A 171,186-nucleotide genomic window follows, 5' to 3' on the forward strand; every position below is an offset into this window, starting at 1 on the left:
TAGTATTAAAAAGAAAATGAGGATTAAACTGGTTCTTGAGGAAGTTAAGTTCTGTTTCCAGTTTTTCTGTTTCCAGCAGTTGCTGTCTCCTTTTGGTTTGCAGCCAGCTTTTGGTCAGCTTTATGCTCATGGCCAGTGTCATGCTGGCAAGGGTAGAGGGCAAGGCATTGCCAAAGAAGTGCAGGAAGCAGTAATCTCCCGGCCCGAAAAGTACGGCAAAGCTTTTCCCTGATACTGCTGAGCAGAGATAATACCCGCCAACAATAGCGCAGGCGGTTGCCGCGATGGTAGATACCAGGAGCGTAATATAGGTGGTATACCTGCCCTTTTCCAGGTATTTTGGAATCAGGTAATAGAGATTGAAATATACCGCGGCCGCCTGGAATATCACATAAAATGCAAACTTGATATAGAAAGGGAATAAGATAATCGAGTTGGCAGCTTTCACAGGATTCCCTATTGCCACTACCCACCACAGATAATGGTAAAGACACCAGAAGGGGATGTGGTAAAGTTTATATTTCAGCAGCCAGTTCCGGCTTGTGTTAGTGTTCAGCATATAAGAAATTACCTGTTACTAAAGATAACCACAATTTGCTGATTCTTTCCGGGTACTATATCAATGGCAGCAAATAAATGATGACCCGCATACCGCAGCTGCTGAACGGCCGCATTCCCGGCTTTTAAGGGATTTAGCCGGGAAACGGCGCCTTTTGTGCAGGTGGTCAATTTCCTGCCGCCCATGGTCATTCGGTTTTTTCCGGCGTTGCGGATACGCATTTATTTGCAGCAGAAGTGATCTCTTATGAACTACATACTCCTTACCTTATTACTGTTGTCACCCGCCCTGGATACCCAGGCACAGGCATCCGGGAAACCCGCCACGCCAGACAGCCTGCCTGCCCTGAAACAGCTGAAAGAAGTGATGGTGCGGGCAAACAAGCCCCTGTTGCAACAGCAGGCGTATGGCACAGTGGTGAATGTACAAAGCAGTGTGCTCACAAAGGGGAGCTCGGTCCTGGAAGTACTGGAACGCTCACCGGGCGTTAATATCGACCGGAGAACCAACGGAATTGCGCTCAATGGTAAAAGCGGGGTGATGGTGATGCTGAACGGCAAATTGCTGCGCATGTCTGCCGATCAGCTGATGATTTACCTGCAGGGCATGACCGCCGCCGACGTGGAAAAAATTGAACTGCTCAATACACCGCCCGCAAAGTACGACGCTGCCGGCAATGCCGGGATGATCAATATTGTCATCAGGAAAAACAGGAACCAGGGAAACTTTTCTCTTACCGGCGGATATGGCTACGGAGAGAAGGCCGCCGCCAGCCTTAATTTCGGCCGCACGCTCCGTAATACGGCCTTGTACGGAAGCTATTCCTTCTCGCACGACAAATCCTATTACGACTGGTTTGCCCGCGCAACAGATGATATGAAGTTACTGGGAGGCCCCAGCTCCTCCGATTTCCTCAGCGTGACAAAGCCTGTGGGGAACAGTCATAATATCATACTGGGAGCAGATGTAAACCTCACCCCGCGCACCATCATCGGCGGCAATATCAATGGCAACATCAGCCGGGTTACGGATCATACGGTGAACCACGGGGAATACCTAGTGAATAAAACCACCGCCTATAACATGGATGCAGATATCAGGGTTAACAACAACTGGGATAACCTGGGCGCATCTGTGTATGCAGAAAGAAAAATGCGCGAAGGAGAGCAACTGAACATTGACCTGGATTACCTGTATTATAAAAACAACCGGCCTTCTGCCGGTATCAGTGCTTTCGTAGATAGCGCCGGCCATACACCGGGTACCAACGACACCCTTTTCGCCCCGGTGCAACGAACCTTTTCTGTGTCCTCGATGCAGATCGGCGTATTGAAAATGGATTACAGCAGGCAGCTATCTCCCAAAATAAAAATTGAAACAGGGGTGAAAGGAACCTATACAAAAAACAACAGCAACTCCAGGATAGAAAGCTTTCTGGATGATGCCTGGGTAAGCAGTACCGCCGCTATCAATAATATCATTATGAAAGAAGCCATAGGAGCCGCCTATGGCTCACTGGAAGCGCAATTGCATCCGGCGCTACGGCTGGTAGCCGGTTTGAGATATGAATATGTACAAACACAAATGGATGATCCGGAAAATAAGCAACAGATCACCAAACGAACCTCCGGTAAGTTCTTTCCGGGCATTTTCCTGACATGGAAAAAAAAGGAAGCGGAATGGCAACTGTCCTATACAAAAAGGATCAGTCGTCCCGCTTACAACGACCTGGCCTCTTTTGTGATTTACTCGGGACCCACTTCGGTGGAAACCGGCAACCCCATGCTGAAGCCAACTATCACCAATAACCTGAAACTGGGTTATAACTATAACGGCTACTCGTTTTCCCTGCTTTACAGCAGGGATGATGCACCCATAGCCCGCTACCAGCTTACACCCAATCCCGCAGGGGAAGTGATATGGGTATCTCCGCAAAACCTGCTGTTCCAGGATAATGTTTCCTTTCAGGCGCTGCTGCCGTGGAAGGTGAACGACTGGTGGAATATGAACTTCGGATTCACTGGTGGATGGCGGCAGTTTAAACTGGATTATACCGCCACACCAGTACAGAAACAATATTTCGGCTTTAACACTAACTTCTCCACGGCCTTTACATTACCTGCCCGTTTCTACCTCGAAATCTCCGGCTGGTATAACAGTGCGTCGTACGATGGCTCCAAAAAGGTAGATCCGTTCGGTGCGCTGAATGCCGGTCTTAAAAAAGAACTGAATAAAAACGGTGGAAGCCTCCAGCTAACGGTAACGGATATACTACGCACGGTGCACATCAGCAGTTATTTCGGGACGCTGGCGGAAGAGGCGTTTAACCTGAAAAGTAAAGTTACCTTCCAGCCGGAATCAGGCAAGATGCAGATCATAAAGCTGACATGGGCAAAAACTTTCGGGAACCAGCTGCAGCGGAAGCAGCGCAGCGGGGCGGCAGAAGAGAGTAACAGGGTAAGGAAATAATTTGTATGGATAAAAAAGGCAATATTCGGAACATCACCTCCGAAGCCGGCGAGCTGGCTGCTGCCCTGGAAGAAATAGCCGGTCCCGGCGGGATTTAACCGGTTGCTAAAAATAATTCTTCCCAATCATCCGGTTTATTTACTTTTCTGTCCGTTTTATTTTATTTTAACGGGAATCCGGTATAGCCGCAGCAATAGTAATAAAACGGTGTGAACCCATGAATGTAAAACCAAAGTCAGTTTATATTGTTCCATTCCTGTTGAGCAGCCTGTTGCTCACAGGGTTTAAAAAAAGTAAGCAGCCGCTGATGAAAGATACGCGGCCCAATATTATTGTCATCCTCGCGGATGACATGGGTTTCTCCGATGCCGGCTGCTACGGTGGTGAAATCCACACACCCAACCTCGATTTCCTCGCTGCTAACGGTATCCGGTATACGCAGTTTTATAACACTTCCCGTTGTTGTCCTACCCGCGCTTCGCTGCTTACCGGTTTATATAACCAGCAGGCTGGCATCGGTAAAATGACCGAGGCAGAGGATGAGCCCGGGTACCAGGGACATATTTCTGCTAACGCAGTAACCCTGGCGGAAGTACTGAAAACAGCCGGCTACCAGACCGCTATGTCGGGCAAGTGGCATGTATCTAATACAATCGGGCAGAAAACCGCGGCCGCACAAATGGCCTGGCTTAATCACCATCAAACATTCGGCGACTTTTCCCCGGTAGCGCAGTATCCCACCAGCAGGGGCTTTGATAAGTTCTTTGGCACCATCTGGGGAGTAGTGGATTTCTTTGATCCCTTCAGCCTGGTAAGCGGAACAACACCCATCACAGCAGTGCCCGATCGCTATTATCACACCGATGCTATCAACGATACGGCGGTGGCCTATATCAAAGGCTACGCGGAAACGGACAAGCCTTTCTTCCTGTATGTGGCCCACAATGCGCCACACTGGCCACTGATGGCGCTGCCGGAAGATATTGCAAAGTATAAAGACACCTACAAGGCAGGCTGGGAAGCTATCCGCACCGCCCGGTATAACAAAATGGTAAAAATGGGCCTGATTGATCCGGCCACTACGCCCTTGCCTGAACGTTGGAAAGAAGAGCAGACCTGGGCGCAAAACCCTGATACCGCCTGGGATGCCATGGCCATGGCAGTGCACGCCGCCATGATCGACCGGATGGACCAGGGCATTGGTCGCATTATTGAAGCCCTGAAAGCAACAGGGCAGCTGGACAACACCCTCATCCTGTTCCTGTCTGATAATGGCGCCAGCCCTGAAAATTGCGCCAACTACGGCCCTGGCTTCGACCGCCCCGATGAAACCCGCGACGGCCGCAAGATCGTTTATGCCACCAAAAAACAGGCAATGCCGGGCCCGCAAACCACGTATGCATCCATCGGGCAAACATGGGCAAACGTCGCCAATACACCTTATCAATACTGGAAAGCAGAATCATATGAAGGTGGCATCCACACGCCATTGATCGCTTATTGGCCAAAAGGAATCACTGCCAATAAAGGAGGCTTCAGTGATCATGCGGGGCATGTAATGGACTTTATGTCCACGTTTACCGCACTCGCCCATGCGCAATATCCACAAGTATACCACGGTCATAAGATCCCGGCCACTACGGGTATCAGCCTGTTGCCATCTTTCAAAAATAAAAAAACAACCGGGCACGATCAGCTGTTCAATGAGCACTTCGGTGCACGTTATGCACGCTCGGGCAACTGGAAACTGGTGTCACTCAGCAATGATACCACCTGGCAATTATATAATCTCGCTGCCGATAAAACAGAAACGAATAACCTGGCGGCACAATACCCCGAAAAGGTACAACAGCTGCAAACCCTTTGGTACCAATGGGCGCAAACACACCAGGTATTTCCAAAACCAGGCAGCAGGAAACAATAAAAAAAAACTTTAATTATCTATATGAGCAAAGTCCGTATTTCGCGTAAACTATTGATGATAGCACTGCTGGCTGGTAGTGTTTCCTGTAATGAAGTAAAACAACCCGAAAAAAAACAGGAATGGGTGTCCCTGTTTAATGGTAAGGATATCAACGACTGGATCGTGAAAATTCATCACCACGAACCAGGAGAGAACTTTGGCAATACTTTCCGGGTAGAAGACAGCATCATCAAGATACGCTATGATCAGTACGGCGACTTTAACGACCAGTTCGGGCATCTTTATTATAAGCAACCCTTCTCACATTATCATCTCAAATTTGAATACCGGTTTGTAGGAAAATGGTATCCGTCCGCACCGGAATATACATTGCTGAACAGCGGCGTTATGTTTCACTCCCAGGACCCGCGCACTATGCCTAAAGAGCAGGATTGGCCCATCTCCGTGGAAATGCAGCTGCTGGCCGGTTTAGGTGATGGGAAGCCACGCCCGACCGGTAACATGTGCTCGCCGGGCACCAATGTGGTTTACAAAGGAAAACTGGATGAAACGCATTGTATTGAATCCACCTCCAAAACTTATGAAGGCGAGCAATGGGTGAGGGGCGAACTGATTGTACTGGGCGATTCCCTGATCACCCATATCATAAACGGCGATACCGTATTGCAATATTCCAAACCACAGATTGGCGGGGGCGTGGTAAACAACTACGACTCCACCATTAAAATAAATGGCAGGCTCCTCTCCAAAGGCTTTATTGCCCTGCAAAGCGAAGGGCAACCCGTTGATTTCAGAAGAATAGAAATATTAAACCTGGAACACTAACAGGCATAAAAAGAAAAGCGGTTTCCTTTACGGGAAACCGCTTTTCTTTTGAATGAACCTCCCGAAAAAAATATATTCGTCTACGTTAGCAGCCTCAAAAAAACTATTCTTTCCCGGTTATTTTTTCTGATAAATGTATAATTTCGATGCATGAAGGAAACCATCTTAGACAACCCCGCCTGGGGTGCGTTAACCACTGCGCATGCGCACTTTGCACAAGGAACAGACCAGGCGAAAAGATACCAGCGGGAAATTGCACCCTTTGTTGCCGCCAGGCAAACCGATAACGACAGCATTGCTGCACTCGATACTTTGATAGATGCCGGGGAAACATTTTATATCATTGGTGAATTGCCCGTATTACCAGGTACCTGGACCGTAGAAAATGAATTGCCCTGCGCCCAGATGATACTAACTACTATGCCAGCCCCCTTGTCTGAAAAGGACGCGGCCATGGTGCACCTGCTGGGGCCAGAAGACGCCGGCGATATGTATGAACTGATCAACAGCATTCAACCCGGTTTTTTCAATCACGGTACACGCCTGATGGGCAACTACTATGGCATCCGGCACAATGGCCAGCTCATCGCTATGGCCGGTGAACGCATGCAGCTCACCGGGTTCACCGAATTGAGCGCCATTTGTACGCACCCCGATCACACCGGCCGCGGATATGCGCAAAAGCTGATTACACAGCTATGCTATCAGCATGCCGGCGCGGGCATCACCTCCTTTTTACATGTAACCCGCACCAATGAACGGGCTGTGCGTTTATATGAGCACATGGGCTTTGAGCAAAGAAGGGACATTAGTTTCTACCGGGTGAAGAAGTAAGGGAAAATCAACTCACCTTCTCCATCCGCATCGAACTACCTTTCTCATTCGTTTCAAATATCAGCAGGTTCCCCGCTTTAGCCGGGTATATACTGATATTGGTCTTATCTTTCTGTATCGGCAAATCATCATTGCGGAACTTCAGGCCATTGTAGCGTATAATATGATAAGCGCCCCTTTCTTTTTTGGAGACCCTGCGCATATCGGTATAGCAAATGGAAAAGTTTTTATAGTCTTCCGTAATGGTCGTGAGTTTATAGTCGAAGCTGTTGTATCGTTTACTGGCATAACCCATTTTATGGATATTCCTGAAATCGGCCATATCCCGGAGGGTGATGCGTTGCTTTTCGTAAACGTTGGTGCGTTTGAGGTGGTACTTACCGTCAAATTCCAGCATCACCAGGTTTGTAGAGATCAGTTTGGTGTTATTAAACATCACGCCCTGCGAGCTCAGGACCCTTTTATAACCTTCTCCCACCACAAATAATTTACCATCAGGTCCGGGGATCATATTATGGAGGTAAAGATACCCCAACCCCTGGTATTTCCCTTTTTTGTTAGCCGTTAAAGTGCCGGACAGTTCCTTATTCCAGGCGTTGTAGGTGCTGGTGAGGATATTGCCTTTTGAGTCGATATCATAAAAACCGATTCCTTTACTGGCACGGCCTCTCACCTTATTGGCCCCCTTGAAATATTCACCTGCCACGGTGATGGTATCAGTGCCGGGCTTAGGCATTACGAAAGAAGGTACCAGGTGATAAGCTTCTTTCTTTTCTTTCAGTTCAAAAACTTTTTTCTTCGACTCAATGCTAAATGCGGTGAGGGAAGAAGTACACTTATTATTCTTCCTGCTGCGGGTAACTTCCAGCAGCATCAGGTTATCCGTTTTAGCCATGAATTCGGCTACCCATTCTTTGTGTGCTTCTTTTGGCTGCGTATATTTCCAGTGCTTTTTCTTAGCAGCATCAAAATAATTCACTTCAAATACAGCGGTGTGAATGCGGTGACGTACATCCAGTATGGCCATATAGCCATGTGTGCCTGCATCAAAAAGGGAATGGTTGGCATCCCTGATATCATGATAAGCACTGTAATAAATGTTTGGCTTTCCCTGTCCCTTTACATAAGGTCTTTTGTAAGAGAATTTAAGCTGCCCATCTGCATCCAGGATCTTTAATTCCATGTCGCCTGTATGGGAATTACTCAGGAGAAATGCCGTGGTGCTGTCGTTGGAAGCGGCTTCGCATACGTATACGTCCTTTGCATCCAGGTATTCATATTCCCTAACCTTGTGCATGTTCTCGTCCAGGATCTGCAGGCTGTACCGGATGGTATCTTTGCTCAGCTGATCCTTGATTACCAGCAGGAAGTAGCCGGTAATTTTTTTATTCCGCATAATATTGCCGCTGTTGGCCACTCTTATGTTAGATACATCGCCGAGGTTTAGTCTTTTCTGCGCATATACCATAGTGACGAACATCATCGTACAAAAAAGGGAAATCAGTATTTTCCGTATCATATATTTTAGTTAATAGGGATAGATGTTGTTAACGGTTAAGGCTGTACGTAAGAAATACTTATTGCCATTTCTTTCTGGAATACCGGGTAGCTGTTGAGCCTGGCGTTGTACTGTTCCAGGAAGCTGTTGCTGATCCGGGCATAATCCTCCAGGTACAGGTTCCTGATAAATTGTGCCAGCAGGTTATAGGAGTCCGGGTTGCCCGGCGCCGGCATCGCTATTTTATCGCCGATATGATGCTGCTTCTGTGCCTGGTAACAGCTGTTGAGTATTTTGCCCGTCTGGCAAATTAGGTACGCATCTTCCGGTTGTTCCTGCAACAGCGTAATGGTTTGATACAGGCTGGACGTATAGTTGTTATTGGCATAGGCATACTCAATAGTTTCATAGGAGAATTCCTTCTTCAGTTTTTCAAACATTGCGGGATTAATGCCGTTGTTGTTTGTTTCCCTGCTGTATTCAGCTACCGCCGGCGCCAGTACGTTGATCCGTACTTTACAGTCGGGGTGCGTTTTTAATGAATCCTCCACCGCGTGATCGTTTAATAATTGCGCATGACCACCCAATAGCAGATCGCTTTTCGCTAACCAACGCGGTTGGAAAGGATAGCTTTTCGACCGGAACATCTTTTCAAGACAGGGTTTGATATCCAGGGAGTCGTTATCAATGGTATCCAGTAACGCCAGCGCGCTAAGAGCATCGGCAGTATTAAAGTGACTGTTATGCAGAAATTCCAGTCCCAACGAATCTGCTTCCGACTCATGGTCGCGGCTGTGCCGGCGGCTGTCGAATTTCAGCAGGGTATTCAGTTCTTCAAGATGCTCCTGCTTCCGGTATTTCTCTTTCTTGATTTTCTTTAACTGTTGCTGCACACTTTTTGAGTTGATGTCTGTCACATATTTCTTAATGGAGTTCTCATTGTGATGCAGGTAGTAATGCGCCAGTTCATGACACAGCACAAATGCCGCCTGGCTTTCGGTTTTGAGCTGCCGGAACAGCCCCATATTAAACAGGATAACGCCCTGGCCTATATAACTGGCATTGGGTAAGGCCGACCGGGAAAAGTATGCATGTATTTCGCGGCCCTGTAACAAAGGATTGGTTTGCACAATCGCCGTTAGCATGCTGTCGATATACTTCTGTGCAGCAGGAGCCGTATACACTTCCTTCTCTTCAAATTTGGATTTGATGTTTGCCCACCGCTTGCCGTATATTTCTTTATACATGTCGCGGTTTTCTTTTGGGAGATGACTGATGACATCCTTGTGTTCCTTTTCCAGCTTACCGGAAGCATTATGCAGAAAGGAGGTGTTAACGGTCGCCGGGGTGTAGATGTCCTGTGAATGGGCTTTGCCGGTTAACAGGAACATGGCGGCGAAGGCATACAGCGGGTATGCACAACATAGAAACTTCAATTTCATAGCTTGTAATAGGTATAAGTTCCCGCAAATTAATATTTTTTACATGGGAACTACTATTACTATGTTTATTTTTTTAGCTTGCTAATTTCCGTACACCGCCTGTGTAATAAAATAAATATTCAGCAGCACATATACCAGCAGCACACCTATCGATAAACCGATATCCAGCCGGCGGCTCTGCTTAAACTTACCTGCTTTAATAAGCTGCAACGACCATGCAGAAGAAGTGATCACCACAAAAATAAAGAACAGGGTAATGCCATGGAGGGTATCTACCAGCGTAAAAGTAGTAGAGTCGGGGAGAGAGGAATCAATAATATATTTGTTACCAATGGCGGCAAACAGCGATCCTACACCAAGTCCAAACCGCGAATCAATATTGTCGGGGTGAATATAAAAACAGATGTAAGCAATCAGGAAAGAAACGTACATGCCGAGGAACATCTTCCAGAACAACTGGGTAGCATCCCTGTTGATGCCTATTCTCACTGTAAAATTACTGTACTCTGTATGTGGCCTGCCGATATTTTCGTCGCCAAACGCGGTTTCATAGGCTTTTATACCGGTATTGATCCGGAAGCTGTCGATCACCCAGCCTCTCAGTGTAAAGCGCGGGTCAAAATGTTTGCCTAGTGAGTCCACCGAAAACACGAGTGATTTGGCGTCAAACTGTGAGTTCTCAATGGAAAACCGCAAACGCTGCCGGTCAAAAGGAAAGTTGTTAATCCGCCAGGAATCCTTCATCACGCATTGCAGCTTCATCAGCAAATAGATCCGGCCATTGGAAGAGTCGATAGTGGAGTAGGATTTGGTAAAGGTTTTTGCCTGGGGGATTTCCAGGTTCTGTATAAAATCGAACTGTTTGTTTTTATAGGTGAGCCACAGCCAGAGGTTGACAGTAAACTCACTTTGTTTGAAGTCGATGTCATGAATGCTGGTAATGTATATTCCTGTTTTAACCGTATCTGGCGGCTCCTGCCGGGCAATAGCAGGAAGGAACAATAAAATAAGGCAGTTGAAAAGCAACAGTGATTTTTTCATCCACGCATCCTTTAGTAGTAAGATAGTATATTTCCGGCTGTTGTGATAAGTTAATGCGGCGTTTTTTTATCTGCCGGGGAGAGTTTTACGGCTTTCACAATCCATGGTAAAGAGATGCCCTGCCCAATAAGGGTAAACAACACCACTACCACGGAAATAAAAATGATGGCATTCCGCTCCGGAAACGGGGCTTCATCTTTCAGTGTCATTGGTAGCCCAATGGCAATGGCCAGTGATACAATGCCGCGCATACCGGACCAGCTGATGATCAGGCTGTTCTTGAAATCCAGCAACGCGTTTTCAGTGATCCTGCCCTTACCCTTTTTGAAAGCCTGGTCTAAATTGATCTGTTGCAGGAATACCCTGCCCATGCGCAACAACAAAGCCGCCAGGGTGATGATAAAACCATAGCCGATATACGGGAGGATCTGGTGACTGGGGATGCTTTTAATAATGTAAGGGAACTGCAGCCCGATAATAATAAAGATAAGCCCGTTCAGCAGGAAGATGATAATATCCCAGATAGACCTGGACTGCTGCTTTAATTTCTCCGGAAAAACTTTCCCGCTGATCCGCGCAATCATCAGCCCAAGCACTACTACGGCAATCACGCCGGAAACATGCAGTTCTTCTGCCATCAGATAGGTAACAAATGGCATCAGCAGCATAAAGCTGATGGTCACCAGGTCGTTTTGATGCACCTTTTTCAGGATCATCGCCAATATCCTGCCCACCACTATACCCGCCAGCACGCCACCTGCCATCAGCGTAATAAATTCCAGGGAGGCCTTCCAGAAAATAAAGGCGGTACCGGTGGCCGCCGCAATGGCAAAATGATAAGTTACCAGTGCCGAAGCATCGTTGATCAGGCTTTCCCCTTCAAGAATGGTCACCGTTTTATGTGAAAGTCCCAGTCCTTTGGTAATGCTCATGGCTGCCACCGCATCAGTGGCCGAGAGGATAGCGCCCAGCACAAAAGCCAGCGGCCAGCTCATCCCGGGAATAAGATAATGCGCAATCACCGCTACAGCCCCCGCTGTCAGAAACACCAAACCTATTGCCAATGTACCAATGGTGTTGAAGTTGGTTTTAAATTCCTGTGGGGAGATGTTAAACGCAGCGTCATATAGCAATGGCGGGAGAAATATCAGGAACACGATATCCGGGTTCAGCGTGATATTTGGCAGGGCCGGAATGAATCCGATGCCTATTCCCGCGGAGATCAGCAGCACAGGGTAAGGTAACTTTATCTTGTCTGCCACCGCAGACAGCATAATCATGATGGCCAGTATAAAAATGACGATGCTGTAATTCTCCATAGCATTTGTTTGTGTGCAAATGTATAGTTTTAATGAGATTAGCAGCACGCGTCACCGGCATCCCTCTCAGGATGCTTTACTGATTTGTTGCTCCCGCCATTTAATAAACATAATATGATAGGCAAATTCGAGGTAAAGATGGTCGTCCAGCATTTCCAGGAGCAGCATTTTCCGTTTGGCGCTGTCCATTACGGTTTGCTGGATATAATCATATTGCGCCAGTTGCTCCTGCAGCGCAATTTCCATTGAGCTTACCAATGCCTGGAAAGCCTCCATGGGAGTACCGGTAATGAGTTTTCCCTTCGCTGTTTTCTTCAGCTCCTGGATCTTCTGATGGGTTAGCTCCGGCATTTTTATGCCGGGCAGATGAAAAATGTTATCTGGTTTCATAGCAGCTGCTTCACAAGTTAGGTTATGTCAAAAATCAGGGCCGTTAACCGGGCCTCCTTTAATTAGAGTATAAAAAATTCAAATGGTTACAAAATCCCATAAAAGTTTTTTGTAACTTCTCAGTCGATTTATCATCTAATAAAAGAAGAATGACCACACTGCCGAAAACCGACACCGAAATTGACTACGAATTAATCACTAAAGTACTGGCCGGTGAAGAGCGCCTCTACGAGCAACTGATGCGCCGCCACAATGCCCGCCTGTTCCGGATAGGCATGACCATGCTGGATAATGATATGGATGTGGAAGACATGATGCAAACCACCTATATCAATGCTTACCAGAACCTGGATAAGTTTAGGATGGAATCCGCCTTCGGGACCTGGCTGACCAGGATCATGATTAATGAGTGCAGTCAGTTGCTGAAAAAGAAAAACCGGTTGGGCAGTGAGGATCTATCTGTTTTAGATGATCATCACCCGGCAAATAGTGCCGGGGTAAAAGAATCGCCCGTGGCAAAAGTTATTGATAAAGAATTGGGAAGGGTAATGGAACTTGCCCTGCTCGAAATCCCTGAGAAATACCGCCTGGTATTTGTAATGCGGGAAGTAGAAGGCTTAAACGTGGCGGCCACCGCAGCTGCATTGAATATCTCCGCGGTAAACGTAAAGGTCCGGTATATCAGGGCCCGGCTCATGCTGCGCGGGAAGATCTCCGATTACTATAAAAACGACCTGGTGTTTCCATTCCATCTTATCCGCTGCGACAGAGTGGTTAACCATGTATTGGATAAACTTGGTATCAAATAACCGGTTCACCTGGCAGATTGCTCTACCAGGCTCACTTTAATACGCTTATACATACTTCTTTCATCCAGCGCCTTCTCCAGTTCAGACAGGAGCTGCAAAAGGTCTGCGCTGGCCTCGGCCAGCCATTTCCGGTTTTCTTCTTTGATCACCTGCAAAACAGGACCGATCTTTTTATGCATTTGCTTACCGGCAAGCGTCAAAGAAATCAGTCTCCTCCTTGCGTCTTTGGAGTCAGGCGCTGTTTTAATAAGGCCATGCGTATGCATCTGCTCCGTAAACTGTACCACGGCAGCATGGCTCAGTTGCAGCGAAGAAGAGATCTCTGTAACCGCCATTACTTTTTCACGGCTCAGTAGTTCCAGGATCAGGTACCATTTTGCTTCAAAGTCCAGATCCGATTCTTTGTATATCTGGCTCACGTCCTGCGACAAGCGCTCTGCCAGCCGTTTTAGACGGGTGGCCAGGGCCAGTTCTTCCAGTTCGGTAACTAAGTTCATGCAATAAATGTATAAATTTTTATCCTGCCCTGCGCTTTTCGTCTTCAGCGCCGCCGGTCTTCCTTTTGACGCCACCGGCTCCATTTCCACCAAATTTATAATTGAAGGTCACCGTCGCTACCCGCGTGTCCCTTTTCTGCTTAAACGTTTCGCCATAGCCGGTAAGCCGGGTCACCGCATTCGTTTGGTTGGTAAAGAAAATATCGCCCACATTTAGTTTTACAGATGCCTTCCGGTTCCATAACTGCCGCTGTGCGCCGGCATTAACAAACCAGAAGCCCCTGATATCAAGGAAACCGTAATACGCCCGGCTTTCATAACTGCCGGTCACTTCAATGGTAGTCAATGCGTTTACGGTAATGGTATTCACCGAATTGAAATTGAAAGATACCCTGCTCACATTGAGATCGGTATTCACCAGGTTGCCGCTGTAATGCCCGTAGTACACCAGCGCTGTATTGGTGCTGCTAAGCCATTTCCGGATATTTACCGGGAAGCCAAAGCTGAGATTATAATAATTATACTTAGCGAGGTTCCTGCCGGTTTGGATGACTGCCCCCGGCGCTTCATCCGGCGATAGTACAATAAGGATGTTATCACGGGTACGGCTATATCCTAATTTAGTGGTGTACTGTTGCCGGAAGGTATGCGTAAGCTCAAACGAGTTGGTGATCTCCGGCAGCAGGAAAGGATTTCCGGCTGAGGAGGTCAGTGGGTCCAGAAATACTTTAAATGGATTCAGCTGCCGGTAGGAGGGCCGGTCTATTCTGCGGCTCACGGAAAAACCGAGGTCGTGCTTTGCATTGAATTCATACCCTGCATAGCCGCTGGGGAACAATTGCGTATAGTTCCGGTTAAACTTTTCCGCATTGGTTACCTGGAATCCGTCGGCCAGCGTATTTTCCACCCGGAGGCCCAGCTGCACGCTTAAACGTTTCCATTTCCGGGAAGCGTTTACATAGGCCGCATTGATGTTTTCTTTGTAAATAAAACGGTTACTTTTTCTTTTGTCTAAAACATTGCCGCCGTTACTCCTGTCGAAAAACTGCACATCATTATCTGATTTCACCCAGCTGCTTTTGATACCCGCATCCAGTTTGGCGCCTATCAGCTTCAGGGGTTGCGTGTAATCCACTTTCACCGACCGGATACTAAGTTCGCCGTTTAAATCGCCAAAGAGTGCATAAGGTGTTTTGGTTTCCGCCTGGTACAGATCATAATAGCGGGTATTATAATTTTGTTCTTCGGAAGAATTGAAACGGGCGTAGTCCAGGTCGGCGGTGAGTTCCCGCCCGCTGGTGTCCAGGGTGTGTTTGTAATTCAGATTGAGGCTCCCGTTCTTCCTGCCGGGATAGTTATCACCCAGCGTAATAAAGGAACCTGTATTTGCCTGGTGCGCATCAACAGATTGCGCCACACTATTGATCGTAATGTTGCTGGCGTTAAACATCCCATTGGCGGCAAAACCTACGACCACATTCTTATTAATGTTATAATCAGCTCCCACACGCACATTGTGGTTATTGTTCCGGTATTTAAAAAAGTTCTGGTAATTGTTACCACCGGTATAGGCGTTGTTTTCATCATAAAACTGCCGGTAGATGGTAAGGTCATTCATATCTTCCCGGTAGTTATAATTATAGGAGCCGAAAATATTGAGATGTTGTTGTTTGCTGTTGAAGTTGAGAGATGGATTTACTTTAGGATACCTGCCCTGGCTCAGGCTGAGAGACGCGTTCCCGTTGGTGCCGGATTTCTTTCCTTTCTTCAGCCGGATATCAATAATACCGGCGTTGCCGGCGGCATCGTACCTGGCAGAAGGATTGGTGATAAGGTCGATCGTTTCAATCTGGCTGGCCGACATATTCCGCAGCATATTGGCCAGGTCCTGCCCCGACATGGGCACCTGCTTGCCGTCGATCATCACCAGCACGCCCTGCCTGCCACGCATGGCAATGTTATCGTTCTGGTCAATGGTAATACCCGGTGCTTTTTCCAGTACTTCCAGCGCTGTGCTGCCAGCAGCGGTAATAGAACCTTCCACGTTCAATACTGTTTTGTCGTACTGCTGCTGGATAAAAGGCTTCACGGCCGTAACCGACGCTTCTTTTAATGCGGTTGTCTTTACCTGCAACGTAATAGTACCGGCCGCCGTATTTTTTTCATGCCGGAACGGGGCAGATTCATATCTCCCGAAAACCATACTCTGCGTAGCAATCACATAACTGCCGGCAGGGATCTGCTCAAAGGTAAATCTGCCGGTACTGTCGGCGTATTCAATTTTTACCATCTTCTTATCCGTGGCGTTCAGCAGTTGTATCACCACCTCTTTCAGCAACGCAGGATCATCCGCATGGAGAACGCCGCTGATATTAAAACCAGGAGATTTTACCTGCGAAAAGCAAATATTTATGTAAGTCGTGACGGAAATTATAAAGGCAATAAAAAAGACTGTTTTCTTTTTCATCTGAAGGGGTTTATTTACTGCTAATGTAGATATTCGTCACTATTTAAGCACTATAAAAGGAAACCTATTACAGGAAATATAGGTATGTACTTACGGGATGTTTTAGAAGATGATAAGTGGTAAATAAAAAACGGCCGGCAGATACTGCCGGCCGTTCACATTCAGGGGGATTTATTTTTTTTCATAGTGCAAACACACCACGCCTGAATCCGGGAAGGAAGTACTTGCCAGTAATTTCAACCCTACCCGTTCCCTGATATTTTTAAACAGTGGAATGCCTTCGCCTATCAATACGGGGTTTACAAACAGCCAGAATTCATCTACCAGCTGGTGTTGCATCAGCGACTGCGTGGCGCCGGGGCTGCCGAACATGATAATTTCCTTGCCGGGCAGCTGTTTCAATGCGCTGATTTTACCGGCGATGTCGTCACTGATCACCGTGGTTTTGTCTTTCTTTAATCCCTTCAGCGTATTGGACAGCACAATTTTATCTACGTTGTTATACCACCGGGAATGTTCAATGTCATGCTTGCTTGGATTAGGATGGTCGGCGGCAGTAGGCCAGTAGCCGTCCATCAATTCGTAGGTAACCCTGCCATACAAGGCAGTATCTGCTTCGTTGGTACGTTGTGCGGCGAAATCAAATATTTCATCACCAACACTGATCCAGTCCATTTCTCCGGCAGGTCCGGCTACAAAACCATCCAGGGAAACATGCATGAAGGAAACTATTCTTCTCATAATGATATGTTTTTAAGTACATCACAAACATACCGCGGAAATCGAATACGGATGTGGTGCAATTCTGACATTTATGGGGGAGATTCCGTCAGGGCGCCTGCGGATCAAGTCCACCTCAAAGCCGTAGATGAAGCGTACTTAAAGCGTGTTTAAGGCGTAAAACAACAAAGCCTCCCGGAGGGAGGCATTTGTTTATAGATTGTCAGTATTGCCTAAAGTAATTTCAGCACTTCTTCTCCCATAGCATTGGTATTCAGTATTTTATCTGCTGGCGTTTGCTTGTCGGCAATATCCGCGGTGCGGAAGCCGGCTTTCAATACACCGTCAACAGCGTTGATCACGGCTTCTGACTCGGTCTTCATACCAAAGGAGATATCCAGTAACAACGCGGCGGATAAGATAGAGGCCAGCGGATTAGCGATGCCTTTACCGGTAATATCATGCGCGGAGCCATGAATGGGTTCATACACGCCCGTACCATCGCCAATAGAGGCGGAGGCCAGCATCCCCATTGACCCGGCAATCTGCGAAGCTTCGTCGGTAAGGATATCGCCAAACAGGTTGGCAGTTACTACCACATCAAAACGGCGCGGGTCCTTGATCAGCAACATAGCAGTGGCATCTACAAACTGGTGCTCCACTTCCACGTCAGGATATTCCAACGCCACCTTCTGCACTACCTCCCGCCAGAGACGCGAAGTTTCAATCACGTTGGCTTTATCTACGGAGCACAGTTTTTTTCTCCTTGTTCTCGCCGCGTCAAAAGCTTTGCGGGCAATGCGTTCTACTTCGTAGCGACTGTATTCCGCTATGTCGTAGGCAGTATCGCCGTTATTCTTTCTGCCTTTTTCACCAAAGTAAATATCGCCGGTCAGCTCACGGAAGAAGAGGATATCGGCGCCCTTTAATATTTCAGGTTTAATGCTGGATGCGCCCAGTAATTCATCAAATAATTTAATAGGACGGAGGTTGGCATACAGGCCCAGCTCTTTGCGCATCTTCAGCAGGCCCTGTTCGGGTCTTACTTTGGCAGAAGGATCGTTATCATATTTAGGATGACCCACCGCGCCAAACAGCACAGCGTCTGATTTACGCATCTTTTCCAGCGACTCGTCCGGCAACGGGTTACCGGTAGCTTCAATGGCTACGTGGCCTATCAGCGCTTCGTCATAAGTAAAGGTGTGACCGAATTTTTCAGCAATCCTGTCCAATACTTTTTTACCTACTGCAGTTACTTCCTGTCCGATTCCATCACCCGGAACTATTAAAATATGTTTGGTAGCCATTCAGTTGTTATTGATAGTTTAGATTAGGTTCAGCATTTTTTGTGTGGCCTTAATGGCAGATACGGTCTGGTCGCTGTCCAGTCCCCGGGTCTTAAACTCTTTGTTGTTCAGCCTCCAGGTAATGATCGTTTCGCACAATGCATCGCTTTTACCGCCGGGAGGAATACGCACTGCGTAATCCGTCAGGGTAGGGAGTTCGCGCTTCAGCTTTTTGTACACCTTCTTCAGTGCATTCATAAAGGCATCGTACTGGCCATCCCCCTGTGAATGTTCCTCGAATACTTCCCCATCAATGGAGATCTTCACGGTAACAGAAGGGTTCAGGTTTTTGGAGTGGGTAAGCACATAGTTTTCTACGGTCACCTTTTCCTCGATCCGGTTGCTGTCCAGCACATCAGAAATGATATAAGGCAGATCCGCCTGCGTGAGCACTTCTTTCCGGTCGCCCAGTTCAATGATCCGCTGTGTTACTTTTTTCAAATCGGGATCCGACAGTTTAATGCCCAGCTGTTGCAGGTTGTTTTCAATATTGGCTTTACCGCTGGTTTTGCCCAGTGCATATTTGCGGGTACGGCCAAAACGTTCCGGCATCAGGTCACTGAAGTACAGTTTATTCTTTTTGTCGCCGTCGGCATGAATACCGGCTGTTTGGGTAAATACATTCTCCCCTACAATCGGTTTATTCACCGGGATGCGGAATCCTGAAAAGGTTTCCACCAGCTTGCTCACGGTATACAACGAGGTTTCTGCCACGGCGGTTTTTACCTCCGGCAAAAAATCGTTCAATACCGCGATGGCGCTGGCCAGCGAAGCGTTACCGGCCCGTTCGCCCATACCGTTGATGGTAAGGTGAATGCCGTGCGCGCCTGCTTTTACACCTTCCAGTACGTTGGCGGTACCAAGATCGTAATCGTTATGCGCATGAAAATCAAAATGACATTTCGGGTAGCGTTGCACGATGTCGGAAACAAATGCTTTCACTTCATCGGGCGTGAGCACACCGAGCGTATCTGGCAGCATGATCCTTTTTACAGGCACATTTTGCAGGAAGTCGAGGTACTGGAACACATACTCCCTGGAGTGGCGCATACCATTGCTCCAGTCTTCCAGGTATACATTGCATTCCAGTCCTTTTTTATTGGCCAGTGCAACAACAGCGGCCACTTCTGCAAAATGTTCAGCAGGCTTTTTCTTTAACTGGTGTGTTAAATGATTGAGCGAGCCTTTGGTGAGCAGGTTCATTACTTTGGCGCCGGCTTTCAGCATCCATTCTACGGAAACGTCGCCATCCACAAAGGTGAGCACTTCCACTCTGTTCAGAAAGCCGTTGGCTTTGGCCCATTTGGTAATTGCCTTTACCGCAGTAAATTCACCCTCTGAAACACGGGCGGAGGCAATTTCAATCCTGTCCACTTTTACCTCTGTCAGTAAAAGCTGTGCAATGGTTAATTTTTCTGATGGCGAAAAAGATACTCCGCTGGTTTGTTCACCATCACGGAGGGTGGTGTCCATTATTTCAACGTGGCGCTGGGTCACTGGCATAATACTTATGGAATGTTTTTAATACAGGCTCTTGCCGGCGAATGTGGTGATTTCGTCTTTCATGGCCTGCAGGTAGTCAATATCATCATAGCCATTCATCATGTTGTGCTTCTTATAGCTGTTGATGGCAAAGGACTCGCTTTCCCCGGTAGCCGGGATGGTAATGGTTTGCGCGTCGAGGTTGATCTCCAATTCTGCTTTGGGATCGGATTCTATCGCTGTGAATATTTTATCGAGGAATTCTGGGCTTACCTGTACGGGTAAGATGCCGATATTTAAGGAGTTGTTTTTGAAGATGTCGGCAAAGAAGCTGGACACTACGCAACGGAACCCATAGTCGTAGATCGCCCACGCTGCGTGTTCACGGCTGCTGCCGCTCCCGAAGTTTTTACCCGCTACCAGTATTTTACCGGAATAGATCGGGTTGTTTAAAACGAAATCTTTTTTGGGTGTGCCGTCTGTTTCATAGCGCCAGTCGCGGAACAGGTTGTCGCCAAAGCCGGTGCGCTCTGTCGCTTTGAGGAATCGTGCAGGAATGATCTGGTCAGTGTCCACATTTTCGATGGGCATGGGTACTGCTGTACTCCTTAATATCGTGAATTTATCGTAAGCCATTTTTTGTTGATCGTTTATAAAATTTTGTAAGAAGGGGAATGATTAAGCAATCAGTTCTCTTGGATCCGTTACCACACCTGTTACAGCAGCAGCAGCGGCTACCAGCGGACTGGCCAGCATGGTCCTTGAACCTGGTCCCTGTCTGCCTTCAAAGTTCCTGTTGCTGGTGCTCACGGCGTATTTGCCGGCGGGCACTTTATCATCGTTCATCGCCAGGCAGGCAGAACATCCGGGCTGACGCAGCTGGAAACCAGCTTCTGTCAGGATATCCAGGATACCCTCTTCTTTGATCTGCTGCTCTACGATATGCGATCCCGGAACGATCCAGGCGGTTACATGATCTGCTTTCTTTCTTCCTTTTACAATAGAAGCAAATGCACGGAAGTCTTCAATACGACCGTTGGTGCAGCTGCCAATAAATACATAATCCACTTTTTTACCCAGCATGGCTTCTTCCTCATGGAAGCCCATGTATTGTAAAGATTTTTCGTAGCTGGTTTTGCTGTCGCCCGCCAGCGCAGAAGGGATGTGTTTGGTGATGCCCATGCCCATACCCGGATTGGTACCGTAGGTGATCATCGGCTCAATATCCGCTGCATCGAAAGTATACTCTTTGTCAAACGTGGCGCCTTCGTCGGTACGCAGTGTTTTCCAGTAAGCCAGCGCGGTATCCCAGGCGGCTCCTTTGGGTGCTTTCTCACGTCCATTAATATAATTGTAGGTGGTTTCGTCCGGGGCAATAATGCCACCGCGCGCACCCATCTCAATACTCATATTACAAACGGTCATACGACCTTCCATGCTCATGTTTTCAAAAACATCACCGGCATATTCCACAAAGTACCCTGTAGCACCGGCTGCCGTGAGTTTGGATATAATGTAAAGGGTTACGTCTTTCGGCGTAATACCTTTCCCCAGTTTACCCGTTACATTGATGCGCATTTTCTTTGGCTTCGGCTGCATGATACACTGGGAGGTGAGTACCATCTCTACTTCCGAAGTACCTATACCAAATGCAATAGCGCCAAAAGCACCATGGGTGGAGGTGTGGGAATCACCACATACAATGGTCATACCTGGCAGGGTAATACCATTCTCCGGACCTACCACATGCACAATACCATTTTTTGGATTGCCTAATCCCCAGTGGGAAATGCCATACTTATTGGAATTGGTTTCCAGGGCTTTCAGCTGGTTGGCGGAAAGCGGGTCCTGTACCGGTAAATGCTGGTTAATTGTTGGCGTATTGTGATCAGCTGTGGCAAAGGTCTTTTCAGGAAACATTACCTTTAAACCCCTGTTTTCCATTCCAAGAAAAGCCACAGGGCTGGTTACTTCATGAATAAAGTGGCGGTCGATAAAAAATACATCCGGACCATCTTCAATTTTCCTCACAACATGTGAATCCCATACTTTGTCAAATAAGGTAGCGGGTTTATTGCTCATTTTTTAAAATTTTAAAAGTAGCTACTTGATTGTTCAAATTTATTCATAAAATCTATTTTATTTCAATATTTTTTCTAACAATAAGCAGGAAAAGAGGGTAAAACAGCAGGTAGGATGGGCGTTTGAGCCTGTTTTACAATGTATTGGGCTGATAGTCAGTGATTTGTAATTTTTTGAGGCTGGACTTGGAAAGCACCTTATTTTGGGTAATTGCGCACGGTTAGTAATATGTGAAGGAGATATATGCTGTGAAAAAACGTAATGTGTCCGGTAAGATGATTCAACTCGTTTTCCGGTAATTAAAGATCGCCCAGCCATTCAGTACTATGGCAAACAACGCCAGATACAACAGCTCCATTTGCACATCGGCCAAACCACTGCCTTTCAGTACAATCATCCGGATTACCTTGATGAAATGTGTTACCGGGGTTAAATTGGCGATCACCTTTGCCCAGGGCGGCATACTGTCTACCGCGGTGAACAGTCCGCTCATCAGCATAAAGATCATCATAAAAAAGAATGCCACAAACATCGCCTGCAACTGGTTATTGGTATAGGTAGATACCAGCAGACCGAAGCCCAGCAATGCTACCAGGTACACCGCGGCAAATACATATAATGTTACAAAACTCCCCACCGGCCAGATGCCGTATATTCCCCAGGCCACCAACAAGCCAAGCGTAAACACAATCATGCCCACTACCCAGAAGGGAATCAGTTTCCCCAGAATAAACTGCCACTTCTGTATCGGCGTTACATTGATCTGCTCAATAGTGCCCACTTCTTTTTCCCGTACAATATTGAGGGCCGACATAAAGCCGCCGATCAGTGTAAGCAACAGCACCAGGATCGCCGGTACAATATAAAACCGGTATTCCGCCAGGGGATTAAACCAGTTGGAGTAGGTAATATCGATGATACCAGCCGCCGGCGTCATGTTTCCGCCAATATTAACCGGGATATTCTTATTGAAGTCTGTAATCACCGTCATAAGGTAATTACCGCCAATAGCCGCTTTGGTGCCGTTAATCGCATCTACGGATACCCCTACACGCTGTTTCCCTTCCCTTATCAGGTTGCTTTCAAAATTTGGCGGGATCTCCAACACCACATCGGCTTTTTCCCTTTCAATGTAGGTAATGGCGCGCTGAAAGGAAGGCTCGGCAGCCACTATTTTAAAATAACCGGAGGCGCCTATCTTGGCAATCAGCTGCCGGGAATAGGAACTGTGGTCATTGTCCACCACCGCAAGGTTTATGCTCTTCACGTCAAAGTTCATCGCCAGGGGGAAAATGATCAGCTGTATGATGGGCATCGCAAACATCATCGCCAGGATCGTTTTATCCCGGAAGATCTGCCTGAACTCCTTTTTTAATAAATAACCCAGCACTTTCATGATAACCGCGTTTTAAAATTTTTAAGCGCAATAGTGAGCAGCACAGTGGTCATACCCAACAGCACCAGCGTTTCTTTCCAGACATATTCAAACCCAAGTCCTTTCAGCATCACCGATTTAACAATCAGGAAATACCAGCGGGAGGGAATAATATTGGAGATGAGCTGGAAAATCTTTGGCATATTTTCTATCGGGAACATAAAGCCCGTAAAGATCATGGTGGGGATCATCAGCCCCATCATGGATAAAAGCAAAGCCGTTTGCTGCGAGTTGGTTGTATTGGAAATCATCAGTCCGAACGATAAACAGGTAATGATAAACAACATGCTTTCCATAAACAGCAGCAGGATACTGCCTTTGATGCCCACATCCAGTACAAACACCGCCAGCACCAGGATCAGGGTAAAATTCAGCAGCGACAGCACCAGGTACGGGATGGCTTTGGCAATAAGCACCATCAGTGGTTTAAAGGGAGATACCAGCAATATTTCCATGGTACCCAGTTCTTTTTCACGCACTACAGACACAGAGGTGAGGGCAGTGCATACAATCATGAGGACCAGGGCCATTACGCCGGGAATAAAATTCAGGGAGCCATTGCCTTCTTCGTTATACAGCATTCTCGATTCCGGAACAATGACATAAGGCAGCTGTTGCGAGGGACTGATCTCCTGCTGGTAAGCTGTGGTGATAGCCGTGATATAGTTTACCACGGTTTTGGCGGTATTGGGATCGGAGCCATCAGCAATGATCTGCAGCTGCGCCTTGCCGCCATGCCGGAGGTCATTGCCAAAACCGGCAGGGAAGACGAGCGCGCATTTAGTGGTACCTTTTTTAAAGGAGTCTTCTATATCGTTATAATCGATGGATGATTCACTGACGATAAAGTAGGAAGAGGATTTTATTTTATGAATCAGCTGTTGTGAATTGGCATCCCGGGAATGATCGATCACCATCAGCGTAATATCTTTCACCTCACTGGTCAGCGCAAAGCCAAACAGCATAATCTGCGCTACCGGCAAGCCAAACATGATCAGTAAAGTCCGTTTGTCGCGGAATACATGGAAAAATTCTTTCCGGATAAAAACAAGTAGCTGTTTCATAAAAATGTTTTAGTCGCCCGACCTTTTGGCCCCGCGGGCCAACCGGTAAAATACTTCGTCCATATTTTCTGCCTTAAACTGCGCTTTCAGGTTAGCAGGAGAATCCAGTGCTTCTATTTTTCCATCTACCATAATGGTAACGCGGTTACAATACTCCGCTTCATCCATATAGTGGGTGGTTACAAAAATAGTAATGCCGCTTGCCGCCGCTTCATAGATCATGTCCCAGAACTGCCGCCTGGTAACAGGATCTACGCCACCGGTGGGTTCATCCAGGAACACAATCCGCGGCTGATGAAAGATGGCTACTGAAAAGGCGAGCTTCTGTTTCCAGCCTAACGGCAGCGCCCCTACGAGCTTTTTTGCTTCTGCGGTGAGCCCCAGCTTTTGGATCAGGTTATCGCTTCTTTTACGGATCTCGGTGGAAGAAACGCCATACACGCCGCCAAAGAATTCAATGTTTTCCACTACCGTCAGGTTTTCATACAGGGAAAATTTCTGACTCATGTAACCGATATTCTTCTTGATGGATTCTGTTTGTTTATATACGTCAAAACCAGCTACGGTGGCCTCACCGGAAGTAGGGTGGGAGAGGCCGCAGAGAATCCTCATGGCAGTAGTTTTGCCTGCTCCGTTGGCGCCCAGGAACCCGAAGATCTCTCCTTTGTTTACTTCAAAAGAAATTTTATTGACGGCATAAAAGTCGCCAAACCGCTTTGTGAGATCCTTGCATACAATCACTTTTTCTTCCATGATACCCTGTTTTAGGCCTGGTTCATTAACCGGATAAAGCTATCCTCAATGCCCGGGTGAATTAATTTTATGGCTACGTGTGTATGTCCCCGTCGGGTGATGTTATGCTGCAGCGCCTCTATATCAGTGCCGGCATCTTTCAGCGTAATGTGAATGTATTCCCCGAAAGCAAAGCTGCTGTCCACTTCCGGCATGCTGCGCAGCTCCGTCAGCAGGTGATAGATATTGTCCGCCTTGATGGCATAGAGCTTCACCGGGAATTTGGCCATGATTTTATCGGGCGTATCCACCGACATAATCTTACCATTTTGTATCAGTGCAATCCTTTCACAAAGCACGGCTTCATCCATATAAGGAGTAGACACCACGATGGTGATGCCTTGTTGCTTCAGGTACTTCAGCATGTCCCAGAATTCTTTCCGGGATACTACATCCACACCGGTGGTAGGTTCATCGAGGAATAATACTTCCGGTTTGTGGATCAGCGCACAACACAATGCCAGCTTCTGTTTCATGCCTCCGCTGAGCTTTCCGGCCCTGCGGTCGCTAAAGGGTTTTATCTGTTCGTAAATATCCTTAATGAGTTCGTAGTTATCTTCAATCGTGCTCCCGAAGAGGGTGGCAAAGAAATCGAGATTCTCTTTTACGGTCAGGTCCTGGTACAGGGAAAATTTCCCCGGCATATACCCGATCCTGTTGCGTATTTCTCTATAGTCTTTTACGCAATCATAGCCGCGCACGGTGGCGGTACCTTTGTCGGGCAGCAACAAGGTGGTGAGGATGCGGAAGACGGATGTTTTGCCGGCGCCATCAGGCCCTATCAGGCCAAACAGCTCACCTTCTTCCACCTGCAGTGAAATATCATCTACTGCCAGCACCTTACCCTTGTCGTAAGTTTTGGTGATATGGTCCAGTGTTACTGCGCTCATTTGGATGCTTTATTAATCAGCATTTCACCATACATGCCTATTTTCAGATAGCCGTCATTTTTTACCCTTACCTTGATGGCATACACGAGGTTGGCCCGTTCATTTTTTGTTTGAATGGTTTTAGGGGTAAATTCAGATTTATCGGAGATCCAGGTAATTTCACCGGTGTATGATTTATAATTCTTTTGGCCCTGGTCGATGCGCGCCTCTACCTGTTGGCCCAGTTTAATTTGCGGAAGCGTAACGCCGGTTACATAGGCTTTCAGATAAAGGGTATCGATATTGGCGATTTTGTACAGCGGTTTACCGACGGTGGCCATTTCTCCCTGCAGCGCATATTTCAGCAATACTACACCACTCACCGGGTTAATGATCTGTCCTTTATGGATCTGTTCTGCATATTGGGCCAGTGATTTTTCCAGCGGGGCTTTTTCACTGAGTATGCTACGGTTCTGTGTAGAGGTATTGGAGTTGTTGAGCTTCAGTTGTTGCCGGGTCACGCTGATTTGCCGTTCCAGCTGCACAATAAGGGCATTGATATCGTCCAATTGTTTCTGCGTGGCGGCGTCGCTTTTTACGAGGTTCTCCGTGCGTGTTCTTTCCCGGTATTGTTGTTGCAGCTGTGCTTCCTGCACCAGCAGTTGCCTGCGCACCAGTTCTGTTTGCGGTACCGGGTCCTGGGTTTTTTCTTTCAGCGCATTGATAGATGCCTGCACCTGTTCTCTTTGAAGGGTGGGGATGGTTACGTCAATTTGTCCGACGGTTTGCCCGGCAGTGAGCTTGTCGCCTTCTTTTATAACGAAGGACTGTATTTCACCGGTTTGTTCGGCAGACACGATCACTTCATCTGCTTCGAAGTTGCCGGACGCATCGAAATCGTTTTTGCCGCTTCCGCAGGCATTGATCATCATCACAACGGCTATACCAAGTATCATGTTGTATTTCATATGCAATAATTAATCAGTTCCCGGAGGTGTTTTTATAATTGTATTGAGCCTGTAATAATTGTATGCTGTGGAGGATACGCGATTGTTTCGCCAGGTTCTCCGCATTCAGCTGGGAGATGTAATCATGTACGGTGATAACGCCGTTGTCCAGCTGTGCCTGTGCGGATTTCCTGACAGAGGAGCGGAGCGTAATGGCGCTGTCATCCTGTTCTATGAGTGTGGCAAACTTATCAATATCCTGGTTTTGTTGCTGAAGGTTCATGCTGGTATTGAACAGGAAAGTTTCCTTGCTCACATCCAGGTTTTGCCGGTTGATGTCCAGCAGCTGCCGGTTGTTTTTCAGCGAGTAAAGGCTGCCTAACGACCAGTTCAGCCGTACGCCACCCAGCCACCAGGTGCCGAATTTATTGTCTATAATATTTAGTGTGGGCCGTCCATAGGCGCCCTGGATAAAAGCGCTCAGTTTGGGAAGGTAGCCCGACTGCAATTGTTTTTCCTGTACGTCGAAGGCTTTTTTCTGAATATCATAGTAAGTAATTTCCGGTCGATGTATACCTTGTTGTGGCGCCACTGGCGCGGGCCATGCCAGGCGGGTGCTATCACTCAGCGGCTGGTGGATGAAAGCCGACAGCATTTTCATATAGGCTTTCCTGTTAGATCTGAATTCAGTAGCGGCCATCTCCGTATTCATGATTTCCGCTTTCAGTTCATCCACATTACTGCGGTAAGCCACACCGTTGTTGAGCGCCGCCTGTACCTTGTCCGTGGCGCTTTGCAGGTCTGCTTTCCTGAGCCCGTTTTGTTCCAGCTGGGCGTCCATCAGCAGTATTCCGAAGTAGAGTTGCGTAATCCGGTCGCGGATGGCGTAAAGGTTTACTTCCAGCTGCTGTTGCTGTATGGCTTCGTTGGCGCGGCTGCTTTCCTTCTGGAGTTTGCTTACGCCACCATCATAGATCTGCTGGGAGATCTCCGCCTGTATTTTATATTGATCTTTGCTGAGCGAGGGGAATGTAACGCCGGGTAATGAAGGGATTACCTCGCCAAAGTTGATGGTCTCCGACTGGTACGTTGCCTGTCCGCTTACGGTGAGTTGTGGTAAATACAACTTGCCCGCATTTTCCACCGAATACCTGCTGCTGCGTGCAATCAGGTCGTACTGCCTGATCAGCGGATAATTCTGCCGGGCCAGGGTATAGCACTCTTCAATGGTAAGGGTGGCAGGCGCCTGGCCCCATGCCTTGCCCACCGCAGGCCCCAATAATATGAAACAGCACAAAGCTTTAAATAAGTTCATAGTGCAATATTCAGTTTGAATTATTGTTTTGAAAAGTTGTTCAATTTTCCGGCAAAAAAAAGCAGCTATTTCAGCATGCCTTTAATCCAGATGGGTATCAGCTTTCTCCGTTCTTCCATCAGCGCGGTGAATTCCCCCGGTTTCACCACCTTGTTCCTTTCCAGTAAGGGCCTGGCCAGGAAAGGCATTACCACAAAGGCTATCAGGTTCATCATTAACTGTATCGGCTGGATGCTCAGCTTTCCTTCTTTATGCAGGGCAGCTAACTGTTTAAAGAAATGAGACTGGAAGATGGCATTTTTGCGGTTGTCTTTCAGCAACTCATCCGTGCCGGCAAAAATCTCATTCACCATAAACAGCGGGAAGTCCGGATTGACAAGCAACAAATTAATATAGTGATTGGCCACCTGTTCCACTTTCTGCTGTACGCTTAACTGCTCGTTATTAAGTATAAGCGTTACCGTGGTAATCAATTTCTCCACGATCTCTGCCATCACAAACTGGAACAGCTTTTCTTTGCTGCGGAAATAATAATTGACAAGCGACAGGTTAATATCCGCTTCTGCTGCAATATCCCTCACCTTGGTAGCCTGGTAGCCTTTCTTGGTAAATACAGTTCTGGCCGCGGCTTTAATGCGCTCTTCGGTGGAAGCATCCATATTTCCCTTCTTTTCACTTAACGCCATAGTCTGGTTTTGAGTTAATCTTTTACAAAGATAGTAAATTGAACAACTTTTCAAAACATTTGTTCAATTTTGTGAAATAGTCATTTCTGAAGTTGTTTTGCAGTACCTTTAATCAGATCCTTACCTATATGAAGCTACCCGTTATACATGGTTATATAGACCGCCGCATCCTGGTGAATTTTACCGTGGACCCCGAAGCCGTTCAGTCGCTGTTGCCCGCACCTTTCCGCCCTAAAATTTACAAAGGCAAAGCCATTGCCGGTATCTGCCTGATCAGACTGAAACATATTAAGCCCAAAGGCTTGCCGGATTTTATGGGTATCTCCTCGGAAAATGGCGCCCATCGCATTGCAGTAGAGTGGGAAGAAAATGGTATTACGAAAGAAGGCGTTTATATCCCACGCAGGGATACCTCATCCAAGCTAAACGCCCTTGCCGGCGGACGCCTGTTTCCCGGGAAACATCACCTGGCGGATTTTCACGTAAAAGAGGCCGGCGGACATTTTCATATCGACTTTACCAGCTCAGATAAAACCTCCATTTCCATCGACGCGCGCAGCACCAGCGAGTTTCCCGCAACCTCTGTTTTTGAAACGCTGGAAAACGCCTCTGCATTTTTTGAAGGTGGCGCCGTTGGTTATTCTCCGAATAGCCAGCAGTCGCTCGACGGGCTAAAGTTGCAAACCTATCAATGGAAAGTAAGCCCGTTGCAACTGCTGCATGTAGCTTCCAGTTTTTTTGAAAATACAACGGTGTTTAAGAAAGGAACAGTTACATTTGACAACGCCCTGCTCATGACCCGGACCGAACACGAATGGCACACGCTTACCGGTTGTCCTCAACCATAGCCGTATATACCGGATAATAAACACATAACGGGAGGTGCCATTGCATTCTTTGAGAATGTTTTTTATTTTGTTTTTTGAACAATGTAAAACCCACTCAATCGGAATATAAATGGACTCACGCAGAGAATTTCTAAAAAAATCTTTATTACTATCTGGTGCAGCAGGCTTGTCTACCATGATGCCCGCATCCATTCAACGGGCACTGGCCATAGATCCTGCTCCCGGCAGCACCTTCCTCGATGCGGAACATATTGTGATCCTCATGCAGGAGAATCGTTCGTTCGATCACTGCTTTGGTTCTTTACAGGGCGTCCGCGGTTTCAACGATCCGCGCGCCGTATGGCTGCCGGACACAAAGCCGGTATGGTTCCAAACCAACGCCCAGGGCGATACCTACGCACCCTTCCGGCTGAATATCAAAGATACCAAAGCCACCTGGATGGGCGCATTGCCGCACTCCAGGCCCAGCCAGGTAGATGCCTACAACAAAGGCCGCTACGATAAATGGCTCATCGCAAAAACACCCGGCAACAAGGAATATGCGGCCATGCCTCTAACGATGGGATACTATACCCGTGAAGATCTTCCGTTCAACTATGCAATGGCAGACGCTTTCACGGTATGCGACCAGAACTTCTGCTCAGCCATGACCAGCACCACGCCCAACCGCTCCTTTTTCTGGACGGGCAAAATTGTACATGAAGTAGACGGACTGCCAAAAGCACATATCCGGAACGATGACTTCAGCTACGGGAAACTTCCCTGGAAAACATTCCCCGAGTTACTGGAGGAAAATAACATCGCCTGGAAATTTTACCAGAATGAAATCAGCTGCGGCGGAGGATGGAAAGGAGAGGAAAGGGCGTGGCTCGCGAATTTTGGTTGTAACCTGCTGGAATTTTTTGCGGCCTATAACGTGAAGTTCTCCGAACGGTATGTAAACGGATTATTGAAACAGGTGGAAACCCTGCCGGACGAAATCAATAAGCTCCAGGAAGCCAGCCCTTCTTCTGATGCCGCCGCCGAAAAGATCCGCACCGATATCTCCAAAAAACAAGCGGTGCTGGACAATGCTACCCAGGAACTCCTGCAATGGAATAAAGAAAGCTACGAGAAATTAACGGATCAACAGAAATCGCTGTACCAACGCGCTTTTGTAGTGAACAAAAACGATCCCGCCTACCGGAGCGTAACAGCCGTAAACTATAAAGACGGCTCAAAGGAACGCACCATCACAGTACCCGCCGGCGATGTACTCCACCAGTTCCGTAAAGATGTGAACGAAGGTGCATTGCCACAGGTATCGTGGCTGGCAGGTCCGCAGAATTTTTCGGACCACCCCAGTGCCCCCTGGTATGGCGCCTGGTACGTATCCGAAATCCTCGATATCCTCACACAAAAACCGGACGTCTGGAAGAAAACTATTTTCATTGTTACCTATGATGAAAATGATGGTTACTTCGATCATGTGGTACCTTTCTCTATCTGCGATAACAATAAACCCGGTACTGGTAAATGCTCCGCCGGAATAGATACAGAGATAGAACAGGTGCGGCTGGCGCATGAACTGAAACAGGGCATAAGTGAAAAGCAGGCCCGGGAAGCCCCGGTAGGACTGGGATTCAGAGTGCCCATGATGATTGCATCGCCCTGGAGCAGGGGAGGAAAGGTATGCTCACAGGTATTTGAGCACACTTCTACCTTACAATTCCTGGAAACATTTTTCAGTAAGAAGTTAAACAAGCAGGTACACCTGGATAATATCAGTCAGTGGAGACGCACTATCAGCGGCGATCTTACGGCTGCTTTCAGTCCGTTTAATACCACCACACCCGCCAAACAGATCTTCCTGGACCAGCGCCGCGTAGTGGAAAATATTAATAACGCCCGGTTTAAATCAGCACCCGCAGGTTTTAAAAAGGTTACCGGTGAAGAGGTGACAGCCTTTGCTAACGGCAACGGCACTACGATCTTACAACAGGAAAAAGGTACCCGCCCTTCCTGCGCATTGCCTTATGAACTGCTGGCGGATGGCCAATGGAAAGCCGGTGAGCAGTTGCTGACGCTGAAAATGAAAGCAGACAAGCAATTGTTCGGCGACCGGGCACATGGCGCACCTTTCACTGTATATACCAACCTCCCTTATAAAGACGAACAAACCGGTGAAACAGAAACCGGGAGAACCTGGTCGTTTGCAGTGGCCGCCGGCGATACCATCACCTATGAGTGGCCAGCCAAAGCCTTTGCGGATAACCGTTATCAACTGCACCTGCATGGCCCCAACGGATTCTACCGCGCGTTTGAAGGTTCTGCAAAACATCCGCAGCTGGACCTGGAGCTGGGTTATGAAACAAGTGACAAATTAAAAAAGAAAGCAACGGGCAATCTTGTTTTACGTGTAGCCAATACCGGTAGCAGTGCACGCGATTTTAGCATCACAGACAACGCCTACGGCGGAAAAGTAATCCAGCGGAATGTTGCCGCCGGCGCCACTTTAGAACTGGTATTGCCACTGCAGAAAAGTCATGGCTGGTACGATTTCAGCGTACGCGCTGCTGGCTTTGATACTTTTGGTCAACGGTATGCAGGAAGAGTGGAAACAGGAGCAGAAGGGATAACAGATCCGTTTATGGGAAGAGTATAAAAGAATCCGGGAGGATTTACAGGATGTGTAAGTCCTCCCGGAATATATTATTGCAGTATTTCTTTTACAGGTTTACCTACACAACCGCTTGGCATTTGTATATGCAGCATGGCAGCAAGGGTAGCGGCGATATCTGTCATATGCACGGTTTCATTGGACGCGCCATGCTTTACATGCCATCCCATAAATACCAGTGGAATATGGATATCGAAAGGATTCCAGTTACCGTGGGTAGTGCCCTTCAGCGAACCTTCAAACCATCCTGGCTCAGGAATCACAATCACGGAACCGGTGCGTTTACGGTTGTAGCCATTGATCGCCATGGTGTTCAGCGGCTCCGGCAAAGGATTTGCGCCGATATTATCCAGGTCGGCAGCAAACTGGATACCCGGTTGTGCCTCAAAGTATTTCACCGTTTCTTTCTTCACCGCATCATAGTCCAGTTTAGATGCCGCAATTTTAGCTTTGTCGAAGCTCACGTGGTAATTCATAAAGGACGACACCAGTTTGCTTACACCAAAACGTGCATTCAGCGTGCTGTCCAGGCCAGCTACCAGTTTCCTGCTTTCTGTCAGTCCGGAAGGAAGTTTATGTTCTTCCATGAATTTAATGGCATGCGCCGCGCCATGGTCGGCAGTAAGGAACACAAGGTAATTACCTTTTCCCACACGCTGGTCCAGGTAGGTGAAAAAGGCCGACAGGTCTTTATCCAGTCGCAGGTATGTATCTTCCACTTCAATGGAATTAGGACCATATTTATGGCCTACATAATCGGTGGAAGCGCAGTTAATAGTAAGGAAGTCGGTCACGGTATTATTGCCGAGGTCATACCCTTCAATGGCAGCTTTCGCAAAATCCAGTGTGAGCGTATTGCCACCGGGAGTGGATCTCAGGTTGCCCGGATCTTTTTTATAAGCATCTTTAAGTGCATGCGGAAAAACAGGGGCTTTCTCACCCGGGAAAGTACCTTCCCAGTCTACGTTGTCTTCACTGCTTTGCACATAAGTATTGATAGGATATAAAGTTTCCCAGGGTTTAGACATCAGCTGTTGCGGCTCTTTGCGGTCGTTAAAACGCTTTACCCACTCCGGCAGTTCTTTCATATACCAGGTGCTGGTAATAAAGCTGCCGTTGCTGTCGTCCAGCCAGAAGGCGCCATTGGGCGTATGTCCTGCAGGAAGAATAGAGGCGCGGTCTTTCAGTGATACGCCTACTACTTTGGAGCGGAAGTTGGTAGACAGTTTTAATTCATCTGTAATAGTGGAGGCCAGCAGGTTGCGTGGCGACATTTTGCCCGCAGCACTGTTGCTGCCAACGGCTTGTACGGTAGTGTCTTCTGTGCAATACCATTTTCTGCCGGTAAGCTGATCGGGCCAGTCGTTGCCGGTGATACCATGAATAGCCGGCACACTGCCTGTATAAATGGTGCTGTGTCCCACGGCGGTAAAGGAGGGAAGGTGGCTGATAAAAGTGTTCTCACAGGAAAAACCGTCGCCCAGCATACGTTTGAAACCACCCGCTTCGTAACGGTCGTAGTAACGGTATAAATAATCCCAGCGCATCTGGTCTACCACAATGCCTACTATCAACTTCGGCTTTTCATTCGATTGAGCTACTGCGGTGAGCCCCTGTAGCGCTGCGAACGCGCCCAGGAATGCAGTGGCAACAGATTTAGTCATTCCATTCATAATGCAGATTTTTTTCATTTCTTAGGTTCACACCCCAATTGGGAATCGACAAACGTAATAAAAAAATTATAAAAACCCTGCACCTTTTCGTTGAACGGAAAAGGATGGATCGCTTCCCGGAAAAGTAGCCGGTATCTTTTTAACAAGAGATAATTATCTGCGTTTTCTGAAAGATCCGCATCTTTGCATATCTTCCATGAGAAGAATACTATTTCATAATGTAGCAAGACAGATGATAAAAAGATACTTACTGGCAGGACTCCTTTTAAACAGCATATCCCTGCATGCACAAGAGCCCGTGGTAGCGGGTTACCTCGGAAGGTTCGAAGGACAGTTTGCCCCCGTGTTGATTAACCAGCAAAAACAATGGCTGCATGTTTCCGGTGCAGTATTGGTAGATAAAACGGAAAACACCGGTTATTACAATACCGTAGTAGCCGTGAAGCACAACGCCTATGGAGCTATCAACAATGCCGGTAAGATCATTGCCCCTTTCAAATATGATGAGGTCACCCTGGCCGATGAGCAGGACAACAACGACTCCACAAAAAATTATTGCTTTGTCATTACCCGGCTCAATGGGAAATACGGCGCCGCAGATACACTCGGCAATATCATCTGCCCGCCCATATACACCGAGGTAAGCGCGCTCACACCCCATGTACTGAAAATGAAGAAGGATGGACGCTGGGGATGGATAGCTATTAAAACCGGTAAGGTATTACAGGAACCCATATACGAAGAAGCAGGTAAAAGCTATGCACTAAAAAACGCTATAGAAATTACCAAGGCAGGTAAAGTCGGACTGGCAGCGGAAGACGGCACCATCATCGTTCCGGCAGCGTACGAATCGTTTGATTATCTCGGCGGCAACGGCGCTTATTTTGGTTTTACTGCCAACGGTAAAACAGGCGTCATGGATCAAAACGGCAAGATCATTATTCCTGCTATCTATGATAAATGCAAGCCCGGACCTGCCACCACGCTGTTTGCCGTAGAAAAAAATGGTAAAACCGGCCTCGTAGATGCGAGCGGTAAAACCCTCCTCCCGTTTCAATACACGGGAACCGGTTTGACGGGCAATGTCATGAAAGTAAGCATAGGCGATAAATACGGGGTGGTAAATACCGAAGGCAAAGAGATTATCCCGCCGCGGTATAGCGACATTAAAGCGATCAATGCAGCAGGACAGGAAGTATTTGATGGCGGCGTAATAACGGCGCCGGGGCAGGCAACAGACCGGGTGTCGCCCGTGCCGGTAGTTTTCCTGGTAAGCGATGCCACCGGCACCGGCTTGTTTGATGCAAACGGGAAGAACCTTCTGCCCCTTACTTACAGCCGCATAACGCCCTTCTCCTGGCAGGACACTCCTTACCTGGCAGCGGAGAAAAATGGTAAAACAGGCGTCCTCGGAATGGATGGGAAAATAATCCTGCCAGTAACCTATGATGGTTTGGTAAATGGCTTCGGCAGTGGGTTTTCATATGTTGATGATAACGCAGGGGAAAGCAAAAAAGATTACCTGCCTATTGTAAAAGGAGAGAAAATAGGGTTGGTTAATATTAGGACCGGGAAAGAAATTATCCCTGCGCAGTACGAATGGCTGCAGTGGCAAAACAGCCGGATACTGCTGCTCCGCAAAGGCGATACTACTTCCCTGGCGGATGTAACCGGAAAGATCCTTCGTGGTGGAAAAAAGTACGGATTTTTTACCGCAGTAGACACCAACAGAATCGTGGAAACACAATACAACGACGATGGCTCCACCACCAGCCTGCTCACTGATCTCGCAGGCAATACGCTCTATACCAGCCAGCGCTGGGAGTTTAAAGAAAACCAGGTATCCCGGCTGCTGATGCCGGAAAGCGAAAAAGGAAGCAATGCGAGATTCAATAATGGCCTGTTGAAATTATGGAGCAACGCCCGCAACAATGTCTTTTTAGATCCTAACGGAAAAGAAGTGGTTTTTGAAGGCTACAGCTTTGTGGGAGATTTCTGGAACGACCTGGCGCTGGCGGGAATCGACAGCACGCCGCAACATACGCTGTATGGCATCATCAACCGCAGGAAAGAAATTATTTATCCGGTTGCAGCCGATGATATTTATGCAATGAACAACCTGCTCGTAGTAAAAAAAGGAGACCGCAAAGGACTGATCACAAAAGAAGGTAAAACATTGCTCCCCGTGGAGTATGAGGAAATAGACGATATCTATGACGCGCCTTTTTTCAAGGTGTCACGCAATAACAAATATGGCGTAACAGATAGCCTGGGTAAGATAATTTTACCGGCAGAATTTGATGATATCAGTTACCGGAAAGATGAGCGCCTGTTCCAGGTAACCCGCGCCGGCAAATACGGTATCGCAGATGCCTCCGGTAAAATGATCATTCCCGCTATTTACGATAATATGGACGTCAATCAGGGATATGGAAAAAATATTTTTCCATTATTGGTGCAGGAAGGGAAATGGTATTTTTACCTTGATGCACAAGGGAAAGCATTCCCCTACAAATCACTGAAGAAAAAAGGATATGATGAATAAGGGTATAACAGGCAGGGATATACGTTTTTTACTGGCAGGTAGTTTTTTACTGGCGGCTCATAGCTTATCCGCACAGCAGGGATCCGCGTTTCATAACGGGTTTGCACGTATGGAAGATTCCGGCAAAAGCTGGTATATAGATACCACCGGCAAAAAAGCATTTGACCAGATCGTTGCCCTGTATCACCCCGTTGCCGCCACAGCTGCAAATGAAGAAGAACTGCCTAATGCGCAGGAAACCATGCTCCTGGTAAGCAGCGCGGGCAAAACAGGTATTGTTGCCGGTAATGGAAAATGGCTGCTGCCGCCTGCATATGATACCATCGAACTGAAATGGAAAACGTACCTGGTATTGCATCAGCAAGGTAAAATGACTTACGCAGATACCCATGGAAAGCTGCTGCTGCCGTTGCAGTTTGAAGACGCGGGCATATTGGATGATACTCACTTTGATGTGAAAACCGGCGGTAATTGGGGCATCTACAGCACAGCAGAAAACCGGTTGCTGATACCGGCCATCTATGAATCGTTCGACTACTGCGGTGGATGCGGCAGGAAAGGAGATTACCTGTTTGCGCAGAAAAATGGTAAATGGGGTATCATCGATTTTAACAATAACGTCCTCATGCCTTTTGAATACGAACATGCACACGCTTTTATGCGCAGTGACAACTGGGTGCGGTGTTTTAAAAAGCAGGGGCACGAAGTAACCATCAACCTGAAAATAAAAAAAGAATATACCGCACCGGAGTATACAGATATGACGATAACAGGTAACGGTTTGCTGAAAGCGCAAAAGAACGGGAAGTACGGACTGATCAACGAAGATGGCATTACCATAGCCGATTTTATTTATGACGATATCACCGACGCCTATGGCGAAACAGCAAGCGGACCCTATCTTCAGATCACAAAGAATGGTAAAACAGGCATCCTGCGGGAAGATGGGAAAGTAGTGATTGCCCCAACATACGAAGGTGAGATTACAGGATTCGGTGAGTATTTTATTATTCGGGTAGACGGCAACTATAACCTGACGGATACCACCGGCAAGAAGTTACTGGCAAAAGATTATACCGAAATAACCTTCATGGATAAACGTTTTCCGGCTCCTCTGGTTAAGCTGAAACAAAAAGCACTCTATGGCTTTTATAATCCGGTTAACAGGAAAGTAGTCGAGCCAGCCTTCTTTGATATCGACCGCACTACAGTTACTGCGCCAGGCATGGAATTACTGGAAGTAAATTACCAGGAGATGTATGGCTTGTATAATGCAGCAGGGGAACAGGTATTGCCCGTGGTGTATAAAAAACTGGATGACCTGGTACCCGGTCTGGTGGCGGTAAAGAAAGAAACCGGCACTGGTGTGTATGATATCGGGAAGAAAAAAATGCTGATCCCCGCCGTATATAACAGTATCAGCGTATCATCGGCAGACAGCAGTTTATTCCTGGCGTCCCAAAGCACCCCGGACGGCAGCTACAAAGAACTTTTCTTTAATCATAACGGCGTAAAGATGCCTGCACCTAAAGCGCCCATTGTCCCGGAAAAAAAATCGCAGCTGCTGGAAAAGGAAACGGCTAACGGAGGATACCCGCTTTTTGGTTACACCAATGGCACTGGTAAAGTAATAGTGCCTCCCATATACGATCGCCTGCTCGTGGAAAAGAACGGACGGGGATTCCTGGCGCAAACAGACGGTAAATTTACCGTGTTGAATGAAGCCGGGCAACCGGTAAGCAAACAGCTTTTTGATGATATCGCGCTGGAAGAAGTACCCCGCTATGGCTCCACGGAAGTGCTGTACAGGTTCCCGTTGCTTTGCAGAACAGGCGATACGTATCAGTATCTCACCGCTACAGGCAATTTCCTGCCTGTTAAAGTGACCGGCATCGTTGCCTTCAGCGAGTACGGCATAGATGGCATTCCCGAACTATAACAAGAATCCCGGAAAGGCTTGAACATAGCCTTTCCGGGAAAGGATAACACCTAGGTGTTTAACGCCAGCACATCATCCACACCCACTTCCGCAATAAAGTCGGGATCATGGGAAATGACCAGCAACGTACCTTTATACTCCCCGAAGATCTGCGTCAGTATCTTAATGTTTTGCAGATCCAGGTTATTGGTAGGCTCATCGAGCAGGATCATGTCCGGTGCTTTGTCCTGTAAGGTCATGCTGCAGAGGGCCAGTCGCAGCATTTCACCACCACTCAGCACTGTGCACGACTTATCCCAGGTATCCGGTCCAAAGAGGAAATTCACCAGTACCGTTTTTACCATCGATACTTCCAGCAGGTTGTTGTTGTAAGACAATGCCTGCTGCAATACCGTTTTGCTCCGGTCGATCAGCGTGTAGTCCTGGTCCAGCAGTAAACTGCGCGTATCGGCGGTATACAGCTCACCTGTCGACGGCGACAGCCTGCCCAGTATCAGTTGCAGCAAGGTGGACTTGCCGCTGCCGTTGGGCCCTGTAATGGCCAGCCGCTGTCCGCTGCGGATCGTAAAGGTGAGCGGTGTTTTCCAGAGCATATTTTCCGGAGATGATGATCTTGCCGGTTCATTTGATGGCGGGTGATCCGGCGCCGTGGGTTCCGGTTGCGCGGCAGGCCACCCGAAATTTACATCGCTTGCCTGCACCAGCACTTTCCCTGTATGAAGGGTGGATTGTTCAAAATAGCCCTTCATCATGCGTTGTAGCCGTGTCATAGCAGAAAGTTCCTGCCAGCCTGCACGTAGTTCTTCCACTTTTTCGGTGTGTACCTGTTTTAATTTTGAGGTAGATACTTCCGCATTATTTTTCCTCGCATTCAATAATATTTTAGGCAGCCCTGCACTTTTGGTGTGTTTCCGTGCCTGTGCATCGGCATGCTGCTTGCGCTCTATGGCCTCCTGGCGTTGCTTCTTGGCTTCTTTCAGCGTTTTCTCCTGGTGGGCCACCCGCTGTTGCAGTGCATCCGCTTCCTGTGCTTTTTGCGCGGCATAGAAATCGTAGTTGCCGCCATAAGTCTTTATGCCATTAGGTTGCAGCTCCCAGATGGGTTCGCAGAGACGTAACAGCTGCCGGTCGTGGCTCACCATCAGCAACGTGCACGAGGTGGCGGCCATCCATTCGTATAGCTGTTCCCGTGCATGGTAGTCGAGGTGGTTGGTGGGCTCGTCCAGCAACACGATGGATGGCTCAAAGATATCGATGCCGGCCAGGAACAGCCTTGTTTTTTCGCCGCCGCTGAGGGTAGACAGGGGTTGATCCGGCTGCAATGCACGAAGGCCCCATTTTTCAAAGGCAGCTTCACTGCGCGCGGCAATATCCCAGTCGTCCCCGAGTATATCGTAAAGATGTGGACTGGTGTCGCCCTGCAGGATTAATTCAAGGGCCTGTACCTTTTGCGCGGTGCCGGCGGCCTGCGCCACGGTAAGCGTGTTAAAATGTCCGAAATGCTGCGGTACATAATAACAGGGCGCAGTAGTGCGGACGGTACCAGAAGATGCGGTTTCCTGGCCGGCAATGATCTTCAGTAAAGTAGATTTGCCCGCGCCGTTAGGACCCGCTATCGCTGCCCGGTAGCCTTTATGAAGCGTGAAACTGACATCCTGGAATAAATACTGCCCCGATGGAAGCTGGTAACTGAGTTGTTGTGCGCTGATAAGCATGAAAAATCGTTTTGAAATGAACAATGGCGACGGCAGGCGTCGGGTTAGCGGGTCGGGAAATGGCAGTACGCATTTTCATGGCAGTAAAATTTAGTTGAATAAATCAGCGTATGCAGGAGCATCACTGTATGACGGTAAAAAATATATAAATGGGAGATGAAACACGCCAGAGCAGCATGTATACAGGTATCAGCCTGCTATTGTATGTAGAGTATTGATCACATGGTTGAGCAAAGGTAAAAAAAAATTCTTAAATTTTAGGTGATATATCAGTGGTTTCTGACACTAGTATATAAAACCAGGCTCATATGCGTACTCATGAAGATCAATGGCTGGAAGAAATATACCGGAATACACTGCCACGGGTAGCAGGCATGATATACCGGGTGGGCGGCCACCTGGAGATGGCCAAAGATATCTTCCAGGATGCTGTTATTATCTATCTTGAAAAACAACAGCAAAACAAACTACCTGCCGGGGTACCTGCGGAAGCATACATTACAGGTATCGCCAGGATTCTTGCTGTGCGGAAACTAAAACAATCCGGTCAGCATATTCCACTCGACGGCATGGAGGGTGATATTGGCGTACCGGCAGATTATTATGCGCCGCCACCTGTGGCGAAACCGGTACTGGAATATGTAAAAGCCGCGGGGAAAAAGTGTTTGCAGCTGCTGCACGCATTTTATTACGACCATCTTTCCATACCCGAAATAGCGGCAGGCTTTAATTTTAAAACGGAACATTCTGCCAGCGTACAGAAATATAAATGCCTGGAAAAAGTAAGGGAACAAATTAAACAATCAGATTATGCGGAAACAGTTAGCTGAAGCACAGGAAATTGAACAATACCTGCTGCGGGAAATGCCTGTTTCCTCCCGGCTGGTATTCCAGGCCAGGATGCTGGTGGCGCCGGCATTGCGCGAAAAGGTGAAGTACCAGCGGAAAACAATGCAGCTCGTGCGCTGGCTCGCACGCGAAGAAAAACGGAACGAGCTGGATCAACTCTTCCTGCGTCTCATGCAGGACACGGCCTTCAATAATTCTATCACTTCTATTTTTAAATAATATGGCATTCCTGGTTCCTACCGTAATCGACGGCGACAGCCGCGGTGCGTTTGATATATACAGCCTGTTGCTGAAAGAAAGGATTATTTTTCTCGGTACCGCTATCGACGACCAGGTGGCTAACCTGATAGTGGCGCAGTTGCTGTACCTCGACAGTGAAAATCACCGGCCCATAAATATGTACATCAATAGTCCGGGCGGTGTTGTTTACGCAGGTATGGCTATTTATGATACCATGAAAATGTTGAAATCGCCGGTATCCACTATGGCAATGGGTTTCACCGGCAGCATGGGCACCATCATTCTTACGGCCGGCGCTACCGGTCAACGGTATGCCTTGCCCAATGCTACCATCCACATGCACCCCGCCAGCGGCGGCGCCAAAGGATATACGGAAGATGTGCGTATTGCTTTTAATGAACAGGGCAGGTTGCAGCAAAAACTTTTCCAGATCATTGCCATGCAATCCGGCCGCTCCGTGCAAGAGGTGGAGCATGCCTTTCGCAATGATCATTTCATGGCCGCAGGAGAAGCCCGTGATTTCGGGCTGGTAGATGAAGTGCTGAACAGCGCTGCCGTACTGCCTGCGCTGGCATTCCGGCAGGAACTATTGCCATCCGCCACCGAGCGCGCGGTATAAGAATACCACTGCCTGTAACTGCTGCAGGTGATCGTTGATCCTGTTGAGTTGCGCTGCTAAAAGGCTCTGTTGTGCATTCAGTACTTCCGTGTAGTTGGCAAATCCATAACGCACCAGCTCCTGTGTATAGTCAACAGATAATTGCAGGTTCTGTAATTGCAGCCGCCGGGAGTTTCCTTTTTCCATGGCAGTCTGGTAAGAATACAATGCATTCGACACTTCCTGCCCGGCCGTCAATACCGCCGTACGAAAATCCAGCGCCGCCTGTTCCTGCTGCTCTTTCGCCACTTTCAGCCGGGTTTTATTGATGCCCTGGTTAAAGATAGGTTGTGTTAAACCCGCCGTCAGGTTGCTGATCCACGAGCCGGGACCGGTGAGAGACAAATAACTGGTATACCCGCCCGAGGCAGAAATGGTGAGTGCCGGGTAAAAATAAGTACGCGCTACATTGGTCAATTCATAATAGTAACGCAGGTTATATTCCGCTGCCTGCACATCCGGCCGGTTGGCCAGCAACTGCGCCGGTACGCCGGTTTTCAGCAGCATTACCGGCCGCTGGTCGTCCATGCCGCTGCGGCTGATGGGGCCGGGAGGCCGGCCCAGCAAGAGGTTCAGCTGGTTCTCTGTTTCGCGGATCGACTGCTTTAAATCAGGGATCGTTACTTCTGCGGCATACCTGCTGGCTTCACTTTGTACTACTGCCGCCCCGGTAACCACATCACCTTTTTTCAGTTCCTTCATCACCTCTACAGTGGCCTGCCAGTTCACAACGGTTTGTTGCGTTATTTTCAGTTGCTGATCCAGTGCGGTAAGGTTGTAGTAGTTGGTGGCAATACTGGCAATCAACCCGGTTTGTACGGCCCTTGCATTGGCGGATGCCTGCAGGAATGCCGCCAACCCCGCGCGCCTGCTGCTACGCAGCTTGCCCCAGATATCAGCTTCCCAGGTGGCTGCGAGCCCGGCATTGTATTGCTGCGGTATAACGGTCCTGCCTGTACGTTGTTGATTAGAGGCGCCTGCATAAGCGGCGCTCACATCACCATTAACGGCAGGGTATAATGCCTGCCTGCTTTGCGAATAACTGGCTTCGGCCTGCCGCATGCGCGACCACGCTACCTGGAGGTCGAGGTTGTGCTGAATACCGGTGTCAATAAGCTGCTGCAACAGCGAGTCGGTGAAAATATCTTTCCAGTGAACGGTAGCGAGACTGTTGGTATCCGTTGTATGAATATCCCGGTAGAGGTTATTGTCTGTAATGCCGGGCGATTGGTACGGTTTCGTGACGCCACAGGCAGCAATAAATCCAGCCAGGACTACAAAAAGAAAAATATATATACTGTTACGACCATTCATATGACCTGTTTTGAGATCTGCCTGTGGCAGGATTTTTTTAAGATGCCGGTGCTGTTACCGGCGGCTGCGCTTCTTCATTATCTTCTTCCTCCGGTGCACGTTTTATTTTTTCCTGTAAAGTCTGGAAGATGATAAACAACGTAGGCGTAATAAATATACCGAAGACTGTTCCCACCAGCATCCCGCCAACAGCGCCTGTTCCGATAGACCGGTTTCCATTGGCGCCCGCACCGGTGGCCAGCATCAACGGGATAAGGCCCAGGATAAAAGCGAAGGAGGTCATCAGGATGGGACGCAGCCTGGCCTGCGCGCCGCTCACCGCCGCTTCGGCAATACTCATCCCGCTGCGCCGTCTTTCTGCTGCATATTCTACAATCAGGATCGCATTTTTCGCGAGCAATCCTATCAGCATGATCAGCGTGATCTGAACATAAATGTTGTTGCTCACACCAAATAGCTGCGCAAACAGGAAGGCGCCGAAAATACCCACCGGTATGGCCAGCAGGATCGCAAAAGGCAAGAGGTAACTTTCATATTGCGCACTGAGCAACAGGTACACGAAAATGAGACAGAGCAGGAAAATGAAAATAGTTTGACTGCTCCCCGCCAACTCTTCCCTGCTCAGGCCCGAAAACTCAAACCCAAAGCCCGTTGGCAACGTTTCAGCTGCCGACTCCCTGATAGCGGCAATAGATTGGCCGGAGCTGAACCCTGCATTGGGTGTTCCATTCACACTGATGGAATTGAACAGGTTAAACCGTGTAATGGCTTGCGGGCCGTAGGTTTGCGAGAGACTCACAAACTCCGTAATCGGCACCATTACTCCCTCGCCGGTACGTACAAATACAGCGTTCAGGCTTTCTTCCGTTAGCCTGAATTCCGGCGAAGCCTGTACCATTACGCGGTATTGCTGACCAAACTGGTTGAAATTAGAAGCATAAATACCGCCAAAATATCCCTGCATGGCATTGGTGATATCTGTTACATTCAGCCCCGCATCCTTTATTTTCGGCACATTCACGTTCATCAGGTATTGCGGGAAATTAGGATTGAAAGAAGTGGTGGCAAATTGTATTTCCGGCCGTTGGGTTAATACAGAGAGGAAGTCTTTGCTTACTTTATAAAAGTGCGCAATGTCGCCGCCGGTTTTATCCTGCAACTGAAAAGCAAACCCGTTGGAGGCGCCAAAACCCTGGATGGTACCGGGCGCAAAAAACTTAATCTCCGCTTCGGTCATGTCCGCTGTTTTCTTGTTCAGTTCCTTAATGATTTGCTGGATGTTCCGCTTGCGCAGATCCCAGGGAGTGAGCCGCATCACCACCATCGCATAGTTACTGCCGGTACCGGACAATTGCCCGCGTCCTGTAACCGCCAGCACGTTATTGATTTCAGGTATGGTGGCTGCGATCTTCTCAATTTTGCGCGTCACAATATCGGTACGCTCCAGGGAGGCATCCGGTGGTAAACTGATGTTACAGTTAATTGTCCCCAGATCTTCTTCCGGCACAAAAGCTGTAGGCGTCATCCTGGCAAGGATTACCAGCCCCGCGCAGAAACTCAGCAGCACCATCACCGGTATCCATTTCCGTTTGCTGAAGAAGCGCAAGGTATTGGTATAGCGTTTTGTTAACCGTTCAAAAGCCACATTGAACGCATGATAGAAACGCTGCAGGAAGTTCATTTTCGTATGTTCCTTCCCGTGAGGCTTCAGGAAAATAGCGCAGAGCGCAGGACTGAGCGTAAGCGCGTTAATCGCTGAAAGCACAATGGCAATGGCCAGTGTGAGCCCGAATTGTTTATAGAAAATGCCGGAAGATCCGCCGATAAAACTAACCGGGATAAATACGGCAGACATCACCAGCGTAATGGACACAATCGCCCCGGATATTTCATCCAGTGCATCAATACTCGCTTTGCGGGCGGATTTATAGCCGGTATCCAGGCGGGCATGCACGGCCTCCACAATTACGATGGCATCATCCACCACAATACCTATGGCCAGGATAAGGGCAAATAAAGTAAGCAGGTTAATCGTGAATCCAAACAGCTTGAGAAAGAAAAAAGTTCCTATAATGGCTACCGGAACGGATATCGCCGGTATCAGCGTAGAGCGGAAGTCCTGCAGGAAAATGAACACCACCACAAACACCAGTATAAATGCTTCCACCAGCGTATGCAATACCTTATCGATAGAGGCGGTGAGGAAATCGTCCACATTTTGCAGTACCACATATTTCACGCCTTTGGGAAATGTTTTGGAAGCTTCTTCCATTACCTTCAGGGTTTCGCGGATCACATCGCGGGCATTGGAGCCGGCTACCTGTGCTACGCTAACGGAAACAGCAGGATAGCCATTGGTGCGGGTACTGTTGAAATAGCTGAGGGCGCCCAGCTCAATGCGGGCCACATCCCTCATCCGCAGCAAACGGCTGCGCAGGTTGGAGCGCAATACGATGTTGCCAAACTGGGTGGTATCAATGAGCGTACCCGGGTACCTGATCACATACTGGAACGATTGTCCGCCGCTTTCCCCGAACTGGCCGGGAGCGGCTTGTATGTTCTGTTCGGCCAGCGCCGCAGTGATATCCGCAGGTATCAGCCCGTAGGAAGCCATCGCCTGCGTATTGAGCCAGATCCGCATGGAGTAGTCCATGTTACCGGAGGCGGAGGCATCGCCCACACCGGGGATACGTTTGATCACCGGGGTGATATTAATATCAGTATAATTTTGCAGGAAGGTTTGATCGAACGATGGATTGGTACTGTAAACAGAAAAGATGAGCAGGTTACTGGTCTGCTTCTTTTGCACGGTAACGCCGGAGCGGGTTACTTCCTGCGGCAGCAGTGGTGTGGCGCGGGCCACGGCATTCTGCACATTCACGGCGGCCATATTGGGATCGCTGCCAATTTTAAAGCTAACGGTAATATTCGCTGAACCGTCATTACCTGCTGTAGAGGTAATATAGTCCATGTTTTCCACGCCATTGATCTGCTGTTCCAGCGGTACTACCACGCTTTTCAGCACCACGTCTGCGTTGGCGCCGCTGTAGGACGTTTGCACCTGTATGGTGGGCGGGGCAATGTCGGGATACTGGGAGATAGGCAGTGATACCAACCCCAGTATGCCCAGTGTGACAATAATGATAGACACTACTGTTGATAATACCGGCCGCTCTATAAATCTTTTTAACATGATATTGTTTTAAATGGATCAGAGACTGTTGTAAACACTGTCTGCGTTTACCAGGCGTGGCTTGATCACCAGGTCTTCCCGGAGGTTGCTGATCCCGTCTACCACTATTTTATCGCCCGCTTTCACGCCATGCTGCACTACAAACGACTGACCGGCAGCGCTGGCATTGGAGCCTATGTCTACTGATTTTACTTTGTTATCTGCATCCAGTACATACACGAACAGCTTGCCCTGGATCTGGAAGGTGGCCTTTTGCGGCACCAGCAGTGCGGTATCTATCAGCTGGGGAATCCTTACAATGGCGCTGCTGCCGCTGCGTACCAACCCATCCGGGTTGGAAAAGGTGGCCCTCATATTGAGCGCGCCGGTGGAGGGGTTGATTAAACCGCTCGCGGTTTCCACGCGCCCTTTGCGGGGCAGCACAATGCCGTTGGCCAGCACCAGTGTTACCGGTGGCAGGGTAGCCAGCTTTTCCTGCATGGTGGCGCCTTTTGAGGCGAGGAAGAAATCCAGTCCCTGTCTTTCGTTAATTGAAAAATAGGCGTAGATCTGGGTAATATTGGAAACGGTGGTCAGTGGGTTGGCGGTGGTGCTGCTCACCAGGCTGCCTATTTTATAAGGCAGGATGCCTACCACGCCGTCGGCCGGACTGTAAATAGTGGTGTAGCTTAAATTGGTTTTGGCGTTGTTAAACGCCGCCTGGGCCTGTGCCAGCGCTGCCTGCTTGGACTGCAGGTTATAGGCCGCAGCTTCCAGTTCATAGGCGCTGATAATGTCCTTTTCCACCAGGGGCTTTACCTTGTTGAGCTGCATCTGTGCGGCATTTACATCTGCCACCGCTATTTTGATATTGGCCTGGGCAGTATTTACATTCTGCTCATATTGCGGAGCGCTGATACGGAACAACAGCTGTCCTTTTTTTACGGTAGCGCCTTCGTCGATGTAGATGGCATCTACATATCCATCTATCTTTGGCCGGATCTCAATATTCTGGATACCCTGGATGGTAGCGGGATAGTCGGCATTGATGGTGGCGTTTTTAGGTTGCAGTACAATCACAGGGTAAGGCTTTACAGCGGTTTGTGTGTTCCCTTGTTGCTTGTTTTTACAGGCACATAACAGCAACAGCAGGAGCGCAATGGTAGATCTACTCATAGCATTTTTACAGTTCATTTAAATAATACAGACAGCAATCAGGTACTATGAGTAACTATCCGTTCAATTGTATTGTTCAAAAAACGGCGATAATTATCCGGTAGCTGGCTACGGGGGATTAGACGGTGGCAAGGCTAATTAGTTTATTATGACAATGTTAACTACTGTTAAAGCCGCGCAGGCGCCACTGTATGGAATAAAAAAAACAGGAATAACGCTAAGATTCCGGTGCTTTCCTGCTTTATTTCTTTATATACCAACTATCTAAAGTTAATTTATGAAAATAGGGATGTTAATAGGAGCACTGGCATTGCCGGCCATGACCTTTGCACAGCAGGCATACACACTGAAAGGTAAAGTGGGGCAGGTGGAACCTGGCGCCAAAGCCTACCTCGACCGGCGCGTGAATGGGGAAACCTTCCTTGACTCGGCCGTTATCAAAAATGGCATGTTTGAATTTAAAGGAACCTTGAAATCGCCCTATATGGTGATGCTGATGGTGGATCATAAAGGCACCGGTAACCCCGGCCCCGACATGGACCGTCGCCTGCTTTACCTGGATAATACCACTTTTACCATTGCCGGCAGCGATAATATCAGCGATGCGGTGATCACCGGTTCCCCGGTAAACAAGGAACACGACCGTTACAAATTGTTTATTGCGGCCTATGATACTGCTATGGCAGGCATCAACAAGGATTTTGGAGCGGCTACCGAAGCGCAAAGAAATGATACCGCTTTCACCAATAAACTGAATACCCGCTTCCATGCCGCCATTGCTGAAAAGAAAGCCTTGCAGCGCAGGTTTGTCAGTGAAAACCCCAATTCCTTTTTCAGCATTGTAGCGCTGAAAGAGCTGGCGGTGATGAATAACATGAACCTGAAGGAGCTAACGCCCATGTACAATGGTCTTACAGCTGCGCTGAAGAAAAGCCCTGCCGGCCAGGAGTTTTACCAGTCGATGGAAACCGAAAAGGCATTGGGCATTGGAGCGCCTGCGCCTGACTTCACCCAGAATGATATCAACGACAAGCCGGTGAAGTTATCCGACTTCAGGGGTAAATATGTATTGCTGGATTTCTGGGCTTCCTGGTGTGGACCCTGCCGTGCAGAAAATCCTAACGTGGTGGCTGCCTTTAAGAAGTTCCATGATAAAAACTTCGTGGTGCTCAGCGTATCGCTGGATCAGCCGGGGAAGAAGGCTGCCTGGCTGGGCGCCATTGAAAAAGACGGTTTGCAGGACTTTGTGCATGTATCCGATCTTAAATACTGGGATAACGCGGTGGCGCGCCAGTATGGTGTACGGGGTGTACCTACCAACTACCTGATTGCGCCGGACGGTAAAATTATTGCAAAGAACCTCCGTGGTGAGCAATTGGATAAACAACTGACGGGGTTAATTGTCAACAAATAAAAGAAATGCTGTCCTATACCTGTCACAATGCAACAGCCGGTTCAGTGGAGTGAACCGGCTGCTTTATTTTCTTTTAAACGGGGAATCAGCCTTTCTGGGCATAGTCGTAATTGATCAGCCAGGATACGCCATACTGATCGGTTAACATACCAAAATAAGCATTCCAGGGAGCCTTGTTCATGGGCATGGTGGGCTGGCCGCCTTCCGACAAACCTTTAAACAAATTGTCTGCTTCCGCTTCACTTTCTGCTGCAATAGCCACAAAGAAAAGGTCGCCCAGGGTGCCTTTGCCATATGCGCCGGGCCTGTCGCTGCCAAACAGGAAAGAATCTTTACCGAGTGGTAGCGCTACGTGCATCACCTTATTTTCTTCGCCTTCCGCGCGATGCTCCATCTCTCCGAAGCGGGTGAATGTCTGGAATTCTTTGCCAAAAACAGCTTTGTAAAAATTAAAAGCCTCTTCACAATTGCCGTTGAAATTCAGGTAAGGATTAACTGCTGCCATGTTTTTATTTTTTATTTGTGTTTAATAAGATACCATAAAGTTAAGTTGCTGCTGTAAAGAAAGAGGTGGCCAGATACGACAATAAAAGGGGCAGTTGCGCCAATTTGTTATTCCCATTTGAACGACCGGATCGATAACCCGGCAATAAGTATACCCCATACGACTAGCCCCGCGAGTTGCAGCGGTATCTGCCAGATATGCAAACCTTCAAAGGCAATTTTGCGTAACCCGTCTACAAAAAAAGTTAGTGGGAGCAATTCACAAAAAGTGCGCAACCACACCGGGTAATTATCTATCGGGAAAAACAATCCGCAAAGTAATATCTGTGGTACGGTAAGCGTATTAGCCACCGGCGCAATGGAGCTTTCATTGCGGATAATGCCGCTGATAATAAAACCGATACCCATAAAAATCACCAATCCAAAAACAGAGAGCAGCAGCATTTCCATAAAGGTGAGGAGCCCGTTTACCAGCGTGAATTGAAATGCAAAGTATCCCAGCGCGGTGATGATAATAAAGCAGATGACCTGGAATAATAAGCGGCTGAGCATTTCACCCAGCAGGATGGCCGCGCGGCTCACCGGCGTTACGTATATGCGTTTCAGTACGAGCGTATGCCGGAGGTTAAACAAGAGGAACGCAGAGCTGAATACACCTGCCATGAGTAAAGAAAAGCCCAGTTGCCCCGGTAAAATAAAATCTATCTGCCGGTATACCCGCCCGGGTATATTCACCACCTGTATGGATGCCGGCGCCGGCTGATCCGGTAATATGCGTTGGTTTATCTTGCCGGCCGCTTCCTGCAGCGCTGCCTGGATCAGCGGCATTTTATCCGCTACCGCGCTGCTTCCCAGCAGATCTGTCCGGAACTGCGGCAGGCCGTTTACCACGGTGGGCGCATGAAGATATAGCACGGCGGCAATCCTTCCTTTTTTCAGATCCGACAACATCGCTGCGGAATCGCTGCCATAAGAAAGGTCGAAGATACGGATGGCTTTAATGGCCGCATACATGGGGTTGGCGCTGTCGCTGTGCGGCGATAGCCGGACCTTTACTTTTACGGCGGTGTTGTCTACCATGGCGCCAAAAACCGTAACGAAAATAACGGGGAACAGGAGGGCAAATACAACGGAAGTAGGGCTTCGTAGCGTGGCAATAAGACTGGCTTTTGCCATCACCAATGCTGCTTTAAACTGACTGTACTTCTTTGCCATAAGCGGGTTGTTACCAGATAAAAGGAAGTAATGCTTTCCGGTTGGCCGGGTATTCAGGGAATTGTTGCTGATACCAGCGGTGGTTGGCCATTGCACGGGGCACCAGGTTAGCGCAGGTCCAGATAAAAAAGGCCAGCGCCGGCAGGCTCCAGGTAAGTAATGCAAAGCCTCCCCATTCAATAATTTCCCCCGCCAGGTTAGGAGAGGAGATGTATTTGAAAAGCCCCGCCTGTGGTATCTTATAACCTGTTTCATTTTTTTTTCTCAGGCGTATCAGCTGGTAATCCGACCACCAGTTGATAAACATGCCTGCGAAGAACAACAACAGGCCGGTGATAAACGACGGTGTGAAAAATGTATGATCGGGATAGTGGTCAAAAGCGGTAAACCAGATGCCCAGCAGGGAGCCATTCACGGTATTAAACAGCATGGCCGATAACATAATCACCACCGGCATTTTTTTGCCTTTGGTACGTATCATAAACGGATATACGAAACTGCGGTGTACATAATGCAGCAGGAAGAGCAACACCATAACGCCGGCGGGGGAACGCCATAGAAAAGTACGCAGCGGGATCCATATAAGAAAGGTAACCAGTACGGTGGCTTCCATCAGCAGCCAGGCCAGTTTATTGGAGATCATGGGGCCCCATTTATCGCTGCTGTAGCGGCCGTAAGGCGCCTCCCTGCGTAACAGGTAAATGCCCGCGCCAATACCGGTAAGCGCCCAGCAACAAACAAAAACAACATAACCTGGTGATGGTAAATAGTCAATCATTTGATAGCGCCTGTTTGTTTGAACCAATCAATGGTATCCCGAAGGGTTTCCGTAAAGGGCCGCGGCCTGAAATTGAGTTCAGCGGCGGCTTTTGAATGATCAATTTTTTTGTTGCTGTAAATCAGGTTATACACCGACTGCCGCGTATAAAAAGGCGGTCCGCCGCTGATCACCGCCAGCATTCTCACTAATGGCAGCATGCTGAATACAAGCCATAAAGGTACTACCCGCAGCGTTACCGGGCGTGCTTTTATCCGGCCAACTTCCCTGTTCAGGCTTACGAGTGATACCCATTCGCCGCTCAGAAGGTATACAGCGCCGGCGGTTCCCCGGGCTAATGCACTTACAATGGCCCCCGCCACATCCCTTACATCAACGAAATCAACACCACCGGGAAAAAGAGCCGGTATTTTTTCTTTATACATATTAATGATGGCTTTACCTATCAGCGATGGTTGCCGGTCGAACGGCCCCATGACGGCTGTTGGCGCCAGCACTACCACTTCCATGCCGCTGCCGTTATATTCCAGCACAATGGCCTGCGATACGGCTTTGGAATAGTCGTAACCGTGCCGCGTGGTTTTTACCACGCCGCGGCTTTCATTCATCGGTTCATCATAGGGCGCCTGGTCGTACGCAGTAACGGAGCTGAGGTGAATGAATCTTTTAACGCCTGCTTGCTGTGCGGCGGCGGCCAGCAGCCGCGTGCCGTGTGTATTGATGTGAAAAAGGGTTTTATTGGGCCGGTCATCTACCGAAATGACTGCCGCCAGGTGTATCACGGCATCCGCACCTGCTACGAGCTGGCGGATAGCCGCTTCGGCTAACAGCTCCCCCTGTACGAAAGTAATGCCCGCCGGGGTGGTTTCCGGCAACGGTTTCCGGGTAAGCAACCGCAGGGTATGCCCTTCGGATAAAAGCAGCGGAACCAGCACACTGCCTATATAGCCGGAAGCTCCGGTCATCGCAATTTTCATCTTTAAATATAAAATAAAATTAACCCGTAGAAGATAACGCTTATAGGTAGCATTGGTTGACTTTTTTAATATTTGTATATATTTGTTTCAGCGGATTGCAGTACTGAGCACCTATAGCCGCACACATCCATGAAATCAAAAAGTTACAAACCACATCCGGCCCTGAGGGATCTCGTGAGTTATTTTGGCATCTACGAAGTAGATTTTAGCCAAAATAAGGCGCTGTCAAACATTTACAGGTTTGTGCCCGCCTATCAGCGGTTTATTATTTTTTACCTGGAAGATCCGATCAAAGTATTGAAGGCCGGTCACAGCGACTATGTAACCAAAACCGTTTGTGTAACCATCGGGCCGCAGGAGCAGCCGGTAACCCTGGATATGGGACGCCGCCACCTGGCGCTGTGCATAGGCTTTCAACCCGGTGGCCTGCACCGCCTGCTGAAGATTCCCATGCCTGAAATATATGACCAGGATTTTGATACCCGCCTGCTGATGGGTAATGAAATTGATGAAATCACCGAACGGTTGAAAGAAGCCGACGATTGGGCACACATGATAAGTATCGTTGAATTTTATCTGCTTAAAAAAATATCCCAGGTAAAGCCTATCCTGCCGTTAGACAAAGCGATGGCCGCCCTGGTAGCCACCGGCGGCAACGGAACAATAGAAGCCCTGGCGTCGCTTGCCTGCCTCAGCCTGCGGCAGTTTGAACGGAAATGCACCGAACGGCTGGGAATGCCGCCCAAACAATATGCGCGGCTCATCCGCTTCTGTAAAGCCTACCAGTTAAAAGAACTGTTTCCCGAGAAAACCTGGACCGAAATCGCTTACAAGAGCGGTTATTATGACCAGATGCACTTTATCCGGGACTTCAAAAAATTTGCAGGCATTACCCCTTCCTTTATGCACGAACAGGAACTCACCAATACCATACGGCTCCATAAAATAATGGAGTAAAGCAAAAGATGTCGCTTTTGTACTATGTCCCTGCCATTAATCACGATAATTTCGCTCTATCAACGTACGACCTTTCTCCATAGGAGTAGCATCCCCATACCGGAATAGATCGCCATTCTAAAATCGGGTAAGATGTCATCCAGCGTTGGTTACCCCAAAAAATCAATATCATGTTTACCTGTAGGCGGGCTATTTACATAGCCGGCTCTATAAATAAATATGATCTCTTCCACCAGCCCTTCTTCTCCTCATTTTTAGAAAAAATTCTCCGCAGGATTGATTACAATTGTAAAAATTGACGGAGCACTATGCGGTTAAAATTTTATTCCACGTTACTATTGGCTACCTGTTGCTACCTCGGTGCAGGTGCGGTTACAAAAGATACCCTTCCGCCCACAGTGGCTAAAGATGCCCGGCTGAAGCTGGTTTCAAAACAATTCGACTTTACAGAAGGCCCTGCGGCCGATAAAAAAGGGAATATCTATTTTACAGATCAGCCCAACAATAAGATCTGGAAATATGATACCAAAGGGAAGCTGTCTGTTTTCCTGAAGGAAGCAGGCCGGGCCAACGGGATGTATTTTGATGGAAAAGGCAACCTGGTAGCGTGCGCAGATGAGCAATACGAGTTGTGGTCCATCTCTCCCAATGGAAAAATAAAAGTGCTGGTAAATAATTTCGGCGGTCACAAGCTCAATGGCCCCAATGATGTTTGGGTGGCCCCCGGCGGCGGTATATATTTCACGGATCCTTATTATCAGCGTGATTACTGGTTGCGCAGGAAACCCGATATGAAAGAAGAAAATGTTTACTACCTGGCGCCCGGCGCAAAAGAAGCGGTAGTAGCCGCAGCAGATATTAAGAAGCCTAATGGTATTATCGGTACGCCCGATGGAAAGCTGGTGTACGTGGCAGATATCGAGGGCGGCAAAGTATACCGCTACAACGTGAATGCAGATGGCCGTTTGACTGGTCAATACCTCATGGCGGACAAAACAACGGATGGTATTGCGCTCGATGAACAAGGCAACCTTTATCTCTGTGGAAACGGGGTTACCGTCGTTAACAAAAATGGCCAACAGATCGGGCAGATCCACGTGCCGGCAGAATGGACTGCCAACGCCTGTTTCGGCGGGAAAGATAATAACATCCTGTTCATCACCGCCGGTAAAGGCATTTATACGATCCGTATGAACGTAAAAGGCGCTGAATAACACCCGGAAGTTGTAATATTGCGGTCAGAAAAAATTATGATTATGTCAGTTGCGATGGATATCATGCGTGCCCTGGATCCTGCGGGATTGGAAAGGTTTAAGATCAACCTGGATACACCCGCACAACCGGAAAAGATAGGAGAGGTGTGGACGCTGAAAGTAGTGCCGTTTGAACAAACCGAATCTGCCCGGAAAGCCTTTAACCAGCAGTTTGATAATAACAAAACCGCCAAATCATGGGTAGTGGAAAATAAGGCGGAAGCCATTGCAGTGGTGCAGGAATTATACGGGCAATACGCAGATAAACTGCCGCAGCCCTTTGATGAGACGCAACTGCACATCGGTCATTATCCTCCCACTGGCCGTTACTCGATCCTCATTCATGTTAAAGATATCTGGGAATAACGCGGATTTTGTCTTTCTCGCTGATTACGCTGATTATACTGATTAGTTTGATTTTATTTTTGGATTTTTTTTGATTTAATAATTAGGGGAGATAAAAGCGAAGTATCGCAATTTTTGCGGATGCTTATGGAAAATGTGTGGCCCTGCATCTGACAAACATGATACGGTTCAAAGCATGGAGGGTTTTGCTGTTGGCAGCACTTTTTTTTGCCGCCTGTAAAGAAAAAAATACCACTACACATTCAATACCATCATTGCTGCCTGCTTCGCAGGAACTTGTGATGGCGCCTGATGAGACACGGCTGCACGAAAAGGCAAAAGTGTTGCAACAGTATGCCGTGAAGCATGGTTATAATACCCGCTATGCTTTCCTGGTAGATTTCAGCGTGTTTTCCGGTGGCAAAAGATTTATCTGTTACGACCTGCTGCATCATAAAATAAAAAGCAGCGGCCTGGTGGCGCATGGCCAGGGACCGGATTTCAGAGCCGAAAAAGTAGTGTTTTCCAATGTATCCGGCAGCCGTTGTTCTTCACTTGGGAAATATCGTATAGGCGGCAAGTATAGTGGCCGGTTTGGCACGGCGTATAAATTATATGGCCTGGATAGCAGTAACAGTCGTGCGTTCGACCGGTTCGTAGTATTGCACAGCCACGCCTGTGTGCCCGCAGCTGCACAGGATCAGGGCATTTGCCGCAGCGATGGCTGTCCTACACTGAACCCTGCTTATTTCGCTTCGCTGCAACCCTATATAGATACCTCTTCCCAGCCGGTGCTGTTATGGATTTACCAGTGATGCGTTCTGTAGATACAGGTCGTAGTACCGCTTTACCAGCACGTTGATAAATCTTTTAAGATAGGCTTCGTTTAAGAAAGAATTAGACCAGTTGTGATAGCGGTCGCACTGAACACCCAGGTAAAAGAAATACATGCATACGCCCAGTGCCGGGATCAGTCTTTGCTCCTCCGCACTGAGAGGGGTGATAACCGAATAGCCTTCAAGGAAACGGTCTATTTTAACCTGGCACTCCGGCATATCGCGGATCAGGCTATGGAGTTGAAGGATATAGTAAGCCACATCCAGGCATTGCCAGCCATTGCCGCAGAAGTCGAAATCGAAGAGCGTAATTTCCCCGTCGGGGCGGATATTCATATTATCAAACCAGATATCCATATGCACCACGCCCTGCCGGATGGCAGCGAGGTCGGCATCTTTCAGCAACTGTAAAAGATGAGCCTGTGCCGTAGCCATGAACACCATTTCAGGGGTATCTGCCGGCAGAAATTTTTTAAGCGATTCCAGTGGCTCCACCAGTAGGTTTTGCGCGGTATAAGTAACCCTGTTCAGGGTAAAGGGCTGTGTAAGCTGGTGCATGCGGGCCATCACCATACCCGCTTTTATGTGTAACTCATCATCGTAGTGCAGTAATTTTTCTCCTTCTGCAAAAGAAAACAATACGCCATACCGTTCGCCTTCCGGTGCGGGCAGGGTTTGTATAAAGCCGCCCTGTTTGTCGGCCAGCGGCCACGATACCGGGATGCCACCTTCTTTAAGCAACAGCAGCAGCCGGAGCTCTTCGGAAATATCGGCGCGGGTTCGCCAGTGCAGACTGTACACGCGGAAGATATATTTGCCGGCGGAAGTGGTCACCTGGTAAGTATCGTTTACGCCTGATTTAATGAGATGGCAAGTGGCGCTGTCCGCCGCGTTGTAGTGTGATTGCACGAACAGCGCCAGGTGCGGCGCGGAGAGATTGGAACTGGAAACCGGGAAATGACTCATGAACCGCGCTTTGAAATGAAAAAGGGCGTCGAATATAGTGAAATAAATTTATTGCAGCTTATGCAACGGCAGGTTTAACCGCATAATAAGGTCCGTTTGCATTTCAGTTCCCAGCTGAAACGGATGTGTGGTAAACTCGGTAAAGCCGTTTTTACGGTAAAACGCAATGGCTTTGGTATTGTGCTCCCATACACCCAGCCACAGGAAAGGAGCGCGGGCTTCCATGGCAAGGGTCATGGCCTGGTTGAACAGCTGCTGACCCACTTTTTTCCCCTGGTGCGACTTTAAAACGTATATGCGTTCCAGTTCTACCGCCCGGCTGTTGTACAACTCCGACTGTGCAGATCTGAAGTTCACTTTCATATAACCGATTGGCTGATTTTTGAGCATGGCGAAATAAAATTCTGAATCCGGCTCGCTCAGCTCTGCAGATAATTTGGCAATACTGAAATTCTCCTGCAGGTATTGTTTCATATTTTCCGGTGTATTGTCGGCTGCAAAGCTCTCCTGGAAGGTTTCCCGGGCTATTTGCTGTAGCAGTTCCACTTCAGCCGTAATAGCCGGCACGATAAGTATGTCGTTCATTTTCTATGGGTTATATAATAATAGGATCTATTTTTACTTAAATTCGGGTTTATGTCAGGTCTCAAAAAAATTATACTTACAGTACTGGCGCTCACCATTGTAACGGGTACCTTACCGGCGGCGTCTTATATTTTCACGGGCAAACATCTCTCCAAAAAATTAACAGCTACATTTCCGGTTGTCCGGGAAGGGGATATCATTTTCCAGGTATCCCAGTCAGACCTGAGCACAGCCATTCAACAGGCTACACATTCCAAATATAGTCATTGCGGAATAATTTTTAAGAGAGATGATCAGTGGTTTGTGTATGAAGCCTTACAACCAGTAAGATATACCCCGCTGATGCAATGGATTAACAGGGGAAAGGGCCGGCATTTTGTAATAAAACGGCTGAAAGATGCTGGTACCGTGCTCACGCCGGAAGTAGTGGCTAAAATGAAGGCAGCAGGGGAGCAATACAATGGCAAGGACTACGACTTCTATTTTGGTTGGTCCGATGAACGGATCTATTGTTCTGAACTGGTATGGAAAATTTATAAAGAAGGAACCGGCCTCGAAGTAGGCAAGCTGCAGCAGCTGAAAGATTTTGACCTGGGCAGTGCGGCGGTAAAGCAGCAAATGAAAGAAATCTACGGAAACAATATTCCGTTGTCGGAGAAAATTATTTCGCCGGTAAGCATGTTTGAATCCCCATTGCTCGTGACCGTGGCGGAGTAAAGGAAACGCCTGATGAAACATCGTCCCATCAGGCGTTGTACTCAATTTGTTACTTGTTCTTTTTCCAGGAATGCAGGTAAAGAGGTACCAAGAATATAAGTCCACCCTTCATTAAAGTTACTGGCAGCAAAGGCAGGATCATTCGCTGCTGCGAAGCTGTGAATGCCGGCATGTGTTAGCACCAGTTTGGTTTTCCCGCCTTCGGGAAACAGTTCCCACGTTACTTCCGATTCGCCGGGTTCGCCTTTGTACTTCCAGGTATAACTGAGTTTTTTACCCGGTATCACGTCTGTGATTTTACAAAGATGAACATATTGTTTGTTATCTTTTTCTACTGTGAAGCTGAATTCAAATCCCTTTTCCGGTTTAAAAGCCGCGAGATCGAAATACCATTGCTTCATTTTGTCTTTGTCTGTAATGGCTTCCCATACTGCATTAACGGGGGCGTCCAGGGTACGTTCGAATACCAGTGGTTTGTTACTCATGGTGAATTTTTTTATTGATAAACGATTGACATGACTACTGTTTTTTCCTGCGGTGCTTAGGTGATTTGGCCAGGTAGTTTTCCAATGCATCCAGTTTCTGTGTCCAGAATTCATGGTACTGGGCAGTCCAGTCGGCCACGGTTTTTAACTGCCTCAGATCTGCGCTGCAAAAGCGTTCCCGGCCATCCTGCCGGATGGTAACCAGCCCGCATTCCGTCAGTATCCGGATATGTTTGGAAATCGCCGGCCTGCTGATATCGAAATTGTCCGCAATGGCGTTGAGGTTCAGTGAACTGTTAGCCAGCAACCCGATGATCTGCCGCCGGGTAGGATCCGCTATTGCCTGAAATACATCTCTTCTCACGGTAATTGTTTTTAAGTTATGTAACCTTTCGGTTACAAATATAAGTAACCATTTGGTTACGCAAAAATTTATTTCCGGGAAAAGTGTTTTCAGGAAAAATGTTTGATTCTCAGGTGAAGGTGTTATTTTACAAGTTTGAAAGTTTTTATATCATGATGAGAATATTATCTGCTGCCCTTTGCTTCCTGGTACTCACCGCTGCCGGCGCGGCAGCGCAAAAGAAAAAGCTGGATATCGTCTTTATCGGCAACAGCATTACACAAGGCGGCGGCCTACAGCACCCGTTGCAGGAAGCGCCCCCGGTAAAGGCATGGGAATGGCTGAAACATGCGATGCCGGACCGGGAGATCCAATACAGCAACCAGGGCGTAAGCGGTTCTACTACGGTCGACTTCCTACCAGCTACCGGCCGTTTATTCAATAACGTGGTAGCCGCGGCAGATGCGTTTAAAAACGATCAGCACGCGCTCCTCGTATTCTCTATGGTACTGGGCACCAACGACAGCGCCATAGAAGGCCCCAACGGGTCACCGGTATCGCCGGAGCAATACCGTTTAAATGTAAAAGCGATATTGGACCAGCTGTTCACCAACTATCCCGGCTGCATCATCATTTTGCATCATCCCACCTGGTATAGTGCCAACACACAAAACAGTTCCCGTTACCTCGCAGAAGGACAGGCCCGTTTGCAATCTTATTTCCCGGTGCTCGACGCTATTGTTGCCAGCTATCGCACCAGTCATCCACACCAGGTATTCACCGGCTATCGCGATGGGTATAACTATTTTAAGAAGCACCCGGAACTGTTTATCCAGGAGCAGGGAAAGGCCGGCATTTTCCAGCTGCATCCCAATGCAAAAGGCGCAGAAGTGCTGGGAACCTTCTGGGCACAGGCGATTAAGAAAGTAGTGAGCAATTTAAAGTAATCACATACATTATGAAAGGGGTTATCACACTCATCTGCACATTGCTGTTGCCCGATTTTCCTTCTGCCTCCGCAGTGGAATTTCATGACGGCAGGTTGTATCTCATAGGAGATGATGCCACCTGCATCCAGGTGCTGGATAAGGCGTACCAGGTCATTAAAAGTATTCCCATTCCCGGCATCAGTGGCAAGCGCATTGCAAAAGCGGAAAAGGCCGACTATGAGGCTTCCGCGCTGATTAACCTGCATGGTAAAACCTACCTCATGGCCTCCGGCTCCCTGGCAACGGAAAAGCGCCGTCAACTAATGCTGCTGCCGCTGCCGGATGGCGACTCTGCCACCATGCAGTTTATTCCTTATCCGCCGGATTTCACCACGCAACTGCTGAACAGCGGGATCAATGAACTGAATATAGAAGGGGCCGCTGTAGTAAACAATACGTTGCTGCTGGGTAACCGCGGCAACAATACCTGGCCGCAGAACCAGCTGGTGCTGACGGTCCCCGGCTTCTGGGAACAGGCAGCCCCGGCGGTTAGCGTAGTACCGTTTACGTTACTAACGCCAACGCCTGTATTTACCGGCGTGTCGGAACTTTGTTACATAGCGGAAAAGGACCTGTTACTGTGTACCTTTTCTTCCGAAGCCACTGCTAATGCTTACGATGATGGCGCTATCGGCGACAGCTATATTGGCTGGATCCGTAATATCTCCCGGAAATTATCACAAACCACCCTTACGCCGGATGGCATGCTCAATTTAACAGCAGCAGATCCCGCTTTCAAAGGAGAAAAGATAGAAGGTATTTGCCTGGAAAGCATACAGGATAACATCCTCACGCTTCACCTGGTATCCGATAATGATGCCGGCGCCAGCCGGTTGTTTAAAGTAAGTTTTACCATTACTGCAAACTAAATAATCTTACCACTATGGATATACAATTTGATGAACGGACACTTTATGTGAAATATGATGAAGATATTGATAACACTATCTTCTGGGATGATGTAACCTATATTGCCGGATACAAAGTATATGCGTACCCGGGAGAAGCCGCCTTCCTGGTGTTTAAAACAATGGAGGGCGAAACCCTGGAAGTGTCCGACGAAATGAGCGGCTGGCTGGAATTGCTGGGCGGCTTACATACCATCTTTAAATTGCCCGCAGGCTGGGAAGAACAGCTGGCAGACAGCGAACCGGATGGAGACGATATCGTGTTTTATACAAAATAGACAACAAAGGCTGGTACGGGCCTTTGCCGCAATTATTCTGCCTGCAGGCTGTTCACAGGATTGGCCAGCGCGGCTTTTATCGCCTGGAAACTAACTGTGATCAGCGCTATCAGCAAGGCGCCTCCGCCTGCAACGATAAACACCCACGCATTCAGCGGCACGCGATAAGCGAAGTGCTGTAACCAGCTGCTCATGGCCCACCAGGCCAGCGGAAATGCAATAACGGCGGCCATTACCACCAATGCCAGGAAATCTTTCGACAACAGTTTTACAATACCCGTTACGCTGGCGCCCAACACTTTCCGGATACCAATTTCTTTGGTCCGCTGCGCAGCCGTGAAAGAAGCAAGGCCAAATAACCCAAGACACGCAATGGCAATAGCAAACAGGGCAAAAACCATGAACAGTGATCCCAGTCGTTGTTCCGCCAGGTATTGCCGGTTAAATGCTTCATCCTGGAAAAAGTAATTGAAAGAAAGCGAAGGAACCACCGACTGCCACGTCTTTTCCAGTCTCCCTACAGTAGCAGCCGCATTGCGGGTATTCATCTTCACGCTGATATAATTCAGCCAGTAAGGATCATAAAAAATGGCCAGCGGCGTTACCCCGCGTTGAAGCGAAGTAAAATGAAAATCTTTATACACGCCGCATACAGTACCCCAACCGTAATCAAATTCATGTCCCAGCGCATCTTCGGGTTTCTTCCAGCCAAAGAAGGGGAGGGCGGCTTCGTTGATCATGATATCGCCGCTTTTCCGGCTGGTATCCGGCGTCATGTTAACTAACCTGCCTGCCAGCAACCGGATATTATAAGTACGGAAAAATTCATTGTCGGCCGACAGCAGCCTGGTGTCGGTTTGTTTTGTCTGGTCGCCTTTCAGCCGGAAAAGGTTATTCCCAAATTCCTGGCCGGGTACATTGCCGGAGGCGCTTACTGAAATCACATCTGCCTGTCCCCGGAATTTTTCGAGGAGCGTTTTAATATTGGCAGTGGCATCTTTCCCGGTAACGGGAATCACCAGTACCTGCGACTGGTCAATGCCCAGATCGAAGCTTTTCATAAATTGCAGCTGCCGGTGTACTACGATGGTGGCCACAATGAGCAGGATGGAAATAGCAAACTGGGTTACCACCAGCACATTCCGCAGCGAATGCGTTTTCTTTTGTGCGCCATACCGTTGTATAATGCGCATGGGATTAAATCCGGAAAGTATAATAGCCGGATAGATGCCGGCCAGTATGCCGATGCCTGCACTGATACCAAGGCCCGCGCCAATAAGTGATGGCCGGAACAATTGTGACACCGTAAAAGTTTTATCTGCAATATGGTTGAAAAAAGGCAGCAGCACGACTATTAAAACAGCCGTAAGCGCAAATGCCATTACGCTCATCATCAACGCTTCAATCATAAACTGCAGCATCAGCTGGGAGCGGTTGGCGCCAATCACCTTTCTTACGCCCACTTCTTTGGCCCTGCTGCTGGCCGTGGCAGTAGCCAGGTTAATGAAATTGATGCCGGCGATCAACAGGATGAATAACGCTACGAAAGATAATATCCGCACATATAATATATCGCTGTTTTTACTGAGTTCGTACCGGAGGTTTGAATGCAGGTGAATAGTAGTAAGTGGCTGGATAAAATGCGTATATACCTGGTTGTTAGCCTTTATTTCATCGCCCACATACTGGTAGGCAATGTTCCTGATCTGTTTTTCAAAGGCTTCCCATTGCACGCCGGGCCTTAATTTAAAGAAGGTATGCGTCATGGTGCCGTGCCAGTTTTCCATGTTACGCCGGAACCATTGCTCGTTGCGGACGCTGACCGTGGAAATAACAAAATCCGGCCGGAAGTAAGTATTGGTGGGCACATTTTTTAGCACGCCCGTTACCCGGTAGCTCTTTTCGTTGATGGTTAATATTTTATTGAGATAGGTACTGACATTATTTTCTTTTCCAAAATATTTTTCCGCTTTTTCTTCCGTAAGCATAATACCATCCGCATTGTTCATCGCAGTGCGGGCATTGCCTGCCAGCAAAGGATAGGGTAGCACTTCCAGCAAGGTACTATCGGCAAAGTAGATGCCTTTCTCATTAAATTTTTTCTGTGCGCCGCTATTGCTGCTCACCGCGGTATTGCTGCCATATTCAAAGATCCTTGTGGCCGTTGTCACCTGCGGATATACCAGCAATGCCTGTCGCAGGAAACCTGATGTTTGGGCAAAGGCAATCACATCATTGGTTTGGGTTTTTACTTCCATGCCGGCGCGGTACACCTGTTCGTGCCCCGGTATCCAGCGGTCGTAGCTGTATTCATCAGTTACATACAGTGTTATAAAGAAACAACCGGTAAGCCCCAGCGTGAGACCGGTGAGGTTTAACAGGCCATGTGTGAGATGCTTGCGGAAATTCCGCCACGCGATTTTAAATTGGTTGCCGAACATACAGGAATGTTGAGGGCTATTGCGGCACTAAGAAAATGCCAATCTTCCGGTTATTGGTTATCAACACTTAATGTAATAGCAACTACCATTACGTTGTCCGTTTTTACGGGAGAAGTGTTCATTTCCGGACAGGCAATGTTTTCCCTTTTCCCGGGTGTAAATGAGTTAAATTAATAGGGGCAATCCGCAACACGATAAATTTATCTACCGCAAAATAACTGCGGGGATATTAGTCTATTGATTTGGTAGACTAAAAACTTGTTGTTACTTTTAACGCTGTAAACTGAAAATCTAATATCGCATCACCGGCCAATGAATGGTCCGCTGTTTTATAAACCGGCCCTGGTAAATCAACAGGTATCTGAAACGGTGCCTGTATGACTGCAGGCATGGCAACAACCTGCACAGGGCCTCAAAAATCACCTATGGACTCTTTTTACTTTCGTTCTTTAAAAGAAAAATGGAGAAGCGCACTATTGATGCTCACATTATTAACTCCGTTATACCTGGCTGCACAGGAAAAGCGTACAGGCGTTACCGGTACCGTGCAAAATGAAAAGCACGAAGCGCTACCGGGCGTATCTGTCACCGCCAAAAATGAAGCGTCAGGCACTACGGTATCCACGCAAACCAATGTCGGTGGCACTTTCCGTTTTCCCGACCTGGTGGTTGGCGCCCCTTACAGTTTCCGGTTTACCTCTATCGGCTACGAGCCTGCGCAACTGGGCAGCATTACTTTGCGGGAAAACCAGCCGGTGGCAGTGATCCTGAAAGAATCCAGCTCCTCGCTTAACCAGGTGGTAGTAGTAGGATACGGCGTGCAACGCCGGAGGGAAATCACCGGCGCCGTGGCCTCTGTGCGGGCCGCCGATCTGAAGGACCAGCCGGTAACCAGCTTTGAACAGGCCATTGCCGGTAAAGTAGCAGGCGTACAGGTATTACAGAATACCGGCGCACCGGGAGGCAGCATCAGCGTACGTATCCGCGGACTGAACTCCATCTCCGCAGGCATCGACCCGCTGTATGTGATCGATGGTATTCCATTGTCGAACGACCTGAAGAATTTACAGGGAGCTACAGACATGGTAAACATCACCGGGCAGGCATCTTTCCAGAAATCCCCTGATCCGCTCAGCACCTTAAACAGCGACGATATTGCGTCAATAGACATCCTCAAGGATGCCTCCTCAGCGGCCATTTACGGCTCCCGCGCTTCCAACGGCGTAGTGCTCATTACCACCAAGAAAGGAAAAACAAATGGCCTTCCTTCCTTTGGATACAGCATGTACGCCGGCTTTCAGCAGGTGAGTAAAAAAATAAAGCTGATGGATGCCTATCAGTGGTCAAAATTCAGCTTCGATGCCAAGAACAACGCTTACCTGGATTTCAAACCTTCGGGGAGTATCACGGATGATAACGCCACACGGGGTGGTTCCAATTACCAGATCGCACCGGAAATACTGCCTTACCTCGCAGGTAATCCAGGTCTCACTAACACCGACTGGCAGGATGCCCTGTTCAGAACAGCGCCCATTCAAAATCATACCCTGTCGGCCTCCGGCGGCAACGATAAATTCCAGTATTACATTTCCGGCAACTACCTCGATCAGCAAGGGATCATCCTGGGATCCGGCTATAAAAGGTATGGACTGAGAGCCAATCTCACTGCGGAACTGACTTCCCGTTTAAAGATAGGCGTTACCGTTAACCCTACCTTTGATCATTATGACCTTATCAACAGCGAAGGTCCCTGGACCTTTGACGGTATCCTCAGCAACGCATTGAAAGCATCGCCGGTATTTCCCGTGTATAACCCCGACGGATCACTGGCTACCAACCGGCAGAATGTGTGGGCCTATGGCTATTCCGGTGGTGAAAACCCGGTAGCGCTGGCAACAAAGATCAAAGATAAACTGGATCACGTGCGTAACCTGGGCAGCGCCTGGGGAGAATATGAAATCATCAAAGGACTGAAATTTAAAACCTTCTTCGGTACAGATATCAATCACTTCAGCAGGAATTATTTCCGGCCTTCCGTACTGGGAAGCTACCGGCCAATTCAACAGGCGGCGCCTACCATCCCCAAAGGATCGGCACAAACGGCCTTATCTGTAAACTGGCTCTGGGAAAACACATTGAACTACCAGTTCAATATCAGCGGCAAACACCGGTTTGATGTGCTCGCGGGATATACTTCGCAGAAGAATACCACCAAAGCCAACGAAACCTATGGTACCGGCTTTCCTAACGACGCCGTACAAACGTTGAATGCTGCCACCATCACCAGCGGTACCTCCACGGAATCGCAGTGGTCGTTGCTTTCTTACCTGGGAAGGATTAACTATAACTACGATGATAAATACTTTGTATCGGCCAGTATCCGCAGCGACGGATCTTCCCGTTTCGGCGCCAACAACAAGTGGGGCTACTTCCCCGCAGTATCAGGCGGCTGGCTCATTAGCAACGAATCCTTCTTTAAAATAAAAGCCATCTCCGAACTGAAGGCCAGGATAAGCTATGGTACTTCCGGTAACTTCCAGATTGCCAACTACGCAGCGTACGACCTGCTGGCCTCCAACGGTTATGTATTAGGCAACGGAAGCGGTACCGCGGTAAATGGCGTGGGACTGGCACAACCAGCCAACCCCGACCTCACCTGGGAAAAAACAGTGCAGCTCAACGCCGGCCTGGATATCGGCTTGTTGGAAAACAGGATTTACCTGAGCGCCGATTACTATCGCGCTACAACTTCCAACCTGCTGCTGGAAGTGCCGGTACCACTGAGTTCCGGATTTGGTAAGGCGTTGAAGAACATTGGTAAGGTGCGTAACTCCGGTGTGGAATTCAGTCTTACTACCCGCAACTTTACCGGTGCTTTTACCTGGAACACCAGCTTTAATATTGCGGCAAATAAAAATGAAGTGCTGCAACTCGGCGCCAATAATGCACCCATCATTTCCGATGGTGGTAACGGTACTATCTCACAGTTGTACATCACCAAAGTAGGGGCGCCCATTGGTAGTTTTTATGGTTATGTAAATGGCGGCGTATTCAAAAACCAGGCTGAAATAGACGCCTATCCGCATTATGCGAGCACCAAACCCGGCGATCGCAGGTTTGTTGACGTAACAGACGATAAGAAAATTGACGCGTCCGACAGAACAGATATCGGCAGTTACTTCCCGAAATTTATATGGGGACTCACCAACGAATTCCGCTATAAAGGTTTTGATCTCACCGTGTCATTACAGGCTTCACAGGGTAATAAGGTGATGAACCTGCAACGCCGCTTCCTGTACAACAGTGAAGGGAATGCCAACCAGATGATCGAAGAAACGGGTTACTGGAAATCACCCACAGATCCCGGTGATGGCAATTCTATGCGGCCTAACAGGGTTACCACCGGCAACAGCACACAGCCAAGTTCCTTCTTTGTGGAAGATGGTTCGTATGTGCGTTTACGTAATTTAACGATTGGTTATACATTCAACCAGCGACTGTTTAATAATAAAATCCAGGGCCTGCGGGTGTACCTGTCGGGGCAAAACATTTATACCTGGACCGACTACACCGGTTATAACCCCGAAGTGAATGCCCGGCCCGACGCGCCTTTGTCGCAAGGGGAGGACTACGGTACCTATCCGTTGCCCAGAACATTCACCGCAGGTATTAATCTTTCATTTTAAAAACAGGAACTTATGCAGTTAAATATCATCAAAGCAATAGCAGGCTTGTCGCTGGTAACGGTCATCACTTCCTGCAGTAAAAATTTCATCAACCTTCCGCCGGTATCCAATCAAACCACGGCCACCTTCTTTAAAACCACGGGCGATTTCCAGCAGGGTGTAAATGCTATCTATGATGGATTGCAGAATACGCGCAGCTATGGTAAGTCGGCCTACTACCTGATGGAAGTAAGAAGCGATAACACCGATATCCTTGACCGCGGCGCATTAGGCGGCGTGGCTTCGCAGATCGACCTGTTCACCGAAACCACTACCAATCCATTTCTGACCGATGTATACGCAGGCGCCTATCTTACGATATCCCGTGCCAACGCGGTACTGGACCAGATTGATGCCGCCGCTATCCCGGATTCGGCCAAAAAACAATTCAGGGGCGAAGCCCTTTTCCTGCGGGCATTTGTGTACTTCGACCTGGTGCGGTTGTATGGCAAAGTACCGCTGGTAACAAGGGTGGAAACAACTACCGAGTCGCTGAATGATAAGCGGAACGAGGTGGCAGAAGTGTATGCGCAAATTGAGAAAGACCTGCAATCCGCCGCCACCCTGCTTCCTGCCGTATACACTAACGTGAACGACTATGGGAGAGTAACCGCCGGTAGTGCCAATGGTTTGCTGGGGAAAGTATATGTTACCGAGAAGAAATGGAATGATGCCACCACCGTGCTGAAAAACGTGAACGGATATACGCTGTTGCCGGATTACGCAGCCTTGTATAACCCGGCTGCCGGTATCAACGCGGAAGTGTTGTTTACCATCCGTTTTAAAAAAGGATTGAATCCTTCCGAAGGCAACTACTACTTTACCGACATGGTACCGTTTTCTTTCTATTATAACGGTGTCGCCTATGGAGGATCTAACAACAACCGGCCCACACATGATATCGTGTCGGCTTATGAAGCCGGCGACAAAAGGCTGATCGCCTCACTGGACACCGTTTCGTATAAGAATGCTACTACCACGCAACCAGGTAATTATGTAAAGAAATATTTAGATGCTCCCGGTGCTACCGGTGATGGCGGCAGCAGTTTCCCGGTATTACGATATGCCGATATCCTGCTGCTCCAGGCAGAGGCATTGAACGAACAGGGGTATAGCGCTGCAACCGGCGCCAACAGCGCTTTTGGCTTCCTTAACCAGGTAAGGCGCCGCGCCGGACTGGGTGATAAAACACCCGCAGACCTGCCTAACCAGGCCAGTTTCCGGGATGCGGTTTTTGCTGAGAGAAGGGTAGAACTGGCCTTTGAGAATAACCGCTGGTTTGACCTGGTCCGTTATTCAAAAGGACTGGCCATTATGCAGGCACACCTGAAAAACGAGTATAATCTTACTACGCCGGCGCTTACGCCAGCCCGACTATTATTTCCTATACCGCAAAGCGAAATAGATATACATAACGATCCAGCCAATTTTCCTCAGAATCCTTGACGGTAGATGGTTTGAACTAAAAAGAGCAGGATGAAGCGATTTGTTTTTATGTTGCTGGGAGCACTTGCCGTGCTCCCGGCCGGGGCTCAGCATGCCGGAGACTCCGTATGGGTAAAGGAACATTATTATAAAGAAGAGCGGCAGATCCGCATGCGGGATGGCGTGCATCTTTTCACCGCTATTTATATTCCAAAAGACAGCAGTGAAAAGCATCCTGTTTTGATCACGCGCACACCTTATTCTGCCGCGCCTTATGGAGTGGCGTTTACGCCTAATCTCTGGAATACTTACTGGAAAAGCTATGCAGAAGAAAAGTATATCATCGTGATCCAGGATGTCCGTGGCCGCTGGATGAGTGAAGGACAGTTTAAAGATATCCGTCCTTTTATCCCCGGGAAGAAAGGGCATGAAATTGATGAAGCCAGCGATACATACGATACCATCGACTGGCTGCTGGAAAATGTGCCTGGCAATAATGGTAAAGTGGGCGCCCTGGGCATTTCTTATCCCGGCTTTTATACTACTATGGCGGCATTGAGCGGGCACCCGGCATTGAAGGCGGTGAGTCCGCAGGCGCCGGTAACCGACTGGTTTCACGGCGATGATTTTCATCACAACGGCGCTTTTTTCCTGATGGATTGCTTTGGTTTTTATACCAAAGGCTTTGGCTATCCGCATCCGGCGCCCGTATCCACAGCGCCGGTGCAGGCGTTGAAGCTACCCTGTGCCGATAACTATAATACTTTTCTGAAGATAGGGACCATCAGGAATTTTACCCGGCTCACCGGCGATAGCCTTGCTTTCTGGAAAGAACTCATCGCGCATCCGCAATACGACGGATGGTGGAAGGAACGCGACCCGCGGAATTATGTAGCGCAGATAAAGCCGGCAGTGCTGGTAGTAGGCGGATTATTTGATGCAGAAGATTGTTATGGCGCGTGGAATTTATATAAGGCGATAGAGCAACAAAACTCGGCCACCCATTTCAATAAGCTGGTGATGGGACCGTGGTATCATGGACAGTGGGCGGGCAACGATGGTACGCGCCTGGGGCATGTTCAGTTTGGGAGTAATACGGCAACCTGGTACCAGGAGCAGATAGAAGTACCTTTCTTTAATTATTATCTCAAAGGAAAAGGAAATCTGTCAGATCTCGCAGAGGCGAATATCTTTTTCAGCGGGGAAAACAAATGGCATCAGTTTAGCAAATGGCCGCCGGTGGCAACAGAAAAAGAAATCTATTTACAGCAGGATGGCGGGTTGTCGTGGCAGAACGGGAGTACCGGCTTTAGCGAGTATGTAAGTGATCCGGCGCATCCCGTGCCCTATACGCAGGATGTGCATTACATCCGTACAAGGGATTATATGACCGATGACCAGCGTTTTGCATCGCGCCGTGCGGATGTGCTGACTTTTGAAACGGATACGCTTACGGATAACCTGACTATCGGAGGTCCTGTAACCGTTGATCTTCGTGTAAGCATAACCGGTAGTGATGCAGATTTTGTGGTAAAGGTGATAGATGTGTTCCCGGATGATTTCCGCTATGCGGATACGCCGCCGCCAAATAAAACCCGTGATGCCGGCGGGCCTTATCCGCTGGGTGGTTACCAGATGCTGGTACGGGGCGATATATTCCGCGGCCGTTTCCGGGAGAGTTTTGAGAAGCCCGTGCCTTTTATTCCGGGCAAAGTAACGCAGGTGAAGTTCCAGTTGCCGGACGTAGCGCATACTTTTCAGAAAGGCCACCGGCTGATGATCCAGGTGCAAAGCAGCTGGTTTCCTTTAGCAGACCGCAATCCACAGCAGTTCATCAATATTTATGAAGCAACAGAAAAGGATTTTATAAAGGAAACCATCCGTATTTATCATGATGAGGCGCATCCTTCCGGCATTATATTGCCGGTGCTGAAATGACTATATGCGGCGGAAGTAGATTTCAAGTTTCATCTGCCGTTTTTTATTTTTAAAGACTTCTTCATCTTCCCGGAAGATGACCAGTTCCTCAGGGTTCATGGTCCGGATTTTAAAGGTGATGCCATAGCCGCCGCCTTCCTGGAGCGTGAGTTCTTTGGTGCGGCGATCGAGCGTATAGGCTTCGTACCGCTGGCCGCCGTCTTCCAGCATGCCGTTATCTTTAAAAACCATTACGTCGTTGGGACTGAAACTGGAATCTGTTTTATCAAAGGTTTTTTTGCCGTCTTCTACACAGCTCATCACCGATTTTACGGGTTGCCAGCGGCCGGTGATTTTCCCGTTTGTTTGGTTGGGCTTTGCATTGCTGCAGGCCAGGGAGAGAAAACAGCTCACTATAAGCGAGTATATACTATTCATATTCCGTATCTTTAAATATCAACAAATTGTTCCCCATGCGTATAGATCGCTCTACGGCAATGGCGGTGTTTACAATTACTAAGGTGTTGACAGTTGTGGGATTCGTGCTCTTAATGAAGAGTAAATATGGTCAAAAGAGGCGCTTCTCTGTGGCATCGTTTTCAAGGCCCGAAATGCATTGTCCGTACTTTTACACCTCAAAGGTAGTGTAATATAAAATTGGCACAAGTTTTTTACCCGAATACTTACATTATTATTTTACAGTAAATTTTAAGGTTATGGCAGATAACATTGCGGCGCCATTTATTCCGGCGCAGTATACGGGCGAGGCTACCACAACTGCTGAGGTAAAAACACTGGTTCATGAAGCGGCGGCGCAGGAATTCTTTAAAACGGCGGTTGCGCGGCTGCTGGACGTAAATCATTGGGCCACACTGAGCGGCAGTATGTCGTCGGGGTTCCAGTTAACGGATCTGGCCGGGAAACCGGCGGAGGGCAGCGCGGAAACAGGGATGTATATACGGATTGATATTCCCGGACCAGGCACCAATGCAGGGAAAGGGTTCGACTGGGTAAAGATTGAGCAGAAGGAGCATGTGGTGCTTAATGAGCACCAGGAAGTATTTTTTATCAGGGCCCGTCCGTCGGAGCACCCTATCCAGAAAAGTGCGGGCATTGCGCATTTTCTGCGCAAGGAAGCCAGCAGTTCCTTTGTGTTGGTACGTAATGGTGCGGAAATAACTGCCACTGTATACGGACGTAATGAGGTGCCGAATACACAAACCAATGACCTGGGCGATAAGCTCCGTAATGCAGTGGTAGGCGCCACCGGCGCCATTGGTATATCAAAGTTGCAGTGGAAAGCCCTGGTGAACGGCTTACTGGCGTAAGCTTTACAGTTGCTGTACCCTGTCAAAAAAACTAAACGATTTCATTTGTTGCTCTACCTCCTCAATGGCCTTCATCAGGTTATTTCTTGTATCTGTCAGCGCAGTAAGGGCCACCACCATTTTATTCCATACGGGTTGCATATCAGTAATAAGCGCTTTTCCTTTTTCTGTAAGCAGGATAAGCCGCTTCCGTTCATCTGTTTTGTCTTTTTTGGATCGGATCAGCTTTTGCTTTTCCAGTTCCTTTAACAGGCTGATAGTAGAAGGGTGGGAGTACCCGATTTCCACGGCTATTTCCACCACGCTGAGCACCGGTTTCAGGTGCAACGTATAGATAACGGGGAACCACTTGGGCTCAAAGTCGATCCCGTTGGCCTTATAAATCTGTAACCCGTCTTTCCGCAACTGATCACTGAGTCGCTGTAACCTGGTAGAAATAGCCAGTATCCCTGATTCATCAATTACATTTGTCATGCTGCTCCGTCATTAATGTGTAAGTGATAAAATACATTGTCTGCATTCATCAGGGGAAAATACGATGGTAAATCCGTTTTTTTTATTTCTTTAAAGTGATTGCGTTCATAGAAGCGGCGGGCCGCAGCGAGTTTGTCGACCGTGCCCAGGTACAGATCCGTTATCTGCACGGATTTGCTATAGGCAACCAGTTCCTCCAGCAGTTGTTGTGCAATGCCATATTCCTTCCCGCGGAACTCCTTTTTTACAAACATTTTCCGGATGGCCCCTGCGCGGTGCCCGATGCTTATCAGGGCAATAGTGCCGGCCAGTTCTTCCTGTATAAATCCTCCCCAGAACCCGCCGCCGGTGCGGTGGTAGTTGGTGTCAATGTCTTGCAGGTCCGGCTGGTCTTCCAGCGTAACAGGCACATTGAACTCCTTTTGCTGGATAGGCAGGATGATGTCAATTATTTCCTGGCAATATTCGTTGTGAATTGGTCTTATAACAGGTACTGTACTCATTTGTATTAATTTATAGTACAAAACTACGTAGTTGACTACATAAATAAAAATATTTTTTATCCGGTGCATAAACAGGACGTGTAGCTGCACCTTAAGGGTAATTATATCAAATCCGCAATTAGACTACAAAAGTCCTCAATTAGGCTACGTACGGCCAGCGGCATCACCTGAACTTTGCTTCATCAAAAATTAAAAGATCAATAAAAATGGGAAACGACATGAATAGTAAAGTTTGGTTCATCACCGGCGCTTCGCGTGGTTTTGGACGCATTTGGGCAGAAGCAGCCCTGGAGCGTGGCGATAAAGTGGCGGCAACGGCACGTAACATCGACAGCTTAGCCGGACTCAAAGAAAAATATGGCGAACAGGTATTAACCCTTGCATTGGACGTGACGAAGCCCGGTCAGGCCAAATCAGCCATAGACGAGGCGCATGCATATTTCGGGAGATTGGATATTGTGCTGAATAATGCCGGTTATTCGCTGGTAGGCACTATTGAAGAAGCGAGTGCGGAAGATATCAAGGCGATGTATGAAACCAACGTTTTTGGGGCCGTTGCGGTTATCCAGGCGGCATTACCGCTGCTCCGGCAGCAGGGTGGCGGACATATCCTCGGTACTTCCAGCAACCTGGGGCATGTGGTACTGCCGGTAATCGGATACTACTGCTCAACGAAATGGGCCTTTGAGGCCATCCATGAAAGTCTTGCTGCTGAAGTCAAGGACTTTGGGATCAAAGTGACCATTATTGAACCAGGGGCTTACGCTACGGAATTTGGCAGCCAGGAATCGCTGAAATTCGCTGCCGGTATGGAGATTTACTCGGACTTTAAAAACCAGTTTTTTGGAAAATTAAGAGACCTGGAAAGAGGGGATCCGAATGCCACGCCGCAAGCGCTTTTCCAGGTGGTGGATACAGAAAACCCGCCATTGCGCTTCCACCTGGGCAGTCACAACCTGCCGTGGGTACGTAGCGCGTATGAGGAACGCCTGGCGCTTTGGGAAAACTGGGATCCCATTTCCAGTTCAGCCCAGGGAATAGCTAAATAATAACCGGTCATAACCGGTAATCAAAATGGTTACCGGTTATGATTATATTTGTAGGGAGATGAAAAAAGAAGAAAAAAGCGTGCATAAATTTGAGACACTGGCAGATGCCCACCGGGCCTTTGGCATGCCTCAGCCAAAGCATCCATTGATCAGTTTGATCAACGGAGCGCCTTCCTGGTCGGTACTGCCGCAACCAGCGCAGCATCATGTACTGGGATTTTATAAAATTTCCTACAAGCCCAAACTTGCCGGCAAATTAAAATATGGCCAGGGGTATTATGATTTCGATGAAGGAGGTTTGCTGTTCGCTTCGCCCGGCCAGGTGTTGGGGGGCGGGGAAAATGACGGACCCGTATGTTCTGAATATACTCTGCTGATCCATCCGGATTTCTTTTTGGGTTATCCAATAGCCAAAAAGATCAGTCAATATGGGTTCTTCTCTTATACAGCCAACGAAACGCTGCATCTTTCTGAAAGTGAGAAAGACACGATCATTTCTATTTTCAGGATTATGGAAGAAGAACTGAACAGCCGGATAGATGACTTCAGCCAGGATGTGGTGATATCCCAGATTGAGTTGTTGCTGAATTACGCCAACCGTTTCTATAAGCGCCAGTTTATTACGCGGAAGGTGGTCAGTCATGATCTGCTGCAACGACTGGACGACCTGCTGACAGATTACTTTGGCAATGAGCATTCTTTAAGCAATGGTATCCCTACCGTTCATTATCTTGCCGATAACCTGCATTTATCACCCAGCTATTTAAGCGATATGCTGCGTGCACTCACAGGCCAAAACGCGCAGCAGCACATCCATGATAAGCTGATTGAAAAAGCGAAGGAAAAGCTTTCCACCACTACGTTATCGGTGAGTGAAGTTGCTTATGCCCTGGGTTTCGAACATCCGCAGTCGTTCAGTAAGCTGTTTAAAACCAAAACCAAGCTGTCGCCGCTTGAATTCAGGCGGTCTTTTAACTGAGTAATAACCGGAGCTGTCATATTTTGTTTTTTATTTAACTGAGAGGATACTTCTGGGTTACTTCTCTGATACATCTCTGATACTTCTCAGTTACTTAGGAGTAGCGTATGTGTCGTACTCCCCATATAGTCCCCATACAGTCCCCATACAGTCCCCATACACTTCCCATACACTCCTGATACACTTCCCATACACTCCCAATACACTATGTCTCGTCCTAATATAGCTATACAGGTGAAGAAATAATCCTGATATTGCTTTACAGTTTGTCGTGTAAATCCTGAAAAAGGTTTACACTTTTGTCAGATAATCCTGTTTAAAGTTTACAATATTAACTTCCCAATGCCTGCAGAAAAGCATTCAGGTCATCTTCTTTGTCCAGTCCCAGCTTTTGTTTGATCCTGTAGCGGCTCATTCTAACGCTTTTGGCTTCAATATTCATTAGCTGGGCAATTTGCCGGGTATCCATTTTAAGATAAAGGTAGGCGCAAAGTTTCAGATCGAGCAGGGTGAGTTTCTTTTGTGCCTTATCATTGATCAGGTGAAAGAAATCGGGGTGTATCTGTTGGATCTGGACTTTTGCATGTTCAAAATCGTTATCGATCACCATTTCTTCCTTGAGGATTTTCTGCATGTTTACGGCGTCGCCTTCCGTTAATTTGTCTTTGATGTTCAGCAATGTTTGATGCTTATGTTCGAGGTGAAGCACATTGGCCATTACTTCTTTTTTGAGTTGCTGTTGCCGGGTTGCCAGTAGCTGCTGCTCGGCCCTGAGCCTGGCGTGTTCTTCTTTTTCCAGCTTCACCTGCATTTCCGACTCTTGTTTTTCCAATTGCAGCTGCTTTTCCCGCTGCATGGAGTAACGTAACCTGAAATGATACGACCGGAACATGAATACCAGTCCAAGCAGCGAGGCAAGCGCAATGCAGGCATACAGATAGTTTTGCATGGTTCGGCTCTTCTCGCGTTCTTTCAGGATCTGCATTTCGTTGTTCTTCTTTTCCGTTTCATATTGTATTTCCAGCTTTTGGGTATTGAGCGCCTGTTGCTGATTGAAAACTTTATTGTTATATAACGTGGCCTCTTTCTGAAACTCCAGGGCTTTGCGATAGTTGCCCTTTTGTTCATAAAAATTGGACAGCGACTGCACCACATTGATCATGGTATAATAGGAATGGCTGTTAGCCGTTTTCATGACCTGGTAGGCTTCCAACAGGTAATTTTCGGCCTGTGCTTCATTGCCTTCCCGCCGGGCATATTCGCTGAGGATGCCCAGGCTGCTGGCGACCACCTCTTCACTGTTGGCAGCATCTTTTAATACCGTTCGGGCGATACCTGCATAGTGAACGGCTTGTGCTTTGGCCCTCGCATCCTCTGCAGGGAAGTATTTCAGGTAGCTGTTGGCAATATTTATACAGGCAATGGCATAGGGATTAGCGGCCACCCTACCAGGGTATTGCTGGTAGAGCGTTTCCGTTTTACCCAGGTAATACAGCACACTGTCGAGCTCCTGGCGGTTTTTGGTAGCATTGAATTTGTATTCATGGGCTACCGACAGGGCAGTATAACAATTGCTCAGGAGATTGAAATCATTTGCCTTGAGCGCATTATCAGTAGCCTGGCGGGCATAGGTACTTACCTTTTCTTCGTTGTTCCAACCCGAATTAACCACATAAAGCTGGTAATATATTTTGGCCGCCATATAAGGGTCGGGCGCCTTATCCAATTGCCGGAGGCCCAGCTGGCAATACTTCACCACCTCGTCTGATTTATCCAGTGTTTTATACAACAGTGCATGGATATAAAAGGCATACGCCATCGCCACCGGGTTATTGGCCTGTTGCGCGCTGGTGAATACAGAATCAACGGTTTGTTTCAGCTCACCATACTGTTGTGTATTGAGCTTAATATTTGCCAGCATCGCGTAAGCTTTGGTGGCCTCAAGATAATTTTGATGCCGGAGTGAAAGAACAACGCTTTGCCTGGCCGTAGCCATGGCCAGGGAATAGTTTTTATTGGCCCGGTATATTTCAGCCAGTTGGTTGAGTAAAGGGGGCTTTTCCTTTTCATTGAACTTGGGATCGGCGGTTAGAGCTTGTAAACTATCCGGCAACGGCGCCTGTGCAGATACAAAAGATGACCACCCGCAAATACAGATCAACATACAAACAAATGGCAGATATGGTAATGACTTCATGCGGTTAAATTACTATAAATCGGTAATAGTCATTATGAAAAGATCATTAAAGTTATGAATATCTGTATTTGTAAGATGATCATAGTAAATGATTTGAAAATGTTGTAGACATATTGTAGACGTCCATTTTTACATGGGTAGTCGTTTTGTAGGATACCGGGATGCCTGATTAAGAAACATTCACCACACATTTGCACAGGCAATAACGCCAACGAAAAAACCTTGAACCCATGAACAGCAAAACATTATCTATTTTATCATATGTAACCCTGATCGGTTGGCTGATTGCTTACTTCTCCGGTAAAGAGAAAACCGACAGCCTGCTGAGGTACCACCTGAAGCAGTCGTTAGGACTTGCCATTGTGAGCATCCTGCTCAATATTGCGTTGAGCGTTGTAGCACACCTGGTGCCGGCTTTATCTTTCCTTGGCCTGATCGGGTATGTGATCCTTATATTCTGGGTATTGGGAATTATCAATGCAGCCAACCAGGCAGAAAAACCTGTCCCGGTATTTGGTAAAGTATTCGAGAACAAATTTTCTTTTATCAATTAGCCTGGCATTAACGTTTTCTATTGTTTGTTGGCCCCTTTATTGTTTTAGTTGATCGCATTAATTTTGAACAATAACTCAACCAAAGAGCGTCACCGGTTGAGGAATTGAAACCATGTTATTTACGGCCCTGGCGCCTATATTAAAAACCTTGCAGGATGGGATTACCTTTTATTGAAATCATTGAATCTGTAACACCGGATCCTAATGCATTAATGTGGAAGTTTGCAGATGCCGATAAGGAAATTAAGGATGGTGCAGTACTCACCGTAAGGGAAAGTCAACATGCCCTTTTCCTGAATGAAGGACAGCTGGCAGATGTATTTCCTGCCGGAAAGCACATCCTGAAAACCGAAAATATCCCTATACTTACAAGGCTCCGGGGCTGGAAATACGGTTTTGAAAGTCCCATTAAAGCAGACATTTATTTTTTTAACACCCATCAGTTTGTTAACCTCAAATGGGGTACCCCTGCACCTGTATTGATGAAGGATGCCACCTTTGGCCAGGTGCGTGTAAGAGCTTTTGGTACGTACAATATTCGTATTACAGATGTATCCAGGTTCTTTAAAGAATACGCCGGTACCTGGCCGCGACTGGGCATCACAGAGCTGGAGTTGCAGCTGCGTGATTTTATTGCCCCCAAATTTGCCGAGGTACTTGCGCTGGCACAAATTTCAGTGGTAGATGCTGCAGGTAATATCTCCGGTTTAAATGAAAAAATTCAGCCCCTCATTCAGCCGTATTTTACGGACTTCGGCCTGGAAATTACCCGCTTCACCATTACCAGTATCACATTGCCGGAAGAAGTCCTTAAACAATACGACAAAGTTACCGGTATGAATATGGTAACGGACATGAACAAATTTTCACAGTATAGCATCGCCAATGCGATGGACAAAGATCATTCGGATATAGGAGATGGCGCCAGGCAGGCGGTAACCATGGGCATGATCACCAATATGGTTACCCAGGGAGCGATGCAGCCTAAGCCCGCCCAGGCAACAGATATTACCGAAAGACTTAAACAACTGAAAACGCTCTTCGATGCACAGCTGATTACCGAACAGGAATATGCTGCTAAAAAAGAAGAACTCCTGAAATTACTCTAACCTTCAACTTACAGGTATTATGGGAGAGGAAAAGAAACGGATACAAGCCTACCTGGAACAGCTCAAAAAGAAGGTAGAGACCCAGGAAAATTATGGCGGCGAAATAACAAACGAAGCAGCTAAAATGGATATTCGTGATTGCCCCGAATGCGGGGCCGGGCGCGCGTATCATAAGGGACTCACTGCCTGCGCTTATTGTGGTTTTATATTCATGGATACCAAACTAACGGATGGCGTGAATATCAGGAAGGAAAATAATTCATAAATCATGTTCAATTTATTCAATAAGAAATATGAGAACGCTGCCCTGCTCGATGAAATAAAGACCCGGCAGGAGAGATGGTTTGTTTTCCTGGATAAGCTGGAAGCCCGCATGGTGGAGATGAACAACGCCGCAGTGCCGGAACTCCGGAAAGTTTTCCAACAGGATACCGATCCTTATAAGCGTGCGCATATTCATATGCTTTCCGGGCTGATCGGACAAATTAACCAGATGCGGAATAAGGCGAATGAGATCCGGGAAGATAATATTGTTGCTTTTGTGTATGAAGCGGAAGCATCGCTGCCCTCCATTATCTCCAGGGTGGGGAGTGAATATCGTGGTAAGCTGCATACTTTCAGGATGGCTTGCCTGAACCGGCATTTTGTTTTTGAAGAGAAAATAAATTATGCTATTAGCCTGCTGCAGGGCGCTGCCGGAGAACAGGACCTGGAATCAGCTTACCAGGAAGAATTGGCAGCATTTGAACGGATACGTGATAAGTTCAGCTGCAGGCAATGTGGCGGCAATATCACTATTCCCAGGATGTTCTTTATCGATACTTATATCACCTGCCCGTTTTGCCAGTCGCAGAATACCTTTAGCCCATCCACCGGGGCTCGTATGGTATTGCATCAGGCCCGTAGCCTGGCAGAACAGCGAACAGCCCATTTGCTCCGGAGCTATGAAGCGGCTACGCCAAAGAATCCGGATCTGTACCGTCGCTACCTGCGCGCCATGTTTGATGAATGGAATAAGATAGTACCCGATATGGTGACGGAGAATGAGAAATTTTATGAGCGTTTAATGAATGAATACACGATTAATCATCATCTTTAAATAGAAACATTATGTCTGGCAATCCATTATTAGAACCCATTCACGGAATTACTTTAGAAGATTACGGCGCTGCCTGCGCAAGACTCGGCAGCGGATTAAGTGAAGACGACGTCGCAAAGGCTTTAGGCGTGGAATTACCCGTTTGGCAGGAAGCAAACCTGCTTTGGCCCGAGCGGATGAAACAGGACGCCACCTTTCACATTGTTACCCTCTTCGGCCAATACTTTGGTCAGGCTGATCAGCATCCGAAATTCAGCAGCGTAAAGGCGGCTCCTTCACCGCAGGGTGCAGGCAATATCGAAAAAATTAAGCAGGATAAAGACTTCTACCAGGAACTGGAGGTTGCCAGGCAGGTAGCGTATGATTATGGCCTGGATGGTGCCCAATGGATCGTTGACAATTACGGTATTCCCATTGGGGATTTCCAGATTGCCGCGTCCTTATGGAATGACCAGATTCACCGGGATATCCAGGCGGATTATGCCGGGTATAATCAACGGCAGGCGGCTTACCAGGCAAAGTACCAGCAATTGTTTGCTGAAAAGCAGGGAGGCAACGTAGCGGATGATATTGAGTTTTAAAGATATTTTTTTGTAACACTCCAAAGAAAAGAAAGGCTGTATCATATTTTGATACAGCCTTTTCTCATCTGGCACCTGATCGGAACATACAATCATTTTTTCTTTAGTAGTTCAGCAACAGGATCCGCTGTGCCAGGCCCTTTCCGTTGAGACTGCCGGTTTCACTGTCGAAATCGTAGTGAATACCACCATACACTCTTGAAATGGAGGCTTCATTAATCATAGCGGTGAAGCTGCTGAAAGAACGTGGCGAAAAACCTTCCGGCACTTTTTGTTTATCCGTAAACGTGAAGCTGCTGCCGAAACGGGCAGCCAGGATGTTGCCTGCTGCGCTGGTAAAGGTAGCATGCCCGGACGTGTACGACGGGAAAGGCGGGGTGCCTATCAGCGGCGACCAGGTGCTGTCGATATGCGAACGGATATACGTAATAGGGCGAAGCAGGTTATACTTGTATTTATATTTCCAGCAAAGGATACCTGCATCATTCAATCCTATTCCAACCTGCGCAAAAAGCGTGGCAGCCTGGCCGAGGCTCAGGTGCTGTTCTGTGACCAGCTGCATGGTGAGTGCAATCAGGTGTCCGGGAGGGGTGAAGGTGCCGCCGCCATCTGCCCAGTACCGGGCAATGAGGGTTTCTTCCGGGGTAAGTGTTTTTCCTTTCAGGTAAACAAAGCGGGCGGCTTTGTAGAAGGTGCTGAGCGTGTCTGTAGCATAAGCAGGCGGCGGGATCTCTGCCGAATCAGCTGCTGTAGGCTTCACCATGGGACGGTTCTTTCCCCAGTAAGGCAACATGGCCCGTTGCAGTTGCGGCGGTGTTGGTACCCAGTAGCCCGGTCCAACCGGAGGCGTATAGTCGGTGGGAAAGTTGTTCAGGTAGCCATCCTTTCCGCCGTCTGAAGCAGACCACTGGTAAATGGCAGTGGCGATGGATCTGCCAAAACTGATGGAGCGGTTGATCACTTCGGGTGAGCAGGTATCCGAATGTGCCTGCAGGTTATCATTTTCCAGCTGGTTGATCAGGTTAAGGTTCTCCACGCTGGCATTGCCAAAAAGGTTTTTAATAATCTGCGCCATGGCGCTGTTGGCCGCTATGGTCCAGTTATAACGTTTCCATCTTTCCGGCGCAGGAAGACGGCCAAGCCCATTCAGCTGTCCGCCCAGTGAAGGCGCTCCATACATGCCACCCAGTACCGCCTCGCGGAGCGTAACGCCGGTGTAGGCAATAGCCCTCGCTGCCACGGGAGGACTAAACCCCGGCGTTTCTTTTATCAGCTTTAACTCCAGCGTATACCAGGAAACAGGGACCGCTACATCACCGGTGGCTGCCAACGTACCGGCTACCATCTCTTTGGATGCATCAGGAACTGGTTGAATAAGCGCGTCATTCTTTTTACACGCTATCATACTGACAAGGAAAAAAAGTCCCGCACAACGGGACAACAAACAATTAGACTTCATTTTTTCTTTCTTTTTAAGGTTAACATAAAAGTGGTTAGATACAAACAATTTACCTGACTAAATTAATCAAGGACCACGCAGCCAATTAGCGTAGTGTATGCTTTTTTAAAATGAATAAAAGTTTAAATTGTAAATTGAGTAGCAGTGATGCGCAGGATCCGCTCACAGCAACTATCTTAATAAAATAAATTTTATCAGCGAATACCAATCCTTAAAACTAACTATAACATGGATGCTGAATCATTAATCAGCTATGGAGGGTTACTCGTCGTATTCCTTTCTGTATTCGGACAAACAGGATTGTTTTTCTGCTTCTTCCTGCCCAGCGGCGGCCTGATGTTTACCGCCGGCGTACTAACCGCCAACGGGAATTTTAATTACAATATACTGGTGGTTTGCGCGCTGTGCGCCATTGCCGCTATTGCAGGAAATGTAACCGGGTATTGGATTGGCCGGAAAACCGGGCATTTATTGAAGAACAAAGAAGACTCCGGCATCTTTCGCCGGCAGTACCTGGTATCAGCAGAAGCATTTTATAAAAAATATGGTGCTACCGCACTAACAGCAGGTATCTTTCTTCCACTCATCCGCACATTTGCGCCTATTGTGGCAGGGATGATCGGACTCGATTTCCGCCGTTTCCTTTTGTTTGCCGCCATTGGCTCCATAGCCTATGGCTTCAGCTTTGTACTGGCCGGATATCTCATCGGCAGCATGCCTTTCCTGAAACCTTATCTCAAATATTTTATCGTTGTTATTGTGGTTACGGTTACCATTCCCGTGGTGATACGGATCGTGAAGGAGTTCCGGAAATCATCTTCCTAACTATATATTTTTGCTATCGCATCTTTATATTTCTCCGTTACCACTTTTCTTTTCAGGCTGAGTTTTGGCGTCATTTCCCCGCCGGAAATACTCCATTCGTCGGTAAGCAGTTCAAACTTTTTAATTTGCTCCACGTGATTAAAATGCTGGTTGTAGTTGTTCACTACCTCCTGGTACATTTCCAATACCTTCGGTATTTTAACAGCGGCTTCATTGGTAGTGTAAGGAATATTCTGTTGGTTCATCCAGTATTTCAGGTAGGTAAAGGCAGGCACAATCAAAGCCCCCGTGAACTTCTCACCGGCGCCTACTACCATGATCTGTTCAATAAAAGGACTTTCCTTAAACTTATTTTCAATGGGTTGCGGAGCCACATATTTTCCGCCACTGGTTTTAAACAACTCTTTCTTACGGTCTGTTATTTTCAAAAACTTATTATCTACCCATAATCCTACATCACCGGTGTGCAGCCAGCCATCAATAACTGTTTCCGCAGTGAGGTCAGGTCTTTTATAATATCCCATCATCACAGACGGACCCTTTACACAAATTTCGCTATCCTCTGCCAGCTTAACTTCAATACCGTTAATGGGCGGGCCTACAGTACCAAACTTTGTATCGCCGGGCGTTTTCCGGTTCACACAAATTACCGGGCTGTTTTCGGTAGGCCCATATCCTTCATAAACCGGGATCTGCGCGGCATTAAAAATGCGCAGCAACTTTTCCTGGCAGGCAGCGCCACCGGTTACTATAAACCGGATCTTACCACCCAGTGCTGCCCGCCATTTACTGAACACCAGTTTATTGGCAATAGCCAGTTGGAAATTGTACCACGCGCCTCCGCTGATATTATTATCGTATTTGCCGGCAAGCGATACCGCCCAGAAAAACAGTTTGCGTTTGATGCCTGTTAACCCGCTGCCTGTGGCCATTATTTTTTCAAATACTTTTTCCAGCAGACGTGGAACGGTCGTAAAGCCATCGGGGCTAATCTCTTTCAGGTTGGCACTGAGGGTATCCATGCTTTCTGCATAATAAATACTGATGCCGCTGTACAGGTAAATATAGGTAACGCACTTTTCAAAAATGTGATTCAGCGGTAAAAAGCTCAGCACTTTACTGGGCTGCGGTGAATCTTCAAAAGGAAAACTTTCTTTGGACAATAAAACATTCGAAACAATATTGTTGTGCGAAAGCATGACGCCTTTGGGTGTGCCTGTTGTGCCGGAAGTATAAATAATGGTGGCCAGGTGATGCGGGTCGATCCCTGCTTTAATGCTTTCCACCTGCTCCAGCAAACCGGGAGTAGCCTGCGCTGAAATAGTGGACCAGTGCGTGGCGCCGGGTATCTCGTCGAAGGTGTAAATGTGTTGCAAAGAAGGAACCCCTTCCCGGATACTGTTTACTTTATCCAGCAATTCCGGGCTGCTCACAAACATATATTTTACGGCAGCATCTTTCAGAATGAACTGTAATTCGGCAGGGTTGGTAGTAGGGTAGATGGGCACCAGCACCGCGCCTGTTTGTTGTACCGCCAGATCGGTGAATATCCATTCCGGGCGGTTATTGCTGATAATGGCAATTTTATCGGCGCCTTCGGGCGTAAAGTCGTTTCCTCCAACACCCAGTTGTAACAACCCTGCACTGAAACGGTTTACAATTTCGCTGACGGTGGCGGTGTCATATGTTTTCCATTGTCCGTTGATTTTAGCCGCCAGCATATCAGGTTTAGGGAATTGGGCCAGCTGCCAGGCGACAGCATCAAAAAGTCGTCTCTTCGAAAGATTGTTCATACGTGAAAATTAAGGTGTGTATACCGTTAAGATAAATATACTAAAAAATCTGTATGATTTTAAAGGCTGGCTGAATGAGGGAGATACGGGCTTACTGATATTTTTATGTTTTTCCTTTGTGGTATTTGAATGATATTTGACCGATTGACAAAAAATATTTACATTTCGGTTACATCCAAAATTTTAGCCAGCCAATAATACCAGAATCAGTAATCAGTTTTGCTGTAAAAGAGCCACGCATGCCTGCAAGAAAAGACGTTTGTTTTGAGGAAGCTGCTTTATGGAAGCGATTTAAAGCCGGTGATAAAACCGCTTTTACGCTGATTTACCGCGAATATACCAGGCACTTGTTTCAATATGGTTTCAGGTTTTGTACCGACCGGGAGAAGTTGAAAGACATGATCCAGGATCTTTTTATAGAGATATGGAACAGCAGGGATACCATCAGCGACGAGGTGGCCATCCGGTTTTATTTATGCCGCAGCCTGAAGTATAAACTGATCAGGGCTAATTATCAATACCGTGCTGCTTCCGATAAACAGGATAAATTCCTTCACCAGCATAATCCAATAGAATCTACCGTAGAAGAAAGGATCATTGACGCAGAAATCAGTGATTCCCGCAGTATATTGCTCGACAATGCGATCCGGAAATTATCGCGGCGGCAACAGGAAATTATCACCCTCCGTTTTTATATGGGCTTCACCAATGCCCAGATTGCAGAACTGATGCACATGAAGTACCAGTCTGTCAGCAACCTCCTTTACAACGCCCTGGGGCGCATTAAAGAAACGCTGGAAACCACCCCGTTTGCCAGGCGCCTGCTGGAAACCTTTTACTTCTTTATCTGATTATTTATCTCCGCCATGGCAGGGCATTTCAGCCTTTGTTAAAAAAACTTTAATTTTTTTGAGTATAAAATCAGCGTCTTTGTCATTTATGATAAAGGGGCAGTTAATTGTCTCAGAAAAAACAGCTGCATGAAGCATTTTGGAGAGGATACCTGGGAGTTTATCCGGGACGATAGCTTTGTTCAATGGGTGTTACGCCCGGATGCGGCCAATACCGCCCGGTGGGAGCAGTGGGTGGCAGCGCACCCCGAACGGGCAGCTGATCTCGAAAAGGCCAGGAGTATGGTGCTGGCATTGGGTAACGTACCGCAACCGGCAGTAGAGGAATCGCTGTTACAGGAAGTGTACGCCGCCCTGGAAGAACATATCGCAGAAGAACGTCCTGCTACAGAATGGGCGCCAACCCGCGTGAGAAGGATTTCCCGCTACAGGTGGTGGGGGGCAGCGGCCGCAGTATTGGCAGGGATTACATTGGTATCCATCTACCTGAAAAAAGACAACAAAATACCGGTAGCTGCTAAGCTGAAAAGCCATATGGAAAATGAGCAGCTCACCCGCATTAATACCACCGATGCCAACCAGGTAGCCTGGTTAACAGATGGTTCCACCGTAGTGCTGAAAGCAGGGGCCTCTATCCGGCACGATGCCTTTTTATTACAATCCAAAAGAGAAGTATTCCTGAAAGGCGATGCGTTTTTTGATATCGCCAAAGATGCCGGCAGACCATTCTTTGTGTATACGTCTGAAGTGGGCATCAAAGTGCTGGGAACAAGTTTCCGGGTATCCGCAGAAAACGGGAGTTTAACAGTAACCGTAAAAACCGGTAAAATAGCCGTGTACAACCTGGCCGATAAAGAACAGCGCAGTTACGTGGTAACACCGAATCACAAAATCCGTTTTAATATCCGCACGGCGGCATTTGTAGCCGATTCGCTGAATACCAGCGACGTGGCAGCGCTGTTGCCTGCCGTGGAGCCGCCGCCTTTCGTATTTGATAATACCGCCGTAACCGATATATTCCACGCAATGGAAACGGCCTACAGTATAAAAATTAACGCGAGCGAGGAAGTATTTGGTAAGTGCATGATCACCACTACCATTACCAATGAATCATTTGAAAACAAACTGAAAATTATTTGTGCTGCTATCAATGCCAGCTATAAAATCAGCGGGGGCCAGGTATATATCACCGGGAAGCCGTGTAGTTAAAAGTATTGTTCACTTGTAATTCCGCTAAAATGATCCCTGAATTCACTTGATTATCAACCAAAAAAAAGGGGCGATGCACTTACACCGCCACCTTGTAATTTTTTCCTGTAACGTCTGGACAACTGCCGCAGGAAAGGATTTGTCGTATTAACGTTTTCATTAATCACAACAAAACACTTGAAGTTATGCACAAATTTGCAAACTCCAACCGGACTGTCATATTTTTTATGAGGGTTACACTATTACAAATAGGCTTATTGTTCTGCCTGTTCACTTGTACATTCGCCCGGGATGTGCATGCCCAGGAGGTGCTCACAAAGAAGGTGTCATTAAATATGCCACCCACCGACCTGCGTAATATCCTCAAAGCTATCACAGAAAAAACAGCTGTAAACTTTACCTACAACAACAGCACATTACCAACCAAACAGCGTGTTGCCGTGAAGGCCAGCGATGAGCAGCTGGGCGAAGTGTTGCAGCGTTTACTCACTCCTTTACACATCACTTTTGAAGTGATCAATGAGCAGATTGTGCTGAAGAAGGAAGCCACCATGAATATTGAGGGCTTCAACGTGCTTTTTCAGAAGATCAATGGAGTCGTGAAATCCAGCGACGGCAGCCCGTTGCCAGGTGTGAATGTAATGGTGGCAGGTACCAACAGGGGTACCGTTACCAATGTGGACGGGCACTTTGAAGTGGAGGCAAAGGAAGGCGATGTGCTCGTTTTTTCCTCCATTGGTTTTGCCCAGCAACGTGTAACCGTGGGCGCCAACCCCGTGCTGAACATCGTGATGACTACCTCCGCCACCTCGCTGGATGCGGTAGCCGTAACAGCATTAGGTATTAAAAGAAGCGTAAGAACATTGGGCTATTCACAGGAAGAAGTAAAAGGGGGAGAAGTAGCCAAATCCAATGCGCCCAATATTGTGAACGCACTGGCCGGAAAAATGGCAGGCGTGAATGTTACCAGTCCCAATGGTGTGGACGGTGGTACTACCCGCATCGTTATTGGCGGTAACAACACCATCCAGGGCGATAACCAGCCATTGATCATTGTAGATGGTATGCCGATGGCCAACGACCTCGCGCAGCCTTACGATGTGCGGAATGCACCTACCGGTAGCGCCATGTACGCGGGAAATAACGCAAACGCTGCCAGCACCAGTTCCCCGAAAGATTTCGGTAGCCCTATCAACATGATCAATCCCGAAGATATTGAAACGATCAGTGTGCTGAAAGGCCCCACCGCTGCAGCTTTGTATGGCGGTAAAGGCGCTAACGGCGTAATCCTGATCACCACAAAAAAAGGCGCAAAACGCAACGGTCTCGGTGTGGACTATACCTATGGTTATAAAAATATTGACCCATACCGTTTCCTCGAACTGCAGAACCAATATGGCGCAGGCGGTATGGTGTCGTTAGATCCACCGCAATATTTAACGGATGCCAACGGCAACCCGAAGTTAACAGAAGGCTGGACAGGCATGTACGTGGATCCTAAAACAGGGTCAGGCCCGTATGGCGTGAATACCTACAACCAGGTGGGATGGGCCGGTTCCGGTCTTTCCTGGGGTCCAAAGATGGAAGGCAAATCGATTACCTGGTGGGATGGTTCCCAACAGGCAGATGTGCCCCAACCCGATAATATTAAACTGCTGTTCCGCAATGGTACACAGTCCACACATAACGTGTCCCTTTCCGGTGGTAACGAATGGGGCTCTATCCGGGCATCTTATTCCCGCCTGGATAACGAGGCGGTATTGCCCAACAGTGATTACTACCGCAATACCTTCAACCTCGGCGCCAACATGAAGCTCACGAAAAGGGTAAGCGTGCAGGTAACTTCTTCCTATATCGTTAACCAGTATCATAACCCTCCGCAACTGGGTAACGACGACGCCAATTCCTGGATGAAGCGCCTGGTATACAATGCAGGCCGGAACTATCGTGGAGAAGATATTGGTATCTATAAAAATGAAGATGGTTCACAAAATACCCTCTCCGGTTTTCCATGGGTGGGTAACGGTGGCGCTACTGTATGGAACATCATGGAAAATAATACCGTTCAGAACAGGCGTAAATTGCTGGCCGGCGTACAGCTGAATTATGAAGCCACCGATTTCCTGGACTTTGTTTTCAGGGGAGGACTGGATAATAATACCAACGAGCTGACCATCAAAAACAGACCGACGGATGTAATAGGCATCACCAAAGGGTATTATGGTCATGGTACAGAACAGGATAACGCTTCCAACATGGATTTCATTGGAACGCTGCATAAAGAAAACCTGCTGAATGGCGCCATTAACGCAAAGTTCTCGTTGGGTGGAACTATTTACCAGCGCGACATGTACGGCATGTTTAACTACAATGATAACTGGGCAATCCCCAATGTATATTCACTGAACACCGGTACTTATCTCGGTAACCCGCACCCTGTAACAGAAAGCCAGCTGCGCAAGCGCATGAATTCTGTTTACAGTTTCATTAACCTGTCGTACAAGAATTATCTTTACCTGGATGTAACCGGTCGTAACGACTGGTCATCTGCCCTGCCAAAAGGCCAGTGGTCTTATTTCTTCCCATCTTTTGCAGGTAGCTTTGTATTTTCTGATCTGCTGAAGACAGATCCGGCTATCCTGAGCTTTGGTAAAATAAGGGTAGCGTGGGCGCAGGCAGCAGTAGATCCTGCACCTTACCAGATCAACTATAATTATTCCAGCTTAACATTCGCAGGTCAGGCGGCTAACCTGTTGCCAAGCTCATTGCCGGCGAAGGACTTCAAGCCGGCTATTAACACCACTGCCGACTTCGGCGTAGTGTTAGGCTTTCTGCATAACCGTTTGAATGCCGACTTCAGGTATTACAAAGGAAAATCCAGGAACCAGATCCTCAGCTCTCCATTGCCAATGAGCTCCGGGGTGAACACCATTGTGGTGAACACCGGTGTGCTTGAAAATTCAGGCATGGAACTGATCCTGCGCGCTAAAGTAATTGACCGCAAAGAATTTGGATGGGATGTAGCGCTGAACCTGGCGCACAGCAATAACAAGCTGTTATCATTGTCTGATGGTACGGATCGTGTAGATATGGCCAGTGCCTGGAATGATGGCGGCTCACACGGCCCGGTTATTTCTGCAAGGGTAGGCGACCAGTTCGGCACCATTTACGGTCACGATTTTATCTACGACCCCAAAACCGGTTTGCCGCTGATGGTGCAGAATCCCTTCGGGAATGCAGCCATGAATGGTACCATGTACCAGGCAACCGACGGCCTGGTGCCTTTGGGCAATGCTACCCCTAAATTAACCGGCGGTATCACCAATACCTTTACATTCAAAGGCGGCATTTCAGTAAGTGCGCTCATTGATGCAAAAATCGGCGGCGACATCTGGTCCGGTACCTATGCTACCATTATGCAACAGGGCCAGGCGCCGGAAACACTGAAAGAAAGGAATGGCGGCGGCTTGCCATATACCACACCTAATGGCACACAAACCAACTGGGGCGTGGTATTGCCAGGTGTGTTCCCCGATGGAAAGGTGAACGATAACGTAGTGCATTACTATTATAAATACATGCCTTACGGCGTATGGAGCAGTACCGATCTGGGCTCCGGTGTGAAAGGAAGCGACTGGATCAACAAAAGCGCTGTGCTGGAAAATACCTGGGTTAAGATGAGAGAAATTTCTGTCAACTACCAGGTGCCACAAAGCTTTGTCAGGAAAACAAAAGTATTCCAGGCAGCTTCCCTGTCGCTCGTAGGAAGGGATCTTTTTTACCTCTACACTTCATTGCCCGATCATATCAACCCGGAAGGTGTAAACGGTGCAGGCAATGCGCAGGGACTGGAATTTATGTCTATGCCGAGCTTCCGCTCCTTAGGTTTCCAGGTAAGGGTTTCTTTCTAAAGGAACAGATCTACTCACCGATTAAAATGTGCAAAACATGAAGAACACAAAGAAAATATTCCTTTATATAGCCGGTGTTTCCATGACGCTTGGCGCTTGTACCAAAGATTTCCAGGAGATCAACACCACGCCGGGATTGCCTACCAGTACCACCATACCGCCAATGATAAACGGTGTGATCAGCACCCTGTTCCTGAAAGGACAGGAGCAGGCAGCCATTCATAACGAATACTATTACCCGGTTACCCAGCTGGCTACTATCAGCGGCAGTTCCGGTTACCTGGTGCAAAATGGTGCGCTGGATATCTGGAATGATTATTATGGCGCGCTGCAGAACCTGAACCAGATACAGGATAAGATAAATGCGTATGCCGGGGATAAAGCGGAAATGGATAATGTGCAGGCCATCACCTACATTTTGCGTGCCTATAAAACGCTGCGCATCACTGATCAGTTTGGGGATATTCCTTACTCAGAAGCAGGGCTTGCGTATACTTATAACACCGCCAATTACCGTCCGAAGTACGATTCGCAGGAAAGCATTTACAAAAGCCTGCTGGAACAGTTGAAGTGGGCGTCACAGCACCTTACTACCGCTGCCACTACGCCGGGAGGAAAGCCTTACCAGTCGCTGGGCGCGTCAGAAACTTTATTTGCCAATAACATCAGCATGTGGCAGAAATTTGGTAACTCCCTGCTGCTGCGTTATGCTATGCAAATAGTGGAAAAGGATGCAGCTACGGCCACGCCTTACCTCCAATATGCACTGGGTGGTATTCCGCTGATCGGGGAAGGTGAGGACGCCGGTATGTGGCCCGGCAAGCTGGGTGGCTATGTGCTCAACGACAGCCGCTTCTGGTCTTTCACCTCGCATAAATTTGTGCGTTTAAGCACCACTTGCTGGAACATGATGGCGGATGGTACCAACACCGCACAGATCTTTGATCCGCGCGCAGTATTATTCTTTGAAACCAACCAGGCCGGCAACTGGGCGCCGCTTCAGCCGGGCAGCACGGTAGGTGATAATAACAATCCTTACCAGGATACCAGGGATGCCAATTTCGCCAACAAAGACAACTGCAAATTTTCTCCCTTTAATTATTATATCGTAAGAGATATTTATTATCAGCCGGAATTATTCCTCACTGCTGCCGAAGTACATTTCCTGAAAGCAGAGGCATACGCCCGTGGTCTTGGTGTAGCTAAGAACATGGTAACCGCAGGTACGGAATATACCGCTGGTATTACTTCTGCAGTGAATTTCTGGTACTTTATTGCGCATAATACCAATGTAACCAATGATGCCTGGTCCAGTGTAGCGCCTGCGAGTCCTACGCCTGTGCAGATGGCCGCATTCCTAGCCAATCCGAAAGTAGCCTTTACCGGTACCGACGCTCAGAAGCTGGATAAGATTTATGCACAGGAATGGTTATCTTTTTTCCGCCAGCCCTGGCTTGCTTATAATTTATGGAGAAGGACCGGCCGCACACCACGTGACGGCAACCCGGCTACCTACGTGAATTTTAACAGGCTGCAATATCCTGAACAGGAAGCAATCAACAATACTGTAAATAATAAAACACAATCCGACCAGATGGGCGGTAACTCCAATACCGTAAAAGTTTGGTGGATGAAATAAGATTGTGAATTTAGATGAATGATAACAGCCCCGGAGAATTCATTTCCCCGGGGCTTCTTCGTATTGCCGCTTCCAGGAAAATATTAATTCGCAATTAAATTTTCCTACATTAGCAAGGGGGCAGTCCATATGCATGCGCAGCTATATAACGATAAAGAACTATTCCGGCTGATTTCGGAAGGCGATGAAACCGCTTTCCGCATGCTCTTTCGCAGGTATGTTCCGGAGCTGCGTCCGCTGATACTGCATTTGACCAAAACCGAAGCGGTCACAGATGATATTGTCCAGGAAACATTTTTGCGGTTATGGATCAGCCGCGATAAGCTCCCCGAAATAGAAAATCCCCGGTCCTGGCTGTTGCGGATTGTTTTTCACCTGTCGTTTTCTTATCTCCGTAAACAGGTGGTACATCATAAGGCCATCGATATTATTACATCAGCCTATAGTGCAGATGCGTCTGCCAGCTCCACGGAAGAAACCATGGTATATAATGCCATGATGAAACAGGTGAGCGCCGCCGTGGCACAGTTGCCCCCGCAGGCAAAGCGGATCTATCTTTTAAGCCGCGAAAAAGGGCTTAGAATACTGGAGATCGCAGACGAGCTATCCCTTTCCCCTAATACCGTCAAGAACTCCCTGGTAAGGTCCCTGCAGTTTATCCGGAAGCAACTGGAGCTATCCGGCCATCTCTTTCCCGCCGTGGTGGTATGGCTGCTGACCCGTTAAAATTTTTTTTCTTTTCGATAGGTCCTAAACATTTACCTGCGCGTCTGTATGCATAGTACACGTTTTAATGAAGCAACCACGTTCACTGAATAACAATCAAAACAGATCATAAATTGTCGATACAAGACCGTTTAGCATATCTCCTGCAGCAGGCTGTGAGCCATACTGCTACTGCTGCCGAACTCCAGGAACTATCAGACCTGATCCAGGCTGATCAAACCGGGCATACCGCTCAACTGGCGGAAACGCTGCTGCGAAAGGACCTTCCCGGCGAAGCAGTGGATTACGACGAAACTTACTGGAACCAGGTGGCCGGCAATATACTGGCGGCCGACCGTTTGCCGGAAGAAGTGGCGTCTGCGCGTATGCCATACCGGCGCGCATGGCTGGCAGCAGCCATTGTTTCCGGACTGTTGCTGTTATCAGGCGCGGCTTACTGGTTAAGACAAAAGCCGGCTTCCGCACCAATGGCAACGGTTACTCCTGCGCCGGCCAACGATGTGGCCCCCGGTACCAACAAGGCGGTGCTTACGCTGGCAGATGGCACGCAGGTACCGCTGGACAGCGCCATAAACGGCGCATTGGCGCAACAAGGCAATACAAAAATTTCCCGCCAGGGCGCAGGAAAACTCACCTACACTTATAATGCAGCATCACATGATGCCTTGACGATGCAATATAATACGCTGCGCACCCCGCGTGGCGGCCAGTTTGAGGTAACGCTGCCGGATGGTACCCACGTATGGCTGAATGCAGAGAGTACATTAAAATATCCTGTTTCCTTTAACGGCCGCAACAGGCAGGTGGAACTGAACGGGGAAGCCTATTTTGAAGTGGCTGCCAACGCGCAGCAACCTTTCCGGGTAATGGTGCCCACGCATACCAATAGTGGAAAGGATAGCCTGGAAATCGCCGTACTGGGCACTCATTTCAACGTGATGGCATATAATGATGAACAGCAGATCAAAACCACGCTGCTGGAAGGGGCAGTGCGCGTAAGCAGCCATGGCAGCAGTAAACGCCTGGAGCCGGGCGAAGGGGTGAATCTTAATAAAAACAGCAACACTTTATCTGCCCCGGCAAATGTGAATACAGAAGAAGCAGTGGCCTGGAAAAATGGATTTATCCAGCTGGAAGGCAACGACATCGCTTCTGCCATGCGTTTGATTTCACGCTGGTATGATGTGGAAGTAATATACAAAGCGCCTGTATCCGCCCACTTCAGGGGAATCATACCCAGGAATGTGCCGGTGTCGCAGGTGTTGAAAATGATGGAACTAACCGGTGAAGTACATTTTGAAATAAAGGGAAAGCAACTGATTGTATCGCCCTGAATTCTTTTTCCACGTTAAAAAAAACATTGACGTCATGAGTCCTTAATGTTTATTCCGTTACCAGTTATGAAATGCCCAAAAAAAAACCGGGAGCGTTCGCTGCGCCCCCGGTAACATCCGGGCTTGTAATTAAAATCGCTTTCGACAATTATCATTATCAACCCAAACTACACAAATGTATGCTATTGACGCTTTTTTCCCAAAGCGGGCAACCAAGCCCTGCGTGGGTCAAAAAATTTCCACGATTATCAGTAAAAACGTTCCTGATTATGAAATTAACGGTGCTTTTGATGACCATTACCCTACTGGAGGTACACGCAGCCGGGTATTCACAAACAGTTACCCTATCGCAACGTAACATATCCCTGGACAAAGCCTTTAAAGAGATCAGGAAGCAAACGGGGTATACTTTTTTGTATACCGATGAACAACTGCTTCACATCAGTAAAGTAAGCCTGCAACTGAAAGATGCTTCCCTGAAAGAAGCGCTGGATGCCTGTTTTATGGATCAGCCGCTCACTTATACGATCACAGATAAGGTGATTGTGATTAAACGGAAAGACGCGCCGGTGATACCCGCAAACGCGCCGCCGGATAAGGAAATAAAGGGACGTATCACCAACGCGAAAGGAGAACCCCTGCCCGGTGTGACGGTGCAGGTGAAAGGTACCAACAAGGGTGTGGTAACAAATGAAAACGGCGAGTACGCCATTACAGTACCCACCGAAAATGCAATATTGATTGTTTCATCCATTGGTTATATTAAAGAGGAGGTACCGGTAGGCGCTAAAAGCGAACTGCCGGTTGTACTCCAATCCAGCGCTTCCAGCATGAATGAGCTGGTAGTAGTAGGTTATGGCGTACAAAGGCGGGTGGAGCTTACCAATGCTATTACCACGGTTACCGCGGAATCGTTTAAAGACCAGCCCGTGAATCGCCTGGACCAGGTATTACAGGGCAGGGCAGCCGGCGTACAGGTAACCAATGCGGCTGGTTCTCCTGGTGGTGCTGTCAGGATCCGTATCCGCGGCGCCAACTCCATTACCAGCAACAATGGCCCCATATACGTTGTGGACGGTTTTGTAGGAGCTGAATTTTTTTCGATCAACCCGGATGATATTGAATCCATCCAGGTGTTGAAAGACGCATCTGCCACTGCTATTTACGGTAGCCGTGGTTCTAACGGCGTTATTATTGTTACCACGAAGAAAGGCAGCAAAGGCGCATTAAAAGTGAATCTCACCAGCCGTTTTTCTTCTTCTACCGTTATTAAAAAAATGGACCTGCTGAATGCCGGTGATTTTGCGGAAACAGCCAACGCACACGCGACGGCGGTAGGTACCACGAAGCCATTTACAGATGAGCAGGTGGCAGGTTATCGCACCAATGGCGGCACTGACTGGCAGGATGAAATTTTCAGGGCGGCGCCCAGCCAGGAGTATTTATTGAGCCTCGCAGGCGGTAACGACAAATCCGGTTATTTTATTTCCGGCAACTACCTGAATCAGGATGGCGTAATCAATAACTCTTCTTACAAACGCTATACGGTAAGATCCAACATCAATTCGCGTCTTTCGGACAGGGTATCTGCCACGCTTAACATCACCGGCTCCTACAGTACCGCGCAGAATGTAGATATCCCCGCCGATGGCCCCAGCAGCCCACTGGCGCAGGCCATCACCTGGTCGCCTACAGTGCCGGTAAGAAAAGCCGACGGCACCTACACACCCAACGACCCGGTGGGTTCCCTCTTTTTCAACCCGGTGGCATTAACCGTCGACCGGCTCGCAGTAACGGAAAGGATGCTGGCTAACCTGATAGGAGGTTTCCGCTTCGAGATCCTGCCAGGGCTGAGCTATCACCTGCAATATGGCGCGAACTACCTGGGATACGAGAACAAAAGTTTCGGCGGAAAGATCACCAACTCAGGCTCTGCAACCAGCAGTATCCGGTCCAACAAAGAGATCACGCTCCAGAATACCAACACATTAAACTACCGGAAGTTATTTAATGAGGTGCATAGTCTTGATGTAACCGCGGTAATGGAATACCAGCAGTCTACTTATAATTATGTATCTGCCGGCGCCTCCAATCTTACTTACGAAAACTTCCAGTGGAATAACCTTACGCAGGGTACTCCGGGAAATCCTGGTTCCGGCTATTCCAAATGGGCCCTGTTTTCCCTCGTAGGCCGTGTTAACTATGGTTATAAAGATAAATACCTGGTGTCGGCTGCGCTGCGTCGTGATGGTTCTTCCAAGTTCCGTGGTGATAACAGGTTCGCCTATTTCCCTTCCGTGTCTGCAGGTTGGGTGATTTCGAATGAACCATTTATGAAGGAGATGCCAGCGCTCAGTAACCTGAAGCTGCGTGGTAGCTGGGGACTTACAGGTAACCAGGGCGTAGCTCCCTACGTTACTTATTCGGCTTATTCCAACAGGGTGGCCTCATTTACCAACTCCACTTTCCTGACCGGTATCATCATGGGTAATATTGGTAACCCCGATCTGAAGTGGGAAACCACCGAGCAAAAAAATGTGGGACTGGATGTTGGATTCTTAAACAACAGGATTAGCCTGACGGCAGACTACTTTATAAAAGATACCCGCGACCTGTTGCTGAACGAAACGTTGCCGCTTTACCTGGGTAATAACACCATTACCCGGAACGTTGGTACTGTGCAGAATAAAGGTTGGGAATTGTCCGTAGAAGCTGCTGTAATTGATAAAAGCGCCGTAAACTGGAATAGCTCAGTGAATGTTTCTTTTATCAAGAATAAGGTAATATATATCGGCGCTGGTAAAACGATGATCTTTGATCCCAATACCCGCAAAATTGGAGGTGGTATGTCACAGCAACCCGAATTCGTTGTAATGCCGGGACAGCCGCTGGGTGCTATCTGGGGCCTCACTTACCTGGGCACCTGGAAACCAGGCGATGCAAAGGCCGCGGATTTTGGCGCTAAACCAGGCGATTCAAAATACCTTGATATTAACAGCGACGGAAAGATAGATGCCAATGACTATGGCGTGATCGGTACAGGGATTCCAAAAACTTCCATCGGCTGGAATAATACGGTTACCTACAAAGCATTTACATTAAACCTGTTTTTCCAGGGACTTTTCGGATTTGATAAATTAAATTATAATAACGCTGCAGCCATGTACTATGGCGGAGATGCACGGGAAGCCACACTGGCTCAAATTAAAGACAGGTATATTCCGGGCGTGAACGAAACATCAGATATTCCTGCCTTCAGTACCACCAACAGGAACTTCACACAAAGTACCCGCTTCCTGGAAAAAGCAGATTTCCTGCGTCTTAAAAATGTAGGACTGTCTTACGACATACCAAAGTCAAAACTGAAAAATGCCCTCGGTATCAAAGTGTTTGTGAATGCTACCAACCTGTTTACCATCACTGATTACAGCGGCATTGATCCCGAATCCAATTCCGCCGATGGAGATATCCGCCAGGGGATAGATTTCGGTTCTTATCCCAATGTTAAAACTATTACCGGAGGCGTTACGCTCAGTTTTTAAATAATAACGTACATGACTAAACGATTCCACATGAAAAAGATATTTCTCGCAGCCACGTTGTTATTCGCAGCGGGTTGCAGCAAAGAACTCACAGAAGATCCGAGGGGTTTGGTAGGAGGAGCGGAGGCATTAAGCAGCCAGGCAGGACTTGAATCAGCGCTTACCGGCGCATATGGCAGCTTAATGGTGCCATGGACCAGCGGGTTCACCAGCGTGTCGCAGATCGCCATGACGATGGGCGCCGATGATCTCACCACACATCCCGGCTCCAATAAAGAAGAGTTCCGCGAATTTGACCGCTTCAATGTTACCTCGCTGAACGGCAGGATGACACCCATCTGGCTGGGCTGTTATAAAACCATCCAGTCTACCACCAACATCATCAACAACTATTCACGGGTAACGGATGGCGATGCAACGAAAACACAAACCATTGTGGGAGAAGCCAGCTTCCTGCGGGCCCTGTGTTATTACTGGCTCACCCGCTTCTGGGGAGAAGTGCCGATCATCCCGTCTGAAGTTTATTCTCCTGAATTGCTTACCCTCAAAAAAAGTAAACCTGCCGATGTATATAAATTGATAGAAGAAGATCTGGCCCGTGCAGAAGCATGGGTGCCCAACAAAAAACGCGATCCGGGAAGACCCAACAAAGGTTCCGTGAAAGCACTGCTGGCAGATGTATACCTTACAGAAGCCGGATGGCCGCTGAAGGATCAGTCGAAATATGCGCTGGCGGCAGCCAAGGCAAAAGAAGTAATAGACAATAAAGCAACGTATGGCTTCGATCTTTTCCAGGATGGCTTTTTAAAGATCTTCGTGGGTGGTACAAAGGAAGACGTGTTCACGCTTTTCACCCGCGGGCAATGGTCTACCTACAATTCCTTTTACGGTCTTTCTACCATGCCGGAAAATGAAGGCGGCTGGAGTGATTTCTTTCCTGAGCTGAAGTTCTTCAATAACTTCCCTGCCGGTAAACGGAAAGACGCTACTTTTTCCACGGAGTTTGTAGTAGGCGGCAATACCATTCCCTGGCAGCAAACCACCACCAAACATCCTTACTATAAAAAATTCACGATCCAGCAGGACGGGGATAAGGCAGTATACATGTCGAACAACCCCGTGATCATGATCCGCTATGCGCACGTATTGCTCATCTATGCAGAGGCGCAGGCACGCGCAGCAGGCACGCCCAATAACGAAGCTTATGCAGCCATCAATGCGGTACGTGACAGGGCGGGATTAGCGCCGCTGGCGGCCAACCTGTCGGGCGCCGACTTTGCCGCAGCTGTTGTAAATGAAAGGGCCTGGGAATTTGCAGGTGAGTGGAGCCGCTGGTTCGACCTGGTGCGGCTGGACCAGGTAGCTGCTGCCAACGCCGGTAAAGATCCCGGTGACCTGCAGCCTGCTGCGGCCATCACCCAGGCAGATTACTGGTTGCCTATACCCGGTGTAGATGCATTGGTAAATCCGAATTTATAAATCCACAGTTACTCATCCTAAATGAAGCGTTATGAAAAACATCTCAACACTTTTAGTGTTGCTGCTTGGCGTGTTCCTGTGTGGCCCGCTCCAGGCGCAATACCTGCTTTTAGATAACATGGAAGGTAGTGGCCCCTGCTCCGGCAGGTGGACTTACTACGCCGGCAATACCACTACGGGGAAGGTGCAGTTCGGCGTGCCTAACCCGAGTGTATCCGGGCTGAATACCAGCCCGCTGGTAGCCAAGTTCATAAAGGATACCTCCTGCTTTGAATACATGAGTGCAGGGAGCAGTCTTACGGATTCCTTCGATCTCTCCACCAACAGCACCTTTAAGATGCTGGTGTATGCCAGTACGAAAGATGAGATCATGTTTAAGCTGCAACCCGGCGACAACTATTCCAAAGCGGTGTACTTTACTTACAAGGTAACCCAGATCAATCAATGGGAAGAAGCAACATTTAATTTCCAGAGCGTAAAACAACGGACAGATTTTAACCGCATCGAAGTACATTATATCGATGGCAAGAAAGCCAATGGTATCCTGTACTTCGACCTGGTACAAGGTCCTAATCCCACTGGCATCACCGTAAAAGATACAAGTATTTTAATGGGGCAGGAAAATGGCGCAGTACTCACCGCCACCCTGCGGGGAGGGGTATTCGATTCTGTACTCACTGCCACCAACTGGACCGCCACCAACCTGCCTCCCGGCGTTACTATCGGTAATGTGCAACGGGTAAATGATTCCATTGCGCGGGTTACGCTCAGCGGCAATTCAGCAGCTAATTACTCCCGGGCTATTTTAAAGCTGACGGTTTCCGGAACGGAACTGGTAAACGCCAACACCACTGCGTACAATGTAAGAGGCAATGTTGTATTTGAAGGAAATCCTAACTGGACGGTTATCTTCAATGATGAATTTAATGTTGACGGCGTACCGGATGTTACCAAATGGAAAGTAGATCCGCAGCCCAAAGGCTGGATTAACGGCGAACAGCAGGTGTATACAGATACCACACACGACAATGCGCGTGTGAAAAACGGTAAGCTGATCATCAAAGGGAAAAAGGATTTTCCTAATGGAAATACTACTGAGCCCTGGTCATCTGCCCGTCTTATTACACAAGGCAAAATGGATTTCCTGTATGGCAGGGTAGATGTACGTGCCCGGTTGCCCCGTGCACGCGGCTCCTGGCCGGCTATCTGGCTGATGCCCACCAGCAGCGTTTATGGCGGCTGGCCTAAAAGCGGCGAGCTGGATGTAATGGAACATGTAGGTAATAACTTTGGTACGGTACTGTCTACCGTGCACACGCAAAACCATAACTGGACAAACGGCGGCCAGGTATCCGCTTCTAAAAAACTGCCTGACGCAGATACCACGTACCATGTGTATAGTATGGAATGGGGCGCGGACTCCATCCGGTTTCTGTACGACAGCGTCAAAGTGCTGACGTACCCGAATCCGCATACCGACTGGAAAGACTGGCCCTTTGATCAGAAATTTTTCCTGATACTGAACGTTGCCGTCGGCGGTGGCATGGGAGGCAGTATTGTGGATGCAGATTGGCCGGATAGTATGATGGTGGATTATGTGCGTATTTCCCAGAAAGGATTAGGTACACCCATACTGGACTCCGTGATGGTAACACCCGCCACACTGACATTCCTTCCCGGCAAAACGCAGCAATACGTTGCCAAAGCGCTGGACCAGAACGGGCGTGTGATGTCGGTTACGCCGGTGTGGAGTGTTACCGGCAGCGGTAACAGCATTACAACAGGCGGGCTTGCCACACTGAACGATACGGCTAAAATTACCGCTACCATAACAGTAGACAGCGTCACCAAAACGGGCGTGGCTATTGCTAACCGGCGATCCGCCAACTATACACCGATACCCGCAAAAATAGAGGCAGAGAATTTTGGCAACAGCAATGTATGCTGCACCGAGTCCACATCAGATACCGGTGGCGGGCTGAATGTAAGCTACATTGGAGCCAGTAGCTGGCTGGAATATGATATCAGTGTACCACCCAACAACTGTGAATACCGGATCCAGTTCCGTGTGGCCGTCAACTCGGCTGCCAGCCTGAAGGTGATGCTGGACACAGCCACCCTGCAAACGGTAAGCCTGCCCGCAAGCGGCGGCTGGCAAAACTGGATCACTGTAACGTCGGCGCCTATACACCTGTCACCCGGACAAAAAACGATCAGGATCCAGGCGGGTAAAGATGGCTGGAACTTTAACTGGCTGCGTTTTATCCGCGCCGATTCTATTTCACTGGCACGGCTTACGGTTAAACCGGATACGGCAACATTGATTACCGGCGCCACAAAGCAGTATACTGTTTCCGGCTACGGACAGGACAGCAGCGTGTTCACTGTAAACCCGGTTTGGTCCGTTTCCGGCACCGGCAACAGCATCAGTGCATCCGGCTTGTTCCAGGCGAATGTGGTGGGTGATTATACCATTACGGCTACTGCAGGAACTATCAGCGATACAGCCAGCGCGCATGTAATTGCTGCGCCCCGGTTAACGCGTATTACACTTACACCGGATACGGCTGCTGTACCGTTTGGCGCATCACAACAGTTTACTGCTAAAGGCTATGATCAGCGCGACAGCCTCTTTGCCTTTACGCCTGTATGGACCACTACCGGCGCCGGTAATACGATCAGCCCAACGGGCGTTTTCACGGCTGGTAATACAACAGGTACCTTCACCCTTACTGCATCCCGTGATTCTATCAGCGCGACAGCCGTAGCGAGTGTTGGCAATTTCTGTTCAGTTAATAATAAGTATGAGGCAGAAAGTGCCTCCAACCGCTCTACCAGGCCAATCCTGCAAGCCTGCACGGATGTTGGTGGCGGGCAGAACTTTACCAATATATATGGGGGCGACTGGTTTGCTTACAACACCCTGAATGTGCCTGCAGCCGGAAAGTATACCATTAGCTTCCGGGTGTCTTCCACAGCGCCGTCGGTGATATGGATAGGGCACAGCAGTTATAATTTTGGCAGCATTACCCTGCCATCAACAGGAGGAGTATGGAAAACCATCACCGATACCATTACGTTGCCGGCACTGAGCTATACAGGTATTCATGCCACATCCGGTACCTTTAAGTTCAACTGGTTCAGCATCGATAACTGCCCGGTGGCACCCCTCGATTCTTCTTCTGCTCGCATGGCTTACAGCGATGTAAAATATGCGCCGGAACCAGCATCAGCAGACGCCCAAAAGGTGATCTTCTATCCCAATCCAACAACAGGACAACTGACATTGGAATTGAAAGAACCGGTGTATACCATGCTTTCTGTGCTTGACATGCACGGTGCTGTGGTTAAATACTGGCGCATCAGCAAAGGACAAACACGCATCAGCCAGAACATCAGTTCACTGCCGGCAGGTACTTACCTGCTTAAACTTGAAAATCAATTTAAGGCGATCACATTTAAGGTGATTAAGCTCTGATAAATGAATTAATTTATGATGAAGAAGAGACGCTGCCGGTCAGCGTCTCTTCTTTTATAGATTGACAGCAATATTCCCGGCAGATTAAAGAAGCGTGTATTGATTAATGAATATACAGATAAGGAAGACAGACAGGTAAAGCTATTCAAGCTCACCGCATCAGGTGATAAAACGTTGAAAAAAGCAAAGCAGCAGGTATTGAAAGTAGCGGCAATGCTGACGCAGGACTTAACAGAAGATGATAATCAGTTTTAGACACAAGGTTTTCCGCAGTTATTCAAAAACAGAAGAATAAGAGTTTTAAGGAGATATTTGAGGAGAATAAGAGTGCTCTTTGAACTACCTTTTAGTTGTTTTAGCTTTTACGGAATCAATTTGAAAATTCTCCTTAATTAATTGAGGTTTGGATGGTCTTACCTGGCTATTATCAACACCCGGTAGTTTTGTTGTGGTGGCGCTGCTTTGGTGTGTTTTATTGGAATCTTTTGCCATGTATTGAGTTTTGTTAAAGGTACTGAAATTATTCACAATTTTTACCTTTTGCACCTTGTCATCCTTAATAGCAATTTGAAAACCAATGCATAACAGATATGGAACGCTTGCTAAAATTGCAAAAGTAAAAGCTCTGTAGTAAAATAATCCCTTTCGCTTAAATATTTCGTTATTGACTCTTACAGCTTCCTCAAGTTCATTTATATAGGAAGCTTTTATTAACGCATCTACCTCAATTCTCTCCCTGTTTTCTTCCTCGTAACCTATCCGGTATTCCTCATAGTAGAGTTTAGGTTCCTGTAAATAGGCTACTTCGACAGGTATTAGCAGGCGAACGGTGTTTGCCAGTGAAATGGAGAATAGGGAGATGAAAATATAAAAAGAAGCATGATGTAGCCACAGGCATTTTGTTTCTGTAAAGAAGACTCATTTCCCTCATTTCCCTCCATTCCTCGGCATCACATCAGCTTAACGAATTAATAACAATAGTCAATATCGTGCTGAAATAAGTCAAAGAAACCACCCTATCATTCCCCGATGCCCGCTATCTTCGTAACCAAACCACGATTATGAAAATTCACCACTTGCTGCTGTTGACGTCACTGTTCTTATTTTCCTGTAAAGACGCGCCCCGTCACAACAGCCGTTACGGAATGGTTACAGGCCTCCGGCAGGAGAAAATAGCCGAATACAAATCACTGCATGCCAAAGTATGGCCGGATGTGCTGAAGATGATTGAAGCATGTCATATCCACAACTATTCCATCTACCTGAAAAATATAAATGACCACTGGTTTTTGTTCAGCTATTTTGAATATACCGGTACAGATTTTAAAGGAGATATGGAGAAAATGAAACAGGACAGCACAACACAACAATGGTGGAAAGTAACGGCTCCCTGTCAGCTTCCTTTACCGGATGCAGCCGCAACAGGAGAAACCTGGTCGGGTATGGAAGAAGTATTTCATGTGGAATAACGAAACCTAAAATTAATACATCCCATACCGGTTTTTCATTAAATTTATGCTCTGTAATTAAACCGGTACGTTTGTCATTCGTTCAGTTATACAATGAAAAAGAGCTCCTTGCCAGCGTTTCCCTGGGGGATGAAAAGGCATTTCATGCCCTTTATTATCATTACAGTCCACGTATTTACGGCAATTTATTGAAACTGGTCAAATCGGCTGACCTTGCGCAGGAGTTGTTGCAACAGGTGTTTGTAAACATCTGGCTCCGGCATGATACCATTGACCCCGAAAAATCTTTCCGTTCCTACCTGTTTACCACCGCTAACAACCTGGTGATCGATTTTTACCGGAAAGTGAAGCGGGACAAGCTGCTCATGGATAAGTTGCTGGCTGCCGCGCAGGAGTATTACCTGCACACAGAAGAATGGCTGCACGAAAAGGAAACCATGCACCTCATACAGGCTGCCATAAACGATCTTCCTCCCCAGCGTAAAATCATATTTACGCTTTGCAAACTGGAAAACAGAACCTATAAAGAAGTAAGCGAGTTGCTGGGCATTTCCCCCGCCACGGTCAACAGCCAGATCGTAAAGGCTACCAGCACTATACAAAAGAAGTTAATGGCCAACCGCGACGTTGCCGGCATATTGCTGGCGTACCTGATCCTGCGCTGATAAATTTTTTTTCCTTCCGGGTAAATGTAAATCTTCGCCCGTTCGTATTAGCTGATATGAACCAAGATCCTGATGAATCTTTTTTAAAAGAATTATTTGCCAGATTTCTGGAAAACCGCTGCAGCGAAGATGAAATCATCCTGTTGATGGAGTATGCGGAGAAGGATGCATACCGGGAAATATTTTCGGAGATGATCAACCAGGTGGCCACCGATGACCACCTGGAGGAAGATGCGCTGTATGCTATGCACAAGGACGTGATCGATGCGGTAAGTACCCGGATCACGCCACCGCTGCCAATGCACAAAGTAAAAGCACGGAGATGGCTGCCTTACCAGGTGGCTGCCGCAGTAGTTTCCCTGTTATTGGCGGGAGGGGTGTGGCGCTGGTATTCCCGTTCTCCTGATACAAGGCCGGTGGCGCACAACGCTGTTGCGCGTACCCCCGGGAATGATGCCGCACCGGGTAAGAAAAAAGCCATCCTCATCCTGGCAAATGGTGCGTCTGTTACATTAGACAGCGTTTCCAGCGGCTTGCTTACCCACCAGGGGCAAACACAAATCATCCAGTCTGCCGGCGGAAGCCTGGTGTACAGTTCCGCGGCAGGGGCGTCTGCTGAACCGCTGTATAATTCCATCATCACGCCACGCGGCGGGCAATACCAGGTAACCTTGTCGGATGGTACCAAGGTATGGCTGAATGCCGCGTCTACCTTGCGTTTCCCGGCAGCGTTCACGGGCGCGCAACGGCAGGTAACATTAACCGGGGAAGCCTACTTCGAGGTGGCGAAAAACGCAGACAAACCTTTTTTAGTAACCGTGAATAACCTGCAGGTAACGGTGCTCGGAACTCATTTCAATATCATGGCGTATGAAGATGAGGCAGTCATCAATACCACCCTGCTGGAAGGCGCTGTAAGGGTAACCGGCGGCAATACCACCGCGTTGCTGCAACCAGGGGAACAGGCGCAGCTCCGCCGCCAGGGGAATATCCACGTGATGAAAAACGCCGACCTGAATGCAGTGATGGCCTGGAAAAACCGCCTCTTCTGGTTTGAACAGGATGATATCCATACCGTAATGCGGCAATTGTCAAGAGAATATAATATAGCTGCGGAGATCCGGGGTAATATCCAACGTCATTTTACCGGCTCCATCCCACGCGATGTGAATGTATCAACCGTTTTGGAAGTACTCGAAAAAACAGGCGGAGTACACTTTACAATGAACAATGGAAAAATAATTGTCACACCTTAAAACACTAGTTATGAACAGCTGACTGTAACAACAGCCAAAAAAACCGGAAGCGGCCTAATGCTCCCGGTCAGTAAGGCAAAAGAAAACAATTCTTTCTGGTAACCGTAATCTTTTATCCCAAATCAAATGTATGTATTTGAATGCTCATTTCAAAGGCAGGGGACTCCTGTGCCTTCTCAATTCCTTAACTGCAAAGGTTATGCAACTCACAGCTATTGTATTGCTCGCTGCATGTCTGCAGGTATGTGCTACCGCCCGCGCTCAAAAGGTAACCATATCCGGCAGGAACATCTCTTTAAAGGAAATCTTTACTGAAATCCGGAGTCAGACCGGCTATAACTTTATTTATACCAGCGAAGACCTGCAACAGGTGGTGCCTGTAACGCTCGATGTAAAGAACGCGGCACTCCGCGATGTACTGGATATCTGCTTCGCTCATCAGCCGCTCGATTATGCCATACAGGAGAAAATCATTATCGTAAAGCCAAAGGCGCCGGTATTGCCTGTTGCAGCCAATGTGACCGGAACAGTTACCGACGCTGTCACCGGGAAACCACTACCGGGTGTTACCATCCAGGTAAAAGGGACTTCCACAGGCATTGCTACGGATGAAAAAGGCCACTACAGCCTGAGCGCACCAGACAATGCCGTGCTGGTATTTTCATACCTGGGTTATATAAAGAAAGAAGTACCACTGGCCGGGCAAACAACGGTGAATATTGTGCTTTCACCTTCCAATACCGGCCTCAGTGAAGTAGTAGTGGTAGGCTATGGCACACAACGTAAAGAAGACCTGTCCGGTTCTGTATCTTCCATTAACTACGATCAGCAGCTGCAAAACCGCGCTATTACAGATGTATCACAGGCGTTGTCCGGGCTCGCCGCGGGTATTTCTGTATCGCAAACTTCCGGTCAGCCGGGCCGCGATGGCGCCGTGCTGCGCATCCGTGGCGTAGGCACGCTCAATAATTCAGATCCCCTGGTACTCATTGATGGTATCGTAGGTTCGCTGAATAACCTGAACCCCAACGATGTGGCCAGTATCTCCATCCTGAAGGATGCGGCCTCCGCTGCCATCTATGGCTCCCGCGCGGCGAACGGGGTTATCCTCGTTACCACAAAAAAAGGCAAAAAAGGGAAAACGGTGATCAACTACAACGGATCTGCCGGCGTACAAAAAGCCACGCATCTCTTTGAACCGGTTACCGACTACGTTACCTACATGCGGCTCATGAACCGCATCCAGAAAGCGGATAACCCGGATAATACAGACCTGTTCAAGCCCGCTACTATCGACGCCTGGAAAAATGCCACCGATCCGGTATTGTTTCCCAATACCAACTGGATGGATGTGATCTTCGGCCAGGGCATTATCACCCGGCATAACCTGTCTGTGAGCGGGGGAAACGAGAAAACAGACTATTATCTCTCCATGGGATATCTCTATAACAAAGGGATCATGGAGTCCACAGACGCTACCAAGTATACCCTGCGCCTGAACCTGGACCACAAAATAAGTGATAAGATAAAAATTGGCGCCAACCTGAATTCTTACTGGAATAAGGTGAACGAACCCTTTGATGTGACCACCCTGTTATATTACAGCGCCAACTCCGTACCGGGTGTAACACCCACCATGACGAAAGACGGCGTAACAAGATACGGTGGCAGGAACACAGATGATGAAAGTCCCAATGCCATTAACCCGCAGCAGTACATGGATACCTGGTTTTATCCGCAGGTGGGCCAATACTCTTTCGCCAAGTTATACGGCGAATGGGAAATTATGAAAGACCTGAAATGGCAGGTAAACGGCAGCGCAGAAATATATAACAAGGAAAGCAAGCAATACAAATATTCCGGCGCTGTGCAGAATCTCTGGAACTTCCAGAAGGATGAAGTAACCGTAAGCAATGCTTCCGTTCCTTCTACATTGTATCAAAGAAATGATAACAGTCTCGCACTTACTTTTTATACAACGCTCAACTACGATAAAACATTTGCAGAAGATCATCACCTGTCCGTGTTGTTGGGCGCCAGCAGGGAAACCAGCCGGAATGCCTGGTTCTCCGGCAGTGTACAGGGCTTTCCTTCCAATGATACCTGGGAACTGAGCGCGGGCCTGTCGCAGCCCATTGTCGGAGGCACTTCATCTTCCTATGCATTGTCATCCTACTTCGGACGCGTGAACTACAACTACAAAGAAAAGTACCTGCTGGAGGCAAACCTGCGCTACGACGGATCGTCACGCTTTGCCGCCGGTAACCGCTGGGGAATATTCCCGTCGTTTTCAGGCGCATGGCGGCTAAGCAGGGAAAACTTTTTCCGTAACGCCGACCTGTCTTTTGTAGATGATATCAAGATCAGGGGATCATGGGGAAAACTGGGTAACCAGAATATCGGGCTGTATCAATACATGGGCCTGTATGCTGCGGGACAGAACTATATTTTCGGCAACAGCCTGTCAGCAGGTTTAGCGCCAAAGGCATTACCTAACCCGGATATCACCTGGGAAAGTACTGCTACTACAGACATCGGCGCCGACATCAGCCTGTTCAGGGAACATTTTGATATTACGTTCGACTGGTACAACCGCCGCACCAGCAACATCCTGGTACAGCTGCCACTGTCATCATTATACGGCGCGCTTACCCCGCCCTACCAAAACGTGGCAGTAGTGCAAAACAGGGGATGGGAAGCGGCACTCGGATATAAAAATACTGTAGGGTCTTTCCAATACGCCGTTAGCGGTAACTTCAGCCATAACTCCAATGAGGTGCTGCGTTTCCAGGGTAATCCCGATGTAATACAAAGTATCGGCAATAACTCTATTATCAAACAGGGGCTGCCTATCGGCGCATTGTACGGCTACCAGGCGCAGGGCACTTTCAAAAATCAACACGATATTGATAACTGGGCCAAACAAAAACTATCGGGTAGCAACAAACCCGGCGATCTTAAATACGCGGACGTAAAACAGGATGGTGTTATCAATGGCAGCGACCGGACCTACCTGGGAAGCGTAATTCCTGAATACACGTATGGTCTTACCCTGCAGGCGGGATACAAAGGTGTTTCCTTTTCTGTTTTATTCCAGGGCATCGCCGGTGTGAAAAGGTATTACCAGAACCTGTGGTACACCAGCGCGGTACGTTATGGCCGGGAAATCAATTCCTATTTCCTGAACGCATGGTCAACAGATAACCCCAACAGCGATATTCCACGGTTAACAACGGACAGCAACAGCGACAATACGCAGGCATCTTCCTTCTGGGTACAAAACGGTTCTTTCCTGAGAGTAAAAAATATGCAGCTCTCCTATAATTTCCCGGCTGGCTGGCTGAAGAAATCATTTATTTCAGGGATACAGGTGTACGCGGATGCGCAGAATCCTTTTACCTGGACAAAATATAATGGACTGGACCCGGAAACAGGTAACTACACCGATTACCAGATTGAGAATCCAAATGTGCGCACTTTCTCTTTGGGAATAAATGCCTCATTTTAAACTAGTGTACCATGAAAAAATTAACACTTGCGCTTTATATAATCCTGCTGGCAGGATGCACAAAAGATTTCCTGAATTCGAAACCCTCCGATCAGCTTTCAGATACGAACTTCTGGAAGTCCGATGCAGACGCGCTTTCCGGCATCACCGCTATTTATGAGCAGATGCAGCACAACTACCAGATCTATGGCTACAACCCCATGACAGATGGAATGACGCCCAACGCCTGGATCTGGAGCGACTACCTCGAAGGATATGGCGGTATCTCCAAAGGCAACCTGTTGCCTACACTCATTACACCGGTAAATGATAAGTGGGTGCAGCTGTACAATGGTATCTATAAATCGAACCTGGCACTGGAAAAAATACCGGGTATAAAAATGGATGAAGCCCTGAAGGGACGGCTGCTGGGAGAGGCGCAGTTTTTACGCGCATTGTTTTATTACAACCTGGCCGACTATTACGGAGGGGTGCCTTTGATTGAGCATACCCTTCAACTCGGAGCAGAGCTTCCCGGTAGAAATACCCGCGAAGAAGTACTGACCTTTGTAGAAGCACAATGTGATGAAGCCGTGAAATCGCTGCCGGCAGTTTATGATAAAGCCAACACCGGCAGGGCTACACAGGGCGCTGCGCTCATGCTCAAAGCCAAAGCGCTGTTGCTGGCAAAACAATATCAACAGGTAGCTGCAGTAGCCAAACAGATCATCGACAAAGGCCAGTACCGCCTGTATGATAACTACGAAGCCATGTTCACAGATGTGGCGGCGGAAAACAATGCAGAAGTAATATTTGATGTGCAGTATGCCGCGCCGGGATTAGGAGAAGGCAGTCCGCTCGATGGATTTATGGGCCCCCAGAGCTCTTTCGGAAAAGGCTGGGACCAGGCATATCCCACACAGGATCTGGTAAACAGTTATGAGATGAAGAACGGGAAGATGATCACCGATCCTGCTTCGGGATTTGACCCTGCCAATCCGTTTAAAGACAGGGACCCGCGGCTGGATTATACCATTATCCGCCCCGGCTCCGTATGGAAAGGGATTGCCTATGATAATATCAAAGTGGGCGGCGCAAAATCAACCTTCATCGGCTACCTGCCAAGGAAACATGTATTAACGGTAGATGGCTACAATTGGGGGGATTCCCCGCTGAACTATATCGTGTTCCGGTATGCCGATTTACTGCTGCTGTATGCAGAAGCAGAGAATGAAACAAACGGCCCGGATGCCGCTGTGTATAATGCCATCAACCAGGTGAGGGCAAGAAAAGGGGTAGACATGCCTGCTATCCCCGCCGGTAAAACAAAGGAACAAATGCGTGATATTATCCGCCACGAAAGAAGGATAGAACTGGCCTTTGAAGGTATTTACTATTCTGATATCCGCCGCTGGGGTATTGCCAAAGAGCTGATGGATGGCGCCGTAATTAAAACGATGACGGGGCAGCAACTCGATGTCCGCCATTTCGTGGATGCCCTTTATCTCTGGCCGGTTCCACAGGGAGAAATTGATCTGAATCCGAAACTGAAACAAAATCCCGGCTACTAATTTTCCGCATCATGCATAGCTATTTAAACAGGATATATCTTTTACTGGCCGTGATATTGTTGTCTCAATACACGTATGCCGATGCTGCCTATGACACCGTGTACGTAACCAGCTTCGGCGCACGGCCGGGCAGTCGCGCCGACGCGGTAGCCGCCGTGCAGGCCGCGCTGGAAGCCTGCCGGCAAAAAGACAACCCGATGCTGTTTTTCCCGGCAGGCCGTTACGATTTCTGGCCGCAGCACGCGGTAAAAAAAGTGTACTATGAATCCAATACATCGGATATCAACCCGAAGTATAACGCCATCATGATAGCGGGATTTAAGAAGCTGGTGATAGAAGGCGCCGGATCGGAATTTGTGTATCATGGCCGCATTCAGCCGTTCACCATTGAACGGAGCAGCCATATTACACTCCGTCATTTTTCCATCGACTGGGAGTTTCCCTTAACAGCGCAGGCGGTTGTAACAGATACTACCGCTGCGTATATCGATGTACGTATAGATACGGCGCAATATCCCTACACTATTGTAAACGGGCAGCTGCTGTTTGCCGCCGAAGGCTGGAGTGGTAAAATCACCGGTGTTATGGAGTACGAAAAGGATACGCATCTTATTGCTTACAGAACCGGCGATGATCCCAGCGCCCTGGGGCCGGGCTGGCGGGGATATAAAGCCACCGCAATGGACAACGGTGTGGTGCGGTTGCATTATCCCTTCCGGCGGAAGCCTTCGCCCGGAAACATCCTGGTGTTGCGGCACAACAGCCGCGATCATGCCATGATCTTTGTAACGCACAGCGATAATATTTTAATGGAAAAGGTGACAGGTTACCATTGCGCAGGGTTAGGGATACTGTCGCAGTACACAGCGGATCTTACTTTTAAAAACATCTCCATTGTTCCAAATATAGCAAAGGGAAGATATTTCAGCGGTCATGATGATGGACTACACTTCTCTAATTGCCGCGGTAATATCAACGTAGACAGCTGTCGCTTTGGCGGCCTGATGGATGATCCCATTAACGTGCACGGTACCTACGTGCGCATTATCAGCAAGCTGGCCGGAAATAAGCTGCTATGCCGCTTTATGGAGCCTATGAGCGTAGGTATGGAGTGGTCGGAAGCAGGTGATCATATTGCATTCATCGATCATCATTCACTGGCTACTACCGGCAAAGGAAAAGTAACAGCGTTCCGGAAGAAAAGTACCACTGATTTTGAACTCACCCTGGCGGACGAAGTACCCGCAAATGTGAATGAAGGAGATGGCCTCGAAAATATGAGCTGGACGCCCGCGGTAACGGTAAGGAATACTGCTTTTGAAAGCTGCCGTGCAAGAGGGCTGCTGGTAACCACGCCTAAAAAGGTGATCATTGAAAATAACAGCTTTGCCTCCAGCGGTTCGGCCATCCTGATAGCCGGCGATGTAAATTCCTGGTACGAATCCGGCGCTATCACCGATTTGCTGATAAAAGGAAATAAATTCCTGGCGCCGTGTAACACCTCCGACTACCAGTTTACAGAAGCCGTGATCAGTATTTACCCGGAAATTCCGGTGATGAACGACAGCACACCGCTTTACCATAAAAATATACAGATAGAAGGAAATAGTTTTTATGCGTTTGACTATCCCATACTATTTGCACAATCGGTAAATGGGTTGCAGTTCGTTAACAATGATCTCATCAGGAGCTACGACTATAAGCCTTATCATAACCGGAAGGCGGCTTTCCTCCTATCAGGGTGCAGGAACGTCCGCATTAAGGATAATAAGGTGGCTGCTGATTTACTGGGGAAGAATGTGGAGTTTAAATTTATGAAGAAGAAAGAAATACAATGTCAGGAAGAACTGGTCTTTTAAACATTTTAGCACTGCTCATTTTTCCGTTGAGAACCTTGCCGCAGTCGCATGCCGGTCACTTATCACTGCCTGCAGTGATAAGTGACCATATGGTATTGCAACAACGCTCAAAGGCCGTGCTATGGGGATGGGCGGACAAAGGTAGTCAGGTGAACATCACACCCGGCTGGACTTCCGGGAGATATACCGTTGTTGCAGACAGCACCGGGAAATGGAAAGCGTATATTCCTACGCCGCATGCCGGCGGACCGTACACCGTTGAATTCAGCAGTGAGACAACACATATCTGCGTGAAAGATGTATTGATCGGAGAGGTATGGGTATGCTCGGGGCAATCCAATATGGAGATGCCGTTGAAAGGATACAATAAACAGCCGGTTTTAAACGCCGCGGTTATTATTGCGGATGCGGTCAATCATCCGGATATACATGTTTTCCGGGTGCCCAAAATAGTATCACCGGTACCTTTACCGGATTGCAACGGCAGCTGGAAGGCCACAGATACCGCTACCGCGAAGGATTTCAGCGCGGTTGCGTATCAGTATGCAAAAATACTGCATGAAAAGCTACACGTACCCATAGGCATCATTGCCACTTATTGGGGAGGAACCGCCATACAATCCTGGATGAGTGAAAAAACATTGTCAGGTTTCCCGGAGGTATGGTCTACCAGCCGGCCGGATACGATCAAAGATCCGGAGAAGGATCCTGAGCACGCGCCATCTGTTCTTTTCAATTCCATGATCCTGCCGGTTTCAAACTATACCGTAAAAGGATTTATCTGGTACCAGGGAGAATCAAACAGGGAGCATCCTTTGCTTTACCGCAGGCTGTTACCGGCGATGGTGAAGGAGTGGAGAACGCTATGGGGAGGAGGACGTTTGCCGTTTTATTATGTGCAGATAGCACCCTACGGGTATGCTGATCCGCGTCATGAACAGTTGCCCGCCATTTTGCGGGAATCGCAATTGCTGGCGCTGAACGATATTCCCAACGCGGGTATGGCAGTGATACTTGATGCAGGTGAAGAAAGATATATCCACCCGCCGGATAAAACAGTGGTGAGTCAACGCCTTTCATACTGGGCGCTGGCAAAAACATATCATCAGAAAGGCATTGCCTGTGCTTCGCCGGTTTTTAGGAAGATGAAGATCAAAGGAAGCCAGGCTTATCTTTATTTCAATTTCGCCAAACACGGATTAACCGCTAACAACAAGCCGCTGGAACATTTTGAAATAGCGGGCAATGATCATATTTTTTATCCGGCTAAAGCGGTGATTGTTCACAGCAACCAGGTGAAAATTCAGTGTGATGCAGTAGCAGCGCCGGTGACTGTGAGATACGCATTTAAGAATTGGGTGAAGGGAGATCTTTATAACGCAGAGGGGTTGCCAGCTTCTTCGTTCCGGTCAGATGTTCAGCAATAACCCCAAACGGCTGACATAGCTTTGTGCACGGCATAGATATTGTTGATTAACAGTCAAATATCATAAGCCATGAATGTAAAACGACTCTTCGGAACCATCCTGACTATCCTGGGGATAGTGGGTATCATTTATGCCGGTTATGGTTTTATCCAGCAAAGTATGCAATGGCGACAGCTGCTGGTGGCTGCTGTTATAGGGATTGTCTTCTTCATATCAGGTATTGGCCTTGTGAGAAATACCAAGGATGAAGCGTAGATGAAGCGCACTTAAAGCATGGTTAAAGCGTACTTAAAGGGTGGTGGCAATTGCTGAATTTATCGCCATTGTGCTCTGTTATTTACAATATTTGTAATATCTTGTAACCCATCACCACAACAAATGTCGTTTAATATGGGATTTTTTTCGGGCCTTATTGGCAATGCAGCCACCGTTAGCCAGGAGCAGTTAACGAAAGATTACGGCAAACTGCTGCTCGATTCAGAGCGGGTAGAACTGGGATTTAAACTGATCAGGGATACTTTTATATTTACCAACAAACGCCTCATCCTGATCGATAAGCAGGGGCTTACCGGCAGTAAAACAGAATACCGTAGTATCTCTTACAGAAGCATTTCCAGGTTCAGCGTGGAAACAGCCGGTACTTTTGAACTGGATGCAGAACTGAAGATCTGGATCTCCGGTGAAGAGCTGCCCAGCATCAAAAAGCAATTCAGCAAATCGGTGGATGTGTACGAGGTACAGAAAGTACTGGCGCATTACGTGCTGAACTAATTTTTTATTGAAGTGTTTAATACATCGAAGCCACCATTGGTGGCTTTTTTATTGTTTATATTTACCATTTCTAAAAGGACTGGTCATGGAAGTAGGAATAGATAGCTTTGCCGCCACGAATGGTTTAAATAATAAGTCGGCTGCAGAAAGTAATATGGATGAAATGGCAGATCTGCTGGAGAGGATAGTGATGGCCGATCATGCAGGGTTGGATGTATTTGGCATTGGCGAACATCACCGGAAGGAATTCCTGGATTCCGCGCCCACCGTTATCCTGGCGGCTGCCGCAGCCCGAACAAAACACATCCGCCTGTCCAGCGCGGTAACTGTGCTCAGTGCCGCCGACCCGGTAAGGGTATTCCAGAATTTCGCCACACTGGATATTATTTCCCGTGGCCGCGCCGAAATGGTGGTAGGCCGTGGTTCCTTTATTGAAGCATACCCGCTTTTTGGTTATAGTCTCCAGGATTACGATGCACTCTTCATCGAAAAACTGGATCTGCTTCTGAATATCCGCGATAATGAAGTAGTTACCTGGAAGGGCCGTTTCCGGCCGGCGCTGAATAATATTGCTATTTATCCGCGACCGGTACAGGATCCGTTGCCCATTTGGCTGGGTGTAGGTGGTACGCCGCAATCATTTGCCCGTGCCGGTACATTGGGACTACCGCTCATGGTCGCCATTATAGGAGGGGAAACCCACCGTTTCCGCCCGTTGGTAGACCTCTACCGGGAAGCCGGCAGAAAAGCCGGGCATTCGCCCGATAAATTAGCGGTAGGCGTGCATTCGTTGGGGTATGTTGCGGAAAACAGGCAACAGGCGGTCAGCGATTATTTCCCCGGCTATGCCGAAACTTTTACAAGGATTGGAAAGGAGCGGGGATGGCCACCGGTTACACGTGCGCAGTTTGATGCCCAGGTGGGTCCCACCGGCGCGTTGCTGGTAGGCGGCCCGGAAGAAGTAGCGGAAAAGATCCTTCGCCACAGTGAAGCGCTGGGAGGTATCTCCAGGATTACATTTCAAATGGACAATGCAGGATTATCCCATGAAAAATTGCTGAAGTCCATTGAATTGATCGGCAAATACATCATCCCGCTGGTGAATATTGTTTAATGATTATGCGCCCAGTTCGGTAGGCAATCCATCTATACTCACCAGGTTCTTCTCGGCTTTATAGGCTTCCAGGCCTTCGGGACCTTTCTTTTCCGCCCATTTGGCGGCATGATCCCGCTCCCCGGTGTATTCATACAAGGGAACGCCAAAGCCGCAGGAGGTTTGTACTTTATGGATATCCGCCACAATGATCTGGCGGGTGGCAGGCAACATCGTAAACAGGGCTGATAATTCCGGCCATTCCGCATCACCAGGCAACACCGTATAGCCTTTACCGTATAAACGCAAAATATTGGGCGGCCCATCGAAGGCGCAGAACATAAAGGTGATGCGGCCGTTTTCACGGAGATGTGCAGAGGTTTCATTCCCACTTCCAACAATATCGAGATAGGCCACCTTGCTGGAGGAAAGCACCCGGAAGCTGTCCAGCCCCTTCGGTGAGAGGTTCACATGCCCCTGATCACTCAGCGGTGCGGAGGCTACAAAAAACAATTTCTGCGCAGCAATAAAGTCCTGGTGTACGGGCTTAATATCGTCAAAAAATTTTCCCATATAAGCGGCATTTAAGTGGATGTTAAAGGTACAAACATTTAACTACAGCAGTTTTTTCGCTGCATCTTCCCAGTCCATGATCCGCTCATAGCCTTCTACATGCACATTGTGATGTCCATGATACAGCAAAGGCCTGCCTTTGAAATTGCTGAAATTGCGGATCAGGTCATCGATCATGATGTCTGTTTGAACAATGGATTTATCGCCGCACAGGCAGTACTGCCGCCATTCCAGGAAAGGGAAATGCTCCTGCAGCCAGTCGTATTTGTCTTTCAGGGAGGTAGGAAACTCCATGGCAGCAGAAACGATATACAGTTTATATTTCTTATTCAGCTCTCTGATTACTTCCGCTGCGTTCGGGAATATTTCCAGATCACGGAAAAAGCCAGGTGTATTCAGGTATTCCTTAATCTTCGCTTTATGTTTTTCCGGCAAAATATCTGATAGTGTTTTGCCGTGCAGCTCCTCTGTGGTAAATGTTTTGCCGAAGTCCCTGTAGTACCATGCCCTGGCTTTCTTGATCGGGTCGGCAATGGTTTCGTCCATGTCGATGGCGAGCGATAATTGCATTGTTTCCTGTTTTTGTGGAGCTAATATAATAATAAAAAGCCAGTGAAAACGGAGGTATCCGGTAAGCCATTGTTGTAAAAGAAAAACGGCTGCAGTAATGGCATCAACATACCATCGCCACAGCCGTTTAATCAAAAAAATAAAATCCTAAAAAATAAAATCCTAAAAGAAAAATCAAATAAAATCCTAAAAAACAAAATCCCAAAAATCAGCAAAATCAGCGTAATCCTGAGAAAGACAACCTCCGCGTTTAAAGCCGCTTCAGCATAATATCGCGGTATTCCACTGTCATAGGCGGGCCTACATGCACCTGCACGCCCAGGAATCCTTTGGACTTCCCGTTTACGGTGTCGTTGTCGGTTACATCACTCATCAGTACGCCGTTGATATAGTGCTGGAGATGGTTGCCTTTTACAACGAGCCGGCATTTATTCCAGTCTTCGCTTTTAATCAATGTTTGCAGCGAGTCAGAGCTGCCGAGCGAACCGGTCACCACGGCGGCGCTCCAGGCGTTGTTTTTCACGCCGTTCTGCAGCGAGTCAGTTGCTTCAGGAATGGTGGTTTTCTGTCCGCGGTAGGCGAGGGTAGTACGTCCTCTTTCTTCGTAATTCTGACCGGTATAGCGGTTGGCGCCATCAATATCGGCCTGGTAGCCTTTCAGCGCATGCGGCACATTCTCCACCATTACGCTGCGATAGTTGATGCCGCTGTTGCCGCCGCTGGTGATTTTGAATTCACAGGTGAGTTCGAAATCAGCCGGCTGGTCGCCCTGCCAGATGAGGAAGGTGTTAGTTTTAAGTAACGTTTCGGGAGTTACCTGACCAACAATATGACCGTTTTCTGCCCGCCAGTGAATAGAATCGCCTACCCATCCGTTCAGGGTTTTGCCGTCAAAGATCTGTACGAAGCCTTTATCGGTACCTGTGCTGTCGCCGGTATGGCTGTCGCCTGTTTTGCCCGCGCCATTCTGGCAACTGGCTGTCGTAAACAGCAGGCTGGCTGCGGCCAGCGGGATAAGCATTGCACTGGTTCTTTTCAGCATAGTTAATATTTTATAGTGTTTGATATTTTTTCGTATATCCGGGAGAGATAGTAAGAATGATGCGTATAACCGTTACCGGTAGTTAGGCAGCATTGGTATCTTTCCATGTACCGGAAGCGGCAGAATCGAGTACGGCCTCACACACTTTTTGCGTTTCCAGCGCTTCTTTAAAAGTAGGAGAACAGGGCGTGCCGGTTTCCAGGCTTTTCAGAAAATCAGCTACCTGGTGTACAAAGGAATGCTCATAACCGATGCCCAGCCCGGGTACCCACCATTTGTCCATATAAGGCTGATCGCCATCTGTTACATGGATGGAGCGCCATCCGCGCACCGTAGAGGCGTCGGCGTTATCAAAGTATTCCAGCCGGTTCAGGTCGTGCAGGTCCCAGCGGATGGAGGCATTTTCGCCGTTGATTTCAAACGTATATAATGCTTTATGTCCGCGTGCGTAACGGGTTGATTCAAAGAGGCCGAGAGATCCGTTGCTGAAGCGGCACAGGAAGGAACAGGCATCGTCGATGTTTACTTTTTCCACTTTACCGGTGAGCTGATGCACACGTTCTTTTACAAATGTTTCGGTCATGGCAGTTACGTTGGTTATACTGCCATTCAACCACAATGCGGTATCAATGCAATGGGAGAGAAGATCGCCCACAACACCGGAACCAGCTACGTCTGCATCCATGCGCCAGAGGCCTTCACCGCCTTGCGGAAGGTTGGCGTTAATGGTCCAGTCCTGCAGGAAGTTGGCGCGGTAGTGAAAAATACGACCCAGCTTGCCGGAGTCAATGATCTGCTTGGCGAGGGTAACAGCCGGCAGCCGGCGGTAGTTGTACCACACGGTATTGGGCACGCCTGCTTTTTCAATAGCATCTACCATGCCGGCCGATTCTTCCAGTGTACGTGCCAGTGGTTTTTCGCAGAGGATCATTTTGCCGGCAGCAGCTGCGGCGATGGCTATTTCAGCGTGTTTGTCGTTCGGCGTACAAATGTCTACAGCGTCTATATCATCGCGTGCAATCAGGGCTTTCCAGTCCGTTTCCACGGATTCATATCCCCATTGGGCCGCAAAAGCTCTGGCCTTGCTTTCTGTACGGGAACATACTGCTTTCAGTACCGGTTGATATGCCAGGTCCGGGAAAAAGTTTTTCACGCGCAGGTACCCATTGGAATGGGTTCTGCCCATAAAACCACATCCTATTAATCCTATCCTCAGTTCTTTCTTTGTTGTCATAGTTGTCACGGATTATTAATTAAAAAACTATTCCTGCCAGCCGTGCTGTTGTCTTACGGCGATCATGGCGGCGAGGATATCGTTCCAGGTTTTTGCCTGCGTCATTACGGCATTGGGGAACATGCAACCATCCCAGCAGATATGTTTCACTGCCTTCGTGAGTTCTCCTTTGTCGTCGCGCAGCCAGAAGCCTGCATCTTCTGCAATATTCAATTTCCCGTTGGGATCAGTGGCCAGGCAGTGGCGGCCGGTTTTATCATGGGAGCCGGTGCCATGCACGGTACCATCATTTTGTGCTACGTGGAAATCGATCATCCACGGGCGAAGGGCCTGTGTAAGCTTTCTGAGCCCGGCTTTGATCGCCTCGCGGTCGCTCCATTCAAAGTCGGCCGGCAGTATCCTGTCTTCCGGACTGTTATAACCCAGCAGGTACAAAAACGTATGCGACATATCTGCCTGGAACCCGATGTTGGGCCGGTCTACTGCCTCAAGGGTATCCAGCATTGCTTTCCAGCTGTGCATTCCACCCCAGCAGATCTCACCTTCTGCGGCGAGTCTCTCACCATAATCGGCAGCAACATCACACGCTTCCCGGAAGGTTTGCGCAATCAGCTTTGTATTCCCTGCGGGATCTTTGGCCCAGTCTTCCGGGCTGCAGGCAGAGTCGATGCGCACCACTCCACTGGGGCGGATGCCGAGGTCACGCAGGCGTTTGCCTACGTGGCACGACTTCCGCACCTGCTCTACAAACTTAGCCCGATCTTCTTTGCTGCCCATTGCGGAGCCGCCGCTGGGCGCCCAGATTGGCGCCACCAGGCTGCCTATCTCCAGGTTATAAGAGGAAACTTTTTCTACCAGTCTTTTCAGGTCATCGTCTGAGCTGTCTGCGGATACATGCGGGTCAAACAACCCGATGTCGATACCGTCAAACTTAACGCCATTGACTGCTGCGTTGGCGGTCATTTCCAGCAATGTGTCAAACGAAATGATAGGCTCTGCGCCATCTCCTTTTCCTACAATGCCCGGCCAGGTGGCGTTGTGCAGCTTTGGATAATTATTATCTTTCATAACGTCGTTTTTAAAAGATTATAACACGAGGTCGGGGTTACCCGGACCAAAATGTTTCAGCATCACAATTGGATCAGTAGCGGAGTGGTTGACGATTTTCACTCCTGCAACAGCCGCTGCTTCGCTGATAAAGAACTCATCGTTGGTTAACTGTCCGTAGCGGATCAGCGCCGGCGTATCAATATCCCATACGCCCATTTTGCCGTGTCCCTGCATGAGGATGATGCCATAGGCGGCGCTGTCTTTAATAACTACCGTGGCGCCGGGCGCTACGGTCAGCTCTTTGGCGCTGAAAGCATCCGATTTGTAGCACACCCAATTCTCCGTATAACCATCCCCGTTAGCTGCTGTTACAGGCGGCATAAACCGGTTCTGGAACTGGTTGGGATCCACGTTCAGTTCCCAGTCAATCACATCCATCAACGCATCGTAATCGCCGATGCTCTCTTTGGGCGTGCCGTTCCAGAGCAATACTTCAGGAACAATGGCTTCGTTTACGAGCGACTGGTACATCGCAAATACATCCGAAGCTTTTTGTGGTTCGTAAGTACATAAACTCCCCGGCGCATGTAAGAGTCCCGGTGGAACATCCCATCCGGTGCCCGGTTCCAGGCGATAAGCCTGTGAGTAGTTCGTGATCTTATTATCTCCCTTGGTAAAATTCAACAGGCATTCCTTGATCTGTTCGCGGGTGGTGCCCGGAGCAATACCCATGAAAGTATAAGGAAAATCACCGCCATGATTATTCAGCTGCGGCGGAAAGTAGTAAGCCTCAGGCTTGCCGGCCTGTCCGATCAGCGCTGCCTTTTCATCGTTATGGTGAATATGGTGGGGGAGCGGTCCCATGTTATCAAAGAACTTGGAATACATCGGCCACGCGCCATAGGTATCCCATAAACGTTTCCCGATCAGTTTATCTTTTAACGCATCAATGGCATCTTTCAGTAAAAATTGCTGCGTACCGTTGCCGTCATTTACTACCACCATGCTTAAACCTTCATTTTCGCCTGTTAAAGGGCCGTTCTTTGCCGGAGTGGTGGACGACAACCAACGTTCATCGATGCCGCCACGTTCGCCTCCCAGGACGTAATAATCGTCCGGGTGTAATTTGATCCGCCGTCCTGGCACACAAAATGATCTGGGTACCCAGTTTGGTGCCAGCCGGAGAATCCCTTGTCCCTGTTCGAGTGCTTTTTCTGCTAAGCTTGTTTTTTCCATGAGCTTTAAAATGATTATAAAAGATCAGTGAGAAATGATTTGATGTCTTCGTCGGTATGTAACAGGTCTATCTGCAATTCATATTCGCGGTGTTCGCCCGGTTCCATGAATAGCAGCGTACCTTCCCTGCGGGCCTTTGCCTGCCCGGTAGGCGGATGGGTGCCGGGTTCCAGCCCCATCACATATTCGCCCTTGCCCCAGTGCTGCCAGTTGGTAAGCACCGGTAACTGCGCTTTCTTAAACCGCAGTGAAAAAGCCAGTTGCAGTGCTGCGTTGTGTACACCACAGGTGCACCATCCGCCGGCATCTGCCACGGGATCAATGATCGCGGCTTCTTCACCGCTGCCGGCATGACTATCCAGCGGCGCGAGGCATTTTTTATAGTTGTGATCCGCATTAAAAATGTGATCCGGATTGCCTTCCCGGGAAACCCAGTTCCCCTTCCAGCAAATGTCCGCACCTTCATCTACCAGCGGCCAGCCGAAATTGAAATGATACAATAACATATGCGGCGCCGTGATATTGCCCCTGTTCACTACTTCATCATGTACCCGGATCTCTGCTTTACCGAGTGTGCCGGAAATGGTACGTTTCAGCATCAGCTTTGCCCCGAGGACGCTGGTTTGCAGCATGATCCCGGTAATGCTCATCTCCATCTGCCCCGCCACAGGGTCGGGTTGTATGATGGAAACAATTTCAGCGGGCGTATTGCTGATAGGACCATGCAAACCGCGTTCTCCGTATTCATCGGTTTCCGGACCGCCAACATGCATCAGTCCGCAGGTGGTAATCAGTCCACCGCCAAAGGTTTGGAGCCAGTCCAAACCTTTGTTCGCCCCGCGGGTGGGTGCAGTAATACCGCCATGACTTAACCAGGCCAGGCTATGCTGATGATAAAACGCATCTGCAATATCCATGGCCCGGTCGATGACTACCTTATAACGCAGCCCGGTACCGGTATTGATCCAGGCAATGCGGGTGCCCCTTCCGGGGCCGTTGTCCAGCACCGCCGTTTCTATACCTCCCAGTTGAAAATGATTCGAGAGTTTATGTTGCCACGACTGATTATTCAATGCCATCCACGCGTTATTTATCTTCCAAAAAAATATTATTTACGACCCAGCTGCTTGGGAGCAAGGAAAACAGAATCCTGTTTGTTACCGCCGGATTTCAGATAAGCCATTAAGTCTCTCAGCTCTTCTTCATTCAAACGGTTAATTAACCCCGGCAGCATCACTGAAACTTTGGATGCTTTTGTTCCGGTTACATCTTTCTTCAGCAGTTCGCGCTGATCCTGTGTAGCAAATGGGTTCTGTGAAATCACGTACTTATCCTTATCCTGGCTTACCAGCCGTCCTACTACGGAGCTCCCATTCTTTAAAGAAAACACGGTGGCTTCGTACTGGTCAGAGATTGTTTTGCTGGGTTCAATAATTGCTTCGAGAATATCTTTATTGGAAAAACGTGTACCCAGCTGCGTTAGATCCGGTCCGGCTACGCCGCCTTCGCCACGCATACCATGACAGGAGCTGCATAACGCTGTGGCAAACATTGCCCGGCCCTGTTCAAAGTCGCGTTTGCCGGTAGTGCTGTCCACTATTTTAAGTGCTTCTTCTACTGTCCATCTTCTGCCCGGACCCTTTGGCTGCGCAAAGCCTGCGGCCAGGTTACCGCCGCTGTTTAACAGCGAATCGCCGGAAATCTGGTTGAAGTGTGCAAACTCTTTTTTCGGCACATTGGCTAACGCGTTTTTCCTGGCGTTGTTGATAAAGCCGATAAAACTATGCCCGCCTTTAAAAGTGAAGGCATTATAAAACCAATGGAAATATTGTTCCTGTAATTCAGGTGTCCATCCGCTTTTAGCCTGGCTTAATATCGTTGCATACCAGGTTTGCTGTAATGGTGGCATTTTAGATAACATACCTGCAATGTCCAGTCCATACTGCGGATTACGCATGATCAGGTCGGCTGATTTCATGGCAGTTTTAGCGGCAGCAGTATCATCTTTGGCACTTGCCAGCAAGGCCATTGTTTTTTCTACGGCATTGGGTGCATTGATATATACCAGTACTTTACTCAGCGACCTGTTCAGATCGTTGGTAGTGGCAGGATACTGCGGATCAAGGTAGGCGGCTATTTGCGCGGACTGTTCTGCATCTGGTTTACCCATGCGTACAAATACGAGTTCAAAAGCACGCAGCAGGTCAATCTGCTGGGAAGGCGACAACTGCGCATAGTTGATAGTCATCAGTTGCGGCAGCAGGAGCTTCTTTACATCTTCCTTGCCCTGGCGTGCGAGCGCTATCGCTCCCTGGATCAGGGTTTCAGGATCTTTTTCCTGTAATACTTTATTCTGCCACTGGCTTACCGGTTGATTTTCGATGGCTATCCTTGCTGCGAACCGGATAAAGCGGTCACTGTTTTTCAGGTAAGGCCACGCAAACTCAACTGCGCCTTCTTTTGCACCGCCGTGGTAGGCTTCCAGCTGTTTGCGGATCTTAGCGCCCTCTGTAGGCGCTGTTGCAGCCAAAGGTTCGTTATCCTCTTTATTGTCTTTATAGTATACGCGGTAGAGATCAGATTCCAGTCTGCGGCCACCGGTCAGGAAATACAATGCACCATCAGGACCGATCATACCATCCGTTAACGGCAGTGGTGAACCCGACAGGAATTCTTCTGCACCTGCCCTGTAAGAAGCGCCATCCGGTTGTAAGCTGATGGCATAGATGATACCAAAGCTCCAGTCGAATGCAAATAATGATTTGCGGTATTTCTCGGGGAACCGCGCATTGCCGCCATAGATCAGGTTGGTAGGGGAGCCCTGGCCAATGTTGAGCAGCGGTGGTAAGTTATCGGGATAGGCGGGAGACCATTTCTCCGTACCGGGGCGCCATCCATATTCGCTGCCGCTGGTTACCTGGCATATACGGGTAGGACGGTACCAGGGGGTACCAAAATCCCATTCCATATCTGAGTCATAGGTGAACATATCACCGGCATCATTAAAAGTAAGATCAAAGGGATTACGGTAGCCGGAGCTGATGAGTTCCCAGTTGCTACCGGTAGAATCGATATGCGCTATCCATCCGCCATGTGTATTCACCGTATTATCATGACCGTTGGGGTCCTTGATAAACGGTAACACGTTGTCGATGTTCCAGGATGGCGGCACTTTATAGTTATTCATCTTCGGAATTTTGGTAAAATTACCGGCAATCACATAGATGGATTTTTTATCCGGAGATAATACAATGCTGTGCGGGCCGTGTTCTCCTTCGCCTTCCAGTGCTTTCAGCAGTGTGATCTTATCAAACTGGTCGTCGCCGTTGGTATCCTGTAAACGATACAATCCGCTGCCTTTGTCGAAACGGTCGTCACTGTTGTGATTCACCATTACATACAAGCTGTTGAAGGCATACAGCAGCCCCTGTGCATAGCCCATAGATACTTTTTGTGTGGAAGTATCATTGCCAATCCTTAGCTGTTCTATTTTCAGCTTGGCAGAATCTTCCCCTACGGCAGGGAGCTGCAACCGGTAAAGAAAACCATACTGATCGGACACGATCATGCGCCCTTTGTCATCAAAGGCCATTGACACCCAGGAGCCCTGGTTATTGTCGCCCGGACTGTACAACCGCTCTGCCTTAAAATTATCAGGTAATTTCAGGGCATCGATTTTCGGATTGCCGGTTAACTTAGTCTCTTTAGTCTCTGACGTTGAGTCGTTTCCGTTATTGCAGGCCACACCGGTCATCAGAACGGTGGAAACCAACAACAGCAGCGGGAAGGCTCTTTTACGTAACGTGGTCATAATATAATCTTGAATAGGTTCCTGAGTTGATACTATTGATATGGGAAAACGTTTACTATAGCTGTAGTAATATAGTAAACGTTTTCCCGTTTTTTCCAACTTTTTTTACCAGCCGGTATTTTGTTCAAATCCATTCAACCTGATTTCTCTTTCAGGAATCGGAAATAATAACTGGAACGGCTGTATGTTATATGATGCCGGGCTGAGCCTGGTCAGCCTTTTCTTTTCTTCTATTCCGTGGGCTGTCATTACGGAAACGGCTTTACCGGTGCGGAGCAGCTGATACCAGCGATTGTCTTCAAAGGCGAGTTCTACACGCACCTCGTGAAAAACGGTGTCGCGGAAAGCGCTCTGACTCAAAGCAGGCAAAGGATCCAGCCCAGCCCGTTGACGCACGGGATTGATATACTGCAGCGGGTTGCCGGTACCGGTTTCATTGATGGCTTCTGCAAGCATCAGCAATACCTGGGAGTAACGGTACACCGGCCAGTTTTCATTTGCACGGCCATCAAGCGCATACGGCGGATGATAGAACTTCCGGATCAGCGGCAGTTTGCCACCAAAGGCAACTGATTCTGCGAAAGCTGCATTGGTCGGACTGGAGTACATAAAAATAGATGCATCCTTTCTTTTGTCCTTTGCATCATACGCATTCACAATACTGGGAGTTGGCATATTTACGCCGCCCAGGTTGCCATTGAAGCCGGTCAGGTCTTTTTTACCGTTGCGTGGACCGAAGTTGAAAATATAATTGCTGCTTTCTGTTTCGATGCCGGAGTTGTACTGAACGGAAAAAATGGATTCTGAATTGTTTTTCTTCGCCGGATCAAAATTATCTGCATAATTATCTACCAGTGAATAGTTCAGTGTGGTTACCTGTTGTAAGGTGGTTACTGCCTTTGGATAATCTTTCATGGTCAGGTAAACCTCACCCAGTAAAGTAAGTGCAGCACCTTTGGTAGCCCGGCCGATGTCGCCGCCGGAGTAGCTGGCAGGCAGATTGGCAGCGGCTTCTGTGGCATCCGCAATGATCTGGGCATATACTTCTTCCACCGTGGCTTTTTTCGGGGTGGAAGCCTCATCCGGGCTTGCTACTTCCTTCACCAGCAAGGGCACGCCACCAAAAAGGCGTACCAGGTGAAAGTAGTACAGGGCCCGGAGGAATTTAGCTTCACCGAGATACTGTTTTTTAGTTGCGTCGTTGGAAAATTTTACGCCATCAATACGGGTAATGATCACGTTGGACTGCTGTATGTTTCTGTATATCTGTGTCCATACATTGTTCACATAGTTATTGGTAGGAGTGATCAGGAACTCATCGATCTCTTCCCGTTGCTGCGCACCACGGTCACTTTCATCATACTGGTAGTTGGTATTATCAGCTCTCATTTCCGCCATCGCCCAGTAGTCGCCGGTATAAAATTCCTGTAATACGCCGTAACAGCCATTCACCGCACGGAGTACCTGTGCTTCAGTAGTATAATAGTTGGATCCGCTGGAAAAAGAATTTGGCTTTACATCCAGCATGTTAGTACATCCATTCAGTGCGATCGCAAGCAGCGCGATAAAAGGTATCTTAGTTTTCATGTTGCTATTCTTTTTTTGACTGAATTAAAAGGAGAGATTGGCGCCCAGTGAATAAATTCTTGGAACCGGGTAACTGGAGTAGTCGATTCCAGGTACCAGCGCGCCGCTTCCACCTTTGCCCATGTAGTTGGTTACTTCAGGGTTGCCGCTGTAGTTGGTAAACAGGATGGCATTCTGCACACTTACGTATACCCTGGCACTTTCCACAAATCCCATCTTAGGAAGACTGTAACCCAGTGTAATATTCTTCACCCACGCATAATTATTTTTTTCTACAGTCAGTGAACTTACGTCGCGGTACATTACCCTGCCACGTCCGGAACCATTGGTGGTAGGTACTTTTCCGTTGCCGGGGTTGGATTCTGATCTCCACCTGTTGGCTACATCTTTACGTACATTAAATACACCGTCGATATTACCGTTGTAATCATTGGTGGCATGTAAGCGATCAGCGCCCATAGAGCCAACCACCAATACACGTAGGTCAAATTTTTTGTAGTTCAGGATATTGGTTAAACCCCAGTTGAAGTCGGGATACGGATTACCGATGATTGCGAAATCTTCCCGCGGATTAATCACACCATTGCCGCTGATATCTTTAAAGCGGATATTACCCGGAATAGCGCCGGGGAAAGCAGGGCCTTTATCTACTTCCGCCTGGTTCTGGTAAATGCCGTCAAATACATATCCATACAGCATGGCGAGCGGCTGGCCTACAATGCTTACGTTGGTAGGATTGCCTTCACTGCTGTTACCGGAATAGATAGGGGCATTGTCTTTTCCCAATGCCAGCACCTTGTTGCGGTTGAAGGCAATGTTAAAGTTGGTGGTCCAGGTGAAAGATTTGGATTCTATATTACGGGAGGAGATACCAATTTCCAGTCCCTTGTTTTCCATGTCGCCACTGTTCTCTGTTACGGTGGTAAAGCCGCTGGACTGCGGTACTTCCACGTTTAACAGCAGGTCCTGTGTATTTCTTTTATAAGCATCGATGGTCAGGTAGATGCGGTCTTTCAGCAAACCAACGTCAACGCCTATATTTAATTCACGCATTTTTTCCCAGCCAAGATTTGGATTGCCGAGGGTATTCATCACACGGCCGCCATTCAGCGCACCACCCAGTACATAATCACTGGTACCGATGCTGCTCATGTAGGTGTAGTTACCGATATTGAAGTTCCCGGAGAAACCATAGGATGCCCTTATCTTCAGGTCGCTGAATATACGGGAGGACTTCATGAAATCTTCCTGTGATACGCGCCATCCCAACGCCACGGAAGGGAATGTACCCCAGCGGTTGTTGGGACCAAAGCGGGAAGAACCATCACTTCTTACAGTAGCAGTTACCAGGTATTTATCTTTATAAGCATAGTTTACCCTGGCCAGGTAAGATAATAATGCCCACTCTGTTTTATCTGTCACATTAGGATTATTGGTGAGGGTAGCCGCACCATTGATAGTTTTAATATCATCGTCCGGGAAGTTGGCCGCATTGATGCCCACATTTTGTTCCTTCTGTGATTGTACACTATATCCCAGCAACCCGGTAAAGGCATGCCCGCTGCCGCTGGTGTACTGGTAAGTGAGCGTATTTTCATTCAGCCAGTTCAGGTAATTTCCGGTGATGTAACCTCCGGAAGGAATACTTGGCGGCGCCGCATTGGTGTTACCAATAGTGGAAGGCCGGAAGAACTCAGCGCTTCCTTCCTGGTAATCTACGTTGAAAGTGGATTTAAATTTCAGGTTCTTTATAATTTCATATTCTCCGTAAGTATTAAAAAGAATACGGGTGCTCTTGGATTTGTTGGTCACTTCATTGAGCATCATTACCGGGTTCGGGAGACCAAAAGTGCCCGGACTCTGGATATATTCGTTATAACTGCCGTCTGCTTTATAGATAGGCTCTATAGGACTCGCAATACCGAAAACGCCTTCGCGGCCTTCCCCGTTGGTGTTGCCTTTGCGCGTGGTATAAGAAGGGGCTACGTTAAAACCTACCTTGAACCTGTCGGAGAGATTTGCATCTACATTGGCTCTTACCGTGAAACGACGGTAGCCGGAGTTGATGATCACCCCATCCTGGTTGTAATAACCAGCGGAGACATAGGTCCTGATTTTATCAGTACCACCACTCACGCTCAGGTTAATATCCTGCATGGGCGCTGTTCGCGTAATAGCATCAAACCAGTCAGTGCCTTTACCGATCAGTGACGGATTGCGGTAAACTTCCGGTATGTCGGCATCAGTAGGTTCGCGGTGTTCGGTGAAACGGATATTATCTTCAATCGCTTCTTTTCTGAACTGCGCAAATTCCTGTCCGTTCATCAGGTTCGGACGTCCTTTATCAGGGATGGTCTGAACGCCGTAATTGGCTGAAAGCTGCACGCGGGGAATACCGGAGCTGCCTCGTTTGGTAGTGATCAGCACTACGCCGTTGGCGCCTCTTGAACCATAAATAGCCGTTGCAGAAGCATCTTTCAACACCGCCATAGATTCGATATCCTGCGGGTTAATAGCGTTCATCGGATCAGATACCTGGTCGGAAGAAGATGCCAGCGGATAACCATCCACTACGTAGAGGGGCTGGCTGCCTGCACCCACTGCGCCGATGCCGCGTACCTGTACCTGCGGACCGCCACCGGGAATACCATTGGAAGTACTCACCTGGATACCGGCAATCTGGCCGGCTAATGCCTGGTCGGGACCAGCCACCGGCATGTCTTTAATATTTCTCATGGTAACAATACCCACAGATCCCGTTACATCTTTTTTCTGCTGGGTACCATATCCTACAACCACTACCTGGTTGAGTACTTTATTACTTGGCTCCAGCTGAACGCTGATGCGGGTACGGTTACCCACAGCATAAGTTTTACTGGCATAACCGATGATGCTGAAAACAAGGGAGTCTGACGGACTGGCGGAAATCGTATATCTGCCGTTGGCATCGCTGAATGCACCCTGGCTGGTACCTTTAACGCCAACGGTTACACTTGGTAGCGGCGAGCCCGTTCCTGCATCTGTTACCTGACCGCCAACGTTATTCTTTTGTGCATAGGTGAAAGTGCTGATGAATAACAGAGCGGAGCAAGTGATGCCAAAACGTGCGGGAAAGAAAGATCCTTTTTGATAAAGGGTGGAAGTTCTGATCATAACGAGTGGAATTTGGTTTGATGAAACGGCATTACTTAACGGAAATAAATTTAGCGGAAGAATAATACATTCCTGTCCTGTTGCGTCCTGTACTGTCCTGTACTGTCCTGTATCAGGGCATGTTAACGGTTATCAAAGAGGCGTTTGTAAAAGCCGGGAAAATATTGTTACTTTCCGTTGCATTTATTAAAATGCAGATAGTTAAAACCTGACGTATGATCATGAACAGAAAGAGCCTGACACTGGTAGCCCTGTTTGCCATATTGGGCACTACGGCTTTTGCACAGAATACCACGGACGCTGATGCCGCCGCAAAGGAAAAGAAGCAGCGCGAGGAACTGATGAAGCAGGACTGGGCCTGTTTAAAGTGTTTTGAAGAAGCGAATGCCCAGGTAACCCCGCCCAAACCAGGCGAACAACGGGTGGTATTTATGGGTAATTCCATTACCATCGGATGGGGGAAGCTGAACCCGGAGTTTTTTGAAGGCAAACCCTACATCAACCGGGGTATCAGCGGACAAACCACGCCACAGATGCTGATCCGCTTCCGTCCTGATGTGATTAACCTGAAACCCAAAGTGGTAGTGATCCTGGCAGGTACCAACGATATTGCGGGCAATACCGGCTTTACCCCGGTGGAAACAATTTTCGGGAACATTGTATCGATGGCGGAACTGGCCAAAGCAAACGGTATCAAAGTGGTGTTGTCTTCCGTAATACCGGCATTTGACTATCCATGGCGCAAAGGACTGGAGCCGGTTGGAAAGATCGCCGACCTGAATCAGCGCCTTAAAAACTACGCTGCCAAAAATAATTGTGTATACCTGGATTATTATACGGCGATGGCTGATGAAAGAAAAGGCCTGAAAGCCGAGCTCACCTACGACGGTGTACACCCTAACAAAGCCGGCTACCTCGTGATGGGGCCACTGGCAGAAAAAGCAATAGCCACCGCATTAAAGAAGCAATAAACTGAAAAGCCGTTCATTTATTCTTACCAGCGTTCTGGCAATGGCTAACAATTATTTACATAATTCCGCTGCAACGATATGTTATTTTTTTGTTGTAACGTTTTCTAATTTAGATATTTTGTTGTAGTTTCATTATTCACCAAAGAAAAGGAGGTATTCATGCTATCTACAGAATATTCATGGACACCTAAGGTTAATTTAGTTTAACCCGGGCGGCTCCATTAGAGAATCTGTTAACGCTTTGGCGTTAAAGGCATCCTGGCATAGCCGGGATGCCTTTTTCTTTGTTATATAATATTTTTATATTTTTAGGAGATGTATAACGCATTGGTGACCCAAGGCAACAAACTATAACACATGGCTTTTATTATGGTGGACGTTGAAACAGACGGTCCCATTCCCGGCGATTACTCTATGATTTCTTTTGGCGCCGTCCTGGTAAATGAACAACTCAACCAAACTTTTTACGGTCAGCTGAAACCCATTTCCGATAAATTTATTCCCGAAGCACTGGCAGTTTCTAATCATACGCGGGAGGAAACCCTGGGCTTCAATGATCCCGCACAGGTGATGCAGGATTTTAAACAATGGATTATCTCCGTTAGCAAGGACCGGCCCATTTTTATCAGCGATAACAACGGGTTCGACTGGATGTTTATCTGCTGGTATTTTCATCATTTTACCGGTGAAAACCCGTTCGGATTTAGCTCCCAAAACCTCGGCAGCTTGTACAAAGGCATCACAAAAGATACTTTCCAGACCTTCAAACACCTGCGCAAAACAACCCATACACATCACCCGGTAGATGACGCGAAAGGCAATGCCGAAGCCCTGCTTACCATGAAACGTGAAATGGGGCTGAAAATTAAACTGTAGCTACATCCGTAAACTTTTAACCGGGTTCGCCAGCCCGGCTTTCACCGACTGGTAAGCGATGGTGGCTCCTGCTATCAATACAGATACCAGGATCGCAATAACGAAAATGCCGCCGCCGATATGGGTCTGATAAGCGAAATTGTCTAACCAGCGGGCCATTACAAACCAGGCAACAGGTGCAGCAATGACGAAGGAGACGATGATCAGCACAATGAATTCTTTTGCAAATAACCCAACGATGTTCAGGAGGGAAGCGCCCAATACTTTACGGATACCCACTTCTTTAGTGCGCTGAACCGCTGCAAAGGCCACCAGGCCGTATAATCCGAGGCAACCGATTAGTATGGCAAGAGACGAAAAAAGCTTGAAGGCGGTATATAATTTTTGCTCCTGGTTATATAAATTGGCAATCCGGTCGTCCAGGAAGTCGTATTCAAACAGGTTCTCCGTAAAGAGCGCCGACCAGGTCTTATCGATACCAGAAAGGGTATTGCGCATATTTGCCGGTTGTATCTTTACGCAGGCGGTTCTAAAACCATTGGAGCTGTATTCCAGCACACAGGGTCTTCCTTTTTTATAACGTGATTCGCTTTGAAAGTTTTGTACCACCCCCATAATCTGGGTGGGGCTGCCATTGATATAGAAACGTTTGCCAATGGCTTTTTCCGGTATTTGTATGCCAATTTTATGTAGCAGGGTTTCATTGACCAGCACCCGGCGTGCAGTATCTGCATCTGTTAATTTACGGAGGTTCTCGCCTGCCAGCAGTTTGATGGAAAACATATCCAGGTATTGTTCATCAATGGCTTTCATCTCTGTTACATCATCCTTGATAACACCGGCTTCAGGGCAGGTAAAAGCAGCGTAATTACTACCACCTACCGGCGGTCCGGAAGCAAAGCTCAGCTGCTTCACACCTGGATTGGATAATAATTGTTCCCGCAAAATATCGCGTTTTTCCTTGTCAGGAACCCGGAAAGAAACCACGGCATCTTTATTAAAACCCAGGTCCCGGTTCTGGAGGAAGTCCATCTGGTAGCCTACTATCAGCGTACCTGCAATCAGGATCTGTGAAATACCAAACTGGGTGGATACCAGGATCTTTCTTAAACCCAGCCCCCGGAAAGTAATACCCGTATTGCTTTTAAGGGAGGCTGCCGGCTGAAAGGCAGACTGTACAAAGGCGGGGTACAGGCCCGCTAAAAGTATAACCGTTACCGTTATTGCTGCCAGCAACGCTGCAATAACCGGTTCCATCAATTGTGACACTCCTATTTTCACGTTCATCCAGGTGGCCACAAATGGCAACAAAACGCCTGCAGCTATTGTTCCCAGCACAACGGCAATCAACACCAGTAATGCGGTTTCAGACAGGAACTGGCGGATGAGTTGTCCACGGTAAGCCCCCAGCACTTTACGTACGCCTACCTCTTTAGCACGGCGTATCGCCTGTGCGGTAGCCATGTTGATGAAGTTAATACAGGCGGTAATAATGATAAACAACGCCACCATAGCGAGGCCCCAATAAGTTTCCCGGCTTGTGGTAGGACTGTCAGGACTGCTTTGGTAACGCTGGTCAAAATGGATTTCTTTCAACGGTTGCAGCAACAGCTTTGTTCCGGCGGCAACATCTGCGCCCCAGTTTTTGGTAATAAAGGCGGGCATCCTGGCCCGTAACTTCGCTACATTATAGTGTTCCGGCAGCAACACAAATGCATTGCCTCCATTGATGCTGTAAAACGAGGCCTGCTCCAGTGCTTCTTTCCGGATGGTTTCGTAGGAAACCAGGAACACGAAAGGCTGACTGGTATTGCCCGGCACATCTTCAATAACGCCGGTTACTTTAAGATTAAACTGGTTGTTGAGGTTGATCACCTGGCCCAGTGGGTCTTTAGTGCCAAAGTATTTTCGGGCCATACTTTGCGTCAGTATCACCTGGTTCGGCTCCGACAACGCAGTGCGTGCATCTCCTGCCAGCCAGCGGTAATCAAATATCTTCAGGAAGGCAGCATCTGCAAAAGCAAATCCTTTTTCATTGTATCGTGCATCACCCGCTTTTACAAGCCCGGTACCCTGGTACCAGTATTGCGATACCTGTTCCAGTTCCGGGAAATCGTTACGCAGCGCAGGTACTACCGCCAGCGAGGTGCTGGGATTATAATCGAGGGCATTAAATGTTACCCGGTAAATCCGGTCCGCTTTTTTGTGGAAGCTATCGTAACTCAACTCATTTTTTACAATGAGAAAAATGATCAGGCAGGCAGCAATGCTAAGCGTTAAGCCAAATACATTCAGAAATGTATAGCTGAGATTCCGCGTGATCGTCCTGAAAGCTGTTTTAATGTAACTGCTGAACATGCAAATGCAATTTATAGGATGGAGCTAACTTGCAGCGAAGTAAATGCCATCATATTAAAATGCTGGTTTTCAGTAGGTAAAGAAAGATTAAAAGAGGAGGGATGTCCGGTTTTGAAAAGGTGCGTGTCCGGTTCCGGACACTACTTCAATAACTTCTTCCGTAAAGAATACACATAAAAATCCTCTACCTTTTTACGCGCCCATGGCGTTTTACGGAGGAATTTTAAACTGCTCTGCACAGAAGGATTGCTGATAAAGCAATTAATCCTTACCTGGTAGCCCAGTTCTTCCCAGCCATAGCTTTCATAAAGATGTGTCACTATTTTTTCCAGTGTTAGTCCATGCAGCGGGTCTTTGGATGCGCCTGGTGTTTCCATGTTGTTCCGTTTTTGATAGCCCAAAGGTAAGATAATTACAAAGATGCCCGCATGGTCACATAAAAGGGCACTTCTATCTGTGCCCGGGAGTTATCCAGTATCAGCTGTGCGGCCATTTCTCCCATACACTTAAAGTCGGTGGAAATAGTGGTGATGCCGTTGAGAATGAATTTTTTCAACGGTGTTTCGTTGTACGAAATGATCCCTACATCCTTACCTATCTTCAGGTTTAAGGAAATAATCCTTTCTATCAGTAATACCAGGTCGTTTTCCCGCAGGTTAATATATACATCTCCCGGCTGAATATCTTCTTCGCCTATTTCTTCCACCTTCTTGCTGTTGAAGGCATAGTTCTGACAGAACTGCATAAATCCTTCGTAAATTTCTTCCGGGTAATAGGTATTATCGGGGTAAATGATTTTTATAGTGTGGTATTGCTGCAGCTTGTCCCTGGCCTGTTCTAGGGCGCCGTAAATATCTTCCTGGAAATTCTCGTATACTGCGCCGTATTCGCCGGTTACGCCTTTCAGCTTTTTATCCAGCAGGATCAGTTTTTCTTTCGGGATGGTATTGATCACTTCATCCACATGCTCCCATCTTTCCCGGAAGTGCGGAAGTATCACAATATGTGTATATTCATTGATATTCTGGGATAGCAGTTTTTTAAAGAGACTGAAATCGCTGTTATAAATATAGAAGTCGATATTGGCCTGTTCTCCCAGCTTGTCTGCAAACGAATCATAGATGATTTTTTTGTGCTCGCTCAGTTTGTTGAACAGCAGCAGTATCTTAAATTGTTGGTCAAGATTGGTTTGCGACACATAGTAGCCTTTTCCGGGAACGGACCCCAGGATACCCAGCCCTTTCAGGTATTTGTATGCTTTCTCTGCGGTATCCCTCGAAATTTCAAAGGCATAGCTGACTTCATTGATGGACGGCAGTATATCATCCTGCTGCACTTTTTTGTCCACAATAGCTTTGATGATGGAGTTGGCCAGCTGGTAATATTTAGGCGTGGCAGAAAAATCATCAATAAAAAGGTATTTAAAGATCGGATGCTGTTTCATGGCTCATCAGGTGTTAATCCGCGGAATTAGCTATCAGGTGCTGACATGGCTGTTTTCACGACAATGATAGTGATTTAATTCTACAATTACTATCTCCTGCCGGAACCATGACAGTCCATGACAGTTTTAAAAGTTACATGTTTTATTTTTATGGAACATTCGTTTCCACGTTACAAATTACTACATCATTATGCAGGCTTTACTGGGAGTTTTATTTCATTTCATAGGTGGGTTCGCATCGGGAAGTTTCTATATCCCTTACAAAAAGGTAAAGGGGTGGAGTTGGGAAAGCTACTGGATTGTGGGCGGGATCTTCTCCTGGCTGGTAGTTCCGTTGCTGGCTGCCTGGTTAACCGTTCCGGGGTTTATGGATATTATCCGTAATACAGAAGGCACTGTTCTTTTCTGGACTTATTTCCTGGGCGTGCTGTGGGGTATTGGCGGTTTAACGTTCGGTTTATCCATGCGTTACCTCGGGATGTCGCTGGGAATGGCTGTAGCACTGGGCTTTTGTTCCGCCTTTGGCGCACTGATACCACCTATTTACCGCGGACTGTTTACAGAGGACGCCAATACACTGGGGGCCATGTTTCACAGCAGCAGGGGATTATACGTGTTATGCGGCGTGGCGGTATGCCTGGTGGGGATTGCCATTTGCGGGAAAGCCGGTATGCTGAAGGAAAAGGAACTCACCGGTGAACAGAAAACCGAAAGCATCCGCGAATTTGATCTCCGCAAAGGACTGGCCGTAGCCATTGTTTCCGGTATCCTGAGCGCCTGTATGAGTTTTGCCATTACTGCCGGCAACAGCATGGGCAAAGCCGCAGTAGCGAATAACGCTAACCCTTTGTTCCGGAACAATGTTATTTTTGTAGTGATTATGCTGGGAGGGCTCACCACCAATTTTATTTGGTGCATGCTGCTCAACAGGCGTAACCGCTCGTTCAATGACTATACGAATAAAAACACCCCGCTGGTGAAAAACTACCTGTTTGCAGCGATCGCGGGTACTACGTGGTTCCTGCAATTCTTTTTTTATGGAATGGGAGAAAGTAAACTGGGTAACGACGCCAGCTCCTGGATCCTGCACATGGCTTTTATTATCCTGATTTCCGGTATGTGGGGTTTTGTGCTGAAGGAATGGAAAAATGCCAGTAAAAAAACATTCGTTACTATTTCCCTGGGTATATTCACTATTATTCTTTCTGTAGTCCTGGTCGGATATGGTAATTCTTTAGAAAATTAACCCTCCGCATTATCGCAATTAAAAACGTAAAAATTATAGAGTATGTCTTTAGATGGAACTACCACGCAATTCAGGCATGTCAGCTATTTATGGGATGAAGCAACAGCGGCCACTATGGCTGGTGATGAAGTAGCCTTGCTGATCTATCGTTCCAATTTACTCGGCGCAGACCTCCGGTTGACCAACTACGGTGGTGGCAACACCTCCTGCAAAGCCACCGCAAAAGATCCTTTAACGGGAGAGCCAGTAGAAGTGATGTGGGTAAAGGGCTCCGGCGGGGACCTGGGCACGCTCAAAAAAAGTGGCCTTGCCGCTTTGTATGTAGATCGCCTTCGCAGCCTCCAAAATATTTACCGGGGAATAGCGCATGAAGATGAAATGGTGGAATTGTTTAACCACTGTATTTACGATCTCGCCTCAAAAGCGCCCTCCATTGATACCCCTCTGCATGGTTTTCTCCCTTTCAAACATATCGATCACCTCCATCCGGATGCTGCCATTGCTATTGCAGCCGCAAAAGATGGCCGGAAAATCACACAGGAGCTCTTTAACGGCACCATCGGCTGGGTACCCTGGCAGAAGCCCGGATTTGACCTCGGATTGCAATTAAAGCAGTGCCTCGACGAAAATCCCGGGATCCGCGGCATCATGCTGGGCTCTCATGGCCTGTTCACCTGGGGCGATACCGCCTACGAAAGTTATATCAATACCCTGGAAGTAATTGAACGCTGCGCAGAATACCTGGAAGAAAACACCGGCCGCCATAAACCAGTGTTTGGCGGCGCTAAAATACAATCCTTGTCGCCTGACGACCGTAAAGCCCAGGCCGCTGCGCTGGCGCCGGTTTTACGCGGATACTGCTCTTCCCAACAGAAAATGGTGGGCCATTTTACAGATGATGCGAGAGTGCTTGAATTTATTAATTCCAATGATCTCGACAGGCTCGCGCCCCTGGGCACCAGCTGCCCCGATCACTTCCTGCGCACGAAGATCAGCCCGTTAGTACTAAACCTGCTGCCAGATGCAGACCTGAAAGACGTAGCCACTATTAAAACATCCCTGGCGCCGTTATTTACCGCCTACCGGGAAATGTATAAAGAATACTACGATACCTGCAAACATCCGAACAGCCCGGCTATGCGCGATCCTAACCCCGTGGTGATCCTGTATCCCGGCGTGGGCATGTTCACGTTCGCAAAAGATAAACAAACCGCCAGGGTGGCCGCTGAATTTTATATCAACGCCATCAATGTAATGAAAGGCGCGGAAGCCATCTCTGAATATACTTCCCTGCCACGACAGGAAGCATTTAATATTGAATACTGGTTGCTGGAAGAAGCCAAGCTGCAACGCATGCCCAAGCCTAAAGCACTTACCGGCAGAATAGCGCTGGTAACCGGCAGCGCCGGCGGTATCGGTAAAGCGATCGCTAAAAAGTTTGCGGAGGAAGGCGCTGTGGTGGTCATCAACGATAACGATGCACAACGACTGGCCTCTGCTACCGAAGAGTTTAATAAATTGTACGGGAAAGATGTGTTTGCCGCTGACCTGCTCGATGTAACCGATTCCGCATCCATCCGTAAAACCTACGACACGGCCGTGTTGGCCTTTGGCGGCATCGATATCATCGTGAACTGCGCCGGGTTATCGATCTCCAAGCCACTGGAAGATCATACAGAAAAAGACTGGGACCTGCTGTACGACGTACTGGTGAAAGGACAGTTCCTCGTTACGCAAGCCGGCGTGGATATCATGCGCAAACAGGACACCGGTGGAGACGTGCTGAACATCGTCAGCAAAAACGCTTTGGTTTCCGGTCCTAACAATGCTGGCTATGGCTCTGCCAAGGCAGCCCAGCTGCACCTGAGCAGGCTCAATGCCGCTGAACTGGGAAAAGATCGTATACGCGTAAACGTTGTAAATCCGGATGCGGTAATTTCCGATAGTAAAATATGGGCAGGCGCCTGGGCTGAAGGCCGGGCCAAAGCATATGGCGTAAAGGTGGAAGAACTGCCCGCATTTTATGCGAAACGTACGCTGTTAAACGAAATCATCGTACCCGAAGATATTGCCAACGCCTGCTATGCTTTTGTAGGCGGCTTACTTAACAAGGCAACCGGCAATGTACTGAATGTAGATGGTGGAGTAGCAATGGCTTTTGTGAGATAAGCATGTTATTTTATCTGCGTAAAAAAAGATCATCATGAGAATCGAAAAATACAGGATAGAAGAACATAACCAGGCAGGAATGGCGGCGCAGCAGCGGGCATTTGAATATCTCTCCGGGGAAATTAAAAATGTTCCTGAAATAGTGCAGCAGCTGATGGCTTTCCAGGTGGGCATTCCCAGCTGGGCGCTGGGAACCGGCGGTACCCGCTTTGGGCGTTTCCCCGGCGGCGGTGAACCCAGGAACCTGGAAGAAAAGATCGAAGACATCGGGTTGATTCATCAGCTGAACCAGTCCAGCGGCGCCATTTCCCTGCACATACCCTGGGATATTCCGTCCAATCCTGCGCATATCAAAGCCATGGCGGCGCAACACGGCCTCCGCTTTGATGCGATGAACTCCAATACTTTCCAGGATCAGCCCGGACAGCAGCTGAGCTATAAATTCGGCTCGCTGCAGCATGTCAATAAAGACATCCGCAAACAGGCCATTGAGCATAACATAGAAGTGATCCGCCATGGTATAGAACTGGGCTCTGATGCACTCACCGTGTGGCTGTCCGATGGTTCCTGCTTCCCCGGCCAGCTGAATTTCCGCCATGCTTTCCAGAACACGCTGGAAGGGCTGCAGGAAATTTATGCAGCGCTGCCGGACAACTGGAAAATGTTCGTGGAATACAAAGCCGCGGAACCAAATTTTTATTCTACTACGGTGGGCGACTGGGGGCAGTCGCTCCTGTACGCCAATAAACTGGGCCCTAAAGCCTATACGTTGGTAGATCTGGGGCATCACCTGCCCAATGCCAACATTGAGCAGATTGTAGCCCTGCTGCTGATGGAAGGTAAACTCGGCGGCTTCCATTTCAACGATTCAAAGTACGGCGACGATGATCTCACCGTAGGCAGCATCAAGCCCTATCAGTTGTTCCTGATCTTCAACGAACTGGTGGAAGGAATGGATGCCCGCGGCATGAATCATACTACCGGCCTGGGATGGATGATAGATGCCTCGCACAACGTGAAAGACCCGCTGGAAGACCTGCTGCAATCTGTGGAAGCAATCATGATCACCTATGCGCAGGCGTTGCTGGTAGACCGTAAAAAGTTACTGGCTGCGCAACAGCACAACGATGTGGTTACTGCGCAGGAAATACTGCAACAGGCGTTCCGCACAGATGTACGCTCTTTGGTGGCTGCCGCCAGGATACAGGCCGGCGGCGCATTGAATCCGCTGGCGTTGTACCGTGCTGAAAAAGTGAGGGATCACCTGATCCGTGAAAGAGGCGCTAAAACAATGGCGACTGGTTTGTAATTTAAATGTGTTTATGAGCGAAATTCCCGTTATTGCTATTTTTGATGTTGGAAAAACCAACAAAAAACTGTTTCTCTTTGATGAACAGTACAGGATCATCTTTGAGCGCACCGCCCGTTTTACGGAAACCGTGGATGAAGATGGCGCGCCCTGTGAAAACCTGGAAAGCCTCCGGCTCTCCGTATTTGATTCCCTGCGGGAAGTATTCAGCAGAAAAGATGTAACGATCAAAGCTATCAATTTTTCAACGTATGGCGCAAGCCTCGTATACATCGATGAAGAAGGGCGCCCATTAACTCCATTGTACAACTACCTGAAAGAATATCCGGAAACTTTAAGTCAGCAGTTCTACGGCAACTACGGCGGCAAAACCGCTTTCTCCGTGCAAACGGCGTCGCCGGTATTAGGAAGCCTCAATTCCGGTATGCAGTTGTACCGGCTGAAATATGAGCAGCCCGAAGTATTCAGCCGCATGAAATATGCGTTACACCTGCCACAATACATGAGCTTCCTGCTGTCGGGTGTCGCCTGCTCGGATATCACCAGTATTGGCTGTCATACCAACCTGTGGGATTTTAAACAAAATAATTATCATTCGTGGTTAATAAAGGAAGGGGTGCTGGAAAAGCTGGCGCCTCTTTTTTCTTCGGGAGAAGTAATGCCCGCGGCCTTTCCGGGTAACAGCTATGCCGTAGGTACCGGCCTGCACGACAGCTCCGCCGCACTGATTCCTTACCTGGTAAATTTTCATGAACCTTTTGTACTGATATCCACCGGCACCTGGTGTATCAGCTTAAACCCATTTAATGATACGCCGCTTACACCGGAAGAACTGGAAGCGGACTGTTTATGTTACATGTCTTTCCAGGGCAAGCCCGTAAAGGCTTCCCGGCTGTTTGCCGGCTACGAGCATGAACAACAGGTAAAGCGTATTGCAACACATTTTGATCAGCATACCGGCAGGTATCGTGGAGTGGAATACGATGGAAACATCATCCGCCAGCTGAAGGAAAGAAATAAACAGGATGCGCCGCAGCTGGAAGCCGACAAACAACGGATGCAGGCATCTGTATTCGGGCAGCGGGATCTGGATACTTTTTCTTCAGATACAGAAGCCTATCATCAGCTGATGCTGGATATCGCCAATCAGCAATACATCGCTACCAGCAGGGTACTGAAAGGAGCCCGCGTAAAACGTATATTCGTTGACGGTGGGTTCAGTAAAAATGCCATCTATATGAATCTGCTGGCGGCACTGTTTCCCGATATTGAAATCTTTGCCGCGTCCATGGCGCAGGCTACTGCGATGGGAGCCGCACTGGCTATCCATTCCGCCTGGAACAGCAAGCCCATGCCCAACGACCTGATAGAACTGAAATATTATTCGGTGACACATGATGCTACTTTATGAAGTTTTGATTATCATTACTGCCAATAAATAAACTTATGCGTGCCCTCTTTATCCTGCTCTTCAGCTTCGTTACCATTGTTGCCAACGCGCAAACCGTAATGCCTTTATATAATGGCCTTCCTCCCGGCGGAATTGCCGCACCCGATGAGGAAGTAACCGACAAGGACAATAACCGCACAAATACCAGTGTACCTACTTTAACGGCTTACCTGCCGCCCAAAGACAAAGCTACCGGTACAGCGGTGCTGATTTGCCCCGGTGGTGGCTACCGCGCAGTAGTGCTGCAGCGGGAAGGCCTCAATATAGCAGAATACTTTGTAAAGCAGGGCATTGCTGCCTTTGTACTCAAATACCGCCTGCCGGATGATAAGATCATGCAGGATAAAAGTACCGGTCCTTTGCAGGATGCACAGGAAGCCATGAAAATGATCCGGTCGCATGCCGCTGAATGGAACATCGATAATAACCGTGTAGGCATTATGGGTTTCTCTGCCGGCGGGCACCTCGCTTCCACGACAGGTACGCACTTCAATAAACCGGTGCTGGCCGCCAATGCCGGCATTAACCTGCGCCCCGATTTTATGATCCTGGTATACCCGGTGATCAGCATGGAAAAGAACCTCGCACATCCCGGTTCCCGTTTGCGGCTGCTCGGCAGTCAGCCGGGAGAAGAAGAAGCGATAAAGAACTACTCGAACGACCGGCAGGTAACACCTCAAACGCCGCCGACCATCCTGTTTCATACCGGCGATGATACTGTGGTGGATGTAGATAACAGCCTGGTGTTTTACCAGGCCCTGCGCCATCAGCACGTGCCAGCGGAAATGCATATTTACCCGGAAGGCAACCACGGCTTTGTATTGAAGCTGCCGGTAGAAGTATGGATGCAGATCACCATGAAGTGGCTGGGCCGGATGGGAATGCTTAACCCGGGCAACCCGTTACTACAGGGAGGTACAGGACAGTTATACTGATAACGTTTTTTACTTTGGGAAATGCTGCAGTTGGTTCGTTGGCGGATAACAGTCCGGCAACCGGGAGCCTGTCGCTATAACTTTTACGGTTAAACGAATTTTCAAATACTATGACAAGAAAATATGCTGCCGCTGTGTTGCTGTTAACCGCTGCATTCACTGCCAGCGGACAACAAACGCCTTTGCAGCGCGGTTTTATAACGCCACCAGACAGCACTAAGTTAAGCGTATACTGGTATTGGATGAGTGATAATATTTCACAGGACGGCGTAAGGCAGGATGTGGAAGCCATGGCGAAAGTAGGCATTGGCCGGGCTTTTATCGGTAATATAGGTTATCCGAAAGAAGAGGTTCCTTACGGAAAAGTAAAGCTGTTTTCCGATGAATGGTGGAAGGTAACACGAACGGCTATACGCACTGCCACTGAAAAAGGACTGGATATCGGGTTGTTCAACAGCCCCGGCTGGAGCCAGAGTGGCGGCCCCTGGATAAAGCCATCACAATCGATGCGCTACCTCGCCGGCGAAGAAATTAGGGTTCATGGTCCACAGGAATATAACCAGCAACTGCCGCCAGGCCCCGCTGATTTTCAGACGGTGGCTGTAATGGCTTTCCCGGTACCGGGCGGCGATGGAGATGATATTGGGAAACATACGCCACGCATCACTTCTAACATCGCGTTCCGGAATATTGAAAAGCTGACAGACGGTAATACTACTGAAGAAGTAATTGTTACTACGCCTGTTGCCCGCCCAACACCCGCGCACATTGACCTGGAAGTAACCGGCGACTTCACTGCACGAAGTCTCATTATTTTCCCGGCCCCCAAACCTTTCAAAGCACAATTTGAACTGCAGGTAAAAGAAGGAGACAACTGGCACACCATGAAGAGCTTTGAGTTGGACCGCAGTAATCCCCAAAATAATGTAGGCTTTAAACCTTATGCACCAGTCGCTGTTTCCTTTAAAGCCACCACCGGCAGGCAGTTCCGGCTGTTGATCAGCGAAGGCAATCCTTCGCTGGCAGAAATAAAGCTGCTTTCGGCGCCACGCATTGAACGCTTTGAAGAAAAGCAGCTGGCCAAAATGTTCCAGACGCCACTGCCGCTATGGAACGAATACCAATGGCCACCCGAGCCGGAAGTATCCGGCGCCGGTTTGATCATCGATCCCACCAAAGCAATTAATCTCACTAAAAATTTATCCGCCAACGGTACGCTTACATGGAAGGTGCCTGCGGGCGACTGGCTGGTAGTGCGCTATGGCATGCTGCCTACCGGCGTCACCAATGGTCCTGCTTCACCGGAAGGAACCGGGTTGGAAATAGATAAGATCAGCGATGAATGGTCGCAGTACCACTACGATGCCTTTGTGGGTAAGATCCGCAAAAGCATTCCCGCAGCGGAGCGCACCTCACTGAAATGGGTGGTGGCCGACAGCTACGAAACCGGTTCGCAAAACTGGACCGACGACATGGCGGAAGATTTTCAAAAACAATATGGCTACGATCCGTTACCATGGCTGCCGGTATTATCAGGAAGGGTAGTGGGCTCGCCTGATCAGTCGGACCGCTTCCTCTGGGACCTGCGCCGCCTGGTTGCCGACCGCGTGGCTTATAAATATGTAGCCGGTTTGCGCAAAGCCAGTCATAAAGATGGTTTGAAGCTATGGCTGGAAAACTATGGCCACTGGGGCTTTCCATCAGAGTTTTTGAAGTACGGTGGCCAGTCGGATGAAATTGGCGGTGAATTCTGGAATGAAGGAACACTGGGCAACATCGAGTGCCGGGCTGCTTCTTCCGCGGCGCATATTTATGGTAAAACAAGAGTGGCTGCCGAGTCTTTTACCGCCGGTGGTAATACATACGGCCGCTATCCCGCGTTGCTGAAGCGCCGTGGCGACTGGTCCTTCACCGAAGGGATCAATCACAGTCTCCTGCATGTATTTATTGAACAACCCTATGACGACCGCGAACCCGGTGTGAACGCGGGTTTTGGAACAGAGTTTAACAGGAAGAATACCTGGTTTTACCAGGGGAAAGCATTTATAGATTATATCAGGAGATGTAATTTCCTGCTGCAGCAAGGCAAAGCAGTAAATGATATTGCTTACTTTATCGGGGAAGATGCGCCTAAAATGACTGGTGTAAGAAATCCTGAACTGCCAAAAGGATACTCTTATGACTACATTAATGCGGAAGTAATCCTGGAGCGCCTGCGTGTAAAGGATGGCAAGCTGGTATTACCGGACGGTATGAGCTATCGTTTGCTGGTACTGCCGCAACTCGAAACCATGCGGCCGGAGCTGCTGGAGAAAATTGCGCAGCTGGTAAAGGAAGGCGCCATCATCCTGGGACCCGCGCCCAAACGCTCTCCGAGCTTACAGCAATACCCGGCAGCAGATACCAAAGTACAGCAGCTGGCCACGGAGCTGTGGGGCCATGGCGAGGAGCGCCAAAGGAAGCATGGAAAAGGACAGGTGCTTAGCGGGATGGACATGCCGCAGGCGTTGAACATCCTGCAATTGCCCGCGGATGTATCGCAACTACCGGAACAGGTGTTGTATACCCATCGCAGCACCCCGGATGGAGAAATATATTTTGTTACCAACCAGTCGGACCAAAACATTACATTATCGCCTGCCTTCCGTGTGCAGGGTAAACAACCGGAATGGTGGGACGCTGTGACCGGCGAAACCCGTGACCTGAAGGAGTTTACGCTACAGCCGGCGCATACCGTAGTGCCGTTAACGTTAGCCCCTTATCAAAGTGGCTTTGTGGTATTCCGCAAGAAGGCGGCGGCAACGGGCAAAGGGGTTAACTTCCCCGGGGCAATCACCTTAACCCAATTACAGGGACCATGGAAAGTGAGTTTTGATACGGCAAAGCGTGGCCCTGCGCAACCGGTGATTTTTGACCAGCTGACAGATTGGAGTATCCACACCAATGAACAGATCCGTAATTATTCCGGTACTGCTGTTTATGAAATTACTTTTAAGGCAGATGAACTGCCGGCGGAATCCACACCATATCTCGATCTTGGCGCCGTGAGTGTAATGGCGGATGTAACCCTGAACGGGGTGTCGCTGGGCAACGTATGGACAGCGCCTTACCGGGTAAATGTAAAACAGGCACTGAAAAAAGGAGAGAATAAACTAACAGTAACGGTAGTAAATACCTGGGTAAACCGCCTTATAGGAGATAGCAAACTACCTGCTGCTGAAAGGAAAACATGGAGTAACGTGAACCCATATACGCCGAAAGATGCTTATCAGTCTTCCGGCCTGATAGGTCCCGTAAAACTTATCGCAGTAAAATATTAAATACATTCAAAGGAACCTGATCACATGAAAATATATCACCGGATCTTACAGGTAGCCATCGTAATGCTATGTGCCGTTTCTTCCCGGGCCCAGCTGCCACCTGTATTCGACAGCAGCCGTATGGCTACAGTCCAGGCAACAGCTACCGTACGGCGCTACTTATCTCCCGAAAAAATTATATGGCAAACGCCCAATGCGGATACAAATATTATCAATGCACAACGCTTTCTGCTGGCAGGCAACGGACAAGCCGACCTGGCAAATCAAAACATGTGTGTGCTGAAAAGCAGCACTACTGTGCATCCTGCCTTGCTGTTTGATTTTGGGAAAGAGCTGCATGGCGGTTTGCAAGTGGTTACCGGGATGTATAAAACCGGTAAGCCGGTAAAGCTGCGGATACGCTTTGGTGAATCCGTGAGTGAAGCGATGAGCGATATTGAACCGGGAAAGAATGCCACCAATGATCACGCCGTGCGCGATATGATAGTGGAAGTGCCGTGGCTGGGCAAACTGGAAGTAGGCAATACCGGTTTCCGTTTTGTGCGTATTGATCTGTTGGATGATAATACGGAGCTGCAACTCAAAGAGGTAAGGGCCATCTTCATATACCGCGATCTGCCCTACCTGGGCTCTTTTAAATGCAGCGATACGCTGCTGAACCAGATCTGGATGACGGGCGCATACACCGTGCATCTGAACATGCAGGACTATTTATGGGATGGCATTAAACGCGACCGCCTCGTATGGATCGGCGATATGCACCCCGAAACGTCTGCTATCAGCGCAGTTTTCGGGTATAACGACGTGGTGCCAAAGAGCCTGGACCTTTCACGTGATATAACGCCGCTGCCGCAGTATATGAATGGCATGGTGTCGTATTCCATGTGGTGGATACTTATTCAGCGCGACTGGTACCAGCACACCGGTAACCTTACTTATCTGCAACAGCAGGCTGGGTACCTGAAAGGATTACTGGATCATCTCTCAAAGAAAATAGATGCCAACAACAGTGAAGACCTGCACGACGGCACACGTTTCCTCGACTGGCCTTCCAGCGAAAACAAGCCTGGCATCCATGCAGGGCTACAGGCAATGATGATCATGGCCCTGGACGCCGGCGCGGAATTGAGCAAAGTACTGAAGGATGACGCTACCGTGAAGAAGTGCGAAGCCGCTATTGCCCGGCTGAAGCAAAATGTACCCGATGCCAATGGCTCCAAACAGGCCGCCGCCTTGATGGCATTATCAGGTTTGGCGCCCGCGAAAAAGATGAACGATGAAATTATCGGCGTTGGTGGCGTAAAGGATTATTCCACTTTTTATGGCTACTATATGCTGCAGGCAAAGGCCAAAGCGGGCGACTACCAGGGAGGGCTAAACGATATCCGGACCTACTGGGGCGCTATGCTGAAGCTGGGCGCCACTACGTTCTGGGAGGACTTTAACATGGACTGGCTTCCCAATGCTTCCCGCATTGATGAAATAGTGCCTGCCGGACAAAAAGATATTCATGGCGATTATGGTGCCTATTGTTATAAAGGTTTCCGTCATAGTTTATGTCATGGATGGGCCTCCGGACCAACCCCATGGCTGACGGAACATGTACTAGGCATTTCCGTGATAGAGCCGGGGTGTAAGGTGATTAAAGTAGCGCCCCATCTTGGGGATCTGCAATTTGCAGAGGGAACTTTTCCTACGCCTTATGGTATCGTAACGGTGAAGCATACACGCCTGGCGAACGGGAAGATTAAATCAACGATCAACGCGCCCGCGCAGGTAAGAGTGATAAGGGAATAAGTTTGTTTTTACTGAAGATAAAAAAGAACGGCCTGTATGAGCGCCGTTCTTTTTTATGTATAGCGATGAATGTATTTACACCACCGGATGTATCCACGGGCTTCTGTACGGTCTCTCTAACAAGGCCGTAGCCGCCGGATCGCTGGTGATAATCCGTTTTTGCGGATCATAAACTACAGGGCGTCCTGTTTGCATGGATATGTTAGCGAGGATACAGCTGGCCGTGGAAATATGTCCTTCTTCTATATCAGCAACCGGCCTGCCGCCATTTTTGATGGCGCCCAGGAAGTCGAGCATATGCAGGCGTGTAGCCGGCGCGGCATTCAGTTCAATCGCGGGTTCCGTCAGGTCTTCCGGGTACTTTTCCTTTTCAAATACTACATCTTTATGGATAGGAGTGCCGTTGCCTTCAGGGATAAAGTCGTACGACATGGTGCTGGCGGCAAGGGTACCTTTTTCTCCATACAATTTGAAAGACCAGGGGTATTTGGGATCAGCGGCTGTTCCCCAGGTGCGGTGTTGCCACACACAGTTTAGCCCGTCGTATTCAAAAATCGCCGATTGGGTATCTGATATATTCGACTTGCCTTCTTTCTGTACGTAGATCCCGCCGGTGGAGCTGATGCGTTTGGGCCAACCGAGTTGCAGCATCCAGCGCACGGTGTCGAACATATGCACGCACATATCGCCCATGATGCCATTGCCATATTCCATAAAGGTGCGCCACCAGCGTACATGTGGCAATCCGTCGTATGGCCGCAGGGGAGCGGGGCCTGTCCACATTTCATAGTCGAAGTACTCCGGCACCGCCTGAATGGGCGGATTGCCATTGTTGCGCATGTGGTAGTAGCAGCACATTTCCACATGCGATATTTTGCCGAGCAAGCCGGCATCAACAATATTCTTTTTAGCATCAATGAGGTGTGGCGTGCTTTTCCGCTGGGTACCCACCTGCACCACCCGGTTATATTTGCGGGCGGCGGCCACCATGGCTTCACCTTCCATTACATCCACGCTGATAGGTTTTTGCACATACACATTGGCGCCGGCTTTGAGTGCATCAATGGTTTGCAGGGCATGCCAGTGGTCAGGGGTGCCTATCAATACGATGTCAAGTTCATTTTCGGATAACAGTTTACGGTAGTCGGCATACAGACGCGGTGTTTCACCGGAGGCCTGCCGTTTGCGCACCATCTCTGCAGCGGCTTGCAGCATATTTTTATCTACATCGCAAAGCGCCACTACTTTTACGGGCGCTACCTGGATAAGCCGGAACAAATCGCTTTTACCATACCACCCTGTGCCTATCAGCGCTACCCGCAAAGGTTTTGCCGGGTTAATAAAATCAAGCGCACTGGCGCCGATGGCAGAAAGCGCGAGCGAAGCCGTGGCCCCCTTCAGGAAACGGCGACGGTTAATGTTGAAATTCTCCATAGCGTGGAATAATTAAATAAGGTTTACAGAACTATAGGCGAGAAAGATAAGCATTCAGCCGAAGAAATTATAGCCTGCGCCTAATATATTGGACACAGCTGAAAGCTACGGGTTAATGCGTATTTTTGCGCCTCGTTAAACCGGACACCTTTAATTTTCTCTGATGAAGCCTTTTGCAGGTTTATTTGATTTCTCGCAGCAGCCCGATTATAAATCGGAGATATTGGCCGGGCTCACCGTAGCCATGACCATGATCCCCGAATCCCTGTCCTTTGCTATACTGGCGGGGTTTCCGCCGTTGGTAGGATTGTACGCGGCTTTTATCATGGGATTGGTCACCGCTGTTTTTGGCGGTCGGCCAGGCATGGTATCCGGTGGCGCGGGGGCCACGGCGGTGGTGCTGATTGCGCTGATGCAGTCGCACGGACTGGAATATGTATTCGCTGCGGTGTTACTGGCGGGAGGATTGCAGTTGCTGGTGGGCGTGTTTAAACTGGGCAAATTTATCAGGCTGGTGCCACAGCCGGTGATGTACGGATTTGTGAACGGACTGGCGGTGATCATTTTTATATCCCAGTTCCGGCAATTTAAAACGATGGTGGGCGGGGAACTGGTATGGATGAGCGGAAATCCGCTGTGGACCATGATCGGGCTGGTAGCATTGACTATCGCCGTAGTCCTCTTCTTTCCAAAAATAACAAAAAAAATACCCGCCTCCCTGGTGGCGATTATCGTAGTGTTTGCGGTAGTGCTGGCATTGGGCATTTCAACCAGGACGGTGAAAGATATTGCCGCGGTGAGTGGTGGTTTCCCACCATTCCATTTTCCGCAGGTACCCTTTACTTTTGATACGTTACAGGTAATATTTCCCTATGCGTTAATCATGGCAGGAGTGGGGCTCACAGAGAGTTTACTGACCTTAAACCTGGTGGATGAAATGACCGGCACGAGAGGGAACAGCAACCGGGAAGCGATGGCGCAGGGCAGTGCCAATATGCTCAACGGGGTTTTCTTTGGCATGGGTGGCTGCGCCATGATAGCGCAAACATTTGTAAATCTTTCTGCGGGCGCAAAACTGCGACTGTCGGGAATCATAGCATCGTTGACAATCCTGGCGGTGGTGCTTTTCGGCGCACCGGTGATTGAGCGTTTGCCAATGGCAGCGTTAACCGGTGTGATGTTGATGGTGGCGATCTCTACTTTTGAGTGGGCCAGCTTCCGGATCATTAATAAAATGCCAAAGGCAGATATTTTTGTAGGAATACTGGTGGCGGCAATTACAGTGTGGTTGCACAACCTGGCGCTGGCAGTGCTCATAGGCGTCATTATTTCAGCGCTGGTGTTTGCGTGGGAAAGCGCCAAACGTATCCGTGCGCGGAAGTATACAGATGAACAGGGCGTTAAACACTATGAAATTTATGGTCCTTTGTTTTTTGGATCGGTGGCAGCGTTTAATGAAAAATTTGACGTTATTAATGACCCGGCAGAAGTGGTGATTGATTTTAAAGACAGCCGTATTGCAGATATGAGCGGTATTGAAGCGTTGAATAAATTAACAGCACGCTATCAACAGGCCGGTAAAACGCTGCATTTGCGACACCTGAGCCCCGATTGCCGGCAGTTGCTGAAAGATGCAGCTGGTGTGATTGAAGTGAATATTATTGAAGATCCAGGGTATATGGTGGCGGTGAAATAAGCACGCTATTCATCTGCGTGTCTTTTCAGAATGTTGTCGATCATGGGTTTAAGCGTGTTATATTCTTCCGTGGTGAAACCCATGCTGCAACTGATCTTTTCAGGGATGTCCGCCGCTTCCTGCTGTAGTTGCCGGCCGGCGGTGGTTAAATGAATATTCACGATGCGTTCATCTTCCTTGCTGCGTACACGTTTGATGAGCTTTTTTATTTCCAGCCGTTTCAGTAAGGGTGTTAAAGTACCGGAATCCAGCATCAGTTGCTGCCCCAGCGCTTTCACAGATAAGATATCATGTTCCCACAGTGCGAGCATAACGAGGTACTGTGGGTAAGTGAGATCTAGTGCGCCAAGCAAAGGCTGGTAATGTGAAGTTACCAGCCTTGACAAGGCATAAAAGGAGAAGCAAAGTTGATTTGATAATTTCAGTTGTTTCAAAGTAGCTTATTTAGCAACACAAAATTACGCCAATGTTTCCATTAAAATCCGGGCTACCGCTTCAGAGGAGCCTGGATTCTGGCCGGTGATGAGCAACCCGTCCTTCAGCGCGTAAGAGTGCCAGTCTGGGCCTTTGCTGTAAATACCTCCCAGTTTCTTTAACTCATCTTCTAACAGGAACGGCACTACGTTGGTCAGCTGTACTGCTTCTTCTTCGGTATTACTGAAACCCGTTACTTCTTTTCCTTTCACCAATGGCGCGCCATCCTGGTCCTTTACTTTGAGCAGGGCAGCAGGAGCGTGGCATACAAATGCAACAGGTTTATGCTGGCGGTAGAATGTTTCAATCAGTGCAATGGAGCTGGGATCGTTGTGAAGATCCCACATGGGGCCGTGGCCGCCGGGATAGAATACTGCATCATAGTCGGATGCATTTGCTTCGTTTAGCTTAAGGGTAGCAGCGAGTTTTTGCTGTAACGCCTCATCGCGTTTGAAGCGGGTGGTGGCTTCCGTCTGGAATTCGGGCAGCTCACTTTTCGGATCAATAGGCGGTTGTCCGCCTTTTGGAGAAGCCAGTGTAACTTCAGCTCCTGCATCCGCCAGCACATAATAGGGGGCAGCAAACTCTTCTACCCAGAAACCGGTTTTATGGCCGGTATTACCCAGTTCGCTGTGGGACGTTAGTACGATTAATACTTTCATGAGATGGAGTTTAGATCAATGCTAATTCTACTTCAATATTACCACGGGTAGCATTTGAGTAAGGACAAACCTGATGGGCTTTTTCCAACAGTTCCTGTGCCAGTTTAGGTTCCACATCCGGAATCGCTACCAGTAGCTTTACTGATAACCCATAACCGCCGTTATTGTTCTTGCCCAGGCTAACTTCTGCATTTACCTGCGTGGTGCCTGCGGTTACTTTCTGGGTTCTGATCACCAGGTTGAGGGCGCTGTCGAAACACGCAGCGTAGCCTGCTGCAAACAGTTGTTCGGGGTTGGTATATGCGCCGCCGCTGCCGCCGAGTTCCTTTGGCATTCTTACTTCCAGGTCCAGTACGCCGTCTGATGAGGTTACATGTCCGTTTCTTCCGCCGGTGGCGGTAGTGTGTGCCGTGTATAATTTCTCGATCTTTTCCATGAGTATTTTATATTTATTGTGTAAAATTAGATTGTGTGCAATTGAATTCCAAATTTATTTTGGGGACGAGGAGAGAATCGACTTTTTTTAACACCCGCTTCACAGCTCTCCCCATCAAATTCCATTACCCGTTTCCCATCTCCCGAAAAAAAATATACACGTTAAAAAAATATTTCTTTACTTTGCGTCATAATGACGTAAACAAAATATACATTCTGCACCTGTGCAATGGAACTGTTAACCCAGTCAATCCCAACCGGCAGGCTTTTGACCACAAATTCGCTCATCATGAAGTACGATAACAACTGGCTGATCGCAAAGTATCAGGCTAAAGAAAAAATAAAATTCTTATTCTTCTGGGGGCATCGCCCATCGGCAGATGGCAGCGTTACCCAAAGCTGTTTCAGTCAGTGGTGGCACGCACCTTTCACAGTGGATGGCATCACCTATAAAACAGCAGAACACTGGATGATGGCGGGCAAAGCCAGGCTGTTCAACGATGATGTAACCCTGCAGCGGATCCTGCTGGTAAACACACCGGATGAAGCTAAAAAGCTTGGCAGGGAAGTAAAGAACTTCAACGCCGCCACCTGGGACGCACATAAATTTGACCTGGTAGTGAATGGAAATCAGCATAAATTTTCACAACACCCGGCACTAAAAACTTTTTTACTCCATACACATGAACGTATTTTGGTAGAAGCCAGCCCGATGGACCGCATATGGGGCATTGGTATGGCTGCCTCCAATGAACATGTGGAAAATCCCCTGCAATGGCGCGGTCATAACCTGCTCGGTTACGCGCTCATGGTAGTACGGGACCAACTTAAATAACATGAACAACAAATCTATCAGTAAACTACTGAGCTTTATTCTCCGGCATAGTCCGGATACCATACAACTCACACTTGATGCCCACGGCTGGGCAAATGTGAACACGCTCCTGCAGCAATGCAAAGCAAATGGGCATCATTTCACGATGGAAGAACTGGAAAGCGTGGTGGCGGAAAACGACAAGCAACGTTTTTCTTTCAACGAGAATAAAACAATGATCCGCGCCAACCAGGGGCATTCCCTGGAAGTTTCGCTGGATCTGCCGCCGGCTACACCGCCGGAATTTCTTTACCATGGCACCGTAGCAAGGTTTATGGAACAGATACGCAAAACCGGTTTGCAGAAAATGAGCCGGCAACACGTGCATCTTACCAACGACCGGGACACCGCAGAAAAAGTAGGCGGCAGGAGAGGGGTACCGCATATCCTCACCATCCGCAGCGGCGATATGCATAGAGACGGCATACTGTTCTACCTCTCCGATAACGGGGTATGGCTTACGGACGAAGTGCCTGTAAAGTATATCCAATAAATGTTATCTTGTGAAGATGTCAGGTGAATTGACCGGGAGAAATATTACTTTGCAGCACGCTAATAATTACAAACCTATATGTCTAAAAAGCTCTATCAACACATTGATAAAACAATCCTGAAAGGATTACCAAATCCTTCAAAGGAAAAATATGAGATGAAGATAAAGGTGCCGGAGTTCACTTTCCTCGGCGTGCAGGAGCAACCCGATTTTGCGAAGCTCTACATCACTTTTTATCCAAAAAATAAAATCATAGAACTGAAGTCGCTGAAACTTTATGTATATCATTTGCGTGATATCATTGTATCGTACGAGCGGCTCATCAATATCATTTATGATCATATGATGGAAGTGTATGAGGCTGATCGCCTGCGTATCACGCTCATCTGCAATCCCAGGGGTGGCATCAGTTCCAAGCTGGTGATAGATTCCGACTGGAAAGACAGGGGAGGCACGGAGCGTTTCAAAGATTATCCTGAACGGGATGAAGAGTGGGGCATCCTCATGTAATTGTTAAAAACAATCTGACGAAGCCCGCACAACCTGCGGGCTTTATTTTTTTATCAGTATTTTTGAAAAAATAATCATTATGTCTATCACTACAGAAGCAGAACTCGATGGCATGAAAAGAGTGAGTGAAGCAGTAGCCGTTACGCTGAAGGAAATGAGGAATTATGCCAGGCCGGGTATGACCGCCAAAGAAATAGATGAATATGGAGGAGAGATATTAAACGCATTGGGTGCTAAATCGGCGCCGAAGCTGACCTATGGCTTCCCGGGCTGGACCTGTATCAGTGTGAACAATGAAATTGCACATGGCATTCCATCCGATAAAAAAATACTGCAGGAAGGCGACCTGGTAAACATCGACGTATCTGCGGAGCTGAATGGCTACTGGTCAGACAATGGTGGTTCATTTGTGCTCGGCGAAGATATTCATCAGCACCAGGCACTGGTAAGCGCATCAAAGGCTATTCTTTATAAAGCCATCCAGTATATCAAAGGTGGCACACGTGTGGCAGACGTAGGCAAACTGATAGAAACAGAAGCACGGAAATCAGGCTACACCGTGATCCGTAACCTCGCCGGACATGGCGTTGGCAGAAGCCTCCACGAATCGCCGGATGATATCCTCAACTGTTATGTCCGTTTTAACCGCACCCGTTTTAAAAAGAATTCTGTAGTAGCAATAGAAACCTTTATTTCCACCGTTTCATCTTTTGCTAATCAAAGCAACGATGGCTGGACACTGGTTGGAAACAAAGGCGGTTTTGTGGCGCAGCACGAGCACACCATCGTGGTTACCGACCGCGAACCGGTGATCCTCACCGCTGCCAATGAAATATGGAACTAAGCTTATTTCAGTTGTAATGTTACCGCGCGGATATTTTTCCGGTCGTCGGTATACGTGATATGCACCAAACCATCTGCGGTGGCGATAATGGCTGGATAGCTGTATTCGCCGCCTGCACGTTTCTCCAGCTGATACACATCTTTCCACTTAATACCGTCTTTTGAAACGGCCAGCCGCAGCTCATTGCGGCCGTCCGACCAGTCGCTTCCACCTTTCGTAGGATTATATACCAGCGCCATCGCGCCATTGGGAAGGGTTACTGCATCAATGCCTGAATTAGGATTGGGCAGTTTCAGTGCGGTAACGGGTGTCCAGCTGGCGCCCTGATCGTTCGACCAGCTCGTGGCAATTACATGCTGCCGGCTGCGGAACAGCAACTGGAGCCGTCCATCGCGGTGGGTAAGTATAGTCGGCTGAATAACGCCGAACGTGTCGCAGTCGATAGCCACCTTTTGCCATTGATGACCCGTGCTGTCGCTGATCTCCATATGCGATACCCATTGGTTGCCCTTTACACTTTCTGTGCTGGAAGGGTACAGCAGCCGTCCATCCGGGAGTTGTATACATTTGTTTTTAATAGGGCCTAACATGCCTTCCGGTAGTTTTTCGGGAGATGACCAACTGCTGCCGTCATCACTGCTGTAGCGGGCCATGCCCCACCACTCCCGTGGATTTGGACCCACTTTATAAAACAGGCAAAGTAAACCGGCCCGGGTACGGAACAGTACCGGGTTCCAGCAGGGATAGCGAAGCGTGTCGTTAATAATACCATCCGCCAGCTTTACGGGCGTCTGCCATTTGCCGGCGGTAAAGCGCGACGACCAGATCTCTACATTTTTACTTCCTTCCTCATCGCCGCCAAACCAGGCGCTGAGCAAATCCCCGGAAGACAACGCCGTAATGGTAGACGCATGACTGGATGGCGTAACCGGCACCGGCATAATGAGCTCATTACGCACAGGCACTGCTTTGGTTTGTGCTTTGGCCGGGAAATACAGGACTGCCGGCAATAACAAAGAAAGATAAAAACGCATAGGTGCTGAGGTATGTTTAAGTTGTTAAAATAAGGAATGCACGGGGATTATCATAAAGATTGGTAAATTTGCCGCCTTATGTCATTATATACAACAAAGGGAACCGTTACCATCACCTGTAACAAACGCCTGACACCTTACCTGGAGCAGGAAGTAAAAGATCTGGGTTTTACTGTAGACGAAACATTCGTTACCGGTGTGCGGTTGAATGCCTCTCTTAATGAGTGTATCCGCCTGAACCTGAACCTGCGTTGCGGCAGCCAGGTGCTGTACAGCCTGAAACAATTTGAAGCAATCGACGGCGACGAAATATACAATCAGCTGAAATCCCATCCCTGGGAAACGATCCTCCCTGAAGATGGTTACTTCTCCATCACCAGCAATGTGCAGAATGAAACGATCAACAACAGCATGTTTGCCAACCTAAGGGTAAAGGACGCAGTAGTGGACCGTATGCGCGAAAAAACAGGCAAGCGTCCATCCACTGGTGCGGAGCTTACCGGTGCAGTAATCCACCTGTTCTGGAAAAATGAAAATGCTGAAATATTTGTAGATACTACCGGCGACTCGCTCGCACGGCATGGATACCGTAAAATACCTGGCCGCGCTCCGATGTTGGAAGCATTGGCGGCATCTACCATCCTGGCTTCCCGCTGGGACCGTAAAGCACCTTTCATCAACCCGATGTGTGGTTCCGGCACCGTTGCCATTGAAGCTGCATTAATTGCTACCAACAGCCGTCCCGGTCTTTTCCGCGATAACTATGCCTTTATGCACCTCCGTGGCTTTGATGAAAACGTATACCTCGATGAAAGAGGATTGCTGGAAAAACAGATCGTGGAAGTACCGGAACTGCGCATTATCGCTACCGATCTAAGTGAAATGGCGATTGTAAACGCCCGTAAAAATGCAAAGGCTGCCGGTGTGGAAGATATGATTGAATTCCGCGTATGCGATTTCGCCAGCACAGAAGTGCCGGAAGGCGCTGCCGGCGTAGTGTACATGAACCCGGAATACGGATTGCGCCTTGGAGAAATTGAAGCGCTGGAGGAAACGTATGGCCGTATCGGTGATTTTATGAAACAGCAATGCGGTGGTTACTTTGGATATGTGTTCACCGGAAACCTTGAACTGGCTAAGAAGATAGGGCTTAAAGCCAAACGCAGGATAGAGTTTTACAACAGTACGATCGATTGCCGCCTGCTGGAATACGAACTGTATGCCGGTACCCGCGACGCGCGTAAACTGTAAATGATAGCGCCGGCAGGGTATTAAAGCCCTGCCGGCTTTTCGTTTATCCGTTAACGAAAGACATAAAAAAAACGCTGCCTATAAAGCAGCGTTCATAAAGTAAAGCGTTTTATACCTACACTACCTCACTCACATTAATCGGTCTTGAGAAACTCTCTTCCAGTGAAATAATCGTTTCCGTTCTTTCTATTCCCTTTATATGCTGCAGATCGTCCTGCAAAATTTTACGCAGCTCCCCGCTGTCTTTGCAAATAATTTCTGCAAACATGCTGTAAGAACCGGTGGTATAGTTCAGTCTCACGATCTGCGGAATTTTCAGCAGCTGCTTAGCGACGTTTTCATACAATGAACTTTTCTCCAGGTAAATACCAATAAAGGCCAGCACATCATACCCGATAGCACGCAGGTTAACCTGTAAACGGGTGCCTTTGATCACACCCATTTCATGCAGTTTCTTGATGCGAACATGGATAGTGCCACCGGACACAAAGAGCTTCTTACCCAGCTCTGCATAAGAGATACCGGCGTCAGTGGACATTTCCGAAATGATCTGTAAGTCTAATTTGTCAATATTTAATGGTTGACTCATTTTGGTGATGCGATTTAGAATATTTTCTAAAAATAGGTATTTTTTTGAAATAATCGCAAAAATTATCCCGGTGCTGATCCTCAATAAATTCACGGCCGGGGCAGGAGCAAATCGATATTCGCTTTTTTTGATTAAATTAATGGAGGAGTTCATAAAACACTATCCATGAAGGAAGACGTCACGAGTAGAACCGCGCAATATATGGCCCTATTCCGGGCGCTGGAAACCACCCGCTCGCGGGACCAGCGGTTATTCACCGATAAATTCGCATCCTGGTTCCTGGACAGCAGGCTGAAAATAGGCGTATGGCTTTGCCGGATACCAGGCTGGCGGTCTTTCGCCGAATGGATTATCCGTAAGAAGATCCCCGGCGCTTTATCCTCCGGCATCGCCCGTACAAAGTATATAGACGACCTCCTGCTGCAAGCGGTGGATAACGGAGCCCAGCAGGTGTATATTCTCGGTGCTGGTTTTGATACACGCGGACTGCGACTCCCTTTTCTGCGCCAGCTGAAAGTGGTGGAAATCGATCATCCCAATACAGCCGCCTATAAGCTGGCAAAATTACGCGCACATAAACTGCCAGCCAAAGTATACTATTACCAGATAGATTTTAACCGGCAAAGCCTTGATCAACTAAGCGCACTGAATAACTTTGATTTTACGGTGCCCACCGCCATTATCTGGGAGGGCGTAACCAATTACCTGAACAAGGAGGCGATCGACAGCACCTTTGCATTCCTGCAGCGGTTCGAACCCGGTTCCAGGGTTATTTTCACCTATGTACACCAGGCAGTGCTGGATAACCCGTCGGCATTTTATGGCGGTGAAAAACTGCTCAAAGACGTAGCAGAGCTGGAAGAACGGTGGACATTTGGTTTTGAACCGGCAGCATTGCCTGCATACCTTCGCCAATATAACTTTCGCCTGCTGGAAGACCTCGGCGCCAGCGAATACCGGAAACATTACTTACCCGGCCGTTCGGAAAAAGGATACGAATTTTACAGGGTGGCCTGTGCGGAACGCGTAGAAGATTAAGCGTTTATACCTTTGTGTAGGAATTCAGCTTTTCCTGCAGCAACCGGCACAGCTCATTGAACCGCGCTGGTTTGGTGACAAAATCCGCTGCACCCAGCGACTTTGCTTTGGCTATTTCATGCTTTTCATCACTGGTAGAAAACATGATCACCGGGATATCCTTCAGGTAAGGAGTAGCTTTTATTTTTTCAAGGAAAGCAAAGCCATTCATTAATGGCATATTCATATCCACGAATATAAGGTCCGGCGTAAATGCACCGTTGCGGAGCAGGTCAAACGCTTCCTGGCCGTTACCGGCGGTGGTAAGGGTGATTTCGTCCCTGATGGTGCCAAGCGCCAGTTTAAAAAACTCCTGGTCGTCCTGATCATCGTCCACCATCAACAGCGTCGTTAATCCCCGTTTACTATTTGCGTTCATATTCATGGTAGCTGGCATATAAATGTACATCTTATTACACTTACAGGCAGCCGATTGTTAAAAGAGGATTGTCATTTTTTGAGCTAAACTTTTTATTGGGTGTCTTGTTGTTCTAATGAAGCTTGTAGATACATAAAACAAATTTTATGAAAGCAATCATCAGATCCATGCTGGTGGGCATGGTGCTATTATGGGGCGCGTGTGGTACCACCGTGCACATGACAGGAACCTGGAAAGCCCCGGAAGCCCCTGTAGAAGGGTATCATAATATACTGGTGGCCTCGCTCACTTCTAATGTGGGGGCGCAGCAGGTGGTGGAAACCCAGATGGCGGCAGCCCTTCAGAAACGGGGTGTTGTAGCCGGGAAAGGACTGGACCTGTTTCCCCCTAAATTCAACCCGGTAACAGAAAAAGATAAAAGCGCTGCCACCCAGAAAATGCAGGATGCAGGGTACACCGCCGTGTTAACTACCTCATTGGTTAATAAAGAATCCCAAACGAGATATGTGCCAGGCACCGTTTCCTATGCTCCCTATCCGGCATACGGCTGGTATGGCCGCTTCTGGGGATATTATGGCTATATGTACGGCTCGGTGTATTCTCCGGGCTACTATACCACCGATAAAAGATATTTCCTGGAAAGTAACCTGTACGACCTGAAACAGGACGGAAAGCTGGTATGGTCGGGTCAGTCGGAAACCTATAATCCGAATAGCCTCGAGTCATTTGCCAAAGCCTTTGCTACCCAGGTGTCTGATGCGCTGGAAAATGGAGGGTTATTGAAAAGATGATCAGAAGAAGCGCGGGAAAATGAATTTATAATTTTAATTTGCCGGCTTAATTATAAATCAGTTTTTTATGGAGATGTCAGCACCCGATCCGGAAATGTTGCAACAGCTGGTAGTGATGAAAATGCCGTTTGGAAAGTATAAAGATGTGGTGCTTTGTGACCTGCCGGTGAGTTACCTGGAGTGGTTCCAGCGAAAGGGCTTCCCGAAAGGTAAGCTGGGAATGCTCCTCGAAACGATGCTGGTAATAAAAATGAACGGTCTTACCCAATTGCTCGATCCCCTGAAAAAGAAGCGATATCCTTAATGCCCGCGCAGGCGGAAGTAAAAAGCGGTTGCTGCCATCAATGGAAACAACCGCCTGAACGAGGTATAATATTGGTAGTGATACTTATCAGAACCAGCTGGTGTTCTTTTCTTCTTCTTCCTGGCCGCCGGTTTCAGCATCCACCGCAGCCGACACTTTGATTTCCTCAGCTACCGGGGTGTGACTAAGATCGGCTTTCAGAACGGGCTGCACGTTTTTACGGATAGCGCCTTCCACCACAGCTCCTTCTTCTATTTCGAGTACCATCGCATTCACATCGCCTTTTACCAGCGCTTTATTGCTGATATGGGCTTTGTTGGTGATATACACATCGCCATACACTTTCCCATGCACCACCAGGTCGGCAGCATATATATGCCCACGGATGCTCGCTGTTTCACTAACCACCAGCTTGCCGCTGGTTTTTACATCGCCTCTTACATTCCCATCAATCCGGCCGGAAACTGAAGCATCTATACTACCGTTCACGGACACTGTTGCAGGAATACGAAAGGCTCCGGGAACAATTATATTTCGGAAAATATGTCTGACATTGATCACAAGTATAAATTAGAGGGTGATGGGATTAGGTGTAGCAGGAGAATGCTGTGTCACATCTTCAAAAGTAGACACAATAGAACTGGAATTACCCAGGTCAAGCCCCACGCTTCTTTGAGGTTTATTATCTGAAATTCTCAATGAATTATAAAGATAACCGATACTCATGAGCTTTTCAGGTTCAGGAGCAACTTCTACCGGAATAAAATCACGGAATTCTTCTACAAAGGCATCTGTGAGTTCACGATAGTAAGCGCCACCGCCCATCAGGTAAATCTTTTCACAGGTTTCAAAATCCAGATCCGTAAAATAACTGCGCATCAACGGGGAAACCACTTCCCTGTAATACTGTGTGAGCACGCCTTTACGCATATCACGCAGATCGATCCGCTTGCGGTTGGTGAAAATAGACCCTTTCATGAAAGCATCATCCACCTGGTGTTCGTTTTTCATTTCCAGGTAGTGTTTCTGGTTCAGCTCACGGGTAAGGTTGTTAATGGCATAACGGATACCGTGGGAACTGAAGCAGGTACGGTGAACCAGTCCGTCGCCGGTGGCCATGCCGCCTTCAATAGTACCAAACCCAAAACTGATGGCAATGAAGTTGTCGAGCTGGGGTTCATTGATACTTTTCTTCAATCCTATGATACCACCCACAATCTCGGGGATCACTTCATACTTCTCAATATCAAACATGGCCTTCTTAAAAGAACCTTTGGTATTGTAAGTTTGCGTATCGTAGTCAATCAGGAAATGCCGTTTACTTAAAAACTGCTCCGCAGCGTTTTTGTAAATATTGTAAGTAGAGAAGGGGAACCCTACGGTAAGGGCAATGGGTTGTTGTACTTTATCAATGGTGTTCAGCAAAGCAGCTTTAAACAGTATTTCATAATCCTCTTCTGTGGGCGACGCATTGGTAACTCTGCCGGGATTGATCCCACCTCGTTTTGCCAGGTTGCCTACCAGGTACCAGGCTTCATCCTTTTTAATTTTTAATCCGTTGAGAAGATCCTTACTTGAATTTTCTGTGTTTCCGAATGCGGTTTCAAAAACGCTTGGGAAGCTGGTTGTTGATACTTTCATAGTGCTTTGTTATAATAACGAATGTAGCCGTGACTCTCCGTGAAGGAGGGTTTTCATCGGGATTGAAATAGCGGTTAAAGATATAAAATATTAGAATAAGGGGGTGACAACCAGTGAATTTATGCTAAATTTAATACAGCGATGTTACATTTCAAAATGCATCGCTGCCGGTAAAGCGTTCCCTGCTGATAATAAACAACCCGGCTTTATCGTTTAGGAGATGTCCCCCTTTGCCTGTATTCATTCTTATTTTCATTTGTATGAAATACCTCGTATTGGCTGCCGGTATCTGTTTGTGGGCCTGTCATTCTTCGCAGAAGGTGTACCAGGCGCCCGCAGTGGGAGCGGAGGCCCAGTTTGACCGGGGACTCCGGCCGGAGAAACATCCTAAGTATCTCTTTGATAAAAAAACAATGAACGACATGCAGAAGCAGGGTACTGCAACATCTTACTCCCCCAAACGCCGCAATACTGCACCTACTATCCCGCTGCCGGGGAAAGGAGCCAACGGGAAAGACAGTACGAATTCAGCCACCGACAGCCTGCATACCAACGTATCTGATAGTTTACGTATCCCTGCTGATTCTCTTAAAGCGCCGGTAGATACCACTCATATCCCATAGCGCTTCTTTCTGCCATGCCGTTTCCGGGTTATTCCCTACTTTTGAAGCCACCGCTTTTATATCACTTATGAGGAAATATAGTATTTTATGGCTGCTGCTGGCAGCATTTCAGCAAGCCGCTGCCCAAACCCCTTTATATATGCCCCTGACCATCAAAAAGGCATATGACAATCAAACCCGCAGCTATAGCGGCGCCCCGGGCGCCAGGTACTGGCAGAACAAAGCCGGGTACGATATTAAGGTGGCCTTTGACCCGGCAACAAACGGTATATCCGGCTCGGAACAGATCCGCTATACCAACAACAGCCCGGATACCTTAAAGGTCCTTAACTTCAAATTGTTTCCCAATCTCTTCCAGAAAGGAGCCGTGAGAAATATGGCGGTTTCCCCGGAAGACCTGACCAACGGCGTTGTAATAAAGAATATGAAGGTAAATGGTGAAGCGAAGCCGGTACCGGCTTCCATCCGCGGCACCAATATGCCAGTGTATATCACGGATCTTTATCCAGGGCAGTCGGTGCAGCTTGATCTCGACTTTTCCTATACCCTGAACGAAAATACACACATCAGAACCGGCACCGTGGACTCCGGCGCCAGTTTCATCGCCTACTTCTTTCCGCGCATTGCAGTATACGATGATATCAACGGGTGGGACCAGATCCCTTACACGGGTACGCAGGAGTTCTATAACGACTTCAGCGATTTTCGTGTAGCCATTACAGTACCCGGCAACTACGAAGTATGGGCGACCGGCGACCTCAAAAATACCGCAGCCGTATACAACGATAAATATGTGCAACGCATCGCTGCTGCTGAAAAGAGTAACGACATCATCGCGGTGATAGACAGCAACGATGTGCGGGAGGGGAATATCACCCGGCAGCGCGGCGCCAATACCTGGCAGTATGAGGCAGCCAATGTCACCGACTTTGCTTTTGCCGTCAGCAACCACTATTGCTGGAACGCCACCAGCGTGGAAGTAGACGCCAACACCAAAAGACGCACCCGTGTGGATGTAGCCTTTAACCCACAGCATGCGGATTTCTTTGATGTGATACATTACGCCCGCGCCACCGTGGATAAGATAAGCCACCACTTTCCAAAGTGGCCGTTCCCGTATTCGCACGAAACGGTGTTCGACGGACTGGACCAGATGGAATACCCCATGATGGTAAACGATAACCCGCTGGCCGACAAAGCCCAGACCATCGAGTTAACGGACCATGAAATTTTTCATACGCTCTTTCCCTTCTACATGGGCACCAATGAAACACAATACGCCTGGATGGATGAAGGATGGGCCACGATCGGCGAATGGATCATCTCTCCGTTGATCGACAGCTCCATTGTGGATGCCTATGGCATGTCGCCCTATAACTTTATCGCGGGCAAAGAGGCGGACCTACCCATCATGACGCCCTCCAATCAAACGACGGATGCCTATATGACCAATTCCTATCCCAAGCCCGCCCTGGGTTATCTTTACGTAAAAGACATGCTGGGGGATACCCTTTTCCTGAAAGCGCTGCATTATTATATGTCGCAGTGGAATGGTAAACACCCTCAGCCGTACGACTTCTTCTACTGTATGAATACCGGCGCCGGCAGGAATATGGACTGGTTCTGGAAAAGCTGGTTCTTCGACAATGGCTTCCCCGACCTGGGGATCACGCGGGTAACGCAAAAAGGAAAACAAGGAACGATTGAAATTACTTCCATCGGAAATAAACCGGTTCCGGTTGATGTTACCCTCTTTTTTGACGACAACAGCACCATGAAGTTACACCGGAGCATCGCGGTATGGGAGAAGGGCAACAAAACAACGACGCTTCCCTTTTCATCTCTCAAAAAAATTAAAAAAGTAACACTGGGAAGCACCTGGACAGCAGACATCAACAAACGGGATAACACCTACGAAATAAAATAACCGGCTATAATTTATCGTAATACAGATAGTACAATTTCTGGTAACTGCCTCCTACAATACCAAGCCCGCCCTGTGTATTGCTTTTGAGCTGAATGGCCTGTATAAGGCTGTTCAGCCCGGGGTTACGCTTCACCTTTTCATAAGTAAGCAGGAAATCATAATAATCTTTTGAGACAGATTTTACATATACCAGCACCCTTCCTACCGGCGCAATGGCTTCAGCGGGATTGGAGCTGAGGGCCGTGGCATTAATATAAAAATAAGTGGTAAGCGGCTTACCGGATTGCGTAAACAGGATGGCGTTATAATTTTCATTCAAACCACCGATCTGGTTATTGTCGGCATTTTCATCCTGTGTATAACAGGGAATGCGGAGATAATCATTGAGGAAGCTGCTGTCTTTTTTAGGATTGCAGCCAGGCATATTCTTTACACGTTGGTAGAGGGAATCGTGTTCACTCTTCTTATATCGCATACCCCTATACGAAAAGGTAGTATCCGTGATAACGCTTTGCTTCAGGGCCTCCATTACCAGGTATTGTTTCACACCGGGAATGGGGTTTACGGTAAAATGAAAGCGTAACACCGGGCGTCCGTTAAGCAAGGTACGGAGCGTGTCCAGCAGCTCCACTTTAAAAGGCGGAGGGATGGAAGCCATGGCGTTAACGGTTTTCAAGCCTGGCACTGTCACCCGTATTTTATAATTTTTGCCTGCATCCAGTGTAATTTTGCCACGGTATACGCTCATCGCGTTGCTGGAATCTTTCACATAGGTAAGTGCTTCCAGCGGCTGTCCGTTTTTGTCCATCAGCTGTACATCCGCATTTTCTACCAGGTCAAAACCGGTGTTGATACCGGGACCTACCGGTTTGCTTTTGCCTACCCGCACTTCCGGTATATCGTTGGCCACCAACTCGCTGTACACTACCTCCCTGGGAACGGCATTGTTGGGAGGAAGCGGCAGTTCCTGCTCACAGGCCGTTAGCAACAAAATATTTAAAAACGGTATTAATATAAACAGGTATTTCATGATTAAAATTTGAACGTATAAGTCAGATACGGCAATGTTCTGAATAAACTATACTGGTATAACTGTAACGGGTACACGTCGCTGTAATCCAGGTAAGAGAACTGGTCAAAGCTCACGATAAAAGGATTTGTGCGGTTATAAATATTATAAACGCCCGCGGTAATCACATGATGAAAACGTTTTTCGTTACCCAGGTTTAAGGTGGCCCCGAGATCCAGGTGATGCACAGGGTTCAGCCGGTAGTTATTTAACCGGGAAATATAGGGCAGATAGTTTACCTGGAAAGTAGAGAACGGGGAGTAACGTTCGTCCAGGTATCCTTTGATGTTGCGGCTCCAGTCGAAGTCCGGGAATATCTGCACCGGCAGGGTGAAAGGCGCGCCGGAGGCGAATTTCCAGGAGGCGGAAAGACTCCATTTCGGATTAAACCGGTATTTGAGCGCCAGGGAAATATTGTGGCGGCGGTCTTCTTTATAAGGGAACATCTTCCCGGCATTCAACCGGTCGAACTGCCGCCAGGCCCACGACAGGGTATAAGAGAAGATGCCTGTCAGCTTGCCTTGTGTTTTTTCCAGCAGCACTTCGCTGCCGTAGTTATAGCCGTTGCCGGCGATCACTTTTTTCTCCCAGAGATCCGAGTTGTCGAAGATATTCAGTACGGTGTTGGTGGTAACAATATTTTTCAGTTGTTTATAATAGAGGTTCACATTGAAGCGCCATTGGTTACTCCATTGCCGCTGATAGGCGATGCTGTAGGAGTATGCATGCTCCGGTTTAATATTCTCGGTACTCGGTACCCACAGGTCGGTAGGGAGGTTGATAACCGGCGTGGTTAACTGGTGCACAAACTGTGTCATTTCGGCAAATGAAGCCTGTATATACTGTGAATGGGGCAGTTTCCACCGCAGCATGAGGCGGGGCTGTAAGCTGGGGTAAAAAGAGGTACGCTGCGCCAGTGCTCCGAAATGCAATCCGGGCCGCACGATCAGCCGGTCGTTCAATAAGCGGAGTTCATCTTCTGCGTATGCGGAGAACTCCGACATATAATAAATAGGCGCTTTCCGCTGTGTAGCCTCTCCCGCGGAAATGTTATTATGATAGGCCGTAGGTGCAAAGTTGTGATAGGTATAAGCACCGCCGAAGGAAATATGGTGACTGTTGCTCACCGCATATTCCGTTTCATTCCGGACGGCTACATCCCTGATCCGGGAAACGCCTTTCCCCCGTACAAACAGGGAGTCGTAGAAGGAGAGGGGGATGATCGAATTCTGCGTAAAAACGTTATAAAAACGGCTGTAGGTAGCGGTGGTACTGGAGAATATTTTTGGATTCACTACTTTGGTCCATTTAACGGCAGCAGTAACATTGCTCCAGTCAAAATTGTAATCATCAAACAGCTGGATAACCGGGTTCTCGCTCCTGATAAACATTTTATCCTGTCCTTTATAGAAGCTGACATAGATCCTGTTTTTGTTATCGATGACCTGGTTGAGTTTAAAGTTTACATCATAGAGATAATATTTACCATAGTCTTTCAGATAAGCCCTTCCATAGAGGGCATCTACCAGGGATCTTCTTACAGACAAAGAAACAGAGCTGCGGTCTTTTACAACGGGACCTTCCAGGAGGAAGCTGCCGGAAACGGGGCTCACGGTAGCGCTGCCATGCCACTCTTTCATATTCCCGTCTTTCGTACGGATATCCACTACAGAGGAAAGACGGCCACCATAGCGCGCCGGGAAGGCATCTTTATAAAGCGACACATCTTTTACCGCATCTCCGTTGAAGATGGAGAAAAGCCCGAACAGGTGACCGGTATGATAAAGCGGTACCCCATCCAGGAGGTACAGGTTCTGGTCTGCGCCGCCGCCTCTGACCAGCAGGTTGCTGCTGCTTTCGAGGGAGCTGCCGGTACCTGGATACAGCTGCAGTGATTTCAACACATCCTTTTCGCCCAGCAGTGCCGGGAAGTTAGATACATAGCCAACGGGCATATTGATGTAACCGGGTTGGGAATTAACGGTTTCATTTTCGCCGCTTACCACAACAGTCTGCAGCATACTACGGGCTTCCATATGTATATCCAGCTGCCCGTCGTCCGGCGGAGGAAGATGTTGAAACACGGGTTTGTACCCGATATGAGAAAACACTACGCCCAGGCAGGTGTCCGGCACCTGCAGGCTATAGAAGCCATAGGCGTTGGTTTCGGTGCCTTTCCGCGTAATCGGATCGTATACAGAAGCGCCGATGATCAGCTCATTACTGTTTACTTCTTTTACAAATCCGCTGATGGTATAATATTGTACCTGGGAGGTTTCACGGAGCAGGAATATTTTGCCGTTGAGGGCAGCTACCTGGATGCCGGTGCCCTGGAGGATAACATTCAGTACATCGCCGGTAGTGTGTTCTGTTCCGCTGAGCTGTACTTTTTTATTCAGGTGTAAAAAGCTGGAGCTATAGGAAACGTTGATACCGGTAACTTTTTGGAGATCCTGGATATAAAATAAAATGGTCCCCTGCCGGGCAGCAGGGGTATAGCTTTCATGGAGAATGTCCTTTCCATTGTGCTGTGCCTGCAGGAATTGAAACGGGAACAGTAACAACAGCATTCCATAAATAAGGAAAAGCGGGTTTTTTGTTCTACTGGCTGATGACGATGGAGTCGCCGTCCTGTTGATAGTGGAACCCAAGCAATAGTTGTAATTCATGCAAAACATCATCGCAGGACTGATTTCGGAATGTGATCGTAGCTTTTTGCTGCGATGCGGTTTCCCTGTATTTTTCATCAACCCTGATATCTTTTGCGTAAAAGTCGGCTAATTGTGGCAATATTTCAAGCAGTGTCTGGTCATTAAATTGCAAAATACCTGTTTTCCAGGCGATGAAATTCAGGTTATGATTATTATTGGCAGACAATTGTCCGTTGCCCCATACACCCCGTTGGCCACTATTCAGTACTATGGCGGTGGTATCGCCTTCCAGACTTAGTTTTACGCTGCCGGAAGCAACGGTAACGGCTGTACTGTCTTTTCCTGTTTGCACGGTGAAGGAGGTTCCCAAAACTTCAATCACGGATTGATTGGGCGTTTTCACCAGAAAAGGATGGTCCGGGTCACTGGCTATTTCAAAAAAGGCTTCTCCTTCCAGTTCTACAATACGCTGGTTGTGATGATAGCCATTGATATACCGGATCATTGCGCCCTGCCGGAGGGTTACCATTGATTTATCAGGTAACTCCAGGCTTTTTATTTTGCCGTCATTCGCAGCCAGTTCATGTTTTTTAAGCGAGGAGCGTGTTTCCAGCCACCATGCGCCTGCTGTAAGTAATATCAGGATGGCTGCTGCAGCAGCATATTTGGTATAAAGCGCTTTTACGCGGGATGGCGCCGGCTGTATCGCCTGGTCCGTTTTATCCCAGGCAGCGGCCGTGTTGTATTCCCGTTTGGGTGCCACTGCAGCGGGACTGTCCCCCCATAGTTTTACCAGTATTTCATATTCTGCCCGGTTTTCGGGAGAGGCTTCCAGCCAACGTTGCAGGGCAGCGGATTCCGCTTCTGTACATTGACCAGACAGATTTTTAGCAATCAGCTCATGCAGGTAGGTATCAAAATGCTCCATAATACAGTGTGCTCTACTTAAATAACGCTCATTAATGTAACAACCCTCTACAGGGGCATGAATATTTTTAGTAAAAACAGGATACTAACGGGCAGCCCGTATTGCTGTAAATATTTCCGCAGCAGCTTCAATGCCCGTCCCATATAGTTTTCAACTGTTTTGGCGGAAAGGCCGAGTTTGGTTGCCGCCTGCTGATGTGTCATTCCCTGCAATCTGCAGCAGGTGAATACTTCCCGGCATTGCGGGGGAAGGTTGGCAATAGCCTCATATACCAGCTGTTCATAGTAAGGCTTTGCATTTTCAATCTCTTTAGCACCGGGGTCTTCTGCCGTTTCTGCCAGCCATTCAAAGCCTTTGTTGCCAGCTTCCTCGGTACTTTGCTTGCGTAACACAGAAATAGAATTATTCCTCACCGCACGAAAGAGGTATGCTTTTATATTAGGTATGTCTATCAGCTGCCGGTGTTTCTCCCAGAGCTTAATAAAGGTTTCCTGCACCACATCTTCCGCTGCTGCATCGTCTTTCAGGAAACTATAGGCATAGTTACATAAGTCATGGTATTGTGAATGAAATAATTCTTTATACGCCTGGTAAGAAGGTGATGTAATCATTTAACCTTCAGGAAGTTTTAGTATATGAAATGATCGCTGCGAAAGTAACTATCTTTTTGAAAACAATTACAGTTTACACATTACAGATTATATTTTTATTTGGTAGAAAAGATTAAAAAAAAGTGGAGAGGGCAATAGAGGGATACCGGATTTTCTGCGTCAGCAATATAACAGCTATGCCTATTATGTTTGTTAGAAGTTAGTTTTTTTTAGTTGTGTTTTTAAACGGGGTTGCATATGGTTCTATGCAACCCTATTTTAATTTCCCCCGCGCGGATGTTGTCTTTCTCAGGATTAACGGTGATTTTAAGGATTTGGGGGATTTGAACATGGGGATTTTAAAGGATTCGGGGAGATATAAGCGAATTTTGTCTTTCTCAGGA

General features: G+C 48.2%; 141 protein-coding genes (1 of these 141 only partly in view). 73 read left to right on the forward strand and 68 right to left on the reverse strand.

What is annotated here, in order from left to right; genetic code table 11:
- Both AB6805_RS17660 and AB6805_RS17665 read right to left on the reverse strand, forming a co-directional pair.
- Positions 1 to 559: the 5' portion of a sensor histidine kinase gene (locus AB6805_RS17660; protein WP_370910766.1), read on the reverse strand. The gene continues 557 nt to the left of window position 1, outside the view; the window shows 559 of its 1,116 coding nt (coding positions 1-559); it begins with the start codon at positions 557 to 559; the stop codon falls past the left edge of the window.
- 8 nt (positions 560 to 567) lie between these two features.
- The gene (locus tag AB6805_RS17665) at positions 568 to 744 is read right to left on the reverse strand and encodes a hypothetical protein (protein WP_370910767.1); all 177 of its coding nucleotides are present in this window, start codon (positions 742 to 744) and stop codon (positions 568 to 570) included.
- Between the two features lie 61 nt (positions 745 to 805).
- Between AB6805_RS17665 and AB6805_RS17670 the strand changes: the two genes are divergently transcribed.
- The 4 genes from AB6805_RS17670 (at position 806) to AB6805_RS17685 (ending at position 6,611) form a co-directional block, all read left to right on the forward strand.
- Complete coding sequence (locus tag AB6805_RS17670; RefSeq protein ID WP_370910768.1) at positions 806 to 3,028, forward strand: TonB-dependent receptor domain-containing protein; 2,223 nt, start codon at positions 806 to 808, stop codon at positions 3,026 to 3,028.
- Between the two features lie 217 nt (positions 3,029 to 3,245).
- Positions 3,246 to 4,952, forward strand: a complete 1,707-nt coding sequence (locus AB6805_RS17675) for an arylsulfatase (RefSeq protein ID WP_370910769.1) — start codon at positions 3,246 to 3,248, stop codon at positions 4,950 to 4,952.
- A 21-nt stretch (positions 4,953 to 4,973) separates the two neighbouring features.
- A complete protein-coding gene (locus AB6805_RS17680; RefSeq protein ID WP_370910770.1) occupies positions 4,974 to 5,777 on the forward strand; it encodes a DUF1080 domain-containing protein in 804 nt (267 codons plus the stop codon).
- Positions 5,778 to 5,927: 150 nt separating this feature from the next.
- Positions 5,928 to 6,611, forward strand: a complete 684-nt coding sequence (locus tag AB6805_RS17685) for a GNAT family N-acetyltransferase (protein ID WP_370910771.1) — start codon at positions 5,928 to 5,930, stop codon at positions 6,609 to 6,611.
- Positions 6,612 to 6,618: 7 nt separating this feature from the next.
- On the opposite strand, the gene AB6805_RS17690 is transcribed toward AB6805_RS17685, so the two are convergent.
- From AB6805_RS17690 to AB6805_RS17710, 5 genes are all read right to left on the reverse strand, one after another.
- Complete coding sequence (locus AB6805_RS17690) at positions 6,619 to 8,130, reverse strand: DUF6770 family protein (RefSeq protein ID WP_370910772.1); 1,512 nt, start codon at positions 8,128 to 8,130, stop codon at positions 6,619 to 6,621.
- A 35-nt stretch (positions 8,131 to 8,165) separates the two neighbouring features.
- Entirely contained in the window at positions 8,166 to 9,551 is a 1,386-nt protein-coding gene (locus tag AB6805_RS17695; protein ID WP_370910773.1) for a M48 family metalloprotease, read from the reverse strand.
- Between the two features lie 81 nt (positions 9,552 to 9,632).
- Positions 9,633 to 10,592, reverse strand: a complete 960-nt coding sequence (locus AB6805_RS17700; protein ID WP_370910774.1) for a hypothetical protein — start codon at positions 10,590 to 10,592, stop codon at positions 9,633 to 9,635.
- 50 nt (positions 10,593 to 10,642) lie between these two features.
- Entirely contained in the window at positions 10,643 to 11,911 is a 1,269-nt protein-coding gene (locus AB6805_RS17705) for a Na+/H+ antiporter (RefSeq protein ID WP_370910775.1), read from the reverse strand.
- A gap of 66 nt (positions 11,912 to 11,977) precedes the next feature.
- A complete protein-coding gene (locus AB6805_RS17710; protein ID WP_370910776.1) occupies positions 11,978 to 12,301 on the reverse strand; it encodes a hypothetical protein in 324 nt (107 codons plus the stop codon).
- 149 nt (positions 12,302 to 12,450) lie between these two features.
- Here AB6805_RS17710 and AB6805_RS17715 point away from each other — a divergent pair, with 149 nt between their 5' ends.
- Positions 12,451 to 13,110 (forward strand): sigma-70 family RNA polymerase sigma factor, encoded by a 660-nt coding sequence (locus AB6805_RS17715; protein ID WP_370910777.1) that lies wholly within the window; start codon positions 12,451 to 12,453, stop codon positions 13,108 to 13,110.
- Between the two features lie 5 nt (positions 13,111 to 13,115).
- On the opposite strand, the gene AB6805_RS17720 is transcribed toward AB6805_RS17715, so the two are convergent.
- The 14 genes from AB6805_RS17720 to AB6805_RS17785 form a co-directional block, all read right to left on the reverse strand.
- Complete coding sequence (locus AB6805_RS17720; protein ID WP_370910778.1) at positions 13,116 to 13,607, reverse strand: MarR family winged helix-turn-helix transcriptional regulator; 492 nt, start codon at positions 13,605 to 13,607, stop codon at positions 13,116 to 13,118.
- A gap of 19 nt (positions 13,608 to 13,626) precedes the next feature.
- Positions 13,627 to 16,074, reverse strand: coding sequence for a TonB-dependent receptor domain-containing protein (locus AB6805_RS17725; protein ID WP_370910779.1), 2,448 nt, complete (start codon positions 16,072 to 16,074; stop codon positions 13,627 to 13,629).
- A 171-nt stretch (positions 16,075 to 16,245) separates the two neighbouring features.
- Entirely contained in the window at positions 16,246 to 16,815 is a 570-nt protein-coding gene (locus AB6805_RS17730; RefSeq protein ID WP_370910780.1) for a dihydrofolate reductase family protein, read from the reverse strand.
- A 212-nt stretch (positions 16,816 to 17,027) separates the two neighbouring features.
- A complete protein-coding gene (leuB, locus tag AB6805_RS17735) occupies positions 17,028 to 18,101 on the reverse strand; it encodes a 3-isopropylmalate dehydrogenase (protein ID WP_370910781.1) in 1,074 nt (357 codons plus the stop codon).
- A gap of 18 nt (positions 18,102 to 18,119) precedes the next feature.
- Entirely contained in the window at positions 18,120 to 19,643 is a 1,524-nt protein-coding gene (locus AB6805_RS17740; RefSeq protein WP_370910782.1) for an alpha-isopropylmalate synthase regulatory domain-containing protein, read from the reverse strand.
- Between the two features lie 18 nt (positions 19,644 to 19,661).
- A complete protein-coding gene (gene leuD / locus AB6805_RS17745) occupies positions 19,662 to 20,258 on the reverse strand; it encodes a 3-isopropylmalate dehydratase small subunit (RefSeq protein ID WP_370910783.1) in 597 nt (198 codons plus the stop codon).
- 42 nt (positions 20,259 to 20,300) lie between these two features.
- Positions 20,301 to 21,704 carry a 3-isopropylmalate dehydratase large subunit gene (gene leuC, locus AB6805_RS17750; protein ID WP_370910784.1) on the reverse strand — a complete coding sequence of 468 codons (1,404 nt, stop codon included), beginning with the start codon at positions 21,702 to 21,704 and terminating at the stop codon, positions 20,301 to 20,303.
- Positions 21,705 to 21,984: 280 nt separating this feature from the next.
- A complete protein-coding gene (locus AB6805_RS17755) occupies positions 21,985 to 23,100 on the reverse strand; it encodes an ABC transporter permease (protein WP_370910785.1) in 1,116 nt (371 codons plus the stop codon).
- A complete protein-coding gene (locus AB6805_RS17760; protein ID WP_370910786.1) occupies positions 23,097 to 24,203 on the reverse strand; it encodes an ABC transporter permease in 1,107 nt (368 codons plus the stop codon). The genes AB6805_RS17755 and AB6805_RS17760 overlap by 4 nt, the downstream gene beginning before the upstream one ends.
- Before the next feature lie 9 nt (positions 24,204 to 24,212).
- Positions 24,213 to 24,956 (reverse strand): ABC transporter ATP-binding protein, encoded by a 744-nt coding sequence (locus AB6805_RS17765; RefSeq protein WP_370910787.1) that lies wholly within the window; start codon positions 24,954 to 24,956, stop codon positions 24,213 to 24,215.
- An 11-nt stretch (positions 24,957 to 24,967) separates the two neighbouring features.
- A complete protein-coding gene (locus tag AB6805_RS17770) occupies positions 24,968 to 25,885 on the reverse strand; it encodes an ABC transporter ATP-binding protein (protein ID WP_370910788.1) in 918 nt (305 codons plus the stop codon).
- A complete protein-coding gene (locus tag AB6805_RS17775) occupies positions 25,882 to 26,832 on the reverse strand; it encodes an HlyD family secretion protein (protein ID WP_370910789.1) in 951 nt (316 codons plus the stop codon). The genes AB6805_RS17770 and AB6805_RS17775 overlap by 4 nt, the downstream gene beginning before the upstream one ends.
- Before the next feature lie 13 nt (positions 26,833 to 26,845).
- Positions 26,846 to 28,126 (reverse strand): TolC family protein, encoded by a 1,281-nt coding sequence (locus AB6805_RS17780; RefSeq protein WP_370910790.1) that lies wholly within the window; start codon positions 28,124 to 28,126, stop codon positions 26,846 to 26,848.
- 65 nt (positions 28,127 to 28,191) lie between these two features.
- Positions 28,192 to 28,812 carry a TetR/AcrR family transcriptional regulator gene (locus AB6805_RS17785; RefSeq protein WP_370910791.1) on the reverse strand — a complete coding sequence of 207 codons (621 nt, stop codon included), beginning with the start codon at positions 28,810 to 28,812 and terminating at the stop codon, positions 28,192 to 28,194.
- 128 nt (positions 28,813 to 28,940) lie between these two features.
- On the opposite strand from AB6805_RS17785, the gene AB6805_RS17790 reads away from it, so the two are divergent.
- Both AB6805_RS17790 and AB6805_RS17795 read left to right on the forward strand, forming a co-directional pair.
- Positions 28,941 to 29,660, forward strand: a complete 720-nt coding sequence (locus tag AB6805_RS17790; protein ID WP_370910792.1) for a DUF2071 domain-containing protein — start codon at positions 28,941 to 28,943, stop codon at positions 29,658 to 29,660.
- A 109-nt stretch (positions 29,661 to 29,769) separates the two neighbouring features.
- On the forward strand, positions 29,770 to 32,304 hold the full coding sequence (locus tag AB6805_RS17795; RefSeq protein WP_370910793.1) for a phosphocholine-specific phospholipase C: 2,535 nt from the start codon (positions 29,770 to 29,772) through the stop codon (positions 32,302 to 32,304).
- 47 nt (positions 32,305 to 32,351) lie between these two features.
- Here AB6805_RS17795 and pafA read toward each other — a convergent pair whose 3' ends face one another.
- Positions 32,352 to 33,992, reverse strand: a complete 1,641-nt coding sequence (gene pafA, locus AB6805_RS17800) for an alkaline phosphatase PafA (protein ID WP_370910794.1) — start codon at positions 33,990 to 33,992, stop codon at positions 32,352 to 32,354.
- 232 nt (positions 33,993 to 34,224) lie between these two features.
- Between pafA and AB6805_RS17805 the strand changes: the two genes are divergently transcribed.
- Entirely contained in the window at positions 34,225 to 36,537 is a 2,313-nt protein-coding gene (locus AB6805_RS17805; protein WP_370910795.1) for a WG repeat-containing protein, read from the forward strand.
- On the forward strand, positions 36,530 to 38,476 hold the full coding sequence (locus AB6805_RS17810) for a WG repeat-containing protein (RefSeq protein ID WP_370910796.1): 1,947 nt from the start codon (positions 36,530 to 36,532) through the stop codon (positions 38,474 to 38,476). The genes AB6805_RS17805 and AB6805_RS17810 overlap by 8 nt, the downstream gene beginning before the upstream one ends.
- Before the next feature lie 50 nt (positions 38,477 to 38,526).
- On the opposite strand, the gene AB6805_RS17815 is transcribed toward AB6805_RS17810, so the two are convergent.
- Positions 38,527 to 40,191 carry an ABC-F family ATP-binding cassette domain-containing protein gene (locus AB6805_RS17815; RefSeq protein ID WP_370910797.1) on the reverse strand — a complete coding sequence of 555 codons (1,665 nt, stop codon included), beginning with the start codon at positions 40,189 to 40,191 and terminating at the stop codon, positions 38,527 to 38,529.
- 308 nt (positions 40,192 to 40,499) lie between these two features.
- On the opposite strand from AB6805_RS17815, the gene AB6805_RS17820 reads away from it, so the two are divergent.
- Genes AB6805_RS17820 through AB6805_RS17830 form a run of 3 tightly spaced genes read left to right on the forward strand, consistent with a single transcriptional unit; the run spans position 40,500 to position 41,899 of the window.
- Entirely contained in the window at positions 40,500 to 41,021 is a 522-nt protein-coding gene (locus tag AB6805_RS17820) for an RNA polymerase sigma factor (RefSeq protein WP_370910798.1), read from the forward strand.
- Complete coding sequence (locus AB6805_RS17825; RefSeq protein ID WP_370910799.1) at positions 41,002 to 41,259, forward strand: hypothetical protein; 258 nt, start codon at positions 41,002 to 41,004, stop codon at positions 41,257 to 41,259. Before AB6805_RS17820 ends, AB6805_RS17825 begins: the two co-directional genes overlap by 20 nt.
- A 1-nt stretch (position 41,260) precedes the next feature.
- Complete coding sequence (locus tag AB6805_RS17830; protein WP_370910800.1) at positions 41,261 to 41,899, forward strand: ClpP family protease; 639 nt, start codon at positions 41,261 to 41,263, stop codon at positions 41,897 to 41,899.
- Here the strand turns inward: AB6805_RS17830 and AB6805_RS17835 are convergent.
- The 3 genes from AB6805_RS17835 to AB6805_RS17845 are packed head-to-tail and all read right to left on the reverse strand — an operon-like array spanning position 41,867 to position 47,600.
- On the reverse strand, positions 41,867 to 43,252 hold the full coding sequence (locus AB6805_RS17835) for a TolC family protein (RefSeq protein ID WP_370910801.1): 1,386 nt from the start codon (positions 43,250 to 43,252) through the stop codon (positions 41,867 to 41,869). The genes AB6805_RS17830 and AB6805_RS17835 overlap by 33 nt on opposite strands.
- A 37-nt stretch (positions 43,253 to 43,289) precedes the next feature.
- On the reverse strand, positions 43,290 to 46,445 hold the full coding sequence (locus tag AB6805_RS17840) for an efflux RND transporter permease subunit (RefSeq protein ID WP_370910802.1): 3,156 nt from the start codon (positions 46,443 to 46,445) through the stop codon (positions 43,290 to 43,292).
- Between the two features lie 18 nt (positions 46,446 to 46,463).
- A complete protein-coding gene (locus tag AB6805_RS17845; protein WP_370910803.1) occupies positions 46,464 to 47,600 on the reverse strand; it encodes an efflux RND transporter periplasmic adaptor subunit in 1,137 nt (378 codons plus the stop codon).
- Between the two features lie 277 nt (positions 47,601 to 47,877).
- Between AB6805_RS17845 and AB6805_RS17850 the strand changes: the two genes are divergently transcribed.
- A complete protein-coding gene (locus AB6805_RS17850; protein ID WP_370910804.1) occupies positions 47,878 to 49,014 on the forward strand; it encodes a redoxin domain-containing protein in 1,137 nt (378 codons plus the stop codon).
- A gap of 85 nt (positions 49,015 to 49,099) precedes the next feature.
- Here the strand turns inward: AB6805_RS17850 and AB6805_RS17855 are convergent, their stop codons facing one another.
- From AB6805_RS17855 to AB6805_RS17870, 4 genes are all read right to left on the reverse strand, one after another.
- The gene (locus tag AB6805_RS17855) at positions 49,100 to 49,519 is read right to left on the reverse strand and encodes a VOC family protein (protein WP_370910805.1); all 420 of its coding nucleotides are present in this window, start codon (positions 49,517 to 49,519) and stop codon (positions 49,100 to 49,102) included.
- A gap of 107 nt (positions 49,520 to 49,626) precedes the next feature.
- Positions 49,627 to 50,733, reverse strand: coding sequence for an ABC transporter permease (locus AB6805_RS17860; protein ID WP_370910806.1), 1,107 nt, complete (start codon positions 50,731 to 50,733; stop codon positions 49,627 to 49,629).
- Between the two features lie 10 nt (positions 50,734 to 50,743).
- Positions 50,744 to 51,511 (reverse strand): DUF1295 domain-containing protein, encoded by a 768-nt coding sequence (locus tag AB6805_RS17865; protein WP_370910807.1) that lies wholly within the window; start codon positions 51,509 to 51,511, stop codon positions 50,744 to 50,746.
- Entirely contained in the window at positions 51,508 to 52,488 is a 981-nt protein-coding gene (locus tag AB6805_RS17870; RefSeq protein ID WP_370910808.1) for an NAD-dependent epimerase/dehydratase family protein, read from the reverse strand. Before AB6805_RS17870 ends, AB6805_RS17865 begins: the two co-directional genes overlap by 4 nt.
- Before the next feature lie 129 nt (positions 52,489 to 52,617).
- Here AB6805_RS17870 and AB6805_RS17875 point away from each other — a divergent pair, with 129 nt between their 5' ends.
- The 4 genes from AB6805_RS17875 (at position 52,618) to AB6805_RS17890 (ending at position 55,858) form a co-directional block, all read left to right on the forward strand.
- Positions 52,618 to 53,445: a helix-turn-helix domain-containing protein gene (locus AB6805_RS17875; RefSeq protein WP_370910809.1), complete on the forward strand. Its 828-nt coding sequence runs from the start codon at positions 52,618 to 52,620 to the stop codon at positions 53,443 to 53,445.
- Between the two features lie 308 nt (positions 53,446 to 53,753).
- On the forward strand, positions 53,754 to 54,659 hold the full coding sequence (locus tag AB6805_RS17880) for an SMP-30/gluconolactonase/LRE family protein (RefSeq protein WP_370910810.1): 906 nt from the start codon (positions 53,754 to 53,756) through the stop codon (positions 54,657 to 54,659).
- Between the two features lie 42 nt (positions 54,660 to 54,701).
- Positions 54,702 to 55,064, forward strand: a complete 363-nt coding sequence (locus tag AB6805_RS17885) for a hypothetical protein (RefSeq protein WP_370910811.1) — start codon at positions 54,702 to 54,704, stop codon at positions 55,062 to 55,064.
- Between the two features lie 158 nt (positions 55,065 to 55,222).
- Complete coding sequence (locus AB6805_RS17890) at positions 55,223 to 55,858, forward strand: murein L,D-transpeptidase catalytic domain-containing protein (RefSeq protein ID WP_370910812.1); 636 nt, start codon at positions 55,223 to 55,225, stop codon at positions 55,856 to 55,858.
- Here AB6805_RS17890 and AB6805_RS17895 read toward each other — a convergent pair.
- Positions 55,841 to 56,845, reverse strand: a complete 1,005-nt coding sequence (locus AB6805_RS17895; RefSeq protein ID WP_370910813.1) for a phosphotransferase enzyme family protein — start codon at positions 56,843 to 56,845, stop codon at positions 55,841 to 55,843. The genes AB6805_RS17890 and AB6805_RS17895 overlap by 18 nt on opposite strands.
- Positions 56,846 to 56,893: 48 nt before the next feature.
- The gene (locus AB6805_RS17900) at positions 56,894 to 57,430 is read right to left on the reverse strand and encodes a GNAT family N-acetyltransferase (RefSeq protein WP_370910814.1); all 537 of its coding nucleotides are present in this window, start codon (positions 57,428 to 57,430) and stop codon (positions 56,894 to 56,896) included.
- A 51-nt stretch (positions 57,431 to 57,481) separates the two neighbouring features.
- On the opposite strand from AB6805_RS17900, the gene AB6805_RS17905 reads away from it, so the two are divergent.
- Complete coding sequence (locus tag AB6805_RS17905; protein ID WP_370910815.1) at positions 57,482 to 58,147, forward strand: YiiX family permuted papain-like enzyme; 666 nt, start codon at positions 57,482 to 57,484, stop codon at positions 58,145 to 58,147.
- A 41-nt stretch (positions 58,148 to 58,188) separates the two neighbouring features.
- On the opposite strand, the gene AB6805_RS17910 is transcribed toward AB6805_RS17905, so the two are convergent.
- Both AB6805_RS17910 and AB6805_RS17915 read right to left on the reverse strand, forming a co-directional pair.
- On the reverse strand, positions 58,189 to 58,632 hold the full coding sequence (locus AB6805_RS17910; RefSeq protein ID WP_370910816.1) for an SRPBCC domain-containing protein: 444 nt from the start codon (positions 58,630 to 58,632) through the stop codon (positions 58,189 to 58,191).
- A gap of 34 nt (positions 58,633 to 58,666) precedes the next feature.
- Positions 58,667 to 58,996, reverse strand: a complete 330-nt coding sequence (locus AB6805_RS17915; RefSeq protein ID WP_370910817.1) for an ArsR/SmtB family transcription factor — start codon at positions 58,994 to 58,996, stop codon at positions 58,667 to 58,669.
- 152 nt (positions 58,997 to 59,148) lie between these two features.
- Here AB6805_RS17915 and AB6805_RS17920 point away from each other — a divergent pair, with 152 nt between their 5' ends.
- Genes AB6805_RS17920 through AB6805_RS17930 form a run of 3 tightly spaced genes read left to right on the forward strand, consistent with a single transcriptional unit; the run spans position 59,149 to position 61,150 of the window.
- Positions 59,149 to 59,922 (forward strand): GDSL-type esterase/lipase family protein, encoded by a 774-nt coding sequence (locus tag AB6805_RS17920; protein ID WP_370910818.1) that lies wholly within the window; start codon positions 59,149 to 59,151, stop codon positions 59,920 to 59,922.
- A gap of 11 nt (positions 59,923 to 59,933) precedes the next feature.
- Positions 59,934 to 60,833 (forward strand): hypothetical protein, encoded by a 900-nt coding sequence (locus AB6805_RS17925; protein WP_370910819.1) that lies wholly within the window; start codon positions 59,934 to 59,936, stop codon positions 60,831 to 60,833.
- Positions 60,834 to 60,847: 14 nt separating this feature from the next.
- Complete coding sequence (locus AB6805_RS17930; protein WP_370910820.1) at positions 60,848 to 61,150, forward strand: hypothetical protein; 303 nt, start codon at positions 60,848 to 60,850, stop codon at positions 61,148 to 61,150.
- Positions 61,151 to 61,182: 32 nt separating this feature from the next.
- Here the strand turns inward: AB6805_RS17930 and AB6805_RS17935 are convergent, their stop codons facing one another.
- On the reverse strand, positions 61,183 to 63,591 hold the full coding sequence (locus AB6805_RS17935; RefSeq protein ID WP_370910821.1) for an FtsX-like permease family protein: 2,409 nt from the start codon (positions 63,589 to 63,591) through the stop codon (positions 61,183 to 61,185).
- Positions 63,592 to 64,016: 425 nt separating this feature from the next.
- Here AB6805_RS17935 and AB6805_RS17940 point away from each other — a divergent pair, with 425 nt between their 5' ends.
- From AB6805_RS17940 to AB6805_RS17950, 3 genes are read left to right on the forward strand one after another with little or no spacing between them, the layout of a single operon-like run.
- A complete protein-coding gene (locus AB6805_RS17940; protein ID WP_370910822.1) occupies positions 64,017 to 67,277 on the forward strand; it encodes a SusC/RagA family TonB-linked outer membrane protein in 3,261 nt (1,086 codons plus the stop codon).
- Between the two features lie 12 nt (positions 67,278 to 67,289).
- Positions 67,290 to 68,762 carry a RagB/SusD family nutrient uptake outer membrane protein gene (locus AB6805_RS17945; RefSeq protein WP_370910823.1) on the forward strand — a complete coding sequence of 491 codons (1,473 nt, stop codon included), beginning with the start codon at positions 67,290 to 67,292 and terminating at the stop codon, positions 68,760 to 68,762.
- A 30-nt stretch (positions 68,763 to 68,792) separates the two neighbouring features.
- Positions 68,793 to 70,679, forward strand: coding sequence for a CocE/NonD family hydrolase (locus AB6805_RS17950; protein WP_370910824.1), 1,887 nt, complete (start codon positions 68,793 to 68,795; stop codon positions 70,677 to 70,679).
- Here the strand turns inward: AB6805_RS17950 and AB6805_RS17955 are convergent, their stop codons facing one another.
- On the reverse strand, positions 70,680 to 71,096 hold the full coding sequence (locus AB6805_RS17955) for a hypothetical protein (protein ID WP_370910825.1): 417 nt from the start codon (positions 71,094 to 71,096) through the stop codon (positions 70,680 to 70,682).
- A gap of 278 nt (positions 71,097 to 71,374) precedes the next feature.
- Between AB6805_RS17955 and AB6805_RS17960 the strand changes: the two genes are divergently transcribed.
- The gene (locus AB6805_RS17960) at positions 71,375 to 71,986 is read left to right on the forward strand and encodes a hypothetical protein (RefSeq protein ID WP_370910826.1); all 612 of its coding nucleotides are present in this window, start codon (positions 71,375 to 71,377) and stop codon (positions 71,984 to 71,986) included.
- A gap of 3 nt (positions 71,987 to 71,989) precedes the next feature.
- On the opposite strand, the gene AB6805_RS17965 is transcribed toward AB6805_RS17960, so the two are convergent.
- Complete coding sequence (locus AB6805_RS17965; RefSeq protein WP_370910827.1) at positions 71,990 to 72,460, reverse strand: MarR family winged helix-turn-helix transcriptional regulator; 471 nt, start codon at positions 72,458 to 72,460, stop codon at positions 71,990 to 71,992.
- Positions 72,457 to 72,963, reverse strand: a complete 507-nt coding sequence (locus AB6805_RS17970) for a GNAT family N-acetyltransferase (protein ID WP_370910828.1) — start codon at positions 72,961 to 72,963, stop codon at positions 72,457 to 72,459. Before AB6805_RS17970 ends, AB6805_RS17965 begins: the two co-directional genes overlap by 4 nt.
- A 218-nt stretch (positions 72,964 to 73,181) precedes the next feature.
- Between AB6805_RS17970 and AB6805_RS17975 the strand changes: the two genes are divergently transcribed.
- Complete coding sequence (locus tag AB6805_RS17975; RefSeq protein WP_370910829.1) at positions 73,182 to 74,012, forward strand: SDR family NAD(P)-dependent oxidoreductase; 831 nt, start codon at positions 73,182 to 73,184, stop codon at positions 74,010 to 74,012.
- A gap of 58 nt (positions 74,013 to 74,070) precedes the next feature.
- Positions 74,071 to 74,991 carry a helix-turn-helix domain-containing protein gene (locus tag AB6805_RS17980; RefSeq protein ID WP_370910830.1) on the forward strand — a complete coding sequence of 307 codons (921 nt, stop codon included), beginning with the start codon at positions 74,071 to 74,073 and terminating at the stop codon, positions 74,989 to 74,991.
- Between the two features lie 331 nt (positions 74,992 to 75,322).
- Here the strand turns inward: AB6805_RS17980 and AB6805_RS17985 are convergent, their stop codons facing one another.
- Positions 75,323 to 77,188, reverse strand: coding sequence for a hypothetical protein (locus tag AB6805_RS17985; RefSeq protein WP_370910831.1), 1,866 nt, complete (start codon positions 77,186 to 77,188; stop codon positions 75,323 to 75,325).
- A gap of 230 nt (positions 77,189 to 77,418) precedes the next feature.
- Here AB6805_RS17985 and AB6805_RS17990 point away from each other — a divergent pair, with 230 nt between their 5' ends.
- The 5 genes from AB6805_RS17990 to AB6805_RS18010 all read left to right on the forward strand — a co-directional run bounded on the left by AB6805_RS17990 (position 77,419) and on the right by AB6805_RS18010 (position 80,531).
- A complete protein-coding gene (locus AB6805_RS17990) occupies positions 77,419 to 77,742 on the forward strand; it encodes a DUF4870 domain-containing protein (RefSeq protein ID WP_370910832.1) in 324 nt (107 codons plus the stop codon).
- Positions 77,743 to 77,897: 155 nt separating this feature from the next.
- Positions 77,898 to 78,851 carry an SPFH domain-containing protein gene (locus AB6805_RS17995; RefSeq protein WP_370910833.1) on the forward strand — a complete coding sequence of 318 codons (954 nt, stop codon included), beginning with the start codon at positions 77,898 to 77,900 and terminating at the stop codon, positions 78,849 to 78,851.
- Between the two features lie 19 nt (positions 78,852 to 78,870).
- Complete coding sequence (locus AB6805_RS18000; RefSeq protein WP_370910834.1) at positions 78,871 to 79,116, forward strand: hypothetical protein; 246 nt, start codon at positions 78,871 to 78,873, stop codon at positions 79,114 to 79,116.
- A gap of 3 nt (positions 79,117 to 79,119) precedes the next feature.
- Positions 79,120 to 79,950 (forward strand): hypothetical protein, encoded by an 831-nt coding sequence (locus tag AB6805_RS18005; protein ID WP_370910835.1) that lies wholly within the window; start codon positions 79,120 to 79,122, stop codon positions 79,948 to 79,950.
- An 11-nt stretch (positions 79,951 to 79,961) separates the two neighbouring features.
- Positions 79,962 to 80,531 carry a DUF6620 family protein gene (locus tag AB6805_RS18010; protein ID WP_370910836.1) on the forward strand — a complete coding sequence of 190 codons (570 nt, stop codon included), beginning with the start codon at positions 79,962 to 79,964 and terminating at the stop codon, positions 80,529 to 80,531.
- A gap of 103 nt (positions 80,532 to 80,634) precedes the next feature.
- Here the strand turns inward: AB6805_RS18010 and AB6805_RS18015 are convergent, their stop codons facing one another.
- Positions 80,635 to 81,936: a vanadium-dependent haloperoxidase gene (locus tag AB6805_RS18015; protein WP_370910837.1), complete on the reverse strand. Its 1,302-nt coding sequence runs from the start codon at positions 81,934 to 81,936 to the stop codon at positions 80,635 to 80,637.
- A gap of 282 nt (positions 81,937 to 82,218) precedes the next feature.
- Here AB6805_RS18015 and AB6805_RS18020 point away from each other — a divergent pair, with 282 nt between their 5' ends.
- Complete coding sequence (locus AB6805_RS18020) at positions 82,219 to 82,815, forward strand: DedA family protein (RefSeq protein WP_370910838.1); 597 nt, start codon at positions 82,219 to 82,221, stop codon at positions 82,813 to 82,815.
- Here the strand turns inward: AB6805_RS18020 and AB6805_RS18025 are convergent.
- Positions 82,812 to 84,608: a long-chain fatty acid--CoA ligase gene (locus tag AB6805_RS18025; RefSeq protein WP_370910839.1), complete on the reverse strand. Its 1,797-nt coding sequence runs from the start codon at positions 84,606 to 84,608 to the stop codon at positions 82,812 to 82,814. The two genes, AB6805_RS18020 and AB6805_RS18025, sit on opposite strands and share 4 nt — an antisense overlap.
- Positions 84,609 to 84,847: 239 nt before the next feature.
- On the opposite strand from AB6805_RS18025, the gene AB6805_RS18030 reads away from it, so the two are divergent.
- From AB6805_RS18030 to AB6805_RS18075, 10 genes are all read left to right on the forward strand, one after another.
- Entirely contained in the window at positions 84,848 to 85,459 is a 612-nt protein-coding gene (locus tag AB6805_RS18030; RefSeq protein ID WP_370910840.1) for an RNA polymerase sigma factor, read from the forward strand.
- A gap of 129 nt (positions 85,460 to 85,588) precedes the next feature.
- Positions 85,589 to 86,668 (forward strand): FecR domain-containing protein, encoded by a 1,080-nt coding sequence (locus AB6805_RS18035; protein WP_370910841.1) that lies wholly within the window; start codon positions 85,589 to 85,591, stop codon positions 86,666 to 86,668.
- A 185-nt stretch (positions 86,669 to 86,853) separates the two neighbouring features.
- Entirely contained in the window at positions 86,854 to 90,579 is a 3,726-nt protein-coding gene (locus AB6805_RS18040) for a SusC/RagA family TonB-linked outer membrane protein (protein ID WP_370910842.1), read from the forward strand.
- A gap of 37 nt (positions 90,580 to 90,616) precedes the next feature.
- Positions 90,617 to 92,218 (forward strand): SusD/RagB family nutrient-binding outer membrane lipoprotein, encoded by a 1,602-nt coding sequence (locus tag AB6805_RS18045; RefSeq protein ID WP_370910843.1) that lies wholly within the window; start codon positions 90,617 to 90,619, stop codon positions 92,216 to 92,218.
- A gap of 129 nt (positions 92,219 to 92,347) precedes the next feature.
- Entirely contained in the window at positions 92,348 to 92,944 is a 597-nt protein-coding gene (locus tag AB6805_RS18050; protein WP_370910844.1) for an RNA polymerase sigma-70 factor, read from the forward strand.
- Between the two features lie 113 nt (positions 92,945 to 93,057).
- Positions 93,058 to 94,278 carry a FecR family protein gene (locus AB6805_RS18055; RefSeq protein ID WP_370910845.1) on the forward strand — a complete coding sequence of 407 codons (1,221 nt, stop codon included), beginning with the start codon at positions 93,058 to 93,060 and terminating at the stop codon, positions 94,276 to 94,278.
- A 269-nt stretch (positions 94,279 to 94,547) separates the two neighbouring features.
- The gene (locus AB6805_RS18060; protein ID WP_370910846.1) at positions 94,548 to 97,820 is read left to right on the forward strand and encodes a TonB-dependent receptor; all 3,273 of its coding nucleotides are present in this window, start codon (positions 94,548 to 94,550) and stop codon (positions 97,818 to 97,820) included.
- A 30-nt stretch (positions 97,821 to 97,850) separates the two neighbouring features.
- Entirely contained in the window at positions 97,851 to 99,299 is a 1,449-nt protein-coding gene (locus AB6805_RS18065) for a RagB/SusD family nutrient uptake outer membrane protein (RefSeq protein WP_370910847.1), read from the forward strand.
- A gap of 31 nt (positions 99,300 to 99,330) precedes the next feature.
- Complete coding sequence (locus tag AB6805_RS18070; RefSeq protein ID WP_370910848.1) at positions 99,331 to 102,777, forward strand: carbohydrate-binding protein; 3,447 nt, start codon at positions 99,331 to 99,333, stop codon at positions 102,775 to 102,777.
- 99 nt (positions 102,778 to 102,876) lie between these two features.
- Positions 102,877 to 103,032 (forward strand): hypothetical protein, encoded by a 156-nt coding sequence (locus AB6805_RS18075; RefSeq protein ID WP_370910849.1) that lies wholly within the window; start codon positions 102,877 to 102,879, stop codon positions 103,030 to 103,032.
- Positions 103,033 to 103,116: 84 nt separating this feature from the next.
- Here the strand turns inward: AB6805_RS18075 and AB6805_RS18080 are convergent, their stop codons facing one another.
- Positions 103,117 to 103,269, reverse strand: a complete 153-nt coding sequence (locus AB6805_RS18080) for a hypothetical protein (protein WP_370910850.1) — start codon at positions 103,267 to 103,269, stop codon at positions 103,117 to 103,119.
- Positions 103,270 to 103,838: 569 nt separating this feature from the next.
- Between AB6805_RS18080 and AB6805_RS18085 the strand changes: the two genes are divergently transcribed.
- The 10 genes from AB6805_RS18085 (at position 103,839) to AB6805_RS18130 (ending at position 116,396) form a co-directional block, all read left to right on the forward strand.
- Positions 103,839 to 104,246, forward strand: coding sequence for an L-rhamnose mutarotase (locus tag AB6805_RS18085; protein WP_370910851.1), 408 nt, complete (start codon positions 103,839 to 103,841; stop codon positions 104,244 to 104,246).
- Between the two features lie 71 nt (positions 104,247 to 104,317).
- Positions 104,318 to 104,911: an RNA polymerase sigma factor gene (locus tag AB6805_RS18090; protein ID WP_370910852.1), complete on the forward strand. Its 594-nt coding sequence runs from the start codon at positions 104,318 to 104,320 to the stop codon at positions 104,909 to 104,911.
- Between the two features lie 56 nt (positions 104,912 to 104,967).
- Positions 104,968 to 106,167: a FecR family protein gene (locus AB6805_RS18095; RefSeq protein WP_370910853.1), complete on the forward strand. Its 1,200-nt coding sequence runs from the start codon at positions 104,968 to 104,970 to the stop codon at positions 106,165 to 106,167.
- Positions 106,168 to 106,366: 199 nt separating this feature from the next.
- Positions 106,367 to 109,675 carry a TonB-dependent receptor gene (locus AB6805_RS18100; RefSeq protein ID WP_370910854.1) on the forward strand — a complete coding sequence of 1,103 codons (3,309 nt, stop codon included), beginning with the start codon at positions 106,367 to 106,369 and terminating at the stop codon, positions 109,673 to 109,675.
- An 11-nt stretch (positions 109,676 to 109,686) separates the two neighbouring features.
- The gene (locus tag AB6805_RS18105; RefSeq protein ID WP_370910855.1) at positions 109,687 to 111,225 is read left to right on the forward strand and encodes a RagB/SusD family nutrient uptake outer membrane protein; all 1,539 of its coding nucleotides are present in this window, start codon (positions 109,687 to 109,689) and stop codon (positions 111,223 to 111,225) included.
- Between the two features lie 11 nt (positions 111,226 to 111,236).
- A complete protein-coding gene (locus tag AB6805_RS18110) occupies positions 111,237 to 113,084 on the forward strand; it encodes an alpha-1,3-galactosidase B (protein ID WP_370910856.1) in 1,848 nt (615 codons plus the stop codon).
- Positions 113,060 to 114,511 carry a sialate O-acetylesterase gene (locus tag AB6805_RS18115; RefSeq protein ID WP_370910857.1) on the forward strand — a complete coding sequence of 484 codons (1,452 nt, stop codon included), beginning with the start codon at positions 113,060 to 113,062 and terminating at the stop codon, positions 114,509 to 114,511. Before AB6805_RS18110 ends, AB6805_RS18115 begins: the two co-directional genes overlap by 25 nt.
- Positions 114,512 to 114,580: 69 nt before the next feature.
- Positions 114,581 to 114,766: a hypothetical protein gene (locus tag AB6805_RS18120; protein WP_370910858.1), complete on the forward strand. Its 186-nt coding sequence runs from the start codon at positions 114,581 to 114,583 to the stop codon at positions 114,764 to 114,766.
- 135 nt (positions 114,767 to 114,901) lie between these two features.
- Entirely contained in the window at positions 114,902 to 115,282 is a 381-nt protein-coding gene (locus tag AB6805_RS18125) for a PH domain-containing protein (RefSeq protein WP_370910859.1), read from the forward strand.
- An 85-nt stretch (positions 115,283 to 115,367) separates the two neighbouring features.
- Positions 115,368 to 116,396, forward strand: a complete 1,029-nt coding sequence (locus AB6805_RS18130; RefSeq protein WP_370910860.1) for an LLM class flavin-dependent oxidoreductase — start codon at positions 115,368 to 115,370, stop codon at positions 116,394 to 116,396.
- Between the two features lie 3 nt (positions 116,397 to 116,399).
- Here the strand turns inward: AB6805_RS18130 and AB6805_RS18135 are convergent, their stop codons facing one another.
- The 10 genes from AB6805_RS18135 to AB6805_RS18180 form a co-directional block, all read right to left on the reverse strand.
- Positions 116,400 to 116,948 (reverse strand): pyridoxamine 5'-phosphate oxidase family protein, encoded by a 549-nt coding sequence (locus AB6805_RS18135; RefSeq protein WP_370910861.1) that lies wholly within the window; start codon positions 116,946 to 116,948, stop codon positions 116,400 to 116,402.
- Between the two features lie 42 nt (positions 116,949 to 116,990).
- On the reverse strand, positions 116,991 to 117,518 hold the full coding sequence (locus tag AB6805_RS18140) for a 5'(3')-deoxyribonucleotidase (protein WP_370910862.1): 528 nt from the start codon (positions 117,516 to 117,518) through the stop codon (positions 116,991 to 116,993).
- 250 nt (positions 117,519 to 117,768) lie between these two features.
- Positions 117,769 to 118,560, reverse strand: coding sequence for a DUF1080 domain-containing protein (locus AB6805_RS18145; protein ID WP_370910863.1), 792 nt, complete (start codon positions 118,558 to 118,560; stop codon positions 117,769 to 117,771).
- Positions 118,561 to 118,642: 82 nt separating this feature from the next.
- Positions 118,643 to 119,794: a Gfo/Idh/MocA family protein gene (locus AB6805_RS18150; protein WP_370910864.1), complete on the reverse strand. Its 1,152-nt coding sequence runs from the start codon at positions 119,792 to 119,794 to the stop codon at positions 118,643 to 118,645.
- Positions 119,795 to 119,821: 27 nt separating this feature from the next.
- Positions 119,822 to 120,862, reverse strand: coding sequence for a sugar phosphate isomerase/epimerase family protein (locus tag AB6805_RS18155; RefSeq protein WP_370910865.1), 1,041 nt, complete (start codon positions 120,860 to 120,862; stop codon positions 119,822 to 119,824).
- An 18-nt stretch (positions 120,863 to 120,880) separates the two neighbouring features.
- Positions 120,881 to 122,080: a class I mannose-6-phosphate isomerase gene (locus tag AB6805_RS18160; protein ID WP_370910866.1), complete on the reverse strand. Its 1,200-nt coding sequence runs from the start codon at positions 122,078 to 122,080 to the stop codon at positions 120,881 to 120,883.
- Between the two features lie 14 nt (positions 122,081 to 122,094).
- Entirely contained in the window at positions 122,095 to 123,159 is a 1,065-nt protein-coding gene (locus AB6805_RS18165; RefSeq protein ID WP_370910867.1) for an aldose 1-epimerase family protein, read from the reverse strand.
- Positions 123,160 to 123,188: 29 nt separating this feature from the next.
- On the reverse strand, positions 123,189 to 125,891 hold the full coding sequence (locus AB6805_RS18170) for a c-type cytochrome (protein ID WP_370910868.1): 2,703 nt from the start codon (positions 125,889 to 125,891) through the stop codon (positions 123,189 to 123,191).
- Positions 125,892 to 125,996: 105 nt separating this feature from the next.
- Positions 125,997 to 127,478: a RagB/SusD family nutrient uptake outer membrane protein gene (locus AB6805_RS18175; RefSeq protein WP_370910869.1), complete on the reverse strand. Its 1,482-nt coding sequence runs from the start codon at positions 127,476 to 127,478 to the stop codon at positions 125,997 to 125,999.
- Between the two features lie 24 nt (positions 127,479 to 127,502).
- Entirely contained in the window at positions 127,503 to 130,631 is a 3,129-nt protein-coding gene (locus AB6805_RS18180; protein ID WP_370910870.1) for a SusC/RagA family TonB-linked outer membrane protein, read from the reverse strand.
- A 215-nt stretch (positions 130,632 to 130,846) separates the two neighbouring features.
- Between AB6805_RS18180 and AB6805_RS18185 the strand changes: the two genes are divergently transcribed.
- Both AB6805_RS18185 and AB6805_RS18190 read left to right on the forward strand, forming a co-directional pair.
- Positions 130,847 to 131,602, forward strand: a complete 756-nt coding sequence (locus AB6805_RS18185; protein ID WP_370910871.1) for an SGNH/GDSL hydrolase family protein — start codon at positions 130,847 to 130,849, stop codon at positions 131,600 to 131,602.
- A 357-nt stretch (positions 131,603 to 131,959) separates the two neighbouring features.
- Complete coding sequence (locus AB6805_RS18190) at positions 131,960 to 132,478, forward strand: 3'-5' exoribonuclease domain-containing protein (protein WP_370910872.1); 519 nt, start codon at positions 131,960 to 131,962, stop codon at positions 132,476 to 132,478.
- Here the strand turns inward: AB6805_RS18190 and AB6805_RS18195 are convergent, their stop codons facing one another.
- From AB6805_RS18195 to AB6805_RS18205, 3 genes are all read right to left on the reverse strand, one after another.
- The gene (locus tag AB6805_RS18195) at positions 132,479 to 134,836 is read right to left on the reverse strand and encodes an ABC transporter permease (protein ID WP_370910873.1); all 2,358 of its coding nucleotides are present in this window, start codon (positions 134,834 to 134,836) and stop codon (positions 132,479 to 132,481) included.
- Between the two features lie 140 nt (positions 134,837 to 134,976).
- On the reverse strand, positions 134,977 to 135,213 hold the full coding sequence (locus AB6805_RS18200) for a VF530 family DNA-binding protein (protein ID WP_370910874.1): 237 nt from the start codon (positions 135,211 to 135,213) through the stop codon (positions 134,977 to 134,979).
- A 35-nt stretch (positions 135,214 to 135,248) separates the two neighbouring features.
- Positions 135,249 to 136,280, reverse strand: coding sequence for a GntR family transcriptional regulator (locus AB6805_RS18205; protein ID WP_370910875.1), 1,032 nt, complete (start codon positions 136,278 to 136,280; stop codon positions 135,249 to 135,251).
- Between the two features lie 190 nt (positions 136,281 to 136,470).
- On the opposite strand from AB6805_RS18205, the gene rhaT reads away from it, so the two are divergent.
- The 7 genes from rhaT (at position 136,471) to AB6805_RS18240 (ending at position 148,506) form a co-directional block, all read left to right on the forward strand.
- Entirely contained in the window at positions 136,471 to 137,526 is a 1,056-nt protein-coding gene (gene rhaT, locus AB6805_RS18210; protein ID WP_370910876.1) for an L-rhamnose/proton symporter RhaT, read from the forward strand.
- A gap of 42 nt (positions 137,527 to 137,568) precedes the next feature.
- The gene (locus tag AB6805_RS18215; RefSeq protein ID WP_370910877.1) at positions 137,569 to 139,695 is read left to right on the forward strand and encodes a bifunctional aldolase/short-chain dehydrogenase; all 2,127 of its coding nucleotides are present in this window, start codon (positions 137,569 to 137,571) and stop codon (positions 139,693 to 139,695) included.
- A 34-nt stretch (positions 139,696 to 139,729) separates the two neighbouring features.
- Positions 139,730 to 141,004, forward strand: coding sequence for a sugar isomerase (locus tag AB6805_RS18220; RefSeq protein ID WP_370910878.1), 1,275 nt, complete (start codon positions 139,730 to 139,732; stop codon positions 141,002 to 141,004).
- A gap of 13 nt (positions 141,005 to 141,017) precedes the next feature.
- On the forward strand, positions 141,018 to 142,415 hold the full coding sequence (locus AB6805_RS18225; protein ID WP_370910879.1) for an FGGY-family carbohydrate kinase: 1,398 nt from the start codon (positions 141,018 to 141,020) through the stop codon (positions 142,413 to 142,415).
- A gap of 35 nt (positions 142,416 to 142,450) precedes the next feature.
- Positions 142,451 to 143,389: an alpha/beta hydrolase gene (locus AB6805_RS18230; protein ID WP_370910880.1), complete on the forward strand. Its 939-nt coding sequence runs from the start codon at positions 142,451 to 142,453 to the stop codon at positions 143,387 to 143,389.
- A 110-nt stretch (positions 143,390 to 143,499) separates the two neighbouring features.
- Positions 143,500 to 146,709: a glycosyl hydrolase gene (locus tag AB6805_RS18235; RefSeq protein ID WP_370910881.1), complete on the forward strand. Its 3,210-nt coding sequence runs from the start codon at positions 143,500 to 143,502 to the stop codon at positions 146,707 to 146,709.
- A 24-nt stretch (positions 146,710 to 146,733) separates the two neighbouring features.
- Entirely contained in the window at positions 146,734 to 148,506 is a 1,773-nt protein-coding gene (locus AB6805_RS18240) for an alpha-L-rhamnosidase C-terminal domain-containing protein (RefSeq protein WP_370910882.1), read from the forward strand.
- Between the two features lie 75 nt (positions 148,507 to 148,581).
- Here AB6805_RS18240 and AB6805_RS18245 read toward each other — a convergent pair whose 3' ends face one another.
- Positions 148,582 to 149,940, reverse strand: a complete 1,359-nt coding sequence (locus AB6805_RS18245) for a Gfo/Idh/MocA family oxidoreductase (RefSeq protein ID WP_370910883.1) — start codon at positions 149,938 to 149,940, stop codon at positions 148,582 to 148,584.
- 163 nt (positions 149,941 to 150,103) lie between these two features.
- Between AB6805_RS18245 and AB6805_RS18250 the strand changes: the two genes are divergently transcribed.
- The gene (locus tag AB6805_RS18250; RefSeq protein ID WP_370910884.1) at positions 150,104 to 151,636 is read left to right on the forward strand and encodes a SulP family inorganic anion transporter; all 1,533 of its coding nucleotides are present in this window, start codon (positions 150,104 to 150,106) and stop codon (positions 151,634 to 151,636) included.
- 5 nt (positions 151,637 to 151,641) lie between these two features.
- Here the strand turns inward: AB6805_RS18250 and AB6805_RS18255 are convergent, their stop codons facing one another.
- From AB6805_RS18255 to AB6805_RS18265, 3 genes are read right to left on the reverse strand one after another with little or no spacing between them, the layout of a single operon-like run.
- A complete protein-coding gene (locus AB6805_RS18255; protein ID WP_370910885.1) occupies positions 151,642 to 152,070 on the reverse strand; it encodes a MarR family winged helix-turn-helix transcriptional regulator in 429 nt (142 codons plus the stop codon).
- Between the two features lie 24 nt (positions 152,071 to 152,094).
- Complete coding sequence (locus AB6805_RS18260) at positions 152,095 to 152,772, reverse strand: type 1 glutamine amidotransferase domain-containing protein (RefSeq protein WP_370910886.1); 678 nt, start codon at positions 152,770 to 152,772, stop codon at positions 152,095 to 152,097.
- 10 nt (positions 152,773 to 152,782) lie between these two features.
- Entirely contained in the window at positions 152,783 to 153,208 is a 426-nt protein-coding gene (locus AB6805_RS18265; RefSeq protein WP_370910887.1) for an organic hydroperoxide resistance protein, read from the reverse strand.
- Positions 153,209 to 153,496: 288 nt separating this feature from the next.
- On the opposite strand from AB6805_RS18265, the gene AB6805_RS18270 reads away from it, so the two are divergent.
- From AB6805_RS18270 to map, 4 genes are all read left to right on the forward strand, one after another.
- Positions 153,497 to 154,042, forward strand: a complete 546-nt coding sequence (locus AB6805_RS18270) for an NADAR family protein (protein WP_370910888.1) — start codon at positions 153,497 to 153,499, stop codon at positions 154,040 to 154,042.
- Between the two features lies 1 nt (position 154,043).
- Positions 154,044 to 154,574: an RNA 2'-phosphotransferase gene (locus AB6805_RS18275; RefSeq protein WP_370910889.1), complete on the forward strand. Its 531-nt coding sequence runs from the start codon at positions 154,044 to 154,046 to the stop codon at positions 154,572 to 154,574.
- Positions 154,575 to 154,652: 78 nt separating this feature from the next.
- Positions 154,653 to 155,084 carry an NADPH-dependent 7-cyano-7-deazaguanine reductase gene (locus AB6805_RS18280; protein WP_370910890.1) on the forward strand — a complete coding sequence of 144 codons (432 nt, stop codon included), beginning with the start codon at positions 154,653 to 154,655 and terminating at the stop codon, positions 155,082 to 155,084.
- Positions 155,085 to 155,163: 79 nt separating this feature from the next.
- The gene (map, locus tag AB6805_RS18285; RefSeq protein WP_370910891.1) at positions 155,164 to 155,928 is read left to right on the forward strand and encodes a type I methionyl aminopeptidase; all 765 of its coding nucleotides are present in this window, start codon (positions 155,164 to 155,166) and stop codon (positions 155,926 to 155,928) included.
- Between the two features lie 2 nt (positions 155,929 to 155,930).
- On the opposite strand, the gene AB6805_RS18290 is transcribed toward map, so the two are convergent.
- On the reverse strand, positions 155,931 to 156,962 hold the full coding sequence (locus AB6805_RS18290; RefSeq protein ID WP_370910892.1) for an exo-alpha-sialidase: 1,032 nt from the start codon (positions 156,960 to 156,962) through the stop codon (positions 155,931 to 155,933).
- A 78-nt stretch (positions 156,963 to 157,040) separates the two neighbouring features.
- Here AB6805_RS18290 and AB6805_RS18295 point away from each other — a divergent pair, with 78 nt between their 5' ends.
- Positions 157,041 to 158,213: a class I SAM-dependent RNA methyltransferase gene (locus tag AB6805_RS18295; protein ID WP_370910893.1), complete on the forward strand. Its 1,173-nt coding sequence runs from the start codon at positions 157,041 to 157,043 to the stop codon at positions 158,211 to 158,213.
- Between the two features lie 115 nt (positions 158,214 to 158,328).
- Here the strand turns inward: AB6805_RS18295 and AB6805_RS18300 are convergent, their stop codons facing one another.
- Positions 158,329 to 158,802 carry an Lrp/AsnC ligand binding domain-containing protein gene (locus tag AB6805_RS18300; RefSeq protein ID WP_079472010.1) on the reverse strand — a complete coding sequence of 158 codons (474 nt, stop codon included), beginning with the start codon at positions 158,800 to 158,802 and terminating at the stop codon, positions 158,329 to 158,331.
- 165 nt (positions 158,803 to 158,967) lie between these two features.
- On the opposite strand from AB6805_RS18300, the gene AB6805_RS18305 reads away from it, so the two are divergent.
- A complete protein-coding gene (locus tag AB6805_RS18305) occupies positions 158,968 to 159,840 on the forward strand; it encodes a class I SAM-dependent methyltransferase (protein WP_370910894.1) in 873 nt (290 codons plus the stop codon).
- Between the two features lie 4 nt (positions 159,841 to 159,844).
- Here the strand turns inward: AB6805_RS18305 and AB6805_RS18310 are convergent, their stop codons facing one another.
- The gene (locus AB6805_RS18310) at positions 159,845 to 160,264 is read right to left on the reverse strand and encodes a response regulator (protein WP_370910895.1); all 420 of its coding nucleotides are present in this window, start codon (positions 160,262 to 160,264) and stop codon (positions 159,845 to 159,847) included.
- Positions 160,265 to 160,404: 140 nt separating this feature from the next.
- On the opposite strand from AB6805_RS18310, the gene AB6805_RS18315 reads away from it, so the two are divergent.
- Complete coding sequence (locus tag AB6805_RS18315; protein ID WP_370910896.1) at positions 160,405 to 161,049, forward strand: hypothetical protein; 645 nt, start codon at positions 160,405 to 160,407, stop codon at positions 161,047 to 161,049.
- A 67-nt stretch (positions 161,050 to 161,116) separates the two neighbouring features.
- The gene (locus AB6805_RS18320; protein WP_370910897.1) at positions 161,117 to 161,353 is read left to right on the forward strand and encodes a DUF3820 family protein; all 237 of its coding nucleotides are present in this window, start codon (positions 161,117 to 161,119) and stop codon (positions 161,351 to 161,353) included.
- Positions 161,354 to 161,440: 87 nt separating this feature from the next.
- On the opposite strand, the gene AB6805_RS18325 is transcribed toward AB6805_RS18320, so the two are convergent.
- Both AB6805_RS18325 and AB6805_RS18330 read right to left on the reverse strand, forming a co-directional pair.
- Positions 161,441 to 161,914 (reverse strand): polymer-forming cytoskeletal protein, encoded by a 474-nt coding sequence (locus AB6805_RS18325; RefSeq protein ID WP_370910898.1) that lies wholly within the window; start codon positions 161,912 to 161,914, stop codon positions 161,441 to 161,443.
- 9 nt (positions 161,915 to 161,923) lie between these two features.
- Positions 161,924 to 162,994, reverse strand: coding sequence for a hypothetical protein (locus AB6805_RS18330; RefSeq protein WP_370910899.1), 1,071 nt, complete (start codon positions 162,992 to 162,994; stop codon positions 161,924 to 161,926).
- A 260-nt stretch (positions 162,995 to 163,254) separates the two neighbouring features.
- Between AB6805_RS18330 and AB6805_RS18335 the strand changes: the two genes are divergently transcribed.
- Both AB6805_RS18335 and AB6805_RS18340 read left to right on the forward strand, forming a co-directional pair.
- A complete protein-coding gene (locus AB6805_RS18335; RefSeq protein ID WP_370910900.1) occupies positions 163,255 to 163,617 on the forward strand; it encodes a hypothetical protein in 363 nt (120 codons plus the stop codon).
- Between the two features lie 67 nt (positions 163,618 to 163,684).
- On the forward strand, positions 163,685 to 165,544 hold the full coding sequence (locus AB6805_RS18340; RefSeq protein WP_370910901.1) for a M1 family metallopeptidase: 1,860 nt from the start codon (positions 163,685 to 163,687) through the stop codon (positions 165,542 to 165,544).
- A gap of 4 nt (positions 165,545 to 165,548) precedes the next feature.
- Here the strand turns inward: AB6805_RS18340 and AB6805_RS18345 are convergent, their stop codons facing one another.
- The 4 genes from AB6805_RS18345 to AB6805_RS18360 are packed head-to-tail and all read right to left on the reverse strand — an operon-like array spanning position 165,549 to position 170,803.
- On the reverse strand, positions 165,549 to 166,574 hold the full coding sequence (locus AB6805_RS18345; protein ID WP_370910902.1) for a DUF4249 family protein: 1,026 nt from the start codon (positions 166,572 to 166,574) through the stop codon (positions 165,549 to 165,551).
- A gap of 2 nt (positions 166,575 to 166,576) precedes the next feature.
- Positions 166,577 to 169,183 (reverse strand): carboxypeptidase-like regulatory domain-containing protein, encoded by a 2,607-nt coding sequence (locus tag AB6805_RS18350; RefSeq protein ID WP_370910903.1) that lies wholly within the window; start codon positions 169,181 to 169,183, stop codon positions 166,577 to 166,579.
- A 31-nt stretch (positions 169,184 to 169,214) separates the two neighbouring features.
- Entirely contained in the window at positions 169,215 to 170,192 is a 978-nt protein-coding gene (locus AB6805_RS18355) for a FecR domain-containing protein (RefSeq protein ID WP_370910904.1), read from the reverse strand.
- 47 nt (positions 170,193 to 170,239) lie between these two features.
- Complete coding sequence (locus AB6805_RS18360) at positions 170,240 to 170,803, reverse strand: RNA polymerase sigma-70 factor (protein ID WP_370910905.1); 564 nt, start codon at positions 170,801 to 170,803, stop codon at positions 170,240 to 170,242.
- Between the last annotated feature and the right edge of the window lie 383 nt (positions 170,804 to 171,186).

It is taken from the genome of Chitinophaga sp. RCC_12 (assembly GCF_041360695.1).
Classification (GTDB): Bacteria; Bacteroidota; Bacteroidia; order Chitinophagales; family Chitinophagaceae; genus Chitinophaga.

Excerpts from the sequence above, each read along its gene's own strand:
- AB6805_RS17665 (WP_370910767.1), bottom strand. The coding sequence starts at position 744 with ATGGGCGGCAGGAAATTGACCACCTGCACAAAAGGCGCCGTTTCCCGG.
- AB6805_RS17670 (WP_370910768.1), top strand. The coding sequence starts at position 806 with ATGAACTACATACTCCTTACCTTATTACTGTTGTCACCCGCCCTGGAT.
- AB6805_RS17675 (WP_370910769.1), top strand. The coding sequence starts at position 3,246 with ATGAATGTAAAACCAAAGTCAGTTTATATTGTTCCATTCCTGTTGAGC.
- AB6805_RS17680 (WP_370910770.1), top strand. The coding sequence starts at position 4,974 with ATGAGCAAAGTCCGTATTTCGCGTAAACTATTGATGATAGCACTGCTG.
- AB6805_RS17685 (WP_370910771.1), top strand. The coding sequence starts at position 5,928 with ATGAAGGAAACCATCTTAGACAACCCCGCCTGGGGTGCGTTAACCACT.
- AB6805_RS17690 (WP_370910772.1), bottom strand. The coding sequence starts at position 8,130 with ATGATACGGAAAATACTGATTTCCCTTTTTTGTACGATGATGTTCGTC.
- AB6805_RS17695 (WP_370910773.1), bottom strand. The coding sequence starts at position 9,551 with ATGAAATTGAAGTTTCTATGTTGTGCATACCCGCTGTATGCCTTCGCC.
- AB6805_RS17700 (WP_370910774.1), bottom strand. The coding sequence starts at position 10,592 with ATGAAAAAATCACTGTTGCTTTTCAACTGCCTTATTTTATTGTTCCTT.
- AB6805_RS17705 (WP_370910775.1), bottom strand. The coding sequence starts at position 11,911 with ATGGAGAATTACAGCATCGTCATTTTTATACTGGCCATCATGATTATG.
- AB6805_RS17710 (WP_370910776.1), bottom strand. The coding sequence starts at position 12,301 with ATGAAACCAGATAACATTTTTCATCTGCCCGGCATAAAAATGCCGGAG.
- AB6805_RS17715 (WP_370910777.1), top strand. The coding sequence starts at position 12,451 with ATGACCACACTGCCGAAAACCGACACCGAAATTGACTACGAATTAATC.
- AB6805_RS17720 (WP_370910778.1), bottom strand. The coding sequence starts at position 13,607 with ATGAACTTAGTTACCGAACTGGAAGAACTGGCCCTGGCCACCCGTCTA.
- AB6805_RS17725 (WP_370910779.1), bottom strand. The coding sequence starts at position 16,074 with ATGAAAAAGAAAACAGTCTTTTTTATTGCCTTTATAATTTCCGTCACG.
- AB6805_RS17730 (WP_370910780.1), bottom strand. The coding sequence starts at position 16,815 with ATGAGAAGAATAGTTTCCTTCATGCATGTTTCCCTGGATGGTTTTGTA.
- leuB (WP_370910781.1), bottom strand. The coding sequence starts at position 18,101 with ATGGCTACCAAACATATTTTAATAGTTCCGGGTGATGGAATCGGACAG.
- AB6805_RS17740 (WP_370910782.1), bottom strand. The coding sequence starts at position 19,643 with ATGCCAGTGACCCAGCGCCACGTTGAAATAATGGACACCACCCTCCGT.
- leuD (WP_370910783.1), bottom strand. The coding sequence starts at position 20,258 with ATGGCTTACGATAAATTCACGATATTAAGGAGTACAGCAGTACCCATG.
- leuC (WP_370910784.1), bottom strand. The coding sequence starts at position 21,704 with ATGAGCAATAAACCCGCTACCTTATTTGACAAAGTATGGGATTCACAT.
- AB6805_RS17755 (WP_370910785.1), bottom strand. The coding sequence starts at position 23,100 with ATGAAAGTGCTGGGTTATTTATTAAAAAAGGAGTTCAGGCAGATCTTC.
- AB6805_RS17760 (WP_370910786.1), bottom strand. The coding sequence starts at position 24,203 with ATGAAACAGCTACTTGTTTTTATCCGGAAAGAATTTTTCCATGTATTC.
- AB6805_RS17765 (WP_370910787.1), bottom strand. The coding sequence starts at position 24,956 with ATGGAAGAAAAAGTGATTGTATGCAAGGATCTCACAAAGCGGTTTGGC.
- AB6805_RS17770 (WP_370910788.1), bottom strand. The coding sequence starts at position 25,885 with ATGAGCGCAGTAACACTGGACCATATCACCAAAACTTACGACAAGGGT.
- AB6805_RS17775 (WP_370910789.1), bottom strand. The coding sequence starts at position 26,832 with ATGAAATACAACATGATACTTGGTATAGCCGTTGTGATGATGATCAAT.
- AB6805_RS17780 (WP_370910790.1), bottom strand. The coding sequence starts at position 28,126 with ATGAACTTATTTAAAGCTTTGTGCTGTTTCATATTATTGGGGCCTGCG.
- AB6805_RS17785 (WP_370910791.1), bottom strand. The coding sequence starts at position 28,812 with ATGGCGTTAAGTGAAAAGAAGGGAAATATGGATGCTTCCACCGAAGAG.
- AB6805_RS17790 (WP_370910792.1), top strand. The coding sequence starts at position 28,941 with ATGAAGCTACCCGTTATACATGGTTATATAGACCGCCGCATCCTGGTG.
- AB6805_RS17795 (WP_370910793.1), top strand. The coding sequence starts at position 29,770 with ATGGACTCACGCAGAGAATTTCTAAAAAAATCTTTATTACTATCTGGT.
- pafA (WP_370910794.1), bottom strand. The coding sequence starts at position 33,992 with ATGAATGGAATGACTAAATCTGTTGCCACTGCATTCCTGGGCGCGTTC.
- AB6805_RS17805 (WP_370910795.1), top strand. The coding sequence starts at position 34,225 with ATGATAAAAAGATACTTACTGGCAGGACTCCTTTTAAACAGCATATCC.
- AB6805_RS17810 (WP_370910796.1), top strand. The coding sequence starts at position 36,530 with ATGAATAAGGGTATAACAGGCAGGGATATACGTTTTTTACTGGCAGGT.
- AB6805_RS17815 (WP_370910797.1), bottom strand. The coding sequence starts at position 40,191 with ATGCTTATCAGCGCACAACAACTCAGTTACCAGCTTCCATCGGGGCAG.
- AB6805_RS17820 (WP_370910798.1), top strand. The coding sequence starts at position 40,500 with ATGCGTACTCATGAAGATCAATGGCTGGAAGAAATATACCGGAATACA.
- AB6805_RS17825 (WP_370910799.1), top strand. The coding sequence starts at position 41,002 with ATGCGGAAACAGTTAGCTGAAGCACAGGAAATTGAACAATACCTGCTG.
- AB6805_RS17830 (WP_370910800.1), top strand. The coding sequence starts at position 41,261 with ATGGCATTCCTGGTTCCTACCGTAATCGACGGCGACAGCCGCGGTGCG.
- AB6805_RS17835 (WP_370910801.1), bottom strand. The coding sequence starts at position 43,252 with ATGAATGGTCGTAACAGTATATATATTTTTCTTTTTGTAGTCCTGGCT.
- AB6805_RS17840 (WP_370910802.1), bottom strand. The coding sequence starts at position 46,445 with ATGTTAAAAAGATTTATAGAGCGGCCGGTATTATCAACAGTAGTGTCT.
- AB6805_RS17845 (WP_370910803.1), bottom strand. The coding sequence starts at position 47,600 with ATGAGTAGATCTACCATTGCGCTCCTGCTGTTGCTGTTATGTGCCTGT.
- AB6805_RS17850 (WP_370910804.1), top strand. The coding sequence starts at position 47,878 with ATGAAAATAGGGATGTTAATAGGAGCACTGGCATTGCCGGCCATGACC.
- AB6805_RS17855 (WP_370910805.1), bottom strand. The coding sequence starts at position 49,519 with ATGGCAGCAGTTAATCCTTACCTGAATTTCAACGGCAATTGTGAAGAG.
- AB6805_RS17860 (WP_370910806.1), bottom strand. The coding sequence starts at position 50,733 with ATGGCAAAGAAGTACAGTCAGTTTAAAGCAGCATTGGTGATGGCAAAA.
- AB6805_RS17865 (WP_370910807.1), bottom strand. The coding sequence starts at position 51,511 with ATGATTGACTATTTACCATCACCAGGTTATGTTGTTTTTGTTTGTTGC.
- AB6805_RS17870 (WP_370910808.1), bottom strand. The coding sequence starts at position 52,488 with ATGAAAATTGCGATGACCGGAGCTTCCGGCTATATAGGCAGTGTGCTG.
- AB6805_RS17875 (WP_370910809.1), top strand. The coding sequence starts at position 52,618 with ATGAAATCAAAAAGTTACAAACCACATCCGGCCCTGAGGGATCTCGTG.
- AB6805_RS17880 (WP_370910810.1), top strand. The coding sequence starts at position 53,754 with ATGCGGTTAAAATTTTATTCCACGTTACTATTGGCTACCTGTTGCTAC.
- AB6805_RS17885 (WP_370910811.1), top strand. The coding sequence starts at position 54,702 with ATGTCAGTTGCGATGGATATCATGCGTGCCCTGGATCCTGCGGGATTG.
- AB6805_RS17890 (WP_370910812.1), top strand. The coding sequence starts at position 55,223 with ATGATACGGTTCAAAGCATGGAGGGTTTTGCTGTTGGCAGCACTTTTT.
- AB6805_RS17895 (WP_370910813.1), bottom strand. The coding sequence starts at position 56,845 with ATGAGTCATTTCCCGGTTTCCAGTTCCAATCTCTCCGCGCCGCACCTG.
- AB6805_RS17900 (WP_370910814.1), bottom strand. The coding sequence starts at position 57,430 with ATGAACGACATACTTATCGTGCCGGCTATTACGGCTGAAGTGGAACTG.
- AB6805_RS17905 (WP_370910815.1), top strand. The coding sequence starts at position 57,482 with ATGTCAGGTCTCAAAAAAATTATACTTACAGTACTGGCGCTCACCATT.
- AB6805_RS17910 (WP_370910816.1), bottom strand. The coding sequence starts at position 58,632 with ATGAGTAACAAACCACTGGTATTCGAACGTACCCTGGACGCCCCCGTT.
- AB6805_RS17920 (WP_370910818.1), top strand. The coding sequence starts at position 59,149 with ATGATGAGAATATTATCTGCTGCCCTTTGCTTCCTGGTACTCACCGCT.
- AB6805_RS17925 (WP_370910819.1), top strand. The coding sequence starts at position 59,934 with ATGAAAGGGGTTATCACACTCATCTGCACATTGCTGTTGCCCGATTTT.
- AB6805_RS17930 (WP_370910820.1), top strand. The coding sequence starts at position 60,848 with ATGGATATACAATTTGATGAACGGACACTTTATGTGAAATATGATGAA.
- AB6805_RS17935 (WP_370910821.1), bottom strand. The coding sequence starts at position 63,591 with ATGTTCGGCAACCAATTTAAAATCGCGTGGCGGAATTTCCGCAAGCAT.
- AB6805_RS17940 (WP_370910822.1), top strand. The coding sequence starts at position 64,017 with ATGGACTCTTTTTACTTTCGTTCTTTAAAAGAAAAATGGAGAAGCGCA.
- AB6805_RS17945 (WP_370910823.1), top strand. The coding sequence starts at position 67,290 with ATGCAGTTAAATATCATCAAAGCAATAGCAGGCTTGTCGCTGGTAACG.
- AB6805_RS17950 (WP_370910824.1), top strand. The coding sequence starts at position 68,793 with ATGAAGCGATTTGTTTTTATGTTGCTGGGAGCACTTGCCGTGCTCCCG.
- AB6805_RS17955 (WP_370910825.1), bottom strand. The coding sequence starts at position 71,096 with ATGAATAGTATATACTCGCTTATAGTGAGCTGTTTTCTCTCCCTGGCC.
- AB6805_RS17960 (WP_370910826.1), top strand. The coding sequence starts at position 71,375 with ATGGCAGATAACATTGCGGCGCCATTTATTCCGGCGCAGTATACGGGC.
- AB6805_RS17965 (WP_370910827.1), bottom strand. The coding sequence starts at position 72,460 with ATGACAAATGTAATTGATGAATCAGGGATACTGGCTATTTCTACCAGG.
- AB6805_RS17970 (WP_370910828.1), bottom strand. The coding sequence starts at position 72,963 with ATGAGTACAGTACCTGTTATAAGACCAATTCACAACGAATATTGCCAG.
- AB6805_RS17975 (WP_370910829.1), top strand. The coding sequence starts at position 73,182 with ATGAATAGTAAAGTTTGGTTCATCACCGGCGCTTCGCGTGGTTTTGGA.
- AB6805_RS17980 (WP_370910830.1), top strand. The coding sequence starts at position 74,071 with ATGAAAAAAGAAGAAAAAAGCGTGCATAAATTTGAGACACTGGCAGAT.
- AB6805_RS17985 (WP_370910831.1), bottom strand. The coding sequence starts at position 77,188 with ATGAAGTCATTACCATATCTGCCATTTGTTTGTATGTTGATCTGTATT.
- AB6805_RS17990 (WP_370910832.1), top strand. The coding sequence starts at position 77,419 with ATGAACAGCAAAACATTATCTATTTTATCATATGTAACCCTGATCGGT.
- AB6805_RS17995 (WP_370910833.1), top strand. The coding sequence starts at position 77,898 with ATGGGATTACCTTTTATTGAAATCATTGAATCTGTAACACCGGATCCT.
- AB6805_RS18000 (WP_370910834.1), top strand. The coding sequence starts at position 78,871 with ATGGGAGAGGAAAAGAAACGGATACAAGCCTACCTGGAACAGCTCAAA.
- AB6805_RS18005 (WP_370910835.1), top strand. The coding sequence starts at position 79,120 with ATGTTCAATTTATTCAATAAGAAATATGAGAACGCTGCCCTGCTCGAT.
- AB6805_RS18010 (WP_370910836.1), top strand. The coding sequence starts at position 79,962 with ATGTCTGGCAATCCATTATTAGAACCCATTCACGGAATTACTTTAGAA.
- AB6805_RS18015 (WP_370910837.1), bottom strand. The coding sequence starts at position 81,936 with ATGATAGCGTGTAAAAAGAATGACGCGCTTATTCAACCAGTTCCTGAT.
- AB6805_RS18020 (WP_370910838.1), top strand. The coding sequence starts at position 82,219 with ATGGATGCTGAATCATTAATCAGCTATGGAGGGTTACTCGTCGTATTC.
- AB6805_RS18025 (WP_370910839.1), bottom strand. The coding sequence starts at position 84,608 with ATGAACAATCTTTCGAAGAGACGACTTTTTGATGCTGTCGCCTGGCAG.
- AB6805_RS18030 (WP_370910840.1), top strand. The coding sequence starts at position 84,848 with ATGCCTGCAAGAAAAGACGTTTGTTTTGAGGAAGCTGCTTTATGGAAG.
- AB6805_RS18035 (WP_370910841.1), top strand. The coding sequence starts at position 85,589 with ATGAAGCATTTTGGAGAGGATACCTGGGAGTTTATCCGGGACGATAGC.
- AB6805_RS18040 (WP_370910842.1), top strand. The coding sequence starts at position 86,854 with ATGCACAAATTTGCAAACTCCAACCGGACTGTCATATTTTTTATGAGG.
- AB6805_RS18045 (WP_370910843.1), top strand. The coding sequence starts at position 90,617 with ATGAAGAACACAAAGAAAATATTCCTTTATATAGCCGGTGTTTCCATG.
- AB6805_RS18050 (WP_370910844.1), top strand. The coding sequence starts at position 92,348 with ATGCATGCGCAGCTATATAACGATAAAGAACTATTCCGGCTGATTTCG.
- AB6805_RS18060 (WP_370910846.1), top strand. The coding sequence starts at position 94,548 with ATGAAATTAACGGTGCTTTTGATGACCATTACCCTACTGGAGGTACAC.
- AB6805_RS18065 (WP_370910847.1), top strand. The coding sequence starts at position 97,851 with ATGAAAAAGATATTTCTCGCAGCCACGTTGTTATTCGCAGCGGGTTGC.
- AB6805_RS18070 (WP_370910848.1), top strand. The coding sequence starts at position 99,331 with ATGAAAAACATCTCAACACTTTTAGTGTTGCTGCTTGGCGTGTTCCTG.
- AB6805_RS18080 (WP_370910850.1), bottom strand. The coding sequence starts at position 103,269 with ATGGCAAAAGATTCCAATAAAACACACCAAAGCAGCGCCACCACAACA.
- AB6805_RS18085 (WP_370910851.1), top strand. The coding sequence starts at position 103,839 with ATGAAAATTCACCACTTGCTGCTGTTGACGTCACTGTTCTTATTTTCC.
- AB6805_RS18095 (WP_370910853.1), top strand. The coding sequence starts at position 104,968 with ATGAACCAAGATCCTGATGAATCTTTTTTAAAAGAATTATTTGCCAGA.
- AB6805_RS18100 (WP_370910854.1), top strand. The coding sequence starts at position 106,367 with ATGCAACTCACAGCTATTGTATTGCTCGCTGCATGTCTGCAGGTATGT.
- AB6805_RS18105 (WP_370910855.1), top strand. The coding sequence starts at position 109,687 with ATGAAAAAATTAACACTTGCGCTTTATATAATCCTGCTGGCAGGATGC.
- AB6805_RS18110 (WP_370910856.1), top strand. The coding sequence starts at position 111,237 with ATGCATAGCTATTTAAACAGGATATATCTTTTACTGGCCGTGATATTG.
- AB6805_RS18115 (WP_370910857.1), top strand. The coding sequence starts at position 113,060 with ATGTCAGGAAGAACTGGTCTTTTAAACATTTTAGCACTGCTCATTTTT.
- AB6805_RS18120 (WP_370910858.1), top strand. The coding sequence starts at position 114,581 with ATGAATGTAAAACGACTCTTCGGAACCATCCTGACTATCCTGGGGATA.
- AB6805_RS18125 (WP_370910859.1), top strand. The coding sequence starts at position 114,902 with ATGGGATTTTTTTCGGGCCTTATTGGCAATGCAGCCACCGTTAGCCAG.
- AB6805_RS18130 (WP_370910860.1), top strand. The coding sequence starts at position 115,368 with ATGGAAGTAGGAATAGATAGCTTTGCCGCCACGAATGGTTTAAATAAT.
- AB6805_RS18135 (WP_370910861.1), bottom strand. The coding sequence starts at position 116,948 with ATGGGAAAATTTTTTGACGATATTAAGCCCGTACACCAGGACTTTATT.
- AB6805_RS18140 (WP_370910862.1), bottom strand. The coding sequence starts at position 117,518 with ATGCAATTATCGCTCGCCATCGACATGGACGAAACCATTGCCGACCCG.
- AB6805_RS18145 (WP_370910863.1), bottom strand. The coding sequence starts at position 118,560 with ATGCTGAAAAGAACCAGTGCAATGCTTATCCCGCTGGCCGCAGCCAGC.
- AB6805_RS18150 (WP_370910864.1), bottom strand. The coding sequence starts at position 119,794 with ATGACAACAAAGAAAGAACTGAGGATAGGATTAATAGGATGTGGTTTT.
- AB6805_RS18155 (WP_370910865.1), bottom strand. The coding sequence starts at position 120,862 with ATGAAAGATAATAATTATCCAAAGCTGCACAACGCCACCTGGCCGGGC.
- AB6805_RS18160 (WP_370910866.1), bottom strand. The coding sequence starts at position 122,080 with ATGGAAAAAACAAGCTTAGCAGAAAAAGCACTCGAACAGGGACAAGGG.
- AB6805_RS18165 (WP_370910867.1), bottom strand. The coding sequence starts at position 123,159 with ATGGCATTGAATAATCAGTCGTGGCAACATAAACTCTCGAATCATTTT.
- AB6805_RS18170 (WP_370910868.1), bottom strand. The coding sequence starts at position 125,891 with ATGACCACGTTACGTAAAAGAGCCTTCCCGCTGCTGTTGTTGGTTTCC.
- AB6805_RS18175 (WP_370910869.1), bottom strand. The coding sequence starts at position 127,478 with ATGAAAACTAAGATACCTTTTATCGCGCTGCTTGCGATCGCACTGAAT.
- AB6805_RS18180 (WP_370910870.1), bottom strand. The coding sequence starts at position 130,631 with ATGATCAGAACTTCCACCCTTTATCAAAAAGGATCTTTCTTTCCCGCA.
- AB6805_RS18185 (WP_370910871.1), top strand. The coding sequence starts at position 130,847 with ATGATCATGAACAGAAAGAGCCTGACACTGGTAGCCCTGTTTGCCATA.
- AB6805_RS18190 (WP_370910872.1), top strand. The coding sequence starts at position 131,960 with ATGGCTTTTATTATGGTGGACGTTGAAACAGACGGTCCCATTCCCGGC.
- AB6805_RS18195 (WP_370910873.1), bottom strand. The coding sequence starts at position 134,836 with ATGTTCAGCAGTTACATTAAAACAGCTTTCAGGACGATCACGCGGAAT.
- AB6805_RS18200 (WP_370910874.1), bottom strand. The coding sequence starts at position 135,213 with ATGGAAACACCAGGCGCATCCAAAGACCCGCTGCATGGACTAACACTG.
- AB6805_RS18205 (WP_370910875.1), bottom strand. The coding sequence starts at position 136,280 with ATGAAACAGCATCCGATCTTTAAATACCTTTTTATTGATGATTTTTCT.
- rhaT (WP_370910876.1), top strand. The coding sequence starts at position 136,471 with ATGCAGGCTTTACTGGGAGTTTTATTTCATTTCATAGGTGGGTTCGCA.
- AB6805_RS18215 (WP_370910877.1), top strand. The coding sequence starts at position 137,569 with ATGTCTTTAGATGGAACTACCACGCAATTCAGGCATGTCAGCTATTTA.
- AB6805_RS18220 (WP_370910878.1), top strand. The coding sequence starts at position 139,730 with ATGAGAATCGAAAAATACAGGATAGAAGAACATAACCAGGCAGGAATG.
- AB6805_RS18225 (WP_370910879.1), top strand. The coding sequence starts at position 141,018 with ATGAGCGAAATTCCCGTTATTGCTATTTTTGATGTTGGAAAAACCAAC.
- AB6805_RS18230 (WP_370910880.1), top strand. The coding sequence starts at position 142,451 with ATGCGTGCCCTCTTTATCCTGCTCTTCAGCTTCGTTACCATTGTTGCC.
- AB6805_RS18235 (WP_370910881.1), top strand. The coding sequence starts at position 143,500 with ATGACAAGAAAATATGCTGCCGCTGTGTTGCTGTTAACCGCTGCATTC.
- AB6805_RS18240 (WP_370910882.1), top strand. The coding sequence starts at position 146,734 with ATGAAAATATATCACCGGATCTTACAGGTAGCCATCGTAATGCTATGT.
- AB6805_RS18245 (WP_370910883.1), bottom strand. The coding sequence starts at position 149,940 with ATGGAGAATTTCAACATTAACCGTCGCCGTTTCCTGAAGGGGGCCACG.
- AB6805_RS18250 (WP_370910884.1), top strand. The coding sequence starts at position 150,104 with ATGAAGCCTTTTGCAGGTTTATTTGATTTCTCGCAGCAGCCCGATTAT.
- AB6805_RS18260 (WP_370910886.1), bottom strand. The coding sequence starts at position 152,772 with ATGAAAGTATTAATCGTACTAACGTCCCACAGCGAACTGGGTAATACC.
- AB6805_RS18265 (WP_370910887.1), bottom strand. The coding sequence starts at position 153,208 with ATGGAAAAGATCGAGAAATTATACACGGCACACACTACCGCCACCGGC.
- AB6805_RS18270 (WP_370910888.1), top strand. The coding sequence starts at position 153,497 with ATGAAGTACGATAACAACTGGCTGATCGCAAAGTATCAGGCTAAAGAA.
- AB6805_RS18275 (WP_370910889.1), top strand. The coding sequence starts at position 154,044 with ATGAACAACAAATCTATCAGTAAACTACTGAGCTTTATTCTCCGGCAT.
- AB6805_RS18280 (WP_370910890.1), top strand. The coding sequence starts at position 154,653 with ATGTCTAAAAAGCTCTATCAACACATTGATAAAACAATCCTGAAAGGA.
- map (WP_370910891.1), top strand. The coding sequence starts at position 155,164 with ATGTCTATCACTACAGAAGCAGAACTCGATGGCATGAAAAGAGTGAGT.
- AB6805_RS18290 (WP_370910892.1), bottom strand. The coding sequence starts at position 156,962 with ATGCGTTTTTATCTTTCTTTGTTATTGCCGGCAGTCCTGTATTTCCCG.
- AB6805_RS18295 (WP_370910893.1), top strand. The coding sequence starts at position 157,041 with ATGTCATTATATACAACAAAGGGAACCGTTACCATCACCTGTAACAAA.
- AB6805_RS18300 (WP_079472010.1), bottom strand. The coding sequence starts at position 158,802 with ATGAGTCAACCATTAAATATTGACAAATTAGACTTACAGATCATTTCG.
- AB6805_RS18305 (WP_370910894.1), top strand. The coding sequence starts at position 158,968 with ATGAAGGAAGACGTCACGAGTAGAACCGCGCAATATATGGCCCTATTC.
- AB6805_RS18310 (WP_370910895.1), bottom strand. The coding sequence starts at position 160,264 with ATGAATATGAACGCAAATAGTAAACGGGGATTAACGACGCTGTTGATG.
- AB6805_RS18315 (WP_370910896.1), top strand. The coding sequence starts at position 160,405 with ATGAAAGCAATCATCAGATCCATGCTGGTGGGCATGGTGCTATTATGG.
- AB6805_RS18320 (WP_370910897.1), top strand. The coding sequence starts at position 161,117 with ATGGAGATGTCAGCACCCGATCCGGAAATGTTGCAACAGCTGGTAGTG.
- AB6805_RS18330 (WP_370910899.1), bottom strand. The coding sequence starts at position 162,994 with ATGAAAGTATCAACAACCAGCTTCCCAAGCGTTTTTGAAACCGCATTC.
- AB6805_RS18335 (WP_370910900.1), top strand. The coding sequence starts at position 163,255 with ATGAAATACCTCGTATTGGCTGCCGGTATCTGTTTGTGGGCCTGTCAT.
- AB6805_RS18340 (WP_370910901.1), top strand. The coding sequence starts at position 163,685 with ATGAGGAAATATAGTATTTTATGGCTGCTGCTGGCAGCATTTCAGCAA.
- AB6805_RS18345 (WP_370910902.1), bottom strand. The coding sequence starts at position 166,574 with ATGAAATACCTGTTTATATTAATACCGTTTTTAAATATTTTGTTGCTA.
- AB6805_RS18350 (WP_370910903.1), bottom strand. The coding sequence starts at position 169,183 with ATGCTGTTGTTACTGTTCCCGTTTCAATTCCTGCAGGCACAGCACAAT.
- AB6805_RS18355 (WP_370910904.1), bottom strand. The coding sequence starts at position 170,192 with ATGGAGCATTTTGATACCTACCTGCATGAGCTGATTGCTAAAAATCTG.
- AB6805_RS18360 (WP_370910905.1), bottom strand. The coding sequence starts at position 170,803 with ATGATTACATCACCTTCTTACCAGGCGTATAAAGAATTATTTCATTCA.